The sequence below is a fragment of the Chitinophaga solisilvae genome (assembly GCF_009928525.1).
GTDB classification, from domain to species: domain Bacteria; phylum Bacteroidota; class Bacteroidia; order Chitinophagales; family Chitinophagaceae; genus Chitinophaga; species Chitinophaga solisilvae.
Window position 1 is genome coordinate 231,378 of record NZ_JAABOK010000005.1, and the last position, 230,686, is coordinate 462,063.

Annotated in this window: 201 protein-coding genes, 9 tRNA genes and 1 other RNA gene (2 of these 211 only partly in view); 163 read left to right on the top strand and 48 right to left on the bottom strand. The window is 47.6% G+C overall.

Going from position 1 to position 230,686, the window contains the following annotated elements; all coding sequences use genetic code 11:
• The 4 genes in view from GWG06_RS11805 to GWG06_RS11820 are tightly spaced (at most 19 nt apart) and all read left to right on the top strand, a layout consistent with a single transcriptional unit that may run on beyond the window.
• A protein-coding gene (locus tag GWG06_RS11805; RefSeq protein ID WP_160713471.1) for a glycosyltransferase family 87 protein crosses the window boundary here: on the top strand, positions 1-182 show its 3' portion. 904 nt of this gene lie to the left of the window's left edge; 182 of the gene's 1,086 nt are visible here — the last part of the coding sequence; its start codon lies beyond the left edge, outside the window; it ends in the stop codon at positions 180-182.
• A gap of 8 nt (positions 183-190) precedes the next feature.
• Positions 191-1,222: a glycosyltransferase family 2 protein gene (locus GWG06_RS11810; RefSeq protein WP_160713473.1), complete on the top strand. Its 1,032-nt coding sequence runs from the start codon at positions 191-193 to the stop codon at positions 1,220-1,222.
• Positions 1,219-2,004 (top strand): polysaccharide deacetylase family protein, encoded by a 786-nt coding sequence (locus GWG06_RS11815; protein ID WP_160713475.1) that lies wholly within the window; start codon positions 1,219-1,221, stop codon positions 2,002-2,004. Before GWG06_RS11810 ends, GWG06_RS11815 begins: the two co-directional genes overlap by 4 nt.
• 19 nt (positions 2,005-2,023) lie before the next feature.
• Positions 2,024-2,788 carry a polysaccharide deacetylase family protein gene (locus GWG06_RS11820; protein ID WP_160713477.1) on the top strand — a complete coding sequence of 255 codons (765 nt, stop codon included), beginning with the start codon at positions 2,024-2,026 and terminating at the stop codon, positions 2,786-2,788.
• A gap of 3 nt (positions 2,789-2,791) precedes the next feature.
• On the opposite strand, the gene GWG06_RS11825 is transcribed toward GWG06_RS11820, so the two are convergent.
• Entirely contained in the window at positions 2,792-3,904 is a 1,113-nt protein-coding gene (locus tag GWG06_RS11825) for a PQQ-dependent sugar dehydrogenase (RefSeq protein ID WP_160713479.1), read from the bottom strand.
• A 355-nt stretch (positions 3,905-4,259) separates the two neighbouring features.
• Between GWG06_RS11825 and GWG06_RS11830 the strand changes: the two genes are divergently transcribed.
• From GWG06_RS11830 to carA, 33 genes are all read left to right on the top strand, one after another.
• The gene (locus GWG06_RS11830) at positions 4,260-4,862 is read left to right on the top strand and encodes an outer membrane beta-barrel protein (protein ID WP_127043103.1); all 603 of its coding nucleotides are present in this window, start codon (positions 4,260-4,262) and stop codon (positions 4,860-4,862) included.
• A gap of 1,936 nt (positions 4,863-6,798) precedes the next feature.
• On the top strand, positions 6,799-7,104 hold the full coding sequence (rpsJ, locus tag GWG06_RS11835; RefSeq protein WP_012789286.1) for a 30S ribosomal protein S10: 306 nt from the start codon (positions 6,799-6,801) through the stop codon (positions 7,102-7,104).
• 192 nt (positions 7,105-7,296) lie between these two features.
• Entirely contained in the window at positions 7,297-7,914 is a 618-nt protein-coding gene (gene rplC / locus GWG06_RS11840; RefSeq protein WP_127043104.1) for a 50S ribosomal protein L3, read from the top strand.
• Between the two features lies 1 nt (position 7,915).
• Positions 7,916-8,554 (top strand): 50S ribosomal protein L4, encoded by a 639-nt coding sequence (rplD, locus tag GWG06_RS11845; RefSeq protein WP_127043106.1) that lies wholly within the window; start codon positions 7,916-7,918, stop codon positions 8,552-8,554.
• Between the two features lie 66 nt (positions 8,555-8,620).
• Positions 8,621-8,920: a 50S ribosomal protein L23 gene (gene rplW / locus GWG06_RS11850; RefSeq protein ID WP_127043108.1), complete on the top strand. Its 300-nt coding sequence runs from the start codon at positions 8,621-8,623 to the stop codon at positions 8,918-8,920.
• Positions 8,921-9,008: 88 nt separating this feature from the next.
• Positions 9,009-9,842, top strand: coding sequence for a 50S ribosomal protein L2 (gene rplB, locus GWG06_RS11855; RefSeq protein WP_127043110.1), 834 nt, complete (start codon positions 9,009-9,011; stop codon positions 9,840-9,842).
• 65 nt (positions 9,843-9,907) lie between these two features.
• Complete coding sequence (gene rpsS, locus GWG06_RS11860; protein ID WP_127043112.1) at positions 9,908-10,174, top strand: 30S ribosomal protein S19; 267 nt, start codon at positions 9,908-9,910, stop codon at positions 10,172-10,174.
• A gap of 93 nt (positions 10,175-10,267) precedes the next feature.
• Complete coding sequence (gene rplV / locus GWG06_RS11865) at positions 10,268-10,618, top strand: 50S ribosomal protein L22 (protein WP_127043114.1); 351 nt, start codon at positions 10,268-10,270, stop codon at positions 10,616-10,618.
• A gap of 61 nt (positions 10,619-10,679) precedes the next feature.
• Positions 10,680-11,468 (top strand): 30S ribosomal protein S3, encoded by a 789-nt coding sequence (gene rpsC, locus GWG06_RS11870; protein ID WP_127043116.1) that lies wholly within the window; start codon positions 10,680-10,682, stop codon positions 11,466-11,468.
• Positions 11,469-11,523: 55 nt separating this feature from the next.
• Entirely contained in the window at positions 11,524-11,943 is a 420-nt protein-coding gene (gene rplP, locus GWG06_RS11875) for a 50S ribosomal protein L16 (protein ID WP_078666981.1), read from the top strand.
• A gap of 64 nt (positions 11,944-12,007) precedes the next feature.
• A complete protein-coding gene (gene rpmC / locus GWG06_RS11880) occupies positions 12,008-12,208 on the top strand; it encodes a 50S ribosomal protein L29 (RefSeq protein WP_127043118.1) in 201 nt (66 codons plus the stop codon).
• A gap of 53 nt (positions 12,209-12,261) precedes the next feature.
• Positions 12,262-12,522, top strand: coding sequence for a 30S ribosomal protein S17 (gene rpsQ, locus GWG06_RS11885; protein WP_127043119.1), 261 nt, complete (start codon positions 12,262-12,264; stop codon positions 12,520-12,522).
• A 71-nt stretch (positions 12,523-12,593) separates the two neighbouring features.
• On the top strand, positions 12,594-12,962 hold the full coding sequence (gene rplN, locus GWG06_RS11890) for a 50S ribosomal protein L14 (protein WP_078666984.1): 369 nt from the start codon (positions 12,594-12,596) through the stop codon (positions 12,960-12,962).
• Between the two features lie 169 nt (positions 12,963-13,131).
• The gene (gene rplX / locus GWG06_RS11895) at positions 13,132-13,470 is read left to right on the top strand and encodes a 50S ribosomal protein L24 (protein WP_127043121.1); all 339 of its coding nucleotides are present in this window, start codon (positions 13,132-13,134) and stop codon (positions 13,468-13,470) included.
• Positions 13,470-14,045 carry a 50S ribosomal protein L5 gene (gene rplE, locus GWG06_RS11900; protein ID WP_160713481.1) on the top strand — a complete coding sequence of 192 codons (576 nt, stop codon included), beginning with the start codon at positions 13,470-13,472 and terminating at the stop codon, positions 14,043-14,045. Before rplX ends, rplE begins: the two co-directional genes overlap by 1 nt.
• Before the next feature lie 19 nt (positions 14,046-14,064).
• Positions 14,065-14,334: a 30S ribosomal protein S14 gene (rpsN, locus tag GWG06_RS11905; protein ID WP_127043125.1), complete on the top strand. Its 270-nt coding sequence runs from the start codon at positions 14,065-14,067 to the stop codon at positions 14,332-14,334.
• A 140-nt stretch (positions 14,335-14,474) separates the two neighbouring features.
• The gene (gene rpsH / locus GWG06_RS11910) at positions 14,475-14,873 is read left to right on the top strand and encodes a 30S ribosomal protein S8 (protein WP_127043127.1); all 399 of its coding nucleotides are present in this window, start codon (positions 14,475-14,477) and stop codon (positions 14,871-14,873) included.
• Between the two features lie 128 nt (positions 14,874-15,001).
• A complete protein-coding gene (rplF, locus tag GWG06_RS11915) occupies positions 15,002-15,556 on the top strand; it encodes a 50S ribosomal protein L6 (RefSeq protein WP_127043129.1) in 555 nt (184 codons plus the stop codon).
• Positions 15,557-15,650: 94 nt separating this feature from the next.
• Positions 15,651-16,004, top strand: a complete 354-nt coding sequence (gene rplR / locus GWG06_RS11920; RefSeq protein WP_127043131.1) for a 50S ribosomal protein L18 — start codon at positions 15,651-15,653, stop codon at positions 16,002-16,004.
• A 51-nt stretch (positions 16,005-16,055) separates the two neighbouring features.
• A complete protein-coding gene (gene rpsE / locus GWG06_RS11925) occupies positions 16,056-16,574 on the top strand; it encodes a 30S ribosomal protein S5 (protein ID WP_127043133.1) in 519 nt (172 codons plus the stop codon).
• Positions 16,575-16,669: 95 nt separating this feature from the next.
• Entirely contained in the window at positions 16,670-16,852 is a 183-nt protein-coding gene (gene rpmD / locus GWG06_RS11930; RefSeq protein WP_127043134.1) for a 50S ribosomal protein L30, read from the top strand.
• Positions 16,853-16,980: 128 nt separating this feature from the next.
• Positions 16,981-17,427, top strand: coding sequence for a 50S ribosomal protein L15 (gene rplO / locus GWG06_RS11935; protein WP_127043136.1), 447 nt, complete (start codon positions 16,981-16,983; stop codon positions 17,425-17,427).
• 78 nt (positions 17,428-17,505) lie between these two features.
• Positions 17,506-18,846, top strand: a complete 1,341-nt coding sequence (gene secY / locus GWG06_RS11940; RefSeq protein ID WP_127043138.1) for a preprotein translocase subunit SecY — start codon at positions 17,506-17,508, stop codon at positions 18,844-18,846.
• 144 nt (positions 18,847-18,990) lie between these two features.
• Positions 18,991-19,791 (top strand): type I methionyl aminopeptidase, encoded by an 801-nt coding sequence (gene map, locus GWG06_RS11945; RefSeq protein ID WP_127043140.1) that lies wholly within the window; start codon positions 18,991-18,993, stop codon positions 19,789-19,791.
• A gap of 148 nt (positions 19,792-19,939) precedes the next feature.
• Positions 19,940-20,158, top strand: coding sequence for a translation initiation factor IF-1 (infA, locus tag GWG06_RS11950; RefSeq protein ID WP_012789309.1), 219 nt, complete (start codon positions 19,940-19,942; stop codon positions 20,156-20,158).
• Positions 20,159-20,226: 68 nt separating this feature from the next.
• The gene (gene rpmJ / locus GWG06_RS11955) at positions 20,227-20,343 is read left to right on the top strand and encodes a 50S ribosomal protein L36 (RefSeq protein WP_073083232.1); all 117 of its coding nucleotides are present in this window, start codon (positions 20,227-20,229) and stop codon (positions 20,341-20,343) included.
• 58 nt (positions 20,344-20,401) lie between these two features.
• Positions 20,402-20,782: a 30S ribosomal protein S13 gene (rpsM, locus tag GWG06_RS11960; RefSeq protein WP_073083235.1), complete on the top strand. Its 381-nt coding sequence runs from the start codon at positions 20,402-20,404 to the stop codon at positions 20,780-20,782.
• A gap of 116 nt (positions 20,783-20,898) precedes the next feature.
• Positions 20,899-21,300 carry a 30S ribosomal protein S11 gene (rpsK, locus tag GWG06_RS11965; protein ID WP_127044295.1) on the top strand — a complete coding sequence of 134 codons (402 nt, stop codon included), beginning with the start codon at positions 20,899-20,901 and terminating at the stop codon, positions 21,298-21,300.
• A gap of 156 nt (positions 21,301-21,456) precedes the next feature.
• Complete coding sequence (gene rpsD, locus GWG06_RS11970; RefSeq protein WP_127044294.1) at positions 21,457-22,062, top strand: 30S ribosomal protein S4; 606 nt, start codon at positions 21,457-21,459, stop codon at positions 22,060-22,062.
• Positions 22,063-22,129: 67 nt separating this feature from the next.
• Positions 22,130-23,125, top strand: a complete 996-nt coding sequence (locus GWG06_RS11975; RefSeq protein ID WP_127044293.1) for a DNA-directed RNA polymerase subunit alpha — start codon at positions 22,130-22,132, stop codon at positions 23,123-23,125.
• A gap of 189 nt (positions 23,126-23,314) precedes the next feature.
• Positions 23,315-23,809: a 50S ribosomal protein L17 gene (rplQ, locus tag GWG06_RS11980; protein ID WP_127044292.1), complete on the top strand. Its 495-nt coding sequence runs from the start codon at positions 23,315-23,317 to the stop codon at positions 23,807-23,809.
• Positions 23,810-23,938: 129 nt separating this feature from the next.
• A complete protein-coding gene (locus GWG06_RS11985) occupies positions 23,939-24,766 on the top strand; it encodes a hypothetical protein (RefSeq protein ID WP_127044291.1) in 828 nt (275 codons plus the stop codon).
• Between the two features lie 136 nt (positions 24,767-24,902).
• Positions 24,903-26,015: a glutamine-hydrolyzing carbamoyl-phosphate synthase small subunit gene (gene carA, locus GWG06_RS11990; RefSeq protein ID WP_127044290.1), complete on the top strand. Its 1,113-nt coding sequence runs from the start codon at positions 24,903-24,905 to the stop codon at positions 26,013-26,015.
• Positions 26,016-26,702: 687 nt separating this feature from the next.
• Here carA and GWG06_RS11995 read toward each other — a convergent pair.
• Together GWG06_RS11995 and GWG06_RS12000 are read right to left on the bottom strand one after the other, a co-directional pair.
• Positions 26,703-27,902 (bottom strand): pyridoxal phosphate-dependent aminotransferase, encoded by a 1,200-nt coding sequence (locus tag GWG06_RS11995; protein ID WP_160713483.1) that lies wholly within the window; start codon positions 27,900-27,902, stop codon positions 26,703-26,705.
• A gap of 114 nt (positions 27,903-28,016) precedes the next feature.
• Positions 28,017-28,382 (bottom strand): DUF1573 domain-containing protein, encoded by a 366-nt coding sequence (locus tag GWG06_RS12000; protein ID WP_235938304.1) that lies wholly within the window; start codon positions 28,380-28,382, stop codon positions 28,017-28,019.
• 236 nt (positions 28,383-28,618) lie between these two features.
• On the opposite strand from GWG06_RS12000, the gene GWG06_RS12005 reads away from it, so the two are divergent.
• The 3 genes from GWG06_RS12005 to GWG06_RS12015 all read left to right on the top strand — a co-directional run bounded on the left by GWG06_RS12005 (position 28,619) and on the right by GWG06_RS12015 (position 33,185).
• Positions 28,619-31,021 carry an alpha-ketoacid dehydrogenase subunit alpha/beta gene (locus GWG06_RS12005; protein WP_160713485.1) on the top strand — a complete coding sequence of 801 codons (2,403 nt, stop codon included), beginning with the start codon at positions 28,619-28,621 and terminating at the stop codon, positions 31,019-31,021.
• 212 nt (positions 31,022-31,233) lie between these two features.
• Positions 31,234-32,196: a D-2-hydroxyacid dehydrogenase gene (locus tag GWG06_RS12010; protein WP_160713487.1), complete on the top strand. Its 963-nt coding sequence runs from the start codon at positions 31,234-31,236 to the stop codon at positions 32,194-32,196.
• Between the two features lie 266 nt (positions 32,197-32,462).
• Positions 32,463-33,185, top strand: a complete 723-nt coding sequence (locus GWG06_RS12015) for a response regulator transcription factor (RefSeq protein WP_160713489.1) — start codon at positions 32,463-32,465, stop codon at positions 33,183-33,185.
• A gap of 92 nt (positions 33,186-33,277) precedes the next feature.
• Here the strand turns inward: GWG06_RS12015 and GWG06_RS12020 are convergent, their stop codons facing one another.
• Positions 33,278-33,988 (bottom strand): YebC/PmpR family DNA-binding transcriptional regulator, encoded by a 711-nt coding sequence (locus GWG06_RS12020; protein ID WP_127042522.1) that lies wholly within the window; start codon positions 33,986-33,988, stop codon positions 33,278-33,280.
• A gap of 140 nt (positions 33,989-34,128) precedes the next feature.
• Complete coding sequence (locus GWG06_RS12025; protein WP_127042524.1) at positions 34,129-35,628, bottom strand: amino acid permease; 1,500 nt, start codon at positions 35,626-35,628, stop codon at positions 34,129-34,131.
• 200 nt (positions 35,629-35,828) lie between these two features.
• Between GWG06_RS12025 and GWG06_RS12030 the strand changes: the two genes are divergently transcribed.
• The 3 genes from GWG06_RS12030 (at position 35,829) to GWG06_RS12040 (ending at position 39,185) form a co-directional block, all read left to right on the top strand.
• Positions 35,829-37,124, top strand: a complete 1,296-nt coding sequence (locus GWG06_RS12030) for a dicarboxylate/amino acid:cation symporter (protein WP_160713491.1) — start codon at positions 35,829-35,831, stop codon at positions 37,122-37,124.
• A gap of 53 nt (positions 37,125-37,177) precedes the next feature.
• Positions 37,178-37,873, top strand: coding sequence for a DedA family protein (locus GWG06_RS12035; protein WP_127042528.1), 696 nt, complete (start codon positions 37,178-37,180; stop codon positions 37,871-37,873).
• A gap of 76 nt (positions 37,874-37,949) precedes the next feature.
• Complete coding sequence (locus GWG06_RS12040; RefSeq protein ID WP_160713493.1) at positions 37,950-39,185, top strand: MFS transporter; 1,236 nt, start codon at positions 37,950-37,952, stop codon at positions 39,183-39,185.
• Here the strand turns inward: GWG06_RS12040 and GWG06_RS12045 are convergent, their stop codons facing one another.
• The 3 genes from GWG06_RS12045 to GWG06_RS12055 form a co-directional block, all read right to left on the bottom strand.
• Positions 39,186-39,647 (bottom strand): MarR family winged helix-turn-helix transcriptional regulator, encoded by a 462-nt coding sequence (locus tag GWG06_RS12045; RefSeq protein ID WP_127042533.1) that lies wholly within the window; start codon positions 39,645-39,647, stop codon positions 39,186-39,188.
• A gap of 212 nt (positions 39,648-39,859) precedes the next feature.
• Positions 39,860-40,801, bottom strand: coding sequence for a malate dehydrogenase (gene mdh, locus GWG06_RS12050; RefSeq protein ID WP_127042535.1), 942 nt, complete (start codon positions 40,799-40,801; stop codon positions 39,860-39,862).
• Positions 40,802-40,906: 105 nt separating this feature from the next.
• Entirely contained in the window at positions 40,907-41,401 is a 495-nt protein-coding gene (locus GWG06_RS12055) for a peroxiredoxin family protein (protein ID WP_127042537.1), read from the bottom strand.
• A 189-nt stretch (positions 41,402-41,590) separates the two neighbouring features.
• Here GWG06_RS12055 and efp point away from each other — a divergent pair, with 189 nt between their 5' ends.
• The 3 genes from efp to accC all read left to right on the top strand — a co-directional run bounded on the left by efp (position 41,591) and on the right by accC (position 44,229).
• A complete protein-coding gene (gene efp, locus GWG06_RS12060; protein ID WP_127042539.1) occupies positions 41,591-42,157 on the top strand; it encodes an elongation factor P in 567 nt (188 codons plus the stop codon).
• Between the two features lie 138 nt (positions 42,158-42,295).
• On the top strand, positions 42,296-42,778 hold the full coding sequence (gene accB, locus GWG06_RS12065; protein WP_127042541.1) for an acetyl-CoA carboxylase biotin carboxyl carrier protein: 483 nt from the start codon (positions 42,296-42,298) through the stop codon (positions 42,776-42,778).
• A gap of 113 nt (positions 42,779-42,891) precedes the next feature.
• The gene (gene accC, locus GWG06_RS12070) at positions 42,892-44,229 is read left to right on the top strand and encodes an acetyl-CoA carboxylase biotin carboxylase subunit (RefSeq protein WP_127042543.1); all 1,338 of its coding nucleotides are present in this window, start codon (positions 42,892-42,894) and stop codon (positions 44,227-44,229) included.
• A gap of 68 nt (positions 44,230-44,297) precedes the next feature.
• Here accC and GWG06_RS12075 read toward each other — a convergent pair whose 3' ends face one another.
• Complete coding sequence (locus GWG06_RS12075) at positions 44,298-45,113, bottom strand: hypothetical protein (RefSeq protein ID WP_160713495.1); 816 nt, start codon at positions 45,111-45,113, stop codon at positions 44,298-44,300.
• Positions 45,114-45,413: 300 nt separating this feature from the next.
• Positions 45,414-47,603 (bottom strand): glutamine synthetase III family protein, encoded by a 2,190-nt coding sequence (locus GWG06_RS12080; protein WP_127042547.1) that lies wholly within the window; start codon positions 47,601-47,603, stop codon positions 45,414-45,416.
• A 326-nt stretch (positions 47,604-47,929) separates the two neighbouring features.
• Between GWG06_RS12080 and purL the strand changes: the two genes are divergently transcribed.
• Positions 47,930-50,155 carry a phosphoribosylformylglycinamidine synthase subunit PurL gene (purL, locus tag GWG06_RS12085; RefSeq protein ID WP_127042549.1) on the top strand — a complete coding sequence of 742 codons (2,226 nt, stop codon included), beginning with the start codon at positions 47,930-47,932 and terminating at the stop codon, positions 50,153-50,155.
• A gap of 226 nt (positions 50,156-50,381) precedes the next feature.
• Here purL and GWG06_RS12090 read toward each other — a convergent pair whose 3' ends face one another.
• The 3 genes from GWG06_RS12090 to GWG06_RS12100 form a co-directional block, all read right to left on the bottom strand.
• The gene (locus GWG06_RS12090) at positions 50,382-52,706 is read right to left on the bottom strand and encodes a TonB-dependent receptor (protein ID WP_160713497.1); all 2,325 of its coding nucleotides are present in this window, start codon (positions 52,704-52,706) and stop codon (positions 50,382-50,384) included.
• Between the two features lie 16 nt (positions 52,707-52,722).
• Positions 52,723-53,802 (bottom strand): PepSY-associated TM helix domain-containing protein, encoded by a 1,080-nt coding sequence (locus GWG06_RS12095; RefSeq protein ID WP_160713499.1) that lies wholly within the window; start codon positions 53,800-53,802, stop codon positions 52,723-52,725.
• 743 nt (positions 53,803-54,545) lie between these two features.
• A complete protein-coding gene (locus tag GWG06_RS12100) occupies positions 54,546-55,787 on the bottom strand; it encodes an aminotransferase class I/II-fold pyridoxal phosphate-dependent enzyme (RefSeq protein WP_160713501.1) in 1,242 nt (413 codons plus the stop codon).
• A 175-nt stretch (positions 55,788-55,962) separates the two neighbouring features.
• Between GWG06_RS12100 and pafA the strand changes: the two genes are divergently transcribed.
• The 3 genes from pafA to GWG06_RS12115 all read left to right on the top strand — a co-directional run bounded on the left by pafA (position 55,963) and on the right by GWG06_RS12115 (position 59,204).
• Complete coding sequence (gene pafA / locus GWG06_RS12105) at positions 55,963-57,633, top strand: alkaline phosphatase PafA (RefSeq protein ID WP_160713503.1); 1,671 nt, start codon at positions 55,963-55,965, stop codon at positions 57,631-57,633.
• Positions 57,634-57,725: 92 nt separating this feature from the next.
• Complete coding sequence (locus GWG06_RS12110; RefSeq protein ID WP_127044075.1) at positions 57,726-58,505, top strand: enoyl-CoA hydratase/isomerase family protein; 780 nt, start codon at positions 57,726-57,728, stop codon at positions 58,503-58,505.
• 51 nt (positions 58,506-58,556) lie between these two features.
• Complete coding sequence (locus tag GWG06_RS12115) at positions 58,557-59,204, top strand: hypothetical protein (protein ID WP_127044076.1); 648 nt, start codon at positions 58,557-58,559, stop codon at positions 59,202-59,204.
• 91 nt (positions 59,205-59,295) lie between these two features.
• Here the strand turns inward: GWG06_RS12115 and GWG06_RS12120 are convergent, their stop codons facing one another.
• Positions 59,296-59,607, bottom strand: a complete 312-nt coding sequence (locus tag GWG06_RS12120) for a hypothetical protein (protein WP_160713505.1) — start codon at positions 59,605-59,607, stop codon at positions 59,296-59,298.
• A gap of 252 nt (positions 59,608-59,859) precedes the next feature.
• Here GWG06_RS12120 and GWG06_RS12125 point away from each other — a divergent pair, with 252 nt between their 5' ends.
• The 3 genes from GWG06_RS12125 to GWG06_RS12135 all read left to right on the top strand — a co-directional run bounded on the left by GWG06_RS12125 (position 59,860) and on the right by GWG06_RS12135 (position 63,104).
• Positions 59,860-61,281 carry a tetratricopeptide repeat protein gene (locus tag GWG06_RS12125; RefSeq protein WP_127044078.1) on the top strand — a complete coding sequence of 474 codons (1,422 nt, stop codon included), beginning with the start codon at positions 59,860-59,862 and terminating at the stop codon, positions 61,279-61,281.
• A gap of 176 nt (positions 61,282-61,457) precedes the next feature.
• Positions 61,458-62,222 carry a phosphosulfolactate synthase gene (locus GWG06_RS12130; RefSeq protein ID WP_127044079.1) on the top strand — a complete coding sequence of 255 codons (765 nt, stop codon included), beginning with the start codon at positions 61,458-61,460 and terminating at the stop codon, positions 62,220-62,222.
• A 150-nt stretch (positions 62,223-62,372) separates the two neighbouring features.
• Positions 62,373-63,104: a shikimate dehydrogenase family protein gene (locus GWG06_RS12135; RefSeq protein WP_160713507.1), complete on the top strand. Its 732-nt coding sequence runs from the start codon at positions 62,373-62,375 to the stop codon at positions 63,102-63,104.
• 149 nt (positions 63,105-63,253) lie between these two features.
• Here GWG06_RS12135 and GWG06_RS12140 read toward each other — a convergent pair whose 3' ends face one another.
• Both GWG06_RS12140 and GWG06_RS12145 read right to left on the bottom strand, forming a co-directional pair.
• On the bottom strand, positions 63,254-64,486 hold the full coding sequence (locus GWG06_RS12140; RefSeq protein WP_160713509.1) for an IS4 family transposase: 1,233 nt from the start codon (positions 64,484-64,486) through the stop codon (positions 63,254-63,256).
• A 228-nt stretch (positions 64,487-64,714) separates the two neighbouring features.
• The gene (locus GWG06_RS12145) at positions 64,715-65,512 is read right to left on the bottom strand and encodes a class I SAM-dependent methyltransferase (protein WP_160713511.1); all 798 of its coding nucleotides are present in this window, start codon (positions 65,510-65,512) and stop codon (positions 64,715-64,717) included.
• A 120-nt stretch (positions 65,513-65,632) separates the two neighbouring features.
• Between GWG06_RS12145 and truB the strand changes: the two genes are divergently transcribed.
• Positions 65,633-66,325 (top strand): tRNA pseudouridine(55) synthase TruB, encoded by a 693-nt coding sequence (gene truB, locus GWG06_RS12150; protein ID WP_160713513.1) that lies wholly within the window; start codon positions 65,633-65,635, stop codon positions 66,323-66,325.
• Here truB and tamL read toward each other — a convergent pair.
• Complete coding sequence (tamL, locus tag GWG06_RS12155; RefSeq protein WP_235938319.1) at positions 66,306-68,735, bottom strand: translocation and assembly module lipoprotein TamL; 2,430 nt, start codon at positions 68,733-68,735, stop codon at positions 66,306-66,308. The genes truB and tamL overlap by 20 nt on opposite strands.
• A 101-nt stretch (positions 68,736-68,836) precedes the next feature.
• Between tamL and GWG06_RS12160 the strand changes: the two genes are divergently transcribed.
• Genes GWG06_RS12160 through GWG06_RS12170 form a run of 3 tightly spaced genes read left to right on the top strand, consistent with a single transcriptional unit; the run spans position 68,837 to position 72,892 of the window.
• Positions 68,837-69,577 carry a TrmH family RNA methyltransferase gene (locus GWG06_RS12160; RefSeq protein ID WP_420826297.1) on the top strand — a complete coding sequence of 247 codons (741 nt, stop codon included), beginning with the start codon at positions 68,837-68,839 and terminating at the stop codon, positions 69,575-69,577.
• Positions 69,577-70,611 carry a hypothetical protein gene (locus tag GWG06_RS12165; protein WP_160713519.1) on the top strand — a complete coding sequence of 345 codons (1,035 nt, stop codon included), beginning with the start codon at positions 69,577-69,579 and terminating at the stop codon, positions 70,609-70,611. The genes GWG06_RS12160 and GWG06_RS12165 overlap by 1 nt, the downstream gene beginning before the upstream one ends.
• 7 nt (positions 70,612-70,618) lie before the next feature.
• Entirely contained in the window at positions 70,619-72,892 is a 2,274-nt protein-coding gene (locus GWG06_RS12170) for a hypothetical protein (RefSeq protein WP_160713521.1), read from the top strand.
• Here GWG06_RS12170 and GWG06_RS12175 read toward each other — a convergent pair whose 3' ends face one another.
• Positions 72,893-74,128, bottom strand: coding sequence for an ABC transporter permease (locus tag GWG06_RS12175; RefSeq protein ID WP_127040348.1), 1,236 nt, complete (start codon positions 74,126-74,128; stop codon positions 72,893-72,895).
• A gap of 102 nt (positions 74,129-74,230) precedes the next feature.
• Here GWG06_RS12175 and GWG06_RS12180 point away from each other — a divergent pair, with 102 nt between their 5' ends.
• Positions 74,231-75,520: a type IX secretion system plug protein gene (locus tag GWG06_RS12180; protein ID WP_160713523.1), complete on the top strand. Its 1,290-nt coding sequence runs from the start codon at positions 74,231-74,233 to the stop codon at positions 75,518-75,520.
• A 145-nt stretch (positions 75,521-75,665) separates the two neighbouring features.
• On the opposite strand, the gene GWG06_RS12185 is transcribed toward GWG06_RS12180, so the two are convergent.
• From GWG06_RS12185 to ffs, 5 genes are all read right to left on the bottom strand, one after another.
• Positions 75,666-76,979 (bottom strand): NAD(P)/FAD-dependent oxidoreductase, encoded by a 1,314-nt coding sequence (locus tag GWG06_RS12185; RefSeq protein WP_160713525.1) that lies wholly within the window; start codon positions 76,977-76,979, stop codon positions 75,666-75,668.
• Positions 76,980-77,272: 293 nt separating this feature from the next.
• Entirely contained in the window at positions 77,273-77,977 is a 705-nt protein-coding gene (locus GWG06_RS12190; protein WP_160713527.1) for an MIP/aquaporin family protein, read from the bottom strand.
• A 60-nt stretch (positions 77,978-78,037) separates the two neighbouring features.
• Positions 78,038-79,546, bottom strand: coding sequence for a glycerol kinase GlpK (glpK, locus tag GWG06_RS12195; protein WP_160713529.1), 1,509 nt, complete (start codon positions 79,544-79,546; stop codon positions 78,038-78,040).
• A gap of 94 nt (positions 79,547-79,640) precedes the next feature.
• Positions 79,641-80,291 carry a fructose-6-phosphate aldolase gene (gene fsa, locus GWG06_RS12200; protein WP_127040333.1) on the bottom strand — a complete coding sequence of 217 codons (651 nt, stop codon included), beginning with the start codon at positions 80,289-80,291 and terminating at the stop codon, positions 79,641-79,643.
• Positions 80,292-80,414: 123 nt separating this feature from the next.
• Positions 80,415-80,514: signal recognition particle sRNA small type (gene ffs / locus GWG06_RS12205), an RNA gene on the bottom strand.
• Positions 80,515-80,747: 233 nt separating this feature from the next.
• On the opposite strand from ffs, the gene GWG06_RS12210 reads away from it, so the two are divergent.
• Positions 80,748-81,176, top strand: coding sequence for a DUF5684 domain-containing protein (locus tag GWG06_RS12210; protein WP_202183005.1), 429 nt, complete (start codon positions 80,748-80,750; stop codon positions 81,174-81,176).
• A gap of 29 nt (positions 81,177-81,205) precedes the next feature.
• On the top strand, positions 81,206-81,655 hold the full coding sequence (locus tag GWG06_RS12215; RefSeq protein ID WP_127040330.1) for an RDD family protein: 450 nt from the start codon (positions 81,206-81,208) through the stop codon (positions 81,653-81,655).
• Positions 81,656-81,775: 120 nt separating this feature from the next.
• Here the strand turns inward: GWG06_RS12215 and GWG06_RS12220 are convergent, their stop codons facing one another.
• The gene (locus GWG06_RS12220; protein ID WP_127040327.1) at positions 81,776-82,531 is read right to left on the bottom strand and encodes an RDD family protein; all 756 of its coding nucleotides are present in this window, start codon (positions 82,529-82,531) and stop codon (positions 81,776-81,778) included.
• 105 nt (positions 82,532-82,636) lie between these two features.
• Between GWG06_RS12220 and GWG06_RS12225 the strand changes: the two genes are divergently transcribed.
• From GWG06_RS12225 to GWG06_RS12245, 5 genes are read left to right on the top strand one after another with little or no spacing between them, the layout of a single operon-like run.
• Entirely contained in the window at positions 82,637-83,638 is a 1,002-nt protein-coding gene (locus tag GWG06_RS12225) for a stage II sporulation protein M (RefSeq protein ID WP_160713531.1), read from the top strand.
• Positions 83,635-84,360 carry a hypothetical protein gene (locus tag GWG06_RS12230; RefSeq protein ID WP_160713533.1) on the top strand — a complete coding sequence of 242 codons (726 nt, stop codon included), beginning with the start codon at positions 83,635-83,637 and terminating at the stop codon, positions 84,358-84,360. Before GWG06_RS12225 ends, GWG06_RS12230 begins: the two co-directional genes overlap by 4 nt.
• A complete protein-coding gene (locus tag GWG06_RS12235) occupies positions 84,357-85,583 on the top strand; it encodes a DUF4350 domain-containing protein (RefSeq protein WP_160713535.1) in 1,227 nt (408 codons plus the stop codon). The genes GWG06_RS12230 and GWG06_RS12235 overlap by 4 nt, the downstream gene beginning before the upstream one ends.
• Positions 85,584-86,564 (top strand): AAA family ATPase, encoded by a 981-nt coding sequence (locus GWG06_RS12240; RefSeq protein ID WP_160713537.1) that lies wholly within the window; start codon positions 85,584-85,586, stop codon positions 86,562-86,564. It begins immediately after the preceding gene.
• 9 nt (positions 86,565-86,573) lie between these two features.
• A complete protein-coding gene (locus GWG06_RS12245; protein ID WP_160713539.1) occupies positions 86,574-87,926 on the top strand; it encodes a DUF58 domain-containing protein in 1,353 nt (450 codons plus the stop codon).
• On the opposite strand, the gene GWG06_RS12250 is transcribed toward GWG06_RS12245, so the two are convergent.
• The 5 genes from GWG06_RS12250 to gatC form a co-directional block, all read right to left on the bottom strand.
• Entirely contained in the window at positions 87,923-88,609 is a 687-nt protein-coding gene (locus GWG06_RS12250; RefSeq protein WP_160713541.1) for a hypothetical protein, read from the bottom strand. The genes GWG06_RS12245 and GWG06_RS12250 overlap by 4 nt on opposite strands.
• Before the next feature lie 6 nt (positions 88,610-88,615).
• Entirely contained in the window at positions 88,616-89,215 is a 600-nt protein-coding gene (locus GWG06_RS12255; RefSeq protein WP_160713543.1) for a riboflavin synthase, read from the bottom strand.
• Positions 89,216-89,236: 21 nt separating this feature from the next.
• Entirely contained in the window at positions 89,237-89,797 is a 561-nt protein-coding gene (locus GWG06_RS12260) for a cob(I)yrinic acid a,c-diamide adenosyltransferase (RefSeq protein ID WP_127040611.1), read from the bottom strand.
• A 135-nt stretch (positions 89,798-89,932) separates the two neighbouring features.
• A complete protein-coding gene (locus GWG06_RS12265) occupies positions 89,933-90,640 on the bottom strand; it encodes an ABC transporter ATP-binding protein (protein ID WP_127040608.1) in 708 nt (235 codons plus the stop codon).
• A gap of 5 nt (positions 90,641-90,645) precedes the next feature.
• Entirely contained in the window at positions 90,646-90,936 is a 291-nt protein-coding gene (gene gatC, locus GWG06_RS12270; RefSeq protein WP_127040605.1) for an Asp-tRNA(Asn)/Glu-tRNA(Gln) amidotransferase subunit GatC, read from the bottom strand.
• 186 nt (positions 90,937-91,122) lie between these two features.
• On the opposite strand from gatC, the gene trpS reads away from it, so the two are divergent.
• The 9 genes from trpS to GWG06_RS12315 all read left to right on the top strand — a co-directional run bounded on the left by trpS (position 91,123) and on the right by GWG06_RS12315 (position 103,908).
• Positions 91,123-92,124: a tryptophan--tRNA ligase gene (gene trpS, locus GWG06_RS12275; RefSeq protein WP_160713545.1), complete on the top strand. Its 1,002-nt coding sequence runs from the start codon at positions 91,123-91,125 to the stop codon at positions 92,122-92,124.
• Between the two features lie 17 nt (positions 92,125-92,141).
• On the top strand, positions 92,142-92,777 hold the full coding sequence (locus tag GWG06_RS12280; protein WP_127040599.1) for a deoxynucleoside kinase: 636 nt from the start codon (positions 92,142-92,144) through the stop codon (positions 92,775-92,777).
• A gap of 294 nt (positions 92,778-93,071) precedes the next feature.
• Positions 93,072-93,821 (top strand): hypothetical protein, encoded by a 750-nt coding sequence (locus GWG06_RS12285; protein ID WP_235938305.1) that lies wholly within the window; start codon positions 93,072-93,074, stop codon positions 93,819-93,821.
• Positions 93,800-95,899: a ComEA family DNA-binding protein gene (locus GWG06_RS12290; protein WP_160713549.1), complete on the top strand. Its 2,100-nt coding sequence runs from the start codon at positions 93,800-93,802 to the stop codon at positions 95,897-95,899. Before GWG06_RS12285 ends, GWG06_RS12290 begins: the two co-directional genes overlap by 22 nt.
• 537 nt (positions 95,900-96,436) lie before the next feature.
• A complete protein-coding gene (locus tag GWG06_RS12295) occupies positions 96,437-99,661 on the top strand; it encodes a SusC/RagA family TonB-linked outer membrane protein (RefSeq protein ID WP_160713551.1) in 3,225 nt (1,074 codons plus the stop codon).
• 23 nt (positions 99,662-99,684) lie between these two features.
• Positions 99,685-101,022: a SusD/RagB family nutrient-binding outer membrane lipoprotein gene (locus GWG06_RS12300; RefSeq protein WP_127040588.1), complete on the top strand. Its 1,338-nt coding sequence runs from the start codon at positions 99,685-99,687 to the stop codon at positions 101,020-101,022.
• 87 nt (positions 101,023-101,109) lie between these two features.
• Positions 101,110-101,424 carry a DUF3467 domain-containing protein gene (locus GWG06_RS12305; protein ID WP_127040585.1) on the top strand — a complete coding sequence of 105 codons (315 nt, stop codon included), beginning with the start codon at positions 101,110-101,112 and terminating at the stop codon, positions 101,422-101,424.
• 6 nt (positions 101,425-101,430) lie between these two features.
• A complete protein-coding gene (locus GWG06_RS12310; protein ID WP_160713553.1) occupies positions 101,431-102,504 on the top strand; it encodes an Ldh family oxidoreductase in 1,074 nt (357 codons plus the stop codon).
• An 81-nt stretch (positions 102,505-102,585) separates the two neighbouring features.
• On the top strand, positions 102,586-103,908 hold the full coding sequence (locus GWG06_RS12315) for an aspartate kinase (RefSeq protein WP_127040579.1): 1,323 nt from the start codon (positions 102,586-102,588) through the stop codon (positions 103,906-103,908).
• Between the two features lie 165 nt (positions 103,909-104,073).
• Here the strand turns inward: GWG06_RS12315 and GWG06_RS12320 are convergent, their stop codons facing one another.
• From GWG06_RS12320 to dinB, 4 genes are read right to left on the bottom strand one after another with little or no spacing between them, the layout of a single operon-like run.
• Positions 104,074-104,544, bottom strand: a complete 471-nt coding sequence (locus tag GWG06_RS12320; RefSeq protein ID WP_158631525.1) for an RES family NAD+ phosphorylase — start codon at positions 104,542-104,544, stop codon at positions 104,074-104,076.
• Positions 104,545-104,566: 22 nt separating this feature from the next.
• A complete protein-coding gene (gene parS, locus GWG06_RS12325) occupies positions 104,567-105,019 on the bottom strand; it encodes a type II RES/Xre toxin-antitoxin system antitoxin (protein ID WP_158631524.1) in 453 nt (150 codons plus the stop codon).
• A gap of 43 nt (positions 105,020-105,062) precedes the next feature.
• Positions 105,063-108,017 (bottom strand): DNA polymerase III subunit alpha, encoded by a 2,955-nt coding sequence (locus GWG06_RS12330; protein WP_160713555.1) that lies wholly within the window; start codon positions 108,015-108,017, stop codon positions 105,063-105,065.
• A 27-nt stretch (positions 108,018-108,044) separates the two neighbouring features.
• Positions 108,045-109,259: a DNA polymerase IV gene (gene dinB, locus GWG06_RS12335; RefSeq protein ID WP_160713557.1), complete on the bottom strand. Its 1,215-nt coding sequence runs from the start codon at positions 109,257-109,259 to the stop codon at positions 108,045-108,047.
• Positions 109,260-109,572: 313 nt separating this feature from the next.
• On the opposite strand from dinB, the gene GWG06_RS12340 reads away from it, so the two are divergent.
• Positions 109,573-110,238: an SdpI family protein gene (locus GWG06_RS12340; RefSeq protein WP_160713559.1), complete on the top strand. Its 666-nt coding sequence runs from the start codon at positions 109,573-109,575 to the stop codon at positions 110,236-110,238.
• An 84-nt stretch (positions 110,239-110,322) separates the two neighbouring features.
• On the opposite strand, the gene GWG06_RS12345 is transcribed toward GWG06_RS12340, so the two are convergent.
• Positions 110,323-110,769 (bottom strand): hypothetical protein, encoded by a 447-nt coding sequence (locus GWG06_RS12345; RefSeq protein ID WP_127040561.1) that lies wholly within the window; start codon positions 110,767-110,769, stop codon positions 110,323-110,325.
• 108 nt (positions 110,770-110,877) lie between these two features.
• Between GWG06_RS12345 and GWG06_RS12350 the strand changes: the two genes are divergently transcribed.
• The 26 genes from GWG06_RS12350 to GWG06_RS12475 all read left to right on the top strand — a co-directional run bounded on the left by GWG06_RS12350 (position 110,878) and on the right by GWG06_RS12475 (position 134,924).
• A complete protein-coding gene (locus tag GWG06_RS12350; protein WP_127040558.1) occupies positions 110,878-111,630 on the top strand; it encodes an XRE family transcriptional regulator in 753 nt (250 codons plus the stop codon).
• Between the two features lie 199 nt (positions 111,631-111,829).
• Positions 111,830-112,027 carry a 30S ribosomal protein S21 gene (rpsU, locus tag GWG06_RS12355; protein WP_160713561.1) on the top strand — a complete coding sequence of 66 codons (198 nt, stop codon included), beginning with the start codon at positions 111,830-111,832 and terminating at the stop codon, positions 112,025-112,027.
• Between the two features lie 87 nt (positions 112,028-112,114).
• A complete protein-coding gene (locus GWG06_RS12360) occupies positions 112,115-113,053 on the top strand; it encodes a tyrosine-type recombinase/integrase (RefSeq protein WP_160713563.1) in 939 nt (312 codons plus the stop codon).
• A 162-nt stretch (positions 113,054-113,215) separates the two neighbouring features.
• Positions 113,216-113,515, top strand: coding sequence for a ribosome hibernation-promoting factor, HPF/YfiA family (hpf, locus tag GWG06_RS12365; protein WP_160713565.1), 300 nt, complete (start codon positions 113,216-113,218; stop codon positions 113,513-113,515).
• Positions 113,516-113,747: 232 nt separating this feature from the next.
• Positions 113,748-113,821 (top strand) — tRNA-Thr (locus GWG06_RS12370).
• A gap of 98 nt (positions 113,822-113,919) precedes the next feature.
• Positions 113,920-114,005, top strand: a tRNA-Tyr gene (locus GWG06_RS12375).
• Positions 114,006-114,175: 170 nt separating this feature from the next.
• A tRNA-Gly gene (locus GWG06_RS12380) sits at positions 114,176-114,248 on the top strand.
• 26 nt (positions 114,249-114,274) lie between these two features.
• Positions 114,275-114,346 (top strand) — tRNA-Thr (locus GWG06_RS12385).
• A gap of 122 nt (positions 114,347-114,468) precedes the next feature.
• A tRNA-Asn gene (locus tag GWG06_RS12390) sits at positions 114,469-114,544 on the top strand.
• 72 nt (positions 114,545-114,616) lie between these two features.
• Positions 114,617-115,804: an elongation factor Tu gene (gene tuf, locus GWG06_RS12395; protein ID WP_127042263.1), complete on the top strand. Its 1,188-nt coding sequence runs from the start codon at positions 114,617-114,619 to the stop codon at positions 115,802-115,804.
• Between the two features lie 101 nt (positions 115,805-115,905).
• A tRNA-Trp gene (locus GWG06_RS12400) sits at positions 115,906-115,976 on the top strand.
• Positions 115,977-116,088: 112 nt separating this feature from the next.
• Entirely contained in the window at positions 116,089-116,289 is a 201-nt protein-coding gene (gene secE, locus GWG06_RS12405; RefSeq protein ID WP_127042261.1) for a preprotein translocase subunit SecE, read from the top strand.
• A complete protein-coding gene (gene nusG / locus GWG06_RS12410; RefSeq protein ID WP_127042259.1) occupies positions 116,290-116,859 on the top strand; it encodes a transcription termination/antitermination protein NusG in 570 nt (189 codons plus the stop codon). It begins immediately after the preceding gene.
• Between the two features lie 173 nt (positions 116,860-117,032).
• On the top strand, positions 117,033-118,217 hold the full coding sequence (locus tag GWG06_RS12415) for a transglutaminase domain-containing protein (protein WP_160713567.1): 1,185 nt from the start codon (positions 117,033-117,035) through the stop codon (positions 118,215-118,217).
• A 226-nt stretch (positions 118,218-118,443) separates the two neighbouring features.
• The gene (gene rplK, locus GWG06_RS12420) at positions 118,444-118,887 is read left to right on the top strand and encodes a 50S ribosomal protein L11 (RefSeq protein WP_127042256.1); all 444 of its coding nucleotides are present in this window, start codon (positions 118,444-118,446) and stop codon (positions 118,885-118,887) included.
• 43 nt (positions 118,888-118,930) lie between these two features.
• Complete coding sequence (rplA, locus tag GWG06_RS12425) at positions 118,931-119,620, top strand: 50S ribosomal protein L1 (protein WP_173962902.1); 690 nt, start codon at positions 118,931-118,933, stop codon at positions 119,618-119,620.
• Positions 119,621-119,680: 60 nt separating this feature from the next.
• Positions 119,681-120,211: a 50S ribosomal protein L10 gene (gene rplJ, locus GWG06_RS12430; protein ID WP_127042252.1), complete on the top strand. Its 531-nt coding sequence runs from the start codon at positions 119,681-119,683 to the stop codon at positions 120,209-120,211.
• 160 nt (positions 120,212-120,371) lie between these two features.
• The gene (gene rplL, locus GWG06_RS12435) at positions 120,372-120,743 is read left to right on the top strand and encodes a 50S ribosomal protein L7/L12 (protein WP_127042250.1); all 372 of its coding nucleotides are present in this window, start codon (positions 120,372-120,374) and stop codon (positions 120,741-120,743) included.
• A 220-nt stretch (positions 120,744-120,963) separates the two neighbouring features.
• Positions 120,964-124,773, top strand: a complete 3,810-nt coding sequence (gene rpoB, locus GWG06_RS12440; RefSeq protein WP_127042248.1) for a DNA-directed RNA polymerase subunit beta — start codon at positions 120,964-120,966, stop codon at positions 124,771-124,773.
• Between the two features lie 123 nt (positions 124,774-124,896).
• Entirely contained in the window at positions 124,897-129,192 is a 4,296-nt protein-coding gene (gene rpoC / locus GWG06_RS12445; RefSeq protein WP_127042246.1) for a DNA-directed RNA polymerase subunit beta', read from the top strand.
• A gap of 264 nt (positions 129,193-129,456) precedes the next feature.
• Positions 129,457-130,152 (top strand): DUF4397 domain-containing protein, encoded by a 696-nt coding sequence (locus GWG06_RS12450; RefSeq protein ID WP_160713569.1) that lies wholly within the window; start codon positions 129,457-129,459, stop codon positions 130,150-130,152.
• Between the two features lie 252 nt (positions 130,153-130,404).
• Complete coding sequence (locus GWG06_RS12455; RefSeq protein ID WP_158631582.1) at positions 130,405-130,962, top strand: OmpH/Skp family outer membrane protein; 558 nt, start codon at positions 130,405-130,407, stop codon at positions 130,960-130,962.
• Between the two features lie 91 nt (positions 130,963-131,053).
• Complete coding sequence (locus tag GWG06_RS12460; protein ID WP_160713571.1) at positions 131,054-132,481, top strand: APC family permease; 1,428 nt, start codon at positions 131,054-131,056, stop codon at positions 132,479-132,481.
• Positions 132,482-133,088: 607 nt separating this feature from the next.
• Positions 133,089-133,694, top strand: coding sequence for a DUF4254 domain-containing protein (locus GWG06_RS12465; protein ID WP_160713573.1), 606 nt, complete (start codon positions 133,089-133,091; stop codon positions 133,692-133,694).
• A gap of 11 nt (positions 133,695-133,705) precedes the next feature.
• Positions 133,706-134,743, top strand: coding sequence for a glycosyltransferase family 9 protein (locus GWG06_RS12470; RefSeq protein ID WP_202183006.1), 1,038 nt, complete (start codon positions 133,706-133,708; stop codon positions 134,741-134,743).
• A 110-nt stretch (positions 134,744-134,853) separates the two neighbouring features.
• Positions 134,854-134,924: transfer RNA gene (locus GWG06_RS12475), tRNA-Gln, on the top strand.
• Between the two features lie 170 nt (positions 134,925-135,094).
• Here the strand turns inward: GWG06_RS12475 and GWG06_RS12480 are convergent.
• Positions 135,095-136,003, bottom strand: a complete 909-nt coding sequence (locus tag GWG06_RS12480; protein WP_160713575.1) for a DUF6929 family protein — start codon at positions 136,001-136,003, stop codon at positions 135,095-135,097.
• Positions 136,004-136,065: 62 nt separating this feature from the next.
• Between GWG06_RS12480 and GWG06_RS12485 the strand changes: the two genes are divergently transcribed.
• On the top strand, positions 136,066-136,458 hold the full coding sequence (locus tag GWG06_RS12485; protein ID WP_127043257.1) for an acyl-CoA thioesterase: 393 nt from the start codon (positions 136,066-136,068) through the stop codon (positions 136,456-136,458).
• Here the strand turns inward: GWG06_RS12485 and GWG06_RS12490 are convergent.
• A complete protein-coding gene (locus GWG06_RS12490; RefSeq protein WP_160713577.1) occupies positions 136,455-136,820 on the bottom strand; it encodes a winged helix-turn-helix transcriptional regulator in 366 nt (121 codons plus the stop codon). The genes GWG06_RS12485 and GWG06_RS12490 overlap by 4 nt on opposite strands.
• 94 nt (positions 136,821-136,914) lie before the next feature.
• On the opposite strand from GWG06_RS12490, the gene GWG06_RS12495 reads away from it, so the two are divergent.
• The 4 genes from GWG06_RS12495 (at position 136,915) to GWG06_RS12510 (ending at position 140,217) form a co-directional block, all read left to right on the top strand.
• Positions 136,915-138,078, top strand: coding sequence for an MFS transporter (locus GWG06_RS12495; RefSeq protein ID WP_160713579.1), 1,164 nt, complete (start codon positions 136,915-136,917; stop codon positions 138,076-138,078).
• A gap of 16 nt (positions 138,079-138,094) precedes the next feature.
• Entirely contained in the window at positions 138,095-138,580 is a 486-nt protein-coding gene (locus GWG06_RS12500; protein ID WP_160713581.1) for a DUF4126 family protein, read from the top strand.
• 56 nt (positions 138,581-138,636) lie between these two features.
• A tRNA-Gln gene (locus GWG06_RS12505) sits at positions 138,637-138,707 on the top strand.
• 529 nt (positions 138,708-139,236) lie between these two features.
• Positions 139,237-140,217: a terpene synthase family protein gene (locus GWG06_RS12510; RefSeq protein WP_160713583.1), complete on the top strand. Its 981-nt coding sequence runs from the start codon at positions 139,237-139,239 to the stop codon at positions 140,215-140,217.
• 1 nt (position 140,218) lies between these two features.
• Here the strand turns inward: GWG06_RS12510 and GWG06_RS12515 are convergent, their stop codons facing one another.
• Positions 140,219-141,979 (bottom strand): ATP-binding response regulator, encoded by a 1,761-nt coding sequence (locus GWG06_RS12515; protein ID WP_160713585.1) that lies wholly within the window; start codon positions 141,977-141,979, stop codon positions 140,219-140,221.
• Positions 141,980-142,131: 152 nt separating this feature from the next.
• On the opposite strand from GWG06_RS12515, the gene GWG06_RS12520 reads away from it, so the two are divergent.
• From GWG06_RS12520 to gap, 4 genes are all read left to right on the top strand, one after another.
• A complete protein-coding gene (locus tag GWG06_RS12520) occupies positions 142,132-143,481 on the top strand; it encodes an SWIM zinc finger family protein (RefSeq protein WP_160713587.1) in 1,350 nt (449 codons plus the stop codon).
• 11 nt (positions 143,482-143,492) lie between these two features.
• Positions 143,493-146,357 carry a DUF6493 family protein gene (locus GWG06_RS12525; RefSeq protein WP_160713589.1) on the top strand — a complete coding sequence of 955 codons (2,865 nt, stop codon included), beginning with the start codon at positions 143,493-143,495 and terminating at the stop codon, positions 146,355-146,357.
• Between the two features lie 25 nt (positions 146,358-146,382).
• On the top strand, positions 146,383-147,387 hold the full coding sequence (locus GWG06_RS12530) for a GlxA family transcriptional regulator (protein ID WP_127043249.1): 1,005 nt from the start codon (positions 146,383-146,385) through the stop codon (positions 147,385-147,387).
• An 83-nt stretch (positions 147,388-147,470) separates the two neighbouring features.
• Positions 147,471-148,451: a type I glyceraldehyde-3-phosphate dehydrogenase gene (gap, locus tag GWG06_RS12535; RefSeq protein WP_160713591.1), complete on the top strand. Its 981-nt coding sequence runs from the start codon at positions 147,471-147,473 to the stop codon at positions 148,449-148,451.
• 168 nt (positions 148,452-148,619) lie between these two features.
• Here the strand turns inward: gap and GWG06_RS12540 are convergent, their stop codons facing one another.
• Complete coding sequence (locus tag GWG06_RS12540; RefSeq protein ID WP_160713593.1) at positions 148,620-150,221, bottom strand: NAD(P)/FAD-dependent oxidoreductase; 1,602 nt, start codon at positions 150,219-150,221, stop codon at positions 148,620-148,622.
• 317 nt (positions 150,222-150,538) lie between these two features.
• Positions 150,539-151,390: a hypothetical protein gene (locus tag GWG06_RS12545; RefSeq protein ID WP_160713595.1), complete on the bottom strand. Its 852-nt coding sequence runs from the start codon at positions 151,388-151,390 to the stop codon at positions 150,539-150,541.
• A gap of 115 nt (positions 151,391-151,505) precedes the next feature.
• On the opposite strand from GWG06_RS12545, the gene GWG06_RS12550 reads away from it, so the two are divergent.
• Positions 151,506-151,576, top strand: a tRNA-Gln gene (locus GWG06_RS12550).
• Between the two features lie 121 nt (positions 151,577-151,697).
• Here the strand turns inward: GWG06_RS12550 and GWG06_RS12555 are convergent.
• Genes GWG06_RS12555 through GWG06_RS12565 form a run of 3 tightly spaced genes read right to left on the bottom strand, consistent with a single transcriptional unit; the run spans position 151,698 to position 153,260 of the window.
• Positions 151,698-151,988 (bottom strand): helix-turn-helix domain-containing protein, encoded by a 291-nt coding sequence (locus tag GWG06_RS12555; protein WP_160713597.1) that lies wholly within the window; start codon positions 151,986-151,988, stop codon positions 151,698-151,700.
• Positions 151,989-151,995: 7 nt separating this feature from the next.
• On the bottom strand, positions 151,996-152,250 hold the full coding sequence (locus tag GWG06_RS12560) for a hypothetical protein (RefSeq protein ID WP_160713599.1): 255 nt from the start codon (positions 152,248-152,250) through the stop codon (positions 151,996-151,998).
• Positions 152,190-153,260: a hypothetical protein gene (locus GWG06_RS12565; RefSeq protein WP_160713601.1), complete on the bottom strand. Its 1,071-nt coding sequence runs from the start codon at positions 153,258-153,260 to the stop codon at positions 152,190-152,192. The genes GWG06_RS12560 and GWG06_RS12565 overlap by 61 nt, the downstream gene beginning before the upstream one ends.
• A 258-nt stretch (positions 153,261-153,518) precedes the next feature.
• On the opposite strand from GWG06_RS12565, the gene GWG06_RS12570 reads away from it, so the two are divergent.
• The 13 genes from GWG06_RS12570 (at position 153,519) to GWG06_RS12630 (ending at position 172,406) form a co-directional block, all read left to right on the top strand.
• On the top strand, positions 153,519-154,067 hold the full coding sequence (locus GWG06_RS12570) for an RNA polymerase sigma factor (protein ID WP_160713603.1): 549 nt from the start codon (positions 153,519-153,521) through the stop codon (positions 154,065-154,067).
• 67 nt (positions 154,068-154,134) lie between these two features.
• Positions 154,135-155,226 carry a FecR family protein gene (locus GWG06_RS12575; RefSeq protein WP_160713605.1) on the top strand — a complete coding sequence of 364 codons (1,092 nt, stop codon included), beginning with the start codon at positions 154,135-154,137 and terminating at the stop codon, positions 155,224-155,226.
• Positions 155,227-155,342: 116 nt separating this feature from the next.
• Entirely contained in the window at positions 155,343-158,702 is a 3,360-nt protein-coding gene (locus tag GWG06_RS12580; protein ID WP_202183007.1) for a TonB-dependent receptor, read from the top strand.
• Between the two features lie 11 nt (positions 158,703-158,713).
• The gene (locus tag GWG06_RS12585; protein ID WP_202183008.1) at positions 158,714-160,111 is read left to right on the top strand and encodes a RagB/SusD family nutrient uptake outer membrane protein; all 1,398 of its coding nucleotides are present in this window, start codon (positions 158,714-158,716) and stop codon (positions 160,109-160,111) included.
• A gap of 14 nt (positions 160,112-160,125) precedes the next feature.
• Positions 160,126-161,175 (top strand): cyanophycinase, encoded by a 1,050-nt coding sequence (locus GWG06_RS12590; protein WP_160713607.1) that lies wholly within the window; start codon positions 160,126-160,128, stop codon positions 161,173-161,175.
• A gap of 3 nt (positions 161,176-161,178) precedes the next feature.
• Positions 161,179-162,213, top strand: coding sequence for an isoaspartyl peptidase/L-asparaginase family protein (locus tag GWG06_RS12595; RefSeq protein WP_160713609.1), 1,035 nt, complete (start codon positions 161,179-161,181; stop codon positions 162,211-162,213).
• A 160-nt stretch (positions 162,214-162,373) separates the two neighbouring features.
• Positions 162,374-162,700, top strand: a complete 327-nt coding sequence (locus GWG06_RS12600) for a TfoX/Sxy family protein (protein WP_127043659.1) — start codon at positions 162,374-162,376, stop codon at positions 162,698-162,700.
• A 527-nt stretch (positions 162,701-163,227) separates the two neighbouring features.
• The gene (locus GWG06_RS12605) at positions 163,228-166,416 is read left to right on the top strand and encodes a SusC/RagA family TonB-linked outer membrane protein (RefSeq protein ID WP_160713611.1); all 3,189 of its coding nucleotides are present in this window, start codon (positions 163,228-163,230) and stop codon (positions 166,414-166,416) included.
• Between the two features lie 27 nt (positions 166,417-166,443).
• Positions 166,444-168,363 carry a RagB/SusD family nutrient uptake outer membrane protein gene (locus tag GWG06_RS12610; RefSeq protein WP_160713613.1) on the top strand — a complete coding sequence of 640 codons (1,920 nt, stop codon included), beginning with the start codon at positions 166,444-166,446 and terminating at the stop codon, positions 168,361-168,363.
• Positions 168,364-168,382: 19 nt separating this feature from the next.
• Positions 168,383-169,615 carry a DUF5000 domain-containing lipoprotein gene (locus tag GWG06_RS12615; protein ID WP_127041713.1) on the top strand — a complete coding sequence of 411 codons (1,233 nt, stop codon included), beginning with the start codon at positions 168,383-168,385 and terminating at the stop codon, positions 169,613-169,615.
• A gap of 18 nt (positions 169,616-169,633) precedes the next feature.
• Positions 169,634-170,365 (top strand): DUF4998 domain-containing protein, encoded by a 732-nt coding sequence (locus GWG06_RS12620; protein ID WP_160713615.1) that lies wholly within the window; start codon positions 169,634-169,636, stop codon positions 170,363-170,365.
• 47 nt (positions 170,366-170,412) lie between these two features.
• The gene (locus tag GWG06_RS12625) at positions 170,413-171,549 is read left to right on the top strand and encodes a glycoside hydrolase family 88/105 protein (RefSeq protein ID WP_127041709.1); all 1,137 of its coding nucleotides are present in this window, start codon (positions 170,413-170,415) and stop codon (positions 171,547-171,549) included.
• 200 nt (positions 171,550-171,749) lie between these two features.
• Positions 171,750-172,406 carry a hypothetical protein gene (locus GWG06_RS12630; protein ID WP_160713617.1) on the top strand — a complete coding sequence of 219 codons (657 nt, stop codon included), beginning with the start codon at positions 171,750-171,752 and terminating at the stop codon, positions 172,404-172,406.
• Here GWG06_RS12630 and GWG06_RS12635 read toward each other — a convergent pair.
• Entirely contained in the window at positions 172,403-172,603 is a 201-nt protein-coding gene (locus GWG06_RS12635; RefSeq protein WP_160713619.1) for a hypothetical protein, read from the bottom strand. The genes GWG06_RS12630 and GWG06_RS12635 overlap by 4 nt on opposite strands.
• A gap of 348 nt (positions 172,604-172,951) precedes the next feature.
• On the opposite strand from GWG06_RS12635, the gene GWG06_RS12640 reads away from it, so the two are divergent.
• From GWG06_RS12640 to GWG06_RS12715, 16 genes are all read left to right on the top strand, one after another.
• The gene (locus GWG06_RS12640) at positions 172,952-173,239 is read left to right on the top strand and encodes a hypothetical protein (protein ID WP_160713621.1); all 288 of its coding nucleotides are present in this window, start codon (positions 172,952-172,954) and stop codon (positions 173,237-173,239) included.
• A gap of 397 nt (positions 173,240-173,636) precedes the next feature.
• Complete coding sequence (locus GWG06_RS12645) at positions 173,637-174,236, top strand: RNA polymerase sigma factor (RefSeq protein ID WP_127041701.1); 600 nt, start codon at positions 173,637-173,639, stop codon at positions 174,234-174,236.
• Positions 174,237-174,340: 104 nt separating this feature from the next.
• Complete coding sequence (locus tag GWG06_RS12650) at positions 174,341-175,345, top strand: FecR family protein (RefSeq protein ID WP_127041699.1); 1,005 nt, start codon at positions 174,341-174,343, stop codon at positions 175,343-175,345.
• 417 nt (positions 175,346-175,762) lie between these two features.
• Positions 175,763-179,407: a SusC/RagA family TonB-linked outer membrane protein gene (locus tag GWG06_RS12655; RefSeq protein WP_127041697.1), complete on the top strand. Its 3,645-nt coding sequence runs from the start codon at positions 175,763-175,765 to the stop codon at positions 179,405-179,407.
• 10 nt (positions 179,408-179,417) lie between these two features.
• Positions 179,418-180,905 (top strand): RagB/SusD family nutrient uptake outer membrane protein, encoded by a 1,488-nt coding sequence (locus tag GWG06_RS12660; protein ID WP_160713623.1) that lies wholly within the window; start codon positions 179,418-179,420, stop codon positions 180,903-180,905.
• Between the two features lie 120 nt (positions 180,906-181,025).
• Complete coding sequence (locus GWG06_RS12665) at positions 181,026-181,925, top strand: zinc-binding metallopeptidase (protein WP_127041693.1); 900 nt, start codon at positions 181,026-181,028, stop codon at positions 181,923-181,925.
• A 10-nt stretch (positions 181,926-181,935) separates the two neighbouring features.
• Positions 181,936-183,231 carry a DUF4302 domain-containing protein gene (locus GWG06_RS12670; RefSeq protein WP_160713624.1) on the top strand — a complete coding sequence of 432 codons (1,296 nt, stop codon included), beginning with the start codon at positions 181,936-181,938 and terminating at the stop codon, positions 183,229-183,231.
• 48 nt (positions 183,232-183,279) lie between these two features.
• Complete coding sequence (locus tag GWG06_RS12675) at positions 183,280-192,222, top strand: Ig-like domain-containing protein (RefSeq protein WP_160713626.1); 8,943 nt, start codon at positions 183,280-183,282, stop codon at positions 192,220-192,222.
• A gap of 16 nt (positions 192,223-192,238) precedes the next feature.
• Complete coding sequence (locus GWG06_RS12680; RefSeq protein ID WP_127041051.1) at positions 192,239-192,583, top strand: T9SS type A sorting domain-containing protein; 345 nt, start codon at positions 192,239-192,241, stop codon at positions 192,581-192,583.
• 27 nt (positions 192,584-192,610) lie between these two features.
• On the top strand, positions 192,611-196,741 hold the full coding sequence (locus GWG06_RS12685; RefSeq protein ID WP_235938307.1) for a PKD domain-containing protein: 4,131 nt from the start codon (positions 192,611-192,613) through the stop codon (positions 196,739-196,741).
• 33 nt (positions 196,742-196,774) lie between these two features.
• On the top strand, positions 196,775-197,779 hold the full coding sequence (locus GWG06_RS12690) for a PorP/SprF family type IX secretion system membrane protein (protein ID WP_160713628.1): 1,005 nt from the start codon (positions 196,775-196,777) through the stop codon (positions 197,777-197,779).
• Between the two features lie 26 nt (positions 197,780-197,805).
• On the top strand, positions 197,806-199,797 hold the full coding sequence (locus GWG06_RS12695) for an OmpA family protein (RefSeq protein ID WP_160713630.1): 1,992 nt from the start codon (positions 197,806-197,808) through the stop codon (positions 199,795-199,797).
• A 34-nt stretch (positions 199,798-199,831) separates the two neighbouring features.
• The gene (locus GWG06_RS12700) at positions 199,832-200,863 is read left to right on the top strand and encodes a PorP/SprF family type IX secretion system membrane protein (protein WP_127041043.1); all 1,032 of its coding nucleotides are present in this window, start codon (positions 199,832-199,834) and stop codon (positions 200,861-200,863) included.
• Positions 200,864-200,935: 72 nt separating this feature from the next.
• Positions 200,936-201,514, top strand: a complete 579-nt coding sequence (locus tag GWG06_RS12705; RefSeq protein WP_127041041.1) for a hypothetical protein — start codon at positions 200,936-200,938, stop codon at positions 201,512-201,514.
• Positions 201,515-201,612: 98 nt separating this feature from the next.
• Entirely contained in the window at positions 201,613-202,185 is a 573-nt protein-coding gene (locus GWG06_RS12710) for an RNA polymerase sigma factor (RefSeq protein ID WP_127041038.1), read from the top strand.
• 267 nt (positions 202,186-202,452) lie between these two features.
• Positions 202,453-204,891, top strand: a complete 2,439-nt coding sequence (locus tag GWG06_RS12715; protein WP_160713632.1) for an ABC transporter permease — start codon at positions 202,453-202,455, stop codon at positions 204,889-204,891.
• Between the two features lie 3 nt (positions 204,892-204,894).
• On the opposite strand, the gene GWG06_RS12720 is transcribed toward GWG06_RS12715, so the two are convergent.
• Positions 204,895-205,758, bottom strand: coding sequence for an alpha/beta hydrolase (locus tag GWG06_RS12720; protein ID WP_160713634.1), 864 nt, complete (start codon positions 205,756-205,758; stop codon positions 204,895-204,897).
• 127 nt (positions 205,759-205,885) lie between these two features.
• Here GWG06_RS12720 and GWG06_RS12725 point away from each other — a divergent pair, with 127 nt between their 5' ends.
• Entirely contained in the window at positions 205,886-206,503 is a 618-nt protein-coding gene (locus tag GWG06_RS12725; protein WP_160713636.1) for a DUF8184 family protein, read from the top strand.
• Positions 206,504-206,647: 144 nt separating this feature from the next.
• Here GWG06_RS12725 and GWG06_RS12730 read toward each other — a convergent pair whose 3' ends face one another.
• From GWG06_RS12730 to GWG06_RS12740, 3 genes are read right to left on the bottom strand one after another with little or no spacing between them, the layout of a single operon-like run.
• Positions 206,648-207,400, bottom strand: coding sequence for an SOS response-associated peptidase (locus tag GWG06_RS12730; protein WP_127041026.1), 753 nt, complete (start codon positions 207,398-207,400; stop codon positions 206,648-206,650).
• 34 nt (positions 207,401-207,434) lie between these two features.
• Positions 207,435-207,764, bottom strand: a complete 330-nt coding sequence (locus GWG06_RS12735; RefSeq protein WP_127041023.1) for a hypothetical protein — start codon at positions 207,762-207,764, stop codon at positions 207,435-207,437.
• 16 nt (positions 207,765-207,780) lie between these two features.
• Positions 207,781-208,191, bottom strand: a complete 411-nt coding sequence (locus GWG06_RS12740; protein ID WP_160713638.1) for a LexA family protein — start codon at positions 208,189-208,191, stop codon at positions 207,781-207,783.
• A gap of 498 nt (positions 208,192-208,689) precedes the next feature.
• Between GWG06_RS12740 and hisG the strand changes: the two genes are divergently transcribed.
• From hisG to GWG06_RS12845, 21 genes are all read left to right on the top strand, one after another.
• Complete coding sequence (hisG, locus tag GWG06_RS12745; RefSeq protein WP_127042721.1) at positions 208,690-209,544, top strand: ATP phosphoribosyltransferase; 855 nt, start codon at positions 208,690-208,692, stop codon at positions 209,542-209,544.
• An 11-nt stretch (positions 209,545-209,555) separates the two neighbouring features.
• Positions 209,556-210,821 carry a histidinol dehydrogenase gene (hisD, locus tag GWG06_RS12750; RefSeq protein ID WP_160713640.1) on the top strand — a complete coding sequence of 422 codons (1,266 nt, stop codon included), beginning with the start codon at positions 209,556-209,558 and terminating at the stop codon, positions 210,819-210,821.
• Positions 210,822-210,949: 128 nt separating this feature from the next.
• Complete coding sequence (gene hisC / locus GWG06_RS12755; protein ID WP_173962907.1) at positions 210,950-212,026, top strand: histidinol-phosphate transaminase; 1,077 nt, start codon at positions 210,950-210,952, stop codon at positions 212,024-212,026.
• The gene (hisB, locus tag GWG06_RS12760; RefSeq protein WP_160713642.1) at positions 212,023-213,159 is read left to right on the top strand and encodes a bifunctional histidinol-phosphatase/imidazoleglycerol-phosphate dehydratase HisB; all 1,137 of its coding nucleotides are present in this window, start codon (positions 212,023-212,025) and stop codon (positions 213,157-213,159) included. The genes hisC and hisB overlap by 4 nt, the downstream gene beginning before the upstream one ends.
• A 413-nt stretch (positions 213,160-213,572) precedes the next feature.
• On the top strand, positions 213,573-214,982 hold the full coding sequence (locus tag GWG06_RS12765; protein ID WP_127042728.1) for an anthranilate synthase component I family protein: 1,410 nt from the start codon (positions 213,573-213,575) through the stop codon (positions 214,980-214,982).
• A gap of 1 nt (position 214,983) precedes the next feature.
• Positions 214,984-215,553, top strand: a complete 570-nt coding sequence (locus GWG06_RS12770; RefSeq protein WP_160713644.1) for an anthranilate synthase component II — start codon at positions 214,984-214,986, stop codon at positions 215,551-215,553.
• Positions 215,554-215,602: 49 nt separating this feature from the next.
• The gene (gene trpD, locus GWG06_RS12775) at positions 215,603-216,595 is read left to right on the top strand and encodes an anthranilate phosphoribosyltransferase (RefSeq protein ID WP_127042732.1); all 993 of its coding nucleotides are present in this window, start codon (positions 215,603-215,605) and stop codon (positions 216,593-216,595) included.
• Positions 216,596-216,600: 5 nt separating this feature from the next.
• Positions 216,601-217,404, top strand: coding sequence for an indole-3-glycerol phosphate synthase TrpC (gene trpC / locus GWG06_RS12780; protein WP_160713646.1), 804 nt, complete (start codon positions 216,601-216,603; stop codon positions 217,402-217,404).
• Between the two features lie 4 nt (positions 217,405-217,408).
• Positions 217,409-218,038, top strand: a complete 630-nt coding sequence (locus tag GWG06_RS12785) for a phosphoribosylanthranilate isomerase (RefSeq protein WP_127042737.1) — start codon at positions 217,409-217,411, stop codon at positions 218,036-218,038.
• 18 nt (positions 218,039-218,056) lie between these two features.
• Positions 218,057-219,265, top strand: coding sequence for a tryptophan synthase subunit beta (trpB, locus tag GWG06_RS12790; protein ID WP_160713648.1), 1,209 nt, complete (start codon positions 218,057-218,059; stop codon positions 219,263-219,265).
• 8 nt (positions 219,266-219,273) lie between these two features.
• Positions 219,274-220,044: a tryptophan synthase subunit alpha gene (gene trpA, locus GWG06_RS12795; protein ID WP_127042741.1), complete on the top strand. Its 771-nt coding sequence runs from the start codon at positions 219,274-219,276 to the stop codon at positions 220,042-220,044.
• A 137-nt stretch (positions 220,045-220,181) separates the two neighbouring features.
• A complete protein-coding gene (hisH, locus tag GWG06_RS12800; protein ID WP_127042743.1) occupies positions 220,182-220,775 on the top strand; it encodes an imidazole glycerol phosphate synthase subunit HisH in 594 nt (197 codons plus the stop codon).
• Position 220,776: 1 nt separating this feature from the next.
• The gene (hisA, locus tag GWG06_RS12805) at positions 220,777-221,916 is read left to right on the top strand and encodes a 1-(5-phosphoribosyl)-5-[(5-phosphoribosylamino)methylideneamino]imidazole-4-carboxamide isomerase (protein ID WP_160713650.1); all 1,140 of its coding nucleotides are present in this window, start codon (positions 220,777-220,779) and stop codon (positions 221,914-221,916) included.
• A gap of 174 nt (positions 221,917-222,090) precedes the next feature.
• Positions 222,091-222,846, top strand: a complete 756-nt coding sequence (hisF, locus tag GWG06_RS12810) for an imidazole glycerol phosphate synthase subunit HisF (RefSeq protein ID WP_127042747.1) — start codon at positions 222,091-222,093, stop codon at positions 222,844-222,846.
• Positions 222,847-222,872: 26 nt separating this feature from the next.
• Complete coding sequence (gene hisIE, locus GWG06_RS12815) at positions 222,873-223,466, top strand: bifunctional phosphoribosyl-AMP cyclohydrolase/phosphoribosyl-ATP diphosphatase HisIE (RefSeq protein ID WP_127042749.1); 594 nt, start codon at positions 222,873-222,875, stop codon at positions 223,464-223,466.
• 51 nt (positions 223,467-223,517) lie between these two features.
• On the top strand, positions 223,518-224,600 hold the full coding sequence (locus tag GWG06_RS12820; RefSeq protein WP_127042751.1) for a TlpA disulfide reductase family protein: 1,083 nt from the start codon (positions 223,518-223,520) through the stop codon (positions 224,598-224,600).
• A 75-nt stretch (positions 224,601-224,675) separates the two neighbouring features.
• Complete coding sequence (locus GWG06_RS12825; protein WP_160713652.1) at positions 224,676-225,812, top strand: redoxin domain-containing protein; 1,137 nt, start codon at positions 224,676-224,678, stop codon at positions 225,810-225,812.
• Positions 225,813-226,036: 224 nt separating this feature from the next.
• Positions 226,037-226,396 (top strand): BlaI/MecI/CopY family transcriptional regulator, encoded by a 360-nt coding sequence (locus GWG06_RS12830; protein WP_160713654.1) that lies wholly within the window; start codon positions 226,037-226,039, stop codon positions 226,394-226,396.
• Between the two features lie 2 nt (positions 226,397-226,398).
• The gene (locus tag GWG06_RS12835) at positions 226,399-227,994 is read left to right on the top strand and encodes a M56 family metallopeptidase (protein ID WP_160713656.1); all 1,596 of its coding nucleotides are present in this window, start codon (positions 226,399-226,401) and stop codon (positions 227,992-227,994) included.
• Between the two features lie 114 nt (positions 227,995-228,108).
• Complete coding sequence (locus GWG06_RS12840) at positions 228,109-228,561, top strand: redoxin domain-containing protein (RefSeq protein WP_160713658.1); 453 nt, start codon at positions 228,109-228,111, stop codon at positions 228,559-228,561.
• A 154-nt stretch (positions 228,562-228,715) separates the two neighbouring features.
• Entirely contained in the window at positions 228,716-229,240 is a 525-nt protein-coding gene (locus GWG06_RS12845; RefSeq protein ID WP_160713660.1) for a DsbA family protein, read from the top strand.
• Here GWG06_RS12845 and GWG06_RS12850 read toward each other — a convergent pair.
• Positions 229,199-230,239, bottom strand: coding sequence for a formylglycine-generating enzyme family protein (locus GWG06_RS12850; RefSeq protein ID WP_160713662.1), 1,041 nt, complete (start codon positions 230,237-230,239; stop codon positions 229,199-229,201). The genes GWG06_RS12845 and GWG06_RS12850 overlap by 42 nt on opposite strands.
• Positions 230,240-230,391: 152 nt before the next feature.
• Between GWG06_RS12850 and GWG06_RS12855 the strand changes: the two genes are divergently transcribed.
• Positions 230,392-230,686, top strand: partial view of a GH1 family beta-glucosidase gene (locus tag GWG06_RS12855; RefSeq protein ID WP_127043214.1) — the start only. Its footprint extends 1,067 nt past the window's final position; only the first 295 of its 1,362 coding nucleotides appear in the window; the start codon lies at positions 230,392-230,394; the stop codon falls past the right edge of the window.

Genomic DNA, 230,686 nt, shown 5'->3' on the forward strand with positions numbered 1-230,686 from the left:
TGATAGGAGTACTCGTTTTTGCCATCTTCGTTACAAGTTTGTCAACAACAGATCTCTGCCCGCCCTATATAAAAATACATATTATACGGGCTTTTGCCCTGAAAGCGCTGCCCTGCCTGCTGGTATGGCTGCTCCTGATTAAAGACGTGGCTTTCGGTAAAAATCTGCCTGATAAAATTTAGCGTATAAGATGAAAAAATTAGTTTCCATCGTAGTACCGGTTTTTAATGAACAGGATAATGTGGCTGTCCTCAACATGGCAGTACAACGCATATTTGAAACATTACCCTACAGGTTTAATATATTCTTTGTAGACGATGGCAGCAGCGATGCTACCCTGGAAAATATCAAGAAGCTCACCTGCCTGTACGACAATGTGCGCTATATCTCCTTTTCAAGAAACTTTGGTCACCAGGCTGCCCTGAAAGCTGGCCTGGATATGGCCGACGGCGACTGCGTCATCAGTATGGACGGCGATATGCAGCATCCGCCTGCATTAATCCCGCTCCTGCTGGAAAAATGGGAAGAAGGCCATGAAGTAGTCTATACCATCCGGCAGGAAGACCATAAACAACCTTTCCTGAAAAGAAAAACATCCAACCTGTTCTACAGCATCATGAACAGGTTATCCGATATTGAAATCGAAAAAGGAACAGCAGATTTTCGTTTACTCGACAGGGTAGTGGTAAATGTGCTGAAAGACCTGCAGGAGTCTGACCTGTTTTTCCGCGGCCTCGTGAAATGGGCCGGATACCGGCAACTCGGCATAGAATATGTGCCCGAGCAACGCTCTTCCGGCGAGTCGAAATACACCTATAAAAAGATGCTTTATTTCGCGCTGCAGGGATTCACCTCCTTCAGCACCCGCCCGCTGTATGCTGCCACATACATCGGTCTTATCGTTTCGATCCTCTCTTCCCTGTATATCCCTTACGCCATCTTTAGTTATGTATTCGAACACCCCATCTCCGGATGGGCTTCCACTATCATCACCATCGCTTTCTTCGGCGGACTGCAGCTGATGATTATGGGTATCATCGGTATCTACCTGGGCAAACTGTTCATGCAGAACAAACAAAGACCAATATACCTGGTAAGGGAAAATAATCTCGCCAGAGAAAGTAACTTTGCAAGAGAAGAACTGCGGCCGGTAAGACCGCAGGTAAAAAGAGAAAGATATATTATAAAAGATAGTAATTTAATTCGAGAGAGTAGCATATGAGTAATAACCGCTTTGTATTATTGAGCTTTGATGTGGAAGAATTTGATATGCCGCTGGAGTATAATCAGCAAGTGCCTGTGGCAGACCAGATGAGGGTTGGACATGAAGGCTTGATAGCCACAATGGAAATTATCAATAACGCTGCAGCTACCAGTACTTTTTTTACCACTGCTAATTTTGCACAGACATTCCCGGTAGATATAAAAGCTATCGCTGAGAAACATGAAATAGCTTCCCATACCTTTTTTCATTCCTGTTTCTCTCCGGAGCACCTGCTGGAAAGTAAACTGAGTCTGGAACATATCACCAGGAAACCGGTATACGGCCTGCGCATGCCCCGCATGCGCCATGTGGAAATGAGTGACGTGAAAAAAGCAGGCTATATATACGATTCTTCGATTAACCCTACCTGGATACCAGGACGCTATAACTACCGCGATAAACCACGTACCGTTTATACGGATGAAGGCGTACTTCGTATGCCCGCCGCCGTTAGCCCGAATCTGCGGATTCCCTTGTTCTGGTTAGCATTTAAGAACTTTCCCTATGCAGTTTTTAAATCACTGGCTATACAGACACTGAAACATGATGGTTATCTCTGCCTCTATTTCCATCCCTGGGAATTTGTGGAACTGAAAGAGTATAACATTCCGCAGTACACGAAAAGGTACGCTGGCAAAGGTTTACAGCAACGCCTCGTAAAGCTGCTGAAAGACCTGTCAGCTGAAGGAGAGTTCATTACTATGTACGACTACCTGAAGCTGGCGAAACATACGGCATAGTATAACGTCATCTACATATATGAAGCAGGACAACAGGATATTAATCAGTGTTGATGTGGAAGAATTTGATATACCGGAAGCATTTGGCCGGCAGGTTCCGCTGCAGGAGAAACTGGAAATATCACGCCGCGGCCTGCAGGCTGCGCTGCAACTCTTCGAAAAATACCAGGTACGTGCCACCTTTTTTATCACCGCCTACTGGGCACAACATTATCCCGAACTAATCAGGCAGCTGGCGCTTCACCACGAAATAGCCTCGCATGCCTATTATCACAGCTCCTTTGCAGAACAGGATATGGAAGGTTCCCGGCTGGTACTGCAGGAAATCAGCGGGCAGCAGGTGAGGGGCTTCCGCATGCCGGGGGGAAGCAGGGCAGATCTGAAAGCCTTGCTGCGTGCAGGTTATAGTTATGATGCTTCGCTGAATCCTACCTGGCTTCCGGGACATTTGAATCATCGCCGCGAACCCCGTACCATGTACCGGCAGGATGGTATGTGGATAATTCCTTCTTCCGTATCCCCGCTTATCCGGTACCCGGTTTTCTGGCTTACGCTGAAAAATACGCCACTTTGGATGTCCCGGCATTTCAGTAAAGTGATCCTTCAAAAAGATCATTATCTCTCTTTTCAGTTCCATCCCTGGGAACTGGTGAATATCCGGGAGTATAACCTGCCCGGATATATCAGTCGTATATCCGGCGCCGTTATGCAGCAGAAGCTGGAGCGTTACCTTATATTTCTGCAGCAGCAGGGCCGCTTTTGTGCCCATATTGATATGCTGTAACCGCTACGGTTTGTTAATTTCTATAATCCTGTCCGCATTATTTCCATTACTGGTACACACATATACCTGCCCGGAAGGCGCCACGCAGACGTCGCGCAGCCGGCCAAAACGATTGGTCAGATATTGCCTGACGCCGGTAACCGCCCTGCCATTGGCCGACAACTGCAGCTGATAGAGGGTGCTGCCCTTCAGGGTGGCTACCAGCAGGGAGTTTTTCCATGCCGGAATAAAATCATGATTATAATAGTCCATGCCCGAAGTAGCTACCGTACGGCCGCCGGATGACCAGATCGGCGCTGTAACCTGGTTGGCGTTACAGAATGCTGTTTCATCAGGCGTATCGCAGGGCCCTTTGACTGCCGGCCAGCCATAGTTTCCCAGTTTTTCTATGATGTTGACTTCATCTTCTATATCAGGTCCGTGCTCGGCCGCATACAGCAGGTTACCGGCAGCTACAAGCCCCTGTGGATTGCGGTGGCCGCGGGACCACATGGGATTACCAGCAACGGGATTGTCCGCAGGAATAGTACCGTCAATACGGATACGAAGTATTTTTCCATTGGGTTTTGCCAGGTTTTGCGCATCCGCCTGCTGATTCGCATCACCGGTAGTAATCCACAGTTTATCAGGATCATTTTTCAGAATAAGCAGCCGCGAGCCGTTGTGAATAGCCGATGCACCGATATTATCCAGCAGCGTCAGCGGTTGTGCCAGTGTATTATGCTGATAGGTATAGCGTACCACCCGTTCCCGGTAACCACCACTGCCATTATCATAGTTATAGACAACAAAAACATAGGGTTGCCGGGCAAAATCCGGATGCAGCGTCATACCGAGCAGTCCGCCTTCATTTATACTTTTGACCGCAGGAATAGTCAGTAATACCTGTACTGCCCCGGTACCGGTATCCACTCTGCTGATGCGGCCGTTACGTTCAGTCATCCAGATGTGATTGTCAGGACCCCATAGTATTTCCCAGGGGAAGTGCAGGCCGCCGGCAACAATACGCAGGCTGTCTTTCGATGGGAGCGGGGGGAAGGTGTTGTCCGGCGCATCTTGCTTATGACAGGCGGAAACAGCGTACAGCAGAAGGATTACGCAGATCAGGTTTTTCATACAACAACATTGAAGGTTGATTGTTATAGCTTATATGATAAAGATAAATTATTATACCGGCAGATGACCACAGGCTGTGCAGTAAGATATTTTTTTATATTTTTTTTAGATAGATGAATACTTATTATGTTCATTTTCAGTAGTTTTGTGAACAGAATACGTCGGGAATGTATGAGTGATTGTTTGTGAAATTTTGTTACCTGGCTACCCCTTTATCCCCCTGCCTTTTAGTTATAAGTTCATTATTTGGAGGCATTGCCTGCTTAATACGTGAGTGTGCAGATGTATAACGCATTTGCATGACGGGTTTATTATTCATTCAGCATGTTAAATTGTTAAAACTAAAAATCAGATTATGAAAAGATTTCGTCTCTTAACCCTTGTTGCATTAGGCTTAATGTTAGGCTCAACCGTTAACGCTCAGATCCAGAAAGGCAATATTATGATTGGCGCGGACCTCAGTAACTTCAATGTGGATTTTCAGAAAAACAATACCAAGTTCAGTATGGGTATTACGCCAAAGGTAGGCTGGTTCATTAAAGACGGGCTGGCTGTCGGAGGTTATGTAAACTTCATTCTGAATACGGCTAAGGGCGCAGGTACACAAACCACTTACGGTGTGGGTGCTTTCGGGCGTTATTTTGTGGAAGACAAGAACGTGCGTAAACTGGAATTCTCCAAAAGGACCAGGTTCTTCCTGGAAGCCAATGCAGGTTTCGGCGGCTCCAGCAACTCTGTTGGAAGCACGAGTACAACAGGGCTTGATTTAGGTGTAGGGCCTGGTATTGCTTATTTTATCACGCCTAACGTATCACTGGAAGGGTTGCTGAAATACAACCTGACAGTAGGTTTTGGTAGTTCAACTACCTCCAACAGGCTGAATCTGGGTATCGGTTTCCAGATTTATCTGCCATCAGCGAAAGCTAAACAGATTTACAGGGAAGAAAGAGGAAAGTAATTTATATAAATTACTGGCAAGCAAAATTGAGAAGTTCCGGTTGCAACGGGTGTTGCAGCCGGAATTTTTTTTGATGGCATCAGTCTGGATTTTGTTCAGTATGAACAAAATGAATACTCATATCATGAGTGAATGAAACTGAATATACATATATGGGCAGAACCTGTTACTTTAGTTGTGTGAGCAGTTGCTACTGTTCATTTGGGATTGCTGAAAACCAATAAAAGAGTAAGCCAGAATCCATTTAATCATGTCCTTATGTTAAACGCTATGTTACAGGCCTTCCTGAAATTCCTGCACACCATTTTAGGCGCATTCTAAAGCGCAGTAAAAAATTGTTTTGTGATAGCCACGGCTTATGCCGTGGCTTTTTTTGTGTTCTTATGAAAGAAATTAGTTAGGATTCCTTTCTTATAATGATAGTTACAGATGATATAATTATGCTTTTTGATGGTGATGGAGATGTTGTGTCCGGAATAAGCCAGGTATGGCTGTTTGTGCAGGTGTCGTGGTTCACTGGAATGAACGGGGTGCATCTTTTCAAAGCGAGAATGAATAAAATGAATGTATGTTATTGTCCGGATAGCATTTAATTTTAAAGGGTTGATAGCAGCATATGCCGTCAATTGGGATTGCCGAAAACCAGGAATAGAGTAGGCATTAATTGAAGTAATAACCATATTATGAATTTACTGAACCAACTGCTGGCAACTGTGATTGCACTGCTGAATTCTCTGCTGGGCGGCCTGTAATCAGGATTACCCGGGTAAGGGTTTTCGCTTCGGCAGAATTTTTCCCTTACTACGTTTTTGAAGCTCCGGATAAAACATCCGGAGCTTTTTTTATGAGGTACGGATAATGGAAAAGTAATCGATTGAAGTAAAAATGGGAAGGAATCCTGCCTGAGTATGTCGTGATATGCCTATCAAATTGGCCATGGTATTGCATTGAACAAAATGACTTATGCACTATAAAATGAACAGGAATGGCTGAGGTGAATTCAGTTTAATGCGTTTAAATTTATTCCCTGTAATACAACCGTATTGCACTGGGATTTGCCGAAAACCAGTTAATAGAGTAGGCTTTACCTAACAAAACCTTATCACATGGATTTGCTGAATCAACTTCTCGCAACAGTTATCGCTCTGCTGAAATCTTTACTGGGCGGCCTGTAATCGCGCTACGCAGATAAGGGATATTCCCTTATAAACATTGTTTAGCTCCGGGGACACCCGGAGCTTTTTTGTTGGTATTATACCCAGGCAGGTTAATTGCGCTGCTATAGCGGTTTGAACAAAATGACCAGACTGGTTTAAAATGAACGGGAATGGTCAGTAAGGAATGGGACGATTGCCATTAAATTTAGTTCCTGCCATATGAAAGGTATGGCAGCTGGGATTGCCGAAAACCAGTCGATAGAGTAGGTATAACCAAAACTGACTACATGGATTTGCTCAATCAACTGCTTGCGCTGGTACTGGGACTGGTTAAATCCCTGCTGGGAGGCCTGGGCGGAGGGTTGTAACAACCCCTGCCGGGAAGCCCGGGCACGCTGGTAGTGGCGTTAATTAATTCAGGAAGCTGCTCCTGCTGGTTATCTGTATCATTGTATACCTGGGTATACGGGGCAGGGAAACCGGAAGGAGCAGTTTCTTTTTCAGGAATGTGTAATTTTTTTTGTTTTGAATTTTGTTTTCCTATATTTGTCAAAATCAGCATGTCAACTTAACCTAAGACCTAACATGCACAGAATGAATGTTTTCGGGAGCAACACATTATAATTTCTCCTCCTTTGTCCTTCTCATTCCGCAGCCGTGGCAAACTTTTGCCAGGATTCTTTTTATTTTTTTCCGAGAATTATTTGCCAATTAAGAAAAACGGGTTACCTTTGCCCTCCCAAATTGTAAAAGGGAAAAAACGAAGAAGTTCATTGCATATGTCTCAGAGAATAAGAATCAAGCTGAAGTCCTACGATCATAACCTGGTAGACAAGTCTGCTGAGAAGATCGTAAAAACCGTGCGTAACACGGGCGCCGTGGTAACAGGTCCAATACCTTTACCTACAGAGAAGAAAATTTTTACGGTACTGCGTTCTCCGCACGTAAATAAGAAAGCGCGCGAGCAGTTCCAGTTGTGTACTCACAAGCGTTTATTGGACATTTACACCTCCTCTTCCAGGACGGTAGATGCGCTCAGTAAGCTGGATTTACCTTCTGGGGTAGAAGTTGAAATTAAAGCATAGGACAACAGCAAGGCTGGGCAAAAGGCCCGCCTTTACTTGATTTATGGTTACCGTTGATTATCAGCAGGTAACAATTTTAACACAAAACACATAGGTCGCGCCTTCTGGGCGGCCGCCCAATAAATGTATTTAAACCGCCCATCCTGGGGATAGCTAGAAATCCCCCAGGCGCTGGGTAAAATCATATAACAAATGAAAGGTATTATTGGTAAAAAGATTGGTATGACCAGCATCTTCGAGTCCAATGGTAAGCAGACTGCCTGCACCATTATCGAAGCGGGTCCCAACGTTGTAACACAGGTAAAAAACCTGGAATCAGACGGTTACAATGCAATTCAGGTTTCTTTCGGTGAAAAGAAAGAAAAGCACGCCACAAAAGCTGAAAGCAGTCACTTCGCGAAAGCAAGCACCTCTCCCAAACGATTTGTAAAAGAATTCCGCAACCCGGACGTACAGAAAGCCCTCGGCGAAACTATCACCTGCGAAATCTTCGCTGAAGGTGAAACTATCGACGTTGTAGGCACCTCCAAAGGTAAAGGCTTCCAGGGTGTTGTAAAACGCCACGGATTTAGCGGTGTGGGTGAAGCTACCCACGGTCAGCACGATAGAAGCAGGGCTCCTGGTTCTGTTGGTGGATCATCTTATCCTTCCCGCGTTTTCAAGGGTATGCGTATGGCTGGTCAGACAGGTAACGAAAGAGTGAAAGTGAAAGGTCTGAAAATCCTGAAAATATTCCCTGAAAAGAATTATATCCTGGTAAGTGGTTCCGTTCCCGGCCACAATGGTTCAATCGTTTTAATCCAGAAGTAACATGCAAGTCGATATTTTAAATATAGAAGGTAAGAAAACCGGAAGATCCATTGAACTTCCTGAGGAGATCTTTGGTGTTGAGCCTAACAACCACGTTATCTACCTGGCTGTTAAGCAATACCTGGCTGCTCAGCGTCAGGGTACCCACAAGGTAAAAACCAGAGCTGAAGTAAAAGGTGCTTCCCGTAAACTGCACAAACAAAAAGGTACCGGTGGTGCCCGTAAAGGTAACATCCGTAACCCGCTCTATAAAGGTGGTGGTACCATCTTCGGACCTAAACCTCACGGTTGGGGCTTTAAACTGAACAGAAAAGTAAAAGATCTCGCTAAGATCTCTGCCCTGTCCGTTAAAGCGAAAGAGAACAGCATCATCATCGTGGAAGATCTGGCGCTGCAGACTCCTAAAACCAAACAATTCGTTGGTATCTTAAAGAACCTGAACATCAATGTAGATGGTAAGAAGACTATGTTCATCACACCTGAATACAACGATAACGTTTATCTGTCTTTAAGAAACATCCCGACTGTAGACGGTGCAATGCTGAGCGATATCAATACCTATGATATCATGAACAGCAACTACATTGTGTTCACAGAAAGCGCTGCTAAAATCTTCACAGAAGAGCCGGCAGAAGCATAGGGCTGAAAACCAATTAAATAACAAAGCTAAAAGCTAACAGCTTAAAAGCTATAAGCTATAACAGAGATGAAACTTTCAGACGTTTTAATCAAACCGGTAGTATCCGAAAAGGTGAATAAAGCCACCGAAAAATTCAACCGCTACTACTTCATTGTTGACAAAAAAGCCAACAAACTGGAGATCAAAAAAGCAGTGGAAGAATTCTACGGTGTAACTGTACAGGATGTAAATACTGCCGTAATGCCGGGTAAAGCTAAATTCCGCTTTACAAAAGCCGGTTTCATTGCAGGTAAAAAGCCGTCTTACAAAAAGGCGATCATTACCCTCGCATCAGGCGAAGCTATAGATCTGTATGCTAACATGTAGTGCCGTTCCGGCCTGAACAGCCGGGATGTGGATGTATATGCAGATCACGATTAATATTTTATAATAACATTTAACTTTTTAGGAAGTAATGGCACTGAAGAAGTTCAAACCAATGACGGCCGGTACCCGCTGGAAAATAGGCAACGCTTATGCTGAGCTGACCACGGATACCCCCGAAAAAAGCCTGCTCGAACCAGCTAAAAGGTCCGGCGGTAGAAACGCACAGGGTAGAATGTCTATGCGCTACATCGGTGGCGGTCATAAGAAAGCATACCGTGTAATTGATTTCAAACGTGAAAAAGTAAATATTCCGGCTACCGTTAAAACCATCGAGTACGATCCGAACCGTAGCGCATTCATCGCGCTGGTTAGCTACGCTGATGGTGAGAAACGTTACATCATCGCTCCGCAGGGGCTGCAGGTTGGCAGCACTGTAGTAAGTGGTGCTGACGTTGCTCCTGAAGTAGGTAACGCGTTGCCGCTGAAAAATATGCCACTGGGTACTGTTGTTCACAACATTGAACTGCAGCCTGGTAAAGGTGGTGCTATCGCAAGAAGCGCCGGCGCATACGCTCAGCTGTCCAACAAGGAAGAAAAATATGCAGTACTGAAAATGCCTTCCGGCGAACTGCGTAAAGTATTAAACACCTGTATGGCAACTGTAGGTACAGTTTCCAACTCCGACCACGCCCTGCAATCCATCGGTAAAGCAGGTGCCAACCGTTGGAGAGGTATCCGTCCACGTAACCGTGGTGTTGCGATGAACCCTGTAGATCACCCGATGGGTGGTGGTGAAGGTAAATCTTCCGGAGGTCACCCAAGATCAAGAACAGGCAAATATGCGAAAGGTCTGAAAACCAGAAAGCCGCATAAGAGCTCTGATAAACTGATCATCAGCAGGAAAAACGGTAAAAAATTATAATATTTCGGAATCCGGGTTCCGCTGATACCGGAATCCGGAATTGGAAAAATCATAAATAAGAAGACATGGCTCGTTCCATAAAAAAAGGTCCTTACGTAGACCAGAAATTAGAGAATAAAGTTGAAAAAATGAATGCGGGCACCAAGCGTACTGTTATCAAGACCTGGAGCCGTCGTTCTACTATCACGCCTGATTTCGTAGGTCACACTTTCGCTGTGCACAATGGCAACAAATTCATTCCTGTTTATGTAACGGAATTTATGGTTGGCCACAAACTGGGCGAATTTGCACCAACACGTAACTTCAGAGGACACGCTAACAAGAAAATGTAAATTATAGTCTGAGGTTTGAGGTTTGAACCAGGTTTCAGACCTTATCTCAAACATCAGGCATCAGACACTTAATAATAAAAGAAATTAATAACAATGGAAGCAGTAGCTAAGCTGAATAATAATCCTACATCTACCCGCAAAATGCGTTTGCTGGCAGACTTAATCCGTGGTCTGGATGTAGAAAAGGCTTTGAATATTTTGAAATTCCATCCAAAGCACCCAAGCGTACCTTTAGAAAAACTGCTGGTATCCGCTATCGCAAACTGGAAAGTGAAGAACGAAGGTGCAAGGGTAGAAGACGCGAACCTGATCGTAAAAACTATCATGGTTGACGGCGGCCGCACACTGAAAAGAATGCGTCCGGCTCCACAGGGTAGAGGTTACCGTATCCGCAAGAGAAGTAACCACGTTACGATTGTAGTGGATGGTAAAAATGCACAGTAAGCGTTTCATACCAAAGAGATAGAAATTAAAACTATTAAACTAATAGACAAATAACCAGAACATGGGTCAGAAAACAAATCCTATTGGTAACAGGTTAGGTATCATCAGAGGATGGGACTCTAATTGGTATGGCAGCAAAAAAGATTTTGCTACCAAACTGATCGAAGATAACAAGATCAGAACTTATCTGAATGCCCGTATCAACAAAGGCGGAATTTCCAGAGTTGTGATCGAAAGAACTTTAGGTAAGTTAATCATCACTGTTCATACTTCTAAGCCTGGTATCATCATAGGTAAAGGTGGTAACGAAGTTGATCGCATCAAGGAAGAGCTGAAGAAGCTGACAGGTAAAGAAGATGTTCAGATCAACATTCTCGAGATCCGCCGTCCTGAAATGGATGCTAATATCGTTGCAGAAACAATCGCCAAACAGATTGAAAGCCGTATCAACTACAAACGCGCTATCAAAATGGCTATTGCTACCGCTCTGAGAATGGGTGCTGAAGGTATCAAAATCAAAGTAAGCGGTCGTCTGGGTGGTGCTGAAATTGCGCGTGCTGAAGAAATGAAGCAGGGTCGCGTTCCATTGCACACATTCCGTATGGACATCGACTACGCTTCTCTGTTCGCTTTAACCGTTTACGGTAAAATCGGTATCAAAGTATGGATCTGTAAAGGTGAAGTACTGGGTAAACGCGATCTGAACCCTAACGTGCTGACAGGTAAAGAAGGTGATAACCGCGGTGGTGGCCGTGAAGGTGGTGATCGCAGAGAACATGGTGAAAGAAGAGATCACCGTGGTGGTGAAAGAAGAGGCGGTGGCGAAAACCGTGGCGGTGGCCGCAGATAATATCTGTGGATAAAGCAAACATTAACAATTACTATTAACATTAACAATACAGACGATGTTACAGCCAAAAAGAGTGAAACACAGGAAGATGCACAAAGGCCGCATCAAAGGGAACGCTAAAAGAGGCGCTACCCTCTCCTTTGGTACATTCGGTCTTAAAGCATTAGAACCTAAGTGGATCACTGACAGGCAGATTGAAGCTGCCCGTGTAGCCTTAACAAGGCACATGAAACGTGAAGGTAACGTGTGGATTCGCATATTCCCTGACAAACCAATCACCGCTAAGCCTTTGGAAGTGAGGATGGGTAAAGGTAAAGGTGCGCCAGACCATTGGGCAGCAGTAGTAAAACCAGGCAGAATTTTATTTGAAGCTGACGGCGTTCCCTTACAGGTAGCGAAAGAAGCGATGGAACTCGCAGCACAGAAACTGCCCATCAAAGTAAAATTTGTAACCAGCCGCGACTACGTTGCTTAATTACAAACTATTCATAAAATCCGGTAAACTGCCACCAGCAGTAAACTGAACCAAATTAAATACAATGGCAAAAGAAAAGCTGGATCTGAAAGGCCTGAGCGAACAAGACCTCAAAGAGAAAATCTCTGCCGAGGAACTGCGCCTGAAGAAAATGAAATTCGGTCATGCAATCACGCCAATCGAAAATCCCATGAGCATCCGCTCTGTGAGACGCGATATCGCACGCATGCAAACTGAATTGCGTAAAAAACAACTGGGCTTCTAAGCATTAGTATAACTTTTTTTCCTCCCCGCAGGGAGGGCTAAATACTTTCAACAATGACGACCGAAAGAAAATTAAGAAAAACCAGGATTGGTGTGGTTGCCAGCAACAAAATGGATAAAACCATTACTGTTAAGGTGGAGCGTAAAGTGAAGCACCCTATCTATGGTAAATTCGTTAAAAAAACTACCAAGTTCATGGCGCACGACGATAAAAACGAGTGCAGCATCGGCGATACCGTGAAAATCGCGGAAACACGCCCTCTGAGCAAAAACAAATGCTGGAGACTGGTAGAAGTAATCGAAAAAGTAAAATAATTTCTTATTTGTTTCAAGCTGCTGCCGGCAATCCCGGTTTCAGCCGCTGATTAAACAACAAACTCATTACGATGATACAACAAGAATCAAGGCTGAGTGTGGCGGATAACAGTGGTGCAAAAGAAGTACTCTGCATCCGCGTGTTAGGTAACTCCGGCCAGGACTACGCTAAAGTAGGTGATAAAATTGTAGTAACTGTAAAGGATGCAATTCCTGGTGGTGGTGCTAAAAAAGGTATGGTTACGAAAGCCGTAATCGTAAGAACCAAAAACAAATTACGTCGTAAAGACGGTTCTTACATCCGTTTCGATGATAACGCCGTTGTACTGCTGAACAACTCCGACGAACCTCGCGGTACCCGTATTTTCGGTCCGGTTGCACGTGAGCTGAGAGACAAGGGCTATATGAAAATTATCTCCCTGGCTCCTGAGGTGTTATAAGATATTTACGGATTTCTTGGTTTTGTTATTTTGTAATTTCAAGCACAAAATCACAAAATCAAGAAATTTCAAAATATTCCGTATCTTTGCAGCCCGTTTGCAAAACGAGACAAAACATTAATCAAGCGAAACAGATGTTTCGCTTGGCGTTTATAAATAAATCAAAGTAATGAAAACTAGATTTAAGCCTAAATTCAACATTAAAAAGGGCGACCTGGTTGCGGTAATTGCCGGCGACGATAAGGACAGGACCAAAGCACGCAAAGTGCTGGAAGTTCACCCCGACAAAGCCCGCATTCTTGTAGAAGGCGTTAACATTATTACCAAGCATACCAAGCCTACTGCGCAGAATACCAAAGGTGGTATCGTAAAGCAGGAAGCTCCTATTGCTATTTCCAACGTGATGCTGTGGGATGCTAAAGCAGGTAAACCTACAAGGGTTAACAGGCAGAGGGAAAACGGTAAATTAATTCGTATCGCTAAAAAATCAGGGGAGGTAATCAAATAATGGCTAACTCTAAATATACTCCAAGACTGCAGACAAAGTACAAGGATGAGGTTGCTGGTACACTGATGAAGAAATTCAACTACAAAAGTGTTATGCAGGTTCCCCGCCTGGTGAAAATTTGCCTGAACCAAGGTATCAATGGTGCTGTAGGCGATAAGAAACTGGTAGATATCGCTGTGGACGAAATGACACGTATCTCCGGACAGAAAGCAATCGCTACCCTGTCTAAGAAAGATATCTCTAACTTCAAACTGAGAAAAAACATGCCTATCGGCGCCCGCGTTACACTGCGTGGTACCAATATGTATGATTTCCTGGATCGCCTGGTTTCTGTTTCCCTGCCACGTGTACGTGACTTCAAAGGTGTAAACGAAAAAGCGTTCGACGGCCGCGGTAACTATACCATGGGTATCACCGAACAAATCATCTTCCCTGAGATCGATATCGATAAAGTAACAAAAATGTCCGGTATGGATATCACTTTCGTTACTACTGCTACCACCAACGAAGAAGCTTACGAGCTGCTGAAGGAAATGGGTATGCCGTTCAGGAACATGAAAAAAGATAATCAGTAAATCGAAACGATAAATAATTATGGCAAAAGAATCCGTAAAAGCCAGACAAAGGAAAAGAGAAGCGATGGTAGCAAAATTCGCTGAAAAGCGCGCTGCCCTGAAAGCTGCCGGTGACTACGCTGCACTGGACCAGCTTCCTAAAAATGCCTCTCCTGTTCGTCTGAAAAACAGATGCCAGCTGACCGGTCGTCCTAAAGGATACATGCGTCACTTCGGTCTCTGCAGGAACATGTTCCGCGACCTGGCACTCGCAGGTAAAATCCCTGGCGTAACTAAAGCCAGCTGGTAATTTAAGATGTAATTATTGGGTTATTTGTTTATTTATAGAACAACATAACCAAATAATGAAATCTTAAATATTAAGTTATTTGATTCCCATCTTATTACGATTGGATATCGCATTGTAAACATTATCAAACTATTTAAACAATGGTTACTGATCCAATAGCAGACTTCCTGACCAGAATCCGGAACGCGCAAATGGCCACCCACAGGATCGTGGAAATTCCGGCTTCCAAGCTGAAAAAACGTATTACAGAAATACTGTACGATAAAGGTTATATCCTGAAGTACAAATTTGAAGAGGACAACAAACAGGGCGTTATCAAAATCGCGTTGAAATACGATCCTCAGACTAAAGAACCTGCCATCAAGGAACTGCAGCGCATCAGCCGTCCAGGTCTGCGCCAGTACGCTAAACCTGATGAGTTCAAACGTGTAAAGAACGGTCTGGGTGTGGCAATCATCTCTACTTCTAAAGGTGTAATGACCGATAAGGAAGCGAAAGTACAGAACGTAGGTGGTGAAGTAGTTTGCTACATCTATTAATATATCCGGCTTACCGCCTGTTCATACAACGGGAAGCCACCGGTGATTATCTGACAATTAAGCTTTCTATACGGCGCTGAACACAGATAATCAGTAAACAATATCAACAATCAACTTAAACAGAAGTTATGTCACGTATAGGTAAAGCTCCTATCAAATTGGCCAGCGGTGTTACAGTATCTGTTTCCGCTGCTAATGAAGTAACCGTAAAAGGTCCTAAAGGTGAACTGAAAAGAAGCATCGACAGAGACCTGACGGTAGAAGTGAAAGACGGAGTAGTAACCGTTGTTCGTCCTACTGACCAGATCCGCCATAAAGCACTGCACGGTCTGTACCGCGCACTGCTCGCTAACATGGTGACCGGCGTTACTGACGGATACAAGAAACAACTGGAACTCGTGGGTGTGGGTTACAAAGCTGCCAACGCTGGCCAGCTGCTGGATCTGTCCCTGGGTTACTCTCACAATATCGTTATCGAAATTCCAAAAGAACTGAAAGTGGCTACCCTGACTGAAAAAGGTCAGAACCCTAAGATCATGCTGGAAGGTATCGATAAACAACTGCTGGGTCAGGTAGCTGCCAAAATCCGCAGCCTGCGTAAACCAGAGCCTTACAAAGGTAAAGGTGTTCGCTACAGCGATGAAGTTGTACGTAAGAAAGCTGGTAAATCAGCTGGTAAATAATTAATCTTTAATTAGCTAACCGGCTGGCATACAGCTGGTTAGCTGATTTTAACAGTATATCCCGGCAGCATCGGGATAATAAAATATAACTCAAATGAGCACAAAAGTTAGCAGGAGACAGAAGATCCGCTACCGCATCCGTAAAAAGATCTCCGGTACTGCAAAAACACCAAGGTTATCTGTATTTCGCAGCAATAGCGATATCTATGTGCAACTGATTGATGATACCAACGGTACTACCCTGGCATCAGCTTCTTCCCGTGATAAGGATATTCAGGCACAGAAAGGTACTAAATCTGAGAAATCCAAACTGGTTGGCGCTGCACTGGCACAGAAAGCAATCGCTTTAGGTCTGACCAGCTGTGTTTTTGACAGAAGTGGTTATTTATACCATGGCCGCATCAAAGCCGTAGCTGAAGGTGCAAGAGAAGGCGGTCTCCAGTTCTAATCACTGGATCCGAATTTTATAATTCTGAACAAGTAATTCTTATAAAATAAAATGGCAAAGAATTCATTCAATAAAGTAAAGGCCGGTGATCTGGAGCTGAAAGAGAAAGTTGTGGCGATCAACCGTGTTACTAAAACCACCAAAGGCGGTCGTACTTTCAGTTTCTCCGCACTGGTTGTTGTAGGTAACGAAAACGGCGTAGTGGGTCACGGTCTTGGTAAAGCTAAAGAAGTACAGCAGGCTATCACCAAAGGTATAGACGATGCTAAGAAGAACCTGATTAAGGTTCCTGTTATGCACGGTACTATCCCTCACGATCAGTTTGCTAAAGAAGGCGCTGCCAAAGTATTGATTAAACCAGCTGCCCACGGTACCGGTGTGATCGCGGGAGGTTCTATGCGTGCGGTACTGGAAAGCGCCGGCGTTACAGACGTACTGGCTAAATCTCTGGGTTCTGCCAATCCGCATAACGTGGTAAAAGCTACTTTCAAAGCCCTGGGTCTGCTCCGCGAACCTATCAGCGTTGCCAGAACCAGAAGCATCTCTCTGAAGAAGGTTTTCAACGGTTAATCCTTTCAGGAATAACCAGGAAATACCAATTCAGCCGGATTATTGACATCATTCATTAACAATTAAATTACTCCGCCTTCGGCGGATAGGGGTTTATGGCAAAGATTAAGATCACTCAAGTGAAAAGTGGTATAGACCGTCCTGAAAGGCAGAAACTGACCTTGAAGGCACTGGGGCTGACTAAAATGAACGCTACTGTTGAAGTAGAAGCTACTCCTCAGGTCCTGGGAATGGTTCGTAAAGTTGATCACCTGGTAAAAGTAGAAACAGTAGCTTAATTATTAAGTAACACTGCTGTGGGATTGTCTGTTGATAATCTTACTTTTACATTTGTATCTTTACAGCGAATACTTTTTACATTTAAAATGCGAGCGGTTAATTTCCGCGTAAGTAAAAACAATTAATTATGAATCTGCATTCATTAAAGCCTGCAAAAGGCGCCGTACATAAAGAGAAACGTCTCGGACGTGGTGAGGCTTCCGGTAAAGGTGGTACCTCTACAAAAGGTAACAAGGGTATCCAGCAACGTGCCGGTTACGCCAGCAAAAGAGGCTTCGAAGGTGGCCAGATGCCAATTCAGCGTCGTATGCCTAAACGTGGTTTCATCAACAACAACCGCGAAGAATACACCATCTTCAACCTGGGCCAACTCGATCATTTAGTTGAAAAATACGGTCTCCAGGAATTTAACCTGGAAAACCTGTTCATGAACGGCCTGGTTAACAGAACCGCCAAAGTTAAAATACTGGCTAACGGCGAACTGAAAACCAAGGTTACTGTTAAAGTGAACGCGATCAGTGAAAAAGCTAAACAGGCCATCGAATCAGCAGGTGGATCAGTAGAACTGGTATAAGACTTTACGACTGAGGAGACGCCTACGGAGTAGTGCGTCTTTTCATATTTAATAGCGCTATTAAACCTTTATCTTCCTGTGAAGAAATTTATCGAAACGATTAAGAATATCTGGAGTATTGAGGATCTGCGTAACCGCATCTTAACCACCTTGCTCCTGGTCCTCATCTACCGTATTGGGTCCTATATTGCATTGCCCGGTATTGATGCCAACGCCCTCACTAACATTGAAAAAAGTGCCAACCAGGGAATTCTGGGGCTGGTGAACATGTTTGCCGGCGGATCGTTTTCAAGGGCCTCCATTTTTGCGTTGGGTATTATGCCCTACATTTCCGCGTCTATTGCTATCCAGTTATTAACAATAGCAGTACCTCATTTCCAGAAATTACAGAAGGAAGGAGAAAGCGGCCGCAAAAAAATCAATCAGTATACCCGTATCCTCACAGTGGTTGTAACCGGATTCCAGGCAAGTGCTTATGTGGCTTATCTGCGTAATCAGTCTGGTGGCGCTATTATTCCCGAATACGGTACCTTTTTCTTCTGGCTTTCCACTACCATCGTATTAACGGCAGGTACCCTGTTTGTTATGTGGCTCGGTGAAAAGATCACAGATAAAGGTATTGGTAACGGTACTTCTATTATCATCATGATGGGTATCCTTGCCCGCTTACCACAGGCATTGATTGCTGAATTCTCCAGCAAAGTGGCCGGCTCCGGCGGACCAATCCTGTTCCTGATTGAAATTGCCATCTTTATCTTAATAACTGTCGGACTTATCCTGCTCGTACAAGGTACCAGGAAAATACCCGTTAACTACGCAAAACGTATTGTAGGTAATAAACAATATGGCGGTGTACGTCAGTTCATCCCGCTGAAAGTAAATGCGGCAGGGGTTATGCCTATCATCTTCGCCCAGGCGATCATGTTCATTCCTGCTACCGTGATAGGTTTCGCGACTTCTTCTGAAAGCGCGTCCACCTTCATCCGCATCTTCAGTGACCACACCAACGGATGGTATAACGTTATCTACGCTGTACTGGTGATTGTATTTACCTACTTCTATACCGCGCTCATTTTCAATCCTACCCAGATGGCGGATGAAATGAAACGCAACAATGGTTTCATCCCAGGTGTTAAACCAGGTAAAGCTACTGCTGATTACATCGGCGCAGTGATGGACCGTATCACCCTGCCCGGCGCCTTTTTCCTGGCACTGGTAGGTATTATGCCCGGACTGGCAGCTGCCTTCAAAGTGAACAGCAACTTCGCTACCTTCTTTGGTGGTACTTCCCTGCTGATCATGGTAGGTGTTATCCTGGATACACTGCAACAGATCGAAAGCCAGCTCCTGATGCGCCACTACGATGGTCTCATGAGCACCGGCCGTATCAAGGGCAGAACAGCCCCGGCTAACGCATAAGTGAATGTACGTGCTGTAAACAGCATTTACCATAACAATAAATAGCCACAGAAGCTTCAACGCTTTAGTGGCTATATTATTTAGCGCTGTTGGCTTGAACAGCCTGCTTTTAAGCTGAAAGTCACCGGCGAAAAGCTTTTTAAGATGATTCATTATAAGACGAAGGAAGAAATAGAGTTGATGCGTAAAAGCGCCCTGCTCCTGAGTGCTGCCCTGGCGGAAGTGGCCAAAGCCCTGAAACCCGGTATGAGCACCCTGGATGTAGACGCGGTAGCGGATAAATTTATTGTGGAAAACGGGGCAGTGCCCTCTTTCAAAAACTATAAAGGATTTCCCAACGCCTGCTGTATTTCCGTGAATGAAGCTGTAGTACACGGTATTCCCAATAAGTATGTGCTGAAAGATGGTGATATCCTGACGGTAGACGTGGGTGTTTATATGAACGGATACCATGCAGACAGCGCCTACACCTTTGCTATCGGGAACGTACCGGATAATGTACGCCGCCTGATGGGCGCCACCAAAGCCTCCCTGTATAAGGGTATCGAGAAAGCGGTGGTAGGCAACCGTATCGGGGATATCTCCTACGCGATTCAGGAATATACCGAGAAGGAACGCGGTTACGGTGTTGTGAGGGAACTGGTAGGCCACGGCCTGGGCAGAAACCTGCACGAAGATCCGCAGGTACCTAACTACGGCAAGCGTGGCAGCGGCCCGGTGATGAAAGAAGGTCTGGTCATCGCTATTGAACCGATGATTAACCTCCGTACCAAGGATGTGGAATATATGGAAGACGGCTGGACGGTAGTTACCCGCGACGGAAGTCCTTCTGTACACTTTGAACACACGGTGGCGGTAGGAAAAGGAAAGGCAGATGTGCTGTCATCCTTTGTGGAAATTGAAAAAGCAGAAAAAAATAACCCGGAACTGAATACAAATTACTAAAATAAGTAGATGTATTTAATTCATTAAAAGGGAGTTTTACAATATGATTGGTTGTATGATATCATGTAACCAGCAATATTAATAATAATTACGGGAAATTTTTCTATTTCAAAAGATAAATGCTATCTTTGCAGTCCTAAAAATTTTTATGGCAAAACAGGCACTCATTAAACAGGATGGAATTATATTAGAAGCCTTATCGAACGCTATGTTCCGTGTAAAACTGGAAAACGGGCATGAGATCCTGGCCACCATTTCTGGAAAAATGAGAATGCACTATATACGCATTCTGCCAGGAGATAAGGTGGGAGTGGAGATGAGCCCATACGATTTGTCAAGAGGCCGTATAATTTTCAGATACAAGTAAGAGACAGGGAATCAGCGGGAACGACAAACAATTTAACAAAAAACATAACCTTTTATAAAATAATAATCATGAAGGTAAGAGCTGCAATCAAAAAAAGAAGTGCGGATTGTAAAATAGTTCGTAGAAAAGGTGTTTTGTTGGTAATCAACAAAAAGAATCCTCGTTTTAAACAACGCCAGGGTTAATCGGTTCCCCCAAGGAATTTGATTTTTTAATCAGAATCATAAAATCTAAAATAGAAATATGGCACGTATAGCCGGTATAGATCTTCCTAAAAATAAAAGAGGAGAAATTGGCCTCACCTATATCTTTGGTATAGGCCGTTCTACCGCCCAATATATCCTGAACAAGGCGGAAATTGATGTAAACAAGAAAGTGAAGGATTGGAATGACGATGAACAAGCTGCCATCCGTAACATTATCAACGGCGAGTTTAAGGTAGAGGGTCAACTGCGTTCTGAAGTACAAATGAATATCAAGCGTCTGCTGGATATCGCTTGCTACCGTGGTCTGCGTCACAGGAAAGGCTTACCGGTAAGAGGTCAGCGTACACGTACCAACAGCCGTACCCGTAAAGGTAAGCGTAAGACAGTGGCTGGTAAGAAAAAAGCAACTAAGAAATAATAAATAAAATCCCAGGTTGAAATCCCAAATTCCGGATCTGAGGGGTTTGGTTTCAATGGAAGCATTGATCGTTAAAATTTGGGATCTGGAATTTCATATTTGGAATTTAAATAATTATGGCAAAAGCAAATAATACAAAAACTGCTGCTAATAAAAAAAGAGTAGTAAAAGTAGACAACTACGGAGATGTTCATATCTCCGCCAGCTTCAACAATATCATTGTTAGCATCACCAACAAGCATGGTCAGGTTATCTCCTGGTCTTCTGCAGGTAAAATGGGTTTCAGAGGTTCTAAAAAGAACACTCCGTACGCTGCGCAGCTGGCTGCCCAGGATGCTGCTAAAGTTGCTATGGATGCAGGTCTGAAAAGAGCAGATGTATTTGTAAAAGGCCCAGGTGCCGGTCGTGAAAGTGCTATCCGCGCTATCGCTAACTCCGGTATCGAAGTGAGCATGATTAAAGACGTTACGCCTTTGCCTCACAACGGTTGCCGTCCTCCTAAGAAAAGAAGAGTATAGTAATATATAGTTACAGATTCCAGATACCCGATTTCATCCGAAGTCAGGTATCTGGAGTTTGTAATTTTACTATTTGTAAATTGGGTGTATGATCAGGTTTTCAGATTTTTTGAAGAGCATACATCATTAACTAAAAAATCTATAGTATATTCAATTATGGCAAGGTACACAGGCCCAAAGACCAAAATTTCCAGAATTTTTGGCGAACCCATTCTCGGTAATGGTAAATATTTAAGCAAGAACAGCAACCCTCCGGGTCAGCACGGTGCTAACCGTAAACGCAAACAATTAGGCGAATACGCACTGCAGCTGAGAGAAAAACAGAAAGCGAAATACACTTACGGCCTGCTCGAAAAACAGTTCCGTAACCTGTTCGATGAAGCTACCCGCAGAAAAGGTGTTGCCGGTGAAGTACTGATCAAATTACTGGAAGCACGTCTGGATAACACCGTGTTCCGTCTCGGTATCGCTCCTTCCCGCCCTGCTGCCCGTCAGCTGGTTTCTCACAAACACATCACTGTTAACGGTATCGTGGTGAACACCCCATCTTACCAGCTGAAACCAGGAGATGTTGTTAGCCTGAAAAACAAAACTGCAAACAATACAGCACTCACCAGCGTTATTCGTGGAAAAAATCCTAAGTTCAGCTGGTTAGACTGGAATGAGAAAGAAATGAAAGGCGTATTCATTGCTTACCCTGAGAGAGAGAGCGTTCCTGAAAACATCAAGGAACAACTGATTGTAGAATTGTACTCTAAGTAATAAATATTAGTCCATGGCTCTGGCCATGGACTAACTTCATATTTAAACTAATAAATCTATCATATCAATGGCAATTTTAAATTTCCAGAAACCTGATAAGATCGTATTGCAGAAGTCTACCGACTTTGAAGCTCAATTCGAATTCCGTCCATTAGAACCAGGTTATGCTGTGACTATCGGTAATGCGTTACGTCGCGTACTGTTGTCTTCTTTGGAGGGCTATGCCATTGTGGGTATAAAGATTGAAGGAGCTGATCACGAATTCGCTACACTGAGAGGTGTGACTGAAGACGTTACTGAGATTATCCTGAACCTGAAACAGGTTCGCTTCAAGAGAATCTCTGAAAGTGATGTAACGAATGAAAAGATCACCCTGTCTATCAAGGGTAAAACAGAATTCCGCGCAGACATGATCGAAAAAGCCACCAGCGCTTTCCAGATCATGAACCCTGAGCTGTTAATCTGCACCCTCGATCCTTCTGCCAAGCTGGATATCGAACTGACCATCGGCAAAGGCCGCGGTTATGTACCGGCTGAGGAAAACAAACCCAAAGATGCAGTATTCGGCTACATCGCTATTGACTCTATCTTTACGCCAATCAAAAACGTAAAGTACAGCATAGAAAATACCCGTGTGGAACAAAAAACTGACTATGAGAAATTAATCATGGAAGTTGTTACCGATGGTACCATCCACCCGGAAGAAGCAGTGAAACAGGCTTCCCGCATCCTTATTCAGCACCTGATGATCATCACCGATGAAAACATCAGCTTTGATACCAAAGACACTGAAAAAGAAGATGTAGTGGACGAACAAACACTGCAACTGCGTAAGATACTGAAAACACCACTCGAAGATCTCGATCTGAGCGTACGTGCCTTCAACTGTCTGAAAGCAGCAAAAATCAACTCACTGAGCGAACTGGTACAATACGAACAGGAAGAACTGATGAAGTTCAGAAACTTCGGCCAGAAATCCCTCAGCGAAATCGAACAGGTATTAGGCGAAAGAGGTCTGCACTTCGGTATGGATCTGTCTAAACTGAAACTCGAAGAAGAATAGTTATTTCAAATTACGAATTGCGAATTACGAATTGCGAATGAAATGCAGCGAACGAGCTTCGCGGATTTCTTTCCCGGATATCTCCGCCGCATTTCATTCGTAATTCATCATTCGTAATTTGTAATTCCTTTTTTATAATGAGTACCTTACAATTCCTGACACGGTGTAAGGGGTAAAACAAAAAATGTCATGCGTCACGGAGTTAAATTAAACAAATTAAGCAGAACTGCTTCCCACCGTAAAGCCCTGATGTCTAATCTGGCTTGCGAACTGATCAGCCACAAACGTATCAACACTACCCTCGCTAAAGCGAAAGCACTGCGCGTGTACATTGAGCCGTTGCTGACAAGAGGCAAAAACGATACTACCCACAACCGTAGAATCGTGTTCAGCTACCTGCAGGATAAAGAAGCCATCAAAGAATTGTTTGGCACTGTGAGCGAAAAAATCGCTAACCGTCCTGGAGGTTACACCCGTATCATTAAGCTGGGTAAACGTCATGGGGATAATGCAGAAGTTGCGTTGATTGAACTGGTAGACTTCAACGAAATCTACGGTGCACCAACCGAAAAAGCTGCTGCCAAGAAAACCCGCCGTGCCGGTGGTACCAAAAAGAAAGCCGCTGAAGCTGCTGAAGCTCCTGCTGCTGATACCACTGCTACTGAAGAAAAAACAGCTGAGTAATTTTATATTACGATACAAAAAAGGACAAAGCATCGCTTTGTCCTTTTTTTATGTCTATATAAATGAATTTATTTTGTAATATTATGCCGGCTTCCCGGCAGGAAACCGAAAAACCTTAATCATCTTCCTATGAAATACCTCGTATGCGACAGCTGTGGCCATGCCAATGCGCTCAAATCGGAATACCTCACCTTTTGTGACGAATGCGGAAAGAAATTGCCTCACACTTTTGCCGAATGGCGTAAACTTCATCCTATGGCCACTTTCCCGGAATACCGAGAGTCCGTGGGCATCGCCATAAAAGAAAAGAAAACCAATGCCATCGGCGCCTGGATGAAACAACAGCTGCAACCGGCCAACCGGGGCAAAGTTATCCTTTTCTTCTCCCTGGTACTGGTACTGATGGCTACTGCAGGCACCCTGTTTGGTAAACGCGCTGTATTCTCCCTGTTTTATGCCAAAGTACCCAAGTCCAGCCTCTATAGCAGCTGGCAGACAGCTACTATCGGCCGGCAGGCCGTGGAAATCAGTACACCGGTAAAACTCTGGATACATGACCAGCCGCTGAATAAGGAACTGGCACAACACGTGGAATACGCCAAAAGCTACCGAAATGAAGACGGACAAGGAATTCAGATCGAAGTGGATATGTATACCTACCACGAAAATATCGTCAATAACCTGGAAAATGCAGTGGAAGAAGCACATAATGAAATGCAGCTGAGCGGGCAGGCGGCAGATATCCGGTGTAAATCTGTACCCGTGCTGATTTCTGGTATGCAAGGGCAGCTGGAGGAAGGTAATTACCTGTATAAAGGAGCTATCAGGCTGGCATTCCGCAACCTGGTAATGGTCAGAGGCAACAGCCGCTGGTGTATCCATATCAGCTACCGCGACGATGATGAAGTAGCACAACAGGTGGCACAACGGGTGTTGAAATCTGTAAAAATTAAATGAGCGCCATTACCGGAAAAAAATATCTGTATTTAACTGCTGCTTTTCATAACTTTGCACGGTTTTTTATCCGAACCTTCAGGGCCCAGAGACCCTTGAAGGTTTTTTTTAAAATATAAAACAAGAACAGATACCAGAAATGCCTCAGACAAGAACCATCCAACCTGCCATCCTGTTGTTAGACGACGGTACGGTTTTTCAGGGAAAAGCTTTTGGGAAAATTGGCACTGCTGCCGGTGAATTAGCTTTCAATACCGGTATGACGGGTTACCAGGAAGTGTTTACGGACCCTTCTTACAAAGGACAGGTACTTATCATGAACAATTGCTATATCGGCAACTACGGCACCCGCAAGGACGACGTAGAGAGCGGCAGTGTTAAGATCAGTGGTCTGATTGCGAAGAATATCGCTTACAACTACTCCAGGAAAATGGCCGATGAGTCACTGGAAAAGTTCCTGACCGATAATAACCTGGTAGCTATTTATGATGTAGATACCCGCGCGCTGGTTTCCCACATCCGCAGCAAGGGAGCTATGAACTGCATCATTTCATCTGAAACGCTGGACGTAGCACAACTGAAAGCCGAACTGGCAAAAGTTCCTTCCATGGAAGGACTGGCCCTGTGCCAGGAAGTGACTACCAAAGAGCCTTACCATATCGGTAATCCGGAGGCAGACATCCGCATCGCTGTACTCGATAACGGCGTTAAGCGTAACATGCTGAAATGCCTCTCCGAGAAAGGCGCTTATCTGAAAGTATTCCCTACTGACACAAAATTTGAAACCTGCGAGGAATTCAAACCACATGCCTACTTCATTTCCAACGGCCCCGGTGATCCGGCTCCGCTGAAATATGCAGTGGATACCGTAAAGCAGATCCTGGCAGCAGAAAGACCTATGTTTGGTATCTGCCTCGGCCATCAGCTGCTGGCACTGGCAAATGATATTCCAACCTATAAAATGCACCACGGTCACCGCGGACTGAACCACCCGGTGAAAAACCTGAAAACCGGCCTGTGTGAAATTACCACCCAGAACCACGGTTTCGCTGTAGACGCCAATGCAGTAGCAGCCAGCGAGCAGGTGGAAGTGACGCATATCAACCTGAACGATAATACAGTTGAAGGTATCAGAATCAAGAACAAACCTGCTTTCTCCGTGCAATATCACCCGGAAAGTACGCCCGGTCCGTTCGACTCCCGCTATCTGTTTGATGATTTCTTTGAAATGATCAAAGCCAATAAAAAATAAGACAGTACTACTTTTTTACAGACTATATTAAATGAGACGGTCCCGAGGAATCGGGACCGTTGCATTTTAAAATTCCACGTTATGAAAACAAACGAAATTGCTATGCAACAAGGCAATAGCTTTTCCGCCGTTTTATTACATAACAATATTATAAAAAAAAGGTGTGCAATAGTAAATCTTCCGTTGAAAATTTTGTTACGGAATGGGAAGTAATAGTATTCTGACGAAATCAGGGAAAAAATATAGAATCAGGACAAAAAAATACGGCTCTGTGATCAGAGCCGTTTGCCTTTATAAATTCCACGTTATGAAAAACTGATACAAAAATACGATATTTTGCTAAAACGTTTTAGTTAAAGTTTCACTTTTTACAGATTCTTGATAAATCATTGCTGTAATGTGGATTCAAAGTTCGCTCCAAAAAAACGTTTGCTGAAATTCTGTAGGTTAAATTTTTCTTAAACAAGTTTAGATTTTGCAATCTATCGTATATGTAAATATTTTTATTTATGTTGTTTTTGTATGATGATTGTTGTTTTCGTATCAAATATACAAAACAAAATATAGAAAATGCAATAGGCAGATGTTAAATAATGATGATTTTAATATAAAATTGATATATAAAATTTATTATAATATATTTTCACTTCTTTCTTTAACAACTGCCTCCGCATTTTCAACATAAAATTATTTGCTGGTACGACCCGGATATGCTTCCAGCGCTTTTTCCAGGCAAACCATCGCATGACGAATTGCATCTGTATTCAGTACATACGCCAGGCGCACTTCATCTTTACCCAGCCCCGGTGTTGCATAGAATCCGGTAGCAGGAGACATCATCACTGTCTGCCCTTCATAGGAGAAAGATTCCAGTATCCACTGGCAGAACTTATCTGAATCATCAATCGGTAAGCGTGCCATCGCGTAGAAAGCTCCGCCCGGATTGGGACAGAACACGCCCGGAATAGCATTCAGTGCTGCAATCAGCACATCGCGGCGGTTCTGGTATTCCGCCTTGATACCGTCGAAATAATCTGCCGGCAGGTCCACGGCTGCTTCACCTGCAATCTGTGCGAAGGAAGGAGGGCTCAGGCGGGCTTGCGCCAGTTTCATAGCCGCATCCAGTACAGACTGGTTTTTGGTCACAAATGCCCCAATACGGCCACCGCAGGCGCTGTAGCGCTTGGAAATGGTATCCATCAGAATCACGTTCTCTTCCATACCTTCCAGGTTCATGGCGGAGAAGTGAGAACCGGAATAGCAGAACTCACGGTAAGCCTCATCAGAAAACAGGAACAGGTTGTATTTCAGGCACAGCTGCTTCAATACTTCCATCTCTTCCTGACTGTATAAATACCCGGTCGGATTATTCGGGTTGCATATCATAATGGCTTTGGTGCGCGGTGTGATAGCTTTTTCAAAATCAGTCATCGCTGGTAATGCGAAACCGGTTTCAATGCTGGAAGTAATGGTTTTGATCTTTACTTCCGCCTCAACTGCAAAGCCGTTATAGTTGGCGTAAAAAGGTTCCGGAACAATAATTTCGTCTCCCGGATCCAGGCAGGCCATAAAGGCAAAAATAATCGCCTCAGAACCGCCGGTGGTAACAATGATCTGGTTGTGGTTTACATCGATATTAAACCGGTTGTAGTACGTAACCAGTTTCTTGCGATAACTTTCATTACCCGCGCTGTGGCTGTATTCCAGGATCTTGAAATCAGAGTGCCGGACTGCATCCAGAATAGGTTTCGGCGTTTCAATATCGGGCTGGCCGATGTTGAGGTGATACACTTTGATACCTTTTTTCTTGGCTGCTTCGGCAAAGGGAACAAGCTTTCTGATAGGAGAAGACGGCATCTGCACGCCTCTCTGGCTAATGGTAGGCATAAAATTGTTTTGATTCTTTTTTGCCCTGCAAAGATAGGGCTTGGGGAGGCAAGGGGCAACAAAAAAACCTTACAGTTATTCACTGTAAGGTTTAATAATATGATGCAAAAAAAATTATCTGTTGTTTGCGCTCACTGTACCGGTCAGGTGCAGTTCCTTATCTACATCAACACCTCTGAATTTAACCCAGATGGTTTTGTTCTGCTGACCTGCGCCATTGGCACTGTAGCTGGCAGTGATTTTACCTTTTTTGCCAGGTAATACCGGCTCCTGTGTCCATTTTGGTGTAGTGCAACCGCAGCTCGCACGGGCTGATTCAATTAACACCGGCTCCTTGGAGATATTGGTAAATTCAAAATCAACGGTAACAGGCTTGTTCAGCTCAGTTTTACCGAAATCAACCGTTTCTTTCGCAAATTTTACTTTGGTATCTGCAGGGCTGGTCTGAGCCTGTGCCCATAAAGCTGTGGTTAACAGCATGCTAGCAAATAGGGATAAGATAAACTTTTTCATTTTCATATGATGGTTTTTAGCGCGACTTGGTTAAAAAATATAAATATCTTTCTTGCCAGAGACAAATTTACGGCCAAAAAGTATTACATACCTTACAATTTATTAAATTCTTATTAAAAAAAATAAGATTATTTTAAATGAAGAAGTTACATGCATTTTTCAACTGTATAATTAACCTTACTTTTGTACTTTAACCAAGAGGCATGATAGAAAATAACGAACTATCTATGAATATAGAAAGCCGGTTGTCATTCGAAGAATTCCGCAAGGAAGTGTTAAATGACTACAGGCTGGCCTGCGAAAGCAGGGAAGTTAGTCTGCTGGCCCGTAGGGAAGTACTTACAGGGAAAGCTAAGTTTGGGATTTTTGGCGATGGGAAAGAAGTGGCGCAGGTGGCCATGTCCAAATACTTTAAGCCAGGAGACTTCCGTTCCGGTTATTACCGCGACCAGACTGTTGCGTTTGCCACTGGTATTGCTACTCCAGAACAATTTTTTTCGCAGTTATATGCTGACCCCGATCAGCAACACGATCCTTTCTCCGGAGGCAGGCAGATGAATTCCCATTTTGCCACGCCTAACCTGGATAAAGACGGCAACTGGCTGAACCTTACTGCCATGAGAAATTCAGCGGCGGATATGGCGCCTACGGCAGGACAGATGCCCCGTTCCCTCGGACTGGCCTACGCTTCCAAAATGTTTCGCGAAGTAGAAGCCCTGCACGACTTCAAAAACCTCTCTGAGAACGGCAATGAAATATGCTTTGCCACTATCGGTGACGCCTCTACGTCGGAAGGCCATTTCTGGGAAACCATGAATGCAGCCGGCGTTCTGCAGGTTCCGCTGGCAGTATTTGTGTGGGACGATGGCTACGGCATCTCCGTACCCCGCAAGTATCAGACAACTAAAAACTCCATCAGTGCCGCACTGGAAGGCTTCCGCAAAGCGGACGGCACCAATGGCTTTGATATCTATAACGTGAAAGGCTGGGATTATGCCGGCATGTGCGAAGTGTTTGAAAACGCTATCCGCAAAATCCGTGAAACCCACGTGCCCGCACTCTTCCATGTGGAAGAAATCACGCAGCCGCAAGGCCACTCTACCAGTGGTTCCCACGAACGCTATAAAAGCAAGGAACGCCTCTCCTGGGAAAAGGATTTTGACTGTAATCTCAAAATGAGATCATGGATCATTGAAAATGCCCTGAGCGACGAAGATACCCTGTCAAAAATCGAAGCCGACGCTAAAACGCTGGCACAGGAAGCCCGCAGAGCTGCCTGGGAAAAATATATTTCTCCCATCAAGGAAGAAGTACAGCGCTTTATCAGCCTGGCTGCTCCGGTAGCGGCTATCCCCGGCGCCAATGCTGCCTTTGTGGAAAAAGAAATCAGGGAGCTGCAGGCAAACCGTGAGCCACAGCGCAGAGACATCTTCAAGGCTGCTGCCGCTATACTGGTAAGACATAAGTCTTTACACACGGATGCCGCCATACAGGCATTACAACAGTACTACAACAACTACCAGCTCGCAGAAAAGAATAATTACAATTCCCTGCTGCATGCTACCGGCGTAAACTCTGCCCTGAATGTACCCGTTGTACCGGCAGTTTATGGCGAGGAGGGCATCACCCTGAACGGATACGAAATACTGAATAAATATTTTGATCAGCTGTTTTCCAGCAACCCGAAAGTATTTGCCTTCGGAGAAGATGTGGGTAAAATCGGCGACGTAAATCAGGGCTTTGCCGGATTACAGCAGAAACACGGTCCGCTTCGTATAACCGATACCGGTATCCGTGAACTGACTATCATGGGACAGGGTATTGGTATGGCGCTGCGCGGCCTGCGCCCCATCGCTGAAATCCAGTACCTGGATTATCTCCTGTATGGCCTGCAGCCGCTGAGCGACGATGTTGCTACCTTGCAATACCGCACCAAAGGTATCCAGCACTGCCCCATCATCGTACGTACCCGCGGCCACCGCCTGGAAGGCATCTGGCACAGCGGTTCTCCCATGGGCATGATTATTAACTCCCTGCGCGGTATACATGTATGTGTACCAAGGAATATGGTGCAGGCAGCCGGTATGTACAATACCCTGCTGCAGGCCAATGAACCGGCGCTGGTTATTGAATCGCTGAATGGCTACCGCCTGAAGGAAAAATTACCGGCTAACCTGGACGCCTATACGGTGCCGCTGGGTATTCCGGAAGTACTGAAGGAAGGTACGGATGTAACCCTGGTGACCTACGGCTCCATGACACGTATTGTGGAGGAAGCCATGGTAACCCTGGAAGAACTGGGTATCTCCTGCGAACTGATTGATGTACAGACTTTACTTCCTTTTGATATTCACCACAGTATTGTGGAATCACTGAAGAAGACCAACCGTATTGTTTTCATTGATGAAGACGTACCGGGAGGCGGCACTGCTTATATGTTCCAGCAGGTAATGGAACAGCAGGGTGGCTACCGCTGGCTGGATGTTGCTCCGCGCACTATCAGCGGCCAGGCTCACCGCCCGGCTTATGGTTCCGATGGAGATTACTTCTCCAAACCCAACACAGAAGATGTGATCCAGGTAGTGATGCAGATGATGGAAGAATAGCCTGCCGTCATTACCCGCAGATATAATTGGCGAAGCCACCGCATTATGCGGTGGCTTCTGTGTGATAAGCAGTTGTTTAGTTGCAGGCTAAGTTGTTTGCTTATTATGGCGGGGCAAAGGTGTAGGATTTTTTTGACAGGAAACAGGGAGTAGCGCTGACTTAATGATTATTTAATTCATCTGTAATATTTTCACCGTACAAACTGACGATCATGAAGAACATAGTTGTATTGGACGGATACGCACTGAACCCCGGAGATCTGGACTGGGCTCCGTTGCAGGCATTGGGAAAGGTAACCATTTATGACCGCACACCGCCGCAGGAAGTAGCCGCGCGGGCTAAGGACGCGCATATCCTGTTAACCAATAAAGCCATTGTGGACGCAGCAGTCATCAGTGCGCTGCCTTCCCTGGAATACATCGGCGTAATGGCTACCGGGTATAATGTAGTGGATATCGCTGCTGCTACCGCCCGGAAGATTCCGGTAACCAATGTGCCGGCATATAGCACTGCTGCCGTGGCGCAGCTCACTTTTGCGCTGCTCCTGGAGTTGTGCCATCATACCGGACTGCACGCCGAGAGCGTGAGGAAAGGTGAGTGGGCCACCAGTGTGGACTTTAGTTACTGGAAGACACCCCTGACGGAGCTGGACGGGCTTACTTTCGGAATAGTAGGCTTCGGGCAGATAGGACAGGCTGTAGCACGCATTGCTCTGGCATTCGGGATGAAGGTAATAGCACACCACCGCCATCCGGAAAGGGATAAAATGGAAGGAGTGGTATTTACAGATCTGGCCACCTGTTTCCGGGAGGCAGATGTGGTATCATTGCATTGCCCGCTGAACAAGGACAATCAGCAGTTTGTAAATGCAGCCTTGCTGAAAACGATGAAGCCTGCCGCATTTCTGATCAATACCAGCCGCGGTCCGCTGATTCAGGAGGCCGACCTGGCGGCGGCATTACACAATGGCGTGATTGCCGGGGCAGCGCTGGATGTATTGTCTGCCGAGCCTCCCGCAGCAGATCACCCGCTGGTGACGGCGCCGGGTACTATTATTACACCGCATATTGCCTGGGCTACCAGGGCTGCAAGAGGCCGCTTGCTGAAAACAGCGATTGGTAATGTGCAGGCTTTCCTGTCCGGATTACATCAAAATAATATCAATAAAATATAATAAAGTATTGCTCTTTATCATTTGAAGGAAGCACCTATATTTTAGTGTTTTTCTATCAGAGGTTTATGTATGAATAATTCATATCCGGCAGGTATTGAACAAAGTGAACGAAAACGCAAAACTGAATAGAATGGCCATCGGTTTTGTTATATTTTTGAAAACGTATTATTTACCCTTATAAATATTAAATATATCATTTTGATAGGGTACTTCTGACGATCCAGTACGTTTTAATGTTATCATAAAGTTCAAAATTCAACCGAAATATGAAATCACGTATTCTTTTGGTAGAAGATGATGAGTTTTTTGCAAAGGTGTTGAAAAGACAACTGGAGCGCGCCAATTTTGATGTAACCCACGCAGCAGACGGTCAGGCCGGCTGGGAAAAATTTCAGGAAACAATTTATGACCTCTGCATTCTGGATGTGGTCATGCCCAGGAAAGACGGCTTTACCCTGGCGGCGGACATCCGTGCGATGGATTTTAATATTCCGATAGTTTTTACTTCTTCGCGCTATATGGAACGCGACAGGCTGGAAGGGTTTGACATAGGGGCAGATGATTATCTGGTAAAACCTTTCAATACAGATGAGCTGATCAGCCGTATCCGCGTCTACATCAAGCGCAGCAAATTGCTGCGCAGCGAGAAAAGGATTATCTATACGGTGGGCAACCTGATATTTGATTATTCACAGCTGCAGCTGAAACATAAGGACCTGCAGAACTATGTACGCGTGGCGCCGAAAGAAGCGGAGCTGCTGCGTTACCTCTGTGAAAATTCCAATAAAAAGCTGAAAAGAGAACATATTCTGGCCAATGTCTGGGGGGCTGACGGCTATCTTGCACAAAGGGTGATGGACGTATATCTGAGCAGGTTACGCCGTCACATCGCGATGGACCCGTCCATCAGAATCGAAACCTTTCATGGAAAAGGGCTGATGCTGGTGATTAACGAGCTGGACAGAACCCATGTTATTGCGAAAGCCTGATGGCTATTGTTTCTTAAACCTGATAAAAGCAAACGTTCCGGTGACAGACCGGAACGTTTTGTTTATATAACGAATGTGACAGAAAAGCGGTGTTATTTCAGGTTGTAGAAAACAGCCTGTACGTCGTCATCCTGCTCAAGGCGGTCTACCAGTTCCAGTACTTCCTTGGCCTGTTCTTCATTCAATTCCACCGTAGTGGAAGGAATGCGTTTCAGATCAGAGCTGATGACTTCCAGTTTTTTATCTTCCAGGGCCTTAGCCATATTGCCGAATTCAGTGAAAGCTGCACGGATAATGATGTTACCCTCACTATCTTCCCCGATTTCTTCCAGACCGAAATCAATCAGTTCCAGTTCCAGTTCTTCCAGGTTCTGGCCATCATTTTTTACTTTGAACTCACCCACGCGGTTGAACAGGAAACCTACAGAACCGCTGTTGCCGAGGCTGCCGCCGCCTTTGGTGAAGTGCATGCGGAGGTTGGCAACGGTACGGGTGGTATTATCGGTAGCAGTATCAATGATTACAGCCACACCATGAGGAGCATATCCTTCGTACACTACTTCTTCGTAATCGGTTTTATCTTTACCCATTGCACGCTTGATAGCCGCATCTACGCGGTCTTTCGGCATGTTTACGCTTTTGGCGTTCAGGATACAGCGGCGAAGGGCGGGGTTATTATCGGGATCAGGACCGCCGGCTTTTACGGCGATGGCAATTTCTTTTCCGATTCTTGAGAATGCTTTCGCCATCTTATCCCAGCGGGCAAACATGGTCGACTTTCTTACTTCAAATATTCTTCCCATTTGAGTGGTATAATTATTAGTTACTTAAAATCAGAGTGCAAAAATAAGCGATTATCAACAAGTGGTGAAAAGCAAACGGTGAAAAGTGAAAATGATAGCCATTTTCTCTTTTCACCGTTTTGCCAGATATTGTAAATCAATTAGTTGTCAGACAATTTACGAGCCTTACTATGTTTTACGCTATAACCGAAGTATACAATGAAGCCGAGCCCCAACCAAACGAAGAGGCGGGCCCAGTTTTCCAGTCCGAGGCTGATAATCATCAGCAGGCAGATAACAGCGCCCAGGATCGGAATGAAAGGTACCAGCGGTGTTTTGAAGGCGCGCGGAGCCTCCGGATTATTTTTACGCATAACGATAACGCCGATGCACACCAGCACAAACGCAAAGAGGGTACCGATGCTGGTCATATCGCCCACCACGTTATCAGGGATGAAAGCCGCAAAGAGAGATACAAACACAAAGAACATCCACTGGGAAAGGTACGGTGTGCGGTATTTCGGATGCAGTTTAGAGAAGATCGCCGGCACCAGTCCGTCGTTACTCATAGAGTAGAATACCCTTGTCTGACCCAGCAGCATCACGAGGATTACAGAAGAGAAACCTGCGAGAATAGCCACGGTAATAAAGGTAGATAACCAGGTGTAGCCAGGCATATAAGTATCAATTGCATAGGCTACAGAGGCTTCACCACCAGCTTTCAGGAAGTCCTGGAACGGTGCAATACCGGTCAGTACAAAGGAGAAGAGGATATATAACAGCGTACAGATACCCAGTGAAACGAGGATACCGATAGGCATGTTTCTTTTAGGATTTTTGGTTTCCTGTGCCGCGGTAGATACGGCATCGAAGCCGATGAAGGCGAAGAACACCACGCCTGCGCCGCGTAATACTCCCGGCCACCCGTGATTCCAGAAGTTCGCGTAGTTAACAATCTGGCCGTTGTGCATTTTCACGCTGCCCGCATCAGCAGGGATAGTGAACGGCGTATGATGGGCCGGATTGATAAACTGCCATCCCAGGAAGATGAATAACAATACGATGGCAACTTTAGTGATAACGATGATGTTATTCACAATGGCGGAACTATGCGTGCCCCGGATAAGCAACAGCGTCAGCGCCAGCAGGATGAACAGGGAAGGAACATTCATAATACCTGTTACGCCGGCGTCGGAGGTTTCAAACGGGCTATGGCACCATTCGTATGGTATGCTTATATGGAAAACATTCGTTAGCAGCTTGTTGAGGTACTGGGACCAGCCGATGGCAACGGTAGCGGCTCCCAGTGCGTATTCCAGCACGAGATCCCACCCGATGATCCAGGCAATAAATTCTCCTAAAGTGGCGTAGGAATAAGTATAGGCACTACCGGCAATAGGGATCATGGATGCAAATTCTGCATAGCATAAACCGGCAAGGGCGCAGCCGATAGCTGCAATAATGAAGGAGACGGTAACTGCCGGGCCGGCGTGCTGGCCTGCAGCAGCAGCAGTTCTTACAAAGAGACCTGCGCCGATGATGGCTCCGATGCCCAGGGCAATGAGGGAACCTGCACCCAACGTTCGTTTCAGCCCTTTTTCAGAGTCCGAGGCCTCAGACAATAAAACAGATAGTTGTTTTTTAGCAAATAGTTTGCTCATACGCAGCGTATTGTGGTTGATGTTTTAAGGTAGTTTAGCTTTGTTGTGATTTGTGTTGATCGTCAAATATAATATCCAAAAATCAAATCCGGTACTTTTATTTTACCTCTGAAAGCGCATTTGTACCGGCAGAACCTTATTTTTGGGAAATTTTCCGGTTACAACTAAAATATTTTAAGAAGAAAAAATTCTCGCGCTGCATGAAGAAATCATCGAATCTGTTAACATTATTCATTTTTATTGCCATGTTGTTGGGAATCGGTACTGGTTACGCCGTATACTCCATTTATGGTACCCCCGCAGCGGCAGCTGTTCCCGGTGGGCCTGTACAACAGAGCACCGCACAGATTTTTGCAGACAGGATTTCCATTCTTACAGATATATTTCTTCGCCTGGTAAAGATGATCATTGCACCACTGGTATTTTCAACGCTGGTGGTAGGAGTGGCCAAAATGGGCGATATCAAGGCGGTAGGCCGTATTGGTGGTAAAACCATGCTGTGGTTTATCAGTGCAACCTTTGTATCATTGTTTCTCGGACTGGTGCTGGTGAATATTATGAAGCCGGGCATTTCTCTGAATCTGCCCCTGCCTGATACACATGCAGCCACCGGTATAGCCAAGGCTGATATGACCCTGAAAGGGTTTTTCCATCACGTAGTACCGGACAGCGTTATTGACGCAATGGCTAAAAACGAGATACTTCAGATAGTTATTTTCTCGTTATTCTTTGGTATTGCGGCAGCTGCCATCGGAGATAAGGCGGCGCCGGTAGTAAAGCTGATGGATGCTATTGCGCATATCATGCTGAAAGTAACCGGTTTTGTGATGAATTTCGCTCCATTTGCCGTATTCGGTGCTATGGCTGCCATCATTGCGGTGAAAGGCCCCGGTATACTTATTACCTATGGCAAATTCATTATCCAGTTTTATGCAGGTCTGCTGAGTTTATGGGTGGTATTGGCGCTGGTAGGGTTCCTCATTCTGGGCAAACGGGTATTCCGTTTGCTGGGAGGCATCAAAGATCCGCTGCTGCTGGCTTTCGGTACTGCGAGCAGCGAAGCGGCATATCCCCGCACCATGGCTGAACTGGAAAGATTTGGCTGCGATAACCGCATTGTAAGTTTTGTATTACCGCTGGGCTACTCCTTTAACCTGGATGGCTCCATGATGTATATGACCTTTGCCAGCCTTTTTATTGCACAGGCTTATGGCATGCACCTGGGTATCGAACAACAGATTACCATGTTGCTGGTACTGATGATTACCAGTAAAGGAATTGCCGGTGTGCCGCGCGCTTCCCTGGTGGTAATTGCCGGCACATTGTCCATGTTCCATATTCCGGAGGCCGGCCTGCTGCTGCTGCTGGGTGTGGATCACCTGCTGGATATGGGCCGCTCTGCCACCAACGTTATCGGTAATGCCATGGCAACCGCCGTGGTGTCCAAATGGGAAAACAAATTAGGCCCTTCAGATGCCACTGAAAGCCTGAGTTAACAAATACCTAACAGATTATTCTTTATTTTACCGATTCTGAAAGATTTATTAGCATGGACCAGATTTTAGAGTTTTTCAAACACCTCATTAATCCCTCGTGGATTATAGAACACGGTGGCCTATACCTGTTATTGGCAATTATTTTCGCGGAAACCGGCCTTTTCATCGGCTTCTTCCTCCCCGGTGATTCACTGCTTTTTGTAGCCGGTATCTACAGCGAAGACCTTTGCCGCAGCTTCTTCGATGCGCCTTTTGTTGTAATTATGCTGCTGATAGCCATTGCCGGCGTACTGGGAAACATGGTAGGCTTCTGGTTCGGGCAGAAATCCGGTCCGCTGATGTTTAAAAAGAAAGATACCTTTTTCTTTAAACAGAGACACCTGCACCAGGCACACGATTTCTTCGTGAGATATGGTGGCGGCGCTATATTCTTCGCGCGCTTCCTGCCCATCATCCGTACATTTGCGCCGATTGTGGCCGGTATCGTAGGCATGGAAAGAAAGAAATTTATGTTATTCAATATCGTAGGTTCATTTGCCTGGGTATTCTCCATGATGCTTGCCGGACATTACCTGGACAAACTGTTCCCGGATCTGAAGAATCACCTGGAGCTGATTATCCTGGTGATAGTGCTGATTACTACTGCGCCGGTTATCATTAAGCTGATTTCCGGAAAAGTAAAACACCGGCACGATGACCACGACCATACCAACCCCGAAGTTCCCAAAGCAACCGATTCTGCTGTATAAAAATATTCACTGAAAAAAGGACCGTAAATGGTCCTTTTTTTTTATTTTCCCCGTTATTATTTATCAACCAAGCCACATGAAAACTGAAACCCGTCCGGTCTCCATATTTAATATAGCCGTGATTGTTGCCTCGCTCGGATATTTTGTAGATATCTACGATCTGCTGTTATTTACCATTGTGCGCGTACCCAGCCTGAAAGAATTGGGGTTGCCTCAAAGTGAGATTGACAGCGGCGCCGGTATGTTACTGATTAATGTGCAGATGCTGGGATTACTGATCGGTGGCATCTTTTGGGGAATCATCGGAGATAAGAAAGGACGGCTGAGCGTATTGTTCGGATCTATTCTGATTTATTCCGTAGCCAACATTGCCAATGGCTTTGTGCAGGGCATCAACGGATATCTGCTATGGCGCTTTGTAGCCGGTTTCGGGCTGGCAGGGGAGCTGGGCGCAGGAATTACACTGGTATCGGAAATTCTGCCGAAGGAGAAAAGAGGATACGGAACGATGATAGTTGCTACTGTAGGCGTTTCCGGCGCGGTGGCTGCGAACCTGATCGCCAAACTGGTTGGCGACTGGCGTATCTGTTATTTTATAGGAGGCGGATTGGGCCTGTGTTTGCTGGTATTGCGCGTGAGTGTGATGGAGTCGCACATGTTTAACGCTGTGAGGGCGTCATCGGCTGCCAGGGGCAGTTTCCTGGCCCTGTTCACCAGTTCGGAAAGACTGTTGAAATACCTGAAATGTATGCTGCTGGGCACGCCTACCTGGTTTGTAGTGGGGATACTCATCGCTTTCTCCAATAAATTTGCCGTAGAAATGAAAGTGAATGGTACTATCAACCCCGGCGATGCCATCGCGTTTTGTTATGCGGGGTTGACAGTAGGAGATCTGGCTTCCGGCCTGATCAGCCAGTTATGGCGAAGCCGCCGCAAGGTGATGCTGCTGTTCCTGGTATTTACCTCTGTTATGGTAGCTGTTTACCTGAACATGCATGGCGCTGAAAAATGGTGGGTGTATACCGTATGTTTCCTGATGGGCTTCAGCGTTGGGTTCTGGGCCATATTCGTGACCATCGCAGCGGAAAGTTTTGGCACCAACCTGCGGGCCACGGTAGCCACTACCGTACCTAACTTTGCGCGGGGTATGTTACCGTTGATTTCTATATTGTTTATACAGGTGCAGAAATATTTCACTTTTTTGCAGAGCGGGGCCATTGTTGCAGTGGTATGCATCGGCATTGCCCTGATCACTGCCTGGAGTATTGAGGAAACTTTTGGAAAGGACCTGAATTACCTGGAAGAGATATAATCAGTGATAGCTTTCCAGCATTTTGTCCAGTAATTTATTCAGCTGACTGAGGTCTTTTTCATTCAGCGATTTAAAGGCATCATTCATCTGGCTGATGTCCTGGTCAATGACACTGAGCAGTTCCAGTCCTTTGGCAGTAATACGTACATCCACGGCTCTTCTGTCCAGCTCGCAGCTTCTGCGTTCAATCAGTTCCGCTTTTCTGAGTCTTTCCACCAGGCGGGATACATCGCTCATTTTGTCCAGCATTCTTTCTTTCAGCACGTTGATGCTGGCTGCTTTAGGATGCTGTCCGCGCAGTATGCGCAATATATTATACTGCTGCATGGTGATATCGTAGCGTTTGAAGAATTGCTGATGGCGGGAGGTGATCCAGTTTCCGACGAATATGAGACTAACCAGTCCCCGTTGATAATCATTTTCAAAATTCTTTTGAGTAATAAGTTTTTCAAGATTAGACATACGCTGAGAGTTAAACAAAAGAGTGCTGCCCGCGTAGAAGTATTTCATTCCTATTACTTTACAGGGGTGCTATATCAAAATTACGAATCTTTTTTAACACTGCTAAACGAAAGGTGATGCATTTAGCAGGATAATAAGGGGAGGAGATAAAAAAATCGGGCTGACCAGCCGTAAGATAACGCTGATCAGCCCAATAAATATATTCATGCACGTTAGGCGGTGGCAGACTGCATTTTATCCAATACGTCCATCACTTCTTTTACGTGTTTGGCAGAGGTGCTCAGTAATTCTTTTTCTTCGTTGTTGAGATCAAGCTCCAGTATTTTTTCGATACCATTTTTACCCAGTACAACGGGTACACCGAGATAGATATCTTTCAGGCCGTATTCGCCGGTGAGCCATGCGCAGACAGGGAATATGCGTTTTTCATTTTTAACGATGGCTTCCACCATCTGAGCTGCAGCAGCACCTGGAGCGTACCAGGCGGAAGTGCCCAGCAGGTTGACGATTTCGCCGCCGCCTACTTTGGTGCGTTGAATGATGGCTTCCAGTTTATCGGCAGCCACAAGTTCCGTAACCGGGATACCGCTTACAGTGGTGTAGCGGGGCAGCGGCACCATGGTGTCGCCGTGGCCACCCATGAGAATAGCCTGAATATCTTTCGGAGAGCAGCCTATTTCATCTGCCAGGAACGCGCGGTAGCGGGCAGTATCGAGGATACCGGCCATACCGAATACCTTGTTGCTGTCTTTTTTAGCAGTCAGGAAAGCGCAATACGTCATTACATCCAGCGGGTTGCTTACCACAATGATAATGGCATCCGGAGAATGTTTGATAATATTTTCAGTAACGGATTTAACGATGTTGGCATTGGTGGAAATCAGGTCATCGCGGCTCATACCGGGTTTACGGGGCAGACCGGAAGTAATTACCACCACATCGCTGTTGGCGGTTCTGGCGTAGTCATTGGTTACGCCGGTTACTTTGGTACTGTAATAATCAATGGGAGCTTGCTGCCATGTATCTAATGCCTTTCCTTCAGCTGTTCCTTCTTTAATATCCAATAAAACCACTTCCTGTAGAAAATCTCTATGGGCCAGCACATTGGCGCAGGTCGCGCCCACATTTCCAGCTCCTACTACTGTAACTTTCATTTTGTCTATAGCTTTAAAAGTGAAGAATGATTATTTATAATAAACAAATGTAATGATTCACGATCAGATAAAATGCCGGAACAGCAACTATTTAACAGCGTTTTCTCAGTTCATGTAATGCAGCAGGGAATCCAGTTTTACAGTACCTTCGAAGCCTTTTACAAACTGTTGTTTTTTATCGTACAGGTATAAACCAGGGAAATAATGCAGGTCATAGAAATACATGATCTGCCGGGTTGGCTCACTGGCCATAATCACATTGGGGTAATTCCGGATGTTATAGTGGTCGTAATACTCCTTCATCTGGTCTACCTTGAAAGGAGTAACCATCAGGATCTGTGTTTTTTTGAATTTGTCTATATTCTTTAATACTTCTTCTGTAAGATGCTTACAGTGATCGCAATCCACGCTGAAAACAAAAACCATGGTTTTTTCGTTTTTCCGGAGATCATTTTTGGTGATGGTATGTCCGTCGGATAAGGTCAGCGGGAAAGCGGGAATAATCGGGTATTGCAGATATGGTGCTTTCGGAGTAGCTTTTGTCTGAGCATTCAGGAACACGGGTATCCAGCATAAAAAGGCTAAAAAAACATGACGCATACTGATAAAAGTTTCTTGATTTATGGTTCAATTTACCCCTTTAATGTCATTTATTGGAGAAAAAAGACGAAAATTGGACCGAAAAGAGACTATTCTGCCTATTTTTGGGAATTAGTTGCTCGTTCATATGCAAAAATTTCTACTTTTGCAATCCGTATAAATTTTTAACTTAAAATCAGTAACCTATTTATGGCTACCACCGCAGATATCAGAACAGGATTAATCATCAAGCTGGATAACAGCTTATATTCTGTTGTAGAGTTTGGTCAAAACAAAACCGCCCGCGCTGCAGCAAAAGTTTGGGCTAAATTGAAGGGCGTTGATAATAGCCGTTCCATAGAACACACCTGGAACTCCGGCGATACCATCTTCCCGGTTCGTATCGAGAAGAAAGCCTTCCAGTATTTATATCAGGATGATACCGGCTACAACTTCATGGATAATGAAACGTTTGAGCAGATCGCTATGGCTGAAAGTGCGATTGACGCACCTCAGTTCCTGAAAGAAGGTCAGGAAGTAAGCGTTCAGATCAACACAGAAACTGAACAATACATGGCGGTTGAACTGCCTGATAAAATTGTGGTAAAAGTTACTTACTCCGAACCCGGCGTAAAAGGCGATACCGCTACCCGCACACTCAAGCCTGCTACCGTTGAAACCGGTGCTACCGTTATGGTGCCGCTGTTTGTAAATGAAGGTGAACTGATCCGTGTGAACACCAAAAACGGTGAGTACATCGAAAGAGTAAAAGAATAGCCAATTATTTTTTCATTTTATTATTTTATTATTTGAGATGTTAGGCCAGGCCCGTTCCTGCCTTGAAGCAAAGTCTCCAATAATAAAATAATAAAATCTCAAATTTTAGCAATAATTTCTAAACCAAAAACTGTCTACATGGACTTTAAACAGATTCAGGAACTGGTAAAAATGATCAACAAATCAAATATCAGTGAACTGAGCATTGAACAGGACAAGTTTAAGATTACAATAAAGCAGAAAGATAACGAAGTACAACAGGTAATTGCTGTGCCTGCAGCAGCACCTATCCAGACGGTAGCAGCAGCACCGGCTCCTGTGGCGGCGGCACCAGCTCCGGCAGCAGCAGCAGCGGCTCCGGCAGCTCCTAAGGCGGCTGACAACCTGATTACCATCAAATCTCCGATGATCGGTACTTTTTACCGCAGCGCAGGTCCGGATAAAGCGGCATTCGTGAACGTAGGCGACGAAATCCAATCCGGTAAAGTGGTTTGCATTATCGAAGCCATGAAACTGTTCAACGAAATTGAAAGCGAAATAGGCGGCAAAATCGTGAAAGTACTGGTGGATGACGCTTCTCCGGTAGAATATGATCAACCTTTGTTTTTAGTAGAACCGTAATAATAGCCTTTAGCTTTTAGTAGTTAGCCTTTAACCTTCCGGGGTTAGAGGCTATCTGCTAAAAGCTAATTGTTTTATGCTATTTGCTATTATATCAACTTATAAGAAAAACAATGTTCAAAAAAATATTGATTGCCAATCGTGGTGAAATTGCCCTTCGGATTATCCGTACCTGTAAGGAGATGGGTATCAAAACGGTGGCAGTTTATTCTACAGCAGATAAAGACAGCCTGCACGTGAAGTTTGCAGATGAAGCCGTTTGTATCGGAAAGCCACAAAGCAGCGAGTCTTATCTGAATATCCCTCACCTGATGGCCGCAGCCGAAATTACCAATGCAGACGCTATCCATCCGGGATACGGCTTCCTGGCTGAGAATGCGCGCTTCGCGGAAATCTGTGGGGAACACGGTATCAAATTTATCGGCCCTACTCCGGATATGATCCGTAGAATGGGAGATAAAATGACTGCCAAAGAAACAATGATTGCTGCAGGGGTACCCGTTATTCCGGGTTCTGAGAGCCTCCTCCAGAGCGTGGAAGAAGCAAAATCCATCGCAAAGGGCATGGGCTATCCGGTAATCATTAAAGCCACTGCCGGCGGTGGTGGTAAAGGGATGCGTGTGGTTTGGGAAGAAAGTGAACTGGAGAATTCCTACAACATGGCTAAAAATGAAGCCCGTGCTGCTTTCAATAATGACGGTATCTACATGGAGAAATTCGTGGAAGAACCCCGCCATATTGAAATTCAGGTAGCCGGCGATCAATACGGAAAAGTATGCCACCTGAGTGAAAGAGACTGCTCTATCCAGCGCCGTCACCAGAAACTGGTGGAAGAATCTCCTTCTCCTTTTATGACGCCCGAACTGCGTGAAAAAATGGGAGAAGCTGCTATCAAGGCCGCCAGTGCGATCAACTACGAAAGTGTTGGTACCATTGAGTTCCTGGTAGACAAGCACCGTAACTTCTACTTCATGGAAATGAATACCCGTATCCAGGTAGAACACGGCGTTACCGAAGAAGTGATCAACTTTGATCTCGTGAAAGAACAGATCAAAATCGCTGCCGGTATTCCTATCTCCGGTAAAAACTATACACCGCAGATGCACGCGATCGAGTGCCGTATCAATGCGGAAGATCCGTACAACGACTTCCGTCCGTCTCCCGGAAAGATCACAGTACTGCATATCCCCGGTGGTCATGGCGTACGTGTGGATTCCCACATCTACGCAGGTTACGTGATCCCGCCATACTACGATTCCATGGTGGCTAAAATCATCACGATGGCGCAAACCCGTGAAGAAGCGATCAATACTATGGAACGTGCGCTGAGCGAATTCGTGATCGAAGGCGTGAAAACCACGATTCCTTTCCATCAGCAGCTGATGCGTGATGAGAATTTCCGTAAGGGTAACTTTACCACGAAGTTCACTGAAACGTTCAAACTCGTATAACCATTAACGTTATATAGCAAAGCTCCGGGGATTTTTCTCCGGAGCTTTTTGTTTGTAGCCTGGTGGTGTTAATAATACAGGATAGACGCCTGTGCTGCATTTATGCACGGGAGTGTATAAATGCCGTTATGCCACAGTGAATCCGGTATGGTAAATGCCAGCGGCAAACGGTGACTGTTATAATTAAACGCCTGAACTGCATTGTTCCTGCTGTAGTCTCTGCTGAGAAACTGCCATAACGGATGCAGGCGGTGATAATTCACGTGGTTATCATACTGAGGATAGATGTCATATTCGCTGCATTCATCCGGACAAAACAGGTTATCGCTGATATGAATTTTCCAGGCGTTACCCAGCGCATTGTAATAATAATCATGGGCGACGATCCGCCGGCCGGCGGATTTTTTATTTACAGGGCCGGGAAGAAATTCTCTGACCGTTTTAATGATCCGGTGCAGGTTATCATATGTGTAAGCCGTAGTACTAATGGGTTGCAGATCATTTACCGGGAAAACATAATATTCGGTATCCCGTACAATCCGGTTTAAATGATCGTACCGGTACCGGTGTAAAAAATCATAGATGTCTTCCGTCGTGTAGGCGCTTTTTCTGCTCACCATCCGCTGCTGGTTATCATACTTGAAGGTGAACTGGTTCCAGCCGGTTTCATAATGCTGTGGAACAATGGACAGCGGGTTACCGTAGCTGTTATACGAAAAGGTGAATGTATCGGGTTGGCCCTGGTGAATAACGGCTATTTTAGCAATGCCGGCAGGCCGCGATGGCACGGGCCATTCGCCGGGACGGGGTTTGATGCAGTTGCTGAAGCACAGGACAGCTGCGGCTATCATGCAGCCGGCAGGGAGTAACTGATATTTTTTCATGGGTGAAAAATCTGGGATTGGAGGGTGAATAAAAATGATGTCTTCCTGGTGGATCCGGTATCAGGGAAAGGTTTCGGGGTAATAAACGTTTATTGCTGTATCGAATGTAGGAAGAAGTTATCAGCTAAACAACGGCAACATATTTTCGTATAGTCCTGTCAGTTATAAAGGGCGTATCTGCAGTGCTGTATTCCTGTTGCATGCGGATTGGCGGGCTAAGTAGTATTACTGATTTTTTAAAAAAACAAAGCCCCGGATAAAGATCCGGGGCTAATCATACACCAAAACAATCTTACGGTTTTATCGCAAGAAAAGCAGTTCTCTGTATTTAGGCAGCGCCCATTTCTTGTCGTCCACCAGGAATTCCAGTTTATCGGAGTGGTAGCGGATAACGTCGAAATACGGCTTGATTTTTTCGCAGTAGTCGATCGCTTTCTGGCGGCTGTCAGTCAGCTTGTTGGCCAGTTTGCGGGCTTCTATCATTGCCTGAACATTTTCACTGATTACGTTGATATGTTCAGAGATTTTAGCGGCAATTTGTTGCTGTGCTTTATAGGAGGCTTCACCCATACCAATTTCTTTCAGTCCGCGGATATTGCCGATCAGTTCATTGAGATAGCTGATAGCAGAAGGCAGAATGGTATTGGTAGCCAGGTCGCCGATTACACGGGCTTCGATTTGTACTTTCTTCACGTAGTCTTCCAGCAGGATTTCGTGGCGTGCGTGTAATTCTTTCTCTGTGTAAACCCCGGTTTCAGTATAGAGGGCAGTGGCTTTAGGTGTGATCATCGCATCCAGCGCTTTAGGCGTGGTTTTGATGTTCTGTAAACCTCTTTTTTCTGCTTCTTTTTCCCATTCTTCGCTGTAGCCGTCGCCTTCGAATAATACTTTTTCCGAATCTACAATATATTTACGAAGAGTTTGCATAATTGCAATCTCTTTTTTCTCACCTTTTTCGATCAGCCCGTCAACTTCGGATTTGAAATCGGTCAGGGTCTTGGCTACGATGGTGTTCAGCACGGTCATGGCGGAAGCGCAGTTAGCGGAAGAACCTACGGCGCGGAACTCGAACTTGTTGCCGGTGAAAGCGAACGGAGAAGTACGGTTACGGTCGGTGTTATCCAGCATCAGTTCCGGAATGTGGCGGTGCAGATCCAGTTTCAGGATAGCTTCGTCCTGTTCGTCGAACTTGTTGCTTACGCGGGATTTTACTTCCTGCAGTACGTCGTAGAGGTATTTACCGGTGAATACGGAAATGATGGCCGGAGGTGCTTCGTTGGCGCCCAGGCGGAAGTCGTTGCTCGGAGAAGCAATGGCAGCTCTCATCAGGTCTGCGTAGTCGTGTACCGCTTTGATGGTATTCACAAAGAATGTGAGGAACATCAGGTTGGTTTTCGGCGTTTTACCGGGAGCCAGCAGGTTAACGCCGGTGTCGGTAGACATGCTCCAGTTATTGTGTTTACCGGAACCGTTGATGCCTGCGAAAGGTTTTTCGTGCAGCAGCACTTTCAGTTTGTGGCGTTTGGCCACTTTATTCATGACGTCCATCAGCAGTGAGTTGTGGTCTACTGCGATGTTCACTTCTTCAAATATAGGTGCGCACTCGAACTGGGAAGGAGCCACCTCGTTGTGACGGGTTCTCAGCGGAATGCCGAGTTTGTAGGACTCTTCTTCGAAATCGCGCATGTAAGCGTAGGCGCGTTCAGGAATGGCGCCGAAGTAGTGGTCTTCCAGCTGCTGGCCTTTGGAAGGAGCATGACCTACTACGGTACGGCCGGTCATGATCAGGTCAGGACGGGCATTTGCCATAGCTTCGTCCACCAGGAAGTATTCCTGTTCCCAACCCAGGGTACCGGTTACTTTGGTGACATTTTTATCAAAATAGTTACATACGTCAACGGCAGCCTTGTCCATCGCAGCCAGCGCTTTCAGCAGCGGGGCCTTGAAGTCCAGAGACTCGCCTGTATAGGAAACGAAGATTGTTGGTATGCAGAGTGTTTTGCCGAAACCCTGTTCCAGGATGAAGGCAGGTGAAGACGGATCCCATGCAGTGTAACCGCGGGCTTCGAAAGTAGCTCTCAGACCACCGTTCGGGAAGCTGGAAGCATCCGGCTCCTGTTGAACCAGCGCATCGCCGTCAAAAGTTTCCAGCGCAGTGCCGTCTCCTTTCAGGGTAAAGAATGAATCGTGCTTTTCAGCAGTTGTTCCTGTTAAAGGCTGGAACCAGTGGGTGTAGTGAGTTACACCTTTCTTCATTGCCCAGGCTTTCATACCGGAAGCAATCTGCTCAGCCATTTTGCGCTCGAGCTTTGTACCATTCTTAATGGAGTTCATCAGGCTTTTGTAAGCCTCATCACTCAGGTATTCCCTGACAATTTTTCCAGTAAAAACATTGCTGCCGAAAACTTCAGTGATTTTACCGTTATGTTCGGTGAGTTTGGAGTCTACGCCAGCTAATCCTTCCAGCGCGGTGAAACGTAACGATTGCATGCTGTAATTAATTTTACACAAAAGAACGCATACCTCTCTGTAAATGCAAATATTTTGTTCAGTTTAACCAAAAAATTACAATACAGAATTTTAAAACGTTGTTTTTTTGAGATTTTTATAAAAAATAATACACCTGATGTCTGAAAACTGATAAATTAAAAAAATAATAATATGAAAGAAAGCGCTTAGAAATGATACCCCGGTTCCGGATATCCCTATTCCATCCGTAACTGCGCAATTCTTGCGGCCCCTTTCTTGGCATTTGCCGTAAAATCATGTAGGTTTGCATCTTCTTTTTAATTACTCGTTTTTTTATACTTAAATACATGCAAACCACCGTAGAAATTGCTGAACAGCTGGGACTTACTGCTGACGAGTTTGAACGAATTAAATCCATCTTAGGCCGCACCCCCAACTTTACCGAATTGAGTATGTACTCCGTTATGTGGAGTGAGCACTGCTCTTACAAGAACTCTATCGTGTGGCTGAAATCACTGCCCCGCGAAGGCGACCGCCTGCTGGTAAAGGCAGGGGAAGAGAATGCCGGTCTTGTTGATATCGGGGATGGATTGGCTGTTGTATTTAAAATTGAATCACACAATCACCCGTCTGCCATCGAACCCTTCCAGGGCGCTGCCACAGGCGTTGGTGGTATCCACCGCGATATCTTTACCATGGGCGCACGCCCTATCGCAGCACTCAACTCCCTGCGCTTCGGTAATATCAATGATAAAAAAACACAACACCTGGTTAAAGGTATTGTACATGGTATCGGCCACTATGGTAACTGCTTCGGCGTTCCTACCGTTGGCGGTGAAACCTATTTCGAAGACTGCTACGGCACCAACCCGCTGGTAAACGCGATGAGCGTTGGTATCGTAAAAGTAGGCCAGACTGTTTCCGCTACCTCTCACGGTGAAGGCAACCCCGTATTCATCGTGGGCTCCGCTACCGGTAAAGATGGTATCGGCGGCGCTTCCTTTGCGTCTGCGAACATCACGGAAGACAGCGTGGAAGATCTGCCGGCTGTACAGGTGGGCGATCCCTTCCAGGAAAAGAAACTGCTGGAAGCCTGCCTCGAAATCATCAAAACCGGCGCTATTGTTGGTATGCAGGATATGGGCGCTGCCGGTATCACCTGCTCTACTGCCGAAATGAGCGCAAAAGGCGAACACGGTATGCATATCTGGCTGGATAAAGTTCCTACCCGCCAGGACAACATGAAAGGATGGGAAATGCTGCTGAGCGAAAGCCAGGAACGTATGCTCATCGTTGTGAAAAAAGGTCAGGAAAAACCAATCCTCGATATCTTCGAAAAATGGGACCTGCACTGCGTTCAGATCGGTGAAGTAACCAAGGATAAAAACCTGAAATTCTACATGAACGGCGAACTTGAAGCAGATGTTCCGGCGGAAAGCCTGGTACTCGGCGGAGGCGCCCCCCAATATCACCGCGCTTATACCGAGCCGGCCTACTTCCAGAAAGTAAAGGCTTTCGATATCCAGAACGTACAGGATACCGAGAACCCACGCTTCGTGGCGGAAAGAATCATTGCTTTACCTAACATCGCTTCCAAACGCTGGATCTACAACCAGTACGACAGCATGGTAGGTACTGCCAATGCCAGCACCAACGCACCAAGCGATGCTCCGGTGGTACTGATCAAAGGGTCTAAAAAAGCCCTGGCTATGACCACCGACTGTAACAGCCGCTACGTTTTCGCTGACCCGCATAAAGGTGGTCAGATCGCAGTTGCAGAAGCTGCCCGTAACATCGTCTGCTCCGGCGGCGAACCAGTAGCTATCACCAACTGCCTGAACTTCGGTAACCCTTACGATCCGGAAGTTTACTACCAGTTCGTACACGCTGTACAAGGTATGGGTGAAGCATGCCGCAAATTCAACACACCTGTTACAGGCGGTAACGTGAGCTTCTATAACCAGTCTCCGGACGGCCCTGTTTACCCAACGCCAACTATCGGTATGGTGGGTATCCTCGACAGCATGGATCAGCGGATCACCCTTAACTTCAAGGAAGCCGGCGATCTGATCTACATGATCGGCCGCAACCGCAATGATATCAACAGCTCTGAATACCTGCACAAAATTATCGGTATCGAATTCAGCCCTGCACCGCACTTCAACCTCGAGGAAGAACTGCACCTGCAGCAGGCTATCGCCAAACTGAACAAAGCCGGCCTGCTTCAGTCCGCGCACGATATCAGCGAAGGCGGTTTATTCGTAACTGCTATGGAAAGCGCTATGGCGGGCGGTCTCGGATTTGAACTGCACCTGAACGAGAAATTCCGCAGAGATGCGAACCTCTTCGGTGAAAGCCAGAGCCGTGTAGTCGTTACCGTTAAACCTGCGGATAAAGAGAAATTCGAAGCACTCATGCACAGCCTGGTAGACGCTTCCGATGTTTCCGTACGTTACGAGAAAGCGGGTGTGGTAACCGGCGATCACGTTAAAATAAACGGCGAAGACTGGGGCAAACTGCAGGACTGGAAAAAAATCTACGATACCTCTATCGAAGAACACCTCAAAAAATAAATGTAATTATTTAGTTATTTGAGATTTTATATAAATCAGGAAGCCCCCGGAATATTTTGGGATTTTCGGATTTTCAAATGTTGAAATTTTAAAAAAAATGCAGCGAAGACTTTCAGATCTCCGCTGCATTTTTTTTTATCTCAAAATCCGAAAATCACAAAATCCCAAAATATTCCGGGGGCTTCCTGATTTATTCAAAATCTCAAATAACCAAATAATAAAATAACTACATGTTTACTGTCAGGCCGAGGTTAAACCGGGCGCCGCTGCCTTTGTAGTAGGAGTCGTTGCGTACTTTGGCCTGAGACATGACCGGGTAATAGCCGGCATTCAGGAGGTTATCTACGCCAAGGCGCAGGGTAGTGGTATTATTGAAATGCCAGGCAGTATACAGGTTTACCAGCTGGAAATCACCTACCGGACCTTGTCCCAGGGCAAAATTGCCTTTGGCATCTGCCTGAAAACGCTGACGAACACCGGAATAAATGTAATAAACACCCAGATCCCACTGTTTCAGCGGAGAGTAGTTTACATTGGCCATCACCTTATCCGGCGATATACGGGTGGTAGGCAGGTATGTTTTTTCACCGTTCACGTCTTTTTTACCTTCTACGTGCGACCAGGAAGCGTTGGCAGACAGGTTCGGCAGGAACTGGTAGCCGGCCGTTATTTCGAAGCCCTGCACCCTTTCCGGTGCTCTCTCCGGAACAGCGACGCCGCCAACGTCTACCAGGCTGGTACCCAGACTGGAAGTACTGATAAAATAGGAACCTGACGCATTAAACTTCCCAATGCTGCTGTTAAAGCCTGCCTCGTAGTTGTTGGTGATAATAGGTTCCGTCTGAATGGTGTTGATGCTCACATCTTCTCCTGTGGCAGGCTTTTTCACCAGGCGCAGCGTGCGTCCCAGGTCATACAGTGAGAAACTCTGAGAATAGCTGATAAACGGATTGAATGCGGGGAACTTTGTATAACGCAGGCCGGCATTGAATACCAGCGCTTCGTACGGCAGGCGGCCACCCTTTACTGCTACTCCGCCGGCATAGGCGCCGTATTTAATGGTTGTATAATCGGGAATATCCAGTTTAATATTTTCATAGCGCACCCCTGCTTTCACCAAAAAGTCCTTGAACAGATATGTTTTCAGCTGTGCATAAGGGGCAATATTTTTCATATCCATCTGCGGCACAAATCCGCGGCCGTCAGTGAGTGGCTGCGATGTTTTATCGTTCAGCACATCCAGCCCCCAGGTAACATCCCCGAAAACATCCGGACTGAAATTAAAGACAGTATTGAAGTTGGCCCTGGCGCCCATCTTTTTGGAAGAGATGGCAGAATTACCCGGTGGCGCATAGAAATCAGAGTATTCAAACACCGTATAGAAATCCTGGTAATACAGGTTTATCTGAAGAGAAGTATTACGGAAGATGTTTTTGCTGGTATAATTCAGACCGGCGTTATGATTGTAGGGAGTCCCCTGTTTATCGCCGGGATTGCTGCCCAGTCTCCCTACGATGGGCGTGTAGCCGAATTTTCCGCCGGAATCAACATAGCTGCTGTTCTGCATGGTGCGGTAGTAATTGTACATCAGCTCCACCCGGTTGTTGCTGTTGAAGTTGTAACCCAGTTTGGCAAAGGCATTGATGTTTTCATTTTCGCTGAGCGACTGGAAAGGGCCTATTACTTCGCCGCTGGCATCTTTGTTTACGCCGGTTTGCTCATAGGCGCCGCTTACCACATAATCGAAGCGGTTAATTCCGCCGCTGAAGAGCTGAGAGATGCGCCCGCCCAAGCTGTTTTTGAGGCTGCTGAGCGATCCGGTGGTGGATATTGTTGTGCTGCCGCTGAAAACCTTGTCAGTATTGGCTTTTTGGGTGATGAAGTTGACAATGCCTCCGTCCGCACCATTGCCATAAATTGCTGTAGATCCTTTAATGACTTCCACCCGCTCAATAACGGAAACGTCTATACTCCGGATGTCTTTATCGCCATTACGCAGCGGGGTAGACTGGGGAATTCCGTCTATCATGATGAGCATGCCGCGGCCGCGGAGGGTCTGACCTTTGTTGGTGGAGGTGTTGGTACCCAGCGTGAGGCCCGGAACGTTCATACTGAGCAGCTGGTTAATATCTGTTGTGATAGCGCTTTGCTCCCGCAGTTGTTTTCCGCTGATGACAGTAATGGAAGAGGGAACAGTGCCCAGCGTCTCTTTATTTCTGCCGGCGGTGACTACCACTTCACCCAGCCCTACTTCCGACGGACGGATGGTGAGGCGGAGGGGTGTTTCACCGGCGCCGGCCGTCACTGGCTGCTCCAGGGTGGTATAGCCTATACCGGCAGCGATGAGCGTATATTGTCCGGGTGCTACATTATTGATTACAAACCGGCCATCCGGGCCGGAAACGGCATGCTTCTGCGTACCGGCGAGATATATTCTCAGGAGGGGAACAGCAGTACCGGCAGTATCCGTCAGAACACCGGTGATTTTTTGTGCAGATGCCTGTATAGTAGTGAAAAGAGCTACTATACCGATAATTAAATACTTCTTCATATTCACTATTTCAATGTCAGATCCTGTGCGTTTTGATAATGAATTTCCGGCGATACCATACCAGGAAACCGGATATGGATAAAATGCCGGGTGTTAAAGCCAACAGGGAGTAGAGGATTTTAACGGGGATGCCGCCGAAGTTACCAAAGTGCAGCGGGGCAATACAGGCGTTGAATTTATCGCCGGGACCTGCCTTGCTGAAGTTGACCGTTTTTTTCACTGCGCCGGTGGAGGGGTCAAAGGAGACGGAGGATGAATAGCGGCCCCAGATAGCCGGTTCAGCTGCATGTCCGAGGATACGGACGGGGTCGCCGGCCTTTCTGGGAGGACGCAGCCCCATCGGTACGAAGCCGGGGATCTGCTGCCGGGAAACGGTCATCAGCTGATCGTAATCTACTCCGGGCGTAGCGATACGTTCGCTGACAGCGGCAGGTTTGTTACGGCTGTCTATCACTTTCAGTTCTATCATGAAGCCGGTGAAGGCAATCAGGAGGTTAAAGAGGAGTGCCCATACCCCGATGATCCGGTGAAGGTTGCGCCAGCGGCGGGTACGGTTATGCCATTCCAGTTTCACGCGGAAGGAGAGCACTTTACCGATGGCATTGCGGTATACCCAGATGCCGGTGAGTATGGATATAAACAGCATTATACCCACTATAAAGACGATTACAGCACCTGTTGTACCACTCATGAGGGTGAAGTGCAGGTACAGCAGATAGCCCGTAAAATAGCCTGTATTAGACTGCTGGTGTAATACCCGGCCGGTATAAGGGTCCATGAACAGATATACTTTATAATCAGGCGTAAATTCTCCCCGGATGATGATGCATTCATCCGGCGCCTGCGGTAACCGGGTAACGCTAAGATAAGGATTGCTCCCACGCAGGGCTTTGCCGGCATTGTCCATCAGTTCGCTGAGTGGTTTTTGCCGGGTACCGGGTGTTACTTCATATGCATGGCGGAACATGGCATGATCTATTTCATCGCTGAAAACGAGTATACTCCCGGAAAGGCTCAGGAAGAGGATGAAGGCTCCCGCAATAAGCCCTGATATCCGGTGTAACCGGAATAGTTGTTTGCGCCAGTGTTGTTTCAATCGAGTTGACTTAAATTTTCCTTATCAGCTTTTGACTATACTGCGGACATGCGTTTGAAGCGGTGAGCACGAAAGTGCTATGTGCCTGCCGGGAATTTTTTAAAAAACCGGATATGGATTTTCAAACCGGCTGATTGCCGCAGTCGCGGCAAAGTTACCATAGTGCAGTCAGATGCATTTACGCAAAGCGGAAAAATTGTGGTCATCTCCTCAAAAAAATCAGCATTTGCTGTTTGCCTGATTTATTATTGCAGTGAAATACTTTAACAACGCATTAACAAAATGCCACATTCGTGTTATTTTATCCTGACGAAACTGACATATTTTTGGAAAGAATCAAACAACAAACAACGGATATAAAAATATAACACCTATATAAAATACTTGGAATCACTTGGTTATTCCAAATTCTATGAAGACCATATATTCTACCATGTCCTGATGAAAATTTAGTGAAATTTACACCTAGTGAAAGAACGATTTGTTGTAAGGGCTGAGGCAACTCAGCCCTTTTGTATTTAGTTATTTGGTTATCTGAGATTTTAAATAAATCAGGAAGCCCCCGGAATATTTTGAGATTTTGAGATTTTCGGATTTCGAAATTTAAAAGAAAAATGCAGCGAAGAAATTCACATCTCCGCTGCATTTTTTTATATCTCAAAATCCGAAAATCCGAAAATCTCAAAATATTCCGGGGGCTTCCTGATTTATGTAAAATCTCAAATAACCAAATAACTAAATAACTAAATAACAGGGATCTCTGCTACCTGGTAGGTTTTGGCGTCCAGTTTGGCTTTGGTTTCGCTGAAGGCTTTGAGGGTCAGTTCAATATCTTCGTCTGAGTGTGCCGCAGTGGGGATCAGGCGGTAAATGATCTGGCCTTTTGGAATAACCGGGTATACCACGATAGAGCAGAAGATGTTGTAGTTTTCGCGCAGGTCGAGGCACATAGCAGTTGCTTCAGGAATATCTCCCTGGAGGTAGATGGGGGTTACCGGAGAATTGGTTCTGCCGATATTGAAGCCGCGGCTTTTCAGTCCTTCCTGGAGTTTATTCACATTATCCCACAGTTTCTGCTTCATTTCCGGATGCTGGCGCATCAGCTGTACACGTTTCAGGTGGCCGATAACGATAGGCAGCGGAATGGATTTTGCAAATATCTGTGAGCGCATGTTATAGCGCAGGTAGTTGATGATAGCTTTGTCGCCGCTGATGAAAGCGCCGATGGAAGCGCCGGATTTAGCGAAGGTATTGAACAGCAGGTCGATTTTATCCTGAACACCCTGTTCTTCACCTGTACCGGCGCCGGTTTTACCCATAGTACCAAAACCGTGGGCATCGTCTACCAGCAGGCGGAATTCGAATTTATCCTTTAAGTCAGCGATTTCTTTCAGTTTACCCTGATCGCCGGCCATACCGAAAACGCCTTCCGTTACCACGAGAATACCGCCGCCCTGTGCTTTCGCCAGTTCAGTAGCGCGTTTCAGTTGTTTTTCGCAATCTTCTATATCATTGTGTTTGAACACATAACGTTTGCCGGGGTGGAGGCGGAGGCCATCCAGGATACTGGCGTGGCATTCTGCATCGTATACAATCACGTCCCTGCGGCCGCAGACAGCGTCTATAGCGCTCATAATACCCTGGTAGCCGTAGTTCAGCAAAGTGGTATCTTCTTTACCCATGTAGTCGGACAGTTCCTTTTCCAACTGTTCGTGATAAGTAGTGTTACCACTCATCATACGCGCTCCCATAGGGGAGGCCATCCCAAAATCTGCTGCTGCTTTGGCGTCTGTAGCACGAACTTCCGGGTGGTTAGCCAGGCCCAGGTAGTTGTTGAGGCTCCAAACGATTTTTTCGTTGCCCCTGAATTTCATACGGGGACCTATTTCACCTTCCAGCTTGGGAAAGGCGAAATAGCCATGAGCTCTTTCTGAATGCTCCCCGATGGGGCCCATGTGTTTCAGCAGTTTCTCGAAAATATCCATACGTTATATTATGTTATGGTTAATTGCTTCCATTAAAAATGGACACAAAGGTATTAAAATATTACTTTTTGTAAACTTCGTTTACATTTGCCGGCATCTTATTTTATACAGCTTTTTAAAACCGGGCGCTGCCGGTTAAAACTATACGCAGACCTTTAAATTTACTAACAATCTGATGAAACGGAACAATCTTCTGACAATCGCGCTGCTGGCCGTTGCACCGGCCGTATGGGCGCAAAAGGCCACCTCTCCCAAACCATTTGACCATACAGCTGCCCACAAGGGTACCAAAGCAACTTCCAGGCCTAAATTGGTAGTGGGCGTGGTAGTAGACCAGATGCGCTGGGATTACCTGTACCGGTACGGCGGAAGATATGCCGGCGGCGGATTTAAAAGATTGTTGCAGGAAGGATTTTCCTGCGAGAATACCCTCATCAATTATACACCTACCATTACTGCCTGCGGGCATACCTGCGTGTATACCGGTTCTGTGCCGGCCATTCACGGCATCATCGGCAACACCTGGTATAGTAACGAAATAGGCCGTACCATGTATTGCGCGGAAGATACCACCGTTACCACCGTGGGCAGCACCTCTGCAGCAGGTAAAATGAGCCCCCGCAATATGCTGGTAACCACTATCGGCGATGAGCTGCGGTTGTCCAATAACTTCAGGAGCAAGGTAGTAGGCGTGGCTATCAAAGACCGCGGCGCCATCTTACCTGCAGGCCACAGTGCCAATGCCGCCTTCTGGTACGATGGCAGCACCGGCAACTGGGTAACCAGCTCCTATTACATGAACGAGCTGCCAGGCTGGGCGCAGGAATTCAACAACCAGAAATGGCCCCAGCAATACCTGGCCAAGCCCTGGACCACGCTCTACCCGCTGTCTACCTACACCCTCAGCACAGCCGATGAAAAAGCCTATGAAGGAAAATATAAAAACAGCACCACCGGCACTTCTTTTCCGCATGACCTGAGCGGTATTGCCAATGGCACTATTGCGGCTTCTCCCTATGGTAATACCATGACCCTGGAATTTGCCAAAAAAGCGCTGGAATCCTATAATATGGGTAAGGGAGATGTAACCGATTTTCTGGCTATCAGCCTCTCATCCACCGACTATGTAGGCCACCAGTTCGGACCTAATTCCATTGAGGTAGAAGATACCTACCTGCGCCTGGATCATGACCTGGCTACCCTCTTTCAGTATCTGGATGCCAAAGTAGGAAAGGGGCAGTACCTGTTCTTCATCACGGCAGACCATGGCGTGGCGCATGTACCGGGTTTCCTGCAGGAAAATAAACTGCCGGGCGGCACCTGGGACGACCGCGCTGCCATGAAGGAACTGAATGATAAAGTAGCTGCGAAATTCGGCGTGAATAACGTTATCAAGGCGGTGGATAATTACCAGTTCTGGCTCAATTATGACAACATCGCAGCGGCCGGTAAGAGCAGCAATGATATACAGCAGTTTATGATCACAGAACTGCTGAAGTCGCCGGCTATTGCCAAAGCATTTCCTGTACGTGACCTGATGACCACCGTATTGCCGGAACCGATGCGCACCATGATGACAAACGGCTATAACACGAAAAGAAGCGGGGATATCCAGATAGCGCTTTCACCAGCTTACATCGATGGCGGAAAAACCGGTACCACTCACGGTTTATGGTATCCTTATGATGCGCATATCCCGCTGGTATGGATGGGATGGGGTATTAAGCCCGGAAAGACCAACCGCACAACCGGTATGACAGACATTACACCTACACTGGCGGCGCTGCTGCATATTCAGATGCCCAGTGGTAACGTAGGACAAGTAATCCAGGAGATTACTCATTAAAAGTTTATTCGTTATATTGCTGACAGGAAATACGGACCGCGGATTTACCTATTTAGGGTAAAACGCGGTTCGTACGTCATAACTGCATGATTATGGATTTTTCTTTACTGCAATATGAAGTAGCATCCCGCATTGCTACCATTACCCTGAACCGGCCGGAGAAACGCAATGCGCTGAACGGGCCGCTGGTAGCGGAGCTACAAAAGGCCTTCGGGGCCGCCGCAGCTGACGATGCGGTAAAAGTAATTGTACTGAAAGGCAACGGGGAAGCCTTTTGCGCAGGTGCCGACCTGGAGTACCTGCAGCAGCTGCAACAAAATACCTATGAGGAAAACCTCGAAGATTCCCGGCAGCTGATGCGTTTATTCCAGCAGATTTACGACCTGGATAAGATAGTAATTGCACAGGTAGAAGGACATGCAGTAGCCGGCGGTTGCGGACTGGTCACCGTTTGCGACCTGAGTTATGCTGTACCAGAAGCCATGTTGGGATATACAGAAGTGAAAATCGGGTTTATACCCGCCCTGGTAGCCGTTTTCCTGGTAAGGAAAATAGGAGAGGGCCGTTCCAGGGAATTATTATTGACCGGCAGGCTTGTTACCGCAGAGAAAGCGGCTGCCGACGGACTGATTACAGCAGTAGTACCCGCTGCAGAAATAAAGAAAAAAGTAGCCGGAATAGCCACCAGCCTATGTAACGATGCTTCTGCCAACTCCCTGAAAGCCACCAAGAAACTGATTGGCACAGTGTTGGACTTACCTATAGAGCAAGGATTAGCCCATGCCGCAACGCTGAATGCAGCCACGCGCGGACATGAAGACTGTAAACGCGGAATAGCCGCTTTTTTAAACAAGGAAAAGCTCGTCTGGTAAAACTTCTCAACAACTAAAGCTTCTCAACAACTAATCAACACACCACATCATATGTCACACCGGTTGATCTTAACTTTTTTACTTGTATGCCTTACCGGCTCCCTGCTGGCGCAGCGTACAGTGTCCGATGCCAAAATAGTGTACAAAATGGAATTGCCGCCGGAGCAGCTGCAGATGGATGCCATGCTGGAAGGCAGCACCTTCACGCAGTATATGCGCGGACATATGAGCAGGATAGACATGGATTTCAATATTGTGAAATATACCTACCTGATTAACAGCAAGGATGAAACGATGACTACGCTGATAGATCAGCATGGCAACAAGTACCTGATCCGTGCGGGCCGCGACCAGTATGTGAAAGACCTGAAACAGTACGAGAATATTGTTTTTAAGGATCAGCCGGAAACCAGGCAGATTGCCGGTTACAACTGCCGTCGTGCTATCGGCGCCATGCCTGACGGAAAAACATTTGAAGTTTTTTATGCTACCGACCTGGTGCCTGAAAACAGGCAGTATAACCGCCGTTTCGTGAATCTGAAGGGTATTCCCCTGGAATTTGAGATAGTTACCAAAACAGGCTCCAAAATGCGTGTTATGGCCACTAAGGTGGATCTTTTCCCTATTCCGGCGTCGTATTTTGACGTGCCTAAAACGGGGTATAAGGAAGTCAGCCAGGAAGAGTTGAAAAATATGTAGGTTTTTACGTAGTGATGCGTAAGAAAAAGGCCTATCAAAAAGTTGTTAAACTTTTTGATAGGCCATATTTGTACTTGAAGAAACGTTAAGGTCAGCCTTTCTTAAGCGGCAGAATAATCTGCAGTTTCTGAAAGTTTGTGTTGCCTGGTTGAGGCATTTGCACATTGTAAGGTAATACGTAGGTAACATTCCCTTTGGTGTATGTTACTACAGACTTGAAGTTAACCGTCGGAGCTGCATTCACGGCATTATTGGTGTTGAACCTGAAGTCAGACGTAATACTGCCACTGTACCTGTAACCGGCATCCAGTCCCAGTTTTGACTTAGGCATGGACATGCTCAACACAAAATGTGTGTTGTCTGTTTTTTTCGCCTTGTCTTTTTCATTATCGGTGGTAGGCAAAAAGCTACTATTTGCCAGCGCATTGAGAGCAAAAAACGCTAATGCGCCCGCTAACAAGCAAGACAATGAAAAGGTCTTTGATATGTGAGTTCTCTTTTTCATTGTAACACAAATATACAAACTTTTTGATGTATTCTATAACATATTCTTAACGCAAATTACAAATAAATCTTAACAAAATGTTAAAAAATTTATAAACGGTTAATATTGCCTGCATGTTGGTGGAAGTATAAAAGTCTTATATTTACATTAATGAGTAAAGACTTTTCTTTTTTAAACGAGGATTTTGATGATCTGAGAGACTTGTTGCAGCAGTTTGAAAATCTACGGGCAGGTAAGTCTCATTCCTTTCTGGACGAGGACTCATTTGAGCAGATCATAGACTATTATGACGAGCAGGACGAAATGCCGATTGCATTGCAGGCTGCTGAAATAGCCATAGAGCAGTTTCCCTATTCTTCGACCCTTCTTCTCAAAAAAGCCAACTTACTGATAGAAACCAAAAAGTACAAAGAAGCCCTTCATTTACTGGATAAAGCAGCCGTTCTGGACCGGAATGACATTAACCTGTACATTCTGCAGACAGATGTTTACCTGGCGCTGAACCAGCATCAGAAAGCCGCGGATGTACTGAATGAGCAGATAGATCAGTTTTCGGGAGAAGATAAAACCGAGCTGTTACTGGAGCTGGCGGACGTTTACGATGACTGGGAAGAATTTGAGAAAGTATTCGACTGCCTGAAAATGGCGCTGGAACACGAACCGAACAACGAAGAAGCCCTGCATAAAATCTGTTTCTGGACGGAATTTACCGGCCGTAACGAAGAAAGCATCCGGCTGCATACCGCCATTATAGACGAGCACCCGTTTAACCAGCTGGCCTGGTTTAACCTGGGTACCGCCTACCAGGGGCTGAAACTATACGAAAAAGCCATTGACGCCTATCAGTATGCGGTGGCCATCGATGAAAAATTCGATTATGCCTACCGTAATATGGGCGATGCCTATATCCGCCTGCGTAAATATGCGGACGCCATAGAAGTACTGCAGAAACACCTGGAAATAGCCAAACCCGAAGACGTTATTTACGAAGCTATCGGGCATTGCTACGAAAAGCAGCGTAAATATACCCAGGCCCGCTATTACTACCGCAAAGCCTCCCATCTGAGTCCGAACGACGACAAGCTGCACTACAAAATAGCCGTAGCCTACATGATGGAAGAAAACTGGGAAAACGGTGCCAAATCCTTACTGAACGCACTGAAAATTAATAAGCAAAGTGCGGAATACAACATGAGTCTGGGAGAATGTTACCTGGAACTCGGCAAGGACAAGGAAGCGCTTGCCCACTTCGTAAACGCCGTACGTATCCGCCCGAAGAGCGCGCAGCCCTGGCAGCAGCTCATCAAAGGATTGTATGTATCCGGGTATATGGAGGAAGCTCTCAACCAGGTAGCTATCGCTGAAGAAAAAGCCGGCCGTAAACCGGTATTCATATATTTCCGTGCCGCTATCCTGATAGCCATGGGGAAAACCAAGGAAGGGCTGATCCACCTGGAAACGGCCCTGCAACAGGCGCCTAAAATTCTTAAAAAACTGGTGGAGCTCGATCCCGCCATTTTACAGCATGTGAGTGTGGTTGACCTGATTGCCCAATATCGCCGCAAACGTTAACCAGTGTTATTTACTTTTAAAATAAAGTATACTTCTTATTTTTGCGCCGGCTTTTAATGTCATGGACGCTAGCCAATGGTATTTACGGTTATTAAAATTGCTGCTAAACTATCCCGCCTTGCCTGGTGAAATTAGTGTGTGTTTTACTGACCAATAAGAAGATAAAAATATTTCAAATGAATTTTAATCTGACACAGATCCCGGAAAGGACAAAGAAACCCCGCAATCATGGTCTGACCATGGTAATGGACAAGGGGCTTAGTTTGGAAGAAGCAAGAAATTTTTTATCAGCGTCGGGCCCGCACGTAGATATCCTGAAACTGGGCTTTGGTACTGCCTTCGTCACGCCTAACCTGCGCGAAAAAATTGAACTCTACCAGGCCGCCAATATCCCTGTTTACTTTGGCGGTACTTTGTTCGAAGCTTTCCTTATCCGCAATCAGTTCGACGATTATGTAAGACTGGTCAAAGATTACGGCATCAACTACATGGAAGTTTCCGACGGATCCATCATTATACCTCATGCTGAAAAATGCGGTTATATTGAGAAACTGGCCAAACATGGCCTGGTACTGAGTGAAGTAGGTTCCAAAGATGCAGAGCACATCATTCCGCCTTATAAATGGATCGAGTTAATGAGCGCAGAACTCTCCGCCGGCGCCACCTATGTAATTGCGGAAGCCCGCGAAAGCGGTAACGTAGGTATCTACCGCGGTACCGGAGAAGTACGCGAAGGTCTGGTACAGGAAATCCTTACCAAAATCCCTGCTGAAAAAATTATCTGGGAGGCTCCCCAGAAAGCACAGCAACTCTACTTCCTGGAGCTCGTTGGCTGTAACGCCAACCTGGGCAATCTGGCGCCACACGAAGTAATCTCTCTCGAAGCCATGCGCATCGGCCTCAGAGGAGACACCTTCCACCTGTTCCTGGACAAAGAATAAATTACAGGAATTACGAATTGCGAATTACGAATTACGAATGAGAGCGAAGATGTAAGCGGATACGGAATGTACTTTGTCGCTTACATCTTCGCTCTCATTCGTAATTCGTAATTCGTAATTCACAATTCGTAATTCACAACAAGAGGTACTATGAAACTTTATGGACTCATCGGCTATCCGCTTAGTCATTCTTTTTCAAAGGGTTTTTTTGCAGAGAAATTTGAGAAGGAACATATTGCCGGATGCAGGTATGATAATTATGCTATTCCGGACATTCAGGAGTTTGCCGGATTATGGCAGCAACAACCGGACCTGCAGGGATTGAATGTAACGATTCCGTACAAAGAAGCGGTGATCCCCTTCCTCGATGAGCTGAGTGATGCTGTAAAGCAGATCGGCGCCGTGAACTGCATACACTTTAAAAATGGCGTTAAAACCGGCTACAATACGGATGTAACCGGCTTCGGGAATTCATTGAAGCCGCTGCTGCAACCCCATCATCAGAAAGCCCTGGTGCTGGGCACCGGTGGCGCTGCCAAAGCAGTAATGTATGCCCTGCAGCAAATGGAGATTGCATTCAAAGTAGTAAGCAGACAGGCATCTGCCACTACTATCGGCTATAACTCCCTGGATCAGTTCATCATGGAGGAATATACCATCATCATCAACACCACTCCGCTGGGCATGTACCCTAAAACAGATGCCTGTCCCGAAATCCCCTACCAATACATCAGCAGCCGCCACCTGTTATATGACCTGGTATATAATCCCGCTGAAACATTATTCCTGAAAAAAGGTGCTGAACAAGGCGCTGCAACGAAGAACGGGCATGAAATGCTGATTTTGCAGGCGGAGGCATCGTGGGAAATATGGAATAAATAATCTATAGTGTCCGGGGAAACTAAAAGAGAAAGTTAGCTAAGCGAGCCAATCGGGCATGAAGGTCCTGAGAATTGAGTATTTATCTAAATTGGTCAAAAAATATTTCAAATACTCAATTCTCAGGCCTCTCTAAAAAGTAAGCCCCCCTTCTAAGGAGAGAATAATTTCAGTTGTATAAAGTCAGCCTCTTTATTATGGCGGAGAAGTGCTTTCTCAGGTTCCGTTAGAAATTTAATTAGAAGAATGTAGGTGGAAAGGTGAAGTCTCAGAAAACCTGCAAGGTTGCTAAACGACCACTTTCTGCAACCCAGTTGGTTTAGTTGATCTTTCACAATCTTTATAAGCAGATCTTTTATTAAAGTGCACCAGACCTGTATACTAATGGCATTCTCATTGTCTCCCAGAAAGTTACTTAATTGAGCGTTCTGCTTAATTCTTTTGAATAGCAATTCTATATCCCATCTCTGTTTGTATAATTTCCTGATGGTAGAACAGGCAAAGGTTTGATTGTTAGTTAATAAGTGTACCTTCTTTCGGGTCTTTTTACCATAAATACTAATGACCCTGGCCTGTTGCACAGGACTCATTTTAGAGGTCTTGGGATTGCCAAGCCGGATGTCCCAGTCTTTTAAAACTCCATTCTTTTTATCAGCCAATGTTACTTTTTTTCGCTTAAGTACCTTTATTTTCATCCCTTTAGTAACTCTGGAGATCCAGGTAATATTATTTTGGGTCCAGTCTTTCATGACAGTATAATTTACATAAGCCCGATCCATGGCAATTATAGAACCTGGCTCCAGGGGCAGCTTCTGCATAAATTTTCTATCACTACAAGCGGCCTCTGTCAGTACGGTAAAGCAGGGTAACTCATCCTTGGCGCGCATCAGCACATGGGCTTTAATACCTCCTTTTTTTCTGCCATTTAAACCTTTTACACCTGCACCCTTCATCACCGTTGAAAACAGGCTAATTGTTGTGGAATCTACTATAAATAATCTATCATGCAACCTACGCCTTGTTCGGCTGTCCGGGCAATGTTGTGGATAATGGTGCTGATATAGTAAATGATAAAGCCGGCTGAAAAAATCTACAGAGCGGTTCCGGTTGGCATCTGAAATAGTACTACGACGAGGGGTGTTTTTAAGGCCTAAATGACTAAGGCGATGCTCATTGGCCAATAGACCGGTAACTAACTCTCTAAGAGAACTACAATGATGAAAGCTGCTGAATAGCATCGTTACCAAATGGTCAAAAGCCTTAAAGTGCTTGTAATAGCTATCTGCTCCCGTATCAATGGCCGCTTTTTCGATTAAAGTGCAGGGAACAAAAGAAAGTAGCTGATTAAAAATCGGCTGTCCGGAAAAAAATCTATTTTTGCCCATAATAGTAGTTTTTGTGTGGTAACTTAAACTTACTAAAAAAGGAGGCCACATCGGCCTCCTTTTATTTATCATTGGAGTATTTTTACCGGACACTATAGAATAAATAATTACGAATTACGAATTGCGAATTGCGAATGAGGAGCGAAGACATAAGCGGATAAAGAATTTACTTCTTCGCTTATGTCTTCGCTCCTCATTCGCAATTCGTAATTCGTAATTCGTAATTATTTATTCCGGTTTAATCATATAATACATGCACGTTGTAAAGAAGTTTCTTACAAACGGGATGGCTGCGATGGGTTTGAACTGTTCGCGGGCGGATACGCCGAATTTGTATTTATAAATCGGATTGATCATGTAGAATCTGCGCCGGGTGATTTTGTATTGCTGGCGTCTGACGATTTTTTCAAAACGCTCAATGGAGATACCGGTGGATTTAACATCCATCAGTTCGCTGACGATATCGTTTTCTTCTCCGAAGAGGCGCAGGGTACCTTTGTACAGGGGCCTGGGAAGCAGATGTATGTACGGCACCATACTCAGAAACCTGTTGGCGCAGATCTGCTGGTGGCCGCCGTGAGGCATATACCAGGGCGGAAAACCAAAGTATACCTGTCCGCGCGGACTAAGCAGCTGCTTCAGATGACCAATGATCTTCTCCTGATCAGGAATATGCTCTATGGCATCTTTCAGAATAATAATATCAAAAGAGTTGCGGAATTCTCCCAGAAAATCCACATCATAGATGTTTTTAGCTATCAGCCTTAATTGGCCAGAAGGAAGATAGTTACCCAGGTAACTTTTGGCCAGTTCAATCCTGGCAGGTGCAAGGTCTACCCCTACGCACTGACAACCTTTCTCCAGCAATGGCGTTAATACGCCGCCTTCCCCACAGCCCACCTCCATTACGCGCAGGCCGTCCAGCTGCGGAAATTCCTGCTGGATAAATGGCAGCACATAATCGCGCGAGTTGTCCACCTGTTGCTGATAACGAAGTGTTGCGTCTTTATGATGTTCTAATGACATGGTTTGAAAATTCCGTGAATTTAGGCAAAAGCTGTAAGTTTTCCCGTATCCGTATGTAGAATAATTTTTTATAATAGGTGAGCGGGGCCATGACTACCGCTATTTCTCTATCTTTGCAGGATGCAGACAAACGAAAAGACGAATTACCAGGAAGGAGCTGTGATCCTTATCAATAAACCATTAACATGGACCTCCTTCGATGTGGTGCGTAAAATAAGAAATCTTACCAGGGCTAAAATTGGTCATGCCGGCACGCTGGACCCGCTGGCTACCGGTTTGCTCATTTGCTGTACCGGTAAGATGACAAAAAAAATAAATGAATACCAGGCGCAGGAAAAGGAATACACCGGCACTTTTACACTGGGAGCTACTACGCCTACTTTCGATAAAGAATCTGAACCGGAAAATTTTAAAGATATCAGCGGTATTGATGAGGCAGCGCTGGAAGCCGCTACAGCTCCGTTTCTTGGCGAAATTATGCAACTGCCGCCCATTCACTCTGCCATCAAACAGAATGGTAAACCTATTTATCTGCTGGCCAGAAAAGGGGTAGATGTAAAGGTAGAGCCAAGAAAAATAACCATCAGCGAATTTGAGATTACAAAGATAGAACTGCCGGTTGTGCATTTCCGCGTAGTGTGCAGTACTGGAACGTACATACGTTCACTGGCAAATGATTACGGTGCACAGTTAGGCTGCGGCGCTTACCTGAGCAGTTTGTGCAGAACGCGTATCGGGGCGTTTACGCTGGCAGAAGCAACTGATATGGATGCCTTCATTACTGCCAATACGCCTAAAACGGATAACCAATAGCGATATTCCAGATAATATTATTCTTGCGCCACTCGCTGCTTTTCAGGTCCCACTCGCTGAGATACCAACCGTTTTTATTTTCAGAGGAATAAGGTACTTTCAGCGGGATACCCCAATCCAGGCGTACGAGGAAGAAGGAGAAGTCCAGCCGCAGCCCCACTCCCGTGCCCATAGCCAGATCGCGGTACAGGTTACTGAACTGAAATTCGGAACCGGGCCGGGTGGTATCTTTCTTAATCATCCAGATATTACCCATATCGAGGAAGGTGGCGCCCTTGAGATTAACGGTGCCACCGAACATACGTAACAGATCAAAGCGGTATTCTATATTGCCTTCCAGTTTCATATCGCCGGTCTGATCCGGGAATATCTGTGCATTGGCAGAGGTATCCTTGTAGGAACCCGGTCCCAGGGTACGCAGGCGGAATGCACGGATGCTGTTAGGACCGCCGGAAGTGAACTGCCGTACATAGGGCAGTACCTGCGAATAGCTGTAAGGAAGGCCGATACCGGCGTACACCCTGGCAGCGAGTGCGCTGTGTATACCCAGCTTCCAGAAATGCCTGTAGTCTGCTTCCAGCTTCACGAAATTGGAAATACTTACTTTCGTCAGCGTTTCCAGGTTTGTCTTTTTACCGGAAACGGTATTGATAAGGCTGCTCACCCCGTTCAGCCATAACCCTGATTCTTCAGCTGTAATCCTGAAATAGGTATACTGCCGCTGGTGCAGCAGGTCGTTGTTGCTGAAGATGAAGGAAATGTTTTCCCCGCCTATCAGCGCCGGTTCAAAGCTGCGTTTCAGGTAAGGGTTTTTATCTACTGTAGTTATCCTGAAATCTTCATTGAGGGTAACGCCTACATAGTTGAACGTAAACGGTTTTACAATCCAGCGTTTATAGGCAGTTTCATTCCAGTCGTATCCGAAAGAGATATTCACGCTGTTGATATCAAATTTTTCAACGCGGGAGAGATAGTTGGCGCCGAGAGACAGTCTTGTTTTTACATTGGAGCGGGCAGTATGTTTCAGCCGGAAGGGTACGGCAAACCGGGGCCAGGTAAGACTTACCTCTCCACCAAATTGTCTGGCCTGCAGGTCCCATCCGTTGCTCTGGGAAACCAGTTCCACGCCGGCATTGAGGTTCATGCCCAGCTGTACGGCGCTTCTGTTCAGGTTGATGTGCCTGTAATTCAGGCTCACGCCCGACCCTAACGCATAGTCAGAGCTGGTGGAGGCTTCGAAGTTCAGTCCCAGTTCCTGGCGGCGGCGGGGTGTCAGGAAAAGGTATGCGTCCAGCGTATTGGAGGTATCTTTATTTTCCTTGTATTGCAAGGTTACAAACTGCCATACTCCCAGGTCGTACAGTTTATTGACGGCATTATTGTACTGCTGCAGGGAGTAGGTGTCGCCGGGGCGCAGCAGGATGGAGCGGGATAATATCCGCGGCTTCAGTATTTCCTGGTGCGATCTGATGGTGATATACTTCCTGATGTCCTGGTTGAAGGAGCTGTCCTGTGGGGCGGCATTCAGCGGAAAATCAGGATAGGCATATATCTTACCGATATGATATTTCTCCCAGAGGCTGATGGAGTCTTCCGGATTTTTGATTCTTACTTCTATATCCATGGTAGGTTTTTCTCTGCCTTTATTCTCATTGAAAATATTGACAAAGCCTTCGAATGGATTGAGGGAGTTCCGGAAGAGGGCTTTATTGAGGGTATCTACCTCAAATTCGATAGCGTCGCGGTTAAACTTGTAATAGCCGGCATCTTTGATGATGCGGGTCAGTCTTTCCCTTTCAGCTGAGACGGTGGCCGATTTGAAGGCAACGCCTTTTTTCAGCAGGGATAATTTCTCGTTTTCCCGTACCAGAGCCATCAGTGCTGAATCCGGGACGGCGTAGGTAATTTTATCCAGTACAAAGTTACGGCCGGTACTTACGGTATAGGTGAGCGTTGTTTTATTGCGTTTCACTTTAGGGGCGGCATCTACGGTGGCGTAGAAAAAGCCCTGGTTGTGCAGGTAGCTGGTCATGCGGGTGATGGCATCCTTTGTTTTGGAGGAATCATACATCACCGGCTCTTCCATGTTTCTTTTGGAGAGCACGATATTCCAGAACCAGTTGGACTTTTTCTCATTATATTTCTGGTTGTACAGCCACACTTTGATACGGGTGCCCAGTAATTTTTTATTGGGCTGTTGAATCATCAGTGATTTGGAAGATAAAGAACTGCGGATGTCCTGTTTTTCCGAGTTAAGAATATCTCCCTTCACGTTAAACGTGCTGCTGACATATAAAGTCTGATCCTTCTGCAGGTATTTGGTATTGGAGCAACTACTGAAAGCCAGTATTACAGCCACTAGCAGCAGATATCTCAGCAGGAAATTCCTTGAATTGGGCGGCAGCTGCATCACAAGCAATAACGTTATTATAATTTTAAAAGGTAATACTGACCTGATTGGAAACCAAGCCTATTCTTGGCTGATTAAAAGAAATCGTGTAGGTTTGGCCCATGTTGTCAAAGGCGCAAATTAAATATATTCAATCATTACAGCACAAAAAAAACCGTCAAAAATCCAGCCAGTATATTGCAGAAGGGGATAAGATTGTGCAGGAGCTGCTACAGGCGGGCATGCCCGTTAAAGCGGTGTATGCAACCGGCGAGTGGCTGGGTCAACATACTGCATTATTGAGCCGGCTGCCGGCAGATGCAGTGAAAACAGTGGATGCTGTTTTGCTGAAACAACTTTCTTCGCTGACGACTCCCAACAACGCGATGGCCCTGCTGGATATGCCTGCGGCAGATAATACACTGCCACAGCGCGGTACGGTGGTTCTGGCCCTGGAAGCCATTCAGGATCCCGGTAATATGGGTACTTTAATACGTATAGCCGACTGGTTTGGGATTCCGCAGGTGATCTGTTCCCCGGACTGTGTGGATGTGTATAATCCGAAAACTATTCAGGCTACCATGGGCAGCATTGCGCGCGTACGTATAGCCGAACACGATATAAAGGAGCTGCTGCGGCAAACGGCTCTGCCGTCTTATGCGGCCACCCTGCACGGAGAAGATATTACCGCTTTCGGCAAGCTGCCGGAAGGCATTATCCTGATCGGTAATGAAGGCCGGGGGCTGACGGAGGAAACCATTGCCCTGGCAACACACCGGATTACGATTCCCCGCCTCGGCGGCGCCGAATCACTGAATGCGGCCATCGCTGCCGGAATCATTTGTGGAAGATTGCTGATATAATGATGATACCCCGCTATCGCTGGCTTATATGCCTGCTGTTTGTATTCCAGTATTGTAAACAACCTGCTCCCCGGCAGGTAACACCTGCATTCTATTACTGGAAACAGGCATGGACGGGCAATGGTGCTGAAACCAGGTACCTGCGCCAGCTTCCGGCCAAAAAATTATATATCAAAATGTTTGACGTTGTACAGGAAGAGGTGAGCAGGAAACCTGTACCCGTAGCCATATTTAAGCAGCTGGCCCCCTTGCCGGACAGTGTGGACATTATCCCGGTGATCTTTTTAATGAATAACATCTGGGAAGCGCCTGATACTGCGCTTGCAGCCAATGCTGCCCGCCTGCTGGAGCAACTGTGCGCCGGTATCCCGCCGCAACGCATCCCGGAGATACAGATAGACTGCGACTGGACCAAAACCAGCCGTGACCAGTATTTCCACTTTCTGCAGCAACTGCCGCAGCAACCGTTTTTCCGGCAACGCAAAATATCTGCCACTATCCGTATGCACCAGGTAAAGTTTACGACCAGCAGCGGCATACCACCGGTAGATAAAGGACTGCTCATGTGCTATAATATGGGCGACCTGCGGAAAGCCGGCGATCATAATTCTATCCTGGAACCGGCCACCGTACAGGCGTACATCGGGCAGCAACGGGTTGCTGAATATCCCGTACCTTTGGATATAGCTTTACCACTTTTCGATTGGAGTGTGTTGTTCGATAAAGGCCGGTACGAAGGTATCCTGCGGAATGCAGGAATGCAGGAACTCAGCGATACCTCTTTGTTTGCACACAGCGGCAAACTGTTGTACACGGTCAGGAAAGATAGCCTGCTTAACGGCTACCCCCTTAAAAAAGGCCAGGTAATACGACGGGAAACCACTACCAGCCAAGCACTGGAAGCCGTGGCCCGCCTGGTGGCCGCACAGCGGCAGGCTTATGATCCGGTTGTCATATTTTACCATTTAGATTCAGTAACCCTTCATAATTATCCTCCGGATGAACTACAAAAAATTTATCGTCTTTTTAATTAGTTGTTGTGTGGCATTATTCGGCAATGTGATCTATACATTGTCCTGTGGTCCGGAGCCGGACCCTTATGACTATTACGTTTCCTTCTTCAATCCCTATCCGAAAGGCGCAGGGTACGAACCATTCTACTATACCTCGCTCAGCGTTTTCTATGATGATCCTACCCCATCGGAAGAAACAGCCAATGTTGCCGACTGGCAGCAGTTTACCGGCAGTAAGGTAACGGCAAAGGATATACGGGAATATATTTATACCTATCCCGTTGCCGTGATGTCCGGTGTGGCATTGAACAGCAGCGTGCCTGACAGCGTACGCCGCAACACCTTTACGAAGTTCCTGCAGGATGGCGGCAATCAGGAAGCTGCAAGATATCTGCTGTTTGCCAAAACCTGTGAGCCGGCGGTAGTCAACGCTGACCCCTGGTCTGTGCCGGAGCGGGATATTACCAGGATGAAGGCGCTGCAGCAGGAAGGACTGGAATTGTACAGCAAGACAAAAAACAAGGATATCCGCGACCGTTACGCATTTCAGCTGATACGCCTGCAGCATTACATGCGTCAGTACAGGGAGGCGATAGCTTCTTTTGATGAGATGTTCGGTAAGAAAACAGGATCTTCCCTGGTGTATTATAAGTCGCTCTCGCTGAAAGCGGGCGCACTCCAGCACCTGCGCGATACGGTACAAAGTGCCTATCTTTTCTCCAGCGTATTTGAAAAGGCCCCCTCCCTGCGTATCAGCAGTATCACCAGTATGAGATGGGGTAATGCGCCTGCCAGCGCGGTATACGCCTTGTGTAAGGATAACAGCGAGAAAGCCAATTTAGCTGCTATCTATGGCTTCAATAACAGTGAACCTGATATGAAACCGCTGAAGGAAGCATACGATTATGATCCCTCTTCTCCTGCATTAAGTGTACTGCTGGGAAGAGAAATCAATAAGCTGGAAAGCAGTTTCCTCAATGAAACCATTTCGCCGATGACAGATTCCGCCGGTATGGCCGCTCTCGTAAAGCTGTCGCCGGAAATGACCACCATGGCCAATACACGGATAAAGCCCATGATCCGGTGGATGAACACGGTGATCGATAAAGGTAAGGTGCGGGATATTGACATGTGGAAGGTATCCGCTGCTTACCTCTCCTATATGTGCCGCGATTATGCTGCCGCCAGGAAAGCGCTGGACAATGCACGGGTAAAGGATCCGGAGAGCAGGGATCAGTGGGAAGTGGTTAACCTGCTTGTGAATATTAATGAGCAGAAAACCATTGACAAGGATTTTGAAGATAAGTTGCTGTCATCTTTCAGATGGCTGGACGGTAAGATGGGCAAGCTGGGAGCAGACGAATGGTATACTTCCAGCCGCACCATGTTCTACAATAAAGTTTACCGTAACCTGTTGCTTTCTATACTGGCGCCGCGTTATCACCAACAGGGCAACCTGACAAAGGAAGCGTTGGTGCGTGGCCGTTGTGACTCCCTGCATCTGTATGGGTATCAGTGGTACCTGGATCTGTCGGCCAGGGACCAGGTAAGAAACGAAATGTCTTCCGCTGAGCTGCTGAAGCTGAACGATTTCTTCCTTTCATCTTCCAAAACACCGTATGAAAACTATCTGACGGGCTTCTTCCCGAAAAATATTGATATTAACAATACCATCGGTGTAAGCTATCTGCGGGTACATGATTTTCAGAATGCCCGTGACTGGTTTAAGAAAACCCGTAGCCAGGAAATATCTTACCAGGTATTCCAGGACCAGCTGCAGGACTTCGGATATGATACGGCAGATGCCAGACATCCCAGAAGTATCAGCCAGCTGCAGTTCTGCGAGCGTATGATACAGTTGCAGGAAAAGATGAAAATCACGCCCGTTCCCGCAAAAGTATTTTACGATTATGCGACGGCGTTATTCAACATCAGCTATTACGGTAAAACCTGGGGCTTTGTGAAAGATCACAGGCCTACGTACCTGTGGTATACTGCTGCCAGCGACAGGCATCCCTTTGAGAAGCAGTACTTTGGGTGCTATGCGGCAGAGAGCTATTATCTGAAGGCTGCACAGGCCGCCACGGATAACGAGTTCAGGGCCAGATGCTTTTTTATGGCAGCCCGTTGCTCACAGAAGCACACGCCTCCGAGCGATGATGAACAAAAGTATTATTCCGCGTTGGTGCATAACCGTTATTTCCCGGTGTTGAAAAGCAACTACGGTCAGACGCAGTTCTACAGAAGCGTTTACGGCCAGTGCAGCTATCTGCGTGATTATGTGAAATCGCTGAAGAAATAGTTATTTAAACTGAATAGCCTTTACGGGTGTAATCCTCCTGATGATCAATGATGGAATCAGCAATACGGCCAGGCATATGGCAATGGTGCCCAGGTTGATCATCAGGACTTCCACCCAGTTGATGGAAATGGCTGCCACAGACATGTAATAGGACTCTTCCGGCAGTTTGAACAGGCCGGTGCTCTGTTGCAGGAATGCGATACCGAGGCCGAAGAAGTCGCCGATCAGTACCCCCATCAGAATAATATATCCGGCCTGGAGTACAAATACCTGCTGAATCTTCCAGTCGCGCATCCCCAGGGCTTTGAGAATACCCACCATATTGGTACGTTCGAGTATCAGGATGAGGATAGCGGTAATCATATTGATAACAGCCACAATTGTCATGATAACAATAATGATAAGTTCATTCTGGTTCTGCAGCTGCAGCCAGTCGAATATATTGGGGTAAATATCACGGATGGTGCGGGTGAACAGCTGATCGGGCAGGATGGTATTATCGATGATGCGGGCAGTGGTATCCATTTTATGATAATCCTGCAGGGTGACTTCATAGCCGCCTACTTCTGTCTGATCCCAGCCGCTGAGTTTGCGGATAAGATTGAGATCGCCGATGACATAGGTTTTATCGTATTCCTCTATGCCGGTTTTATAGATGCCGGCTACCAGCAGCTTACGCGCCCGGGGAGGCAATCCGCCGCCCTGGATGAAATAGATAATCACTTTATCATTGGCTTTCACCTGTAGTTCCTGCGCCATCGTAGCAGAGATCATGATTTCTGACGTATAGGCGGTATCGCTGAAGGCAATGGGCCTGCCGGTTTGTAAGAACTGCTGCAGCTGGGGCCAGTCGTAGTTTTTGTCTACCCCTTTGAAGATAATACCGTCTATTTCCTTTTCAGACTTGATAATAGCGGATTTGGTAGCATAATTGCTGACTGTTTTAACACCCGGAATCAGTTTAATACTATCGATGAGGGTAGGGCTGGAGGCAAAGGGAATTTCTTCTGTGAGCGGGCCTGCATTTGGCTGGTACTGGTTTACATGGAGATGCCCCCAGAAGCTGAAAATCTTTTGCTGGATTACCTGCTGAAAGCCGTTTACCAGCGCTGTTGCCAGTATCATTACCGCTACGCTTACCGCAGTTGCGGCCACCGCAATGTTGATAATGAACTTTGAAAAAGAGGAGGCCTTGTTAAAAGCAATCCTTCTGGCAATAAAAGAAGATAATTCCATTTACGAATTTTGTGATTCCCTGATAAAGGCAAATGTATCGGTAAATTACAAAATTCGGAAATCGGCAAATAGTTGTAAATTGAATATCATCAAATAGCCAGTATGCGTACAGCATTTCTTTTCCTGATGGTCACTGTGCAGTTCCTGTTGATTAACAGGGCTTCCGCGCAGGTGAATGTCATCACACCGGACCACATTTATTTCAACAATATCAGATCCGTCAAATTCAACCAGCTCGGAGATCCGTTGAGTATGCCCATGTATACTGTTGGCAGCGGGGAGAAGCTGGAGCTGTCTTTTGATGATATGGATAATGATGTGAAGAACTACTATTATTCATTTATTCTCTGTAATGCAGACTGGACACCGGCTCCGGTGAACCAGTTTGATTACATGCGGGGCTTCTCGGAAACGCGTATACTGAATTACCGTATGTCCAGTGTAGCGCTGCAGCGATATACGCATTACAGCGTACAGCTGCCGGGTACGAACAGTTACCCGGTGAAATCAGGCAACTACCTGCTGAAAGTGTATCTGGACAGCGATACCACGCAGCTGGCCTTTACCCGCCGCATGTTTGTAGTGGAGAATAAAGCGGGTATCAGTGGTTTTATTCAGCAGCCGGTGAGTCCCAAATTGTTCCGTACCCACCAGAAAGTCAATTTCGAGGTAAATACAGGCTCCCTGAATATCCAGAACCCTTTTGATCAGATAAAGGTGGTGGTTTTGCAGAACTACCGCTGGGACAATGCGCTGACCAACCTGCGGCCGCAATTCATCAACGGCAATATCATGAAATATAATGCGGAACTGAATTGCGTAGTCCCCGCCGGTAAAGAGTTCCGCTGGATTGATCTGCGCAGCTTCCGGCTTCAGACAGAAAGGGTACAGCGATCGGAATACCACAGCAACAGCACCGATGTGTTTGCCGTTCCTGACGTAGAAAGATCTACCAGGGTATACCAGTTCATCAAAGATATCAACGGCAAATATTACCTGGCCACAATGGATGGCTATGATCCTAACTTTGAAGGTGATTATGCCTCCGTACATTTTTCATTTGTAGCACCGGAACCTTATGCCGGCTATGATATGTATATTTTCGGAGAGATGACCGACTATGAACTGAACGATAAAAGCCGGCTTGCCTACAACGCTGCCAGCAGGGCATATGAAGGTACTTTATTCCTGAAACAGGGCTATTATAACTACATCTACGGCCTGGTAGACAAAACCGTTCCCAACGCCGGATTCAATACAGAACTGACCGAAGGCAACTACTGGGAAACTGAAAATAACTATACGATACTGCTGTACTTCCGTCCCCTCGGCGGAAGAGCAGATGAACTTGTTTCGAATATTACGCTGAATTCTATTCTAAACCGAAAATGATTTTGACTTCGAATTACGAATGCAGAAGCGAAGATGTAAACGAAGATTAATGGGGATAACTACTAAGTATCTCTTTTAATCTTCGTTTACATCTTCGCTTCTGCATTCGTAATTCGCAATTCGCAATTCGCAATTCGTAATTAAATCAAACCCCTACCGTCTGTCTGAGTTTCACAATATTCGCGGCGCCGCGCTTAATAATAATACGTGTGCCTCTTTCGTAGGTGAAGTAGCGGTAGAACCAGTTGATGAAAACGACCAGTTTATTTCTGAAGCCGAGGAGGCTCATGAGGTGAACGATCATCCAGACGATCCAGGCGAAATAGCCGCTGAGGCGCATATTGGCGAATTCGGCTACGGCTCTGTTACGTCCAATGGTGGCCATGCTGCCAAGGTCTTTGTAATGGAAGCCTTTCAGTGGTTTGTTTTCCAGTGTCAGGTGGAGGTTGTGGGCTACGTTTTTTCCCTGCTGAATGGCTACCTGCGCCACCATGGGGTAACCTTTGGGAAACCGCTGGTCGTTGGTCATCTGAGCGATGTCGCCGATGGCGAAGACGTTTTCGTAACCTTTCACCTGGTTGAATTCATTCACAAGAATACGGCCGTTAGGCAGTAAGATGTCCTGGGAGAGCCCTTTTACAGGTTCTCCTTTTACGCCGGCAGACCACAGGAGAGATTGTGTTTTGATGGTTTCTCCGGTGCTGAGGGTGATGGTATGGCCATCGTATTCTTTTACGCCGGTGTTAAGCAATACCCGTACGCCCAGTTCCTGCAGTGCTTCCTGTGTTTTCTGTGATGTTTTTTCACTGAAGGAGGCCAGCAGTTTCGGACCTGCTTCAATAAGGTAAACGTTCATGAGTGCTTGCGGGATGCTGGGATAATCTTTAGGCATAATGTATTTGCGCAGTTCCGCAAAAGCGCCTGCCAGCTCCACACCGGTGGGGCCGCCGCCAACCATGACGAAGTTGAGTTTAGGTTTTATTTCTTCCGGATCTGTGAGCAGCAGGCTTTCTTCAAACTGTTTCACCACATAATTCCTTATCTGCACTGCTTCAATCAAGGATTTCATACCGATGGCATTTTCTGCGATAGGCTTGTTACCAAAGAAGTTGGTATTGCTGCCGGTGGCGAAGATGAGGTAGTCGTATTTGATTTCGCCGATACCGGTTTCCAGGGTATTTTCTGTTGCGCGTAAGCCGGTAACTTCCGCCATGCGTATGACAATGTTCTTTTGCTTTCTGAAGATGCCGCGCAGCGGAAAGGCGATGCTGTCAGGTTCCAGTCCTGCTGTGGATACCTGGTATAGCAGGGGTTGAAAAAGGTGATAATTATTCCTGTCGAGCAATACCACCTGTACGGGGGCGTGCTTGAGCTGTTTGGCCAGGTTAATACCTCCAAATCCTCCTCCTACAATAACTACGCGTGGTTTCGTTGTCGCCGGAATGTTGGGCTGAATCATAACTCATCTATTTATATTATACAGCAATATGGTTTCTAGCGCAGATATGACAATCTGTATGAGGCGATTTATCAGCGCCTCCCGTATGCTGTGGTTCGGCAAATGCCATACCGTGCTAATAATTATCAAAGTTACGAAACTTTCAGAAAAAAATGAAAATTCATTTCATTTGAGATTTGGTTATTTGAGATTTTGTGCCTGTTCATGATTTTCTCCGGGGACGATAAGATCCAGAGGGAACTATGATCAGGCACAAAATCTCAAATAATCAAATAATCAAATCTCAAATAAATCTAAAGGAAGGTAAAGATAAGAGCGGCTGCTATGCCGCCGAGTAGCGGGCCGGCGATGGGAACCCATGCGTAGCTCCAGTCGCTGCTGCCTTTGCCGGAAATGGGGAGGAGGGCATGCATGAGGCGTGGACCCAAGTCCCTGGCAGGATTGATGGCGTAGCCGGTAGGGCCGCCGAGAGAGAGGCCGATGGCCAGTACAACAAAGGCTACAGGTAAAGCATCCAGGGAGCCTATGCCGGTAGCGGGTTTGGTGATGAAGAGAATAGCCAGGACAAATACGAAGGTGGCCAGCAGTTCAGTGAGAAAATTATACCCCGTATTGCGGATAGCGGGGATGGTGCAGAATACGCCCAGTTTGCCGGCGGCATCTGATGTGGCATCGAATTGCTTTTTGTAACAGAGCCATACGATAAGGGCGCCGAGCATAGCTCCCAGCAGCTGGGCTGCTATATATGCGGGCACCAATGCCCAGCTGAAGTCGCCTTTCACGGCCAGCGCCATCGTAACGGCCGGATTGAGGTGTGCGCCGCTGTACTGACCGGCGCAATATACCCCGATAAATACCGCCATGGCCCATCCCATCGTGATAACAATCCAGCCGCCCTGGTTACCTTTGGAGTTGTTGAGTACAACATTGGCTACTACGCCGTCTCCCAATGTGATGATAAAGGCTGTTCCGATTACTTCAGCTAAAAAAGGCGACATATAGATATAATAATTACGGATTACGAATGACGAATTGCGAATGATGAATGCAGCGGAGGATTATGCGTTTTCATCGTCGTCTTCTGTCCATGCCTGTGCTGCTCTGATAGCGCGTTTCCAGTCTTTACAGTATTTACTTTGCTGCTGCGGGTCCATGGAGGGATCGAAGGTGGCGTCAATTTTCCATTGAGCGGCGATGCTGTCGATATTATCCCAGAAGCCTACTGCGAGTCCGGCGAGATAGGCTGCGCCGAGGGCAGTGGTTTCGGTGATGACAGGGCGTACCACCCTGATCTGCAGGAGATCGGCCTGGAACTGCATGAGCAGGTTATTACGGGTAGCGCCGCCATCCACGCGGAGTTCTGTGATGGGCATACCGGCATCGCGTTCCATGGCTTTGAGTACATCCATTGTCTGGAAGGCAATACTGTCGAGCGCGGCGCGGGCTACGTGTGCGGCGCCGGAGCCACGGGTAAGGCCTACCATGGTGCCTCTGGCATGCTGATTCCAGTAGGGGGCGCCTAATCCTGCGAAGGCGGGTACAAAGTATACGCCGTCGCTGTGCGGTACGGTAGCGGCCAGTTTTTCCACATCTGCAGAATGCCTGATGATGCCGAGTCCGTCGCGCAGCCACTGTACTACTGCGCCACCTATGAATATGCTGCCTTCCAGCGCATAGGTGGTTTGGCCATTGATTTGCCAGGCAACGGTAGTGAGGAGGTTATTCTGCGATGGGATGGGCTTATCGCCGGTATTCAGTACCATGAAGCATCCGGTGCCGTAGGTGTTTTTTATCATGCCCGGTGCGGTGCACAGCTGACCAAAGAGAGCTGCCTGCTGGTCGCCGGCAATACCGGCAATGGGAATGCGGTAGGGGGTAAGGTTCGCTTCTGAGTAGCCGTATACCTCGCTGGATGATTTCACCTCCGGCAGCATGGAAGCGGGGATGTTGAAGAGGCTGAGCAGTTCTTCATCCCATTTCATATCATGAATATTGAACAGCAGGGTACGGGAGGCATTGGATACGTCGGTAATGTGCAGCTGGCTGTTGGAGAAGTTCCAGGTGAGCCAGCTGTCTACGGTGCCGAAGGCAAGTTCGCCATTCTCCGCGCGCTGGCGTGCGCCGGGGATATTATCCAGCAGCCATTTCACTTTGGTAGCGGAGAAATAGGCATCTATCCGCAGGCCTGTTTTATTTTTGATGAAGTCTTCCCTGCCTGATTTTTTCAGTTCATCGCAATAGGCAGCTGTGCGGCGGTCCTGCCAGACGATAGCGTTATGGATGGGTTTACCGGTTTTGCGGTCCCATACGATAGTGGTTTCCCGCTGGTTGGTGATGCCGATGGCGGCCACATTATCCCCGGAAATTCTGGCTTTCAGCAGGGCTTCGGCGGCAACGCTGGCCTGCGAGGTCCATATTTCCATAGCATCGTGTTCTACCCATCCGGGTTGTGGAAATATTTGTTTGAATTCTTTTTGTGCGGTGGCAATGATGCTGCCCTGGTGGTCGAAGACGATAGCGCGTGAGCTGGTAGTGCCCTGATCCAGCGAAAGAATATATTTCCCCATGCCCGTTAACGATTTAATGTATAACAATTTACAAAAAAAATCCCCGGCGCAATCAACTGCACCGGGGATACACCATCTAAAAAATATATTGTGATTACATTTTCTTCGCGTCTTCCAGGAACTTAGCCAGGCCGATATCTGTTAACGGATGTTTCAGCAGGCCGAGGATAGAATCTAACGGGCATGTACATACGTCGGCGCCTACTTCTGCACATTTCACAATGTGGAGTGCGCTACGGATGGATGCGGCGAGGATTTCAGTTTTGAAGCCCTGGAGGGCATAGATCTGGGCGATCTGGGCAATCAGCTCAACGCCATCCCAGTTGCTGTCATCGATACGACCGATAAACGGAGAAACATAGGCAGCGCCGGCTTTAGCAGCCAGGATAGCCTGACCTGCAGAAAATACCAGTGTGCAGTTGGTTCTGATACCGTTTTCAGTGAACCATTTGATAGCTTTTACGCCGTCTTTGATCATCGGCACTTTCACCACGATGTTCGGATGAATAGCCGCCAGTTTTTTACCTTCTTCAATGATAGACTGAAAGTCTGTAGAAAATACTTCCGCGCTCACGTCGCCGTCAACGATTTCGCAGATGGCTTCATAGTGCTTTAAAATAGCCTCTTCTCCCTTAATACCTTCTTTGGCCATCAGGGTAGGATTGGTAGTAACGCCGTCCAGAACGCCGAGATCATGCGCTTCCTGTATCTGCGCAAGATTAGCCGTATCGATAAAGAATTTCATACTATTAAAAATTAGTTTGTCAGGATTAATTCGTCTTTAGCGGAGTACACTTGTCATTAGCGCAAGAGGTGAGAAAATAGCAACCAGACGACTATTGACGAGCGACTAATGACCTTAAAAAAAGAAAGGCAAGTTACTTATATCGCACCGCTTCAACCACCTACCCTTGCTACATTCCTGTCCTGGGGGAGTTCAGCAGGAGCTGGTCGTATAAGACTTGCCGGTTGCAAAGGTAATGCAATCCGCTGAAAATCCAAATTTTGTGCAAAAAATATCAAAAAAATATTCATCTCTTCCCCTTTTTTACGTGCCGTAATTTCCCATTTCAGTGAACTATTATGTTGCCGCAATTGTTATGCCCAAATAGAAATCAGTTGTTCTAAACCTAATACTGGCGGACACTACAGCCCCCAGCCGACCGTCAGACCATTATTTATTCACCCTAAAAAAGTTGTTATGGATTATTCTCAGGATTATGGCGCTTTTTTTTCTGTTCCATTCATTTTATTCTCTCTGGCCGTCTGTGTATTTACCATTATCTGCCACTGGAAGGTATATCAGAAAGCCGGTTACAAGGGCTGGGAATGCATTATTCCCATTTATAACATTTACATTTTACTGAAGATTGTAGGCAAACCATGGTGGTGGCTGATCCTGTTCTGTATTCCTTTCGTTAACATCATCTTTGCCATCTGGACCACCAATCTGCTGAGCCTCAGCTTTGGCAAATCCACCGCCTTTACGCTCGGATTGATATTCCTGAGCATTATCTTTGTGGCCATCCTGGCATTTGACCGTACCGTCATTTATCGGGGACCGGCCGGAAATCCTGATGTGATTAATCCTTTGGACGATATTAATTCCATCGGGAAGAAAGCCGTGTGATATTATCCGTTTAACTTTATCCACTAACCATGCAATCATCCTCCCTCCCTGACGGGAAAGACCTGCTGCGCGACCTGAGCGACGAACAACAGTACGAAGTAGCTACCCGGGAACAACGCTTTATCAACTTTCTGATAGACTATGCCGTGTATGTTGTGGCATTGGGTATTGTTGCCTACATATTCGGCGCCACTTTTATGTCCGATTCTCTGGGAACACAACTGTTGCTTCAGCTCCTGTTCCTGGCTATGTATGTAGGTTATTACTATTTCATGGAAACTTTCATGGACGGCCGCACACTGGGCAAAATGGTGACGGGCACCCGCGCTGTTCTCAAGAACGGCAACAGAATGCCCTCCGGCAAAATACTGCTGCGCTCCCTCGCCAGAGCCGTTCCCTTCGAACCCTTCAGCGCCTTCGGCACCAGCCCCTGGCATGATGAATGGACGGGGACGGTGGTGATTAAAAGTAAATACTAACTAATTACGAATTGCGAATTACGAATTGCGAATGAGGAGCGAAGACATAAGCGGATACTAAATTCTTCATCCGCTTATGTCTTCGCTCCTCATTTGCAATTCGTAATTCGCAATTCGTAATTAATTCCCCCTGGTAGTATAGTAGTTGTAATCATTCAACACAGTTTCCAGGAAGGCCGTATGTGAGAGATCTGATTCAATATGCAGCACTTCTTTTACCCGGAAGGCTACGCGGGCGGCCAGTTCGTCGTCTTTGGCCCTGAGTGCCTTGTCCAGGAGGTCTTTTACCTTGTTCATGTCTCTGTCAGTCAGCTTCAGGATCTGAGGGAATTGAGGCTGGTAGTCTATTTCGGACATGTCGCGGAAAATTGTTTCTTCAATACTGCCGCTACGTTTGGTGCTGATAACGATGGTGCCGGCTACTACGTCGCCGAGACGCTGGCTGTAAGGTGAACGGGCAATTGATACAGCCGGAATGATTACCGGAATAAAAAATGCCATGAACAGGGCAGGAGATTCCACCATCCTGAAAATCCAGCGGATCAGGTGCTGGCTGACAGTTGGCCGGTTGCCGGTAAGGCTCACCACTTTCAGCTTCATCACCATCTTACCGGGTGTTTGTCCGCCCATCGTGATTTCTGTAAGTGGAAAATATAATAGTATCGGTAATATCAGTATCAGGATAAGAAGAACATTTCCGGTAGTCATCGAAACCGTACCGGAACCCATAAAAGAGGTAATGGTTCTGTATACCAGCAGGTAATAGGCGAAGCGGATACCGAAATCTATGAGCCAGGCGAGAAAACGTTTCATCACATCCGCCGTTTCAAACTCCAGGTCAATGTTAAAGGAAGTGGGTATTTTAATATTGCTCATACTCAAATTTACATATTTGTTTATATTTTGTTGAACGATTTAGTATGTTTGCCTGTACTCCCCAGTAGCAACCCGTAATCCGGATTAAAAGGGAATGGACGCACTATGAGAGAATCGCTGTTTATCAAGAAAAATTTAACCCGCTGGAAGAAATACCAGGAAGAGCAGACAGATGATCCTGATGAGATGGCGGAAAGATTTGTATCTATACTGGATGACCTTTCTTACGCCAAAACATTTTATAGCTTCAGTAAAGTAACCCGCTATATCAACGGTCTGGCAGCCGGTATTTATCAGCGTATCTATCAGAACCGTAAAGAAGAAATCGGCCGTTTTCAACTGTTCTTCCGGTTTGAGCTGCCCCTGCTTTTCAGACAATATCACCGGCTGTTATTATTTACGCTGAGTTTCTTTCTTCTGTTCTGCATCATCGGCGCCTTTTCCTCCGCACATGATGAAACCTTTGTGCGTGGCTTTCTCGGCGATGAATATGTGAATATGACAGAAAGAAATATAGCAGCGAAAGATCCGTTCGGCGTATACAAACAGGAAAATCCGCTGCTGATGTTTCTCAGCATTGCCGTGAATAATATCAGGGTGGCATTCATGTGCTATGTGAGCGGTATCTTCCTGGGCGCAGGTACTTTGTTCATGCTGATGCGCAACGGGGTGATGCTGGGCGTATTCCAGTACATATTTTTCTCCCACGGTCTTGGCTTCAAATCTGTGCTGGTAATATGGATTCACGGTACGCTGGAAATTTCCAGCATCGTGATTGCCGGCTGTGCAGGCATCATACTGGGTACCAGCGTACTGTTTCCCGGTACCCGCAAAAGAGTGGACGCGCTCCGTAAAGGTGCAAAGGATGGTATTAAAATCATGATAACACTGGTGCCTATCTTTATTATGGCGGCTTTCCTGGAGGGCTTTGTTACCAGATATACTGAAATGCCGCTGTGGCTGAGCCTTTTCATCCTGCTGGGATCACTGGCATTCATCATCGGATATTTTGTGATATACCCGATCATCTTACACCGTAAGGGTTTCAGTCTGGATGCATCCGGAAAAGTAAATATTCCTGTTACCCGGTCAAAGAAGGCATTATGAGTTGCAGCAAGCTGAAAAAATATTGTCAACGGTTATTCATCGCACTGATGTTGTGTCTGCCGGTGGCAGGCATAGCGCAGGATAGCACTGCAGAAGCGGAAGAACCGGATGTTGCTGCCTACGAAATGCGGCAGGTCCCAGATTCCCTGATGCAGCAGCTAAAGAAGGATTCCCGCCTGCAGTACCAGGATAAAACAGAGAAACCGAAAAAAGACAACAATAACATCTTCACCGGTCTGTTTAATTTTTTGTTTTATCTAAGCGGTGCTATACGCTACCTGGTAGTGACGCTGGTGGTAGTGGGAGTAGGAGCACTGGTATACCTGTTCATGAAAAATAACGGCCTGAGCATCTTCAAAAAACCTAAGCTGCTGGAAGGACTGGATGAAATACCGGAAGAAAGCCTGCAGAGTGCTGCCGAGTTTGAAGAGAAAATAAAAGCAGCTATCCAGGAGAAAAATATCCGGCAGGCAGTGCGCTGGTGGTATCTCTACACCTTATTTCAGCTGGCAGGCAAACAACTGATTATCCAGGCAAAAGATAAAACCAATAATGATTATCTGCGCAGTATGCGCGAGACGCCTTACTATAAAACATTTTCAACGCTGACCATGGACTATGAATACATCTGGTACGGCGGATTTGAAGTGAGTGAAGACAGTTTCCGGGAAATTAATCAGCAGTTCCGCGATTTTAATAACCATTTAGCAAAAACATCGTGAAAACCAGCACTACATATTACATAGCGGGCGGTATCGGATTGCTGCTGATAGTGTTACTGATTATCGGCGGACTGAAGCGGGACGATCAGGCGCAGTCAACAGACATGCGTTATGCTACCTTCGCTGCAAAAGATAAGAAAGCGGGCGGCGGCTATGTGGCTTACAGGACACTGCCCCGGCTTTTCGATAACCATTCCGTACAAACCGTTACCAAACCCTTTGCCAGCACCCTTTCCAGGGAAAGCCAGCTGCGGTATCCCGGCAATGCCTATATACTGGTATCCGATCAGCTCTATACCACCGAAAATGATATTACTTCCATGATGGAATGTGTTTCAGTGGGTAATGACCTGTTTATGGCCGTCAATACTATAGACCCGCGGCTGGGCAGGAAACTGGGATTCGAAGTAACGGAAGGCGATAACTTTCAGCAACGCAGCGCCAATATTGCACAACATCTGCATGACAGCACTATCCCGGTGAATAAAAGTTTCTCCTATAATGGTATGATTGCAGGCAGTTATTTCTCAAAGATAGATACTGCCTCTACTACCGTGCTGGGTACCAATTTCAAACAGAAACCCAATTTCATCCGGATAGCGCATGTAGACGGATTCATTTACCTCTCCCTCAATCCTTATACATTTACCAACTACTTTCTGTTACGGGGCAGTAATATACAGGCTATGGAAACACAGCTGTCCTATATCCCAAAGGAAGTGGTGAATGTTTACTGGGATGATTTTTATTGCCACCAGCACAGCGCACAGTCCGGCGAATTCAGCCAATGGCAGGTGCTGATGCGCTATCCTTCCCTGCGGTGGGCTTTATGGCTGGCCATAGCGCTGTTACTGCTCTACGTAATTTTTGAAGGCAAGCGCCGGCAGCGTATTATTCCTGACCGGCCTCCGCTGGCCAACACTTCGCTGGAGTTTGTGGATGCCATCGGGCAGCTGTATTACCAGCAGCATAACAACTATAACCTGGCGCACAAAATGACGCTGCATCTGCTGGAATATATCCGTACCCGTTTCTATCTGAATACCAATCACCTGAATGAAGCATTCGCAGAAGCCCTCTCAAAAAAGTCGGCCCTGCCTGAAAGCGATATCCGGCAACTGTTACAGATGATACATGATGTACAGCTGGCGGAAACTGTCAGCGATGATATGCTCAGGGAATATTATAAATGCATTCAACATTTTTACTTAAATACGAAATAAATGGACATCAATACCTTTCAGCCGCGTACTGATTTCTCTGCTTTACATGAAGGGGTGGAGGCTATCAGAACACAAATCGGAAAAGTAATTGTAGGGCAGCATCAGATGGTAGACCTGCTGATAGCTGGTTTGCTCACACAGGGGCATGTGTTGATTGAAGGGGTGCCGGGTGTTGCTAAAACATTAACCGCCAAATTGCTGGCGCAGTGCGTAGATGCCGATTTCTCCAGGATTCAGTTCACACCGGATCTGATGCCTGCCGATGTACTGGGAACATCCGTATTTAATCCGCAGACAAGGGAATTTGAATATAAAAAGGGACCTGTTTTCAGTAACCTGGTGCTGATAGATGAGATCAACCGCGCCCCGGCGAAAACACAGTCAGCCCTTTTTGAAGTAATGGAAGAAAGACAGATCACAAACGATGGCACCACCTATGCGCTGGACCGTCCGTTTATGGTGATAGCCACACAGAATCCGATTGAGCAGGAAGGTACGTACCGCTTGCCGGAAGCGCAGCTGGATCGTTTTCTTTTCAAGATAGAAGTGAAATACCCTGACCTGCAGCAGGAAGTAGCCGTGCTGCATAGTATAGACCGGCTGCATAGTACCACAGACCTGGTACAGCAGGCGCAGAAAGTGGTGACGGCCACAGAGATCATTAACTACCAGAACCTGGTACGACAGGTACGCATTGATGAAAAGCTGCTGCATTATATTGCTGCTATTGTTCATGAAACACGCATGAATGCATCGTTATACCTGGGGGCTTCTCCACGTGCATCCATTGCCGTTATGAACTGCGCCAAAGCTATTGCTGCCATGCGTAACCGCGACTTTGTCATTCCGGATGATGTGGTGGAAATGGTGCCGCATGTATTGCGTCACCGCATTATGCTCACGCCTGAAAAGGAAATGGAGGGCATCAGCACGGATGATGTAATTGCCCAGATCATTAAGATGGTGGAAGTACCACGATAAGCTATTGATATGTCTCCCACAGTAAAAAATAATTTATATCAGCTGCTGTTTTTCACCCGGCGTTTTTATATGGCGCTGGGAGGAAATATCCTGCTGTTTATCATATCCTTTTTTGTTCCGCCGCTGTATACCGTTTCCATGCTGGTGTTCCTGGCTTTACTGGTGTTGCTGCTGCTGGATATGGCATTGCTGGTGGCGCGCCCTGCCACTATCCTGGAGCTGGAAAGAAAGGTAAGTCCGCGTCTGAGCAATGGCGATGATAATGAAGTTATCCTCCGTTGCGTGAATCATTACCCGTTTCCTGTACAGGTGGCTGTTATTGACGAACTGCCGGTGCAGTTCCAGCGCCGTGATTTTCTTTTGAAGGAGAAGATAGGCGCCGGCATGGCACATACTTTCCGCTATGTGTTGCGTCCTGTGGAGAGAGGAGTGTATGCATTCGGGTATACCAATGTTTTTATCAGAACAGCGCTGGGTATGATCCGCCGCCGTTTTGTTTTCAATACGGAACAATCCGTGCAGGTATATCCCGGCTTTCAGCAGCTGCGGCACTATTCTCTCTTCTCGTATGCAAACCGGCTGCAGGAAGCCGGCGTGCATAAGCGTCGGGTAATAGGCCACAGTATGGAGTTCGATCATATCAAACCCTATGTAAAGGGAGATGATGTGCGGATGCTTAACTGGAAAGCTACTGCCCGCACCGGCAACCTGATGGTCAACAATTATGTGGAAGAAAAATCGCAGCAGGTATATTGTGTGATTGATAAGGGCCGTACAATGAAGATGCCTTTCAACGGGCTGTCTCTGCTGGATTACGCTATTAATGCCTCGCTGGTGTTCAGCAATGTGGCGCTGAATAAAGGCGATAAAGCCGGACTGGCCACCTTTACAGAACAGCAGGTGGATGTGCTGGCGGCAACCAGCAAAAAAACGCAGCTGGACAAGATCCTGGAGATGTTGTATGCGCAGGAAACGCAGTGGCAGGAGAGCGATTATGAAGCGCTGAGCGTGCAGCTGCGCAGTAATTTATCGCAGCGTTCCCTGCTGATATTGTTTACCAATTTCGAATCTATGTCCAGCCTGCAGCGGCAGTTGCCTTTCCTGCGGCGCCTGGCGCGGTATCACCTGTTGCTGGTGGTATTTTTTGAGAATACGGAGCTGAAGAAAATTACGGAAGAACCGCAGCAGGATGTGGAAGGAATTTACAGGCAGACGATAGCGCAGAAGTTCGCTTATGACAAGAAACTGATTGTAAAGGAGCTGGCGAAATATGGTATTATGTCACTGCTGAGCCCACCTGAGCAGCTGACGGTGAATGTGGTCAATAAATACCTGGAGCTGAAGGCACGGACGCTGATCTAGTGCCGGCCGGATTTTCTTCTTCCCGGCGTATTGCCCGGTAATGGCGGCAGATCCGGGTCTGGCAGTTGTTTTATGGGCATGACGGAGCGGAGGTACATCTCCGGATTGGTTTTGTACCAGGCTTCTATGGTTACTGTCTTTACAGTATCTGTTTTATCGATGAGCAGGTCCTGCCCCAGTATATTCCCTGAGGAAGCAGCGAAGCGTATGGTGGCCGTATCGAGCGGCAATATTTTCCCGCTGCTGAATTTTCCTTCTACATTGAGATAAAAGCGTATATCTTTTTTGATGCTGTCTGCATAGTGGTTAAACCGTATGCCGGTAAGCTGCGGCAGGGTGATAACGGCGTGCAGGTCGGGGGCATTGTCGCCTTTAACGGTAAAGGTTATACGATAATGATCCCGGATCAGCTGCTGGCGGTTGAAGGTGAGTATACCGTTGCTGATGGTACCGTTGGAAGAGGATACATCCAGCCGGTTCCATTTGTAGCGGCCATCGAGGAGGCCGGCGGTTTTTTGTTCGCTGCTGTCGCTGAAGATGAATTGGAGCCCGATGGGTATGCGGTCATAGATTTCCGCTGCGCCTTCAGCATCATACCAGGCGTTGAGGCGTACTACCTTCGCCTGCTGGGCAGTTGCCAGCAGGGAGGTAGTTAATAACATGAGCAGCAGCAGCATTCTCATTACATACTAGCTTAAAGCTGTATTGAATATCTGTTGACGGGCCACGTATTTACCGAGAATATCAAATTCCAGGTTAACGAGGTATCCGGGTTGCATGAACTGTACGTTGGTATGATTGAAAGTATATGGAATGATGGCAACGGAGAACTGATCGCTGGTGATGTCGAAAACGGTCAGGCTGATGCCATTCATACAGATGCTGCCTTTTTCCACGATGAGGCCGGCAAATTCCGGCGGATAGGTGAACCGGTATAACCAGCTGCCATCCTGTTCTTCGCGGAGAATGCAGGTACCGGTGCCGTCTACATGGCCCTGTACCAGGTGCCCGTCTATACGGCCATTGAAGAGCATGGCTCTTTCCAGGTTTACTTTATTACCGGGTTTGAGCAGGGCCAGATTGGTTTTCTGGAGGGTTTCATCCACGGCTACGGTCTGGTAGGTATCTCCTTCAATTTGTGTAACTGTCAGGCATACGCCATTGTGGGCAACGCTCTGATCTATCTTCAATTCGCCGGTGATGGCGGATTTTATGGTTATTACCAGATTACTACCTTCTTTTTTGGTAGAAATCACTTCTCCTGATGTTTCTATGATTCCTGTGAACATATAGCGAATGTATGAAAAAAATTATACCCTTGGTTTCCATGGAATTTCTTCTGCGCCGAGTTGGTGGCCGGTCCAGCGGGCCAGTACAAACAGGTAATCGCTGAGGCGGTTGATGTATTTGAGCACCAGCGGTTCAATGAACATTTCCTGTTCCTGCATGCCTACGCAGAGGCGTTCTGTACGGCGGCATACGCAGCGGGCAATATGGCAGGTGGATACGGCTACATGGCCCCCGGGCAGTATAAATGATTTCATGACAGGCAGTTCCTCATTCATTTTATCGATGCTGGTTTCCAGCAGCTGTATATCAGCTTCATGCAGATCCGGAATTTTCAGTTTGGTTTCCTTATCAGGGTCGCAGGCCAGTGCTGCGCCGATAGTGAAGAGCCGGTCCTGTATTTCCTTCAGTAAGGCTTTGGTATCCGGGTCTGCCGTGTAGTCGTTGACCAGCCCGATGTAGGAGTTGAGTTCATCCACTGTGCCGTAGGCATCAATGCGGATATCGCTTTTGGGCACTTTGGTGCCGCCGATCAGGGAGGTTTTCCCTTTGTCGCCTGTCTTGGTGTATATTTTGAGTGACATAGAACTGTTTTAATGCAAATTACGAATTGCGAATTACGAATTGCGAATGAGGAGCGAAGATTTTAGCGGATAATTTAATCACTATCCGCTAAAATCTTCGCTCCTCATTCGCAATTCGTAATTCGCAATTCGTAATTATCTTACCAGTTCACTTCTCTCATTGATTCTGTCCGATTCAATGACGCCGTCGCGCAGGCGTATTACGCGTCTGGCGTGATCGGCAATATCTTCTTCATGGGTAACGAGTACAACGGTGTTGCCGGAGGCGTGGATGTTGCCGAATATCTCCATGATTTCAACGGATGTTTTGGTATCGAGGTTACCGGTAGGTTCATCGGCGAGAATCAGGGAGGGGTTGTTGACGAGGGCGCGGGCAATGGCTACACGCTGGCACTGACCACCTGAGAGTTCGTTAGGTTTGTGTTTGTAGCGTTCTCCGAGCTTTACTTTTTCGAGCATGTCGCGCGCTCTTTCCTCTCTTTCCTTTTTACCGACGCCGGCATAAATCAGCGGAATAGCCACATTTTCCAGGGCTGTCAGGCGGGGCATGAGGTTAAACTGCTGGAATACAAATCCTATTTCCTTGCCGCGTACCAGCGCCAGGGCGTTGTCTTCCATTTTGCTAACATCATGTCCGCTGAGAATGTATTTGCCTCTGGTAGGCGAATCCAGGCAGCCAAGGATGTTCATCAGGGTGGATTTACCGGAGCCGGACGGGCCCATCAGCGCTACATATTCGTTCTTGTAAATGTCCAGAGACACCCCCTTGAGGACCGGGAGTTCATTTTTTCCAAGGAAATAGCTTTTCCTGATATCTTCGAGGTGAATAACGGACTTTTGCATGAGGGTTATTTCTTTATGATTTTCGGCACCTTAAAATATTCAGAAGTGGCTGCCGGTGCGTTTTGCAGTCCTTCTTCCCGGGTAATGGAAGGCTTTACCGCATCTTCCCGGAAAACGTTATAATCTTCCGTCAGGTGTAAAAGCGGTTTAACATCTGTTGTATCCAGCTCATTCAGTTTCTCCACAAAAGTAATCATCCGCTGCAGATCCCCGCGGATCTCCGTTTTCTCCGCGTCGCTGAATTCCAGTCTTGCCAGATCAGCCAGCTGTTGTACCAGGGCTTCGTTCACTTCCATAATCAAATTAAATCAAAATATAATAAATATTGTATGGTAATTATGATGGTATCTCAAAAATAGGGATAAACGGAGAGCTTTCAGCTACCGGCAGATAGCTTTACTCTTTTTTTAAGAAATTTTTTACCGGATTCCGGAAAATGACAGGCTGAAACCTAACAGCTATTCTTTAAATTGCGCCCTGTTATGGCTACAGAAAAAGAAATTGTGGTGAGTGGCATACGCCCCACCGGTTATTTGCATTTAGGCAATTATTTTGGCGCTATCCGTAATTATATCCGGATGCAGGAAGATTTTAACTGCTACTTTTTTGTGGCAGACTGGCATTCCCTGACCACGCATCCGGATCCGAAAGACTTAAAAGGCAATGTTATGCGCGTGCTGGCAGAAAACATCGCTTCCGGCCTGGATCCGGAAAAGGTGACGCTGTATGCACAAAGCGATATTCCTGAAGTGGCAGAACTGTACCTGTACATGAATATGCTGGCTTACATGGGCGAGCTGGAGAAAGTGCCTACCTTCAAGGATAAGGTGCGCCAGCAGCCGCAGAATGTCAATGCAGGCCTGTTAACCTATCCTGTGCTCATGAGCGTGGATATACTTATTCAGCGCGCAGTAAAAGTACCGGTAGGCAAGGACCAGGGCCAGCATCTGGAAATGGCCAGAAATTATGCGCAGCGTTTTAATAGCCGCTATGGTGAACTGTTCCCCGAACCGGTAGCATTCAATTATGGCGATAACCTGGTCAGAATTCTCAGCCTTGATGGAAATGGCGGCAAAATGAGCAAGAGCGAAAATGAAATGGCTACCATATATCTGTCAGACAGTGATGAGAAAATCATCAACAAACTGAAGAAGGCCAAAACTGACAGCGGCGCGCCGGGCGAACCCATGTCGGAATCAGTACAGAACCTGATTACCCTGATGAAACTTGTGTCTGCACCGGATACTGTCAAATTTTTTGAAGATGCACATGCCGCGGGCACTATCCGCTATGGCGACATGAAAGGGCAGCTGGGAGCAGATATGGTGAAATTTATTGCGCCTATCCGTGATAAGGCAGCGGAACTGCAACGGGATACCACCTACCTGGAAAAGATTATGAAGGCAGGTGCAGAAAAGGCCAGGGCAAATGCGGCACAGACTTTGCAACAGGCGAGAAAACTTATCGGTTTTAATTACTATTGAGAACGCACCTTCATCGCATGGCAAAACAGAACAAGATCAAACATATTGCAATCGCCGGAAACATAGGCGCAGGCAAAACTACGCTCACCGAAATGTTGTGCAGGCACTATAAATGGCACCCGCAATATGAAGATGTGGAGCACAATCCTTACCTGAACGATTTTTATGAAGATATGCCCCGCTGGTCCTTCAACCTGCAGGTGTATTTCCTGAACGGCCGCCTGAAACAGCTGCTGGAAATCCAGAACGGTAAGGAAACCGTTATCCAGGACCGTACCATCTATGAAGATGCGCACATCTTTGCACCCAACCTCTATGAGATGGGCCTGATGACCAAAAGGGATTTTGATAACTATTTCAATTTCTTCGAAACGCTGAAAAGTATGGTGAAACCACCGGACCTGCTCATTTACCTGCAGGCTTCCGTGCCTACACTCGTGGCGCAGATTCAGAAGAGAGGCCGCGAGTACGAGGAAAATATACGGCTGGACTATCTGAAACGCCTGAACGAATATTACAACAACTGGATTGAAAAATATAAAGAAGGTCCGTTGCTGATTATAGATATTGACAAGAATAAATTCCCTGAAAGCGATGAAGACCTGGGTGAGATCATTTCCAGGATTGATTCGCAGTTATACGGATTGTTCTAAAAGTCAGGTGGAATATATTTATCAGCGAAGATAAACTGCGGTTTGTCTTCGCTGATTTTTTTTGCGAGATAGTAAGGACTGCTTCCTGAATTATTTTTTTTCATGCTGAACATTTTCTTTTGAATATGAGGAAAAATTTTTCCCGCGTTAAGATGTAATTAACAAATCGTGCCTGATTGATTGTTTACCTTTGAAACAGCAGATAACGTTTGTTAACCCAAATCCTTTAGTATACGGATTCTTTATTGTTAAACCCCTCATGAAATGAAACAGTTCATGTTGACCCTTATTTGTATGCAATGCATATTGACATTGTATGCCCAACCTTTATTATCTCCGCTGGGAAGAGACGCCGGTAATTACAGTTATCATTTTCACGATGTGTATTCAGCGAATATGCACCCTGCTGCCCTGCCACTGTTGCCGGGGCTTTCAGCAGGTATTTATTCCGAGCGCAGGTTTATGCTGAAAGATATTTCCCTGTACATGGCCATGCTCGGTATTCCTGCCGGTATGGGCGCTTTCGGGCTGATGGTGGCCCGCTTTGGTAACCCATTGTATTACCGGCAGCAGGTCAGCGGAGCGTATGGCCATCGTATAGGCCATAACGTGAGTACGGGACTGCAGTTTTCCTATATGTCGCAGGCAGTACAGGGATATGGCACTGCATCGGCGTTGTCGGTGACGGGTGGTACACTGGGCAGATTGTGGCAGCACGTATATGCGGGGCTGCTGATCCGGTACACACAGCTGTTGCCGCTGCTATACAGTGGCGGCGTAGGTATTGAGGCTTCGAAGGACTGTCTGTTTTCCGCTGGCTTTGAAACCGGTGGCGGAACAGTTACTACCGGCAGCGTCAATATGCAATACCGGATTGCTTCACGGCTGGGGTTACGTCTAGGCATCACCACTATGCCAGGCTACTGCCACGCTGGTTTCGCGTTGCAGTTGCATACACTGCACATTGCCGTAGGCACAGGGTTCCACCCGCAGCTCGGCTTCACCCCTTCAACGACCATTATATGGCAGCAACAGGAGAAGTAGTCTGCAAAAAAAGCCGGCCGTGGCGTATGTTAACAGGATGTTGCTGGTGGCTGCTATCCATGGCAATGCCGGCAACTGCGCGGCAACAGGAGGAAGCATTGCCCGCCGCTATGGAAAATACACTGGAGAATGAAACAGCCGGTAAAGAAGCCGTACCGGAAGATGATGCGGACTGGCAGCAGCTGAATGCCTATGCACGGCACCGGATACAACTTAATACCGCCGATGCGGCTGCATTGCAGTCATTAGGAATACTAACCCCCTTACTGGTGAACAATTTTTTAACCTATCGCCGCCTGCTGGGAAACCTGGTGAGTATCTATGAACTGCAGGCTGTGCCCGGATTCGATCCGGATATTATCCGGCAGATGCTGCCTTATGTGAAAGTCGGAGATGACCTGGAACCTCATTACTCCTGGTATGACTACCTGCATAAAGGGGATCATACCTTACTGCTACGTGTGGGATGGCAACCGGAAAAATCTAAAGGCTACCTGCATACGGACAGCACCCTGCCGCACTATGCCGGCAATCCGCTGAAAGCGTTTGTCCGTTACCGTTATAACTTTCCGCGACGCGCCAGCTGGGGAGTTACCATGGAAAAAGATGCGGGAGAACCTTTTCTGAAGGGCACGCAGCGGTATGGATTCGATTTTTACAGCGCGCATTGCTTTATCAGGAATCGTGGCGCATTGAAAGCGCTGGCACTGGGAGATTATACAGTCAATATGGGACAGGGCCTGCTGAACTGGCAATCGCAGGCGTACAGCAAGGGAGCTGCAGTCATGCAGATAAAAAGAGAAGGAGAAATACTACGGCCCTATACTTCTGCAGGGGAATATTACTTTTTCCGTGGAGCTGCCGTCACGCTGGAGCAGGGCATATGGCAGACGACGGCATTTGTATCCCTGCGCCGGCTGGATGGTCATGTGAATACTACAGATACTGCTGCCGATATGCAGACCGCTACATCCCTTATCAGCAGCGGTTATCACAGATCTGCCACTGAAATGGCCGCAGGCGGAACACTGCAGCAACTCAGCGGCGGCGCTAATATCCGCTGTAATACCCGGCGCTGGCAGGCAGGCGCCAATGTTATGTATCACCGCTTAACGCCCGCGCTGGAGAAAACCCCCGCACCTTATAACCAGTTTGATTTCAGCGGGCAGCAGTTACTGAGCGGCAGTATTGATTATGCAGCGGCATACCGGAACATACATTTCTTTGGAGAGGCCGCCCTGAGCAGTAACGGTAAACCCGCAATAGTACAGGGATTGCTGGCAAGCCTTGCCCCCGCGGCAGATATGGCAATTATATACCGCTACTATGACAAGGCATATCAGTCACTCTACGCAAAGGGTTTCGGCGATGGCTACCGCACGGCCAATGAGCAGGGACTGTATATGGCGGCTTCCCTGAAAATGCATGCGCGCTTACGGGTAGATGGTTACATGGATATATTCACGTTTCCCTGGCTGAAATACCGTGCCAGCGCACCATCCGGAGGGAAGGAATACATGGCGCAGGCCACCTGGTCCCCCGCGAAAACCAGGACCCTGGTACTGCGATATATCTTCCGGCAGGGCAGCAGCAATGAAGTGATACCGGATAACCCGGTGAAAGTGTTATCGGAGATAACGTCAGGCAGTATACGAATTATCTGGTCGCAGCAATGTAATAAGCAATGGAGCATCCGGAGCCGGCTTTCCGGCAGCCGTTATGCCTCTGCTGCGGGGAAGCAGCAGGGTTGGATGCTGGCGCAGGATGTAGGCTGGAAGTGCCGTGCCTGGCCTTTAGGTATCAATGCCAGAATAGCCTGGTTTTTTACGGACAGTTATGATACACGCCTGTACGCCTATGAAAGCAGCGTACTGTATGATAACGCTGTATCGCAGTTATACGGCAGCGGATGGCAGTATTATATTAACCTCAGGTGGAAGGTGAATAAACGCCTGACCTGCTGGGCGCGCCTGCATCAGACTATTTATTCCGGCGTAGCCACTATCGGCAGCGGTTGGGATGTCATTGAGGGTAATAAAAAAACAATGCTGCAATGTCAGCTGATACACTCATTTTAATATAAGATTACTCAACATAATATCTCTGGTAAGGAGATACACTCGTTTTTTATAAAAACTATTTACAGTAACCAGAAATTGTGCATTTCCGTCTCCATGCGCAGAATTTTAAAGATTTTACATTTTTTAGAAAGGGAGATATTGATTATCAGTTGTTTAAACAGGTGTCTTGAACAGCTGTTAAAATAATGTTAAGTAGAATTCACAAGGAATACATTTTTTCAATAACTTGTGGATGTTCAACCAAAATCTAAATCTAAATCTGAGTAACCAATGAGGCGCTTTTACCTTACGCTGTGCCTTTTAGAGGTGGCAATAATTTCCACGCATACAACATAGTTCACTTTTTCTATTTGCTTTCAGTGATATTTATGTAGTTGGTCTTTTGCTGTCTTACACGATCTAATATTATGCTATACAATCAAAGTATTTGCCAGCAACGGTATGCACACGATTAGTGTTCATACCCATCAATGATTTATTAAACAGGGATTTAGTAACAACCCTTTCTTTTTCAACCAAAATTTGAATCTTTTTATGAAAAAGGTTTTACTCCTTTTTGCCATGCCTATGGCAATTGTAAGCCTGGCCTACGCACAGGAGCGACAGGTTACAGGAACCGTTAAGGGCAGCGACGGAAACCCCGTGCTACTGGCTACCATCCAGATTAAAGGTACAACCACAGGCACCACCACCGACAAACAAGGACACTTCAGCATCAATGTGAAAGACGGTAATGCAGTATTAGTAATAAGAAGTGTAGGGTACCTTACTCGTGAAATTGCTGTAGGAAATCAGTCCGAATTGTCTGTAGCCCTGCCTATAGACACCAAAGCATTACAGGAAGTAGTAGTGACAGCACTCGGTTTGAAACAAGAGAAAAAATCAATCGGTTATGCGGCCCAGGATGTAAAAGGTGATGAACTGACCAGAACCGCTCCTTCTAACCCTCTCAGTGCCCTTTCCGGTAAAGTTGCAGGCGCCACCATCATCACTGCCTCCGGTACACCCGGCGCTGCCGTGAGAGTGCAGCTGCGCGGTGCTACCACCATCCTCGGAAGTAACCAGCCCCTCTTCGTGATTGATGGTTTGCCCGTGGATAACTCCGAAACAAATACCATGAGCGACGGGTCCGGTACTGCCGGTGTATTGCAGTCCAACAGGATGGTAGACATCAACCCGGAAGATGTGGAAAACATCACCATCCTCAAAGGCCCCGCTGCTGCCGCTTTATATGGTAGCCAGGCCTCCAACGGTGCGGTGATCATCACCACCAAAAAAGGTAAGCGTAATCCTGATGGTAAATCATTCAACGTTTCCTACAGTCTCACCGGTAACTTTGATAAGGTAAGTCAGCTGCCGGAAAGACAAAATGTGTATGCACAGGGACGCGGCGGTAATCTGGGCTATCCTGAAAATGGTGTTGCCCACTCATACGGCCCGCGGATTGATCAGCTGGTTTTCGATAATTCCGAGCCATATCTCTGGGATAAAAACGGAAAGCTGGTGCTTAAAAGCGCCAACCCCAACGGAAAACCCGCTATCGCCTATGATCCATACCAGTTCTTCCGCACTGGTGTTGGTTTACAGCATAACCTGGCCATCAGCGGCGGTAACAACGCGCTGGGATATCGTCTCTCTGTTTCCCACTTCAATCAGAACGGTATCATTCCGCTGACGAACTTCAAAAAGAACACCATTTCATTTTCTACTGATTATAAATACAATGATAAGTTCAGCGTGAACACCGCCATGAACTATATCAACTCAGGCGGCAGCCGTCCGCAGCAGGGTAGTAACCTGAGCGGTATCATGCTGGGCCTGCTGAGAACCACGCCTACTTTCGATAACTCCAACGGAGCTACTGACCCGAAAGATCCTTCCGCCTACCTCCTCGGCGATAACAGCGGTGATCAGAGAAGCTACCGCGGTCGTGGTATCTACGACAATCCCTACTGGACCGTTAACATGAACCCGTACAATGATAACGTACAACGTTTCTTCGGAACCGTGGGCGCTACCTATAAACCATTTGAATGGTTATCTATCACCGAAAGATTTGGTGGAGATTATTCTCTCGATAACCGTAAGCAGATATATTCCAAAGGTAGCGGTGGAAATCCCGCTGGTCAGTATTTTGAAGATCAGCTGAGTACACTCGCTATCAACAACGACCTCTTTGCCACTTTTACCAAAAAGTCCGGCAAATTTGATTACTCCCTGCTCGTAGGACAGAACCTCTACGATCTCTCTTCCAAATACCTGCACACGCAGGGCGATAACATGAGTGGTAACGACTTCCAGGGTGTTACCAACACCGGTAGTAACTCCCTTACCATCAGCAACAGCAGACAAAGAAGAGTTGCATTTTATGGAAAAGCCAACGTCGCTTTCGATAATAATCTCTTCCTGGAATTAACGGGCCGTTATGAAGGTAACAGCACCCTGCCAAGACAGAATCAGTTTTTCTTCTATCCGGCTGCCAGTCTGGGCTGGGTATTCTCTGAAGGATTGAATATCAAGAACAATATCTTCTCCTATGGTAAAGCGCGTATCGCTTATTCCAGTGTAGGTAGAGGATTGAATCCATATAGCCTGCAGACTTACTACACCCGTACTGCTCCCGGCGATGGCTGGACAAACGGTGTGCTGTTCCCCTTCAATGGTCTGGTAGGATTCTCCAAGAGCGGTACGCTGGGTAACCCCAACCTGACTGCAGAAAAAACAAAACAGTTTGAGGTAGGTACAGAATTACGCTTCTTTGATAACAGGGTAACAATTGATTACACTTACTACAAGGGAAAGAGTATCGGTCTGCTGAATGCGGTATCTATTGCACCCAGCTCCGGCTATGGCCAGGCTTACCTGAACGCGGCTTCCATGACCAACCAGGGGCATGAGTTGACAGTAGGCGTATCACCTATCCGTAACAAGGATCTGGAATGGAACATCACTGTCAACTATTCCCAGAACCGTAACAAGGTACTGGAACTGGCCGAAGGTATTGACAGATTTGACTTCAACGGTTTCACCGGTATTTTTGTATCTGCCATCGTAGGTAAACAATATGGATCTCTTTACGGTGCAGGTTACCTGAAAGATGAGCAGGGCAGAACAGTTATCAGCGATGAAGGTGCGCCCGGCGATCCCGGATATGGTTACCCCATTCCGATTGCAGAACTGCAATACTTAGGTGATGTAAACCCCAAATGGTCCGGATCTGTTGCCAACAACTTCAACTATAAAGGTATCGTCTTCAGCTTCCTTATTGAAACAAGACAAGGTATGGATATGTGGAACGGTACCTGGGGCGCGATGACCAACTTCGGTACCAGTGCCAATACACTGGATAGAGGTACAGAAAAAGTATTCCCGGGCGTAAAAGGCCATCTGGATGCTAATGGTAAGCTGGTGTCCAAAGGAGAAGCGAATAATATTTCCGCCAAGCTGAATGAAGGATACTATACCGGTATCGGCAGCGGATTTAATGTGAACGAACCCTTCATTCAGGATGCAAGCTGGGTGCGCCTCCGCGAAGTATCTCTCGGCTATCGTTTCGATGGTAAAATGTTCTTCAAAAAGAAACCGCTGTTTAAGGCAGTAACGGTAACGGCTATTGGAAGAAACCTCTGGCTGAATACCAAATATACCGGCGTAGATCCTGAAACAAGTTTATTCGGTACACAGGAAGCACAAGGGTTTGATTATTTCAACAACCCGGGAACTAAAACTTATGGTTTCAGTGCAAGGTTTGAATTCTAACAGCTACCAAAAATCTGACAATTATGAAACGTATAAATATATCAGCTGCTGCAATCGGACTTACCCTTATGTTGACATTAGGCGCAGGGTGTAAGAAATATCTTGATGTAAACACGGACCCTGACAGACCGGTAGATGCTCCGCCTGCCGCTATATTAACCGGTGTGGAAGTAACCACCGGCTTTGTACTGGGAGGGGCGGATTTGCCGCTTGCCACCGGCGTGTTAACCAATGTGGTAACAGGCGCCAGCCAACAGTACGAATCTTATGAAGAATACCAGATGGTGGCGGATAACTTCACCAATGCCTGGGGCAGCGTATATCAGGGCATTCTGAACAACCTGAGTGAGCTGAGAAAAATGTCTGACGAAAAGAAATGGTACTTCTACAATGGCGTAGGTAAAATCCTGACAGCCTACGTACTCTGCACCACTACAGATATGTGGGGAGATATTCCCTACAGCGATGCTTTCAAAGGTTTATCTTTCCAGTTCAAAGCAAAATTTGATAAGCAGGAAGATGTTTATAAAACCATTGATGCATTAATCACTTCCGGGCTGACAGATCTGCACCAGCCACAGCTGGGCCCCAATCCGGGCGACAATGACGTATTGTATGGCGGCGACCCGGACAAATGGATTGCTTTTGCCAACTCATTCCGTTTACGTGTATTGATCCATCTCGTAAAGAGAGATCCGAACGCAGCACAGAAAGTTATTGCAGCTGCCGCCGCACCGGGAGGGCTTATCGATAATGATCAGCTGCCTGATGCGCAGATCAATTTCCTGAATGACCCAACCAGGGCGAATCCTATTCAGCAGTTTAATGAACAACGTACCGGGTATGTAGAATATGACAATACTTTCCTGATTAACAGTATGAAAGCATTGAATGATAAACGCGTGTCCAAATATCTGCCGGGAGGTTTTTATGATTCAAGGAATTCTCCCATGCTGATGCTGACCAGCTATGAAGTGAACTTCATCCTGGCGGAAGCGTATGCAAGAGCAGGTAACACGGCACAGGCCAAAAGTTTCTACGAAGCCGGCGTTCTGGGTTCATTTGCCAAAGTAGGCGCAGATGCCACGGGTTACCTTGCTAAGCCGGAAGTTAGCTTTGATGCGGCTACTACGCCCGCTGCAAGACTGAACCTGATTATGACGCAGAAATACTATGCGATGTATCTGCAGTCAGAATCATTTACAGACTGGCGCCGTACCGGCCTGCCTGTGCTGACTTCAAAGAACGGCACCCTGGAAATTCCGCGCCGCCTGCCTTATCCGCAGTCAGAGCTGTCTTACAACAAGGAAAATGTGCCTGGTAACATCACTTTGCTGACGAAAGTATGGTGGGATCAGTAAGATATCTGTCCTTTTAACATATAAATAAAAAAAGAGGGTTCAAATGAGCCCTCTTTTTTTATTTTTGTACCGCTAAATCATACAAATATGGAAAATCAGCACGAAGAGCAGAATCAGCTTAATATAGAGTTGAATGAAGAAATTGCAGAAGGGCAATACGCCAACCTCGCTATCATCACCCATTCCAACGCCGAATTTGTAGTGGATTTTGTAAACGTGATGCCTGGTCTGCCTAAGGCAAAGGTCAAGTCACGTATTATTCTTACGCCTCAGCATGCAAAGCGCTTTATGAAAGCCATGCTCGATAATATCAAGAAATACGAATCTGTTCACGGCACTATCCAGGACCAGGAGCCGGTATCCGTACCCATGAATTTTGGTGGACCCACTGCACAAGCATAACATTTCATGGAACATATATATTCTTATCATCATTTAAGGGAGTTTACCCGCGAAGTGTTTATTCACATGGGTTGCTCGCTGGAACATGCTGCGCTGGCCAGTGAAGTGCTGGTAGCTGCAGACCTCCGTGGTATTGACTCTCACGGTGTAGCACGCCTGTCTGGCTATGTACGGTTGTGGGAAGCCGGTCGTATCAATGCAAAGCCGGATATCCGCATTGTTCATGAAACGCCCAGCACAGCTGTTGTTGACGGTGATGGCGGTCTGGGGCTGGTGGTAGCACCTTACGCCATGGAAGTAGCGATGCAGAAGGCAGCCAGCGTTGGTACCGGATGGGTGAGTGTGAAACACTCCAATCATTTTGGTATTGCCGGCTATCATGCCATGAAAGCGCTGGAGCAGGATATGATCGGTATGGCCATGACCAATGCCAGCCCGCTGGTAGCACCTACTTTCGCCAAAGAGCGGATGCTGGGTACCAATCCTATTGCAGTGGCTATCCCGGCAAAAGAACAGCCGCCGTTTGTTGCCGACTTCGCCACCACCACTGCAGCCAATGGAAAACTGGAAATTCTGCAGCGCAAAAATGAAGAAGCGCCTTACGGATGGATTCAGGATAAAGAAGGAAATTCCAGCACCAATCCGCATGAACTCAGAAGTGGCGGGGCTTTGCTGCCACTGGGCGGAGATCGTGAACACGGAAGCCACAAAGGGTATTGTTTGGGAGCAATTGTTGATATATTTTCGGCCGTTCTTTCAGGAGCCAACTATGGACCGTGGGCGCCGCCGTTTGTTAGTTTTCTGCCGCTTGCTCCGGATCCGGTAGGAGAAGGGCTCGGACACTTTTTCGGTGCTATGCGGGTAGATGCCTTCCGCCCGGCAGATGAATTTAAATCGCACATGGATACCTGGATAAGCCGCTTCAGAGCCGCCGTTCCCGTAGAAGGCAAACAGGTGCTGATTCCCGGTGATCCTGAGAGAGAGATGCAGCATCATCGCCTTGAAAACGGAATACCTGTACTGGAACCCGTTATCAGGGATATGAAAGAAGTAGCTGCGAAATTTAATCTGAATTTTTAATTCTCATCATTTCACATATAAACCGCCGGAAATAACGCCTGTGCAATATTTCGGGTAGCTAGCAAAAACAAATATACTCAGATGAAAGTGTTAAAATTTGGTGGAACCTCCGTGGGAAAACCAGAGCGTATGCAGTCAGTAGCACAACTGATCACCGCAGATGATGATCAGAAAATTGTGGTACTCTCCGCATTGTCAGGCACCACAAATGCGCTTGTGGAAATCAGCCAGTCATTGTCAGAAGGAAATAAAATCCAGGCGAAGCAGCAGATAGATAAGCTGGAAAGCCACTACCGCTCTTTCTGCAATGAACTGGTCAAGCAGGACGCAGGCCGCGCCAACGCTAAAGCTATCGTGGATGAACACTTTGAATTTCTGAATATCATACTCAGAATATCTTTCAATGAAGCGCTCAACAAAGATATCCTTGCACAAGGTGAGCTGCTGTCTACACGCCTGTTCTGTGTTTATCTGGAAGAAGCCGGTATCCCGGCCGTACTGCTGCCTGCCCTCGATTTCATGAGTATTGACGAGTACGAAGAACCTGAAATTCCAAAGATCAAAACCAGGCTGGCTGCTCTCATTGCGCAGCATAAGGATAAATACCTCTTCATCACGCAGGGCTACATCTGCCGTAATGCAAGAGGAGAAGTGGATAACCTGAAACGTGGTGGCAGTGATTATTCGGCTTCCCTGATCGGCGCAGCTATCCAGGCATCCGAAATCCAGATCTGGACGGATATTGATGGTATGCACAACAACGACCCCAGGGTTGTTAAAAAAACTTTCCCGATTGAACAGTTATCTTTCGACGAGGCTGCCGAGCTGGCATACTTCGGCGCCAAGATCCTGCACCCTGCTTCCATCTGGCCGGCACAGCATTTCAACATTCCGGTGAAACTGCTCAATACGATGCAGCCGGAAGCGAAAGGCACTATCATCACTGAACTGCCTAATGGTAATGGTGTGAAAGCCATCGCAGCAAAAGATGGTATCATCGCTATCAAAATCAAATCCAGCCGCATGCTCCTGGCTTATGGCTTCCTGCGTAAAATTTTCGAAGTGTTCGAAAAATACCGTACGCCTATCGATATGATCACTACCTCCGAAGTAGCCGTATCTATTACTATCGATAATCCGCAGCACCTGGACCAGATCCTGAAAGAACTGCAGCCCTTCGGTACTGTAGAACTGGATCATCAGCAAACTATCGTTTCCATCGTAGGTAATGAAGTAGCCGCAACTCCTTCTATCATCACCAGGTTATTCGACGCCATGGAAGCTATACCGCTGCGCATGATCTCCTACGGCGGCAGCAGACACAATATTTCCATCCTCATCAACGGCCAGTACAAGGAAAAAACCCTGCAGGTACTGAATAAGGGACTGTTTGGATTGGAATAGTGAGTCAGGAATTTCAAATTACGAATTGCGAATTACGAATGTAACTCGAAGATAAAAGCGAAGACCGAAGCGATCATACTTAAAGTATCCGCTTCGGTCTTCGCTTTTATCTTCGAGTTACATTCGTAATTCGCAATTCGTAATTTGAAATTTAAAACTCCTGACCTATTTAGATGAACTCCCCCTCAAACGTTGGTCAAACAAAAATGGCTGCGTGTGCAGTATTTTAATCTGTTCTGCTTCCGGGTGCAGGGGATTGATAAGATAGTTAAATTCTTCTGCGATTACGACAGAGGGAATTTTCAGGACGGCATATCTGGCGGTTTCTGCCCATTCGTCTCCGATGCATTGGAGGTGGGGGGAGGGCGCCAGCGATTGCCAGCCGGATGGAAGTTCCTGCCTGGTAATGGTCTTAATGGCCGTTTCATCAGGAATCTGTATGGTGGCAATACAGAAGTCCTGGATAATATTTTTGAGGGGAATGTGTACCAATACTTCCAGGGCAGACAATGCTCTGCTGCCGGCAGTATATACGATGGCATGTCCGGGGCTGTTCCAGCGGCCGCCATAAAGGCGCGCACCGGTTCCGGTCAGGTCGTTGATGTAAGCGCACTTACTGATCCTGTATACTTCCATGTAGGGTGTTTCGTTGATTTTTCTACGCAAAGAGACCATGCTCTATACGGCCCAGTTCATCCTGGATAAGCTGGAAGCCGAAAGTAGTGTCTAAAAGCGAAATAGGGAGTTGATAGTTGAAGGCTGGTAATGGAGTTCTCATCCATTCTTTGAAATTCTCAAGATTACCGAAAACTTCGGTGCCCCTTTGATAGAGCTGTGAAAGCAGGATGGCCCTTTCGGACGTGTCTGCAGAGAGTTTGGCGTCGTCTGAGTAACGTTGCAGGGTCCGCTCCGAAATGTGCAGCACCTGTGCCAGCTCCGTTAAGGAAAAAGAAAGCTGACGGCTCAGATTCAATAACGCCCGTTTGATTATACCGCTGCGGGAAAGCTGTATAAAGTCAAAATAACCGCTGCCAGGCACATAGCCCGCCCCCGGATGTTCTACTATCATTAATGCATTCTCCTGCACGTGGTATCCTTTTGCATGTTTCATAATACCCGACATTTGTCACAAAAATACAACAATTTGTCGTTATTTAGAACTTTTTATCTTCAAAATATCCGATTTTATACATTCTGCTGATTTCCAGTGTAATAACTCCGTAATCCATCACCGCCCGGCCATGCAAAATATAAAATCCCCCCTTCTGAAAAGGGTATTGCCGCAAACTGTCCGGAAAATGTACCGTATCCATAAAATTACCGTCACGGTCCAGGAAAGTACCGAAACACATCGGCTCTCCTTTGGAGGTACGCATAAACTTGGTAGTGACCAGATAGCCCAGCGTTACCACCGGCTGGTTAAGATATTTGCCGAAATCACGTACAGGGATATACGAAGACTGGTCATGCTGCAGTATGGTAAACGGAGAATGCAGCGGAAAGCCCAGCAGATCTATCTCATCAAAGGCGTCTTCATGCACATGATAGGCCAGCTCCGGCAGCTCGCAGGAAACCGGTGCAGGCTGGAACAGCGACATGGCATGCGCACCACCGGCATCTTTCTGTTTTACCAGCAGACTGCTTTTCCATAGCAGCTGCTTTTTGGTCAGCCCTGTAAAATTAAAACAGCCGATACGGATCAGTATTTCCAGCTGTTCCGCGCCGGGGGATATTCTGCCGGTAAAGTCTTCCAGATGAAGATAGGGGCCGAATGTTTTTCGCTCTTCCAGTATCCGCATGGCCAGCGTTTCTTCCAGTCCTTCCACATGAATCAGTCCTACATACACTTCTTTTTCCTTTATTTTCGTATAATAGTCACCGTTATTAATGCACGGCGGATGCAGGCGCACACCGGTTTTGGTCAGCTCCCGGAAATAAAGCTCCCGGTTATAGAAACCTCCGAAATTGTTGATCACCGCCACCATAAATTCCGCCGGGAAATAGGTTTTAAGATAAAGACTCTGATAACTCTCCACTGCAAAGCTGGCGGAGTGCGCCTTGGAAAAGGAAAAGTTGGCAAAACTGGCAATTTGTCGCCAGACTTCTACAGATACATCCAGCGGGCGTTCCAGCCTGGCGCAGTTAATAAAAAAACGCTCCTGTATATTTTCAAAATCTTTGGTGCCCCTGTATTTGCCTGCCATGGCCCGCCTCAACGAATCGGCATCTGCCAGCTCCATATTGGCGTATTCATGCGCCACCTTAATCACATCTTCCTGGTATACCATGATGCCAAAGGTATCGCTCAGTAATTTCTTAATAACAGGATGCAGATAAGTCACCGTTTCAGGATGCCGGAAACTGTGTACATACTGTTTCATCATGCCTGACTGCGCTACCCCCGGACGTATAATAGAGCTGGCGGCTACCAGCGTCAGGTAATCATCGCAGCGCAGCTTCTGCAGCAGCTGCCGCATGGCCGGCGATTCTATATAGAAACAGCCGATAGTATTCACATTCCGCAGGTTCTCCCGGACACGGGTATCTATCATAAAAGCTTTGACATTATGAATATCAATATCCACATGCTGGTTTTCCCGGATAATATCGATGGCATCACGGATATGCCCCAGGCCACGCTGGCTCAGGATATCGAACTTAAACAGCCCGATACGCTCTGCCTGGTACATATCCAGCTGTGCGGTACAGTAGCCTTTGGGCGGAATATAGGTAGTGCAGTAATGGTATATGGGTTCATCACTGATAAGTACGCCGCCGGCATGTATACTCAGGTGATTGGGAAATGAATGTTCCCCCTCCATCAGTTTGCTGAGACGGAATATCTTCCGTTGTATCTCATCTTCAGTCAGCCGGATATCAAATCCGTTTTCCAGTATTTTATCAATTTCCTTTTTAGGCAATCCATAGACTTTCCCCATTTCGCGGATGATGGCGTTCGTCTGAAAGGTAGTGACAGTACCGAGTAGCGCCGTATGTTCCTTACCGTATCTATCAAAAATGTAATCGAATATGCTATCCCGGTCCCGCCAGGAAAAATCTATGTCAAAGTCAGGCGGAGAGCTGCGGTACGGATTCAGAAAACGTTCAAAGTAGAGGTTCAGTGCTATAGGATCTACATCAGTGATCTTCAGGCAGTAGGCGATGATGGAGTTGGCGCCGCTGCCACGGCCTACATAGAAGAATTCCTGCTCCTGTGCGAAACGGATAATATCCCAGGAGATAAGAAAGTAGGCTTCAAAATTCTGCTGGGCAACAATCTGCAATTCCTTTTCAATACGTTCCGTAGCTGCTGTTTGTTCATCAGCGCCATAGCGGTATTTCATACCTTCAAACGCCAGGTCGCGCAACAGTTGCCGGTCTTCTTCCACGCTTCCCAGGAAGTGTTTTTTATTGCGTGGAATATGCAGCTGCATGTTGGTATGACAGGCTTCCAGCACCCGCAGCGTATTTTCCACGATATGCGGATAGGCTTCAAAATGTGCCACCATTTTTGCAGGAGAAATAAATTTTTCATCCGCGTGCGCGATGGTATAAGGTTCCAGCTGGCTGATCAGGATATTCTGATCTATGGCGCGCAGCACACAGTGCAATTCATAGTGTTCATCATCCTGAAAAGTAACCGGATGCATGATGACCAGTTTATCTTTCAGTGCAAGGGTATCTATGCGGAAAAGTTTATTGATTTCGCGTGGTTTGATGCCCAGCAGTTCGTGTGGCAGCAGGCTTTCCGGCGTAACTGCATCCCAGGCATAGATGACAAAGGTGTCCGGCAGTACCGGCGCCCTGTCGGGGAAAGGAATATCCTGCTGCTGATGCGTGGATAGGAACTGATTGATATGATACCACCCCGGCTGATTGCGTGCCAGCAGCAGGTATTTAAAATCGGATTCATTCCTGCATTCGAGTCCCAATACCGGTTTGATGTCATATCGCCGGCACAGTTCCACAAACTCCCATATATCGGAAGTGATGTTGATGTTCGTCAGCGCCAGCGTGGTAATGCCCAGCTGATGGGCTGTCTGTACCAGCTGTTCCGCCGGCATGGTGCCGTAGCGCAGGCTGAAAAAAGTTTTGCAGTTCAGATACATGATACACTATTCTCCATTCACAAATGATTATATTTTGAAATAAGGCATGATGTCCTTTGGGGGTACAGGATATTTCTTTTTATCCGGTGGAATAGCGTTGGTGCCTTTCATGAGAAATTCCGGCCCGAAGCGGTTTTTGATATGGTCTATGGCCTGGTACAGGGAAATCATTTCCTGTGTATCGTCGAACAGGCTGATCTGGTAATTTCCCTGTACCAGGTGGCTGAAACGTACGCCTATCAGGCGAACCAGCAGGCGGCGGTCATAAAGTTTCTTAAATAGTTCCTTTACTTTTTCCAGCAGTATATGATCTGAGCAGGAGTAGGGGATAGACATCTGCCGGGTGGTTGTTTCGAAGTCCGAGTAGCGGATTTTAACGGTGATGCAGCCGGTGAGTTTGTTTTGCTGCCGCAGTTCGAAGGCAATTTTTTCTGTCATGCGGACCAGTTCCCCGTGCAGGAACTCCATGTCGATGGTGTCTGCCGGAAAGGTACTTTCAGTGGAGATGGATTTCTGTTCATAGTAGGGGATTACCGGCGAATCGTCGATGCCGTTGGCTTTGCGCCAGAGGGAGATGCCGTTTTTTCCCATCCATGCTTCCAGGAGGGAGACAGGTACCTCGCTGAGTGTTTTTACGGTTTCCACGCCGCGGCGGCGCAGTTGTGAAGCGGTTTCGCGGCCTACCATCGGAATTTTTTCCACCGGCATGGGAGCGAGAAAATTTTTCTCTTCGCCGAAGCAGATTTCCAGTTGTCCGTTGGGTTTGGCTTCGTCGGTGGCTACTTTCGACACCATTTTGTTAGAGGCCAGGCCGAAGGAGATGGGAAGCCCGGATTCCTGCATGATGAATTTTCTCAGTTCTGTGGTCCATTTGAGGGAGCCGAAGAATTTATCCATACCGGAGAGGTCGAGATAGAATTCATCGATAGAAGATTTTTCATACAGCGGCGCGCGGTCGGCGATGATCTCGGTGATTTCGCGGGATTTTTTACTGTACAGTTCCATGTCGCCGCTGCGTATGATAGCGTGCGGGCACAGGCGTAGCGCGGTTTTCATGGGCATGGCGGAGTGGATGCCGAATTTACGCGCTTCATAACTGCAGGCAGCCACCACAGCGCGGTCGCTGCTGCCGCCTACCAGTAAGGGCTTGCCTTTCAGGCTGTCGTCCTGCTGGCATTCTACAGACACAAAAAAACAATCCAGATCAAAATGTGCGATAGCTCGCTGCTGTAACGCAATCATAATATGTTTGTTTACCGTGCAGATGATGCATGAGTATTCGTTTTTTATAATAAAGCGATAGGCGGATGGCAGACCGGGCATGGAAGGGTCCACTTGGATAGTGATCAGCAGGGCCTGCCAGCCGGAATCACTGTTTGACTTGTTTTACAAAGGTACTAATTTACTTAGTAATACTAAAATTATTAGCAAATTTTTATCCCCATTTTCATTTTTCATAACTTTGTTACAACATAACATGCCCGGAAGATGTAGTATAGGAGAATGGCGCTGAAGGATTTGTAAAGTGGATTATCATCTCTAAACTATCTTTCCCATGAAACAACCGGATTATCTGAAAGAGTTTTTTTTGCTGGCATTGTTACTGCTGCCGATGGCCTACCTGGCAATTATCTGGAATCAACTGCCCGTTACAGTTCCGGCTGGCAATCCACCTGATACTGCTGATTATGTGGATAGAAGAAATGATTTTCTGTTACTGATGATTTTTCTGTTTGTTACAAACGGGCTGCTGTATGCACTGTTCAGATATCTGCCTAATACAGGGGAAGTGCAGGAAGATAGTAGTAAAGCAGATGTAAGAGAGTATTTCCGGATCCGTTTTATCATTCATATTTATCTCGCCGTCTTTTCCTGCATTATTATTTTCATGTTTAGTCAGGCTAAGCCTTTTGCAATGGAACGCTGGGCATTTGCAGGCGTAGGAGCCCTGATCACAGGTATAGGCTTTTATCTCAGAAAGCTGGCGCCCAATCATTACGTGGGAGTGCGTACGCCCTGGACGTTACAAAGCAGTGAAATCTGGACAGAAACGCACCATATGGCCGGCACGCTGTGGATTTGCACGGGATTGGCCATTATTATCAGCGGCTTTTTCCTGTCGCTGCTGACCGGGGTATTCCTGATTTTTTTCGCTGCGCTGGTATTGGCGGCATTGCCTTATATTTACTCTTTCAGGTTATACAACAAAGACAAAGGATAACGGACTGAATTATTAAGTGGTCAATCTATAAAAAAGAAATGGCGGCTCTTAGGCCGCCATTTTCTGTTTGAAGAGTACGTTATTTTAGAACCAGGAGCCGCCGAGCGCTGCGCGGAAAGGCCATGGGGTCAGTACGAATATAAGCAGCAGGGCAATTCCGTAGAAAATTAATGCCAGCTTGTGTTTCTGGGCGTCGGTAGCCGCCTTTTTTACTTTGGATTTACCGATGTGTACCAGTGCAATGGCAACGATAGCCAGCGTGGCGTGTTCTACTGCATAGAAACGCAGTGTTGCGTCTTTCATGGCTGCGCCCATATTGGACATGGCTGCCTGTGCTTTCGGACTGAATACGAAATACAACAGCAGGCCCACCAGCAACTGAATATCGCAGATGATGGAAAAGAAAAGACCCGCTTTACTATCTGCCGCAGTAAACGGGGTTTTACCTGTAACGCCTTTCAGTGCGCGGATAACCGCCAAAAGTCCTATCAAAACTACTGCCCACCTGAGGATGGAGTGAAGATGTACCATAACAAATTGATTTTACCGGGCAAAAATAAGCGAAGGGACTTGAATATATTTGGTATTTTATAAAATTATTTGCTAATTTTGTTAGCAAGGTACTAAATTATTTAGGTTATGTCCGTAGTATGTCAGAATTTGAAATATCTGCGTAAGCAAAAAGGCTGGACGCAGCAAGAGTTTGCCGACAAACTGGGTATCAAGCGTTCGTTGCTGGGTGCTTACGAAGAAGAGCGTGCAGAGCCGCGTACGGAGATCCTGGAACAGGTCAGCGATATGTTCCGGGTTTCCATTGACGATCTGCTCCGGCGTGATCTGGGATCCCAGAAAGACAACTTCCTGGAAAAACGCCGTCAGCAAAAGCTGGGCAGTTCCCGTCAGGCCATTCAGTTTGTGCCGGTAAAAGCCGCAGCCGGTTACCTGGCAGGCTATAACGATGATGAGTTCATTGAAGAACTCAATACTTTCACCCTGCCTATGCTGGGCGCAGGAGATTACAGGGCCTTTGAAATAGCCGGAGACTCCATGTTGCCGGTGACTTCCGGCTCCGTTATCGTTTGCCATAAAGTAGACGGCTGGGAAGAAATCAAAAACAATGAAACCTACGTTGTAGTCACTTCCCGCGAAGGCATTGTTTTTAAACGCATCCTGAAAAGTAACCGCTCCAAATCCAAAATCACCCTGGTATCAGACAATACCCAGTTTGACCCTTACCCGGTTGATATGGAAGATGTACTGGAACTCTGGCAATCAGACGCTATTATTAGCAAAGCCAGCCAGCAGAGCCGTATGAGCGTCAGCCACCTGGCCGATATGGTCAGCCAGCTCCAGGACCAGGTGAGTATGTTGAAGAAAAAGATAAAGGACTGAAATGGAAATAATTACGAATTACAAATTGCGAATTACGAATGAAAAGCGAAGAATGAAGCGAATCTCATACCTGATTTCCGCTTCATTCTTCGCTTTTCATTCGTAATTCGCAATTTGTAATTCGTAATTATTTCCATTTTGGATTTAATTAAATTAATCTTATCTTTGCGTTCCTATTAAAAAATAAGAGGCAAAAATTATGTTGATCATTGATTCTAAAGATTGCGAAAACATAGACAAGGCGCTTAAAAAATATAAAAAGAAATTCGAGAAAGCTCGCATTTTACTGCAGCTGAGATCGCGCCAGTCTTTTACTAAACCATCTGTAAGACGCCGTAACGAGGTGTTAAAGGCTGTATATAAACAACAGCTGGCCAGTGGTAAATTAGAAGGTTAATCTTGTATTAGCGAAAGCTAGCACAACTCAAAATATTTGATGATTGTAAGGTTATTATATAACTTTACAATCATCAATCTTTTTGCGTTGAACGAAGAACTATATTCCTTAGCCGGGCGATTCATCTCCAGTATTCAGCTCGAAAAGCGGTATTCAGGTCATACCTGTACAGCCTACCGCAATGATCTCCTTCAGTTTTTTGATTTTGTTACCGCCACCTACGGCACGGCGCCGGTCGGGGAAATTACGCATGTAATGATCCGCAGCTGGCTGGCGAAGCTCATGGAAGATGCCATGACAGCCAAAAGCGTGAACAGGAAAATATCTACCCTCAAATCTTTCTTCAAATACTGCATCAGGCAGGAACTGGTAAAGCAGTCGCCAATGATGAAAGTAGTAGCGCCTAAAATCAGCCGCCGCCTGCCGGGATTTATCGATGAAAAAGGGATGCAGGCCCTGGAAGATAACCGCAGCCCGGTATCGCTGGGAACACCGGAAATATTTACGGACGACTTTGAAGGACATACACACCGCCTCATCTTCGAGATTTTTTACCAGACAGGCATACGTTTATCCGAACTGCTTTCCCTGCAGGAGTTCCGGGTAGATAAGAGTAACCTGAGCATCAAAGTGATGGGGAAAGGAGGGAAGGAGCGTATTATTCCGATCAGCCGGGGACTGAATGAGCAGATCAGTGCCTATATGGCCATGAAGCGCAGCCACCTGGAAGATTTTGAGCCGGTAGTACTGCTGGTGCATCCGCACAGCGGCCGTCGCCTGTATCCCAAATATGTATACCTGATGGTGCGCAAGTACCTGACCGAACATCAGATCACTACTTTCAGAAAGAAAAGTCCGCATTTGCTGCGGCATACTTTTGCCACGCACCTGACTAATAACGGGGCGGACCTGAAGGCGGTGCAGGAGCTGCTGGGCCACGCCAGTCTTGCTTCCACACAGGTGTATACACATACTACCATTGAGCAGCTGAAGAAGGTTTATCAGCAGGCGCACCCGAAGGCCTGACGCTGATTTTTTTCTTTTTAACAAAATATTACGCGCAGTATTATCACAGCATTATAAAAGTGAGTATATTTAATACAGAAGTTCTTTCACAAAAAGAGAATGCCTATGACCATGGTTTACTCAATAGAACCTAGATTGTTAAATATTTAAAAAATTAGTGCTATGAACGTTCAAATTCAAACTGTGCATTTTGATGCTGATTCAAAACTGATTGATCACGTGAATAAAAAACTGCAGAAGCTGAACACATTTTATGATCGGATAGTCAGTGTGGATGTGTTTTTAAAGTTGGATAATTTAGCGCATCAGGTTAAAGATAAAATTGCCGAAATAAGAGTACGAATACCTCGCCAGGACCTCTTTGTAAAGCATGAATCCAAGTCCTTTGAAGAGTCCTTCGACCTCGCTTTTGACTCCTTAGTTAACCAGGTGAAAAAGCAAAAGGAAAAGAAATTTCAATAATTTTTTAAAATAATTTTGGAAATATTAATCTCTTTGCTACCTTTGCCATCCCGATCCAAAAAACGGGTTGGTAAAGGTAGCAAAGTTCTTTATAGCAGGGCGTTTTAGACGAAACAGATAAATTAAAAAATATTTGTTACGAACTGAAAAAAAAGATTTTGAGAATTGAAAAAAACTCTTAATTTTGCGCTCTCTTTTAGGGACACATTTGAAAGAATGTTTTTTGAAAGATGCCAGCATAGCTCAGTTGGCCAGAGCTACTGATTTGTAATCAGTGGGTCGGGGGTTCGAATCCCTCTGCTGGCTCATCGATTTTTATTTGGTTGTTTAACACTGTAATTCTGCATAAGAATCCCGGTTGAGAAAATCTCAGATAACTGAATGACAAAATCAGAAAGATGTTAGGGCAGGTTCCAGAGCGGCCAAATGGGGCGGACTGTAAATCCGCTGTCTTTCGACTTCATAGGTTCGAATCCTATCCTGCCCACCAAAACGGCGTGTTCCGCTTTTGCCCTTGCAGAGGCGGAACATAGTTGTTGAGTGGAAGGTGAGAAATCAGAAGATTGAACTGATACCCAAGCCCTGTGAAACAGCAGCCTTTTATGTTCTTTAATTTATTTAATGGTGTATAAACTGCAATGGTGGTTTATATATTCATATGCGGGAGTAGCTCAGTTGGTAGAGCGACAGCCTTCCAAGCTGTAGGTCGCGGGTTCGAACCTCGTCTCCCGCTCGCATATATTGTTAATGCAATTTCAAGCTGTTGTAGCTCAGGGGTAGAGCACTTCCTTGGTAAGGAAGAGGTCGAGAGTTCAATTCTCTTCAACAGCTCATTGAATTTTAGAAGAGAAGAATCGTTGTTAGTGAGGTTACTTCGCATCAACAAATTAAACTCCATAAAATTCGAATTTCGGAATTCGAATTTATAAATTCCGCACTCCGAAATTAAACTTAGCGTTGTAGCTCAATGGCAGAGCATCCCAGATAGTTATTTAGGGAAGGACGTGAGTTCAATTCTCATCAACGGTACAAGTTTGTAAAACCGTTTTTTTAAAACAACTATCAATACAATCTTTACAAACCATCTAAAAAGAAAATACAATGGCAAAAGAAACCTTTAAGCGGGATAAACCCCACGTAAACATTGGTACCATCGGCCACGTGGACCACGGTAAAACTACCTTGACTGCTGCCATTACCACAATTTTGGCAAACAAGGGTCTGGCAGAGAAGAGAGGCTATGATGAGATCGATGCTGCTCCTGAAGAAAAAGAAAGAGGTATCACTATCAATACAGCTCACGTTGAGTATCAGACAGCTAACCGTCACTATGCTCACGTTGACTGTCCTGGTCACGCTGACTATGTGAAGAATATGATTACCGGTGCTGCTCAGATGGACGGTGCTATCCTGGTGGTTGCCGCTACGGATGGTCCTATGCCGCAAACAAGAGAGCACATCCTGCTGGCTCGCCAGGTAGGTGTACCTCGTATCGTTGTTTTCATGAACAAAGTTGACCTGGTTGATGATCCTGAGCTGCTGGAACTGGTTGAGATCGAGATCCGTGACCTGTTAACTTCTAATGGCTTCGACGGTGATAACGCTCCAGTAATCCAAGGTTCTGCAACCGGCGCTCTGGCTGGTGACGAAAAATGGGTTGGCGCTATCGACCAACTGATGGAAGCTGTTGATACATACATTCCGCTGCCTCCACGTCCGGTTGATCAACCGTTCCTGATGTCAGTTGAAGACGTATTCTCTATCACCGGTCGTGGTACTGTAGCAACTGGTCGTATCGAACGCGGTCGCATCAAAGTTGGTGAGAACGTTGAAATCGTAGGTCTGCTCGAAGAACCACTGAAATCAACCTGCACTGGCGTTGAGATGTTCAAAAAACTCCTCGACGAAGGTGAAGCTGGTGACAACGCTGGTCTGCTGCTGCGCGGTATTGAGAAAACTCAGATCCGTCGTGGTATGGTTATCTGCCAGCCAGGTACCATCACTCCGCACACTGAATTCAAATGCGAAGTTTACGTACTGAGCAAAGAAGAAGGTGGCCGTCACACTCCGTTCTTCAACAAATACCGTCCTCAGTTCTACTTCCGTACTACTGACGTAACCGGTGAAGTTGAATTACCAGCAGGTGTTGAAATGGTTATGCCTGGTGATAACGTTAGCCTGACAGTTAAACTGATCCAGCCTATCGCTATGGACAAAGGTCTGAAATTCGCTATCCGTGAGGGTGGTCGTACAGTAGGTGCTGGTCAGGTGACTGAAATCATCAAATAAGCATCTCATAATATTAAAAGCCATTAGCTTTGGCAATTAAATGTCAGTATTTTTTAATAGATTTGCTGGCTGCTGAAAGCTTACAGCTAATGGCTTTATACACGGGTATGGTGCAACGGTAGCATACGGGTCTCCAAAACCTTTGATCTGGGTTCGAATCCTAGTACCCGTGCAAGGTTAATTAAATATTGAATGGTTGAATTGTTGTTATTTCATAACAAATAAAACAATTCAACCATTTTTAGGCTTTAACCAATTTGACCATAAAACGTTAACTTTATACAATGAATAAGATCAGAAACTACTTCCGCGAGTCTTATCATGAATTGGTTTACAAGGTGTCCTGGCCTACCTGGCAAGAACTCCAGTCATCTACCATGATCGTGCTGATAGCAACCCTGTTTGTTACTGCACTGGTTTGGGGTATGGATGCCGCCTCCAATTTTGTGTTAACACATTATTACGAAATATTCAAAGGCAAATAAATGGATGCAGCCAATAACATTCCTGCTCAGGAAACAAAGTGGTATGTACTCCGCGTTGTTAGTGGCAAGGAAAAAAAAGTGAAGGAATATCTGGATATCGAAGTACGCCGCTCCGATTGGGGTAACGTTATTTCCCAGGTGTTTCTGCCGGTAGAAAAAGTATATAAAGTGCAGGCTGGTAAAAAAGTGATGCGCGAGAAAAACTTCTATCCCGGTTATGTGATGATTGAAGCCATTGATGGTAAAATGACCGATGAAGTAATACAGGCCATACGTAACGTATCCGGTGTTATCCACTTCCTCGGTAAAGAAAAACCAATCGCACTCCGCAAAGCAGAAGTTAACAAAATGCTGGGTAAAGTGGATGAACTCTCCGATCAGGGTCTCACCATGAGCGAACCTTTCATCGTAGGCGAAACCATCAAAATCATCGATGGTCCGTTCAATGACTTCAACGGTGTGATTGAAGAAGTGATCGAAGACAAAAAGAAACTGAAAGTAACGGTGAAAATATTTGGCCGTGCTACCCCTGTAGAACTCAACTTCATGCAGGTAGAAAAACTGGCCTAGTATTTTTTCATATAGTATTTGTAAAAGCGCTCCGAAAACCGGGGCGCTTTTAGTTTTAGCCACCAACCCTGCTGTTCTCTGATGAAACGCGTCCGCTGTAGCCTGACTCCTGTCTTATCTGCTGCCATGATATTCCTGGAATTTTTACCTTATAATATATTATCTGTTTATCTATGAAGTATTTACTCTGCAGTCTGTACGGACTGCTGCTCACGGGCCTGGTACAAGCGCAGGCTGTGAAAAAGATTACTCCGGCGCCGGCAGCGCCTGCCTATGCACCTATTCCTGACAGCGTTACCGGCTCTGCTGCATCTATGGCCGGTTACCTGGCTGCACATCACAAAAATCAGCGGGACATGCTGAAATCCCTCTTCGGCTGGATGTCCACCCATATCACCTATGATATGGTGAACACCTTCCGTCCGGATTACTACAAGGATTCGGCAGACGCGGTTATCAAAACGCTGCAGACACGCACGGCTGTTTGTCAGGGCTTTGCAGCATTGTTTACGGAAGTGAGCAGGCTTGCCGGCATTCCGGCCTTACTGCTGTCCGGCTACACTTTTTCCAACGGCCGGATGGATAATGCCAGTCATGCCTGGGTAGCTGTATGGCTGGATAATCAATGGCAGATCGTTGACCCTACCTGGGGCTCCGGGTATACCATGAACGGAAAGTATACTGCTAAGCTGGACTGGAAGCAGTTCCTGGTGGCGCCGGCAGTTTCCGTTAAAACCCATGTGCCTTTTGATCCCTTGTTTCAGTTTTCGGAGTATCCGCTGCGCCATGAGGAAATCAGGGATGCTAAGTGGACAGCAGGGGCAGCCAGGCCGTTGTTCGGGTATAAAGATACGCTGGCGGCTTATGAGTCAGCCACTTATCTGGACCGTATCCGGAGCATGGCAGGGCGGATTGACCGGTACGGGGTTACCAATCAGCTGATTGCTGCTGAGCTGCATTACCTGATGAATGTAATACGCGTAGAGCAGCATAACCAGGAGGTAACGGCGCAGAACGGCCAGGTACACAGGCTGAATGAAGCCGGCAGTGTATATAATATGGTGGTGAACACCTTTAATGATTATGTTGTGTTCAAGAATAATCAGTTTGCTCCTTCCAAACCGGACAAGGAAATCCAGGAATGGGTGAACGGGATGGCGGTAAGGCTGGATGATGCCGGGCGGATGCTGAATGGGCTGGAGCTGACAGATGCGGCTAACCGGAGGGTGATGGAGGAGACGAAAGTGTCTATCACGCAGCTGAAGCAGCGGGTCGTGGAAGAGCAGGCTTTTGTAGCGAAGTATGTGAAGACAGGCAGGTTGTTCCGGAAATCCTTATTTTATAAATTGGTGTTTTAGCTGTATTTTTGCAGGCTTCGGATTATAAGGAATTTTTCGGGAAATGCAATGGATTTGTAAAAAAATCGGGTTATTAGCAAAAAGGATGCCCAAATTCAAATACTTTTTGTCAATTTCATATTATTATTTACCTTTGCATCCCCTTTAAAAGGTTATTTTAGTTCCTTTTAGTTTTGGGAGTTCTCTGTTCTGCAGAGGGCGTTTTAACCAAATTAAATTAAAAAGTATGGCAAAAGAGATCGCAACGTACGTGAAATTGCAGGTTAAAGGCGGCCAGGCCAACCCTGCACCTCCGATTGGTCCTGCACTGGGTTCCAAAGGTGTGAACATCATGGAGTTCTGCAAACAGTTCAATGCCCGTACCCAGGATAAAATGGGTAAAGTATTGCCTGTGTTGCTGACTGTTTACACTGACAAATCTTTCGACTTCGTAATTAAAACTCCTCCTGCACCTGTACAGTTGCTGGAAGCTGCAAAATTACAGAGTGGTTCCAAAGAACCTAACCGTAACAAGGTGGGTAAAGTTACCTGGGCTCAGGTAGAAGCTATTGCACAGGATAAGATGCCTGATCTGAACTGCTTCACCCTGAACAGCGCTATGAAAATGGTGGCTGGTACTGCTCGTAGCATGGGTATTACTGTAGAAGGTAAAGCCCCCTGGGAAAACTAATTGTTTCACCCTGTTAAGGCAGGAACTTTAAATCATTCTGAAAATGGCAACTAAAAAGAGAAAAGTAGCTCAGGCTAAGGTGGACAAAAACAAGGCGTACACCCTGAAAGAAGCTTCTAACTTAGTTAAAGATATTAACTGTACTAAATTCGACAGTTCTGTCGATTTACATATCCGCTTAGGCGTTGATCCTAAGAAAGCAGATCAGGCTATCCGTGGTTCCGTAACGCTTCCTCACGGTACTGGTAAAACTAAACGCGTTTTAGTGCTCTGCACACCTGATAAAGAAGCTGCAGCTAAAGAAGCTGGTGCTGATTTTGTTGGTTTGGATGAATTTATCCAGAAGATTGAAGGCGGTTGGACTGACATCGATGTAATCGTAGCTACTCCTGCTGTAATGCCTAAAATCGGTAAACTGGGTAAAATCTTAGGTCCACGTAACCTGATGCCAAACCCTAAAACCGGTACTGTTACCAACGACGTAGCAGCAGCAGTTAACGAGGTGAAAGGTGGTAAAATCACTTTCAAGGTAGATAAAGCTGGTATCATCCACGCTTCTATCGGTCGTGTATCCTTTGCATCTGATAAAATTGAGCAGAACTCTCAGGAGCTGATCAACGCTATCATCAAGCTGAAACCAGCTACTGCAAAAGGTACTTACCTGAAAGGTCTGTCTATGGCCAGCACCATGAGCCCAGGTATTGCAATCGACACTAAATCTGTTCAAAACTAATTGATCACGAGTTGTAGCCCGGTTGTCTGAAAGGATGGGGCTTGCTACAAACGTTATAATATGAATAAAGATCAAAAAAATGAAGTGATCGAACTGCTGAAAAGTAAGTTCTCTCAATATAGCAACTTCTACATCACCAACACCGAATCATTAACGGTAGCGCAGGTTAACGACCTGAGGAAAGTTTGCTTCGACAAGCAGGTGGAAATGAAAGTGGCTAAGAACACCCTGATCCGTAAGGCACTGGAATCTCTGGACAGCGAAAAATATGCAGGTATTCTTGACAGCCTGCATGGTGTAACTGCCCTGATGTTCTCTGACAGCCCGAAAGATCCTGCTGTTATCATCTCTTCTTTCCGTAAAGCTAACAACAAGCTGGAAAAACCAGTGCTGAAAGCAGCTTTCGTTGCTGACGAAATCTTCATCGGCGACAACCAGCTGACTGCTCTGACCAACATCAAGACCAAGAACGAGCTCATCGGCGAAGTTATCGGTCTGTTGCAATCTCCTGCAAAACGCGTTATCGCTGCTTTGCTGGAAAAAGGCAAGAAAGAAGGCGCAGCAGTGGAAGAAGCTCCTGCAGCCGAGTAAGGAATTTAGTCATTTGATATTTGGTTATTTTCAACAGCACTTTTCAGTCGCTCAGATCAAATAATCACATCTCAAATAAACAAATTCCAAAATGAATTATGGCTTCCAAGTCACAATATAATTAACAAACATTACAAACATTACATTAAAACATTATAAAATGGCAGACGTAAAAGCATTAGCCGAACAATTAGTAGGTTTAACTGTTAAGGAAGTACAAGAACTCGCAGACGTACTGAAAAATGAGTACGGTATCGAACCAGCAGCTGCTGCTGTAGTTGTTTCCGGTGGTGGTGGCGAAGCTGCTGCAGCTGAAGAAAAAACTGCATTCAACGTAGTTCTGAAATCTGCAGGTGCATCCAAACTGAACGTTGTTAAGGTTGTAAAAGACCTGACCGGTCTGGGTCTGAAAGAAGCGAAAGAACTGGTTGACGGCGCTCCTAAATCTGTGAAAGAAGGCGTTAGCAAAGCAGAAGCAGAAGATCTGAAAGCTAAGCTGACTGAAGCAGGTGCTGAAGTTGAAATTCAGTAATTCTTTGCTTAGTATACATCTTTTACAAGGTCAAAAGTGCTTATGCACTTTTGGCCTTATTCCCTTTGGGAAAGTGTCTTTTTCAGAGAGTCAAAACGGGGAAACACTCTAGGTGACTTTGACAATGTGCAGAAGGCATAATTTATACTGAGGATGGATATTGCTAAAGAAATCTTAATTTCCCTAATTCTTACAAGTCATATAACTGCTAACTTCGAATATGTCTCTAAAAAAAGCCCAAACAAGCGAAAGAGTAAATTTTGGAAAGATCAAACAAGTTACTGAGACACCGGATCTGTTGGCTATCCAAATCCAATCTTTCAAGGATTTCTTCCAATTAGAAACCACACCAGACAAGCGAAATAACGAAGGCCTTTTTAAAGTATTTAAAGAGAACTTTCCGATTACAGATACCCGCAATATCTTCAATCTGGAGTTCCTTGATTATTTCGTTGATCCTCCGCGCTATACCATCGAGGAATGTATTGAACGTGGGCTTACCTATTCTGTACCGTTGAAGGCAAAACTCCGCCTCAGCTGTAATGATGAGGAGCATGTGGATTTTCAGACTATCGTGCAGGACGTGTTCTTAGGTAACATTCCTTACATGACCCCAAGAGGTACTTTCGTTATTAATGGTGCTGAACGCGTAGTTGTATCCCAGCTGCACCGTTCTCCTGGTGTATTCTTTGGTCAGTCTGTTCACCCGAACGGAACGAAGATCTACTCTGCAAGGGTAATCCCGTTCAAGGGCGCATGGATGGAGTTTGCTACAGACATCAACAATGTGATGTACGCTTACATTGACCGTAAGAAGAAATTCCCTGTTACCACGCTGTTACGTGCCATCGGCTATGAAACAGACAAGGACATCCTGCAGCTGTTTGGCATGGCAGATGAAGTAAAAGCAGATAAGAAAAGTCTTGACAAATATGCCGGCAAAAAGCTGGCTGCCCGTGTTTTAAGAAGCTGGGTGGAAGACTTTGTGGATGAGGATACCGGTGAGGTGGTAAGTATTGAGCGTAATGAAATTATGCTCGAGCGCGACAGCATTCTGGACGAAGCGAACATCGAGACCATCGTGGATATGGGTCTGAAGAGCGTGTTCGTACAGAAGGAAGAGGTGAGCGGTGATTTCTCCATCATCTACAACACATTAAATAAGGATACATCCAACTCCGAGCTGGAAGCCGTTCAGCACATCTACCGCCAGCTGCGCGGTGCCGATGCGCCGGATGATGAAACAGCAAGGGGTATCATCGATAAATTATTCTTCTCAGATAAACGTTATGACCTCGGCGACGTAGGCCGTTACAAGATCAACAGGAAACTGGGTCTGCCTACTCCGCTGGACATGAAAGTACTGACGAAGGACGACATCATTTCCATCATCAAATACCTGGTACAGCTTACCAACGGTAAAGCAGAGATCGACGATATCGATCACTTGTCCAACCGTCGTGTACGTACTGTGGGCGAGCAGTTATATGCTCAGTTTGGTGTGGGGCTGGCCCGTATGGCCCGTACCATCCGCGAAAGGATGAACGTTCGTGACAACGAGGTATTTACACCGGTAGATCTGATCAACGCCAGGACGCTGTCTTCCGTGATCAACTCCTTCTTCGGTACTTCCCAGTTGTCACAGTTCCTGGATCAGACCAACCCGCTGTCTGAAATCACGCACAAACGCCGTATCTCCGCTCTCGGACCCGGTGGTCTGAGCCGTGAAAGAGCAGGCTTCGAGGTGCGTGACGTTCACTACAGCCACTATGGCCGTCTGTGTACAATCGAAACACCGGAAGGTCCGAACATCGGTCTGATTTCTACCCTCTGCGTACACGCGAAAGTGAATGAAATGGGCTTTATCGAAACGCCTTACCGCAAGGTGAAAGAAGGTAAAGTAGATATGCTGAAAGTGGAGTTCCTGAGCGCTGAGGAAGAAGATTCCGTGAAAATCGCACAGGCGAACGCACCGCTGGATGATAAAGGAAACTTTGTAAACGAAAAAGTAAAATCCCGCGAAACCGGTGACTTCCCGATCCTGGATAAAGGAGATGTGGAATTCATGGACGTAGCACCTAACCAGATCGTAGGGTTGTCGGCCTCTCTGATTCCGTTCCTGGAACATGATGATGCCAACCGTGCGCTGATGGGATCAAACATGCAACGTCAGGCCGTGCCACTGCTGAATCCGGAAGTGCCTATCGTAGGTACGGGTCTGGAAGCCAAAGCAGCGCGCGACTCCCGTCTGCAGATTACCTCAGAAGGGAAAGGTGTGATCGAATTCGTGGATGCGAAAGAAATACATGTACGTTACGAGCGTGATGAACTGCAGAAACTGGTGAGCTTCGAAGATGATCTGGTGATCTATAACCTGACCAAATTCGTTAAAACCAACCAGAGCACCTGTATCAACCTCAGACCTTGCGTGAAGAAAGGTCAGCGCGTAGTGGAAGGCGACTTCTTAACAGAAGGTTACGCTACCCGCGGCGGTGAGCTGGCGCTGGGCCGTAACATGAAAGTGGCGTTCATGCCGTGGAAAGGTTACAACTTTGAGGATGCGATCGTAATCTCTGAGCGTGTGGCACGTGAAGATCTCTTCACCTCTATCCACATCGATGAATACGAACTGGAAGTACGTGATACCAAACTGGGTGAGGAAGAACTGACCCCGGATATTCCGAACGTGAGTGAAGAGGCTACCAAAGACCTCGACCAGAACGGTATTATCCGTGTGGGCGCCCACATTAAAGAAGGCGATATCCTGATCGGTAAAATCACTCCGCGTGGTGAATCTGATCCTTCTCCTGAAGAAAAACTCCTCAGAGCGATCTTCGGTGACAAGGCTTCCGATGCGAAAGACGCTTCCCTGAAAGCGCCTCCATCTACTGAAGGTGTGGTAATCGATAAGAAACTGTTCAGCCGCGCGAAGAAAGATAAGAACTCTAAAACACGTGAGAAGGCAGCTATCGAGAAACTGGAAAAAATCCACCAGAAGAATACAGAAGATCTGCTGGAAGTGCTGATGAGCAAGCTGCAGGTATTACTGAAGGATAAAACCTCTCAGGGTATTACCAATACTTACGGTGAAGTGCTGATCTCCAAGGGTTCCAAGTTCTCTCCGAAGAACCTGGTGAACATTGATTTCATGAACGTAAATCCGCTGGGCTGGACAACAGACGAGGTGGTGAACGATCAGATCAATACCCTGCTGCATAACTATAACATTAAGTTCAACGAAGAACTGGGCCGCTACAAACGTGAGAAGTTCAACATCTCTATCGGTGATGAGCTGCCAGCGGGCGTACTGAAACTGGCGAAGGTTTACCTGGCCAGCAAACGTAAGCTGAAAGTAGGGGATAAAATGGCGGGACGTCACGGTAACAAGGGTATCGTTGCCAAGATCGTGCGTGATGAAGACATGCCGTTCCTGGAAGATGGTACACCACTGGATATCGTACTGAACCCACTCGGGGTACCTTCCCGTATGAACCTTGGTCAGATCTACGAAACCGTACTGGGTTGGGCAGGTCTGAAACTGGGCGTACGCTTTGCTACTCCGATCTTCGACGGTGCTACCACGGAAGAAATAGCCGGCTACATCAACGAGGCAGGATTACCTAGCTTCGGCCATACGCACCTGTATGACGGTGAAACCGGTGACCGTTTCCACCAGAAAGCTACCGTAGGTGTGATCTACATGCTGAAACTGAGCCACATGGTGGATGATAAGATGCACGCCCGTTCTATCGGACCGTACAGTCTCATTACCCAACAGCCGCTGGGTGGTAAAGCCCAGTTCGGTGGTCAGCGTTTTGGTGAGATGGAGGTGTGGGCACTGGAAGCATACGGTGCATCCAACATCCTGCAGGAACTGCTTACTATTAAATCAGATGATATTGTTGGTCGTGCCAAAGCATATGAGTCAATTGTAAAAGGTGACAACATTCCGAAAGCCGGCGTGCCTGAATCCTTCAACGTATTGATCCATGAATTGCGTGGTCTGGGTCTGGATCTGAAGTTTGATTAAAGATATGGAGAACGGCTTTCAGCCTGCAAAGTGCTGAAAGCCGCTTACCCGCTGCTTTAATTATTCCGTAAACATTTTGCCAATAGCTACCCGCTAAAGGCTAACAGCAAAAGCTAACTACAGATGGCTATCAAAAAAGAAAATCGTCCTAAATCAAATTTTAACAGCATTACCATTAGTCTGGCTTCTCCTGATGTAATTCTGGAGCGTTCATACGGTGAAGTGCTGAAACCTGAAACCATCAACTACCGTACTTACAAGCCGGAACGTGATGGTTTATTCTGCGAAAGAATATTCGGACCTGTAAAGGATTACGAATGCTATTGCGGAAAATACAAGCGTATCCGTTACAAGGGTATCGTGTGCGACCGTTGTGGTGTGGAAGTTACAGAGAAGAAGGTACGTCGCGAAAGAATGGGACACATTCGTTTAGTCGTGCCTGTTGTGCATATCTGGTACTTCAAATCTCTGCCAAATAAAATCGGTTACCTGCTGGGTATGTCTTCCAAAAAACTGGAGACTATCATCTACTACGAAAGATATGTAGTGATTCAGGCAGGCGCCAAACAGGAGAAAGGTATGAACTATGGTGACCTGCTCACTGAAGAAGAATACCTGGATATCCTGGATACCCTCCCGAAAGACAATCAGCTGCTGCCGGATGAAGATCCGAACAAGTTCATTGCCAAAATGGGTGCGGAAGCGGTAGAAATGATGCTGGCCCGTATTGATCTGGACAGCCTCTCTTATCAGCTGCGTAACCAGGCTGCTACGGAAACTTCCCAGCAACGTAAAGCGGAAGCGCTGAAACGTCTGAGCGTGGTGGAAGCTTTCCGTGAAGCAAATGGCCGTGTAGAAAACCGTCCTGAGTGGATGGTAATGCAATATATCCCTGTAGTACCGCCTGAACTGCGCCCGCTGGTGCCGTTGGATGGTGGCCGTTTTGCGTCTTCCGACCTGAACGATCTGTACCGCAGGGTGATCATTCGTAACAACCGTCTGAAGCGTCTGATCGAAATTAAAGCGCCTGAGGTGATTCTGCGTAACGAAAAACGTATGCTGCAGGAAGCGGTGGATTCCCTGTTCGACAACTCCCGTAAATCCAATGCGGTGAAAGCGGAAGGTGGTCGTGCCCTGAAATCTCTCTCCGACGTACTGAAAGGTAAACAAGGTCGTTTCCGTCAGAACCTCCTCGGTAAACGTGTGGATTATTCCGGACGTTCTGTAATCGTGGTAGGTCCTGAGCTGAAACTGCATGAGTGCGGTCTGCCGAAAGATATGGCGGCAGAGCTGTTCAAACCGTTTATCATCCGTAAACTGATTGAAAGAGGCATCGTGAAAACCGTGAAATCAGCGAAAAAGCTGGTAGACCGGAAAGAAGCGGTGGTTTGGGATATCCTGGAAAACGTACTGAAAGGTCACCCGGTGATGTTAAACCGTGCTCCGACCCTGCACCGTTTGTCTATCCAGGCCTTCCAGCCTAAACTGGTGGAAGGTAAAGCGATTCAGCTGCACCCGCTCGTGTGTTCTGCGTTCAACGCCGACTTCGATGGTGACCAGATGGCGGTACACGTGCCTTTGAGCAACGCTGCTATTCTGGAAGCCCAGCTGCTGATGTTGTCTTCCCACAACATCCTCAACCCGCAGAACGGTACGCCTATCACCCTGCCTTCACAGGACATGGTTCTCGGTCTGTACTATATCACCAAGGGTAAGAAAACTATGGGTGATGTAGTAGTAAGAGGAGAAGGTAAAGCGTTCTATTCTGCTGAAGAAGTAATTATCGCCTATAATGAAGACCGCGTAGACCTGCACGCTCACATCCGCGTAAAAGCAGATGTAAGAAATGCAGATGGCGAGCTGGAAAGAAAACTGATCGAAACAACTGTAGGCCGCGTACTGTTCAACCAGTTCGTACCGAAAGCTGCCGGTTATGTAAACGCCCTGCTGACCAAGAAATCACTGCGTGAGATCATCGGCGATATCATCAAGGCAACCAATATCCCGGCAACGGCGAAGTTCCTGGACGACATCAAACAATTAGGTTTCCGCATGGCGTTCCGCGGTGGTCTGTCATTCAACATCAATGACCTGATCATTCCGGATGTTAAGCAGGACATGATTGATGGCGCTACCGGTGAAGTAGACGAAGTATGGGATAACTATAACATGGGTCTGATCACCAACAACGAGCGTTACAACCAGATCATCGACATCTGGTCCCGCGTGGATACGAAGGTGACAGAAACCCTGATCCGCGAACTGGCAACCGACAAGCAAGGGTTCAACTCAGTATACATGATGCTGGATTCCGGTGCGCGTGGTTCCAAACAGCAGATCAAACAGCTGGCTGGTATCAGAGGTCTGATGGCCAAGCCGCGTAAGAGTGGTTCTACCGGCTCCGAGATCATCGAAAACCCGGTATTGTCCAACTTTAAAGACGGTCTGAACGTATTGGAATACTTCATCTCCACACACGGTGCCCGTAAAGGTCTTGCGGATACGGCGCTGAAAACGGCGGATGCGGGTTACCTGACCCGTCGTCTGGTAGACGTTGCACAGGATGTGGTTATCAATGAAGAAGATTGCGGCACCCTCCGTGGTATTGCTACTTCAGCATTGAAAGACAATGAGGAAGTAATCGAAACACTGTACGACCGTATCCTCGGACGTACTTCCCTGCACGATGTGTTTGATCCTCATACAGAGGAGCTGCTGGTTGCTGCCGGTGAAGAAATCTCCGAAGATATTGCTCACAGAATTGAAGACAGCGCGATAGAAACCGTAGAAATCCGTTCCGTACTGACCTGCGAAAGCCGTCGTGGTGTGTGCGTGAAATGTTACGGTAAAAACCTGGCAACAGGTTACACTGCACAGAGAGGTGATGCCGTTGGTATCATCGCTGCACAGTCCATCGGTGAGCCTGGTACACAGCTGACACTGCGTACCTTCCACGTGGGTGGTGTGGCTGGTTCTACATCAGTTGAATCCGGCCTGCAGGCTAAGTTTGACGGTACCATTCAGTTCGATGGCTTACGTACTACCACCTACGAAAACAACGAAGGTGAAAAAGTACAGGTGGTTATCGGCCGTACCGGTGAGCTGCGTATCATGGATATCAAGAACGACCGTCTGCTGGTAACCAACAACATTCCTTACGGTTCCACCTTACTGGTGAAAGACGGACAGAAAGTTGTGAAAGGCGACCAGATCTGTACATGGGATCCGTTCAACGCCGTTATCGTGTCTGAAATTCCTGGTGCTATCCGTTTCGACAGTATCATTGAAGGTATCACCTTCCGTGAAGAAGCCGATGAGCAGACAGGTCACCGCGAGAAAGTGGTAATTGAAACCAAAGACAAAAATAAAATCCCGTCTATCTATGTAGATGGTAATAAAGAGGTGAAATCCTACAACTTACCGGTAGGCTCCCACATCGTGATCTCCGAAGGAGACAAGGTGAGAGCTGGTCAGGTAATTGTGAAGATCCCCCGTATTATCGGTAAACTGCGAGATATCACGGGTGGTCTGCCACGTGTAACCGAGCTGTTTGAAGCCCGTAACCCAAGCAACCCTGCTATCGTTTCTGAAATTGATGGTGTGGTAGCATTTGGTAACATCAAACGTGGTAACCGCGAAATCATCATCGAAAGCCGCGAAGGTCAGATCAAGAAATACCTGGTGCCATTGACACGTCACATCCTCGTACAGGACGGCGACTTCGTGAAGGCAGGTACTTCCCTCTCCGACGGTTCTACTACTCCTGCAGACATCCTGGCTATTAAAGGTCCGTTTGCCGTACAGGAATACCTGGTAAATGAAATCCAGGAAGTATACCGCTTACAGGGTGTGAAGATCAACGACAAGCATATCGAGGTGATTGTACGTCAGATGATGCGTAAAGTGAACATCGAAGATCCGGGAGATACCCGCTTCCTCGAAGGCGATACCGAAGACAGGTTCGACTTCTTCGAAGAGAATGATAACATCTTCGATAAGAAGGTAGTAACTGAAGCAGGTGAATCCACCGCTCTGAAAGCCGGTCAGATAGTGACGCTGCGTCAGGTGCGTGAAGAAAACTCCCTGCTGCGCCGTGCAGACAAAAAGCTGGTAGAATTCCGCGATGCACAGCCGGCTACTTCCAGCCCGCTCCTGCAGGGTATCACCAAAGCGTCTCTGGGTACACGCAGCTGGATCTCAGCCGCATCCTTCCAGGAAACTACGAAAGTACTGTCACAGGCAGCTATCAACGGTAAAATCGATGATATGATGGGTCTGAAAGAGAACGTGATCACAGGTCACCTGATCCCTGCCGGTACCGGTTTACGTGAATTCGAAAACATGATCGTAGGCTCTAAGGAAGAATACGATATCCTGGCTTCTTCCAAAGAAGTATTCCAGTTCGACGAAGAAGAATAATTGACGTCTTGCCAGATAAAAACAAAAAGCGCTGCCTTTCAGGCGGCGCTTTTTGTTTTTATCTGGCAAGACAATTATGAATGATAAATTACGAATTACGAATTGCGAATTACGAATGTAGAAGCGAAGAACTAAACGAAGATTAAAGGTGATAAGTATTAAGTATCGCCTTTAATCTTCGTTTAGTTCTTCGCTTCTACATTCGTAATTCGCAATTCGTAATTCGTAATTCTTTACATTTGGTTTTTGTAAAAGAAGACATTCATGAAAAAACTGCTTATCATAGCATTTGTATTACTGGCCGGAGTGGTGGCGTGTAAGAAGGACAGTGACAATTCCATTCCGGTAACACAGTCCAACTTTATGTTTTTTAATGGCGTAAAGGGGTTCAGGGCCAATATAAGACTGGATAGTACTATTGAATTTGCCGATGGGCTAGCATTCGGGGAGGCTACTCCTTACCGGCAATACCGGGCACAGATGTATAATATTATGATTATTAATGCAGACAGGCTGGTGGATACTATTCGTGCAGGGCAGATCAATCTGCGGAACAACCGTTATTATTCCGCTTACCTGGCATATGATACGGCCATGAAGGCCTTTTTCCTGGGACTTACAGAAGATGATCTGTCGCCGGTGCCGGATAAGCAGGCAAAAGTGAGGGTAATAAACCTCAGCCAGACCGCCAAATTCAACGGATCGCCGTTGTCATATGATCTTTATTCAGATACTTTCCCTGTTTTCAGGGGAGTGCCTTATAAAGCGCTGACGGGATTTACGACACTGAATGCAGAAGATACGACCTATAAATTCAGGTTTGTGCGGACAGACTCCACCAAAATTGAACTGCAGCAATATTCCTTCAAACCGCAGGCCGGGCGGGTGTATACGCTTGTAACCACCGGCAGTGCAAAGGATGCAGCCGCCTGGAAGGTTTTCCCGCTGTCACATAATTAATAACGTCGAAGGTTATACGATACAGGTTCCGGGCAGCGGCAGAAATTGCCAGGATCCGGCACTGCTTTTCCGCCATACGTTAAAACGCAGATAAAAATAGGTGCCGGCAATTTGAAAATCCGGTAAAAGCCTTATTTTAGCCCTTCTAATTAAAAAAACGTATTAAAAGTAGTAAACCTACCTATCAACATGCGCACTCGTAAACAATTTGTGTCACAAGGATTATTAGCGGCATTAGCAGCCGGTTTATTTATGGCTTGCTCCGGAAACAAAGGTGGCAGCAATGCTCCGGCAACCACTCCCGCAGCAGGTTCCAATGCCCCTGCAGCAGCTTCTTTCAAAATTGCTTACGTAGACCTGGATTCACTGGAAGCGCATTTTGAATATTTCAAGGAGAAAAAATCCCAGCTGGAACAGAAACAGCAGGTAATGGACAATCAGCTGAAAGGTAAAGCCCGCGCTTTACAGAGCGAGTATCAGGATTTGCAGCGTAAGGCTTCTACACTGACACAGGAACAGGGTGAAGCGGCACAACGCAGCCTGATGGCCAAACAGCAGCAGCTGGAACAGGAAGCGCAGAATATGCGTGCTGAGTATACCACTGCTGAAACCAAATTCAACGAAGAGTTACAGAAAAGACTGGACGACTTCCTGAAAACGTACAATGCAGATAAACGTTTCGCTTATATTTTCTCTTACCGCACCGGCGTAAGCAACATCCTCTACAGAGATCCTGCGTATGATGTTACCGCTGATGTTATCAAGGGAATGAATGAGTTAGGCGCCGGCGCTGCCACCCCGGCAAAATAAGCCGCTCATAACAGGCAAACAATGAAAATTTTGTCTACCTTATAGTCCCGGTTCCTCCCCGAAGAGAACCGGGATTTTTTAATTTACCCATATGGATATCAACCAAACTAAATCATTTAAGCCAACTTTAGGTTTACTGGATGCCACGATGATTGTGGCCGGCTCCATGATAGGCTCCGGAATTTTTATTGTAACCGCTGAAATAGCCCGCAGTGTGGGCGGCGCAGGCTGGGTAACCGCTATGTGGGTGCTGGCCGGCGTTGTTACCCTGATAGCTGCACTGAGCTACGGCGAGTTATCAGGTATGTTCCCCAAAGCAGGCGGGCAATATGTTTACCTGCGTGAAGCCTACAACCCCTTTATCGCATTCCTGTTCGGCTGGACCCAGTTCGGCGTCATCCAGACAGGCACCATCGCTGCTGTGGCCGTGGCTTTTGCCAAATTTACGGCCTATCTGATTCCTTCCTTCAGTGAAAAAAACATCCTCCTGGACCTGGGAAGTTTTCAGATTTCATCCGCACAGATAGTGGCTATCATCTCTATCATTCTCCTGACCTACATCAATACCCGCGGGGTAAAGCACGGAAAGGTGATACAGACGGTATTTACGATGGCCAAATTATTGTCGCTGTTCGGACTGATTATTTTTGGTCTGCTGATGGGCGCTAACCGTGAAATATGGGAGGCTAACTGGCAGGATCCCTGGAATCACTTCTCCCTGGAGATGGTGAACGGGGCAGTGGTCACCAAGGCATTGTCCGGCCTGGCCTTCTTTGGCGCTATCGCTGTATCCATGAAAGGCTCCCTGTTTTCCAGTGATGCCTGGAATAACGTCACCTTTATTGCAGCGGAAATCAAGAATCCGGCTAAGAACATCGGACGTTCCCTGTTCCTGGGTACCCTGATTGTTACCATTATATATGTGAGCTGCAACCTGATGTACCTGGCCGTGCTGCCGCTGCATGATATTGCCTTTGCCGCCAACGACCGTGTAGGCGTGGCTGCAGCAGAGAAAATATTCGGCAATATCGGCTCCTTCATTATCGCTGTGATGATTATGATCTCCACCTTTGGCTGTAATAACGGACTGATACTATCCGGCGCCCGTATTTACTATACCATGGCGGAAGACAAACTGTTCTTCAAACGTGCAGGAGAACTGAATAAAAACAGCGTACCCGCCTACGGTTTGTGGATCCAGTGCGCCTGGGCATCCCTGCTGTGCCTGACTGGCCGCTATAATGACCTGCTGGCCCTGGTGATCTTCGGGGTGCTGATTTTTTATGTGCTGACCATCCTCGGTATATTCATTCTCCGCAGTAAGCGCCCGGATATTGAGCGGCCTTACAAAGCCATCGGATACCCCGTGCTTCCGCTGGTATATGTGCTGGTTGCACTCTCACTCGCTGCGCTCCTGCTGATATTCGAAACCAGCTATACCTTGCCTGGACTGGGTATCATCCTGCTGGGCATCCCCCTGTACTTTATAGCGATGCGGAATAAAGGAAAGGCTGCCTAAAGCTAAATCGGACAAGGAAAAGTATAAAATCACACGAACGTTGTATGAAAAAAGGTGCCCACTGCTAATATTACTGCAGTGGGCACCTTTAATTTGCATAAACAAACGAACACGTGCAGCGAGAACCGGATACCCCTAATCGTTAAAGTTTGCAGAAAACCCTTTAGAGTAAAATTAAAACCAGGATTTGCCAACATAACTGGAGACACAACGTGTATGAATGGAAAACGAAGGACGGACGCGTATACCGGATTGTTAAGAATATTTGTTGGATGTTATTTATGGACCCTCAAACTAATTTTTTTATACCATTAGAGTATATAAATCTACATCTGAAAAAAAATTACCAGCATCATAAAAATATTAATTGCCAACTTGATGATGTTCTGACAGACATCATTTATAGAGTATTAAAAAAATCAGGCGATAAAAGGTATCTCAACCCCAGGATAACCATTAAAAGCCTACACGATTTGCATTCTCGAACATTCACATGACAATCTTTTACAACAAGCGTATGGTTTCAACCGTGCGCTTCTTTTTTTTATGCAGTACCCTGCAAAGAAATATCCGTAATCTGTAATTTGTATTTCTTTATTTTTGCGAGATGTTAACAGCGATTTCCAACAAAATATTCAACCAGAGTATACTGGACTATCACCAGTATAATGATGTGCATCAGGCCATCAGCAATCCATTTGAGAAGAGCAGTATAGAGCATCTGCTGTACATGAAAAACTGGATAGATACGGTGCAGTGGCACCTGGAAGATATTATCCGCGATCCTAAAATAGATCCGGTTACCGCATTGGATATCAAACGCTGGATTGACCGCTCCAACCAGGAACGTACGGACGTGGTGGAGTATATTGACAGCTATTTCCTGGAGAAGTACCAGGAGGTAAAACCCGCAGCAGATGCCGTGATCAACACAGAAAGTCCGGCATGGGCAATCGATCGTCTCTCTATCCTGGCACTGAAAATTTATCATATGCAGGAAGAGGCTACGCGTGCGGATGCTACCGCAGAACACCGCGCTGCCTGTCAGCGTAAGCTGGATATTCTGCTGGAGCAGCGTACAGATCTGAGCACGGCTATAGAAACATTGCTGGAAGATATTGCTGCCGGCAGAAAATATATGAAAGTATACAAGCAGATGAAGATGTATAACGATCCTTCACTGAATCCTGTATTGTACAAAGGGGAAAAATAAACTGCATTCCTTTGGATAGCACTAAAACTATACTGGTCACACGTTTTTCCGCACTCGGAGATGCAGCTATGACTATTCCTGTCATGAAACAGGTGCTGGAAGACAATCCCGGCGTCTCTATTGTTTTTGTTTCCAACAAAAACTGGGGTGCGCTGTGTGCAGGTATTCCGCGGCTTACATTTTTCCCGGCCGACGTGAAAGGCGCGCACAAAGGTATTCCGGGGCTTTACCGGTTGTTCCGCAGCATCCGTTCCGAACATAGGATAGATGCTGTGGCAGATCTGCACAACGTATTGCGCTCAAAGGTAGTGCGTACATTTTTCAGGCTTGCCGGCAAGCCGGTGGCGGCCATCGACAAGGGGCGCGCAGCAAAAAAAGCGCTTACGCGTCAGGAGAATAAGGTGCTGCAGCCGCTGACTACTACCATAGAGCGGTATGCTATCGTATTCCGGCAACTGGGATTGCGCTGCGATATGGGACATAAACCCGTATTTCAGCCCCGTGAGTTGTCTGCCGGAGCATTGGCACTCCTCGGCCCGAAAAACGGCGAAAAATGGCTGGGAATAGCTCCTTTTGCCACCTATCGGGAAAAGATGTATCCCCTGGAGAAGATGGAAGTGGTATTAGCTGTACTGGCAGCAGAAAAGGGGAGCCGCCTGTTATTATTCGGCGGAGGCCAGGAAGAAACGGCAAAGCTGACCAGTCTGGCTACACGTATTCCGCAGGCGGTGGTAATAGCCGGCAGGTTTTCGCTTGCAGAAGAGCTGGCCATCATCAGTCAGCTGGATGTAATGGTCAGTATGGATTCTGCCAATATGCACCTGGCATCGTTATTCGGTGTGCCGGTGATTTCCGTATGGGGCGCCACGCATCCGTTTGCCGGATTCATGGGCTATGCGCAGCCGGCGGACAATGCCGTACAGATTACAGATCTGGCGTGCAGGCCCTGCTCTGTATTCGGGAATAAGCCCTGTTTCAGAGGGGATCATGCCTGTATGGAATGGCTGAAACCAACACAAATAGCAGAAAAGGTAATGCGTGCAGTCTGACGAAATCCTTTACTGCAGGCTGTTTACATGAATATTTAAAAAATATTGCAAGTTTTTTTTGCAGAAATAAAAAAAGTTATACTTTTGCCATCCCAAACAACAAAGGGAATTGCCCAATAGTATAAGGGTAGTACATCAGATTTTGGTTCTGAGTGTCTTGGTTCGAATCCAGGTTGGGCAACTACTTAAACGCCGCAAGCAATTGCGGCGTTCTTATTTTCAGCCGTTTTCATTTCTATATTGAATCAATGCTGTTGACACTTTTTCTTCGTTTTTCTTCCGGCGATGGCAGACAGCTGTACAACAAAAATATTTGCTGTTGAAAAGATCCTGCTGTAACGATCACACTATTTACGCTAACTGCATTCTCACCCTGAACACACTCGTATCCCCGCAATCGTTATCAGCCACCAGGTGCAGCAGCAGTGCATCTCCCTCATCTTTTCCCACACATACTCCTTCTATTTTCTGCTGATGAAAAATGGTATCTATATCAGACAGGTTAATGATACCATCGGTTTGTACTGTTGGTGCGGTTATTTTTTTACTGGCTTCAGTGATCCATGCCAGATAGCTGTCGCCGATGCTGCCGTCATCTGTAGTGTTCATTGTTTCTTCGCTGGAAAGTGTGAGCAGCAGCAGGTCGCGGGCAGTTACGTAGCATAATTCCGATACGCCGGCAAAGGACATGTTGTTGCTGGATAGCAGCAGGGTAGCGACAGACATTTCCGGTGATACCGTCTGCGGACCGAAATATCCGCGGGTCAGCAACAGCTGGTTTACCGGGTGTGCGTGGTTGCCGCGGTTGGCAAATACCAGCTGGTCGCCGATAACGGTGGCGCCTTCGATGTTCAGGGTGTGCACCTGTTGTGCCTGCAGGTCGCGGAAGAAACTATCAGGGTAGGGAATGGACGAAAATTTATGATAGTCCGGAGTTGTACCGGCTGCAGACAATACGATGCTGATGACGCGTTTGCGGTTATCTGTGGAAGCAGAGCCGAATGCCAGCAGGTGGGTATTTTCTCCGGAAGTTATGATAACAGCGGTTTCCAGGTCTGTCTTCTCTGTTTTGGCGATCCTTTTCTCCGGGTATTCAAACAGGGAAATTTTTCCTATCTGCTGATATTGTTCGTCCAGCACGCAGATGTAGTTGGCATCATCGCCGGCAATATACAGTCTGCCATCATGGAAGTTGATAGAAGAGCCTGACGGGAAATCAGGCAGCGTCAGGGTTTGCAGGATGTTTACGGTAACTTTCATATACACTAAAGATACTTAAATCAACAAATACCCTAGCTTTACATGTATAAAAGGGGAATGCAATGAATTTTTATACGCGTAAATGGGTGAAACCCGAAGATCTGAATGCACACGGTACGTTGTTCGGCGGTAGTCTGCTGCGCTGGATTGATGAGGAAGCAGCTATCTACTCTATTATCCAGTTGGGCACCAATCGTTGTGTAACCAAATTTATGTCAGAGATAAATTTCATCAATTCTGCCCGGCAGGGAGATATTGTTGAACTGGGTATCAAGGCGGTGAATTTCGGCAGAACTTCGCTGACGCTTACCTGCCAGGTGAGAAACAAGATCACGCAGAAGACAATACTAACGATTGATAAGATGGTATTTGTGAGTGTGGATGAAAGCGGTGCGCCGGTACCACATGGCAAAACTGCCATCACGTATACGGATGAACGCCTGAGAGAAGATTAGTTGCCGGTGGTCTGCAATTCCCTGTGGGCCGCGCCCCAGCAGCAAAGCTGTTCCCAGATGGGTATCAGCTTCTCCGAGATGGGCGTGAGTGTATACCCTACGCAGGGAGGTACGCCTGCATATACGCTGCGTGTTATTAACCCGTCTTTCTCCAGTTCCTTCAGCTGCAGTGCCAGCATACGTTCTGAGATATGAGGCAATTCTTTTCTGAGAATGCTGTAACGTAACCCTCCTGCCCTTAATTTTTCGAGGATCAATATTTTCCATCTGCCGCTGATCAGATCCAGTGCATAATGCAGGTGGCTGCCATTCAGTATTTCCCGGTTGAAACTATTGGTGGACGTATCTTTTCTTCTGGCCATACTTACATTTTTGTTAGTATCCTACAATAGGATGTCATCGCAGCAGCAAATATACTTAGTCTCTACTTTTGCATCAGTACAATTGACAAGTATTATGAAAAGACTGGCGTATATCGGGTGTCTGGGCCTGATCGGCATTATTACAACAGAGTTTGGCATCATTGGTATTTTGCCGCAGGTAGCGGCGCATTATAAGATCAGTATTGATATGGCAGGCATGCTGCTCAGCGCCTTTGCGCTGGTGATTGCATTTACAGGGCCGCTGCTGACATTGCTGGCATCAGGATTTGAGCGGCGCCGGGTGATGGCGCTGAGTATGTTTCTGTTTTTTGTGAGCTGTATCTTTTCCGCGATGGCGCCTCCGTTCTGGCTGCTGGTAATACTGAGGATACTGCCTGCCTTCCTGCAGCCGGTATATATTTCATCGGCGATTGCTGCTGCGGTCAAGGCTGCGGATAAGAAGGATGAGCATAAGATGATGGCGATTATCCTGGGAGGTATCAGCATTGCCACGGTAACCACAGTGCCGTTGTCTACCTGGCTGGCATCGGTGCTTAGCTGGCAGAGCGCTTTTGTGATGCAGGCAGCAGTAAGTTTACTGGCGCTGGTGAGCATCTGGTGGTTGCCGGAGATGCCGGCAGGAGAGAAGAAATCGTATGGTGCGCAGCTGGGCATACTTACGCGTCCGGATTTTTTAATGACGGCGTTGATTGCTTTCCTGATGATATCTGCGTGGTTCAGTTCCTACAGTTATTTCGCGGATTATCTGGGAAAGGTGAAGCATATGAACGAAGCGACGGTGAGTAAAATGATGCTGCTATTCGGTATCACAGGCGTTGTGGGTAACTGGGTAGCGGGTAAGATACTGGGCCGGAGCCTGGCTGTTACTACAGCGATATTCCTGGTGGGCACCCTGTTGATACCGGTGTTGCTGAACTATTCCGGCGGAGATACTATCCTTACGGTAACGGTGATTGCCTTGTGGGGGTTCCTGTATGCGCCCTGTTTCCTGACGGCTACCGCTACCATGATTTCAGGGGCGCCGGATGCACTGGCATTTGCCAACAGCCTGGCTATCTCTTTCGGTAACCTGGGTGTATCTGTGGGCACTGCCGTGAGCGGTATGGTGATTGCTTCCCAGAGTGTGGCTGTAGCGCCATGGGTAGGCATGTTATTCGGGGCAGCGGCATTGCTGGCTATCCTGCTGCGGAGCGTGCTGCAGGCGCGGTGGGCAAAAGCAGCCTGCGTGGCACAATGATTGTGACCGGAGGAGTATGAAAAAAGCTATTCTTCCAACATTATTACGGGTACTTGGTCTGGGAGTGGTTTCAGGTATGCGTAGCGCTATGGGACCGGCTTTTGCCAGTCAGTATGTTAACCGCCATCCTTTCCCGTCATTGAAGCGAAGCCCGCTGATGTTTATGCAGCAGGAAAAGGTGATGCGCGGACTGCAGACGGTAGCTGCCGGTGAACTGGTGGTAGACAAGGTGCCAGGTATAGGCGACCGTATAGCCCCATCTGGGCTTGCGGGCAGGGCTATCGCAGGCGGACTGGCCGGGGCTACGGTATACGAAGCCAAAGGCGGGCAGGCATGGAAAGGTGCGTTGATAGGCGCTGCGGCAGCCGTTGCGGCCACCTATGCTTTTTTCTATCTGCGGAAATATGCACGGAATAAACTGGATGTAAAGGATAGTTTTGTTGGTGGCGTAGAAGATGCTATTGCCGTAGGAATTGCTGCCGGCGCTACTTCCGGGCGATGATGAAAACGGATTTGTTTGTTTTGAAAAAAGGGCTACATTTGCATCCCACTTAACGGTGCCTAATAGTATAAGGGTAGTACATCAGATTTTGGTTCTGACTGTCTTGGTTCGAATCCAGGTTGGGCAACAAACGGCAGATGCTGATAGGATACAGGCCGCTACAGATAACACTGTAGCGGCTTTTTTTATTTCTATTTGTTTATGCGCCGATAATTCTTCACCTTGCAGCATATAACCAACTTAAAGATACCTGGCTGATGTTTTGCCAAACACGAAGGCCAATGAATATTGATAGCGATAGCAACATCTTCCCAAGTAGTATTATCAGACCTGCTCCTCTTTAAAAGTTAAACGCCATGAAGTGAGTTGTTATGCCCAGCTTGCCGTGCGCCTGTTTTCACTGCGATAGTAATGCATTAATATGACCTGCCGTTACTGAATAATTTTCAGTGCGGTTAAATATTGTTCCTGGTTACTTTCCTGTGATTACTCCTGATATGGCAGCCCTGCCGGGCGGGAATGCGTATTGTTCTTCAGATAAAATTTTCTTCGAAAAGTATATGCTGGGAGATCCTGAATACCCTGGTCATAGATTGTATATGAATGTTATGCCACTAACTCAATTATTGCTTTTTTAATCTTTAAACGTTTAACTTATGGAACAAACATTTGATGTTACTGCCTTGCAGTACCCTTTCCCTTTTGCTACCAACCCCTATGCAGCTGCGACAGAAAGTAAAATCGGCGGATGGATAGAGGCGTATTATGGTTTTTTACCGGAGAAGGTAAAGAAAAAGTATATGCATACAGGTGTGGGACTGGCGGCAGGATGTATGTTTCCCCGCGCCAATGCTGAACAATTAACGGCTATATGCCGTTTTTTTTTGTGGGCATTCATCGTTGACGACAGCTTTGAATATGCTATGGTAGAAGAAATCCGGCAGATACGCGGGAATGCTTTACCAATTATGAGGGGGCATCAGGCAAAATCTGCAGCAGCGCTGTATCAGCAATTACCATTGCTTAGAAGAGAACTGTTATCTTTTTCTTCTGAAGCCTGGATAAATCGTTTTTGTAATAGCCTTGATAGCTATTTTGATGGTGTCGAGATGGAGATTCCATATCGTGTGAATATGAAGTATCCTGACTTTGAAACATTTTATGCTATCAGAGAAAGAGCTGTAAATGTTGAACCGCTGGTAAATCTGGCAGAAGCAATAACAGGGACAATTATTCCCGGGGCAATCCTTGCACATCCAACATTACAGCAGCTTTCGCAGCTAACCTGCCGGATTTTATCCTGGTGTAATGATTTGTTTAGTGCTCATCTTGAAAAGGGAAATGATGTACTTAACCTGGTATTAATGATAGAACATGTGCAAAATTGCACGTTGGATGAAGCATACAGAAAGGCATTAAGTATTCATGATGGTGATGTAGCCTCTTTTTGTGCTCTCAGGACCAATCTGCCAGACTGTGGGCTATATCAGGAGGCAGTTGTGGATTATGTTGAAAACCTCGCTTTGATGATACATGGCTATCTGCACTGGACCCTTATCTATACACAGCGGTATAGATCTAATGGGCATCCATCCCGTGAATTAAAGGAGGATCATATGAAAACAGCGCAGTTATAAATTATAGTATAACCCGACTGAGGGCACGATGCAATGCCTGAAATTCAACAGGCTTGGCAACAAAATCAGTAGCTCCTGCTTTTAGCATTTCATCACGGGACTCAGCAAAACTGTCCGCTGATGTTATGATAACAGGAATATCTCTGAGATGAACATCCTGACGGATGTTTTTCAATGTTTCTCTGCCATCCATTACAGGCATTTGTGTATCCAAAAGTATAAAGTCCGGTCTTTCACTCCTGGCTTTGATTAACCCCTCTTCTCCATTAACAGCTTCAAATAACTGGCACCCGGCTGCTTTAAAATATTTGTTTAAAACCATTCTCGACATGCTGTCATCTTCGATTACCAATACCTTTTTGTCTTTCAGACTTTTCAGCAATTGGGGTGGCTGCTTGGTTTTTTCAAGTGATACATTACTGAACATGTTAGAGAAGCGAACAGTAAAAGTACTGCCTTTCCCCATCTGGCTATCCACTTCGAGGGAGCCATTTAACAAAATGGTCAACTGACGGGAAATGTATAGACCTAAACCCGTTCCTTCTATAAAACCATTACCACCGGAGACAAACGGATCAAAAATCACCTGCTGCTGTTCCGTACTTATTCCTTTTCCCTCATCATTAATACTGATTACAAGATCTTTTTCCTTTCTCCATACATTAATCGTAACATTACCTCCTTTAGGAGAAAATTTAATAGCGTTGGAAAGAAGATTAGTAATAATCTGTGTGATTTTTATCTTGTCTGTATTGATTTTCTCCGGAAGGTTATGTTCATCAAAGTTCAATACCAGCGTTACTTTTTGCGATTGTGCCAGATAATGATGCATCTGTATGAGTTCATGAAGCCAGTTACTCAAAGAAAAGGGTATCAGATGAATGTTTTCTTTTTGTCCTGATTCAATGCGGCTTAATTCAAGCACATTATTCACAATGTTCTTAGCAAAAATCCCGGAGGAATTCAGATCGTTCACTAACTCTGCAATCTCATGTAATTCAGGATTTTTTTCTGAAAGCGCGGCAATCTTGGTTTCCAGTAATTGTGCTATTCCCAGTATAGCATTTAAGGGCGTTCTGATTTCATGATTGGTTTCACGGAGATAAACTCTTTTTGACTGATTCGCTTGTTTTAGTTTTATCACAAGATCTTCCAGTGATTCAGAATAGCTTTTCAGTTTATCGTACCATAATTTTCTGTCTTTTACGTAATAAACAATAACAATCGCATTAAAAGAAAGAAAACAAGCCAGTGCTACCCAACGTAGGAAGAACTGATTAGCTGCAGATAAATCATAGGGAGTAAATAACTTATTATAGAAATTCAGTTCCATGAAAAACAGCGATACAATGGTAACACTGATCCCCATTATTCTCTCGCCGGGTGTTGTATAAACCAGTAAGGTTAAGCAGAAGAGAAATACACACATTAAAGCCAGATTAATATTCTGGCCAAGAATCGTATCAAAATAGATAGCCGTAATACAAAAGATTACCAATACACCAATTCTCGCTGTTTTATAGAAATGTTTGTGGTTGAAATACACCAATAATAAAAAACTGATACCCTCCAGGTTGGCAGGGATCAGAATACCAAGAAAATGAGTCAGGCTATATAATAATGTTCCTATACCAATTGCCAGGCAGCCGGTAAATAAACTTAGTGTATTGATTATTCTGACATTCTTTTTTTCTTCATCGGGTAAATTTTCAGCGCCTGCATTTATCAGTTTATTTACAGTTTTTTTCAGCACCTGGAACATATCAGTTGTAGGTTTTCGGATCAATATCGCAGCCGTAGCCATTATGATGAGGGTTGCGTTGGTTTCTCTTTTCGCTAATTTATTTAATTTACAGGTAATTTGTGTGTTACTTTAGTTAAATGTAACGGTTTTACAGTTAATTAACCCTTCCCATGTCTGATATTATTACATATCATTATAATATCCCTTCTGTACTTCAGGCCGGCGGATCTTCCGGCAGCCTGCGGCTATCCGGATTCAACGAAACAGCCGGTACGGAGATGCCTGTGTTCTTCGATGGAAAACTGCAGCAGCCCTATGTTACAGCCCGATGCCTGATCGCCCTGTCCAATGTAGTGAAAGCCGGTTTTTCCCTGTCAACAGCCATGGCGGCTATGGTTAAGGATCCTATCATCACTGCGGGAAATAATAAACTGCGCTTCGAAGGATTCTCTCTGTGCGCAGGCGTTTACGCGCGCGTGGATCTGCTGCCGGGATCTCATGCCGGCGATTTCCCTGCCAGCGGTACCGTTAATGTGGATTTCAATCAGCCTATGATCAATGCGCTTGGCGCAGTAGGCAGAAATACGAAACTGCAGCTGCAGGTGGGTAACCGTCATGTCAGTATGCAAAGCAGCGCTTCCGGAAAAGTGACGGAGAAAAAAGTACCGCTGCCGGTGAAATGGCTGAAAGGATTAACATCTGTACAGCTGCTGATGGCGGGAACAGAGCAGGCGCTCCTGTTTAATAAGATGCAGTTGCTGCAGCTGTTTCATGGTATTCCATCCGGGCAGGTGAAAACAGATTATTATCTTTTTATGCGTGGCGGCAGGCCGCAGCTCACGCCGGTGAAAATGCCCGGCGCTGTTTGTATCGGTGGTATTCACCGGCTTAAACTGCTGGAACCTTTACTGCCACTGGCTGATGAACTAAGGGTATATGCGCGGGAAGATATGCAGTGTACGGTGTGGCAGCTGCATTTTGGCCCGGTGCGTTTTAGTCTTGCCCTCTCACGTGAGGCATGGCGTGGCTTTTCTGGTGAAGGTGCAGCACTGGAATCGCTGATTGCCGACATCCCTGATTCATGGATTACCCGTTTTGATCAGCGCAGCTATGAGAACCAGGAGTTCAATATTACGCTGCGTGCGGTAAAAGAACAGATTTCTTTTCAGCAGATCGATAACCTTACGGCCCGCCTCGCAGCTATGGGACTGCTGGGATATGATACGGCCGATAACACCTGGTTCTACCGCCGTCTGCCTTTCCGCCTGAGCCGCTTACTGAGCCTGAATCCCCGCATGAAAGGCGCGGAGCAGCTGCTCACCACCGGCGGCGTTACTATCATCGCTAAAGATAAGGTGCGCATGGAAGCGCGTGTAGCCGGTACCGTGGTAACGCATACGGTTATACTGGAATCCGGAAAAGACAAATGCACCTGTACCTGGTTCTCCCGGAACCAGGGGGAGCGGGGCGATTGTAAACATATTCTCGCTGTAAAGAAAAAATTATCCGGTGATATTTAATATTTTCGGGGATGACAACGAAGGATGAATTAACCCGGCTCGTGGAAACCGGACGGAGAGATGATATTGTTCCGTTTCTGAAAAAACTGACAGATGCCGACAAACATGCGTTGATACCCGTACTGAAAGAACTGGGCAACTGGTACAGCGACGTTATTGAAATCCGTCCCGGCAGCTGGAGCACCAGGATGTCGGCGGATCAGGCGTATATACTCGCAGCTGCCTCTTTTGCCTGTTATGATAAAAATACTTTCCGTAAAAGCCTGTGGCTGGTGTCCCTGTTTTCCGGCAGCTGGCTCCGTGATATACTGCCCTGGTATTGCCCCGCCTGGTTTGCCACGCTGATGCAGGAGTTGTCAGATGAAGAAGGGCTCCCCGGCGGTCTTACCTATCCGTTCCTGATGGAAATGGGAGAGCAGGGATGGATCAGCGTCAACCCGGCCCTGGTGGTGAATTGTCTCACCATGGCTATCTTTCCGTATCACGACAAACGGATGGGCTACGATACTTCTGTTCTCTTCCGCTACCCGATAACTATGCAGGAACATTTCTGGTACCTGCTGACATATCCTACCAATATTCATTTCAGCGACCGGTGGCTGCATGTTTCAGATAAAACCGGCGAAGCGCCCAACTGGAAAAGTTTTATCCTGAAATGCAGCAGCAACGGCACGCTGGATCGCCTGCGCCTGCTGGAAGAGTGTCTGAAAACAGCGAACAGGAATTTTAATAAGCTGCTCACCGCCTGGTGGATGGATATCTTCACGGCGCTGGCGCCCACAAAAGAGGAGCTGCTGACTATGCAGGAGACGTTGTTCCTCACGCTGGATTCCCCGCAGAGTAAAGCGGTAAACACCGCGCTGAGTGCCATTAAAACGTTGATGCCGGAAAAGGAATTCGATAGCAGCCCGTTGCTGCATCATCTTCCGCAGGTATTATCTTCCGGTGTGAAATCAGTGCTGGTCACCATTATCAGCATTCTCGAAAAAATGTATAAACAACATCCGCAGCGGGGAGATGAAATCAGCAGCGCACTGGCGCCGGTGTTCGTTTCACGGGAGGAGGTGGTGCAAATCAGGGCAGCAAAGCTGATTGCCCAATGCGGAAGACCGGAAGATACTGTGCTGCAGGATCAGTTGCAGCTGTTCCAGAGTCTGATGCTAACGGAAACGACTAAACTGTTGCGGCAATTTTTTACGTCAGATGTACCGGTAACAACTGCTGCAGATATAACAGATGATGTTGCCCGGCCATTACTCAGTGAGGAAAATCTGATACCGGCTGTGCAGGGGGTGGAAGAACTGATATTTCTGGCCAGCCAGGCGTTTGAAAATAATGCGTCCTGGCACATCGATCAGCTGCCGGCAGCCCTGATAAACCTGCAGCCGGAACTCGCTACAGCAGCGTTGCTGCAGCTGGAACCGGCTTTCCAGCGCGCTTACGCCATTTATTACCTGCATACCGGTGGTAGTGGTATGTCTGATAACATGCTGGCTTTATTTCTCCTGAACGCCGGGAAGATAATGGCGGATAACAGCAGCGACTATACGCAGCAGCTGCGGCAGCTGTCAAACAAAAAACACTGGTGGCATAAACATGCAGAGCTGATACCTTTCCTGGAATGGAAGCAGACATTGCGGTATGAACCAATCATATTCGATCCCTTTTTACAGTTATTATCGCTGGCCCTCCGGAAGATAACGGAGAAGGATACACGCCCGTTGCTGTCAACACCTACGCATACACCCGGATGGATAGACCCTTGTGTGCTGATCCGCCGGTTGCACCGGTACCAGTCGGAACAGGCTGTGCCGGATGATATGGACTGGCAGATAGCCATATCCCGTTGTGCGCTGCAGGATACGCAGGCAGCAATAATGCTGGCGAAAGAACTGTTGCAGGGAGAATACCTGCGGTTGATGCTATTCCTGCTGGATGCTTCCGCGATGCCGCAAGGCCCCTTTACCTTTGCATCCGCCTGGATGCAGGCTGGTCTTACCAAAGCGCCGGCAGTCAGATATGACGCCTTTGCGGCATTCCCCTGGTATAACCTGCCGCCGGCCTTGCTGAGCGGCAATTGCAGCTGGCAGACGTTCAGCGAAAAATACCTGGCCTACGGTGATTATAACAGGGAGAAGAAAAGCTATGAGCGCTATGTGGATCACCGTGCGGTATTACGTATAGACATTCCCGTAGAAGAAGCGGCGCCGCAGCATGAGGTGCGCCTGCTTCAGGAATATATCTGTGACAGCGGACGGCAGCTGTACCTGCATAACGGAGATGTTATGCGTGTTATGCTGCTCATGCCCAATAATCCGGCCTTGCTGCTGGCGCGGATCATAGGCGCCTGTCAGACTTTCTCCGGTGTTTACGAAGTAAGTGAAACCGGTATGGTAACCGCTGCCATACAGGGTTTGCATGAGCTGGATATTGTTCCGGGAGAGATGATACTGCTATTTGTAAGTGCCTGTATGCTGCATGCAGATAAAACCATTCGTGCCTTCGCTGCGGCTTACTGGACTACGCGCGTAACCAGCGGGAAAATAGACAGCCGGCAGCTGGGGAGCATGACAGGGGTGCATGAAAGAATAGGCTGGGCGCCCTTAAAGCGTTTCTGTGACCTGATCTCCGGACATATGTGGCAGATCAGCCGGCAGCATAACCGGGAGCTGGAAGTAATGCTGCAGGCGTGCCTGGAATGTTTCGCCGCAACACCGGTGAAAGACCAGAAGAAACTACTGGAAATATATCACGAGGTGCTGGCGGTGAACAACAGCAGGATCGGCAGTACGGTATTGCCCGGATTGCTGGCGGACTGGGCATCGGGCAGCACCTTGAAAAAAGCAGCCGGGAACCTGCAAAAATTATTACTTTAGTAACCGACAAAGTAGCTTCAATTTTATGCCGCACAAGAAGAAACTGGTTGTTGTCGTACCTATGGAAGGCACTTCCCTGATGAATATAGCAGGACCATGCGATGTATTTACACAAGCCAACAAAGTACTGAAGAATGACCCGGCCACCGCTCACGAAGGATACGAAATTTTAATTGCCGCTCCCGGCAACGGGAAAAGAATTATGACACAGAGTGGGGTGGAAATTGTATGCAACATGTTTACCTCTGATATTAAGCGACCCATAGATACCTTGCTGGTAGCCGGTTTGGGTAAGGAGTTCCTGGAGAATAATCATCAGAAGTATTACAAATGGCTGAAGGAAGTTTATCCGAAATTGCGGAGGATAGGTTCTATTTGTATCGGTGCTTTTGCATTGGCGCGTGCCGGCGTACTGGATGGCCGCCGTGCCACCACGCACTGGCATTACAGTGACCGTTTTCAGCAGGAGCATCCGCTGGTGAAGGTAGACACCAATCCGTTCTTTATCCGCGACGGGAATGTATTTACTTCCGGTGGTATCGCTTCCGGGCTGGATCTGGCGCTGGCGATGCTGGAAGAGGATTATGGCCGGGACCTGGCGCTGGCAGTGGCGCGCAGGCTGGTTATTTACCTGCGCCGGCCGGGGTATCAGTCACAGTTTGGCGGGCTGCTCGGAGAGCAGCGTTATGCGCATACCATCGCCGGCCGCCTGCATGAATGGATGACAACGCACCTGGATAAGGATCTCAGCGTAGAGCAGCTGGCACTGCAGATGAATATGAGCCCGCGTAATTTTGCACGGGTGTTCCTGAAGGAGACAGCACTTACACCTGCCAAATATGTAGAAAAGTTAAGGGTAGATACGGCACGGAGGTTCCTGGAAGAAAGCGATCTGAGTACTGAACAGATAGCCGTAAAATGTGGCCTGGGAAGTATGGTATCTATGCGCAGGGTGTTCCTGAGGCACCTGATGGTATCGCCGAGCGATTACCGGCGTACCTTCCGTACCGCTTTGCAACCGGAAACCTGAGTTGGCAGAAATTGTATATTTTTAGTCATTTGAGACGGATTTTCATTGCGCTATTTTTGTGTTATCACCAAAAATATCAAGCGATGAAAATAGCAATTAATGGTTTCGGCCGTATCGGAAGGATGACTTTAAGAGCCTTGCAGAACAAGGAAAATGTAGAGGTAGTAGCGGTGAATGATCTGATGGGCATTGATATTCTCACTCATCTCCTGAAATATGATACTGCCCATGGAAAATTTCCGGGTGTTGTATCACATACCGAAAAACACATCCGCGTTAACGGAAAAGATATATTGCTGGTAAGTGAAAAGGATCCGGCTAACCTGCCCTGGAAGCAGCTGGGTGTAGATGTTGTGATAGAATCTACCGGACGTTTTACGCAGCGGGAACAAGCCGAAGCGCATCTCCGCGCCGGCGCGCGCCGCGTACTCATTACTGCTCCTGCCACCGGCGGCGTAAAAACGGTGGTTGCCGGCGTTAATGAAGATATAATTACCCCTGATGACGCCATTCTTTCTACCGCCTCCTGCACAACTAACTGTATCGCACCTCCGCTGTTCCTGCTGGAAAATACCTATGGGATAGAATCCGGTTATATGAGCACCGTACATGCCTTCACGATGGACCAGATGCTGCAGGATGGCCCGCACCGTGATTTCAGAAGAGCCAGGGCCGCCACGCAGTCTATCATCCCTACCACCACCGGTGCCGCCAAAGCTATCGGCGATGTACTGCCCGGACTGAAAGGTAAACTGGATGGCTTCTCTTACCGTGTTCCCGTCATAGATGCTTCCATTGCGGAATTATCGCTCAATCTCAAAAAGCCTGCGTCTGTGGCAGATATCAACAACCTCTTTAAAACCTATGCCAGCGGCTCGTTGCAAGGCATACTGGAATATACCGAAGAGCCTCTGGTATCCGCAGATATTATCGGTAATACCCATTCTTCTATCGTTGACGGCACTCTCACCAGAGTGATCGGCAACCTGGTGAAAGTAGTGGCATGGTATGATAATGAAGTAGGGATTTCGAACAGGATAGCGGAGTTGGTAACGAGGATTTAATTACGAATTACGAATTGCGAATTACGAATGATGAATTGCGAGTAAGACTCGAAGATAAAAGCGAAGACCGAAGCAGATACATATCGCTTCGGTCTTCGCTTTTATCTTCGAGTCTTACTCGCAATTCATCATTCGTAATTCGCAATTCGTAATTCGTAATTAAAAAAATCACTTCTTCTCTTCATGGTATTCCTGCTCTGTATTAATAGACCAGATGTTTCCTTTGGTCTTAATACCAGCGGCGATATTATCTACGGCAACCATGGCGGTAAGCATGGAGTGGTCGGAGTTGTTGTATTTGTGCATACCGTTGCGGCCAACGAGGAAGAGGTTTTCGAAGGTGTCGATATAGTTGCGTACTTCGTCGAAGCGGTTATAGGTGCCGAAGTAGGCGGGATATGTTTTTTCCATTCTGAGTACAGTGGCGTCGAGTACGTCTTCTGTGCGTGCGAGACCGATCTGGCAGAGTTCTTTGATGGCTGTCTGGCGGATTTCCTCATCGCTGAGTGCCCAGAAGTCGTCGCCTTTGTTACAGAAGTATTCCATTCCTACCCAGGTGGTATCCGGGTCTTTTACCATGTAGGGGCTCCAGTTGTTGAAGAGCTGGAGGCGGCCTACTTTCACATCCTTTTCCTGGATATAGATCCAGGTGTCTTTCAGCGACAGGGCTTCATAGGCGCCTGTTTTGGCGTTCTGCCAGCTGAGATTTTTAAGTAGTATGCCAATGGTGATGAAGTCGCGGTACTGGAGCCCGGCTGCGATTTCACGGATATCTTTGGGTACGTTTGCCTGGAGTCCGGCCACGAGTTCCTGTACGGGCATGGTAGAGAAGAAGTAATCGCCTTCCAGCAGGATGGTGGCGCCGGTGGTGCGGTCGATGGCTTCCACGGCGGTGACACGGTTGCCGGAGGTGATGATGCGGGCAACATCATGCTGCATAAGGAGGGTAGCGCCCTGGGAGGTTACCTGGTGGGCTACTTCTTCCCACAGCTGACCGGGGCCGTGTTTGGGATAGAGGAATTGTTCTATCAGGCTGGTCTCTACATTTTTCTGTTTGATGTCTTTGGGTTTGCTGGCATTCCAGGCTGATTTGGCGGCATGTGCAATGGCTTTGCCTATAGAGATACCTTTGATGCGCTGAGCGCCCCATTCGGCAGATATTTCGTTACAGGGCACTCCCCACACCTTTTCCGTATAATGTTTAAAGAAGAGGTTGTAGAGGGTTTTACCGAACCGGTTGATCATAAAATCTTCCAGCGTTTTTTCATTTTTCCGTGGGAAAGCCTGTGCCTGCAGGTAGGAGATCATGATGCTGATGGTGGTGATGATACCTAATTTGCGGAGGGTATCTACGGATAGCTGAATGGGATAGGTAAAGAATTTATGGAGGAAGTAGATGCGGGAGAGTCTTTTTCTCACCAGCATTATCAGGTCCGGGTTTTCAGCGACGAGTGTATCGGAATCATTTTTTTTCTGGGGAATTTTTACTTCTCTGGTTTTTTGCTGGTAGCTGATAGTGAATATTTCAGCGGCTTCTTTATCGAGGGGCATAACGGTCATCCACCAGTCCATGACGCGGTCTGATTTGGAGAAGAAGCGGTGGCCGCCGATATCGATGCGGTTTCCTTTGTAATTAACCGTTTTGGAGATGCCGCCTATATCAGTACTTTTTTCGAGGATTACCGGCATTACATCCGTGCGTTGGAGTAACTCATAGGCAGCAGTGAGTCCAGCAGGTCCTGCGCCGATGATAATAGCTTTCTTTTGCATGAGATTACATGGATTGTTGAGTGAATGGTTAGATGGGCGTACTGTCGGATGATTTTCACGTTCGGTGAAAGTGGTTACAGGATGTCAGGAATTGGCGGGGGGCACCCCGTACGTGCAGATGGTTAAATTGACTCGTTGTTGGCATATCTTAATGGTTTATCACAGGAAACTTCCGCAGGGAAGGTTACCTGTTATTCTTGAGGGCATATTCCAGGGTTGGCAGCAGATGCTAAACTTTTGCTGCATATACAATTATAACTTATACTACTGAAATGAGATTTCAGCGTAGGGGAAAGGCAGGCGGGGCCTGGGGTGGATCAGAATTTATGTTTCCAGAAAAGGAGGGCGGCATCTTCGCCTTCGCTGATGGTGATATATCCCTGGTTATCGGTGGAAATGGTGATGCCTTCGCCCTGTGGTTCCGGCGTGTAAGGCAGTTCAGTAGCGGGTCTGGCCATGGCCTGCTCTACCGTTTCGTCGTTGCTGCGATGCCAGTAATAGATGCTGGTGAGGGTTTTGATGACGATATGATGGCCATCTTTGGAGATGTCGCCGGCGGTAACCCATGTGTAGGGGAGGGTGATGAGTTGCTGCAGGGTGGCGTTATCGCCGTCGCGGAAAAGGAGGTTATCTGTTTTGTACAGGCTGATATGTTTTTCTCTTTTGCTGAGCAGATAGATTTTTTTGCCGATGGGGTCTATCATGAGGGATTCTGCATCCCGCGGGCCGTTGGGGAATTCAAGGGTAAGTATGTCAGGCCTTACAGACACTGATTTTCCCGGTAATACCGCTGGCTCTTCGAAGCGGTAGATGCGGATATGTTTTCTTTTAGCTTTGTTATCGCCGATATCACCGACATAGACATAGTGTTTATTTTTCGCCGGGCCTATGCCTTCGGCAATATCTTCCCAGTCGCGGTTGCTGACATCCTGCAGATGGCATGTGCTGATGATGCGGGCCTTACTGTCCAGCAGAAATACTTCCGGTTTATTGCCGCTGTCATTATGCGTCCAGTAGCATCCGGGCAGCGTGCTGCTGGAGGCAATTCCGGAGGCTTCTGTGAGCTTTGCCGAACGCACATGACCCAGGGTCACCGATTGGATGGATTGGGCGAAAAGCGGGCCTGTAATGGTCATCAGGCATGCCAGTATGAATGTAATTGACCGCATAGGAAACTAAATTACTGAAAACCGGTTACACTTGCAGAAAGGTTTTTTTCAGATTTTCTGACATTTTTTTGTTTGTTTGATAAAATGTTATAATTTTGCCGTCCTGAATCGATGATGCCTGATAGTATAACGGTAGTACGACAGACTCTGACTCTGTTTGTCTTGGTTCGAATCCAGGTCAGGCAACAAAAAAAAGCTGAAATCTTATAAGAAAGATTTCAGCTTTTTTATTTTCTGTATCCCGAAAATTTTTCCGGAAACTCAGGAAGGTAAAAATATCTGGCAGCTGCTTACCACCAGATGTCTGCTATCTGATGGTAGAAAATATCAGTTTATGAAAATCGGGGAAAAGCTCATGGAATTTAGCGCGGGCTTCCTCATTCATATCTGTTTCAGGATTAACCGCCAGCAAGGTAATAACTCCCGGATCGGTATCCAGTGATGCCGCAATCTTTTTGAGATTCTCTTCACTTGGCCTGGATTTCTCTGTTTCAATCGCTGAAAGCGCGGCATCGGAAAGCCCTGCTTTCTGTGCCAGCTGGGATTGCGTTAACTGACGTTTTTTACGGATATCTACTATTGCTTTTCCCCAATTCATATTTACATTATTTTTTTAGTATGTGTTCAGCCACGAGCGCTGCATTTATCAGGAATTTACCTATCAGGGGAATCCACAGATCCCAGTTTACAGGTTCATCTTTCTTTTCAAGATCCAATCTGATAATTGTTAGCAGCTGATGAATTTCCTGTTCGTTGGCAGTCAGGCTTTCCTGTTGTTCTAGTTTGTAAAGAGCGATGGCTATGCGGCCTTGTAATACGGATTTATCGATGTTAGTTGCTGATATTTTAATATCTGACATGTGCGTGTTTTTTGAAACGTCTTGAAAAATGTTTTTCCTGAAAAAGAGTGGTAAGGAAAAACATGATCAGCGTCTTTGCCATCATATGTCGAAATGCGGACAGGTTTTAGAATAGTACGGATTAATGAGCGTAAATCCAGCCGAAGCTGGCTGCGCAGGCGTCTATGTAAACTTCTGCGTGTAACCACAGCTTTTTTTCTGACCGTTTTTACAGCCTGCAGTGCCTCTGTCAGCAGCTGTATTACAAGTGCTGATTGTTCTGCTGTATCAGTTACTGCTGCTTCGTATTCAAAATTCTCCCATAACCGGAAAGAGGACAGCAGCGGCAGCGGAGGTGGCGGTGGAGGTAGTGGCGGTGTATTTACTGAAAACCCTGCCAGTATCGCCGGCACTGTATCCAGTATATCGGCTTTGCGTAATTTTATTTTCTGACCAGCAATTATACCTGACTGCCTTTTGTTTTTGTCGGCAGTAAGAATGTTTACTATGTCTGTGATTCCTGCTATCCAAAAATAATCAGATGGAACAGACGTGATTAATTTTTTAGCCGTTTGAAACGGTAAGTTGCTTAACTGCCTGTTGAGCTTTGCTTCCAGCACAACAATGTTATCAACGAAAATATCGATCTCATTAAGCTCTCTGGTAATTTTAGTGAAACGTTGAAAAGAGCCGGCAGGAAGAATAAAATCACGGTTTGAATACCGACTTTCAATGGAACAAGACGATTCATGCCCATAAAGTCTGGAAAACCATTTTTCAAGTTTAATAAATTGAGATAAAGCAGGCTTTATTTGAACGCTATCAACGAAATAATTGTGGTTAATATAATACCCCGGTAGAGTTGTCTTCTTCTGATGGAAATACTCCATCGAAGCTTCATTTTGCTTGATGTCTAGTATAGAATTGTTACACTGAAAGTTCTTTTCCGTTTTGCCAAAACAGAATAAGGGAGGTTCATATTTGCATAAACCACGCTTATGATCCTGTAGATTTTTATCAGAACTTTTCATAGTTTTTTCTTTCAGGACAAAGATATAGAAAATGTTTCACAAAGTAAAACTTTGTACAAAGTTTTACTTTGTGAAACATTTTTAAATTATATTAATTTACATCTATATACATATTTAATTTATTTGTATGAATTGTAAGTAATTCATATTTGATATAAAGTGGAAGAAGAAATAATTGCTTTGCGCTGCTATTTACCGGCGTAAGAGTTTAAATAATTCCTTTTTGTTTTGATTATCTTTCTGCGGCAACCACCAAACATGTCAACGGCAGCAACAAACAATACATACTGGGAACAGGTGCGTCATGGCGACAAACAGGCATTGTTTGCCCTGTACAACAATACCTATCCCCACCTGCTGCGGTTCGGATTAAAGCTCTGCGGAAACGACGAGCTGGTAAAAGATTGCATCACGCAGCTGTTTCTGCAGCTGTGGGGCCGGTGGCAGCAGCTCAAACCCGTGACTAACGTACAGGCATACCTGTTTACAGCGCTGAAACGCCATCTGATCGACCAGCTGGCCTATCAGGCGAGGACACATACCGCCGTCAGCAACTGGTCGGAGAACGAGGAAAATGAATTGTCCTATGAAGAAATCATTATCCGTGTGCAGCAAGACGAAGAAGTGCGCGCCCGCCTGCACCGCGCCATGAAGTCGCTCACCCCGCGGCAGACGGAGCTGATCCGCCTCAAATTCTTTGAAGGACTCACCTATGAACAGATTGCCGACCGTACTTCCCAGACGGTAAAAACAGCCTATAATACCATCTATGATGCGGTGAAAACCCTGCGCCGCCTGCTGAAATAAATTTTTTTTCATTTCTCTTAGGAAATCATTCCGGTTTTCCCGTCTGTATATCTAAAGGGGCTTATACATGGATTTCCGGGATTACCAGGCCATAGATTTTGCATGCGATGAATCTTTCCAGCGATATTGTGTGGAAGATAACGACGCCGATATATCCTTCTGGGAAGGCTGGATACAGCAACATCCCGGAAAGGCGGCGGAAACGGCGGAAGCCCGCCGCCTGGTGGAATTACTTACTGCCAGGCAGGGTGGCCGGCTGGAACAGCTGCTGCATCTGAAATCCGGACTGGATCACTATGACTTATTACAGGCCCTCACAGCGGAGCCTGTAGCCGGTTTATCCACACCGGAACCATTGACGTTACCATCCCCGGCCCCCCGTTTTGGTCCTATTCTCAGATATGCGGCGGCGGCAGCGTTGCTGCTGGCGGTTACAACCGGAATACTGCTGACGCGGTCTTCCCGGCAACCGCAACAGCAGATGGCTGCCGCTATCAGCGCCGGTAATGAACCACGGAAAACAGTGGTGCTGCCCGACGGCTCTTCCATCATCCTCAGACAGCACAGCGAAGTGGCCCTCGCACCGGGCTTCAACACTACCAACCGGGAACTCACCCTCACCGGCGAAGCCTTCTTCGATGTGGCCCCCGGCGCCAGACATCCGTTCATCGTGCATACCACCCTGGCCGATATTACGGTACTGGGCACCGTTTTTAACATTAACGCCTGTACGGAAATGTCCGGAATAGAGGCCTCCCTCTTTAAAGGAAAAGTAGAGGTAGCCTGGAAAAACAACCGGCAAAAAAAAATCCTGCTGCTCCCCAACCAGAAAATCGTCATTAACGGAAACGGACAAACGACAGCCGGTACAGATTATAAAGTAATTCCGCTGGATGCAGATCCGGTAAATCATAAAGCAAAAGAAATCAACTGGGTACGCAACCGCCTGGAGATCGAAAATGAGCCGCTGGCAGATATAGCGGCCAGACTGCAGCAATGGTATGGTATCCGTATCGCATTTGCCGATGAAGAAGTGAAGCAGTACCGCTATTCCGGCACCTTCGAAAGTGAAACAATTATCAAAGCGCTGGATGCCCTGCAGCTGTCCTATCCTTTCAGTTTCAGGATGGCCGGCGACAGTATCATCATCAGCAGGTAAACAACCGTTAAATCATACTCTGTCAACCAAAAAGAAAGGGAAGTGCGGACACACTTCCCCCTTTAGTGGCCAGCAAATGTCGTGACATGATCATTAACTAAACCAACACCAAAGGTATGGTAAAACTTGTATTCCTGGAATGGAAGGGAAAGGCTGTTCCCGCCAGCAAACTGCTGCTAACTATGAAATTAACTTTAATGCTGTTTCTCCTCTGCCTGCAGGCGCAGGCAGTTTGTCTCGCACAGAAGAATATTACCCTGCAACTCAGAGATGCCGGTATCCGGCAGCTGCTGAAATCAGTAGAGCACCAGACGGACTACCGCTTTGTGTTCCACGATAAAACACTGCCGGAAGATAAAAAGGTAACCATCACCGTTAAGAACGCCTCCCTGGATGCCGTACTCACACAGGCTTTCACGGGAACTCCCCTGCACTATACCCTCCGGGAAGACGGACTGGTTGTTATCTATGCCGGCGCTTCCGCAGCCACCGCGCCTGCAGATATCATCATAAAAGGAAAGGTAAAAGGAGCAGATAATCTGCCGCTGCCCGGCGTTACCGTACGTGCCGACGGCTCCGCTGCCGGTACCCTCACCGCTACCGACGGTACCTTTACCCTGCATGCCCCGGATAATACCAAAACACTCCGCTTCTCGCTCGTGGGCTACGCTCCCCAGCAGGTGGACGTATCGGGCCGGCAGGAAATCAATATCACCCTGGAAGAAGATGTAAAAACACTGAACGCAGTAACAGTTACCGGCTATACGAATTATACCCGTAATAAATCAACTGCCGCCTCCGGCGTCGTAGGCGCGGAAAAAATAGGGCAGGTGCCCATGGCTACCTTCGATCAGGTACTGCAGGGCCGCGTACCCGGTCTGGTTGTATCTGCCGGATCCGGCCAGCCTGGAACCAGCGCCAGCGTTACGTTACGCGGGGTAGGTACCATCAATGGCAACGCTTCTGTGCTCTACGTAATGGATGGCATCCCCATCGAAGCCGGCGTATTTCAAAGTATTAACCCTGCAGACATCGCCTCTGTAACGGTGCTGAAAGACGCTTCCGCCAAAGCCCTCTATGGCTCCCGCGGCTCCAACGGCGTTATCGTCATTACCACCAAAAAAGGAAAATCCGGCCGGATGAATGTGGAATATAAATCCCAATACGGCTTCTCCAATATGACTACGCCCAAATTCCAGATGATGAACGCTGCACAGCACCTGCAGTATGAAGAGGAATTAGGACTGGAAACCGGCGAAAGCTACGGCCCCGGCTGGGATTATTCTCCCAGAAATCCGGAATATGCGGGCAAGACACCGGAAGAAAAAAGAGAAGCGGATCGTATCCTGGACAGCCTGCGTAATACCAATACCGACTGGAGAAAAATATTTACGCAACACGGAAAATTCCAGGAACATCAGTTAAGCGTAAGTGGTGGTAACGACAACGTACGCTTCTATACCTCGCTGAATTATTTCGATCAGGAAGGTATTGCCAGACGCTCCGGCCTGAAACGCTATTCCATCAAGAATAACCTCGATTTCAATACCGGCCGTTTTTCTGCCAACGTTAACATGGGCATCGGCTATTCCACTTCCAGCTTTATTGAAAGAGAAGCCTCTGCCAACGGCAGCAATATGCTGGCAGCTATATACTATGCCCTGCCTTATGAATACCCCTACGCGGCTGATGGTACGCTGGTAACCAGCGGTAATACAGACATATATCCCGTACTGGACCAGCGCGAAGGCAGCAACGCCCTCGACGCCCTGCTGAATACCAGCAACAAGGACAATCAGCTGAAAGGAATACTCAGCGCCTCCGCCAATTACCAGCTGGCAAAAGGACTCGTTGCAAAAACAAGGCTGGGTATAGATTTCCGGGAAACTACCACGGAAAGATATATCAACCCCGATTCCTATACCGGCGGTAACGTAACCACGGGCGAAAAAGGCAGCTTCGGTGAAGGTGTAACCCGGAATGTTACGCTTATCACCACCTCCGGACTGACTTACTCAAAACTGATTGCAGACAGACACGATTTTGAAATATCCGGTTTCTACGAATTCACTAAGAATAATTACAGAACATTTGATTATACCGGCTACGACATTGAGCCCAGGCTACCTTCTTCACCGGTAGGCATTACGCCGGGATCGCCGTATCCTGCGCTGCTGCACGGAGGCCGTACCCAAAGTGCCCTCGCTTCCTGGATGACGGTAGGCCGCTATACCCTCGATGAAAAATATACGTTGAACGCCAGCTTCCGCTACGACGGCGCTTCTACAGTACCTGTCAACAACAGATGGCACGGCTTTTACTCTGTCGGTTTAGGATGGGAAGCTAAAAAGGAAAACTTCCTGAAGAACGTGGATTTCATCAATGACCTGCGTTTCAGGGTCAGCTATGGGACCACCGCCAGTCCGTTTACTGCTAACGGCGCCTATGCCTACGTAGCCGCCTATACGACAAAACAATACGGCGGCAGCCGCGGTACGGTGCCTTTACGGCCAGCCAATAATAACTATGACTGGGAGTACGCCAAAGAGTTCAATGCCGGTTTCGACCTGGGATTGTGGAACAACCGTATCCGCATCGTAACGGATGTATACAATAAAGTGACCAACAACCTCTTCATTGAACAGGAGCTGTCTATTACCTCCGGTTTCTATACCATGCTGCTGAACTCCGGCGCCATGCGTAACCGCGGTATAGAAACTGATGTACAGGTAAACGTGCTTAAAACAAGAGATATCAGCTGGAACATAGGCGCCAACTTTGCCTACAATAAAAACGTGGTAACAGATCTGGGCAGCGCCAATGAATTCCCGCAGCGCAACTCGCAGATAGTGCGCGTAGGACTGCCCTATGGATCGCACTACGCGCCCAGATGGGCTGGCGTAGATCAGCAGACGGGCGACCCGCTGTATTATGACCGCAACGGTAATAAAACCAGCGACTACAATGAAACAGCGCTGAGCGTAGCAGAATTCGGTACCTATGTACCGCCGTTTACCGGAGGCTTTAATACTGCTTTCTCCTGGAAAGGCATCTACCTCAATGCCTTGTTTACCTTCGCTGCCAAAACCATGCGCTACCTGAATGAGGATTACTATAATGAAAATCCATCCTTCGCCAGCAGTAATCAATCCGTACGTATGTTATACGACCGCTGGAAGAAACCTGGCGATAACGCGCTGCTGCCCCGGTTTGATTCAAAACGCGGCTTCTCGTCCAAAGACATACAGGACGCTTCTTTCCTGCGTTTACGTAATCTCAATATCGGCTATAATTTCCCTAAATCATTGCTGTCGCGCATCAGATACGTACAGGGCATACAGGTGTTTGCACAGGCGCAGAACCTGCTCACCTGGACAAAGTGGAAAAGTTTTGATCCGGAAAACAATTACGGAGAGGGCGTATTTGATTACCCCAGTGCAAGAACCTACACTTTTGGTCTGAATGTAAACTTCTAAAATCAATGCAGATGAATAACCGTATTTCTATATATAGCTTTCGTTGTATGGCTTTGCTGGCAAGCCTTTCGCTGTTTTCCTGCAACAAGCAGCTGGATCTTTCTCCTACCGATACCATGGATGAGGATAAAGCCTACCGCAATGTGGCAGACCTCAACGGTGGTTTGCTCGGCGCTTACAGCGGCCTTTCCTTTAACGCTATCTATGCGGTATCGCTGGTGACAGACGAATGTACGCTTCCCGGTGAAAATAGTACCGGCGGCGGTTTTGCCAGTTACCGCTGGCAGATAGACCCCAGTAATACCACTATTACCGATGCATTTGGTGAATATTATATTGTGATAGACCGTATAAACCGTGTGCTGGGAGCGCTGGATAAAGTGTCTGCCAAGCCTGCGGAAGTTGCCGCAAAAGCGCAGTACCAGGGAGAGCTGCTTGCACTGCGCGCCTATTGCCATTTTGCGCTGCTGCAGAATTTTGCGGAAGCCTATACTGCCGGTAAAATGGGGGTGCCTTACATGGAGAAATCAGGTATTGGCAGTCCTGCCCGTCATTCGTTTAATGATGTTGTCAGTAAGCTGGAGAAAGATTTACAGCTCGCCAAAACCCTTATCCCTGCTGATGCAGATGATAGGGGACGCATTACAAAAGCGGGTGTATCTGCCATCCAGGCACGGGTAGCGCTGTATGCCAAACAGTGGGATGATGCCGTAACTTTTTCCACGGAAGCGATTGACGCCGTGCCGTTGGCCGACAGAAGCGCTTTCCCCGGTATCTGGACAGATACAAAATCGGATGAGGTGATCTGGAAGATAAAAAAAGTAGTCAGCGATGACCTGATCGGACAACTGTATTTCAACAGGCGCCGGGCCTTGTATGTACCTTCTTTTGAACTGATCGGGCTTTTTGATAAGGTGAATGACGTGCGTTATCCTGCCTTCATTTTATTTGATGATACCCGTGGAGACGGAAAATCGCAATACCTGGTCAACAAATACAGCGGCGCAGCCGGTACGCCCGGTCTGGCAGATATCAAAATGTTCAGAACAGGAGAAATGTACCTGATCCGCGCGGAAGCGCGTGCCGAGAAAGCGCAGCTGACAGCAGCCGCAAAAGACCTGAATGATCTGAGAACCGCGCGTATAAAGGATTATACACCGAAGACCTTCGCAGATAAGACCGCACTGATGGAAGGCATCGTAACAGAAAGATTTAAGGAACTGGCATTTGAAGGCCACCGTATGTTTGACCTGCGCCGCTGGAACCTGCCGGTAACGCGCAATCCGGAAGATGCTGTGCTGGCATCCGGAGCCGTGTTGCTGACACCGGGAAAAAAGGGATATGTTTTCCCGATTCCGGACAGGGAGATGAAAGCCAACAAAAATATGAACCAGAATCCTGGTTATTAAAAAAATAACGACTCATGACAGTAAGAAAAATATTGCGGGTCTTCCTAACGCTAACGGCTATATGTTATTTGGGGCATAACGGTAGCGCGCAGACTGTTCCCGGAAGGCCCGCATCTATTGGTATCCTTGGTGATACCGCCGACGTGGTAACGCCTGTAAAAGCAGGCGTAGTGCTGATTGGCGGCGGCGGTAATGTAAACAGCGCCTTCCGCTGGATGATAGATCGCAGCGGTGGCGGAGATGTAGTGGTACTCACTGCTTCCGGCAACGGCGACTACAACGCCGAAATACAGGCGCTGGGAAAAGTGAATTCTGTAGAAACCCTCAACATCACTTCCAGAGAGCTGGCAGACAATGACACCGTAGCCCGTATTATCCGTAATGCGGAAATGCTGTTCATCGCAGGCGGCGACCAGTCGCGCTACATGAATAACTGGCGCGGTACCAAAACCAATGCAGCCATCAACTATCTGCTGCGGGAGAAGAAAGTGCCCGTAGGCGGCACCAGTGCAGGCTGTGCCATACTCAGCGGTATGTATTACAGCGGAGAAGGCAGCAGCGCAGTATCCGGCGTAGTGCTATCCAACCCATACGATACTACGGTAAAGCTGTATAACAACGATTTCCTGAAAGCGCCATACCTGCAGCAGGTAATCAGTGACCAGCATTATCTTAAACGTGGGCGGGAAGGAAGACATGTAACATTTATGAGCCGTATCATCCGCGACTGGCGCCTGTATCCGAGAGGCATCGCGCCGGACGAGAAAACGGCCGTTGCCATTGATGAACATGGGATGGCAAAAGTTTTTGGGGTAAGCAAAGCCTGTTTTATCTTTACGGACAAAGGAGCGGGGCCGGAGCAATGCATGGCCGGAAAGCCGCTGGAATGGAACCGCCGCGGCCATGCGCTCAGGGTATATGAAATTGCGGGCAGCGACGAAGGCAACGGTAGTTTCTCCGTGGCTGATTTCAGTCCGGCTAAAGCCAGCGGTGGTAACTGGTACTGGTGGTGGGTAGAAAACGGCCAGCTGAAGAAACAGGCATCTGATCATCTCATAAAATAATACATGAAAAAAGGTTTTTGCTATTTGTTTATCATGATATGCCTGGTATGTGCCGGGCAGCGTGTGGCTGCACAAAGCGGCAGTAACTATGTGCTGGTTATTCACGGCGGCGCAGGCACCATCCTGCAGAAAAACATGACGCCTGAAAAAGAGGCATTGTATAAGGCCGGTCTGAAAAAGGCGCTGGAAGCGGGTTATAAGGTGCTGCAATCCGGCGGCGCCAGCCTGGATGCTGTGGAAGCAGCAGTACGTGTACTCGAAGATGACTCACTCTTCAATGCCGGCAAAGGCGCTGTATTTACACACGATGGCCGTAATGAACTGGATGCTGCCATCATGGATGGTAAAACCCGTGCAGCTGGTGCTGTCGCAGGCGTAACTACCGTTCGTAACCCTATCCGTGCCGCCAGGGCAGTCATGGAAAAATCAGAACACGTAATGATGACCGGCGCCGGCGCTGACAGGTTTGCGAAAGAAGCGGGGCTCGACATCGTAGATCCGTCCTACTTCCGCACCTTCTCCCGCTGGAACGATCTGCAACGTGCCCTGAAAGCTGATTCTGCCGCTGCTGCCAACCAACACGCCTATACGAAACCGGACAAGCTGGGTGTTATCAACCGGGATTATAAGTTCGGAACGGTAGGTGCTGTGGCACTGGATAAACAGGGCAACCTGGCTGCCGCCACCTCCACCGGTGGTATGACCAACAAAAAATATGGCCGCATCGGCGACTCTCCCATCATCGGCGCGGGCACCTATGCCAACAATAATACCGCCGCCATTTCCTGCACCGGCTGGGGCGAATACTACATCCGCAATGTGGTAGCCTACGACCTCTCCGCCCTCATCGAATATAAACAGCTGTCCGTACAGCAAGCCGCCGGCACCGTCATCAAAAAAGTCGGCGACATGGGCGGCGACGGCGGCCTGATAGCCCTCGACAAAAAAGGCAACATGACCATGGCCTTCAACACCGCCGGCATGTACAGAGGCGCGGTGACAAAAGACGGAAAGGTAGAAATACATATTTATAAGTAATTACGAATTACGAATTACGAATTGCGAATGTAGAGGCGGAGATAAAATCGGAGATTAAAGGTGATAAATTATTGGCTATCTCTTTTAATCTCTGCTTTTATCTCCGCCTCTACATTCGTAATTCGCCATTCGTAATTCGTAATTATCTTAAATTTGTATCATGAACAAGACAAACGACCAACTCACTGATTGGATACGGAAAGGCATGCAGCCTATCGGGCCTGTCAGTGTAAGAGCAATGGGGGAAGGCCAGGCGGTGTACCTGGAGAATGTATTTTTTGCGCTGGTGAAGGATGGCCGGATCTGGTTTTATGCAGATGAGGAGAGCGATCTGGCTTTTGATGCTGCAGGGAGCGAGTGGATGGAAGGGTCACATCAGCAACAGTATTTCAGGAGTGCGCCCGATGCGGCTTATGAAGATGCAAAGGATCTGAGGAAATGGGCGAAGCAGGGAATGGCAGCAGGCCGGAGAACAAAATTTAAGTAAGGAAAGCCTGTAGCAGTCAGGTTTTCATGATAAGTGTATTTTGTACACTAACCGAGAAGAAAGTATAAGTATTGGGTAAAATCGAAGGAGGTTTTACCCATTTTTTTTATAATATTTGTTTGGAAGATTCAACAGGATCGTATGCGTCCAAGGGCATCGTCGTTATGAAAGGCGTTAACAGCAAAATTTTTTTCCACAGGCAACTGAAACTGATCCTTGTACTTACTGCAGCGTTATGATGCCAGTCAGCTGTCAGCCTGATTTACCTTTAACTTTTTAAAACTGGAAAAATTACTTCGTATAATAACGGAAAAGCATACACGGCAATTTTAATGCAAACGATTGCATGTAAACTAAGCTCATCATTATCCAACTTTAAATCTGCGTTTATGAACCTTTTTTTACCACGGCCTGAATAGTATCAGCACCACATTTATCAACCAAAGTACCGTTCATTTTTTCCCTTGCAGGTATCACCCGGATACACTGCCGGGACCTCTGTTGCTGTCTCCTTAATTTATCTCCACATGAAAAACAAACTGATCACCCTGTGGTGTATGATGATAACAGCATTGCTGCTGTCAGTATACCTCTATGCACAACCGGCGCCACCGGCCGGAAGTGGCCCTGCCCCCGCCAGAAAAGAAATCCGCGGCCAGGTAACGGATACTGCCGGCGCCCCCATGCCAGGCGTTACCGTACTGGTGAAAAGCAGCCCTAACATCGGCACCACCACCGATATGAACGGACGCTACATCCTTGAAGTACCGGATAATACCACTGTCATCGTATTCAGCATGGTGGGGTACACCACCACAGAAGTGCCGCTGGGCGGCAGAAGCATCATCAGTATACAACTAAAGAGTTCTTCCAGCCAGCTGGGAGAAACCGTAGTGGTAGCCTATGGCACACAGAAAAAAGCCTCCGTAATAGGCGCTATCACCACCATCAATCCGGGTGAACTGAAAGTACCTTCCAGTAACCTCACTACCGCACTGGCCGGACGTATTGCGGGTATTATCTCCTACCAGCGCAGCGGCGAACCCGGCATGGATAATGCAGAATTTTTCATTCGTGGCGCCACCACCTTTGGATATAAGAAAAGCCCGCTTATCCTGATTGACGGTATCGAATATGATGTAACAGAACTGGCACGGCTCACAACAGACGATATCGCCAGCTTCTCCATCATGAAAGACGCCACCGCCAACGCCCTGTATGGCGCACGCGGCGCCAACGGCGTTATTCTGGTGACTACCAAAACCGGAAAGGAAGGAAAGGCGAAAATCAACATACGCCTGGAAAATTCCATCTCTTCCCCCACCAGGGATATTGAACTGGCTGACCCCATCACTTACATGGAAGCCAATAACGAAGCGGTGCTCACCAGGAACCCGCTGACTCCGGTAACCTATTCCCAAAGCCAGATAGATAACACCAAAGCAGGTACCAACCCAATGGTGTTCCCCGCTACCAACTGGAAAGAAATGCTGTTTAAAAAACAGACCATCAACAAACGCGCTAACTTCAACCTGAGCGGCGGCGGACAGATCGCCACCTACTTTATCTCCGGCGGCTATACGAAAGATAACGGTATGCTGCATGTGGATCATCGTAATAACTTCAACAACAACATCGATCTCACTACCTATACCTTACGATCCAATGTGAACATCCGCGTAACACGTTCCACTACCGCTATGGTACGCCTGCATGGCACCTTCGATGAGTACAAAGGACCGGTAGACGGCGGTGAGAAACTCTATCAGAAAATGCTGCGCTCCAACCAGGTGCTGTTCCCCGCATACTATCCTGCTGACGAAGCGCACCAGTTTGTCAATCATCCCTTATTCGGCAACTTCAACAACGGCGAGTACCTCAATCCGTACGCAGACATGGTACGCGGCTATAAACAATTCTCCCGCTCCCTGATGCTGGCGCAGTTTGAACTGAAACAGGACCTGTCTTCCTTCATCACCAAAGGGCTTTCCATCAGAGCAATGATGAATACCAACAGGCAGGCCTATTTTGATGTGTCCAGAGAATATGTGCCCTTCTGGTACAGCGCCAACAACTACGATAAGCTCACCAATACCTATGTGCTGCGCGATATTAATCCGGATCTGGGAACAGACTATCTCAGCTATGTTCCCGGTAAAAGAACGGTGGGGTCTACATTTTACATCGAATCAGCGGTGGACTACAACCGTACTTTCAATAAACACGGGCTGGCCGGTATGCTGATATTCATTGCGCGCAATAACCTGACTACCTTCGATGAAAACGAAGCGAAGGTAAACGCCCTGCAGAAATCGCTACCCTCCAGGAATATGGGGCTTTCCGGAAGGGCTACCTATTCTTATGACAACCGCTTCTTCGGAGAATTTAATTTCGGGTACAATGGCTCCGAACGTTTTTACAAGAAGGAGCGATATGGCTTCTTTCCTTCCGCAGGCGTTGCCTGGTATGTTTCCAATGAAAAGTTCTTCCGCCCGCTGGATCGCGTAATCACCAAACTGAAACTACGCGCCAACTACGGCCTGGTGGGCAACGATGCTATCGGGGATGAGAACGACCGCTTTTTTTATCTCTCCAGCGTAAACATGAATGATGATAAGAAAGGCGCTGAATTTGGCACCAACGGCGGATATAAACGCAACGGTATTTCTATCAGCCGCTATGATAACCGCGCCATCACCTGGGAAACAGCCAGGAATTCTACTATGGGCGTTGAACTCAGTCTGTTTAACAAACTGGATATTATCGCGGAGTTTTTTGTGGAGAACAGGTATAACATCCTGATGGACCGCGCCTCCATTCCGCAGACGATGGGCCTGCAGGCCACACCCAAAGCCAATGTGGGCAAGGCAGAATCTACCGCATTTGATTTCTCCGCAGATTACAATTCCGCTATCGGTAAAAATCTGTTCCTTTCTGTGCGGGGTAACTTTACCTTCGCCCGTAACAGATTCAGGGCCTATGAGGAGCCTGTCTACGCAGAGCCTTACCGTTACCATGTCGGCTATCCGATCACCCAGCGCTGGGGCTATATTGCAGAAAGACTGTTTATCGATGATGAGGAAGTGAGAAGTTCCCCGCCGCAGTCATTCGGTAATTTCCGTACCATGGGCGGCGATATCAAGTTCCGCGATGTAAACGGCGACGGTCAGATAACTCCTGCGGATATGGTGCCCATCGGTTATCCTACCAACCCTGAAATTATCTATGGATTTGGGTTTTCCCTGAAATATAAAGGTGTTGACCTCTCCGCTTTCTTCCAGGGTTCTGCACGTTCTTCTTTCTGGATAGATGTAAAATCCACTTCGCCCTTTGTTGATACAGACGATGATAACAAGATTACCTCTGAAAACCAGCTGCTGAAAGCATATGCAGATAATCACTGGTCAGAGGAAAACAGGAACCTGTATGCCTTATGGCCCCGGCTGAGCCCAACACTGAACACAAACAGTCAGCAGATGAATACCTGGTTTATGCGCGATGGCTCCTTCCTCCGCGTGAAACAGGTAGAGCTGGGATATACGCTGCCGCAGCGGCTTACCACGAAAGCGCATATCGCCAACCTGCGCATCTATGCCAATGGTTCTAACCTGTTCACTTTTTCAGCATTTAAACTATGGGATATTGAGATGGGCGGAAAGGGCCTGGGGTACCCGATTCAGCGGGTAGTCAATTTCGGGTTACAGCTCGGATTCTGATTTATCATCTGTGATAAAAAATATTTTATGAGATATAAGCTCCTTTGTATAATGATATTACTGGGCATATGCGGCGCCTGTAATAAGTACCTGGATGTAGTGCCGGATAATGTGCCTACTATCGACAATGCTTTCACGCTGCGTACTTCCGCCGAAAAATTTTTGTTCACCTGTTATTCCTATATGCCCGCCAACGGCAGTTTCAATGATAATGCCGCATTCAATACCGCGGATGAAGTATGGTACGATGACCCTATCCGTGATGTGGACCCTACTTTTTTCAACATCGCGCGCGGTCTGCAAAGCATGACCAGTCCGCTCGGTAACTTCTGGGGCGGAGCTTCCCGCGGTACAGCCCTGTTCACCGGGATACGCGACTGCAATACCTTCCTGGCCAATATTCACAAGGTGCGGGAGCTGCGGGATTATGAAAGAGAGAGATGGATAGCAGAAGTGAAGTTCCTCAAAGCCTATTATCATTTCTTCCTGTTCCGCATCTATGGGCCTGTACCGCTGATTAAAGAAAATCTTGACATCTCCGCAGGGCCTGAAGAAGTACAGGTATACCGGGAGCCGGTAGACAGCTGTATTCATTACATCGTGCAGCTGCTGAATGAGGCTGCTGCCAATGAACACCTGCCCGCCAGACTGGAAGGTACAGAGAATACAGAGCTGGGAAGAATTACCAGAGGCATTGTACTGGCCCTGAAGGCCAAAGTGCTGGTAACCGCTGCCAGTCCGCTGTTCAACGGTAATCCTGATTATGCGCGTTTAACAGATAACAAGGGCCGGCAGTTATTCCCCGCTGCCTACAATCCGGAGAAATGGGCCACCGCAGCACAGGCCTGCAAGGAAGCTATTGAATTCTGTCATAGCAACGGATATGCGCTGTATCATTTCCCCGGAAATTTTGGATATAAAGTAAATGACATCATACAACAGCAGCTGGATATACGCGCAGCGATGACAGACAAGCAGGCCAATACAGAAGTAATATGGGCCAATACCAACAGCATGGCCGATGATATGCAACGTTGGTGTATGCCGCTTATCGCGCAGGGCGCCAGTACTTCCGGTCCTAAAGGCATCATTTCTCCTACCATGAAAATGGTGGAAATGTTCTACTCCAGAAATGGCGTTCCCATTACAGAAGACAGAACGTGGGACTACAGCCGGCGCATGGTGCTGAGAACAGCCACCGACGCAGAAAAATTCTATATCAAAAGCGGGGAACAAACCGTGCAGCTGCATTTCGACAGGGAGCCGAGGTTCTACGCTGATGTGGCTTTTGACCGCGGTGTCTGGTTCGGCAACTGGATCAACAACTACAATACCGACAGCGCCCTGTATTTCGTAAAGGGAAGAGCCACGGAAATAGCCTCCCGCAAAGGTATCAGCAATTATTCCGTTACCGGATACTGGGTAAAAAAAACGGTGAACATAGAAAGCAGTGCGGCAACGGACGGTAACATCAAAAGCGGAATGGTTACCTATCCCTGGCCGGAGCTGCGGCTGGCAGACCTGTACCTGCTGTATGCAGAAGCGTTGAATGAACAATACGGATATGGAGCGGAAACCACGCGCTGGATCAACCTGGTACGCGCCAGAGCCGGCATTCCTTCGGTGGAAGAAGCATGGACCAGCTTCTCCAAAAATCCGTCAAAATATACCACCAAAGAAGGGCTGCGGGAAATTATCCAGCAGGAACGGGCTATAGAACTGGCTTTCGAAGGACAGCGGTACTGGGATCTGAAGCGCTGGAAAACCGCACACATCGCGTTGAACAGTCCTGTTAAAGGCTGGGATATCACCCAGAACGCAGCGCCTTCCTACTACAAGGAAGTATTGCTCTTCAATCAGCGTTTCGGTATGCGCGATTACTTCTGGCCGATAGAAAACGGAGAGATGATTATTAACAAAAACCTGGTACAGAATCCGGGCTGGTAAATCTTTTAAATGAGTCGTCATGAAAAATATCAAGTCTTTCTTATCCGGTTGCCTGCTCTCAGCGGTTGTGTTGTATGCCTGTAAATCTGACGTGATAGGGCCTGTATCAACAGATAAAACTCCGCCTAACCCGGTGATGCAGCCGGTAGCGGTAGGGCAGCCCGGTGCGGCGGAAATCTCCTATACGCTTCCCGACGATCAGCAGCTGTCTTATGTCCGTGCCGAATTTGTCATCAATGGTGTGAAGAAGGAAGCCAAATCCTCTTTCTATAAACGTTCCGTGCGGGTGGAAGGCTTTGGCGATACGCTGGAGCATACCGTCACGCTATACACGGTGAGCCGCAGCGAGGTGTCTTCCCTTCCCGTACAGGTGAAGGTAAAGCCGCTGCCGCCGGCTATCTGGAATGTACGTAACTCTATCAGGGCCGCCGAAGCCTTTGGCGGGCTGCAGGTGGAGTTCACGAATCCGGACAGGGGAAAGATAGTAGTGGGCACCCTGCTCTGGGATCCTGTACAGAAAGAGTGGCGGCTGATCAACAACTTCTACTTCGGGCTGGACAGCGGCCGGTTTACCGTCAGAGGACTCAGGCCGGTGAAGCAGTTGTTTGGCATCTTCATCAAAGACCGGTGGGATAACAGAAGCGACACGCTGAAGACCGAACTGACACCCATATACGAAGAACAGCTGGACCGCGAAAAGTTTGTGTCTATGCTGAAGAAAAAGGTACCCATACCACAGGTGCCGCCATTGCCGAAAACGCCCGGTGTAAAGGTACAGGAGCCCACCAATCTCAGTTCCTGGCCGATTGAAAATATGTGGAATGGCATTGTGGGCAACGAAGGGTATCATACAACGGAGAATAAGGATGTGCCCATCTTTATTCCTATAGACCTGGGCGTAAAGGCGATGATCAGCCGGTACAAGATCTGGCAGCGGCAGTCAGATTATATTTTCAACCACGGAAACCCGCATGAATGGGAGCTATGGGGCACCAATACCCCCAATGATGTGAACAGCTGGATAAAGCTGGATCATCAGGTGATGGAGAAGCCATCGGGGTTGCCGCTGGGGCAGAAAACCACAGAGGATGTGGATCTGGCAGCAGCAGGGCAGGAGTATGAATTGCCTGCCGGCACGCCGGCAGTCAGGTATGTAGCCTGGAAACATATTGACAGCTGGGCAGCGCAGGGTGGTATTATCGGGCATCTGCATATCAGCGAAATCGCTTTCTGGGGACAAATTACACGTTAATCATTTATGGCAGACATTATGAAACACATACGATATATCAGGGGGGCAGTCTGGCTGCTTGCAGTAGCAGCGGGCTTTGCAGCCTGTTCAAAGATGGATGATACCTACCGGGATTTTCTGCAGGGAGGTGAAATTATTTACACCGGCAAAGTGGATTCACTGCGGGCCTATCCCGGCAGGAACCGTGTGCTGCTGGGCTGGGCGCTGGTATCGGACCCCAAGATCACCAGATGCCGTGTGTACTGGAACCAGGGGCACGATTCTTCCGAGATCGCAGTACGGCGTAGTGGTGGCGTGGATCAGGTGCAGCTGCTGCTGGGGGGCATGGCTGAGAATACCTATACTTTCCAGGTATACACCTATGATAATGCCGGGCACTCTTCCGTGCGGGAAGAAACAATCGCCAATGTTTACGGGGACGTTTATTTGTCCACCTTATCTAACCGGCCGGTGAGAAGTGCGAAGTATGATGCCGCTAAAAAGGAAGCAACTATCTGGTGGTATGGCGTAAACAACCAGGCGGTGAGTGTGGAAGTGAATTACATCAACACTGCCGGTGCGGCAGCTACCATCATTCAGGTGGCAGACAGTATCCCGGATAATCCCCGCGATGCGCCGGAGTTCCGTGCCCGCCTGAAGTTGCCGGACTATAAAGCTGGCACTGCCTTCAGCTTCAGAACGGCTTATAAGCCTGTGAAGTTCGCCATAGATACTTTTTATACGGCTTATGAAACACAGGGAATACAGTGAATGGTATTACGCCGTATTTTACGCATGTCAATCAAAATGTCCACTATATGAAACGTTTGGTAATCGGGCTGTTGTCTGGTGTGATGATGACTTCCATCGCAGCCCATGCTCAGCACAAGTTTAAGAAATCGGATCTGACGAAGTTTCCGGCGGGATGCTCTCCGAAAGAGGTTGGTCAGCGGGTGGCAGCGCGCTTTATAGCATCGCCGCATCCTAATTTCGGGCGGCCGGGGCTGCCGTCGCGCATCACGTATCCGGAAGTATGTACCTGGTATGGAGCCCTTACTTTTGCCCGGGAAAGCGGTAACAAGGGATTGACTACGGACCTGGCTAAACGCTTTGAGCCGTTTTTTACCACGGAGGCTTCCCTGGTGCCGCAGCCGGACCATGTAGATCATACCGTGTTCGGCGCTATACCGCTGGAATTGTATATGCAGACTAAAAAGCCGGAGTACCTGGAGATGGGGAAAAGGTTTGCAGACAAGCAGTGGGGGACGCCGGAAGGACCGCATGTAAAGCCGGCATCGCACGAGTTTGCCGCCAAAGGACTTACGTGGCAGACGCGTATGTGGATAGATGACATGTTCATGATTACCGCAGTACAATCGCAGGCATACCGTGCTACCGGCGATCAGCAGTACATTGACCGTGCTGCTAAGGAGATGGTGGTGTACCTGGATTCCCTGCAGCAGCCCAACGGCTTGTTTTATCATGCACCGGATGTGCCTTTTTTCTGGGGGCGTGGCGACGGCTGGATGGCGGCAGGTATGAGCGAGTTGTTACGTTCGCTGCCGGCGAATAATCCTGACCGTGCACGTATCATGCAGGGCTATACGAAAATGATGGCTTCACTGCTGAAGTATCAGGCAGCAGACGGCATGTGGCGGCAGCTTATCGATGATCCTGCATCGTGGCCGGAAACGTCTTCCACTGGTATGTTTGCCTTCGCGATGATTACCGGTGTAAAGCAGGGCTGGCTGGATGCGGATACGTACGGGCCTGCAGCCCGCAAGGCCTGGCTGGCGCTGATCGGGCATCTGGATGATAATGCGGATATGCGGGAAGTATGCGAGGGGACAAATAAGAAGAACAACCGCCAGTACTACCTGGACCGCGGCCGTATTACCGGCGATATGCACGGGCAGGCGCCGGTGCTGTGGTGTGCTACAGCGTTGTTGCGTTAAGGTGATATCAATTTTTTTCTGGCGGAGATCAGTAATCTGGTCTCCGCTTTTTTATGCATTCCGATGTAGTGTTCTGTTGTAAGTGTTGTTAGTAAAGGGTTTTAGCGGATTTTTGTATAGCAAACGTCTGCAAATAATTAACAACTGCATAGGTATTCTTCAGCAGCGTAAGTTGTAAATTGTTGTGAAATTAACCCCCTGTGAATGTGACAAGTGACCCCGCGTATGAAGACGCTTTACGGCAGTATGTCAGCAATAATGATGTACACCATATCTTAACAAAGTATAACGTAACCCTGAAGGAACTGATCGATTTATGTGGTGGTATTCAGCCCGGCACCACCGGACTCCGGGTGGAGATACTTTCTTCTCATGAAGCAGATATTATTCATGTTAAAATATTTACGGACAGTTACGATCTGGTAAGGTCCATTGATTTTGGATACAAGACAATACTGAATCGTCATATGCATGTATATCAGCAAAAGAAAGGCATTGCCACCAACCTGTTAATCACACAGATAAAAACTGCGAAAAAGCATTTGTTCAGAAAGCTGAATGCAGTTGCCAGTGCGCCGGATGAGTATGAAGATGTTAAATGGGCCGGCTATTATTGTTGGGGCCGGTTAGGTTATGTAATGGTCGCTGCGGATAGTTCCGATTTCAATCTGTGGATGAAAAGCAGGAACCGGAAAGAAAAGACATTAGAGGAATTGCTGGCTACTGAGGAGGGGCGGGAATTCTGGCGTATAAATGGATACAGTTGGACAGGAGAGTTTTACCTGGATGATAATGGAGAATCTTTACGTATTCTGGGGGCCTATTTAAAAAGTAAGGAGAAGAGTATAACGTTTTAAAGGCAATTATGGCGGGGAGAAGAAAATAAAAGTTTCTTTACCGCGCTGAGACTTTTATCTTTATTTTCAGATACGAATTGTGTGTATTCAGGAAATATTCTTTCTACAGCTCTGAAGCCTCCGTCCAGATACAGGGAGAAAGCCAGCAGCATATCATTTTTAATTATTCTTTGCTGATATGAATTATTATTTTCCATGTTAACAAATTTAGGAAAAATAATCTATTTTGTCCTGACAATTATAAATAGGCTATGAATTCCCCTGGGTTCTGAAAACCCTGATTTATATACTTAATTATTGTAAATTGTCATGCCGTGTAAAACCCTTACCTGCTTATGTCAAGGAGTTGTATACCCGAATCAGCGATAGTATTGCATTGTTGCCTGGCGGTTACTCAGCCTCAACCGGCCGGAAAGATGTATTTACCGGCGCAATACCATACTGTTTCCGTTGCCGGCAGGTGCAGGGAAACGGTGCAGCAGGTGGTAGCCAACCGGACGATAAAAGCGGTTCAAGAAAAGGATACAATTTTGTACCGCCGTTTTTTGAGAAAGAAAAATGATGATGTATTACTGAAAGTGAACAACCCCGTTTCCTGTAAGGATGCTACGAAAGGCAGGAATACCAACATGATCGGGCAGTATTTGGGAAGTAACGGATGTATGGCAGCCTTGCCTTGTTACAGCCGGCCGGTCGCAGTGTATACGGTGAAGCATATACGTAATTTTGTCACAGGACTGATAGGCGCCACGGTACTTACGGGTAGAGAGGTGATTACTGGAAACAGTATCCGGAAAAGTATCGTGCCGGAGGAAGAAGCTGCCGGCAGCTAGATCGCACGCGTTGGAAAAGGAAATCATGCTGTCACCGGAAAGATAAGGCTGGCAGGTGTTTAAGCAGTTTAATGAAACCGGTCATGATCCCGGTTTAAAACGTTTTCAGAAAGTTGGGTGAGTTATTCTGGTGGTCCGGAAGCAGCACTGAGTTCGCTGTTTTATACGGAAATTAATTGTCTGTTCCCCCACATATTCTCTCCTTTCTGAGCTATACGTTTCTTAATACGTATATAATAATTTATAATTATAATTAATGCGAATTAAATTGTTAAATAATAATATTTGTTACTAATTTATACGGCTGAATGGAAGGCCATTGTACTTGGGAAACCTGGCTTTTTTTCTTGGCCATATAAATTGTATTCCACGGTATGATTTATATAAAAGAAGAGATATGAATAAAACAGATGCCGAATTGGTTTTACTGCTGCAAACCAGCGACGTGAGCGCCTTTGACAGCTTGTATTGGAAGTATCATCAGGCCGTGTACCGCAACATTCTCAAATTTGTGAAAGATGGAGCAGCAGCGGAAGACATTTTACAGGAAGTATTTGCCAGGTTATGGGAGAAGCGGATGGAGATACAGGCCACACAATCAGTGGGTGGGTGGCTTTTTGTCATCAGCTTTAACCTGTCCGTGAATTATGTCCGCAAGAAACTGCGGGAACAGGCCCTCCATAAGAATCTCTTTAACCTGGATGCAGAGGATCAGCTGGTGCTCGACAGGAAGAATATGGATGAAGAGCAGTATAACCTGCTGGAACAGGCTATTGCGCAGTTATCTCCGAAGAAAAGAACAATTGTGACCCGTTGTAAGCTTGAAGGCAAAACGTATGATGAAGTAGCCAGCGAATTGAATATCTCAAGAAATACCGTTAAAGAACATTTATCAGCTGCCATGATAAAGCTGAACGACTATATGCTGCGTAACGGGGATCGCAGATATATCATTATACTACTTATTTATTTCAGCTATCTCAATTCATCGAATTAATTCTGACGATTAATTGTATTAGTATTAAATAAATATGTTTTTTTTTAAGCAAAGACCCCCCCATTATTTATCAACCGGTGTATTTACATTAAACAGACACGATAGTGTACAACAGAAAGGAATACCTCAGACAACTGCTACATACTGATAACTGGTCTGCCGAACAGCAGGAATGGATGCTACAGTACCTGGAAGAGAACGATCTGTCTGACCTGGAAGCGGTAGCAAAAGAATATTATCAGGCAGAAGCCCCTGACGTAAAGAATTTGCTGGATGAACGCTTGTCTGTCCAATTGCTGAAGAAAATCCATCAGCGTGCCGGCATTACGAAGAAACCATTTACCGGTATCTTCTCGCTGTACCGCCGCAAAATAGCTGTAGCGGCAGCAGCAGTGCTCATAGCGGGCGCCTCCTGGTATCTGGTGGCAAAGCAACAGGTGAAGCAACTGGTGATGAACAGTGGAAATGAAAGGAAAACATTGACATTACCGGATGGCTCCCTCGTATTCCTGGAGAAAGGCTCCAGCATTACCTATCCCGAAAATTTCGGGAAAAGCGGAAGAGAACTCAGTCTGAACGGAGAAGCCTTTTTCGAGGTAAGCCATAAAGCCCGCCATCCGTTTGTAATTTCTTCTGCACTGATCAGCACTACAGTACTGGGTACTTCTTTCAATATGGAAGCACGCAGCGGTCACACAGCCCGGGTAACTGTAGTCTCAGGAATGGTGCAGGTAAATGCCCGCGATGGAGATGCCGGCAAAAATCAGCTGGTACTGAAAGCCAACAAAAGCGCCGTTTATCACCCGGCCTCGAAAGCCCTGGTACTCTATGATGCTACTGATGATGCGCGGTTCTTCTCCCAGAAGAGAAATGGAAAGTTCATTTACAAAGGATCACCGTTAGTACAGGTCCTGAATGATCTGCAGCGTTTTTACAATATCCCTGTAAAAGCCGCCGGCAGCCTCAGTAACTGCAGCTTCTACGGAGATTTTAATACTGCTGACGATCTGCAGCAGGCGCTGACTTTAATTGCCGTAACCTTAAATGCCAGAATAAACAGGGACAATAACGGGAACGGATACACGATAGAAGGTGGAAATTGCCAATAACCAATTGAAGAAAACCGTTAACCAAAATCACTGCAAAATGAAACATTTGTTGTTGTGTAGCTATTGACCTGGCCTCAGGAGGATCTATGTTGTATTGCTGGTAAGCTATCCTGTTAACTTTTAGCCCGGAAATGCTATTTCATACCTGGTTATCTGCCTTGATTAAATACGCCGTATTTAATCAACAGGGATCCTATTGCCAATACTCCCGGAAAAATTTCGTAGTCATTATATATCAACCGAACTAAATCCATCACATGGTACAAGTAACATCATACCTGTCTGGTTAGTTATTCCATCAGTTTCACACTGAGTTAAACATCACTGCACCGCAGAAGGCCCTTCTTTGCCCGGTTTTTACGAAGAACCGGATAGGGCATCCTATTACCCGAAATGAACGAACAAACAAACACTAATATGTTACGAAAAGCACAACACTATCTATGTTTTGTCACGCTGCTCATGGCTGTGCTACATGCCAGGGCCAGCGCTGCGGACCTTCAGGATGCACTGGACAAAAAAATTACCATTCAGCTACGCAACGTGGTACTCAAGGATGCGCTGGATAAAATCAGTAACCTCGCTGAAGTATCCTTTGTATATGTGGGTAACGATGCCCTCAATGCCAATAAGGTAAGCGTCTCCGCCCATAACGAAAAAGTAGGGGACCTCCTTAATAAAATACTGACACCCTATGCACTGTCCTACAGCGTTATCTATGACCGTATCGTTATCAAACACGATGCGAACAGGAAAATTACCGGACTAACGCAAACGGGCATACTGAAACAGGTACAGCCAAAACTTACTGATGTTAGAGGCGTGGTGGTATCTGAAAAGAAAGAACCGCTGCCGGGGGTATCTATCCTTATCAAAGGCTCCGGCCGCGGCACCACCACAAATGCCAAAGGGGAGTTCGAAATAAAGCGAGTTGCCGGCGATGCTGTACTGGTATTCAACTTCACAGGGTATAAAATGGAAGAAGTACATTCCAGCGAGTTTAAGAACGGCAGCCTCAGTATTATCCTCAAGGAAAAACCCACCCGTCTTCAGGAAGTGGTGGTAACCGGTTTCCAGAGTATCGATAAAAGCAAATTCTCCGGCGCCGCCACCCGCCTGAAAAGTGAGGATGCGCGCATAGAAGGTGTTGTAGATGTAAGCCGTATGCTGGAAGGACGTGTGGCTGGTCTTGCCGTACAAAACGTTTCCGGCACTTTTGGTACTGCTCCCAAAATCCGTGTTCGCGGCGCCACCTCCATCAACGGTGATAATAAACCCCTCTGGGTGGTAGACGGGGTGGTGCTGGAAGATGTGGTGAACATCTCCAACGACCAGCTCTCCAGCGGCGATCCTACTACCTTGCTCGGCTCTGCGGTGGCAGGGCTTAATGCCAACGATATTGAAAGTTTCGATATCCTCAAGGATGCCGCTGCTGCTGCCCTGTACGGTGCGCGCGCCATGAACGGCGTGGTGGTCATCACCACCAAAAAAGGCCGTGCAGGCAAGCCCGTTATTGCCTACAGCGGCAATTTCAGTACCCAGCTGAAACCCAACTACAACAACTTCAATATCATGAACTCCGGACAGCAGATGTCTGTACTGGCGGAACTGGAAAGGAAAGGAATCCTGACTTCCGACATTCTCTCCCGCGCTGATATCGGCGTGTTCGGGAAAATGTACGAGCTGATGGATGCGGACGCCAACGGCGGTTTTCCCGTTATTAACGATCCGGCTGCCAGGAAAGCATTCCTGCTGCGATACGCCAACGCCAATACAGACTGGTTCGGATTACTCTTCCGGAACAACTTCGTGCAGGAACACTCTCTCAGTATCTCCTCCGGTACAGATAAATCGCAATCCTATTTCTCTACCAGCTTCTTCAGCGATAACGGCTGGACCCTGGCAGATAAGGTTAACAGATATACGCTCAACTACCGTAATACCTATAAATTCACAGACAGGTTGTCAGCCGGATTCTCCGCGCTGGCATCTGTGCGTCAGCAAAAGGCTCCCGGCGCGCTCACCCGTAGCAGTAACCCCGTGGAAGGCCAGTATGACCGCGACTTCGATATCAACCCGTTCAGCTATTCCCTCAACACCAGCCGTACGTTAACTGCCTATGATCAGAACGGCAATATGGAATTTTTCAGGAGAAACTATGCTCCCTTTAATATCATCAACGAACTGAAAAATAATTTTCTCGACCTCAATATGATGGATCTCCGCCTGCAGGGAGATCTGGGCTGGAAGCTGACCAAAAATATCCGTTATGAATTCACCGGCGCGATCAGGTATGTGAAGTCCTCGCGCGAACACCAGATTACAGAAAGTGCCAACATGGCCAATGCATACCGCGCTGCAGGCAATGCTACCATCGCCAGAAGAAATAAATTTCTGTACCATAATCCTGATGATCCCGATGCACAGCCGGTCATAGTGCTGCCCGCCGGTGGTTTCTACAACCGTACGGAAGATCAGCTGATGAATTTCGACTTCCGTAACGGTATCACCTATACGGATACCTTCGCGCAGAAACATAATATCAACGTACTGATCGGCCAGCAGGTGAAATATGCTGACCGCCAGAATGCTTCCAATACCGGCTACGGCTACCAGTATGATAATGGCGGAACGCCTTTCCTGGATTACCGTATCCTGAAACAAACCATTGAAAGCAATTTTCCTTATTACAGCATGGGCCGCGACTATGACCGCTTTGCAGCCTTCTACGCTTCAGGTACCTATGCCTTCAATAACAAATATAACCTCACCGCCACCGGCCGCTATGATGGCTCCAACAGATTAGGTCAGTCCCGCAAGGCCAGATGGCTCCCCACCTGGAGCATTGCCGGTTCCTGGAATATAGACAGGGAGCCGTTTGCCGCGCGCCTGAACTGGCTGGATTATCTTACCCTGCGTGCCAGCTACGGCCTCACCGCCAGTATGGGACCCGCCACCAACTCCAATATTGTCTATCAGACAATTAATACCAGAAGACCACACCTCAATGAAGTGGAGTCTGTCATCAGGCTGGCACATCTGCAGAACGATGATCTTACCTGGGAGAAACTGTATACTACCAACGTGGGGCTGGACGGAGGATTCTTTAGCAACAGGCTGAACTTTTCCGTGGATGTATATACCCGTAAAAGCTTTGACCTCATCAGCATTATCAAAACGTCCGGTATAGGAGGCGAAACCTACAAAGCCGCCAACTACGCAGATATGAGCTCGCAGGGAGTGGAAATAATGGTAGGAGGGGATGTGATGCGTAAAAAGAATTTCACCTGGAAAACCAATGTCACCTTCGGTTACAATACCAACAAAATCACCAACGCCAAAAACGTTCCAGGCATCTTTGACCTGGTAGTGGCGGAAGGTGGTAACAAGGAAGGTTACCCGGTGCGCAGCCTGTTCTCCCTGCAGTACAAGGGCCTGGACCCCAAATCCGGCATACCTTCTTTCATTAATCACGAAGGCGCTGTAAGCTCTGATGTGTTCCTGCAGGACCTGAATACCAGCCACCTGGTATATGAAGGCCCGGTAGATCCTCCGGTGACGGGCGGTTTCTCCAACACCTTCCGTTACAAATCCCTTTCCCTCAATGTATTCTTTACCTACCAGTGGGGGAATAAAATACGCCTGTATCCTGCTTTCAAAACATCCTATTCTGATCTCGATGCGATGCCCAAAGAGTTTTACGACCGCTGGGTAATGCCGGGGGATGAAGGTAAAACAAGGGTGCCTTCTATTGTGGATGCATTTGAACAAACGCTGATACGCGGCGCCTATCCCTATAATAATTACAACTATTCAACCGAAAGAGTGGCCAAAGGTGATTTCATCCGGCTGAAGACAGTGTCGCTTACCTATCAGCTGCCGGTTTCCCTGATCCGCCTTGTTGGTTTCAACAGCATGTCTGTTACCGGCGCTGCGGTGAATCCCTGGCTGATTTATGCCGACAAAAAGCTGCAGGGGCAGGATCCTGAGTTCTTCAATTCCGGCGGCGTAGCGCAGCCCATACAGAAACAGTTCACGCTATCCATCAAAGTAGGCATCTAAAACAGCAAATATGAAACCGCTATACATAACGTCAACCTATACACGCATATTTAAACCGCTGGCAGCTGTTATCCTGGCCGCCGGCATACTATCCCTCTGCGGCTGTAAAAAATACCTGGAGCAGGTGCCAGACAGTACCTGGACTGATCTCAGCACCCCTGCCAAGGTTTCCAAACTGCTAGGCACCGCTTATCCGCAATCCAGCTACATAGCGATGTGCGAAGCGATGTCAGACAACGTAGCCGATAAAGGCGTAGGCGTTTATGACCGCCCTAACCAGGACGCCTATATGTTCCGCGACATACAGTCTGTGGATGCCGATTCCCCCGAAGCCTACTGGCATGCCTGCTACGAAGCCATTGCCGCTACCAACCAGGCATTACAGGCCTGCGATAAGGCGGAAGACAAATCAGCGTATACCCATCAGCGTGGTGAAGCCCTGATCGCCCGTGCCTATGCGCACTTTATGCTGGTGAATATTTTCGCAGCCATGTACGACCCTGCCACAGCCGCCGGCGCGCCGGGCATTCCCTATGTAACAGAACCGGAAACAGTGGTGATCAAACAGTATCAGCGCCGCACGGTAGCCTATGTATATGACATGATTGAACGAGATCTGCTGGAAGGACTTCCGCTCATCAGCGATGACGCCTACAGCGTGCCCCGTTTCCATTTCAACCGCAGCGCAGCCTATGCTTTTGCCACCCGCTTCTATCTCTATAAAAAAGATTATCAGAAAGTGATCAGCTATGCCAACCAGACTTTCTCCAACAATGATGTAGCCAATAACATGCGCCCATGGAATACGAGTTACAGCAGTATGTCGCCCGATCAGCTGAATGATATTTATGCCAATGCCAAAGAAAACGCCAACCTGCTGATCGCGGAAACCAATTCCTTATATGGCCGCAATGTAGGCCGTTACCGCTACGACCTCGATTATGCCCACCAGATACAGATACTGGGCTATAATGTTACCGGAGGCCGCTGGGCTTTCCCGGTATACTACTATGGCTCGCAGGATTATTTCGTACCCAAGCTGACGGAATATTTTGTGAAATCATCCGTGAATGCCACCATTGGCCAGACCTATGTGATGACGCCACTGTTCACAACCGAAGAAGTTTTGTTCAACAGGGCAGAAGCTAATGCTCACCTGATGAATACCAGTGAAGTGCTGAAAGATCTGAACCTCTACGCCAGCAAACGTATACGCAATTATAACCCCGGCGCCCATGAAATCACCCTGGATCGTATTCAGGGCTTCTACGCCATCAGCGACGTAAAAGCCGGACTGATACATACCATCCTCGATTTCAAACGTGCTGAATTTTTACAGGAAGGGATGCGCTGGTTTGATCTGCAACGCTACAAAATGACCGTTGTACATACCACCCGCGAAGGAGCTGTACTGGAACTGAAAGCCGGCGACAAACGCTGCGTATTCCAGATCCCGCAGGCTGCCACTACTTCCGGCGTAGAACTCAACCCAAGGTGAATGAAATTTTTTGATTTACGGATTTACGGATTTTATGATTTGCCACGAAGGAGTCCGTACCCATCAAATCCGAAAATTCCAAAATGAATAATTAAATATTCAAATAATAAAATCTCAAATATGAAAATGTTGCTTCTCTCCATCTCCTTATTCCTGCTGATGGCATGCAGTAAGAAAGATGATATGGGCAGGGTGGATGATATCCCCGGCCTGGGTGGCGATACCTGGGTAAAAGGGCCACTGGACCAATGGTTGTATGATACGCTCACACGGCCGTATAATATTGCCGTGAAGTACAAATGGGATCAGTTTGAATTTGAACTGAACAAAACGTTGGTGCCTGCCCGTGAGGAAAAAATTATTCCGGTGATGCGCGCTATCAAAAAGGTATGGATGAATACCTATATCGCGGAGGCGGGAGAATTATTCTTCAAAAGATATTGCCCCAAGTTTTTCATTCTCTCCGGCAGTGCCAGCTGGAATGAAAACGGCACCATCACCCTGGGTACTGCTGAAGGCGGCCGTAAAGTGGTATTGTATCTCCTCAACGATTTCCTGACCAAGGATATGCCCGGATACAAACTGAAAGACACCGCCAATGTAAAACAGATGTTCCACACCATTGAACACGAATTTGGTCACATCCTGCATCAGACCATTATGTACCCCGTAGAATTCAAACGTATCTGCGCCGGGCTGTACACCGCCAACTGGAACAATATTGAAGACATGGATGCCCGCCGCGATGGCTTTGTAACACCCTACGCCATGTCTGCCTACGATGAGGATTTTGTAGAGATGATTTCCGTGATGCTGGTGGAAGGGAAAGACGGATTTGACAAGATTGTGAACAGCATTCCTCCGGGATACAGTGTCAACGGGGTTTCGCAGGAAGAAGCCCGGAACCGGCTCCGCAAGAAGGAGGCCATGGTGGTAAGTTATTTCCAGACAGTATGGCGCATCAGCTTCTATAGTCTGCAGGCGCGCACCCGCAATGAAATTGTTCAGCTGTTGTATTAAAACTATTGGTATGAGAAAAATTACGCTAAGCTTAATACTGATACTTGCCGGTTTGTACGCCTGTAAAAAGGAAACTGATCCGGTATTCGACAAATCTCCTGATGAACGTATCAACGATACGCTCCACCACTACCAGCAGCTGCTGGTGCAGGCTCCTTATGGCTGGAAAGCGCTGATATATCCTGCCGGCGTGCCGGGCAGCGTATTCAGCTTTTACCTGCAGTTCAACGCTTCCAACCGGGTGCAGATGTTCAGCGATATCAATGCAGCATCCACCGGTACTGTCAAGGAAAGCAGCTGGCGGCTGAAAGCCCTGCAGCAACCGAGTTTACTGTTCGATACTTATTCCTATATCCATGTGCTTTGTGATCCGGATGCCGGTGAAAACGGCGGTGAATACGGCCAGGGGCTTGGCTCAGACTTCGAGTTTGCCATCAACGGTATGCATGGCGATACGCTGGTACTCACCGGCCGTTTTCATCGCAGTAAAGCGGTGCTGATAAAGGCCACTCAGCAGGATAAGGACGATTACTACCAGCATCGTATCAACCGCGGTATTGACAGTATATCCAGATTCCTGACCTATTTCAAGAAGCTGGTAACGGCTACCGCCAGCTATGATGTGGAAGTAAATAAAAATTTACACCAGATAAAGCTGAGGTGGACTGCCAACGGTAAAGTGAGATCCGTTGTAACCGGCTACCATTACACTGCTTCAGGTGTGGCCCTGTCGCCCGCATTTAAGGATACCGCCAGAGATGTTATCATCAGCAGTATTGAAAACATCAGGTGGGCGGGTAGCAGTATCACCTGCGAAATCAATAAGGCAGCAGCAGCCATTACTGAATCCGTTCGTCCTGAAGTGCTGGATATAAGCGCACCGGAACGCTGGTACAGAACCGCGCAGGACAACAAATCCTACTGGCAGGCAGCAGACGGATTTCATGTCAACGGGGTGGATGATGCGTTTGATATCCGCTCCATTCCCTCACTGGCCGGCATGGTCTACTGGCCCGGCGACGAATCTTCCGCGGATGTGCTGGGATTTGCCATCACCCCGGCCCAGGGCGGACAGCCCGGCATTGAATTCGGCGTGTTGTACTATCCGCCCACCTTCACCGATGACGGCCGCGTTGTCTTCAATGAATACAGGGTATTCGGAACCCCGCCGGTAGCCGCACCGGTGAACAATACCCGCGCACTCATGAAAGGTAAATCCGGCTTCTACATCGTCCGCACTTCCGAGAAAACCTATGATATGGTAAGTGCATCAGACGGTAAATCATGGATTACATGGGTGTTTTGATGATCCCTCACATCAACTAAAACTGAAAAACCAGAAAACGTTCACTATATGAGAAATTATACGCTTTCTTTCCTATACCGGTCAACATGGCTCACTGCCCTGTTGCTGATACTGGTTTGCCGGCTTTCTGCCCAGGTGAATATCAGTATCGGCAGCGCCACCAGCGGTAACTCGGATATCGGATATCCATGCCCGTTACAGGATTATTATGAGGGCAACAGGGCGCAATACCTGTACACCGCTGCGGAACTGACCGCGGCAGGTATGGGGCCAGGCGCTGTCAGCGGCCTCAAGTTTTTTGTCAAAAACCTGAACGGAGCAGGGCTCATCGAGCAATACGCTATCAGGATCGGTACCACTACCACCGCATCTCTCAGTGATAATTCCTGGGAGAACGCCCCTAACGTAGTGTTTGCACCGGCAGACTATACCCCCGTTGCCGGTACCAACTCCTTTACACTGGCCAGCCCGATGTTCTGGAACGGCACCGACAATATTGTAGTAGAAGTCTGCAGCGGCTCGCCCACCAGCAGCGGCGCCACCTTCTACACCAAGAATGTGGAAGTGCCTTATACTACCGGGCTTTCCTTCAACGGCTCACATACCTACCGGGCCGATGATGAAGACAACCTTTGTGGTACCGCAGAAACCGAGAATACCGGTAGCATGACCACCCGGCCCGACATCACCTTTGTATGGACGCTGGCATCCGCATGTACAGGCACACCTACCGCCGGTACTGTTACTTCCAGCGCCTCCACCGTATGCCTCAATGCCAGCTTTACCCTGAAACTGACCGGCACCACCCTGGCCTCCGGACTTACCTACCAGTGGCAGGCATCCACCACTCCGGGCACCTGGACAAATATCTCCGGCGCTACTACCAATCAGCTCACAACCTCACAAGCAGCCACCACTACCTATCGTTGCGTGGTAACCTGTACAGGCAGCAGCCAGAGCGCCAACTCCACCACCGTTACCGTTACCTCGCCCACACTGGCAGGCGGTACCTTCTTCATCGACAGATTACATCCGACTGCCCCCAATACTTTCGGCTCTTTCAATGATGCCTACAACTTCATGAAGTGTGGTATCAATGCGCCTATTGTTTTCAATGTTGTTGCCGGCAGCGGCCCCTATATTGAACAACTGAACATGCAGCCCGTCCCCGGCGCTTCTGCTGCCAACACCATTACTTTTAACGGTAACGGAGATACGCTCAGATTCACCGGCACCAGCGGCAACCGCGCAGTTATTCAGCTGAATGATGCCGACTATATCACCTTCAGCAACCTGGTGATAAAAGCTACCGGCACAGGCTCCTCCGGATACGGATGGGGCGTAGGACTTACCAATGATGCAGACTACAACGCTGTTAAAAACTGTACTATCATTGTGGATTCCACTTCCAGTTCCTCTTCTGCCTACGCAGGTATAGTCATCAGTAGCTCTGTTACTTCTCCTACTACTACCGGCAGCGCAAAATGCGATTTCAATACTTTCGATGGTAATAAAATCATCGGCGGGTATTATGGTATCGTGATGACAGGAAGCAATACCATGGCCAATGGTAACAACCGTATCATCAACAATACCATTAGTGAATTCTATAACTACGGCGTGTATGCGCTCGGATCATTTAATACATTAATTGAGAATAACCATATCAGCAGACCTGCCAGATTCAACGCAGGCGCCTTCTATGGGATCTATTTTTCAGACCTGAATACCAAGGCCAATATCACGCGGAACCGCATCAGCAATCCGTTTGGCGGCGTAACAAGCAGCACTTCTTCTGCCTATGGTATTTACTTTACCAGCACAGATGCCCTGGTGCAGCTGGAAAATATAGTCAGCAACAACGTTATCTATAACTTCACCGGTAAGGGAGATGCCTATGGTATCTATAACTCCAGCTCCGATAACGTATGGTATTTCCACAATACCATTGTGATGGATGGAAGTTCTACCAACTCTGCCACCTATACCACGCGCGGGTTCTATCAGACCACCAAGGCCGATGGTATAGAATTCCTGAATAACCTGATCTCCGTAACCCGTGGTGGTGGCGGCAGCAAGTATGCTGTTTACTTCTCGGCCACCAACGGTACCATTCATGCCAACCGCAACCTGTATTTCCTCTCCGCACCCGGAGGTACCAGCTATACCGGTTATTATACTGCCAACCGCGCTACGCTGCTCGACTGGCAGACTGCTTCCTCGCAGGACACCGCTTCGCTGGCCTCTAATCCTTTGTTTGTTGCGCCGGCTTCCGGTAATTATCAACCCGCGAATGCCAGCATCGATAATAAAGGTATTCCGAGAGGTATCACCGTAGATGTTAACAATGCTGTGAGAAGTACTACCACGCCGGATATAGGCGCTTACGAGTTTACACCCGGCCCCTGCGTGACACCGCCGGTGGCAGGTGCAGCTACCGTAAGCAATACGCCTGTCTGCGTGAACAGAAAGGTAGCCCTGAGCCTGATTAACAATAGTATCGGACTGGGTCAGACTTATCAGTGGCAGAGCGCATCTGTTGCTGCCGGCCCTTATACCAATCTCGGTAATGTGCTTTCCAATCCGGATACTGTTATCACCTCTGCAGCAACACGATATTATCGTGTAGCCGTTACATGCAGTGGCAATACCAGCTACAGCGATCCGGTACTGCTGACCGTTAACCCGGCCTTCCCCGGTGGTAATCATTATACCATTAATAAAAACCAGCCTGCCAGCGCATCCAACTTTGTCAGCTTCAATGCAGCCAAAGCAGCGATGGAATGCGGTATAGCAGGTCCGGTGGTATTCAATGTAGTGGCCGGCTCCGGTCCGTATATTGAACAGCTGGTGCTGGATTCCATTGCCGGTACTTCTGCTGTCAACACCATTACCTTTAAAGGCAACGGCGATACCATCCGCTTTAAACCGGTTGATGACAACGAACGTGCCGTGATTAAACTACGCAGTGCGGATTATATCACCTTCGACAGCCTGGTGATTGATGTAACACAGGCTACCTCCAACGGGTATGGCGTGCAGCTGCTCAGCAATGCTGACAGCAACCGTATCATCAACTCCCAGATACTGGTGAACACTACCTCTACCGGTAGCAGCTATGCCGGTGTTGTTATCAATGGTTCAGAAAATTATGCTGCTTCCGGCGATAACAATAACTGCGATGGCAATATTGTCCGCAACAACAAAATTACCGGCGGCTACTACGGTGTGCTGGTATATGGTAATGGTACCAACAACACCGTTGCAGGTAACAGCATCCGTGACTTCTACTATTACGGAGTGTATTTATATAATAATACCAACGCCCTGATAGATCATAATGATATCGCAAGACCTGCCCGCACTTCCGTGAGCTATTCTACCTATGCGATTTCCGTCGGCAGTAAATCCGATGGCGTGATCATCAGCGGTAACCGCATGCACAATATGTTTGGCGGCGCACTCACCAGCACCAACAGTTTCTATGGTATTGAACATAGTTATGCTGATGCTACTGCAGCCAATCCTTCCAAAGTAATCAACAATACGATATATGACATCGTCAGCGCAGGAGACGTACGTGGTTTATCCAACTACAGCAGCGACAATGTGGTATATTATCATAATACAGTTGCCCTGAATGACAGCAAGAGCACCAGCGATGTGGATTTAACCGGGTTGTTCCAGTCCGGAACAGTGGCAGGTGTGGCGTTCTTCAATAACATTCTTGACATCAGCAGAACCGGCCCTGGTTACAGATACGGTCTGGAGATAAACGGTACAGACGGATTCCAGTCTGACTACAACAATATTTATGTAAAAGGTGTTGCCAACAGAACCTTCACCGGCAGCGAGGCTACGGACTATATCACCCTGGCCGACTGGAGAGCCGGTACTAAACTGGACAGCAACTCTACCGCCATACAGCCTGTGTATGCGGATCTGGCAGCAGGTAATCTTGCCCAGGTAATTTCTCCGCTGGACAACACCGGTAAAGGCAAAGGCGTAACCGTGGATATCCTGGGTACTGCCAGAAATGCCAATACGCCTGACGTGGGTGCTTATGAAGTAACCATCCCTGATTGTACAGCACCGGTTGTTCCGGGTACTGCTACCGTAGATCCGGGTACGCTGATCTGTATGGGTACCGCTATTAAACTGGACCTCACCGGTAACAGCAAAGGCGGTAAACAAACCTATCAGTGGCAGCATTCAGGTTCACCCACCGGGCCGTGGAAATACATCAGTAGTCCGCAGTTTACCAGCGTGTTTAACACAACTGCCGGTCCGTTGAAATACTACCGCTGCGCGGTGGTATGTAATGGTGGCGATACCGCTTATTCCGCACCGGTAGCAGTTAACCTGAACCCGCCATTACTGAAGGGAACCTATTCCATTAATCCGGCGCAGCCTTCAACAGCCACCAACTTCCAGTCTTTCACGGCTGCAGTGGCTAAGCTGGAATGCGGTATAGCCGGCGCCGTTGTTTTCGAAGCGGAAAGCGGCACTTATACAGAGCAGATTGTAATGCACCATATTCCGGGTGCATCAGATACCAGCCGCGTGACCTTCACCAGCCGTACCGGTGTGGCAGCAAATGTTACACTCGGATACAAGGGAACGTCCGCACGCAACTATGTGCTGAAACTGGACAGTGTGGATTACGTAACCTGGAATAAAATAACCATCAAACCGCTCGATACCGTGTATGCACGCGGTGTTGAATTTGCCAACAGATCATCGTATGATAGTCTGCATCAGGCAGCGGTTGTATTACCGGCAACACTCAGAACAGGTGTTAACCTCTCCGGCGTGTATGCAGAACGTTGCCTCGGCGTTGCTAACGTTATCAGCGGTAACACCATCAGCAATGGTACCTACGGTGTATACTGGAGCAATGATTATGGCAATGATATGTCGCCCGGCGTAACGATAGACAGTAACACCATACAGCAACCGCACGACTACGGTATCTATGCCGATTATGTGAATAACCTGCGTATCCGTAAGAACAAGGTAACGCTGAGTGGTCCGCTGGCATCTACCGCCTATGGTATTTATACTGATAACAGCGACTCTTCGTTTACCGTTAGCCGTAACCGCATCTATGCTTCCAACACAGCGCAGCGTGTTTACGGTATTTACAACACTGCTTCCGAGCCTGTTTCCAGCGCACCCGGACAGGTGAACGGCAACGAAGTATATCTCCGCGGCGGCCTTACCGGCGACCTGCGCGGTATTACTGTCAGCAGTTCAGAAAACATCAACATTGTTAACAACGTAATCAGCATACAGACCTCCGCAGGCAACTCCTATGGATTCTATACAGAATATAGTGGTCCGCTGAATATCAACAACAACAGTATACTGAACAGCTCCACCGGTACGTCCAACAACTATGCGGGTTACCTCGCAGCATCCTCCATCTATGGTGTGCTGAAAGTGAGGAATAACATCTTCGCTTCAGATACCAGCGGAAGGGCTTTGTATATCGGTGATCCGAATTATCTCAACAGCGATTACAATACATTGTATACCAAAGGAACCGTGCTGGTACGCCAGGGCACACCTGCCACCAGTTACGCCAATTTCGAGGCATACCGCACCGGAAGCAGTGTAGACGGAAGTTCCATTGTGTACAAACCGGCCTTTGTGAGCGCGTCCGACTTACAGCCTGCCATTGCAGATCCTGAAGTATGGGCTATCCATGGCCGCGGTGTACAGGTGCCTGGAAACGATAAGGACATCAACGGTAATCCAAGACCTACCATCCTGAAAGATGGGGTGCCGGATATGGGCGCCTATGAGTTCCTGCCTACGTCTACGCCTCCTGTACTGCCGGCCTTCCCGGCAGCACCTGCGGCCGGCATTACGCAGACATTCATGTTCGGTACCGATACCGTTACCAAAATTACCTGGAACGGCACTACCACCTTACCGACAGATCTTACCGTAAGGCGCTATTCCGGCGTGAAACCGCCAAATGTGGCAGCCGGTACAGACTTCATGTACTTCTATACAGATGTGGATGCCACTCCGACGGGCAGTGTGTACAACTTTAATATTAACCAGTATTATGTTGACTCCTGGCAGGGTTATATCAAACGTCAGAAAGAAATCAGACTGGCGAGAACTGACAGCACCAATAAATGGATTACAGATTCGCTGAGCCGTGTGGATGATGCTAAAAATGTCATCATCGACAGCAGCCTGCATTACCTGGATAAATTCACAGGTCTGAACGGCGGTAACAACGGACCTCAGCTGCTGCAGCCGGCAGACAGCTCCAACCGCGGTACCCGCTTCTGGGTAGGATATGGTCACCACCAGTTCTTCGGCACCACCAATATGCAGAACATGGTGCTGTATCTTAACGCGAAGGATTCTGCCAACGTAGTAGTAAAAATCAACGGAACAGGGTGGGAGCGTACATACCGCATACCGGCCAATAAAACCATTACCACGGAGATTATGCCTAAGGTAGGCGTGAACGACTCCCGCCTGCTTGATGAAGGCTGGTCAGACAGAGGTATCAGCATTGAAAGCGATGTGCCGATTGTAGCCTATGCGCACATCTATGGCAACACCTCTTCCGGCGCCACCATGCTGCTGCCGGTAGGTACCTATGGTTACGATTACTATGCGCTGACTTCCCGTCAGTATTATCAGACCAATACCTATTCCTGGTTCTATGTGGTAGCCGACTACGACAATACAACCGTGGAAATTACACCAAGTGTGCCAACGCTGGCAGGCAAACCAGCTAACCAGACGTTTACGGTGACACTGAATAAAGGTGAAGTATATCAGGTGCTCGGCGCACTGCTGCCCGGCTCTTTCGGCGAAGGATATGACCTCTCCGGCAGCCACGTGAAATCCATCGTTAATGGCGACGGCAAGTGCTACCCCGTAGCCGTATTCTCCGGCAGCAGCCGTACCGGTATTGGTTGCGGCGGCGCAGCAGGCACCGGATCCGGCGATAACCTGATACAGCAGAACTTCCCGTCACAGGCATGGGGTAAAAAATACCTTACCGCGCCTACCTCCAACGCAGACGATGCCACCCTGTTAATGGGCAATATCTATCGCGTGCTGGTGAAAGACACAGCCACTAAAGTGAAAGTGAACGGTACGCTGCTGACAGGACTTATCAACAAACGTTTCTATCAGTACGAAAGCCAGACAGCTGATTACATCGAAAGTGATCAGCCGGTAATGGTGGCCCAGTATATGTCGTCCTCCGGAGAGTGCGAAAATACCGATGGTGACGGCGACCCTGAAATGATCTATATCAGCCCGCTCGAACAGGGTATCAAGCAGGTAGGATTATACAGGAATACAGTAGAGGTAATCAACGTCAATTATCTGACCCTTATCATACCAACAGCAGGAGTGGGTTCTTTACGGATAGACGGCAGTAACGTGTTCGACTATACGTATGTGCATCCTCATATGCCAGGCTACAGCGTAGTGGTGAAAAGATGGGAAGCTGCCTCCGCACAGTGTAATGTCAGCAGTGATTCAGCGTTTACCGCTATTACCTATGGCCTCGGCGGATTTGAAAGCTATGGTTACAACGCAGGTACGCTCGTAAAGAACCTCAACATCCTGCCGTCATTCAGTAACGTGATGAACCCGAACGGCAACAACAATACCTACACCTGCGCGAAAACGCCGTTCCGCTTCTCTATGATGGTGCCGGTTAAACCGACCAAACTCATATGGAAACTGAGCCAGGTGAAAAACCTTACGCCAAATGCGGATGTATCACAGGATAACCCGGTACCGGTAGATTCCGTGATTGCGAATGAAAGGAAATACTATCGTTTTGTATTGCAGGGCGATTATGTATTCTCTGCGCCGGGCAACTACAATGTGCCTATCCTGATCTCTCATCCGGATATTGAAAGCTGCAGCAACAGTTTTGAATCTGTACTGACAGTGAAGGTAATACCTGCGCCGGTAGTTGATTTCACCACCCTGTTCTCCGGTTGCGTAAACGACCCGGCACAGTTCAAGGGTAGTGCTACCACCAGCAACAACGTGGGTATCAGCAAGTGGAACTGGAACTTCGGAGATACTACTTCCTCTGCAGCGAAAGATACCGTCAAACAATTTAAATATCCGGGCATACATCGTGTGAAACTGAGTATAGTAGCTGCCGAAGGCTGTATAGGCGATACCACCAAGGAAGTGGAAGTTTATGCACCTGGTATTGCATCACTGGTGAAAGATTCGATGACCGTGTGTGCCGGATCTGATGTAACCCTTTCTGCTAAAAATCCACAGGCCGGCGTACTGTATAACTGGTACGACGCACCAACAGGCGGTAACCTGCTCTTTACCGGTAACGACTATACGATCAGGGCAATAGCTGCCGGCGGTACCTGGTACCTGGAAGCAGTAACCCACGGATGCCCCGGTGAAGTAAGAGCCAGAGCAGTAGTACATGTACTGCCGGTACTGACCACGCCGGTAGTGAAAGTGGATACAGTAGGTGTAAACCTGATCCGCTTCTCCTGGAAGGCAGTACCTAATGCTACAGAATACGAAGTATCCATCGACGGCGGCCGTACCTGGATGGCTCCAAGCTCCGGACGTCAGGGCCTCGTGCATCTGGTAGCCGGATTACAGCCACAGCAGACGGTGAAGCTCATTGTAAAAGTGAAAGGTTGCGAAGAGAAAATATCTGATCCTGCGGAAGGTAAAACACTGCCGGATGGTATTTATATCCCCAACACCTTCACACCTAACGGTGACGCGAAGAATGATATGCTGAAAGTATACGGCTATATCATCAACAAAATTCACATGGCCATCTTTGATCAGTGGGGTGAAAAAGTGTTTGAAACAAACAGCCAGGAACCAGGATGGGACGGTACTTACAAAGGTAAGCCGCTGCCTTCAGGCGTATACATCTACGTATGCCACCTGGTATTGAAAGACGGCTCCACCGTTGAGAAGAAAGGCGTGATTAACCTGATCCGTTAAACGAAAAGTTCAGATCATGACGAAGCTTATAATGCCAGTAATTGTAACAGCTGCGTTGCTGTCCGGGGTGAAAACCCCGGCAGCAGGCCGCAGCTGCAGACAGGGAATAGACAGTCTGGTTAACAGTGCAAGATCTATCACTGCCTTCCCTAATCCCGTAGCCGCATCGCTGCGTGTGCAATCTGTGAAACGTATCCGGGAACTGGTGATATATGCCATGGATGGCAGACAGGTAAAGCAATTCAGGAAGCCCGGCAATGATAACATGATGCGCGTAGCAGACCTGCAGCAAGGACCTTACCTGCTTCGCGCCACTTTTGAAGATGGAACCGGAACGTCGAAGATGATCATAAAGCAATAATCATTTCAATATGAAAAATTGATTACGATGTCAGCCAGATCTTTATATCACACTCATCGCACATTGCTGATGAGATGTTTCCTCACCATAACCTCGTTAGTGTTGCAGTTCGTAGCCCTGCATTCGTTCGCCCAGAATCTTTCCAACAAAGGGAAAGAATTCTGGGTGGGCTACGGACATCACCAGTTCATGGAACCGGGATGGACCAACTCACAGGAAATGATCCTGTACCTCAGTGCGGAACAACCTGCTACCGTTACGGTGAGCATCAATGGTACCGCATGGACCAGGACCTATAACATTCCTGCCAACACAGTAATTACTTCCGACCTGATTCCCAAGGTAGGCGGATTTGATGCGCGGCTCTATTCGCCGCCGCCATCATTCGGCGGTACCGGTGGTGAAGGCGTTTTTACCAACAAGGCTATTCATATCCAGAGTAATGTTCCTATTGTAGCCTATGCCCACATATATGGTAGTGCCTCCTCAGGCGCTACCATGCTTATGCCGGAAGAAACATGGGGTTATTCCTATATCTCCGTCAACAGTGAGCAGTATTACATGGATGATTGTTTCTCCTGGATGTATGTAGTCGCTAACCAGAATAATACAGTTATTGAAGTAACACCATCGGCGCTTTCCCGCTTCAACCGGCCTGCCGGCGTGCCTTTCACGGTAACGCTCAACCGCGGCGATATTTACCAGTTAGTAGGTGGATCGCTCGGCGGCAGCAAAGGACGGCAGCTCACCGGTACCACCGTGAAGTCTATTGCCAACAGCGCCGGACAATGTTACCCGGTGGCGGTATTCTCCGGCAGCAGCCGTACTTCCATTACCTGTAACGGTTCCAGCGGCAGCGGCGATAATAATATGCAGCAGATATTTCCGTTCCAGGCATGGGGCAAACGCTATCTTACCGCGCCGCCCTCTGCTTCCGGAAATGCTTCTACGCTGCAGACAGCCATCTATAAAATCGTCGTGAAAGATCCTGCTACCGTGGTGAAGAAGAATGGTGCAGTGCTACCGGTAACCAGCCTGATTTCCAACTCATACTATGAATATAACAGTAAGACGGCTGATTATATTGAAGCTGATAAACCCGTGCTGGTAGCACAGTTTATGCCTTCTGAAAGCTCCTGCGGAAATACCGGGGTAGGCGACCCTGAGATGGTGTATATCAGCCCGATAGAACAGGCAATTAAGCGGACAGGATTCTATCGTAACAATGTGGAAAGTATCACCACCAACTACCTCACGCTCATCATTCCTACGGGAGGCGTACCCTCTCTGCTGATTGATGGCAGCAACACATTCAATCATTCTTATGTGCACCCTAACCTCCCCGGCTATACGGTAGTGGTGAAACGATGGCCAGCCGCTCCGGCGCAGTGTATTGTAACCAGCGACTCCGCCTTTGTGGCTACTACCTATGGTCTCGGAGGTGTTGAAAGCTACGGCTACAACGCGGGTACGCTGATTAATAACCTCAATGCCGTAGGCGCGATCCATAATGAACTGGATACCTCCAGAACCGTGAATGATTTCACCTGTACCAATACGCCGGTGGAATTGTCTATCCTGATGGCCTACAAGCCAACAAGGATGGTATGGAGGTTAAGCCTGCTCGGCGCTGCGATTACACCTAATGCAGACGTTACCGTGAATGCGCCGGTACCCGTGGCTACCGTGACGCTCAACGGTATTCCCTATTACAAATACACCCTGCCGGGTACCTATAAATTCAGCAACATTGGCAGCTATGATATTACGGTTTTGTCCACTCATCCATCTATAGAGAATTGTAACAATACCGAGAAGGTAGGTTATACGCTCATCGTGAAAGGTAAACCCAGAGCTATTATGAGCTATGACTATACCGGTTGTACGCTGGACAGCGTCATCTTCAAGGGAAAAGATATCCAGCCGGAATATCCTATCAACCGCTGGAAATGGACTTTCCCCGGACCGGCGCTGGACAGCGGTATTGAAGTACACCGCGTATTCCCTCCCGGACCTGCCAATGTTACGCTGACGGTTATCTCCAAAGAAGGTTGTGTAGGTGACACTACCTTCCAGGTAACAGCCTTCCCCAAGCCGGTAGCTAATTTTACTACAGATGTGGCAGAACTTTGTGAAGGAGGCGTACTGAAGGTAACGGATAATTCTACCAACACAAGCCCTACGCCTGTGAGCAAATGGTACTGGAATTATGGCAACGACTCTGTGCTGATTGCCACTACCAACGGGCCACAGACGATTGTGTATAAAGACCGCAACACGTTTACGATCAAACATGTGGTGAAAGTCAGCGAACTGTGTGTGAGTGATACCGTTTCAAAAACCGTTACCGTATTTGGTACGCCGCATGCCGGCTTTACGTATCCGGCTGCCTGTCTGCCGGTGAGTGGCCTGGTGCAGTTTACCAGCGGTGCTACCGTACCTGACGCGCAGAATATTACCACCCACAGCTGGGACTTTGGCGATGCCGGCGCTACGCCGGCAAATCCGAATACATCTGCGGTAAAGGATCCTACACACGCCTATACGAAATTTGGTACCTACAACATCAAATATAAAGTCACTACCGATAAGGGCTGTACGAAGGATACCACCATTACGGCGACCTTCAAACTTAAACCAGACCTGGCTTTCAGCGCGCTCACAGGTATGTGTGTGAATACGCCCGGTTCTGTACTGATTAATGCGGCCTCCGTGAAAAACGGTGTGACAGGTAAAGGCTACTACAAAGGGCCCGGCACCGATTCTACCGGTAAGTTCACGCCATCCAAAGCAGGGGCAGGCACGCATACCATCTGGTATGTATTCAATACCGACAATGGCTGTGCTGATTCCGTTTCCACGACCATTGCCGTATTCCCTAAACCTGATGCCGCCTTCGGTGCTACTGCCAGCCTGTGTCTGGGCCAGCCGGCAATCATCACCGACCGTTCCACGATCAGTGCAGGTAATGTAGCTTCCTGGAAGTGGGATTATGGTAATGGTACACAGTATACCAGCACCAACGGCAATCCTTTCAATATCGGCTATACGAAAGACAGCACCTATGAAGTGAAGCTGGTAGCCGTGAGCGATAAAAACTGCGTCAGCGATACAGCTAAGGCGAAAGTGATTGTACATCCTTTGCCGGTAGCTGACTTCAAAAATCCTGATGCGATCTGTATGCCGGAAGGAACGGCGAAATTCAAAGATCTGTCCGCTATTAAAGATAACTCCACCCTTTCCTACAACTGGGATTTCGGCGATGGTACAGGTACTTCCGGCACTAAAGATCCGGTGTATAACTACAAAGCCTATGGTCCGTTTGAAGTGAAACTGAAAGTTACCTCTGCCTTTGGTTGTACCGCCAGCATCTCCAAAAAGCTGGATGCCTTCTTCGGCCAGCCGGTAGCCAGCTTCAGCGTAGCGCCGGATGAGCTGTGCCAGGGTACGGAAAGCATCTTCACTGATAAAAGTACAGATGCTGCCAGCACCATCAACAGCTGGAAATGGGAATTCGGGGATGGTACCACCACTTCCGATCAGCACCCGTCCAAAACATATAGGAACCCCGGAGAGTATGCCGTGAAGCTCACTGTTACCAACGCCGCAGGATGTATCTCTGCGCCTTTCAGCAGCAAGGTAACCGTTTACCTGCAGCCGGTGATAGATGCCGGTCAGTCGTTCGTGGTGCCGCAGGGTACTGTGATCACCTTCCGGCCGGTAGCGAATGATTCGGTACGCCTGGCATTCCGCTGGACGCCTGCAGGAGACTTCCCGAATCCGACGCTGCTGTCGCCCACCATTACAGCGATGCACGACCAGGAATATACGCTGACAGCCACCGGACAACATAACTGTACTGCCAGCGACAAGATGTCGGTGAAAGTGCTGAAACCAGTGCTGCCGCCAAATGCCTTCTCTCCGAACGGTGATAACATCAATGATAAATGGGTGATCCATAACCTCAGCGAGTATCCTGGTGCAAAGGTGGAAGTATTCAACAGGTACGGACAACGCGTATTCAGCTCAGACAGCTATATCCTGCCATGGGACGGTAGTTTCAAAGGTAACCCGCTGCCGGTGGGCACCTACTACTACGTGATTACGTTGCGTAACGGATTCCCGCCACTCACAGGTTATGTGGCTATTATCAGGTAAGTAAAATCATTCACATAAAACACGGACAGCAAAATGAGAACAAAAATTGTAGCGTTGCTAATGTCAGTGACAGCCACGGTAGCCGCCTCCAGGGCTATGGCGCAGGCTGACCCTCACTTCTCCCAATACTACGTATATCCGTCATGGTTAAACCCTGCGCTTACCGGCGCATTCGACGGAGACTACCGTGTGGCGGCTATCTACCGTACGCAGTGGGGAAATATCAGTCCATTCAGAACATATGGCGTGGCCGCAGAAGTGCCCACCAACAAGAATATCAACTTTGGCGCCAGCGTACAGAACCAGTCGGCCGGCGATGGCGGATACAACTATACCACCGGCTATGTAAGCGCCGCCTATACCGGTGTGAAGCTGGACCAGCTGCATCATCATCAGCTGACCTTCGGACTGCAGCTGGGTTTTATTCAGCGCCGCTTCGATCCATCCAAACTCACTTTCGGGGAGCAGTGGAATCCGGTTACCGGTTATAATCCCGGCAATCCCATCACGGATGGCTTCAGACGCACCTCTGCCATGTCTTTCGACGCAGGTGCAGGCGCCTTGTACTATGACGCCACACCGGGCAAAAGCTTTAATATCTACGGTGGTTTCTCGGTGATGCACCTGACGAAACCGCTGGATCAGTTCAGCGCTACCGGCGATGCCCGTTTCCCTATGCGGTTTAATGTGCATGGCGGTGTGAAACTAACGTTGTCGGATGTACTGAGTATAACACCCAACTTCCTGTTTATGCAGCAGGGTCCGGCGCAGGAGAAAATGATCGGTGCATACGGGCAGGTGAGGGCTGCATCGGATGCGGACTTCCTGCTGGGCCTGAACTATCGCTGGAAAGATGCCTTCACTACGCATGCGGGCTTTATCTATAAGTCCATGATGCTGGGTGTCAGCTATGATATCAACACTTCCGATCTGAGCAAGATGGCGCGTGGCTCCAACAGCTTCGAGATCTCACTGACCTTCATCGGGCGCAGGAAAGTGAAGACACCGGAAGTGGAATTTGTTTGCCCCCGCTTATAATCACCTTTTAACGTAACAGGCATCTCATGAAAAAAATATTTTTAACCGCAGCGGCCATTCTCGCAGGCATGGCGTCTTATGCGCAGTTCACCTACGATTACCTGAAAGCTGCCGATCAGTATTACCGCAAGGAAGATTATAATTCTGCCGCACAGTATTATGAGAAATACCTCGGCTCAAAAAGTAAATCTTTCCGCCCGGAAACATACAAACCCTATGCTGCCATTGGTGAAGCCAAAAAGAAGCAGATACCCGTGAGTAATGAGCAGCAGGCCGTTTACAAGCTGGCGGAGAGCTACCGTAATCTGAATAACTACCAGAAGGCGGCTCCTTACTATGAAACTGTACTGGAATATAACAGCAACGGTTTCCCGCTGGCATCCTACTATTATGCAGTGTCATTGCGCGCACTGGGTAAATATGAAGAAGCAGAGAAAGCATTCAGGAATTTTCTGGCCGGATATACGCCTGTGGATAACTATCAGGCTGCCGCTACCAGAGAAGTGAATAACCTGGTGTTCATAAACAGCCAACTGAAGAGAACTGATATTAATCAGTACGAAGTCCGTAAAGCGCCTTCCGCGCTGAACACCACCGGCGCAAGCTATGCGCCGGTGTGGGCTTCCAACGGTTCGCTGCTGTTCACTTCCACCCGGCCTGCATCAGAAAACAGGCATGTGTATATCAACCGCGTATATACAGCAGATTACAGCGACGGACAGACCAGCAACATAAAGCTGCTGCCGCTGGATCAGCCGTCTGCCCTGCATCAGGGTGCGCTGAGCCTGTCGCCTGACGGACAGCGTATGTATATCACCCGCTGGCATATTGACCACGGAAAGAAGATTTCATCCATCTGGTTGTCCCGCAGGAGTGGCGAAAACTGGAGTGAGCCTGTGTTGCTGGACGATGTGATCAATGCCGCCGGCAGTAATACGCAGCAGCCTTATGTGTTGCCCGATGGGAAAACGCTGCTCTATGCCAGTGACAGACCCGGCGGCCAGGGCGGATTTGACCTCTGGTATGCAGAGCTGGATGAAACCGGAAAACCGGTACGCAGCGCCAGCCTCGGCGATGTAATCAACACCGGTGGTAACGAACAGGCGCCTTATTACCATGCTGCTACCCGCACGCTGGTGTTCTCCACCGATGGCAGAACAGGTATGGGCGGCTACGATTTCTTCAGCAGCAAAGGCGCTCCCGGCAGCTTTCAGCCACCGCTGAACATGGGCTATCCGGTGAACTCCGTCAAGGACGATATCTATTTCGCCAGCCGCAGCAACAATAAAAATTTACTGGATGATGTGTTGCTGGGAACAGACCGTGCCGCAGAATGCTGCCTGGAACTGTTTTTTCTGCATAAAAACCGCCCGCCGCGGCAGCTGAGCGGTATCGTAGTTGCCTGTGATAACAACACGCCGGTAGCCGGAGCTGAAGTGCGTATAGTCGATACCGTTAATAACCGCGTTATTACCACCCGCAGCACCGGAACAGATGGCAGCTATGCCTTCACGGTAGATGAATACCTGCCGCTCCGCGCAGAGGCTAACGCTACCGGCTATACGGCTGGTGTGCAATCCATCGCAGTGCCTGCCGATGACGATGCTCCGGCTATTACCGCACCGGTGCTGTGTATTACACCAATCGTAACGCCGCCGTCGCCGGTGACGCTCGAAAACGTGTATTACGATTACGACAAGGCCACCCTGCGGGAAGAGTCTTTTGTATCGCTGGATAAACTGGCAGCTACCCTGCAGGCTAACCCGGCCATGGAAATTGAGCTGAGCGCACATACCGACAGCATCGGCCGGAAAGCCTATAACCAGCGCCTCTCTGAAGCGCGTGCCAAAAGCTGCGTAGAATACCTGGTACAGAAAGGAATTGACCCCAACAGGCTTACCTATAAAGGTTATGGCGCTACCCAGCCGATTGCTCCCAACAGCATGCCCGATGGCAGCGACAACCCTGAAGGCCGTCAGCAGAACAGAAGAACCACATTCACCGTGTTGAAGAAATAGCAGCGCCCATGGTTTCACTTTAAATACCTGAGTAATGAAAAAGTTTGTGCTCACAGGTTTGATAACAAGTATCATGCAGCTGGCGCTGGCACAGCAGCAGCCGCATTATACACAATATATCATGAATCCGTTTATCATCAACCCGGCTGTAGCGGGGATAGAGAATTACTGGGACCTCCGGTTGAGTCACCGCCACCAGTGGGCGGGGCTCAACGGGGCGCCCGTAACCACCTACCTCACGGTGCACGGACCATTGCGTAAATCGGATTATGCTACCGCTTCTCCTACCGGCTTTGATACGGAAGGAGAGAATCCGCGGGGGAAAGCATATTGGGCGGACTATACCACGCCGCCGCCGCATCCCGGCGTAGGGTTCACCATCCTGAACGACCGCGCCGGCCCGCTGAACAGGTTTTCCTTTTCCGGCGCATATGCGCATCATATCAACCTTTCGCCCAGAACCAGCATCAGTGCCGGCATCGCGGTAGGTATGCAGCAGGTAACCCTCGATGCGAGCAAGGTGGCCTTCCTGGATCCGGCAGATCCCGTACTGGGAGGAGCTACCGGTACACTGAACAAGTGGCGCCCTGAAATCAGCGCCGGGCTTTGGTTGTATGGCGCCGATTATTTCATGGGCCTGTCAGCGCAGAATATCATCCCGCAACAGATAGGCTATGATAATGGTAAACTCACCGGCGACAGCCTCTACAGGGGTAAGCTCGTACCGCACATCTTTTTCACCACCGGCTACCGCCTCTGGTTAAATGATGACCTCAGCGTACTGCCATCCGTGATGATTAAGTTCATCACCGCCATGCCCATGAGCGTGGATGTGAACGCCCGGTTTATGTACCGGGACCGCTTCTGGGCCGGCGCTTCCTACCGCCTGCACGACGGCGTGGCCGGTATGTTCGGGGTGAACATCAATTCCATGTTTAATATCGGTTACTCCTACGACTATACGGCATCGTCGCTGAATGTTGTCAGTAAAGGTTCGCATGAAATAATGTTAGGATTCCTGCTCGGTAATAAATATAAGGATACCTGTCCGAGAAATGTCTGGTAAGAAAATATCATCCGTGTAAAATCATCATCTGCATAAAAAATAAATCAAACCACTTAAATCCAAATTGTAATTATGAAACATGTATTGCGTTGCATTCCGTATGCACTGGTTCTTTCTGTTGCCGTATTATTTGCCGCCTGCTCCAAAGATGGCGCAGCTGGCCCTGCCGGTCCTGCCGGCAATCCCGGCCCTGCCGGTCCGAAAGGTGATCCTGGTGCGCCGGGTTCAGCCAACGTGATATATTCTACCTGGCTGGATGTACAGTATGGCGTAGCAGAAACCCAGACACGCCCGGATGGTACTATCGATACCACACTGTTTGCCGCCGGCATCCCCATGCCTAAGGTAGACTCCATCATGCTGGGACATGCGCTGGTAAACGTATACGTAAACCTGGGCACAGCGCTGAGACCCAACATCGTGGTACTGCCCTACATCGATGAAAGCGGTGTTATGATACGGTACCTCGCCTCCTCAAAATTACTCACCCTGGTATCCAATGTGAACGCAGGCACAGCCAATACCACTGCCGGTAAAAGATTGCAGTACCGCTACGTGGTAGTACCCGGTGGCGTAGCTGCCCGTGCGGCCAATTCCATTGACTGGAAAAAATATACAGAGGTGCAGCAATACCTGCATCTGGAAGACTAAGGTTAATTACTCATAGCCTCCAGCAAGAAAAATTGGTCCCCTTATCCAGGGGGACCTTCCTGATACCTTACTTATTTAAAAACGATTGAACGCTGTGTATGAACAAGTATAACGACTTCACCGATCATGAGCTGATCCGCCTTTACGTAGCAGGTGATACCCATGCTTTCACCGCCCTGGTGCATCGTCATAAGCAAAAATTGTTTACAACCATTGTGCTCCTGGTCCGCAACCGTGACCTGGCGGAAGATATTTTCCAGGAAGTATTTATCAAAATCGTCAATGCCCTGCACTCCGGGCAATACTCCGACAATAACCGTTTCCTCGCATGGGCCGTACGTATTGCCCATAACTGTTGTATCAGCCATTTCCGCAAAGTTAACTCGTGGTCAAAAATGGTGGTAGGATACAACGATGATATCGGCGACAGCATGGATTACATGGAACATAGCGCCGAACATCATCTGATTACCGGAGAAATTAATCATGAAATAGGACAGATGCTCGACCAGCTGCCCCTGCTTCAGCGCGAAGCCATCATATTACGCTATTACGCCGACCTGAGCTATAAGGAAATGGCCCAGGCCGTAGGCATCAGTATTAATACAGCTTTAGGCCGGGTGAGATACGCGTTGATGAATTTGAGGAAGCAGATGGTAGTGGAAGAATGAGATTATTAATTACGAATTACGAATTGCGAATTACGAATGTAGAAGCGGAGATTTAAGTGGAGATGAAAGAAGATATTTAATAGATGATTCCCTTTAATCTACGTTTAGCTCTTCGCTTCTACATTCGTAATTCGCAATTCGCAATTCGTAATTCTTATTTCCGGACATCTCTGTACCAAAACCGGACACTTTCCTACCTTACACCTATTCCAAACGATTGATAGCCAATAGGCAAAACTCTGGCACAATCGTTATACAATAGTGTGTATGCTGTTAAATTATCTTAAAATAGCCTGGAGAAATTTACTCCGCCGCAAAGTCTTTTCTTTCATTAACATCGCCGGTCTGGCGATCAGTCTGGGTTGTGTACTGATCATTGTGTTGTATGTGATGGATGAACTGAGTTATGACAGGCATATACCCGGCTATGAGCGGATTTACCGCGTTACACAAACAGTCACATTTAATGGCCGTTCAGGAGATGATATTGCGATGTCTGATATGATGGGGCCTATTCTGAAGCGGGAGTACGCGGAGGTGGAGCACTTCTCGCGGATAGCTTCCTATGGGGATCCTGTGCTGGTGCAGAAAGGCAGCAGTTTCTTTTCGGAGAAGGTAATAGCCCATGTGGATTCCACTTTCTTCCAGGTGTTTGCATTGCCGGCACTGGACGGAAATCCGGCTGCAGCGCTTTCTGAGCCTAATACAGTAGTCATTACCGCAGCTGTGGCAGAGAAGTATTTCGGTACTACCCGGGCTGCCGGTCGCATGCTGAATATCCGGGAAGGTAAGGAAGTGAAAGCCTATAAAGTGGATGCTGTTATCCGGAACATCCCGCAGAATACACATTTCCGGTATGACATGTATTTCTCCATGAAAAACTTTGCATACGAATGGGGGCGGCTGGGCGCCATGAATTTCTATACCTATGTGATGCTGAAGAAAGGCGTGGATCCGGTAGCTTTTTCAAAGAAGTTTTCCGATGGTTATATCAGCAGGTATTTCTTTCCGGAAGTGTTGTATAAGCTGTTGAATATTCCCAGCATGGAAGCCTTTGCAAAAGCTGGTAACAGTGCTGCTTTCTGGGTGATGCCACTGGCAGATATTCACTTCCGCTCTGCTACTGCAGGAGAAATCAGGCCTGCCGGAAATATCCGGTATGTCTATATTTTTTCGGCCATCGCTTTATTTATTCTGCTGATAGCCTGTATCAATTTTATGAATATGACGACGGCCCTGGCAGCGAAGCGTTCCCGGGAAGTAGGGGTGCGTAAGGCTTTGGGCACAGGCCGCCGGGAGCTGATACTGCAGTTTCTGACAGAGTCGGGATTGCTGGCTATCGTTGCTTTTTTGCTGGCGCTGGGGCTGGCAGCGGTTTTTATCCCCGCCTTCAATCAGCTGACGGGTAAAGAAGTAAGCATCGGCATGTTGCTGCAGCCTCAGATACTGCCGCTATTGCTGGTGGCCCCATTGCTGACCGGGCTGCTGGCCGGCAGCTACCCCGCCCTGTTTCTGTCTGCCTTCCGGCCTATAGAAGCATTGAAGGGCAGGGTGAAATCTGCCGGTGCTGACAGCGGCCTGCGCAGAGGCCTGGTAGTATTTCAGTTTGCCACTTCTATTGTACTGATCGTTGGAACGCTGGTGGTGTATCAGCAGCTGTATTTCATCCAGCATAAGAACCTGGGCTACAATAAGGATCAGGTACTGGTGATTAATGGCACCGGGGCGCTGAACAATGATGCATCCGCGTTCAGGAATGAAGTGTTGCAGTTGCCCGGTGTAAAAAGCGGTACACTCAGTTCTTTCCTGCCGGTGAGCAACGCCAGCCGCAACAGTAATATGGTAGCCCCCTCCCGTGCAATGAAGCCTGATGAAACATTCGGTATGCAGGAGTGGTATGTGGATGAAGACTATATACAGACCATGGGTATGGAGGTACTGAAGGGGAGAGGTTTCTCCCGCGATTATGGGGATAAAAATGTCATCATCATCAATGAAGCTGCAGCCAGACGTATGGGGAAAGGAGATCCCGTCGGAAAAATGATTTTTGAATTATCTATGGGTACCAGTGCCAACGGCTATACGGTGGTAGGGGTAGTCAAAGATTTTAACTATGAAACACTGCATCAGCCAGTGCAGCCGCTGGGGCTGATATTGGGGACAGATATCTCCTCGGCGGCATTTAAGATTACCGTGAATGAACATGTGGATAAGCTCCTGCAGGATATTCAGGGGAAATGGAGTTCTTTCGCACCAGGGCTGCCTTTCAGTTATAATTTTCTTGATAAATCTTTTGAAGAGATGTATCAGGGAGAACAGCAGGTGGGCCGCCTGGCGCTGCTGTTTTCATCGCTGGCTATTCTGATTGCCTGCCTGGGTATATTCGGACTGGCCACTTTCATGGCGGAGCAGCGCACCCGGGAAATAGGGGTACGCAAGGTGCTGGGCGCAAGTGCGCAAAGCATCGTGCATCTCCTGAACCGTGAGTTTCTGCGTTTGGTAACGGCAGCCTTTATCATCGCTGTGCCTGTTTCCTGGTGGATGATGAATAAGTGGCTGGCAGATTTTGAATACCGTATCCGTATCAGCTGGTGGGTATTTGCAGCTGCCGGTGCAACGGCTATCCTGATAGCGCTGTTTACAGTCAGTTTTCAGTCTGTGAAGGCGGCGCTGACAAATCCTGTTAAAAGTCTCAGATCAGAATAAGTGTTAATTCCATCCATTTAACCGCATCCATTGGAGTACGGGGGGCAGCCACTCAGCCGGCTGCATCCCCGTTACAAACCCATGATCTCCCTGCTGATACAGCTGCATCGCTGCCGGCACATGATTTTTCTTCAGCGCCAGGTAATAGTAAATACTGTTTTCTACGGGCACTATTTTATCTTCTTCGCTATGTATGATATAGGCGGGAGCAGTATGGCTGTTCACCCGCAGGTCTGTGGAAAAGCGGGCATACAGGGCGGTATCGGCGCCGAGCAGGTGATCGCGTGAACCGCGGTGGCCTATGCTGTCGCTCATGCTGATAACCGGATAGATGAGTACGGAGAAAGCGGGCTTGTTAGCAGTGTTGTCTGATAAAACGGCTGCAGACGATGCCAGGTGCCCGCCGGCTGAAAACCCCATCACACCTGTTTTTTCAGGATCTATATGATATTGGTCTGCATGCGCTTTCACATAGGCGATAGCTGCCTGTACATCTGTTAGCGGGCCTTTGCTTTTATCTGTCATAATACGGCTGTCGGGCAGCCGGTAGCTGAGTACAAAGGCAGTGATGCCCTGAGACACCAGCCAGGCTGCCGGAATGTAGCCTTCCCGCTGCATCATCAGGCAATGGTAGCCGCCACCGGGACAAATAATAACAGCGCTGCGGCCTGCCTTGCCGGATGGCCGGAATACTGTCAGCGTAGGGGCGGTAACGTTATAGGCAATGCCACGGGTGCTGTCGGTATATTCTTTAACCGTACCGTTGGCAACGGCCAGCGGCACTGCGCCGGTATAAAGCGGAATAACCTGCTGCGCCTGCAGCGTGGCAGTATATATCAGCAGGATGCTGAGCAGTAACTTTTTCATACGTGGAATTTATCTCTCTAAAATAAACATTCTCTTCAGATATTGATAGGTATCCGCAATTGTATCGGCTGACTTTGAGAAAGGAAAATAATCCGGTAATTTCAGGCGATTAATCTGCCTGAAATTTATGCCCGTAAAAAAAATAGCGCCTGTCATTACTGTCTTCTGTTATCATCCCAGATTCCATGAATTTTATGTGGCAGCTGACCTGAAGTTTTATTTCAACCGCCATACCGGCAGCTTTGAAATGGATCAGCATCCGCACAGCGATCCCTTCCCTGTGCCGGTTGAGTTGCATAATACGGCAGATGCGGGTATCCTGCAATTTGATACGGTATACCGCGGGCAGCAAACAACGTATGAGTTAACGGCGCTGCATCCCTGGGATATAGTGATATTTAACCTGGTCCGGGAGATCAGCCATGCGGATTTTACGTTCCATGATGATGACAAAGACAAGATAGAATTGATTTTTGAGGGAGGAGATTTATCGAAGATTTATTTTTATAAGCATGAAGATGACCAGCTCATTGATTCATTGAGAATAGTACGTTATGAAGGCAGTCTGCATCTGGTCAGGCAGCGTCCTTTTACCCGCATACCGCTGAAGGGCTTGGTGCTGGAAGGTAATCAGCTGCTGGCGCATACCGCTACGGAAATAATTCAATACACATTGCACACCCAACCTTTTATTCTTGGCATCATGAAGCAGCTGCTGGAGAACATCCAATTATCATCCGTTTAATAACGTAACCTCCCTCCAAACCTTCGCAATAGCTCCGCTCAACTCCGCTTCAATCTTCGCTCCAAATCCACTCCAATCTCCGCTCCAAATCCGCTCCAATCTCCGCTCCACATTCGTAATTCGCAATTCGTAATTCGTAATTGCTCAATAAGTAATTTCCGGCAGCCCTTCGTATTCAGCGCGTGTAATAACGGATTCATCATCCGGTTTTACTTTGCGGACGGAGTTTACCGGCCAGTAGTCCAGGTTTTCGGAGGGGAGTTCATATTGCAGTATTTCACGTATATCCGTATCTGTTAGGTCTGGCTGTATCCATTTTTCTGCGAGGGCGGGAGTGAGCATGAGTGGCATTCTGCCGGCGTTGTCGCCGCCGTTGTGTATCTGCCGCATGAGTTTGTTGGCGCTGCGTGTCAGCAGCGTAAAGGTGGGGATACGTTCGGGTTTATCCACATCCCAGGAGTTGGAGAGTGCCCACAGGCCGGCGATGAAGAAGATGTCTTCCTCACGGGACCTGATATAGTAGGCGACTTTATTTTTCCATCCGGGGATCTGCCGGTATTCGAAGAAGCCGGTAGCGGGCACGAGGCAGCGCTGGTGCCTGATGGCGTTCCAGAGCGTACCGTTTTCCAGTACTTTTTCGCTGCGGGCATTCAGGAAGAGCTGTCGTTGTTTCCTGACTTTTTCCGGGGTGTCCAGCATTTTGGGGATAGGTCCCCAGGTGTATCTGTCGAGCCGGATACCGTTGTTATTCACTACTACGGGCCACTGCGGAAAGGACATGCCTATTTTGTGCCAGGTGTTGGTGACGTCAAGGTCCAGGTTGCCGGCGGTTTTCAGCACGGGCATAGCTTTGAGGATACCGGATAATTTAGCGGCCAGGGCGAGATCGTAGCACATAACGGCAAAAATTCTGTTGCCGGTAAAGGTAATGCTAAATCTCTTCTGCTGTATCTGCGGGTACAGGTATCAGGGCTACATATATGCGGTATCCCGGCGGCTGTGAGGCGGCGGTGTACAGTTTGTCCACTTCTTCCTGATGATGTGAACGGTAAATATATTTTCGTCTGTCAAATCGTATTGTCTGAAAATGTGCGTTGGCCGAGGCGATATCTTTATATGGTGTGATCAGGAATACTTCTTTTGTGTTGACATCTGCGGAATTGAAACCTTCCGGAAAGGACTGGCGGACAAATAAACTGAATCCGTCTTCCAGCAGTGCGGATAACAGCGCTGCTGTCAATAAAACCGATGGGTGGTGCATAACTGCTGTTATTTCACTATTTACGTATGTCTACAATTACTGCCGTCACTACGCCCCATACCTGGAATTCTGTGTCTTCAGCTATTACAAATGGTTTATAAAAAGGGTTTTCGGGGTGTAATACCCAATGGCGGCCGGCTTTTACCAGTCGCTTGATCGTAAATTCGCCATCCAGTACTCCTGCGATAATATCGCCGGTAGAAGGCTTCAGGGCGCGGTCTACTACCGCCAGGCAGCCGTCCGGTATATTGGCTGCGGACATGCTGTCGCCTTTTACACGTATAATAAAGGAGGCGCCGGGGTTAGGATGCAGGGTGCGGGAAAGGTCTATTTCCGCAATTTCGTCGGGGGCGGGTGAGGGAATCCCTGTGTTAATGTCAAAGAATGGCAGGGTCATGTTCAGCTCACTCAACTTCAATGCTTCCATACAACTATCGCTTTAAATGAATACTAATATTATTAGCAAAATAACGCTAATTTTTTTAGTTTCCAAAGGTTCTTAACAGGACGTTTACATTTTTTTATGTAATTATTTGAGATTTGGTCATTTATAATGCAGCAAAGATTTTCAGGGATTTAATAAAAAGTATGCTGCGGTTTTTTTGCCTGCGTTTCTTTGAAGTAATTACACTGGTTTTTTATGTAATTATTTGAGATATATGTAATGCGAAGATATGGATAGCTATTCTTTCGCTCAGTTCTTCGCGCTGTATAAATCTCAAATAATTAAATAAAAAAATAACTTTGTTTTCCCGATTTACTTATTATTTTTGTACCCGACATTATGATTACTAATATACATATCCATCATCACCATCATTCTTACCGCACCGGTAGGCTGGGATGTTAATGTGTATAACCACCATATTAGATCATCAACAGGGGCTTACCACAGCGGTAAGCCCCTTTTTTATTTTTACCCGAAATGAAACTAAAGATCGCCATCCAGAAATCAGGACGCCTGCACGATGATTCCATCAAACTGTTGAAGGAATGCGGGATCGACATCAACAACGGTGTCAACAAGCTGAAGACAGAAGCCAGCAACTTCCCGCTGGAAGTGTTTTTCCTGCGTGATGATGATATCCCGCAATACATCGAAGATGGTGTGGCGGATATTGGGATAGTAGGGGAGAATGTAGTGCTGGAGAAGAAAAAGCAGGTAAACATCGTAGAGAAGCTGGGTTTCGGCAAATGCCGCCTTTCCATGGCAGTGCCCAAAGCTATGGAATACGCTTCTGTACAGGATCTCCAGCATACCCGCATAGCTACCAGCTATCCGGTAATTGTGAGTGAATTTCTGCAGCGGCATAACATTACCGCAGAAATTCACGAGATCAGCGGCTCTGTGGAAATTGCGCCGGGTATTGGTCTGGCTGATGCTATCTGCGATCTCGTCAGCAGCGGATCTACCTTATTTATGAACGGACTCAAGGAGGTGGAAACCGTACTGAAGTCGGAAGCCGTACTGGCGGCCTGTCACCAGCTGCAGCCGGAACAACAGCAGCTGCTGGATAAGTTACAGTTCCGCATTCAGGCAGTAAAGCGTGCCAAGAATACCAAGTATATCCTGCTCAACGCGCCGAATGAAAAGCTGAATGAGATCATCGGTCTGCTGCCAGGGATGAAAAGCCCTACGGTATTGCCGCTGGCCCAGCAGGGATGGAGTTCTGTTCACTCTGTACTCAATGAAAATGATTTCTGGGATATCATCGAGAGCCTGAAAGCCGCTGGTGCACAGGGAATCCTGGTGGTGCCGATTGAAAAAATGGTGATCTAAAAATATTAGTGATGCAAACAATCCGATTTCCTGAACCATCCGCCTGGAGTGCCCTGTTGCAGCGGCCTGTAATGGATACTTCCATGCTGGAGCAGAAGGTAGACGGCATCCTGCAGGATGTGCGCCGTAACGGCGATCAGGCAGTGCGCAGGTATGCCGCTGAATTTGATAAGGTAATACTGACTGAACTGGAAGTGCAACCTGCCGCCTTCGCTGCTGCAGAGGCTGCCCTGGATCCTGCGCTGAAAGCCGCTATCCGGCAGGCGGCACAGAATATTACCGCCTTCCATAAAGCACAGCAGGAACAGCCGCAGGTCATTGAAACCATGCCCGGTGTACAATGCTGGCGTAAATCAGTAGGGATAGAGAAAGTAGGGCTGTATATCCCCGGTGGCTCCGCACCGCTGTTCTCCACTATCCTGATGCTGGGAATTCCCGCTACCATAGCGGGTTGTAAAGAGATTGTGCTTTGCACGCCTTCCCTGCATCCGGCCATCCTCTACACAGCCCAGCTGGTGGGCATTTCAAAGGTGTTCACTATCGGCGGGGTACAGGCCGTTGCTGCGATGGCCTATGGTACGGAATCTGTGCCGCAGGTATATAAAATTTTCGGTCCCGGTAATCAATATGTTACCTGTGCCAAGCAACTGGTAAATAAAAGCGGCATCGCTATAGATATGCCGGCAGGGCCTTCAGAAGTGGCCGTACTGGCGGATGAGAGCTGTGTGCCCGGCTTCGTGGCGGCAGACTTGCTCTCGCAGGCAGAACATGGTCCGGATAGCCAGGTGGTGCTTATCACCACCAGCGAAAAAGTTATTGCCGATGTGGAACAGGCGCTCAACGACCAGCTGGAGAGGCTTCCACGCAAATCCATCGCCACAGAGGCACTGCTGCACAGCAAAATGATACTCGTAAAGGATATGGATACCGCCATAGCCATGATCAACGCCTATGCGCCGGAACACCTCATCCTCGCTTGTAAAAATGAAATCAATATCGCTGATAAAATCACCAATGCAGGCTCGGTATTCCTGGGTAACTACACCCCGGAAAGCGCCGGCGACTACGCCTCCGGCACTAACCATACCCTGCCCACCAACGGCTACGCCAAAGCATACAGCGGCGTTTCGCTGGATAGCTTCGTGAAAAAGATTACCTTTCAGCAGATCTCCGCACAGGGCCTGCAACAGATCGGCGCTACCATCGAAACCATGGCTGCCGCCGAAGGCCTGGACGCACACAGGAATGCGGTAAGCATACGACTTAAAAATATTTAGTCATTTGAGATGTTTTTATTTGAGATTTCTCTCCAATCATAGTCTCTTCCGGACTTGAATGCTTCAGCAGGTACCTTGTTCCGCAACAAATCTCAAATAAACACATCTCAAATAAAAAAATGAATTTCATGTTTAATCTCGATTCACTACTCAGAGAAAATATAAAAAGGCTGGTGCCTTATTCTTCCGCCAGGGATGAATTTAAAGGGGAGGCATCTGTATTCCTGGATGCCAATGAAAACAGCTTTGGCTCACCGTTACCGGTCAATTACAACCGCTATCCGGACCCGATGCAATGGAAGCTGAAATATAAGCTGGCAGATGTAAAGGGCGTGCCGCCGCAGAATATTTTTATCGGCAACGGCAGCGATGAAGCCATCGATGTGCTGTTCCGCGCTTTCTGTAACCCCGGTGGCCGTGATAATGTGGTGCTTTGTCCGCCTACCTACGGTATGTATGAAGTGAGCGCGCACATCAATGATGTAACCATCCGCAAGGTGAGCCTCACGCCTGAATTCCAGCTTGATATAGCCGGACTGCAGCAGGCGGTGGATGAAAATACCAAACTGATATTTATCTGCTCGCCCAACAATCCTACCGGCAACTCCATCCACCGCGCGGATATAGAGCTGCTGCTGAATAACTTTGACGGTATCGTAGTAATAGATGAAGCATATATCAACTTCTCCCGTCAGAAATCCTTTATTCAGGAGCTGACCGAATATCCAAACCTGGTAGTGCTGCAAACCTTATCCAAGGCGTGGGGGCTGGCTGCGCTGCGCATAGGGATGGCCTTTGCCGGCGAAGACATTATCCATGTCTTCAATAAGGTGAAGCCACCCTATAACATCGGACAGGCTACACAGGAGCTGGCCCTGCAGGCGCTGGACAACGTAACCCGCGTAAATGAATGGATACGGGAAATCGTGATTGAGCGCGATCTGCTCTCCGCATCGCTGGAACAGCTGCCGGCAGTACTGGAAATATATCCCAGCGACGCCAACTTTATCCTGGTAAAAACCACCGATGCCAAAGGTATCTACCAGTACCTCACCGAACATGGCATCGTGGTGCGCGACCGCTCTAAGGTGGAGCTGTGCATGGGATGCCTCCGCATCACCGTAGGCACACCGGAAGAGAACCTGCGCCTCCTGGAAGTATTGAAAACATATCAAGTGAAAACTGAAACACCGGTATCTGCATGAAACGAGTGCTCTTTATAGACCGCGACGGCACCCTCATCAGGGAAGTGCCGCCCACTTATCAGATCGACAGCCTGGAAAAAGTGGAATTCTATCCCAAAGTATTTGTGAATATGGCCCGTATCGCTGCGGAGCTGAACTATGAACTGGTGATGGTCACCAACCAGGACGGCCTCGGCACCGCTGCCTTCCCGGAAGATACCTTCTGGCCAGCCCAGCAAATGATTATCAGGGCCTTTGAAAATGAAGGGGTACATTTCAGCGAAGTATTCATTGACCGCAGCTTCCCGGCCGACAATGCGCCTACGCGCAAGCCCGGCACCGGTATGCTGACCCGCTTCTTCTCTGAAGAATATGACCTCGCCGGCTCTTTCGTTATCGGCGACCGCATCACAGATGTGCAGCTGGCTAAAAATCTCGGCGCTAAAGCCATCTGGCTCAATGAAGGAAATGGCCTCGGCAACGCTGAAATCAGCGATGATATGGCCGCCCTGCAATCCGTTATAGCCCTGGAATCTACCGACTGGAACAAAATCTATGAGTTCCTGAAGCTGGGCCTGAGAACGGTGACGCATACACGCAAAACCAATGAAACAGATATCGCCATCCGCATGAACCTGGACGGCAGTGGTAAGGCAAACATCAGCACCGGCCTGGGTTTCTTCGATCATATGCTGGACCAGATCGCCCGCCACGGTGGTATCGACCTGGAAATCACCGCCAAAGGAGATCTGCACATCGATGAACACCATACTATTGAAGATACCGGCATCGCCCTGGGAGAAGCCATGGCGCTGGCCCTGGCCGATAAACGCGGTATTGAAAGATATGGTTTCTGCCTGCCCATGGACGACTGTCTCGCACAGGCAGCCATCGACTTCGGCGGCCGCAACTGGCTCGTATGGGACGCCACCTTCAACCGGGAAAAGATAGGAGAGATGCCCACAGAAATGTTCTTCCATTTCTTCAAATCCTTCTCCGACGGCGCTAAAGCCAATCTAAACATCAAAGCTGAAGGCGAAAATGAACACCATAAAATAGAAGCCATCTTCAAAGCCTTTGCCAAAGCCATCAAAACAGCCGTGAAACGCAACCCGGCGAGGATGGAGCTGCCAAGCACGAAAGGCGTACTTTGAGTTAATTACGAATTAATAATTACGAATGACGAATGATGAATGGCGAGTTACGAGCGAAGACATGAGCGAAGATATGAGCAGATAATATTTATTTAATACCACTTCTGATCTTCGCTGTAGTCTTCGCTTTTAACTCGCCATTCATCATTCGTTATTCGTAATTCCGAACAAATGCAAATTTTTTCGAAGAAAAAATTTGCATTTGTTCGGAAAAAGTTTGATTTTTGTTTCCATTATGAAAAATATCCTGACAAATAAACATTGGTGGTGGCACGGAATCAATCCCTGATCTGTGTTACAGTGCCATGTTTCGTCATGAAATATAATTGGAAGGCTCGCTGTTACACAGCGGGCCTTCCGGCTTTTTAGGCCTTCCCGTTTTAATCATAAAAAACACTTTTACCCTGAATATTATGCGTACCATTCAAGTAAAAACAAAATGCAAACAGATGCTGGCGGACATCTTCACGCCAGTAGGCATTTATCTCCGACTACGCGATAAGTTCCCAGGCTCTATCCTCCTGGAAAGTACGGACTACCGCGCCAGCGAAAACAGTTACTCCTATATCTGTATTAAGCCTATCGGCGGCATTGAAGTGACCTCAACGAGCAACTTCGAATTTAAATACCCCAACCTGCCGGTAGAAAAGAAACAGCTGAAGAACAAAGAACAGGTGCAGGACGAAATAGGGAAGTTCCTGGGTAATTTTTCCTTCGCCGGAACACACCCGATCCCAATGGCACAGGGCCTTTTCGGGTATACCGCCTTCGATGCGGTGCAGTTCTTTGAAACCATAGAGTTTAATAAGAACAAGCAGGCAGACAACACCATCCCGTTGATGCGCTATCGCTACTACCAGTACATCATTGCCATCAACCACTTCAAGGATGAACTGTACCTCTGCGAAAACCAGATAGAAGGCATTGACAGCGAATTTGATCTGGTAGAATCGCTGATAAAGCACAAAGACTCACCAGGGTATCCGTTCAGCGCTGTAGGAGCAGAAAGCAGCAATATGACTGACGCGGAATACATGCAGATGGTGGAGATGGGCAAACAACACTGTTTCCGCGGAGATGTTTTCCAGGTTGTACTCTCCAGAGCCTTCCAGCAGTCCTTCTCCGGCGACGAATTCAACGTATACCGCGCCCTCCGCTCCATCAACCCTTCTCCCTACCTCTTCTTCTTCGATTACGGCGATTATAAATTAATGGGTTCTTCCCCGGAAGCACAGATCATTATCAAAGACGGCACTGCCGCCATCCACCCGATAGCAGGCACTTTCCGCCGTACCGGCGATGATGTGCAGGATAAGTTACTGGCCGACAAACTCCTGCAGGATCCTAAAGAAAATGCAGAACACGTGATGCTGGTAGACCTGGCCCGGAATGACCTGAGCAGAAACGCCACCGATGTGGAAGTAACCACCTATCGCCAGGTGCAGTACTACTCACACGTTATTCACCTCGTAAGCGAAGTGACCGGAAAGGTAGATCCGAAAACCAATCCGTTCAAACTGCTGGCCTCCGCCTTCCCTGCCGGCACTTTATCCGGTGCGCCCAAGTACCGTGCCATGCAGATCATCGATACGCTGGAACCTACGCCACGCGGGTTCTACGGCGGATGCATCGGCGCCGTGTATTTCAACGGTAACTTCAACCACGCCATCATGATCCGCTCTATTCTCAGTAAGATGAATACACTTTACTATCAGGCCGGCGCCGGCGTGGTAGCCAAGTCTGTCGCCTCTTCCGAACTGGAAGAAGTGGGCAATAAACTCAATGCACTAAAACAAGCCATTCTGCTGGCACAAAAACTCTGATATGAACATCCTGGTATTCGATAATTACGATTCCTTTACATACAACCTCGTACATCTCGTCGAGAAATTAATCAATGGTAAAGTAACCGTTGTCCGCAACGATGAAATTCCGCTGGAGAAAATAAAAGACTACGATAAGATTATTCTGTCTCCCGGCCCCGGCATCCCCGAAGAAGCCGGACTGCTGCTGCCATTGATTAAAGAATATGCGCCTTCCAAATCCATCTTCGGCGTATGCCTGGGCTTACAGGCCATCGGAGAGGCTTTCGGCGGATCGCTGATTAACCTGAAAGAGGTATATCACGGCGTGGCTACCAACGTAAAGGTGACAGCCAGAGATGGCCGCCTCTTTAAAAATCTGCCTGATGAGCTGCAGGCCGGCCGCTACCACTCCTGGGTGATAGATAAAAAAACGTTGCCCGCAGATCTCATCCTTACCGCAGAAGATGAAGAAGGCTACATCATGGCCCTGCAGCATAATAAGTATGATGTGAGCGGTGTACAGTTCCATCCTGAAAGCGTACTCACGCCGCAGGGGGAACAGATCCTGAGAAACTGGCTGGAGTTGTAATATCATCCGCCTGCTTTTTTCTCTTCCTCATTTTTAAATCATTCTTGTAATGAAAAAGATTCTTAACTACCTCTTCGAACATAAAACATTCAGCCGCGAAGCGGCCAAAGATATACTGATCAACATCTCCAAAGGCATGTACAACGAAAGCGAACTGGCAGCCTTCATGACGGTATACCTCATGCGCAGTATCACCATCGATGAACTGCTGGGCTTCCGCGACGCCCTCCTGGAGCTGTGCGTACCCGTTAACCTCAACGGTTATGACGTTCTCGATATCGTAGGCACCGGCGGGGATGCAAAAAATACCTTTAATATTTCTACCTTGTCGTGCTTTATCGTGGCCGGCGCCGGTGGAAAAGTAGCCAAACATGGTAACTACGGCGTTTCCTCTATCAGCGGGGCATCCAACCTGATGGAGCTGGTAGGATACAAGTTCAAGGCAGATGATGCCAAACTGAGAACAGAGCTGGAAGAAGCCGGACTGTGCTTTCTGCATGCACCGCTCTTCCATCCGGCCCTGAAGCATGTGGCGGGCATCCGCCGCCAGTTAGGTATCCGCACGTTCTTCAATATGCTCGGACCGCTGGTGAACCCCGCTTTCGCACAGCATCAGCTGATAGGCGTTTACAGCCTGGAAATGGCCAGGGTGTATAACTACCTCTTCCAGCAGACGGATAAGAAATTTGTGATTGTACACAGCCTGGATGGCTACGATGAAATATCCCTCACGGCAGATACCAAAGTGATTACCAACGCCGGAGAGCAGGACTGGACGCCGGAACAGCTGGGCAAACGCAAAGTACATCCGGAAGATATTTATGGCGGTAACACCGTAGAAGAAGCGGCTAAAATATTTGTGAAGATATTAAAGGGAGAAGGCTCCTGGGCACAGAACTCCGTTGTGCTGGCCAATTCAGCGATGGGCCTGTACAGCCTCGGCAAATACAATAATTATGAAGACGCCTTCGCGGCAGCCGTAGAGTCACTGGAGTCCGGCAAAGCGCACCAGGCATTTAAAAAGCTGATTGAATTACAATAATAGCCATGAAAAATATTCTCGCAGAAATAGTTGCACATAAAAAGACAGAAGTAGCGGCCCGCAAGCTGCAACGCAGCGCAGAAGAGCTGCAGCAGACCTCTGCATTCGACCGCGAGCCCCTTTCCCTGCGCAGCTTTTTGCGTCAGCCCGGCAAAACCGGTATCATCGCAGAGTTCAAACGGAAATCCCCTTCCAAGGGGATTATCAACGGCAACGTAACCGTGCAGCAGGTAACTACTGCCTATACCCGCTACGGCGCTTCCGGCCTTTCTGTACTCACCGATGAAAAATATTTCGGCGGCTCTTCCGATGACCTGGTACAGGCCCGCAGCTTCAACCAGATACCCATCCTGCGGAAAGATTTTGTTGTAGATGAATACCAGATACTGGAAGCCAGAGCCATCGGTGCAGACGTGATCCTGCTCATCGCAGAATGCCTGGAAGCCGATGAAGTAAAGCAGCTTGCCACATTTGCACATAACCTCGGACTGGAAGTACTCCTGGAAGTACACAGCGAACCGCAACTGGAGAAAATCACGGAACATACCCACCTGGTGGGCGTTAACAACCGTGACCTCATCACTTTTGAGGTGGACTTCAACCGTTCCTGCCAGCTGGCTCCGAAAATTCCGGCCGACAAGGTAAAGGTGGCGGAAAGCGGTATCAACGACCCTGCTTCCATAGTAACCCTGAAAGATGCCGGTTTTGAAGGATTCCTGATCGGAGAACATTTCATGAAACAGGAAGACCCGGCCCGTGCATTCGAAAATTTTGTACAAACGCTGAACGATTTACAGGCTAAACCATAACAATATGCGTATTAAAGTCTGCGGCATCACACGGGTCAACGATTTACAGGGATTGGTGGAAAACAGCGTGGATTTTGCCGGATTTATCTTTTATGAAAAGTCGCCGCGCTTCGCGGCCGCCAGAATAGATGCCAGAACCGTCAGGGAAACAACAGGCATCCGGAAAGTAGGCGTGTTTGTCAACGCCCCACAGGAGCAGGTGCTGCGCACCATTGCTGACTACGCGCTGGATATGGCACAGCTGCACGGCGATGAAACGCCCGCCTTCTGCGCCGCCATCCGCGAACAGGTGCCGGTTATCAAGGCATTCCGTATAGGCGATGACGTTAACTGGGAAAAAGAGCTGGCTCCCTACCTGGAAGTGACAGACTATTTCCTGTTCGATACCGCTTCGGCCAAAGGATATGGCGGTACCGGCGACCGCTTCAACTGGGAACTGCTGCAGCAATATCCTTTTGCGCATCCTTTCCTGCTCAGCGGCGGCATTACACCGGATGATGCAGCCATCATCAACAGCCTGCAACTGCCTGCCCTGTTTGCAGTAGATATCAACAGCAAGTTTGAAGATAGTCCGGGTGTCAAGAACATCCCTAAAGTGAAAGCGTTTGTGGCGGGTCTGACCGCTAAAAGTTAACATTATAAATTTCAAGTCATGGACATTGCGATAAATACCTCCCACTCGAAATACCAGGTAGATAAAAATGGCTACTATGGCAGATTTGGTGGAGCCTATATTCCTGAAATGCTCTATCCCAACGTGGAAGAGCTGCAGCAGCAATACCTCAGCATCCTCAGCGATCCTGCTTTCCAGCAGGAGTTCGAAGCGCTGCTCCACGATTATGTGGGCCGCCCTTCCCCGCTGTACTTTGCCAAACGCCTATCCGAAAAATACAACGCACAGATATACCTGAAAAGGGAAGACCTGAACCATACCGGTGCGCATAAGGTGAATAACACCATCGGCCAGATACTGCTGGCAAAACGCCTGGGTAAAAAGCGTATCATCGCGGAAACCGGCGCGGGGCAACATGGCGTAGCCACTGCTACCGTATGCGCCCTGATGGGACTGGAGTGTGTGGTGTACATGGGAAGCATTGACATAGAAAGACAGGCGCCCAACGTAGCCCGCATGAAAATGCTCGGCGCTACCGTAATACCTGCCACCAGCGGCAGCAAAACGCTGAAAGACGCTACCAACGAAGCTATCCGAGATTGGATCAACAATCCCACTGATACGCATTATATCCTCGGCACTGCCGCCGGCCCACATCCCTACCCGGATATGGTTGCCCGCCTGCAGTCCGTGATCAGCGAGGAAATCAAAAAACAGCTGTTTGCCAAAACCGGCGATGCACACCCCGACTACGTGGTGGCCTGCATCGGTGGTGGCAGCAACGCTGCCGGCGCCTTCTTTCACTACCTGGATGCAGAAGATGTGAAACTGGTAGCTGTAGAAGCCGGCGGCAAAGGGGTACACAGCGGATTTTCCGCCGCTACCACCCAGCTGGGAAAAATAGGTATCATCCATGCCAGCAAAACATTGCTCATGCAAACAGAAGACGGCCAGATCGTAGAACCACATTCTATCTCCGCCGGCCTCGACTATCCCGGTATCGGACCCATGCACGCCCATCTGTATGAATCAGGCCGCGCCATGTTCCTCGACGCTACGGATGACGAAGCCCTCGCTGCCGCCTATGAACTGAGTAAACTGGAAGGTATCATTCCCGCCATGGAATCAGCCCATGCACTCGCCAAACTGAAAGACCTCCCGCTCAACGCCGCCGACGTAGTAGTGGTATGCCTTTCCGGCCGCGGTGATAAAGACCTGGATACCTACATCCGTCACATGAATAAATAAAATGGACTATGCAGAATCGTATTGATCAACTGTTTGCCAAAAAGCAACACGGTATTCTGAATATATATTGTACAGCCGGTTTCCCGCAGCTGAACGACACCCTCCCGGTAATGACGGCCCTCCAGCAACACGGGGCAGACATCATCGAACTGGGCATGCCCTTCTCCGACCCGCTGGCAGACGGCCCCGTTATCCAGAACAGCGGTACCATCGCCCTGCAGAATGGTATGAGCCTCCGCGTACTGTTTGAACAACTGCAGCACTTCCGCGAACGTATACACATACCCGTTATACTCATGGGCTACCTCAACCCCGTACTCCTGTACGGCGTGGAAGCCTTCGTGAAAAAATGTGCGGAAACAGGCATCGACGGCATTATCCTGCCCGACCTGCCCATGGCGGAATATGAAGAGGTCTACAAACCCATATTCGAAAAATATAATGTACACCTCATCTTCCTCGTTACCCCGGAAACCAGCGATGCACGCCTCCGTAAACTGGACAGCCTCAGCAAAGGCTTCCTGTATGCGGTATCCTCATCCTCCACTACCGGAAAAGACAAGGACATCAACATGCAGCAATCCTATTTCGAACGCCTGCAGCAGATGAAACTCAGTAACCCGGTACTGATAGGATTCAATATCAGGGATAAAGCCTCTTTTGACGCCGCCGCCCAATACGCCAACGGCGCTATTATCGGCACCGCGTTTATCAGGGCTATTGAAAACAGTAAGAACATTGATGAGACAGTTCGTACATTTATAGCAACAATAAAATGAAATTACGAATTACGAATTGCGAATTACGAATGAGGAGCGAAGATGAAAGCGGAAAAAGAATTTACATCTCCGCTTTCATCTTCGTTCTTCATTCGTAATTCGCAATTCGTAATTCGTAATTAAAATTATTTAGTACAATGAAAACTGCAATCATAAAATACAACGCCGGTAACATCCGCTCCGTGCAGTTCGCGCTGGAACGTTTAGGCGTTACCGGTATCGTAACAGATAATCCGGAAGAAATTATTTCAGCGGACAAAGTGATCTTTCCGGGTGTGGGAGAAGCCAGTACCGCTATGCGCTATCTGCGGGAAAGGAAGCTGGATCAGCTGATTACCGGTTTAAAGCAGCCGGTGCTGGGCATCTGCCTGGGGATGCAGCTGTTGTGCAAACATTCGGAAGAGAATGATACTGATTGCCTGGGTATTTTTGATACAGCGGTAAAACGTTTTCAGTCACCGGTAGAGAACCTGTTAAAGATACCGCAGATAGGATGGAATAATATAACCGGTCTGCACAGCGTGATGTTTGAGCATGTGCCGGAGAATGCCTATATGTATTTTGTGCACAGCTACTATGCATCACTGGGTGCTGATACGGTTGCTATCACTAATTATGTGATCAACTACAGCGCGGCGTTGCAGAAGGATAATTTCTATGCCGTGCAGTTTCACCCGGAGAAGTCCGCAGATAGCGGCTCCCGTATTATTGAGAATTTTTTGAATTTGTAAGATGAATATCAGGAGGATCAGTGCAGATGAAACGCTGCCACTGCGCAGAGATGTCATGTATCCGGACAGGCAACTGACGGAAGTAAAGGTGGATCATGATGAAGACGGCCTGCATTATGGCGTATTTGAAGGCGGACAGCTGGTAACGGTTGTGTCGCTTTTTTTAGGCAGGGAAGAGGCACAGTTCCGTAAGCTGGCAACCGCTACGGCTGCTCAGGGTAAAGGTTTCGGGAAGGCGGTGCTGGCGCATCTGTCAGACATCTGCCGGAAGGAAAATGTGAAGCTGCTGTGGTGCAATGCCCGTGAAACCGCTGTATCCTTCTATGAACGCCTCGGCTACCGCATAAAAGGCGATTATTTTAAAAAAGACGGTATTAACTTCGTACGCATGGAATTACCACTGACCGCCTCCGCAGGCAAATCTTTCGAAATCATTCCCGCTATTGATATTATCGATGGTAAGTGCGTGCGCCTCACGCAGGGAGATTACAACCAGCAGAAAGTCTACAATGAACATCCGCTGGAAGTTGCCAAGGCATTTGAAGCGATCGGCGTACGCCGCCTGCATCTGGTAGACCTGGACGGTGCGAAGAAAGGAGCTGTCACCAACTGGAAAGTGCTGGAGAATATTGCCGGCAAAACTTCGCTGGTAACAGATTTCGGAGGCGGTATCAAAACGGACAAGGACGTGGATATCGTATTTGAATGCGGCGCTGCGCTGGCCACCATCGGCAGCGTAGCCGTGAAATCGCCGGAGCTTTTCTTCAGCTGGGTAAACCGCTATGGCGCAGAGAAAATTTTCCTCGGCGCCGATGTAAAGGAGGAAAAGATCGCCGTCGGCGGATGGCTGGAAACTACCGGCCTCTCCGTATTCGACTTCCTGAAAGATAACATTGCCCGTGGTGTGCAGCATATTTTCTGCACCGATATCGCCAAAGACGGACTGCTGCAGGGACCATCCACTGAACTGTATAAAAAGATCATAGCAGCATTCCCGGGTATCAGCTTCGTTGCCAGCGGCGGCGTCAGCAACATCGCAGACGTAGCCACCCTGCAGGAAACAGGCTGCAGCGGCGTCATTATCGGGAAAGCAATATATGAAGGAAATATAACGATGGAGGAATTGAAGTCATTCCTTTAACCGGAGGAATTACGAATTACGAATTGCGAATTACGAATGTTGAGCGAAGACATCAGCGAATGTTATAGTCTTTGTTGATATTTCCGCTGATGTCTTCGCTCAACATTCGTAATTCGCAATTCGTAATTCGTAATTTCCCCCTCAACTATCAGGCTCCATTTAAATCAACAGACTATGCTTACCAAACGCATTATACCATGCCTGGATATCAAAGACGGCCGCACTGTAAAGGGGGTCAACTTTGAAAATATCCGCGATGCCGGCGACCCGATAGAGCTGGGTGCTTTGTATGCCGCTCAGGGCGCCGATGAACTGGTTTTTCTGGATATAACGGCAACGAATGAACGAAGAAAAACACTGGCCGAACTGGTAAGCCGTATTGCGCGTCATGTGAATATTCCTTTTACAGTAGGCGGTGGTATTGCTGCTGTGGAAGATGTGAACGTGTTGCTGCAATCCGGTGCAGACAAGATCTCTGTGAATACGGCGGCTTTCAATAGCCCCGGGTTGATCGATGCGATGGCGCGCGAATTTGGCAGTCAGTGTATTGTGCTGGCTATTGATACCCGCTTTGAAGATGGCGACTGGTACGTGTATCTGAACGGCGGCCGCGTGAAAACAGCTACCAGGGCATTTGACTGGGCAAAGGAAGCGGTGGACAGAGGCGCCGGCGAAATACTGCTGACGTCCATGAATAACGACGGCACCAAGAAAGGCTTTGCACTGGACATCACCGGGCAGTTGTCACAAAACCTGCATGTGCCGGTCATCGCTTCCGGCGGCGCAGGAACCGTAGAACATTTTGTGGATGTTTTTGAAAAAGCCCAGGCGGATGCTGCTCTTGCCGCCAGCATCTTCCACTATAAGGAAATTGAAATCCCTGCACTCAAAACTTTCCTGTATGAGAAAGGCGTGAATGTCAGGTTTTAACCATACATACCAGAAAATCCCCTAACATGCAGATAGATTTTCAGAAATCCGCCGATGGCCTTGTACCGGCCATTATACAGGATGCAGTTACCCACAGGGTGCTCATGCTCGGCTATATGAACCGCGAAGCGCTGGATAAAACGCTGGCAGAAAATAAAGTGACCTTCTACAGCCGCTCTAAAAAACGCCTCTGGACAAAAGGAGAGGAGAGTGGCAACTTCCTGCTGCTGCAGGATGTGAAAGTAGACTGCGATTATGATACCATCCTGATCAAAGCCAATCCCGTAGGCCCTGTATGCCACACCGGCGCAGATACCTGCTGGGATGAAGTCAATGAGAGCAACGATTTCCTGGGTAAACTGGAAAGCATCATCACCGACCGGAAAAATAATCCTTCCGATAAGTCCTACACCTCGCAGCTGTTTGCACGCGGTATCAATAAAATTGCACAAAAGGTTGGCGAGGAAGCAGTTGAAGTAGTTATCGAAGCAAAAGACAGCAACGATGATCTCTTCCTGAACGAGTCCGCAGACCTGTTGTTCCATTACCTGATACTGTTGCAGGCAAAGGGTTTCCAGCTGGCAGATGTTATAAAGGTGTTAAAAGAAAGACACCGGTAGAAGTAAGGGTAATTAGCTATCTTTACGTTTCTGACTGAAAAAATAATCAACATGAAAGGATTTTTCCTGTTAGCCACAGCTGCATTATTATCGGCGGGAGTTCACGCCCAGCAGGTGTCCGGCACTATTAAAGGAGGAAACGGAAAGAAAATATACCTGTTTGATGACCAGGATAACAACCCGGATGATTCACTGGTTATTCAGAATGAACAGTTTACATTTAAGGTAAAGCCAACTAAACAGCCTTACGTATATGCGCTGATATTACAGGATGTAAACTATCCCATGCTGTTTGTATCCGGCAGTGAGCCGGTGCATTTCACGACCACTGTTGCTACCTACCCTATAGCTACTGCTGTTAAGGGGAATGACAACACGCTGGCCATGCAGGAATATCAGAAAACATTTGATCCGCTGATAAAAAAAGCGCAGGTACTGAACCAGGAAGCACGGGAGATAAATCCGGCCAACGAGCCTGATATCAATGCTTTCCGGAAGAAGGCCGATGCTTTCGGAGAGGAAATTGTGAAAACAGGAACCACCTTTATCAAGGGCCATCCTAAAAGCATTGCCAGTATCTGGCTGATGATGAACGAATTGCGCACACGTGTGGAACCGGATGTGTTCCAGCAGCTGTTTGCATCCCTGGACAAAAGCGTGCAGGAGAGCCAGTACGGCGAAAGCGTATCCGCTTATATAAAAAGCCTGAAAGCCAATGCTGTCAATATTCCTGCGGATGATTTCTCCCAGGAAGATGTGAAGGGGCAGGCCGTAAAACTGTCGTCTTTCCGCGGAAAATACGTACTGGTGGACTTCTGGGCCAGCTGGTGCGGACCCTGCCGTCAGGAAAATCCTAATGTGGTGAAAGCATTCAACAAATACAAAGGCAAAAACTTCACGGTCCTGGGCGTTTCCCTGGATAATGACCGCGACCGCTGGGTGCGCGCCATCCAGCAGGACGGCCTCGCCTGGACGCAGGTGTCCGACCTGAAAGGATGGGGGAACGAAGTGGCCGTTCAGTACGGAATTCAGTCCATTCCGGCCAACTTCCTGGTAGGTCCCGACGGGAAAATTATTGCCCGTAACCTGCGCGGGGAAGAGCTGGAGCAGAAACTGGAACAGATATTGAAATAGCCGTTTATCAAAATCCGGTTGTCTTTGACCTGCCAATTGTGCAAATTTGTTGTAATTCGTAAAATTAAAAACCACATGAAGAGAATATTTGTCGGTGTTGCATTACTTATGCCCGCTCTGGCTTTTGCTCAGGACAAAAAAGCGTCTGCAGGCAAGCCCTACACGATCCAGGGAACAGTTTCCCAACAGCAGCATCCTGCCACTGTATATATCCGTATGCGTAAAGGAGGCGAAAACTTTGTAGACAGCGCGCAGCTGAAAGATGGTAAATTTTCCTTTAACGGTACGCTGGAAGAGCCGGTGCTGGCCAGCCTGATGCTGGTGCGGAAGAACGCTGAAAAGCCGGTATCTATGGGCCGCGATATGCTGGCGGTTTACCTGGACAAAGGCAGTATCGTTATCAATACTACAGATTCCATCAGCAAGGCCACCGTTACCGGTTCCCGTGCTGACGAGGATTATAAGAAACTGCAGGAGCAGCTGAAGGAAGTAAACGAAAAAGGCGCCGCACTGCAGAAACAATACCGCGAACTGGCGAAGAACAAGGATGAAGAAGGCATTAAAAAGCTGGAAAGCACCTGGGAAGCGCTGGATGCAGAAGAAAAGAAAATCGAAACAGATTTTCTGCAGAAAAATACTTCTTCCCCCATCGCTTTATACGTGCTGAACCAGGTAGCCGGTTACGACCTGAAACCTGAAGAAGCAGAGCCACTGTTCAAAAAACTGAACAAAGACGCTAAAAATTCTCCTTCCGGTAAAGAATTCGCCAAACGCATTGAGTCAGCCAAGAAAACCGCTATCGGTCAGCCGGCTATCGAATTTGCACAGGCAGATGCAGAAGGAAAAAATATCAGTCTGTCTTCTTTCCGCGGTAAATATGTACTGGTAGACTTCTGGGCCAGCTGGTGCGGACCCTGCCGTGCAGAAAACCCGAATGTGGTAAAGGCTTATGATAAATACAAAACCAAAGGTTTTGAAATCCTGGGCGTTTCCCTGGACGATAAAAAAGACCGCTGGCAGGCTGCTGTAACCGCCGATAAACTGGCCTGGACACATGTTTCAGACCTGAAAGGCTGGAAAAATGCCGCTGCTGAATTGTATGGCGTCCGTGCTATCCCGCAGAACGTACTGATTGACCCTAAAGGCAAAATCATCGCTAAAAACCTGCGCGGCGAAGAACTGGATAAGAAACTCGGAGAGTTCCTGCAGTAAGCGGTTTAGAGATTTGATTATTTAATTATTTGAGATTTTATATCCATAAAAAAGCCCCCTGAATAGCTCAGGGGGCTTTTTTTATTGATATAAAATCTCAAATCTCAAATAATTAAATAACTAAATGATTAAATGATTTTTTTGTCTGGCCGGAAAAAAAATTTGCTTATCTACGAAATGTTCGTAGATTTACGAAACATTCGTAACGAATAATCAGCTAAACTATGGAAAAGCTTACGCAGCAGGAAGAAGCCGCGATGCTGGCAATATGGAAAACCGGGGCCGGACTGGTGAAAGATTTCCTGGAGGCGCATGTGGCGCCGGCGCCGCCCTATACAACCCTGGCATCTACGATCAAGAACCTGGAGAAGAAAGGGTTTGTAGAGAGCCGTAAGGTAGGCAACGTATATGAATATACGCCGCTGATCCGGGAGGAGGCGTATAAGAATAAATTTATGAACGGGTTTGTGAAGAACTACTTCGAAAACTCCTATAAAGAGCTGGTGTCTTTCTTCGCAAAAGAGAAAAAGATAACACCGGACGAGCTGAAAGAAATTATCCGCATGATCGAAAATGGTAAATAGTTATGATACCTGCTATCTTCATTTATCTGCTGAAAGCCAATATAGCCCTTATATTGTTCTTTCTGACCTATTGGCTGGGCCTGCGAAGGCTCACCTTTTATACGCTTAACAGGGCCTTTCTGCTGGCTGGTATCGCATTTGCCTCTCTTTACCCGCTGATACCGATCAACAGCTTTATGGATAAGCATGAATCCATTACCGGAACCGTTATGCCCTATATACCGGACCTCAGTGCATGGCAAGCGGCCGCTGCACCTGTTTTTACAGTGTGGACGGCCCTGGTATGGCTTTTCTGGGCTGGCGTATCGGTGATGGCTATACGTTTTTTATTGCAGCTGTTTTCACTGTGGAAAATTCACCGCAGATCGGAACGCAGCCACGTGGAAGGCTACCAGGTAAGATTACTGGAAGAGGAAGTGAATCCCTTTTCTTTTTTCCGGAATATTTATATTAATCCTACGCTGCATAAACCGGAGGAAGTGCCTTCCATCCTGCATCACGAGTGGGTTCATGTACGGCAGTGGCATAGCGCAGATATTATTTTAAGTGAACTTAACCAGGTATTTTACTGGTTCAACCCCGGCGCATGGCTGATGAAAACCGCCGTGCGCGAGAACCTGGAATTCATCACCGACAGAAGCCTGCTTCGCCGGGGTGTGGATAAAACCGCCTATCAGTACAATCTGATTAAAGTTAGTGGGATCCCATATGCGACGGCCATCGCAAACAATTTCAATTTCTCACATTTAAAAAACAGGATCATGATGATGAACAAACAAAGGTCATCTGGTTATCAGCTGGTACGCTACCTGGTATTCGGCGTATTGGTGGGAGCCGTGGTGTTATCGCTTAATTACAGTAAGGCGGCTGTAGCGCCTGCCCATAAAGTAATAAGCGCAGACACCGTTCCGCCGCCACCGCCTCCTCCTCCTCCGCCATCCAATATCCCTGTGCCGCCACCAGCGCCGCCAAAGAATGTACCGACTCCTCCTAAGCCGCCAAAGAATGTAAAAGCGCCGCAAGCGCCGGTTGAAAGGAAAGCTGACAGCCGGAAGAACAGCTTAACCATTACCGGTAACGGTCCCATCGTATTCAGAGACGGGACACCGCCTGCAACTTCCCCCGTTTATGTAATAGACGGAAAGGTTGGCTCTGCAGGCGCTGCTAAAACCCTCGATGCGAATAATATTGTTCAGGTGGACGTCCGCAAGGATGACCAGAGCAGCAACCTGGTAGAGAAATACGGCGAAAATGCCAGGAACGGTGTGGTATTTATTTATACCAAAAACAACGATAACAAGTCAAACAATGTCGTAGAAGAAAGACCTGCGGCTGGTGGCAATCTGCTCAAAACCCGCGATGGTAAACCTTATGAAGGGCTCGTGCTGATAGACGGGAAACCCTCTACTACCACTGAACTGAGCGCATTATCTCCGGATAGAATCGCCTCCATGGAAGTACTGAAAGGCGATCATGCCAGTATTTATGGCAAAGCCGCGGAAAAAGGCGTTATCCGTATCGTTCTGAAAGGAGAAAGTAACATCAATAATAATAAAACCGGCGGTGCACACACCGGTAAACAGCCGGATAAACAATAGCATCAGCAGTTATTTCCGCAACAGAAATGCCACGGTCCGCCACCGTGGCATTTTTGTTGCGGTCAACTTTATCTGTCTGAAGATGTTATATTATTCACCTGAAAACGTTTTTTTATGTTACAGCAAGGAGATAAGGCACCGGACTTTACACTGAGCGCCACCCCGGACCGAACAGTCACCCTGAGCAGCCAGCAGGGAAAGAAGATTATACTCGCCTTCTATCCGGCCGACTGGAGCCCGGTTTGCAGTGATCAGATGGCGTTATACAATGAAACGCTGCGTCTTTTCGAAAAGCACAACGCCGTCATTTTCGGTATATCTGTTGACGGTGTATGGTGCCACCAGGCTTTCTCAAAGGACCGCCACCTGCACTTTGACCTGCTGGCAGATTTTGAACCAAAGGGCGCTGTCTCCGATTTGTACGGCGTCTACAAAGATGGCGTCAGTCAACGCGCCCTTTTCGTCATCGACGAAACAGGCACCATTCAATGGAGCTACCTGTCTCCCATCGGCGAAAACCCTGGTGCAGACGGCATACTATCCGCTCTCGAATCCCTCCCCGGTTAAAGCCACAAAAGACCATCCAAACAAATTCATCATCATATTATCATCAAAACAAAGCATCAAAACAAAACATTAAAACAAAGCATCATCATCAAAACAACATCTCCGCTCCTCATTCGCCATTCATCATTCGTCATTCGCAATTAAACCAAACTTTATGCTCACTCCTCCCATCAACACCCGCGACCACATCACCGGTAATCCGCAAGGCACTATTGAGCTGGTGGAATACGGCGACTTTCAATGCCCTTATTGCGGCGAAGCCTATCCGCTGGTAAAGCATATGCTCCAGGCACTGCAGGATGTGAAGTTTATATTCCGGCACTTTCCTTTGTCCGAGGCACATGAATATGCTACAGATGCGGCCCTGGCGGCAGAAGCGGCCGGCAGGCAGGGGAAGTTCTGGGAAATGCATGATGCGCTGTACGAAAATCAGGCCCAGCTGAGCGAAGGCTTATTGTCGCAGCTGGCAAAAATACTACGGCTGGATATGAAGCAGTTTGCGGCCGATATGGAGGATCACCAGCTGTTAAGCAAGGTGGAAGCAGATTTCGAAAGCGGCGTGCGGAGTGGTGTCAATGGCACGCCCACTTTCTTTATCAATGGAAAGCGTTATAATGGCGACTTTACAGACCTTTTGTCAACGTTGAACGGAACGGACGCATCTGAATCCGAGATTTGACAAGCCGGACTCCGGCGTTGTTTTCATGCGTGCGGATACGCGGTATCCACGGCAATATTCATCACTGCACATATAGGAACCGCCTCTGATCACTCTTTTGGCGGCGGCAGGATCTTCCGGATCGTAGGCCCTGGCCGGGCCTGCCGGATTGGATGCCTGTTTGCCGGAGGTAGTATAGTAATTGGCATCATACCAGTCGGCACACCATTCCCACACATTGCCGGACATATCATAGAGTTTATAACCATTAGGGCTATACGATTTTACCGGAGCAGCGGCATAGAAGCCGTCAGTTTTGGTATTGCGGAAAGGGAAATTACCATTCCAGGTATTGGCCTTTGGCTTGCCGGCAGTCAGTTCTTCATTGCCCCACGGATAAAGTTGCCCGGAAAGGCCGCCACGGGCGGCATATTCCCACTCTGCCTCCGTAGGCAGGCGCTTACCCGCCCATTGGGCGAAGGCCTGTGCATCCTGCCAGGAAACCTGCGTAACGGGCATTTGTTCCCTGCCTTTTAAATCGCTGCCCGGTCCGTCGGGATGACGCCAGTTGGCGCCGGGTACGAAACTCCACCAGGCGGATACATCATCAAAAGGTACAGCATGATCCGGCGGGGTAAATACCAGCGCGCCGGCAGCGAGCATACTGCTGTCAGGCTCCGGGGATCCCGGTAGCATGGAGGCCATCAGCTCCTCTTTGCTGAGCGGCTTTTCTGCCGTTGTCACATATCCGGTCGCGGCTACAAAAGCGGCAAATGCTTCATTGGTGACTTCATGTTCATCCATCCAGAAGCTGTCTACACGCACGGTATGTTTCGGATACTCGTCAGGCATGCCGGTGCTGTCATCTGCCCCCATAGCAAAGACGCCGCCCGGAATCAGTACCATCCGGTTCAACGTATCTTTTTCTGCAGATATCTTTTGATGCTGTGCATTGGAATCATTGCCTGCGCAGGCTCCCAGTAGGGTGAGCATGCTGAGATACACGAAATATTTACCCATTTGCTTGCTGTTGGTATTAAAGATCTTTCAAAAATAATAATCCTGGTCTGCTCTTAACAATTTTATAATGATTTATTTACCCAAAGTATTGTAAACTGCATCATAATCCGGTCCGGTACTGTCAGCCGACGCCGTTATCACTGTTATTGCATATGCAACAAACGACCATACCCTTTACGAGAAAAGACTTCGGAGAGGATTTTCTTTGGGGGGTCACCATTTCTGCTTTTCAGAATGAGGGCGCCTGCGATCACGAAGGCAAAGGACCTTCTATCTGGGATACCTTCACCCGGCGGAAAGGTAAAATAAAGGACAGAAGTCATGCGCAAACGGCGTGCGATTTCTACAACCGGTACACACAGGATATACTGCTGGCAAAGATGCTTGGCTTTACGGTTTTCCGTTTTTCTATTGCATGGTCAAGAATAATACCTAATGGCACGGGAG

Bases quoted from the DNA above. Each gene is read 5' to 3' on its own strand.
- rplC (WP_127043104.1), top strand. From the start codon at position 7,297: ATGAAAGGTATTATTGGTAAAAAGATTGGTATGACCAGCATCTTCGAG.
- rplQ (WP_127044292.1), top strand. From the start codon at position 23,315: ATGCGTCACGGAGTTAAATTAAACAAATTAAGCAGAACTGCTTCCCAC.
- map (WP_127043140.1), top strand. From the start codon at position 18,991: ATGATTCATTATAAGACGAAGGAAGAAATAGAGTTGATGCGTAAAAGC.
- GWG06_RS12825 (WP_160713652.1), top strand. From the start codon at position 224,676: ATGAAGAGAATATTTGTCGGTGTTGCATTACTTATGCCCGCTCTGGCT.
- rplW (WP_127043108.1), top strand. From the start codon at position 8,621: ATGAAACTTTCAGACGTTTTAATCAAACCGGTAGTATCCGAAAAGGTG.
- GWG06_RS12835 (WP_160713656.1), top strand. From the start codon at position 226,399: ATGATACCTGCTATCTTCATTTATCTGCTGAAAGCCAATATAGCCCTT.
- GWG06_RS12645 (WP_127041701.1), top strand. From the start codon at position 173,637: ATGAATAAAACAGATGCCGAATTGGTTTTACTGCTGCAAACCAGCGAC.
- hisH (WP_127042743.1), top strand. From the start codon at position 220,182: ATGAAAACTGCAATCATAAAATACAACGCCGGTAACATCCGCTCCGTG.
- GWG06_RS12135 (WP_160713507.1), top strand. From the start codon at position 62,373: ATGAAACTTTATGGACTCATCGGCTATCCGCTTAGTCATTCTTTTTCA.
- GWG06_RS12210 (WP_202183005.1), top strand. From the start codon at position 80,748: ATGGATTATTCTCAGGATTATGGCGCTTTTTTTTCTGTTCCATTCATT.
- GWG06_RS12185 (WP_160713525.1), bottom strand. From the start codon at position 76,979: ATGATTCAGCCCAACATTCCGGCGACAACGAAACCACGCGTAGTTATT.
- GWG06_RS12600 (WP_127043659.1), top strand. From the start codon at position 162,374: ATGAACAAGACAAACGACCAACTCACTGATTGGATACGGAAAGGCATG.
- GWG06_RS12285 (WP_235938305.1), top strand. From the start codon at position 93,072: ATGCAATGCATATTGACATTGTATGCCCAACCTTTATTATCTCCGCTG.
- GWG06_RS11815 (WP_160713475.1), top strand. From the start codon at position 1,219: ATGAGTAATAACCGCTTTGTATTATTGAGCTTTGATGTGGAAGAATTT.
- GWG06_RS12465 (WP_160713573.1), top strand. From the start codon at position 133,089: ATGTTAACAGCGATTTCCAACAAAATATTCAACCAGAGTATACTGGAC.
- hpf (WP_160713565.1), top strand. From the start codon at position 113,216: ATGAACGTTCAAATTCAAACTGTGCATTTTGATGCTGATTCAAAACTG.
- GWG06_RS12480 (WP_160713575.1), bottom strand. From the start codon at position 136,003: ATGAAAGTTACCGTAAACATCCTGCAAACCCTGACGCTGCCTGATTTC.
- rplP (WP_078666981.1), top strand. From the start codon at position 11,524: ATGTTACAGCCAAAAAGAGTGAAACACAGGAAGATGCACAAAGGCCGC.
- accC (WP_127042543.1), top strand. From the start codon at position 42,892: ATGTTCAAAAAAATATTGATTGCCAATCGTGGTGAAATTGCCCTTCGG.
- GWG06_RS12020 (WP_127042522.1), bottom strand. From the start codon at position 33,988: ATGGGAAGAATATTTGAAGTAAGAAAGTCGACCATGTTTGCCCGCTGG.
- tamL (WP_235938319.1), bottom strand. From the start codon at position 68,735: ATGCAGCTGCCGCCCAATTCAAGGAATTTCCTGCTGAGATATCTGCTG.
- GWG06_RS12690 (WP_160713628.1), top strand. From the start codon at position 196,775: ATGAGAACAAAAATTGTAGCGTTGCTAATGTCAGTGACAGCCACGGTA.
- GWG06_RS12590 (WP_160713607.1), top strand. From the start codon at position 160,126: ATGACAGTAAGAAAAATATTGCGGGTCTTCCTAACGCTAACGGCTATA.
- GWG06_RS12675 (WP_160713626.1), top strand. From the start codon at position 183,280: ATGAGAAATTATACGCTTTCTTTCCTATACCGGTCAACATGGCTCACT.
- GWG06_RS12520 (WP_160713587.1), top strand. From the start codon at position 142,132: ATGTCTGATATTATTACATATCATTATAATATCCCTTCTGTACTTCAG.
- GWG06_RS12090 (WP_160713497.1), bottom strand. From the start codon at position 52,706: ATGAAGAAGTATTTAATTATCGGTATAGTAGCTCTTTTCACTACTATA.
- rpoB (WP_127042248.1), top strand. From the start codon at position 120,964: ATGTCTCTAAAAAAAGCCCAAACAAGCGAAAGAGTAAATTTTGGAAAG.
- hisF (WP_127042747.1), top strand. From the start codon at position 222,091: ATGCTTACCAAACGCATTATACCATGCCTGGATATCAAAGACGGCCGC.
- GWG06_RS12785 (WP_127042737.1), top strand. From the start codon at position 217,409: ATGCGTATTAAAGTCTGCGGCATCACACGGGTCAACGATTTACAGGGA.
- tuf (WP_127042263.1), top strand. From the start codon at position 114,617: ATGGCAAAAGAAACCTTTAAGCGGGATAAACCCCACGTAAACATTGGT.
- mdh (WP_127042535.1), bottom strand. From the start codon at position 40,801: ATGAAAGTTACAGTAGTAGGAGCTGGAAATGTGGGCGCGACCTGCGCC.
- GWG06_RS12045 (WP_127042533.1), bottom strand. From the start codon at position 39,647: ATGTCTAATCTTGAAAAACTTATTACTCAAAAGAATTTTGAAAATGAT.
- trpC (WP_160713646.1), top strand. From the start codon at position 216,601: ATGAAAAATATTCTCGCAGAAATAGTTGCACATAAAAAGACAGAAGTA.
- rplO (WP_127043136.1), top strand. From the start codon at position 16,981: ATGAATCTGCATTCATTAAAGCCTGCAAAAGGCGCCGTACATAAAGAG.
- GWG06_RS12280 (WP_127040599.1), top strand. From the start codon at position 92,142: ATGGCAAAACAGAACAAGATCAAACATATTGCAATCGCCGGAAACATA.
- GWG06_RS12290 (WP_160713549.1), top strand. From the start codon at position 93,800: ATGGCAGCAACAGGAGAAGTAGTCTGCAAAAAAAGCCGGCCGTGGCGT.
- hisC (WP_173962907.1), top strand. From the start codon at position 210,950: ATGTTTAATCTCGATTCACTACTCAGAGAAAATATAAAAAGGCTGGTG.
- GWG06_RS12000 (WP_235938304.1), bottom strand. From the start codon at position 28,382: ATGCTGTTAACCACAGCTTTATGGGCACAGGCTCAGACCAGCCCTGCA.
- GWG06_RS12715 (WP_160713632.1), top strand. From the start codon at position 202,453: ATGCTGTTAAATTATCTTAAAATAGCCTGGAGAAATTTACTCCGCCGC.
- carA (WP_127044290.1), top strand. From the start codon at position 24,903: ATGCCTCAGACAAGAACCATCCAACCTGCCATCCTGTTGTTAGACGAC.
- GWG06_RS12565 (WP_160713601.1), bottom strand. From the start codon at position 153,260: ATGAAAAGTTCTGATAAAAATCTACAGGATCATAAGCGTGGTTTATGC.
- GWG06_RS12695 (WP_160713630.1), top strand. From the start codon at position 197,806: ATGAAAAAAATATTTTTAACCGCAGCGGCCATTCTCGCAGGCATGGCG.
- rpmC (WP_127043118.1), top strand. From the start codon at position 12,008: ATGGCAAAAGAAAAGCTGGATCTGAAAGGCCTGAGCGAACAAGACCTC.
- gatC (WP_127040605.1), bottom strand. From the start codon at position 90,936: ATGGAAGTGAACGAAGCCCTGGTACAACAGCTGGCTGATCTGGCAAGA.
- GWG06_RS12575 (WP_160713605.1), top strand. From the start codon at position 154,135: ATGGATTTCCGGGATTACCAGGCCATAGATTTTGCATGCGATGAATCT.
- GWG06_RS12125 (WP_127044078.1), top strand. From the start codon at position 59,860: ATGAGTAAAGACTTTTCTTTTTTAAACGAGGATTTTGATGATCTGAGA.
- GWG06_RS12720 (WP_160713634.1), bottom strand. From the start codon at position 205,758: ATGAAAAAGTTACTGCTCAGCATCCTGCTGATATATACTGCCACGCTG.
- GWG06_RS12030 (WP_160713491.1), top strand. From the start codon at position 35,829: ATGAAGAAATCATCGAATCTGTTAACATTATTCATTTTTATTGCCATG.
- GWG06_RS12330 (WP_160713555.1), bottom strand. From the start codon at position 108,017: ATGTATCTGAACTGCAAAACTTTTTTCAGCCTGCGCTACGGCACCATG.
- rpsN (WP_127043125.1), top strand. From the start codon at position 14,065: ATGGCAAAAGAATCCGTAAAAGCCAGACAAAGGAAAAGAGAAGCGATG.
- pafA (WP_160713503.1), top strand. From the start codon at position 55,963: ATGAAACGGAACAATCTTCTGACAATCGCGCTGCTGGCCGTTGCACCG.
- GWG06_RS12450 (WP_160713569.1), top strand. From the start codon at position 129,457: ATGAAAAAACTGCTTATCATAGCATTTGTATTACTGGCCGGAGTGGTG.
- GWG06_RS12685 (WP_235938307.1), top strand. From the start codon at position 192,611: ATGTCAGCCAGATCTTTATATCACACTCATCGCACATTGCTGATGAGA.
- GWG06_RS12735 (WP_127041023.1), bottom strand. From the start codon at position 207,764: ATGCACCACCCATCGGTTTTATTGACAGCAGCGCTGTTATCCGCACTG.
- gap (WP_160713591.1), top strand. From the start codon at position 147,471: ATGAAAATAGCAATTAATGGTTTCGGCCGTATCGGAAGGATGACTTTA.
- rplR (WP_127043131.1), top strand. From the start codon at position 15,651: ATGAGCACAAAAGTTAGCAGGAGACAGAAGATCCGCTACCGCATCCGT.
- rpsM (WP_073083235.1), top strand. From the start codon at position 20,402: ATGGCACGTATAGCCGGTATAGATCTTCCTAAAAATAAAAGAGGAGAA.
- GWG06_RS12230 (WP_160713533.1), top strand. From the start codon at position 83,635: ATGAGTTGCAGCAAGCTGAAAAAATATTGTCAACGGTTATTCATCGCA.
- GWG06_RS12160 (WP_420826297.1), top strand. From the start codon at position 68,837: ATGTTGTCAAAGGCGCAAATTAAATATATTCAATCATTACAGCACAAA.
- GWG06_RS11810 (WP_160713473.1), top strand. From the start codon at position 191: ATGAAAAAATTAGTTTCCATCGTAGTACCGGTTTTTAATGAACAGGAT.
- GWG06_RS12250 (WP_160713541.1), bottom strand. From the start codon at position 88,609: ATGAGAATGCTGCTGCTGCTCATGTTATTAACTACCTCCCTGCTGGCA.
- GWG06_RS12340 (WP_160713559.1), top strand. From the start codon at position 109,573: ATGAAACAACCGGATTATCTGAAAGAGTTTTTTTTGCTGGCATTGTTA.
- hisIE (WP_127042749.1), top strand. From the start codon at position 222,873: ATGCAGATAGATTTTCAGAAATCCGCCGATGGCCTTGTACCGGCCATT.
- rplD (WP_127043106.1), top strand. From the start codon at position 7,916: ATGCAAGTCGATATTTTAAATATAGAAGGTAAGAAAACCGGAAGATCC.
- GWG06_RS12540 (WP_160713593.1), bottom strand. From the start codon at position 150,221: ATGCAAAAGAAAGCTATTATCATCGGCGCAGGACCTGCTGGACTCACT.
- rpmJ (WP_073083232.1), top strand. From the start codon at position 20,227: ATGAAGGTAAGAGCTGCAATCAAAAAAAGAAGTGCGGATTGTAAAATA.
- GWG06_RS12255 (WP_160713543.1), bottom strand. From the start codon at position 89,215: ATGTTCACAGGAATCATAGAAACATCAGGAGAAGTGATTTCTACCAAA.
- rpsD (WP_127044294.1), top strand. From the start codon at position 21,457: ATGGCAAGGTACACAGGCCCAAAGACCAAAATTTCCAGAATTTTTGGC.
- GWG06_RS12495 (WP_160713579.1), top strand. From the start codon at position 136,915: ATGAAAAGACTGGCGTATATCGGGTGTCTGGGCCTGATCGGCATTATT.
- GWG06_RS12320 (WP_158631525.1), bottom strand. From the start codon at position 104,544: ATGGAAGTATACAGGATCAGTAAGTGCGCTTACATCAACGACCTGACC.
- rplV (WP_127043114.1), top strand. From the start codon at position 10,268: ATGGAAGCAGTAGCTAAGCTGAATAATAATCCTACATCTACCCGCAAA.
- GWG06_RS12490 (WP_160713577.1), bottom strand. From the start codon at position 136,820: ATGGCCAGAAGAAAAGATACGTCCACCAATAGTTTCAACCGGGAAATA.
- rplA (WP_173962902.1), top strand. From the start codon at position 118,931: ATGGCAACTAAAAAGAGAAAAGTAGCTCAGGCTAAGGTGGACAAAAAC.
- GWG06_RS12620 (WP_160713615.1), top strand. From the start codon at position 169,634: ATGAAACACATACGATATATCAGGGGGGCAGTCTGGCTGCTTGCAGTA.
- rpmD (WP_127043134.1), top strand. From the start codon at position 16,670: ATGGCAAAGATTAAGATCACTCAAGTGAAAAGTGGTATAGACCGTCCT.
- rpsK (WP_127044295.1), top strand. From the start codon at position 20,899: ATGGCAAAAGCAAATAATACAAAAACTGCTGCTAATAAAAAAAGAGTA.
- GWG06_RS12700 (WP_127041043.1), top strand. From the start codon at position 199,832: ATGAAAAAGTTTGTGCTCACAGGTTTGATAACAAGTATCATGCAGCTG.
- trpA (WP_127042741.1), top strand. From the start codon at position 219,274: ATGCAGAATCGTATTGATCAACTGTTTGCCAAAAAGCAACACGGTATT.
- glpK (WP_160713529.1), bottom strand. From the start codon at position 79,546: ATGGGGAAATATATTCTTTCGCTGGATCAGGGCACTACCAGCTCACGC.
- GWG06_RS12580 (WP_202183007.1), top strand. From the start codon at position 155,343: ATGGTAAAACTTGTATTCCTGGAATGGAAGGGAAAGGCTGTTCCCGCC.
- GWG06_RS12725 (WP_160713636.1), top strand. From the start codon at position 205,886: ATGCCCGTAAAAAAAATAGCGCCTGTCATTACTGTCTTCTGTTATCAT.
- GWG06_RS12460 (WP_160713571.1), top strand. From the start codon at position 131,054: ATGGATATCAACCAAACTAAATCATTTAAGCCAACTTTAGGTTTACTG.
- GWG06_RS12455 (WP_158631582.1), top strand. From the start codon at position 130,405: ATGGCTTGCTCCGGAAACAAAGGTGGCAGCAATGCTCCGGCAACCACT.
- GWG06_RS12075 (WP_160713495.1), bottom strand. From the start codon at position 45,113: ATGAAAAAATATCAGTTACTCCCTGCCGGCTGCATGATAGCCGCAGCT.
- GWG06_RS12345 (WP_127040561.1), bottom strand. From the start codon at position 110,769: ATGGTACATCTTCACTCCATCCTCAGGTGGGCAGTAGTTTTGATAGGA.
- GWG06_RS12080 (WP_127042547.1), bottom strand. From the start codon at position 47,603: ATGCAATCGTTACGTTTCACCGCGCTGGAAGGATTAGCTGGCGTAGAC.
- GWG06_RS12035 (WP_127042528.1), top strand. From the start codon at position 37,178: ATGGACCAGATTTTAGAGTTTTTCAAACACCTCATTAATCCCTCGTGG.
- GWG06_RS12560 (WP_160713599.1), bottom strand. From the start codon at position 152,250: ATGTCAGATATTAAAATATCAGCAACTAACATCGATAAATCCGTATTA.
- trpB (WP_160713648.1), top strand. From the start codon at position 218,057: ATGGACATTGCGATAAATACCTCCCACTCGAAATACCAGGTAGATAAA.
- GWG06_RS12310 (WP_160713553.1), top strand. From the start codon at position 101,431: ATGGAACATATATATTCTTATCATCATTTAAGGGAGTTTACCCGCGAA.
- GWG06_RS12165 (WP_160713519.1), top strand. From the start codon at position 69,577: ATGATGATACCCCGCTATCGCTGGCTTATATGCCTGCTGTTTGTATTC.
- rplF (WP_127043129.1), top strand. From the start codon at position 15,002: ATGTCACGTATAGGTAAAGCTCCTATCAAATTGGCCAGCGGTGTTACA.
- GWG06_RS12005 (WP_160713485.1), top strand. From the start codon at position 28,619: ATGATAGAAAATAACGAACTATCTATGAATATAGAAAGCCGGTTGTCA.
- secE (WP_127042261.1), top strand. From the start codon at position 116,089: ATGAATAAGATCAGAAACTACTTCCGCGAGTCTTATCATGAATTGGTT.
- GWG06_RS12265 (WP_127040608.1), bottom strand. From the start codon at position 90,640: ATGCAAAAGTCCGTTATTCACCTCGAAGATATCAGGAAAAGCTATTTC.
- GWG06_RS12115 (WP_127044076.1), top strand. From the start codon at position 58,557: ATGTCACACCGGTTGATCTTAACTTTTTTACTTGTATGCCTTACCGGC.
- rplJ (WP_127042252.1), top strand. From the start codon at position 119,681: ATGAATAAAGATCAAAAAAATGAAGTGATCGAACTGCTGAAAAGTAAG.
- GWG06_RS12545 (WP_160713595.1), bottom strand. From the start codon at position 151,390: ATGCGGTCAATTACATTCATACTGGCATGCCTGATGACCATTACAGGC.
- rplK (WP_127042256.1), top strand. From the start codon at position 118,444: ATGGCAAAAGAGATCGCAACGTACGTGAAATTGCAGGTTAAAGGCGGC.
- GWG06_RS12055 (WP_127042537.1), bottom strand. From the start codon at position 41,401: ATGCGTCATGTTTTTTTAGCCTTTTTATGCTGGATACCCGTGTTCCTG.
- GWG06_RS11975 (WP_127044293.1), top strand. From the start codon at position 22,130: ATGGCAATTTTAAATTTCCAGAAACCTGATAAGATCGTATTGCAGAAG.
- GWG06_RS12305 (WP_127040585.1), top strand. From the start codon at position 101,110: ATGGAAAATCAGCACGAAGAGCAGAATCAGCTTAATATAGAGTTGAAT.
- GWG06_RS12770 (WP_160713644.1), top strand. From the start codon at position 214,984: ATGAACATCCTGGTATTCGATAATTACGATTCCTTTACATACAACCTC.
- GWG06_RS12585 (WP_202183008.1), top strand. From the start codon at position 158,714: ATGAATAACCGTATTTCTATATATAGCTTTCGTTGTATGGCTTTGCTG.
- GWG06_RS12100 (WP_160713501.1), bottom strand. From the start codon at position 55,787: ATGGATATTTTCGAGAAACTGCTGAAACACATGGGCCCCATCGGGGAG.
- rpsC (WP_127043116.1), top strand. From the start codon at position 10,680: ATGGGTCAGAAAACAAATCCTATTGGTAACAGGTTAGGTATCATCAGA.
- trpS (WP_160713545.1), top strand. From the start codon at position 91,123: ATGGCTACAGAAAAAGAAATTGTGGTGAGTGGCATACGCCCCACCGGT.
- GWG06_RS12300 (WP_127040588.1), top strand. From the start codon at position 99,685: ATGAAACGTATAAATATATCAGCTGCTGCAATCGGACTTACCCTTATG.
- GWG06_RS12510 (WP_160713583.1), top strand. From the start codon at position 139,237: ATGGAACAAACATTTGATGTTACTGCCTTGCAGTACCCTTTCCCTTTT.
- infA (WP_012789309.1), top strand. From the start codon at position 19,940: ATGGCAAAACAGGCACTCATTAAACAGGATGGAATTATATTAGAAGCC.
- fsa (WP_127040333.1), bottom strand. From the start codon at position 80,291: ATGAAATTCTTTATCGATACGGCTAATCTTGCGCAGATACAGGAAGCG.
- rpsQ (WP_127043119.1), top strand. From the start codon at position 12,262: ATGACGACCGAAAGAAAATTAAGAAAAACCAGGATTGGTGTGGTTGCC.
- GWG06_RS12025 (WP_127042524.1), bottom strand. From the start codon at position 35,628: ATGAGCAAACTATTTGCTAAAAAACAACTATCTGTTTTATTGTCTGAG.
- GWG06_RS12190 (WP_160713527.1), bottom strand. From the start codon at position 77,977: ATGTCGCCTTTTTTAGCTGAAGTAATCGGAACAGCCTTTATCATCACA.
- hisA (WP_160713650.1), top strand. From the start codon at position 220,777: ATGAATATCAGGAGGATCAGTGCAGATGAAACGCTGCCACTGCGCAGA.
- hisB (WP_160713642.1), top strand. From the start codon at position 212,023: ATGAAACGAGTGCTCTTTATAGACCGCGACGGCACCCTCATCAGGGAA.
- GWG06_RS12530 (WP_127043249.1), top strand. From the start codon at position 146,383: ATGCCGCACAAGAAGAAACTGGTTGTTGTCGTACCTATGGAAGGCACT.
- GWG06_RS11830 (WP_127043103.1), top strand. From the start codon at position 4,260: ATGAAAAGATTTCGTCTCTTAACCCTTGTTGCATTAGGCTTAATGTTA.
- GWG06_RS12635 (WP_160713619.1), bottom strand. From the start codon at position 172,603: ATGGAAAATAATAATTCATATCAGCAAAGAATAATTAAAAATGATATG.
- GWG06_RS12145 (WP_160713511.1), bottom strand. From the start codon at position 65,512: ATGTCATTAGAACATCATAAAGACGCAACACTTCGTTATCAGCAACAG.
- GWG06_RS12225 (WP_160713531.1), top strand. From the start codon at position 82,637: ATGAGAGAATCGCTGTTTATCAAGAAAAATTTAACCCGCTGGAAGAAA.
- GWG06_RS12705 (WP_127041041.1), top strand. From the start codon at position 200,936: ATGAAACATGTATTGCGTTGCATTCCGTATGCACTGGTTCTTTCTGTT.
- GWG06_RS12820 (WP_127042751.1), top strand. From the start codon at position 223,518: ATGAAAGGATTTTTCCTGTTAGCCACAGCTGCATTATTATCGGCGGGA.
- GWG06_RS11820 (WP_160713477.1), top strand. From the start codon at position 2,024: ATGAAGCAGGACAACAGGATATTAATCAGTGTTGATGTGGAAGAATTT.
- GWG06_RS12525 (WP_160713589.1), top strand. From the start codon at position 143,493: ATGACAACGAAGGATGAATTAACCCGGCTCGTGGAAACCGGACGGAGA.
- rpsH (WP_127043127.1), top strand. From the start codon at position 14,475: ATGGTTACTGATCCAATAGCAGACTTCCTGACCAGAATCCGGAACGCG.
- GWG06_RS11985 (WP_127044291.1), top strand. From the start codon at position 23,939: ATGAAATACCTCGTATGCGACAGCTGTGGCCATGCCAATGCGCTCAAA.
- rplE (WP_160713481.1), top strand. From the start codon at position 13,470: ATGGCTAACTCTAAATATACTCCAAGACTGCAGACAAAGTACAAGGAT.
- rpsS (WP_127043112.1), top strand. From the start codon at position 9,908: ATGGCTCGTTCCATAAAAAAAGGTCCTTACGTAGACCAGAAATTAGAG.
- GWG06_RS12260 (WP_127040611.1), bottom strand. From the start codon at position 89,797: ATGTCACTCAAAATATACACCAAGACAGGCGACAAAGGGAAAACCTCC.
- accB (WP_127042541.1), top strand. From the start codon at position 42,296: ATGGACTTTAAACAGATTCAGGAACTGGTAAAAATGATCAACAAATCA.
- GWG06_RS12830 (WP_160713654.1), top strand. From the start codon at position 226,037: ATGGAAAAGCTTACGCAGCAGGAAGAAGCCGCGATGCTGGCAATATGG.
- purL (WP_127042549.1), top strand. From the start codon at position 47,930: ATGCAAACCACCGTAGAAATTGCTGAACAGCTGGGACTTACTGCTGAC.
- GWG06_RS12010 (WP_160713487.1), top strand. From the start codon at position 31,234: ATGAAGAACATAGTTGTATTGGACGGATACGCACTGAACCCCGGAGAT.
- GWG06_RS12765 (WP_127042728.1), top strand. From the start codon at position 213,573: ATGCGTACCATTCAAGTAAAAACAAAATGCAAACAGATGCTGGCGGAC.
- rpsU (WP_160713561.1), top strand. From the start codon at position 111,830: ATGTTGATCATTGATTCTAAAGATTGCGAAAACATAGACAAGGCGCTT.
- GWG06_RS12240 (WP_160713537.1), top strand. From the start codon at position 85,584: ATGGACATCAATACCTTTCAGCCGCGTACTGATTTCTCTGCTTTACAT.
- trpD (WP_127042732.1), top strand. From the start codon at position 215,603: ATGAAAAAGATTCTTAACTACCTCTTCGAACATAAAACATTCAGCCGC.
- GWG06_RS12615 (WP_127041713.1), top strand. From the start codon at position 168,383: ATGAAAAATATCAAGTCTTTCTTATCCGGTTGCCTGCTCTCAGCGGTT.
- hisD (WP_160713640.1), top strand. From the start codon at position 209,556: ATGCAAACAATCCGATTTCCTGAACCATCCGCCTGGAGTGCCCTGTTG.
- GWG06_RS12655 (WP_127041697.1), top strand. From the start codon at position 175,763: ATGTTACGAAAAGCACAACACTATCTATGTTTTGTCACGCTGCTCATG.
- GWG06_RS12350 (WP_127040558.1), top strand. From the start codon at position 110,878: ATGTCCGTAGTATGTCAGAATTTGAAATATCTGCGTAAGCAAAAAGGC.
- parS (WP_158631524.1), bottom strand. From the start codon at position 105,019: ATGAAACATGCAAAAGGATACCACGTGCAGGAGAATGCATTAATGATA.
- GWG06_RS12740 (WP_160713638.1), bottom strand. From the start codon at position 208,191: ATGGAAGCATTGAAGTTGAGTGAGCTGAACATGACCCTGCCATTCTTT.
- GWG06_RS12245 (WP_160713539.1), top strand. From the start codon at position 86,574: ATGTCTCCCACAGTAAAAAATAATTTATATCAGCTGCTGTTTTTCACC.
- rpsE (WP_127043133.1), top strand. From the start codon at position 16,056: ATGGCAAAGAATTCATTCAATAAAGTAAAGGCCGGTGATCTGGAGCTG.
- GWG06_RS12015 (WP_160713489.1), top strand. From the start codon at position 32,463: ATGAAATCACGTATTCTTTTGGTAGAAGATGATGAGTTTTTTGCAAAG.
- truB (WP_160713513.1), top strand. From the start codon at position 65,633: ATGCAGACAAACGAAAAGACGAATTACCAGGAAGGAGCTGTGATCCTT.
- GWG06_RS12315 (WP_127040579.1), top strand. From the start codon at position 102,586: ATGAAAGTGTTAAAATTTGGTGGAACCTCCGTGGGAAAACCAGAGCGT.
- rplN (WP_078666984.1), top strand. From the start codon at position 12,594: ATGATACAACAAGAATCAAGGCTGAGTGTGGCGGATAACAGTGGTGCA.
- GWG06_RS12220 (WP_127040327.1), bottom strand. From the start codon at position 82,531: ATGAGCAATATTAAAATACCCACTTCCTTTAACATTGACCTGGAGTTT.
- GWG06_RS12710 (WP_127041038.1), top strand. From the start codon at position 201,613: ATGAACAAGTATAACGACTTCACCGATCATGAGCTGATCCGCCTTTAC.
- GWG06_RS12605 (WP_160713611.1), top strand. From the start codon at position 163,228: ATGAAAAACAAACTGATCACCCTGTGGTGTATGATGATAACAGCATTG.
- GWG06_RS12660 (WP_160713623.1), top strand. From the start codon at position 179,418: ATGAAACCGCTATACATAACGTCAACCTATACACGCATATTTAAACCG.
- GWG06_RS12730 (WP_127041026.1), bottom strand. From the start codon at position 207,400: ATGTGCTACGATCTCGCCCTGGCCGCTAAATTATCCGGTATCCTCAAA.
- GWG06_RS12625 (WP_127041709.1), top strand. From the start codon at position 170,413: ATGAAACGTTTGGTAATCGGGCTGTTGTCTGGTGTGATGATGACTTCC.
- hisG (WP_127042721.1), top strand. From the start codon at position 208,690: ATGAAACTAAAGATCGCCATCCAGAAATCAGGACGCCTGCACGATGAT.
- GWG06_RS12555 (WP_160713597.1), bottom strand. From the start codon at position 151,988: ATGAATTGGGGAAAAGCAATAGTAGATATCCGTAAAAAACGTCAGTTA.
- GWG06_RS12295 (WP_160713551.1), top strand. From the start codon at position 96,437: ATGAAAAAGGTTTTACTCCTTTTTGCCATGCCTATGGCAATTGTAAGC.
- GWG06_RS12500 (WP_160713581.1), top strand. From the start codon at position 138,095: ATGAAAAAAGCTATTCTTCCAACATTATTACGGGTACTTGGTCTGGGA.
- GWG06_RS12485 (WP_127043257.1), top strand. From the start codon at position 136,066: ATGAATTTTTATACGCGTAAATGGGTGAAACCCGAAGATCTGAATGCA.
- efp (WP_127042539.1), top strand. From the start codon at position 41,591: ATGGCTACCACCGCAGATATCAGAACAGGATTAATCATCAAGCTGGAT.
- GWG06_RS12840 (WP_160713658.1), top strand. From the start codon at position 228,109: ATGTTACAGCAAGGAGATAAGGCACCGGACTTTACACTGAGCGCCACC.
- GWG06_RS12110 (WP_127044075.1), top strand. From the start codon at position 57,726: ATGGATTTTTCTTTACTGCAATATGAAGTAGCATCCCGCATTGCTACC.
- GWG06_RS12680 (WP_127041051.1), top strand. From the start codon at position 192,239: ATGACGAAGCTTATAATGCCAGTAATTGTAACAGCTGCGTTGCTGTCC.
- GWG06_RS12040 (WP_160713493.1), top strand. From the start codon at position 37,950: ATGAAAACTGAAACCCGTCCGGTCTCCATATTTAATATAGCCGTGATT.
- GWG06_RS12595 (WP_160713609.1), top strand. From the start codon at position 161,179: ATGAAAAAAGGTTTTTGCTATTTGTTTATCATGATATGCCTGGTATGT.
- GWG06_RS12845 (WP_160713660.1), top strand. From the start codon at position 228,716: ATGCTCACTCCTCCCATCAACACCCGCGACCACATCACCGGTAATCCG.
- GWG06_RS12180 (WP_160713523.1), top strand. From the start codon at position 74,231: ATGCGTACAGCATTTCTTTTCCTGATGGTCACTGTGCAGTTCCTGTTG.
- GWG06_RS12415 (WP_160713567.1), top strand. From the start codon at position 117,033: ATGAAGTATTTACTCTGCAGTCTGTACGGACTGCTGCTCACGGGCCTG.
- GWG06_RS12570 (WP_160713603.1), top strand. From the start codon at position 153,519: ATGTCAACGGCAGCAACAAACAATACATACTGGGAACAGGTGCGTCAT.
- GWG06_RS12515 (WP_160713585.1), bottom strand. From the start codon at position 141,979: ATGTTCCAGGTGCTGAAAAAAACTGTAAATAAACTGATAAATGCAGGC.
- GWG06_RS12670 (WP_160713624.1), top strand. From the start codon at position 181,936: ATGAGAAAAATTACGCTAAGCTTAATACTGATACTTGCCGGTTTGTAC.
- GWG06_RS12140 (WP_160713509.1), bottom strand. From the start codon at position 64,486: ATGGGCAAAAATAGATTTTTTTCCGGACAGCCGATTTTTAATCAGCTA.
- rplB (WP_127043110.1), top strand. From the start codon at position 9,009: ATGGCACTGAAGAAGTTCAAACCAATGACGGCCGGTACCCGCTGGAAA.
- dinB (WP_160713557.1), bottom strand. From the start codon at position 109,259: ATGATTGCGTTACAGCAGCGAGCTATCGCACATTTTGATCTGGATTGT.
- GWG06_RS12850 (WP_160713662.1), bottom strand. From the start codon at position 230,239: ATGGGTAAATATTTCGTGTATCTCAGCATGCTCACCCTACTGGGAGCC.
- rpsJ (WP_012789286.1), top strand. From the start codon at position 6,799: ATGTCTCAGAGAATAAGAATCAAGCTGAAGTCCTACGATCATAACCTG.
- GWG06_RS12215 (WP_127040330.1), top strand. From the start codon at position 81,206: ATGCAATCATCCTCCCTCCCTGACGGGAAAGACCTGCTGCGCGACCTG.
- rplX (WP_127043121.1), top strand. From the start codon at position 13,132: ATGAAAACTAGATTTAAGCCTAAATTCAACATTAAAAAGGGCGACCTG.
- GWG06_RS11995 (WP_160713483.1), bottom strand. From the start codon at position 27,902: ATGCCTACCATTAGCCAGAGAGGCGTGCAGATGCCGTCTTCTCCTATC.
- GWG06_RS11825 (WP_160713479.1), bottom strand. From the start codon at position 3,904: ATGAAAAACCTGATCTGCGTAATCCTTCTGCTGTACGCTGTTTCCGCC.
- GWG06_RS12175 (WP_127040348.1), bottom strand. From the start codon at position 74,128: ATGGAATTATCTTCTTTTATTGCCAGAAGGATTGCTTTTAACAAGGCC.
- GWG06_RS12665 (WP_127041693.1), top strand. From the start codon at position 181,026: ATGAAAATGTTGCTTCTCTCCATCTCCTTATTCCTGCTGATGGCATGC.
- GWG06_RS12130 (WP_127044079.1), top strand. From the start codon at position 61,458: ATGAATTTTAATCTGACACAGATCCCGGAAAGGACAAAGAAACCCCGC.
- rpoC (WP_127042246.1), top strand. From the start codon at position 124,897: ATGGCTATCAAAAAAGAAAATCGTCCTAAATCAAATTTTAACAGCATT.
- rplL (WP_127042250.1), top strand. From the start codon at position 120,372: ATGGCAGACGTAAAAGCATTAGCCGAACAATTAGTAGGTTTAACTGTT.
- GWG06_RS12610 (WP_160713613.1), top strand. From the start codon at position 166,444: ATGAGATATAAGCTCCTTTGTATAATGATATTACTGGGCATATGCGGC.
- nusG (WP_127042259.1), top strand. From the start codon at position 116,290: ATGGATGCAGCCAATAACATTCCTGCTCAGGAAACAAAGTGGTATGTA.